Source organism: Rahnella sp. RcJ3 (assembly GCF_009498575.1).
GTDB lineage: Bacteria > Pseudomonadota > Gammaproteobacteria > Enterobacterales > Enterobacteriaceae > Rahnella > Rahnella aceris.
In genome coordinates this window covers 57672-288357 of the sequence record NZ_QSNX01000005.1, presented here as the reverse complement: position 1 = coordinate 288357, position 230686 = coordinate 57672, and the positions used below count along the sequence as shown (strand labels likewise).

Sequence of the window (230686 nt, the reverse complement as noted above, 5' to 3'; positions counted from 1 at the left end):
TGACGTCGAAATCCGCCGTATGACGGTCACACATAATGGCCGCCATTCGCGTACGCTGGATATCACCACGTATGCCGAAGTGGTGCTGGCACCCGCCGCCAACGACGCGGCCCATCCTGCGTTCAGTAATTTGTTTGTACAAACCGAACTGGTGCCTGCGCAGGAGGGGATTCTGTGTCACCGGCGACCACGCGAACCGGATGAGGCCTGTCCGTGGATGTTCCACATGATGGCTATCCACGGTGCGGTGGAACGGGAAACGTCATTTGAAACCGATCGCGCGGCCTTTATCGGGCGTGGCAACACCGCCGCCAGTCCGCAGGCAATGCAGAAGGGCGGAACACTCGGTAACAGTGCCGGTGCGGTGCTGGATCCGGTGATGGCGATTCGTCAGCGCATCCGGCTCAGACCCGGTGTGCCGGTGATTATCGACATGGTTTACGGCATCAGCGACACGCGCCTGCAAAGCCTGATGTTGCTGGAAAAATATCGCGACCATCATATTGCTGACCGGGTATTTGAAATCGCCTGGTCGCACAGTCAGGTAGTGCTGCGCCAGCTTAATGCCTCGGAAGATGATGCCGGGCTGTTTAACCGTCTGGCGGGGGCGCTGATTTTTGCCAGTCAGGAAATGCGCGGCGATGCACAGTCGGTCGCCGCCAACCGTCGCGGGCAATCCGGTCTGTGGGGACAGTCGCTTTCCGGCGATCTGCCGATTGTACTGCTGACCATGACCAGCAACGAAAATATCGGGCTGGTGACGTTGCTGATCCGTGCGCACCATTACTGGCGTCTGAAAGGATTAAAAGTCGATCTGGTGCTGTTGTGTAATGATTCCGGCGGTTATCAGCAGGCGCTGCAAAACCAGATCCTCAGCCTGGTGGCATCCGGCGCGGGGTCCAGCCAGACCGATATTCCGGGCGGAATTTTCGTGCGTAACGGCGAGCAGATGACACCGGATGACCGCATGCTGCTGATGAGCGTGGCGCATGTGGTGATCGACGACCGCCGTGGCAGTCTGGACGATCAGCTGAATCAGCGGACACAAACACCGCTCGTTTCCCTGCCCGCGTTGGTGCCGGTGCGTACGGTCAATGACAGTCAGCCGGTGATGTCGCCGCCACGTGAACTGGCCTGTTTCAACGGGCTGGGCGGTTTCTCGCCGGATGGTCGTGAATATCAGATTGTGCTTAACGAAGGTCAGACCACGCCTGCCCCGTGGTCGAACGTGCTGGCAAATGCCAGCTTTGGTACGGTGATTTCAGAAAGCGCGCAGGCGTATACCTGGTATGAAAATGCCCACGAATACCGCTTAACGCCGTGGGAAAATGACCCGGTCAGCGACAGTTCCGGCGAAGCCTTTTATCTGCGCGATGAGGACAGCGGCAGCGTCTGGTCGCCTGCACCGTTACCGGTTCGCGGCATCGGCGGTTACGTCACCCGCCATGGTTTCGGTTACAGTTGCTTCGAACATACCGAGCGGGGCATTTCCAGTGAAATGACGGTATTAGTTGCCGAACATGCGCCGGTCAAACTGATTATCATGACCCTGACTAACCTCTCCGGCAGGCCGCGCAGATTGTCGGTGACCGGTTATGCCGAATGGGTGATGGCGGATTTACGTGCCAAGTCCGCGATGCATATCGTGACCTCGGCAGCGCACGTAGTAAAAGGTTGCGGCGTACTGGCGACCAATCATTACACCAGCAACGGCTCTGAACGCACCGCTTTCTTTGCGGTCACCGGCGCACATTGCTCGGTCAGCGGTGACCGTCGCGAGTTCTTTGGTCGCACCGGTTCTGCGGCCATGCCCGCAGCCATGAAAAATCAGCGTCTTTCCGATAAAACCGGTGCGGCGCTGGATCCTTGTGGCGCGGTGCAGTCGGCCACAACGCTTATCGACGGCGACCAGCGCACCTTTATTTTCGCGCTGGGTCTGGGGCAGAATGCCGCAGATGCCGAAGCGCTCATTCATCAGTATCTTGAGGAAGGCGCGGCGCAGGCTGAGCTGGATCGCATTCATCATCACTGGCATCAGGTGCTGGATAAAATTCAGATCACCACGCCGGATAAATCGGTTGATTTGCTCGCCAACGGCTGGCTGATTTACCAGACCTTAGCCAGCCGGATCCTGGCGCGCAGCGGCTATTATCAGTCCGGCGGGGCGTTCGGTTTCCGTGACCAGTTGCAGGATACGCTGGCGCTAAGCCACGCGGCGCCGGAACGGATGCGCGAACAGGTCCTCTTATGTGCGTCGAGGCAGTTCATTGAAGGCGATGTCCAGCACTGGTGGCATCCGCCAACCGGCAACGGCGTGCGTACCCGCTGTTCTGACGACTATCTCTGGCTGCCGCTGGCCATCAGCCATTACATCACGGTCACCGGCGATCATGGCATTGCCGAAGAATCCGTGCCTTATCTCGAGGCACGTTTGCTGGAGGCGGGTGAGGAGTCGTTCTACGAGCAACCGCAGGTCAGCGCAACGCAGGAAAGTCTCTGGCAGCACGGTGTGCGTGCGCTGAAGCATGGTCTGAAAATGGGTGAGCACGGACTGCCGCTGATGGGCGCGGGAGACTGGAATGACGGCATGAATCTGGTGGGGCTGGGCGGGCGCGGGGAAAGTGTCTGGCTGGGCTTTTTCCTCTACGACGTTCTGCAACGTTATGGCGCACTGGCAGAAGAGCGTCAGGACATCGCTATCGCCACCCTGTGCCGCGAGCAGTCGGCGCTGCTGAAGCAAAACCTCAACAACCATGCGTGGGACGGTGAGTGGTATCTGCGCGGTTATTTCGACAGCGGTGAAACGCTGGGTTCGCATATGAACGACGAATGCCAGATAGATGCTATCGCGCAAAGTTGGTCGGTGCTTTCCGGAGCCGGTACACCTGAACGCACCGCCAGCGCCATGCGGTCAGTCGATCAGCGTCTGGTCGATAACGATGCGGGGTTGATCAGATTACTGACGCCACCATTTGACGGCAACGGCCCGAATCCGGGATATATCCGCGGATATCTGCCGGGTGTGCGTGAAAACGGCGGGCAGTATACCCACGGAGCTATCTGGGCGGTGATGGCGTTTGCCCGACAGGGCAACACCGAACGCGCCTGGGAACTGATGTCGATGATTAACCCGATCAATCACAGCCTCACGCCGGAGGCGGTCAGCCGCTATAAAGGGGAACCGTATGTGATTTCCGCCGATATTTATTCGGTCGATCCGCACAGCGGTCGCGCGGGCTGGAGCTGGTATACCGGTTCTGCGGGCTGGACATACCGGTTGATCACCGAATCATTGCTGGGCATTACACGCCATGGCGATGCTATCGCCATCCACAGCAAATTGCCTGCGCTGTGGCCGGAAATCACGGTGACGTATCAGCAAGGCAGCAGCCGTTACCTGATAACGGTACGGCACAACACAGGCGACTACTGTGTCACGCTGGATGGCCATGCCCTGGACGGTGATCTGATCCCGCTGACGGATGACGGTAACGAGCATCAGGTGGTGGTCGAACTGGGGAGCCGGGCAGAAAATGCGTAAACAGGTAATGTGAAGCATTAGTTTTATGGATATCATTGTGATTCCTCATCATCTAAACGTATGGTTCGTAGCGGATTGCAGCCGCATCTGAAACCGGAAGTCGGGAGAGGCAGGGTCAGTAAACTGCCGGGAATTTATGATGAAACAGCCAGGGCGATTCAATGCAAACAAAGCGGATCCTGATTATTGAAGATGATGCCGATGCGGCAGACGTTCTCGATGCGTATTTAAAACGCGAAGGATATGACGTACAGATTGCCGGCGACGGCATTTCCGGGCTGGAGCATGCGCTGCGCTGGAAGCCGGATCTCATTTTGCTGGATGTGATGCTGCCCGGGATGCGCGGCACTGATGTGCTGGCATCGCTGCGGCGTGAAAGCAGCACGCCGGTGATTATGGTGACGGCGATGGGCGACATGCCCGATAAAATTGGCGCGCTGCGCTTCGGTGCGGATGATTATGTGGTCAAACCTTACAACCCCGGTGAGGTGGTGGCGCGGGTGCAGGCGGTACTGCGTCGTGTGGCGACAGACGAAAACAACACGTCTGCTGTGTTGCGCTGGCAGGGTCTCGACGTGGATGTCGGGGCGCTGACGGCGGCGGTTAGCTCTGCCTCGGGCGAACCGCATTATCTTGATTTAACCCCGACAGAATTTGGCGTACTGAGCACATTAATGCGGGCACCAACACGCCCGTTCTCACGTCAGTATTTGCTGGAGCATTGCCTGCCGGAAAGCGAGGCGCTGGAAAGGGTGGTTGATACGCATGTCTATAATTTGCGTAAAAAACTCGAATCTGCAGGCATCGTTAACGTGTTAGTTAATGTGCGCGGCGTCGGTTACCGGTTCAGACAGCCATGAACCACCACTCTCACTATCAGTCCCTGTGGCGCTGGATTTGTGTGCGGATCCTGACGCTGGCCATCGGCAGTGTCGTTGTGATTGCTCTGTGCATGTGGCTGCGTTTTGTCATTGAGAATCTTTGGGTATTGCACCATATGTCTCCCGCACTCAGGGCAGAGTTTTACGTGCTGCGGGATAATCCGGATCTTAATCTTGCGCGGTTTCATGAGATTGTCGATCAGGGCTGGGGGGCGCGTTACTCCGATCCCTCCATCGCCTCGGCCGACTGGATCATGGTTGGCATCCTGGTCGTCGTGGTGACGCCGTTTATCGCTATTTTGGGATTAAAAGCCGCGCGACCGCTTTCGTCACAATTCAGCCGTCTGGCCCAGGTGGCGCGTGCGGTCACGCAGGGAGATTTTAATACGCGGGCTGAGCCGGTGAAAAATGCGCCGGCGGAACTGATTCAGTTCACCGATGATTTTAACGCCATGATGTTGCAACTTTCGCGTTATGAGCGTGAGCTGCGGGCCTCCCATGTGGCGATGGCGCATGAACTGCGCTCACCGCTCACGGCGGCGGTGGGGCGTTTACAGGGCATGCTGGACGGTGTTTTCCGCCCGGAGCCGCAGCAGTTGCAGATGGTGATGACACAGCTTTTGCATCTGAACCGTCTGATCGACGAACTGCATCTGCTGTCGCTGGCGGATGCCGGTCAGCTTAACCTCAGCAAGACAGAACTGGATCTGGCAGATCTGCTGCGCGAGCGGATGACCTGGCTGAAACCTCAGTCGACGAAAGCCGGTTTTGATATCGCCCTGACGCCGGAGACGCCGTGCCGTTATGTCGGTGACCCGTTCCGGCTCGGGCAGGTATTTACCATTCTGATGGAAAATGCGCTGCGTTATGCGCAGGAAGGACGGCGTCTGGACATCGCCATCGCGCCCCGCAATGGCGGTTATGACATAACGTTCCGGGACAAGGGTCCGGGTGTGGATGACAGTTTTCTGCCTGTTATGTTTGAACGCTTCAGCCGGGCGGACTCTTCCCGCGCACGACATTCCGGGGGCAGCGGATTGGGTTTATCCATCGCCCGTGCGATTTGTGAAGCGCACGGCGGGGGGATCCATGCGGCGAAGAGAACGCACGGCGGGCTGATGGTCACGGTCAGTTTACCGCTGCCGGAAAACAGCCAATAAAAAATTCGCACGGCAATAAAAAAGGGGATGCTGAATGCATCCCCTTTTTATATCCGTATCAGATTATATCCGTATCAGAAGTCGTACGTCATGGAGACTTTGAGCGCGCGCGTTTTTCCCTGATAAATATAGGTTCCGGTGCTGTCGATATTTGACCAGTATTTTTCATTGGTCACGTTATCAACACCGGCACGCCAGACCATATCATTCTGGTTGATTTTGGTGCGGTAACGCACGCCAAGATCCAGAACGGAATAAGCGTCGATTTTCTTCGTGTTGGCTGAGTCTGCCCACTGTGAGCCGGAATGGTTCACCAGCGCGGTGGCCGTCAGGCCGTCAACCGGTTTGATGTCATATTCCGCACCCAGCACCAGGTTGTAGCGCGGCACGCCAATCGCATCTTTACCGTTATAGGTGTTGTCTTGGGTTTTGGTCATTTCCGGATCAATCCAGGTCGCGCTGCCGTTGAGACGCAGGCCCAGCACCGGTTCGCCAAAGACGTTCAGCTCCACGCCCCGGTTACGTTGTTCACCGTCCAGATTGTAGAATTTATTGCTGTCCAAAATGCCTGACGGTTTTTTGATTTCAAATAATGCCAGTGAACCGCCTGCACGCCCGAAGTCCGCTTTTACACCCACTTCGTTCTGTTTTGAATGGGCAATGCCGGTGGTCGAACCGTAGTTTTTCGCGTTATTCGGTGCCACATCGCCCGGCTGTAAAGACTCGGTGTGGTTGGCGTACAGGGAAATCACCTGCCACGGTTTATACACAACCCCGTACGTCGGCATCCAGCGGCTGTCGCTGTAACGTGATGACACGTCTTCAGCGCCGGTCGCATTGCTGTAATTACGGACGATCACTTTCTGATGACGGGCGCCGACGGTGAACAACAGGGTGTCATCCAGGATGCCCATCGTGTCGGTTAACAGATAGCCCTGAGTCCGGTTACGCCCGGTGGTCAGCGGGTCGTCATAATTACCGCCAGACAGATTAGGTGTCGGGTTCGGGACATTCGTGGTGTGATAAATATTGGTGTTTTCAGCATTGGCACCGTAGGCCATACGCCACGCCGTATTATTGCGTGAAGTCAGGGCGGAATAACCAAAATTCACCTTGTGGGTGATGAAGGCGGTATCGAAATTGCCGCGAATTCCCGCCATTCCGCTGAAATTATTGATGATGCGGTTGGTATCCAGACGACCAATCGTTGCCGTTCCGTCAGCATCTTTCAGCGCAGGGGAAGCATAGTCGCCGGTTTCATGCGAATGCTGTGCGCCAACGCCGCCATACACTGTCCAGTCATCAGTCACATCATATTCCGCTTTGGCCATACCAAATTCGGACTCAATATTGCTGTATACCCAGTCCTGACTGTAATTGTGACTGTTGGACGGCACTTCCGGGATGAAATCCACACCACTGATATTCACGCCAAGACGGGCGTCGTGGAAGGTTTTCTTTTGATAGCCCATGTCCACAGAGGTACGAAGGCGGTCACCGCGATAATCGAGGCCCAGTGAGGCTGCGGTGGTGCGTTTTTTCTCACCATCAATACCGGTTTCGCCTTCACGGTTAACGGCATTCAGACGGACACCGAACTGGTTGTCATCGCCAAAACGACGGCCCAGATCCAGGGTGCCACCAACCTGAGAAGAGGAGGTGTAATCCACGCCGACACGGGTCAGTGGCGCGTCATCCGCATGCTTCGGCTCGAGGTTGATCATGCCGCCTACGCCACTTGTCGCCGCGCCGTTCAGTAATCCGTTCGCACCTTTAAAGATTTCTACGCGGTCGATTAACGACGCATCCATCACCTGACGCGGCACCACGCCCGGCAATCCGCCATACGTCATGTCATCGCCATCGAGCTGGAAGCCACGAATGCGGTAGGTTTCGGCGAAGTTGCCGTATCCCTGCACGTTCTGGACGGTGGCATCATTGCGCACCACGTCAGCAATGGTCCGCGCCTGCTGATCCTGAATCAGTTTTGACGTGAAGCCGATGACGTTAAACGGCACATCCATTGCCTTCTGTTCGCCAAGCATGCCGAGGCGACCACCATGCGCCACCTGACCGTCCAGATAGGCCGGAACCAGCTCATTGCCGCCGGGTTTGAATTCATTATCCGGCGTACTGACGATAGTCATGGTATCGCCTGTCGCCGCCGTTGAGCTGGTCGCCGGAGCAGGGGCGGTGGCCGCCATCGCAGGCATGCAGCTTACGCTGACGAAGAGTGCCAGCAGGGTCGGTTTAAACCCTGTGGGTGAAATTTTTTCACGCATAATGTAACCCTAATGTAAAAAGGACTGAGAATCATTATTATTTGAATTTGCGATTATGCGCATGGCGTTTTGGGATGCAAGAAAAATATCAGGGGACTAACTTATGTGGCGTAAATCGCCTCGTTCATCATAAAAAATCCACGGCATCGCGTGGATTTGGGTGAATACCGGGGTTTTTAGTTTTGCTGGAGGAGCGGAGCGGAATCGACCCTATTTCTTCTTATTCAGCATCGCCTGTAAATCGGCAAACGGGTTGTAGGTGGCGGCACCGACATCATCTTGCGCATCTTCACCGGCCACCACCGTTGAACCGTACTGATCTGCTTCTGTGTACTTCGAGTGTTCGTGGTCATGACAATACAGGCACAACAACTCCCAGTTACTGCCATCTTCCGGATTATTGGTATGATCATGGTCGATATGGTGAACCGTTAATTCACGCAGGTTTGAATACACAAACTCCCGCGAACAACGTCCGCACACCCACGGATAGATTTTTAGCGCTTTCTCGCGATATCCGCTTTCCAGACGCTGGTAGTTTTTTGGGATCAGTGCCATTGAGATATTACCCGTTACAAAGAGAAAATTTACGATAGTGCCCTTAATATATCCCGTAACAGAGCGGAAGGAGAAATAAAAGAGGGAGCCGAGGGCGATTTTAGGGGGGGATAAAAAAGAAAAATCCACGCAAGGGCGTGGATTCTGTGTGGAGCGGAAACTGAAGTTCGGTTCAGACGTTGAACAGGAAGTTCATCACATCGCCATCTTTAACGATGTAGTCTTTGCCTTCTGAACGCATTTTGCCGGCTTCTTTCGCGCCTTGCTCACCTTTGTAGGTGATGAAGTCTTCGAACGCGATGGTTTGTGCGCGGATGAAGCCTTTCTCGAAGTCAGTGTGGATTTTACCTGCGGCTTGCGGAGCCGTTGCGCCGACAGGGATGGTCCATGCACGAACTTCTTTCACGCCAGCGGTGAAGTAGGTTTGCAGGTTCAGCAGTTCGTAACCGGCGCGGATCACGCGGTTCAGGCCCGGCTCTTCAATGCCCAGTTCAGCCATGAATTCTTCACGGTCAGCGTCGTCGAGTTCGGCGATGTCAGATTCAACCGCTGCACAAACAGCAACGACCACGGAGCCTTCGGCCTCTGCGATTTTGCGTACGACGTCGAGGTAAGGGTTGTTCTCGAAACCGTCTTCGTTAACGTTGGCGATGTACATGGTGGGTTTCAGCGTCAGGAAGCTCAGGTAGCGGATGGCCGCTTTGTCTTCCTCTGTCAGATCCAGTGCACGCAGCATGCCAGCGTTTTCCAGCTGTGGCAGGCATTTTTCCAGTGCGGCCAGTTCTGCCTTCGCATCTTTGTCACCGCCTTTGGCACGTTTCTGCACACGGTGAATCGCGCGTTCGCAGGTGTCGAGGTCAGATAATGCCAGTTCGGTATTGATAACCTCGATGTCATCAGCCGGATCCACTTTGTTGTTAACGTGGATGATGTTGTCGTTTTCGAAACAACGCACAACGTGGCCGATGGCTTCAGTTTCACGGATGTTAGTCAGGAACTGGTTACCCAGACCTTCACCTTTAGATGCGCCTTTGACCAGACCCGCGATGTCCACGAATTCCATGGTGGTTGGCAGGATACGCTGCGGTTTTACAATCTCGGCCAACTGGTCGAGACGCGGATCGGGCATTGGTACCACACCGGTATTCGGTTCGATGGTGCAGAACGGGAAGTTTGCTGCTTCGATACCCGCTTTGGTCAGCGCATTGAACAGAGTAGATTTACCGACGTTCGGCAGGCCGACGATACCGCATTTGAATCCCATGTTTTTCTCACCTTAATATCTTAATTATCAAACGATTAAATATAACCGCACGATGTAATGACCACAATTCCCCGCATTATACACGAGAACCGCATTTATCTCGATCCGCTTGTGGCCGCCACTGTTGTCAGTACACAGGATAAACCTTGCCTCGCCTGGTTCATTTTTAGATACTTGTCACAATTTTTTAACTGATCGGGAAATGTACCGGATGTTTTATGTTTAATCCGCGTGGTCTGAAGTTGTCTGAAATGAAGAACGAAACGCTGGCCGGATTTGTGGTGGCGGTATCAATGGTCCCCGAAGCGGTCGGGTTTTCACTGGTTGCCGGATTGTCGCCGATTGTCGGTTTGCACACGGCGTTTATTATCGGGCTGGTGACGGCACTGTTCGGCGGTAAACCGGGCATGGTGTCCGGTGCAGCGGGATCCATTGTGGTGGTGCTGATGAGTCTGGCGGCACAACACGGTATGGGATACGTGCTTTGGGCGACCATTTTTGCCGGGCTGATTCAGATTCTGATTGGTGTTTTCCGCCTCGGGAAATTTATCCGGCTGGTGCCGTTACCTGCGGTTCACGGCTTTGTGAACGGGCTGGCAATTGTCATTATGCTGGCGCAGTTGCACATGATTGCCGGGCAGGGACTGCTGATGTACGGACTGGTGTTGCTGGCGATTCTGGTGGTGGTGCTGTTCCCGAAACTGACCAAAATTATTCCTTCTTCGCTGGCAGCGCTGATCGTCGTTTCGGCCGTAGCGATCGGTTTTAACCTGCACACCTTGCGCGTGGGTGACCTGGCAGATATTTCAGGGGCGTTGCCACACTTCAGCCTGCCGGTTGCGCCTTTCAATGTTGAAATGCTGAAAGTCGTGCTGCCGTATGCGGTAGTGATAGCGCTGGTTGGCCTGATTGAATCGCTGCTGACGATGACCGTGCTTGATGAAATGGGTCATCAGAAGGGCAACGGCAACCGTGAAAGTATTGCGCAGGGCGCGGGGAATACGATTTGCGGTCTGTTCGGTTGCTTCGCCGGTTGCGCGATGATTGGGCAATCGATCATTAATTTCACCTCCGGCGGTCGGGGGCGAATTTCCGGTACAGTCGGCGCCATTTTACTGATCCTGTTTGTGGTCAGTTTGTCCGGTTATATTGGCTTGCTGCCGGTCGCAGCGCTGGCGGGCATTATGCTGGTGGTCTGCTACAACACCTTTGAGTGGAGTTCGCTGCGCCGTCTTCGCCGCATGCCTAAAGCTGATGTACTGGTGATGCTGATTGTCACCGTCATCACGATTTTCACCGATCTTGCCGTGGCGGTGATCAGTGGCGTGATTATCTCTGCGCTGGTTTTTGCCTGGCAGCAGGCGCGTATCCGTGTGCGCGAGCATAAAACTAAAGGCGACCTGGCAGTGTATAAGCTGGACGGGCCGCTGTTCTTCGGATCTGCCGCGACCTTTGCCGAGCTGTTTAATCCTGAAAACGATCCGCAAAATGTAGTGCTGGATTTTGCCGGTACGCGGGTCATGGATTCGAGCGGAGTGGAGGCGATTGATAAACTGACCACGCGCTATCTCGATGCCGGTAGAACCATTCGCCTGCGTCATCTGAGCAATGATTGCGTGAGTTTGCTCAAAAAAGCCGGGCCATTCTGTTCTCACGAACTCGACGATCCGCAATATTACGTGGCTGAAGATAATCTCTGAAACCTCAAAGGTGTCGCTTAAAAACGGCACCTTTTTCGTTATTCACCCGCTTGTGGCCCTTTAAAGATAAATGCTTACAATTCGGGGCAAAAAAGCGGCCAAATTCATATCGCTGAAAATTCTGTAATGTTATACCGTTACGCCCGGTCAACTTCGCACTAACTGGCTTCAGGCCTGCGCTGCGGGGTATTTTTTCCACTGCCGGAGCGGACATGAGTACAGACAAAGTATCCGGGACGGATAACGCCAGTAAACAGCTGCGCTTTCAGTCTGCCGCCACCCACACGCGTTGGCTGAGCGGGCTGATCAACCCCATTATGGTGATCAGCAGCGTGATGTATCTGATCTTGCTGATGCTGTATCTGGTCTCTCCGGCATCGGTGTGGCCCTGGGTGACCGGCAACATCATGGCGGCGATGTGGGTTTGCGCTGCCTCCCTGCAATGTGCCCGGCGTATCTCCCGCTGGCGGACGCAACAATTTGCGCCTGCTGTTGAAACCGCCATGCCGGAAGCGTCTTCCGGATTTTCCCAACGTCTGATTTCCCGCCCCTGGATGCGTCCTGTTTTACGTTATGTTGACGCGCATGTGTTCTTCCAGGCGCTTCCTGCGTTTGCCGCAATCGTGCTCATCAGTGTGTTATGGCAGTTGCCAATACCGGCCAATGACGCCGGTGAGGCGGGGTATTTTGCCGGTTCGGTATTCATTCTCTGCGCCTTTGCTGTACTGGTTCTGGAGCGTCACTGGACGCTAAAAAACCCGCTGGAATGGCCGGAAGCAGCAAAGCTCGCACCGATGATGCGCATGATGATTGGCGTGTTTTTGCTGAGTGCATTAGCCCTGATGTTTGCCCGTGAGGCTTCGGTGTGGCCTGCTCACCTGCTGATGCTCACCGGATTATTACCGGGGTTGGTGGCGCTGGAGCTTTTCCTGCGGGCGCTGATGGCGATGTTTTCGCCGCCGCGTGAGGATAAAGAGCCGGAGTTTATTGCGGGCAGCCTGCTGGCCGCGCAGATTTGCTGGCCGCCGCGTCCGTTACAGTTTGTGCAAAACGAACTGCATCAGCATTTTGGTATCGATCTTCGTCAGATCTGGGCGTTTCATTTTATGCGCCGTGCACTGTTACCGCTGGCCGCAATCTTGTTGCTGACCGGTTGGCTGCTGACGGGCATCAGCGAGGTGCCGCTGACCCAGCGCGGAATTTATGAATCCTTCGGCAAACCGGTGGCGGTCCGACAACCCGGTTTACATGCGGGTCTGCCGTGGCCATTTGGCCGTACGCTGATGGTTGATAACGGCGAAGTACATGAACTCACCACCGGTTCCGAAGAACCGGTCACCACCACACCGGTCACGGTGGCTGATACCGCCGAAGGCCCGGCGCCTGAAAGCGCAAACCGTCTGTGGGACTCCGGCCACAGCAGCGATAAATCACAAATCATCGCCAGTGCCACCCGTGACAGGCAAAGTTTTCAAATCATGAATATGGATGTCCGCTTTGTGTACCGCATCGCCATGAATGACGGCGCGGCGATGGCGAGCCTCTATCACACCGACAATATGCCGGTGCTGATCCGCAGTATTGCCAACCAGGTGCTGGTGCATGATTTTTCCTCGCGTACGCTCGACAGCCTGCTGGGAAGTGATCAGACACGCCTTGCCGCAGATATTGGCCGGAAAGTACAGAACCAGCTTGATCATCTCAACAGCGGCGTGGAACTGCTGGCTACGGTGATTGAATCAATCCATCCACCTGCGGGTGCGGCGGATGCTTATCACAGCGTACAGGCGGCACAAATTCTGGCACAAAGCGCCATCGCCGGTGAGAAAGGGCAGGCCTCGCAGCAACTGAATGCGGCACAGCAATTTGCCCGTCTGGCGCAGGATACCGCCAGTGCACAAAGCCACGAAAATCTCGATCAGGCACAGGTCATGGCGTTGCGCTTTAACGCAGAAAATCAGGCGTATCAGGCTGGCGGACAGTCGTTCCTGACCGACCGTTATTTTAGTCAGCTGATTCTGGCGATGCAGCAGCATCCGGAAGTTCTGATTGTTGATCACCGTATTGGCGGCGGGACTTCGCCGGTGCTGGATCTGAGAAATTTTACCCTGCCATTTACGCCCGGAGCGGATAAAGCGGCGCATTCTGTCAACGCGGAGACTACCCGGTGAATGATTCCCAACAACCTGAAGCCCACGGACACGATCACGATGCACATGGCGGACATCATCACGGTGCCGGACATCACCATCATCATTCCGGCCCGGCGGCCCCTGGACTCTGGCGACGGGTTACGATTGCTATCGTACTGGTGGCACTGATTGCCGCCACCGCCTGTCTGGTGCAGGTGCGTTCCGGCGAAGCGATGGTGATCACGCGCTTTGGTAATCCGGTGCGTGTGCTGTTGCAACCGGGGCTGGCATGGCATCTGCCGGTGCCGCTGGAGACCGCGATCCCGGTGGATTTACGTATCCGCACCACGTCCAGTGGGTTGCAGGATGTCGGCACCCGCGACGGTCTGCGGATCATTGTTCAGGCTTATACTGTCTGGCAGGTGAAAAACGATCCCCAGCATGTGCAGCGTTTTATCCGCGCGGTACAAAATCAGCCGGATATGGCCGCCGCGCAGATACGAACGTTTATTGGTTCGGCGCTGGAAACCACCACCAGCGGTTTTGCACTGGCTGATCTGGTTAACACTGATGCCAGTAAAATCCGCCTTTCCGGTTTTGAACAGCATTTGCATGATCAGATCGCCCGCCAGTTGCTCGACAGCTATGGCATTGAACTGGTGCAGGTCGGCGTTGAACGGCTGACATTACCGTCGGTGACGTTAGATGCCACCGTGGATCGCATGCGGGCAGAACGGGAAACCATTGCCACCGAGCGGTCCGCCGAAGGTAAGCGTCAGGCGGCTGAAATCCGGTCTTCCGCCGAACGCGATGCCCGTGTGATTAAGGCCGATGCGTCGGTCAGCGCAGCCAATATTGAAGCGCAGGCGCAGGTTCAGAGCGCGGCGATATACGCTAAAGCCCGGACCAGTAACCCCGAATTGTACGATTTGTTGCGCTCGCTTGACACGCTCAACAGCGTGATCACGCCGGGCACCCGGCTGGTGCTGCGCACTGATGCCGCACCGTTCCGGCAACTGGTTGAAGGTCCGCCCGCCTTGCCCGCCGCCAGCAACGGGCTGCGGCCATGAATCCGTTGTCCCGCTTTCAGGGGAATGCGTGGTTTCAGGCAGGACGCATAGCCTGTCTGGCGCTGTTTGCCATGACGCTGATTGCCGCCGCGAACTGGCTGTTCTCCAATGTGCGGCAGATAGAGCCGGATAAGCGCGCGGTGGTGATGCGCTTTGGTACGGTTTCCCGCACGGCGGGAGCCGGGTTGTTGCTGGCGTGGCCGGAACCGCTGGAGCAGGTAGAAATTTTACCCGCCGCTGACCGGGTAATCGAGCATCACGTGACCGCGTTGCTCAGAGAAAACATTGTGCCTGCGTGGACCAATACCGGCGGCGAGAAAAGTGATGCCGTCGCGGGCGCTGGGTATTTGCTGACCGGTGATTCCGGCGTGGTTCAGCTGGATGTGCAGGTGTATTACGTGATTACCGATCCGGTGGCGTTTGTGTTGCAGGGTGAACACGTGTTACCGGCCCTGGATCGTTTAACCGAGCACGCGGCGGTGGCGATTTGTGCCTCACGCGATCTGGATACCATTCTGGTCGCGCGGCCGGAAATGGTGGGTAACGACAGCCATATCGCCGAACGACGGGAACGGCTGCGTGGCGATTTACGTCAGGGCATTAATCAGCAACTCGCCGCCCTGAGAGCTGCAGGCAGCAACTCCGGTATCGAAGTCCGTCGCGTTGACGTGCAGTCTTCTCTGCCACCGTCGGCGGTTGAGGCGTTTAATGCCGTACTGACAGCCAGTCAGCAGGCGGATCAGAACATCGCCAGCGCGAGTAATGAGGCTGCCAGTGTGCATCAGGAGGCGGTTCAGGCGGCAGATCGCACCTTACAGGTCTCCCATGCCAAAGCCAGCGAACAGATAGCCCGGGCTTCCACGGAGACTGCAACTGTGGTGCAACTGGCGAATGATCATTCACCTGAATTACTGTGGCGTCTGTGGCGTGAACGGATGCCGGCAATCCTTGCCCATGCGGGCGGCGTCACTGCCGTTGATCCCCATGACGATGCACATCTGATCCTGCCGGGGCCAGACCGTCCATCCTCTCAACCCTGAGGTATTGCCCTGTGACTTCTTTTACTTCTGAAGAACCGGCAGCGAAAAGCGTGCTGTTAACGCGCCATGAACAGCGAAGCATGGCTGTACAGCTGCTTCTGGCGATGGCGGCGTTTGGTCTGCTGCTGTGCGGCTGGATCTGGCAATGGTTGTTTCCACAGCAAAGTGATGTCGGGCAAATTCTGTTTGGTGTGGCGTCATTGCTGGTGGCAGTTCCTGTGCTGCGCTCGGCAATTTATAGTTTGCGCAGCCCGAGCCTGCACGGCGTCACCGATCAGTTGATTGCGCTGGCTATGCTTGGCGCGTGGGCCACAGGAGACCTGATGACCGCCGCGTTGCTGCCGGGCATTATGATTTTTGGTCATATTCTGGAAGAGCGCAGCGTTATCGGTTCGCAGGAAGCCATCGATGCGCTCAGCCATCTGACCCGCAGCCGCGCCCGGCGGGTTTTGCCCGATGGTGAGATTGAGGAAATCGATAACCACCGGTTGCGAACCGGTGACCGGATTGAAGTGCGCGCCGGTGACCGGTTGCCCGCCGATGGCCGTGTGTTATCAGGTCGCGCCAGTCTCGATACCGCACCGATCACCGGCGAATCGGTGCCACAGGAAGCCTGCGCGGGTGACGATGTGTTCGGCGGTGCCATCAACCTCGACGGATTGCTTTGCGTTGAAGTCACGCGCACCGGTGCGGATGCTACGCTCGGAAAAGTGATTGCGTTGATGCAAAAAGCGGAGCATGCCAAACCGCCGATCACCCGTTTACTCGAGCGTTACGCCGGGCAATATCTGGTGCTGATTTTGCTGATTGCGGCGGCGACCTGGTTTATCACCCGTGATGCTCACGCCATGCTGGCGGTACTGGTAGCGGCCTGTCCGTGTGCGCTGGTGCTTTCCGCACCCGCCACCGCAATTGCTGGTATTGCTGTTGCCGCGCGTCACGGCATTCTGATCCGCAGCTCCGCTTTTCTTGAGGAACTGGCGGATCTGAATGCCATTGTAGTGGATAAAACCGGCACGCTGACCCACGGTGAACTGCATCTGCAACGTACGGTGCTGGCAGAGCATCAATCCTCTGACGCCGTGCTCAGTCTGGCGGCCAGTCTGGGCGCGGCGAGCAGCCATCCGGTCAGCCGTGCGCTATCTAAGTTACTGCCGCGTGAACAATACTTACCGCTGGAAGACGTGTCGGAACAGCAGGGTATGGGCGTGCGGGCGCAAACTGCGCAAGGCGAGGCGTTGTTAGGGCGCCCGGCATTCTTCAGCCAGAACACTATCGCGATGACCGTCGTACCTGAACATGACGGGCCGCTGGTTGGTCTGGCGCTGAACGGGCATTTTCTCGGCTGGCTGTTGCTGGCAGATTCATTGCGGCCTGAGGCGCACACGGCGTTAGCTGAACTGCGTCAGCTTGGCCTGCAGCGACAACTGCTGCTGACCGGCGATCGCGCCAGCGTGGCTGAGCGTATTGCCGGAGAACTGGGCATCAGTGATGTGGTGTCGCAGGCTTTACCGGAAGATAAACTGCATCAGGTCTCCGCTGAAATTGTGCAGGGTTACCGCCCGATGGTGGTCGGTGACGGCATTAATGATTCGCTGGCGCTAAAGGCTGGGGTGGTGGGGATTGCGATGGGGGCGGGCGGCAGTGATATCGCGCTCGCCTCCGCCGACGTGGTGCTGATCGGCAGCGACTTACGCCGTCTCGGCACCTGTGTTCGACTGAGCCGTGCCTGCCGCAGGACGCTGAAAATCAATGTGTTCATCGGGCTGGGCTGGACGCTGGTGGTGATGGCGGCGGCCGCGATGGGGTGGTTAGGCGTGGGGGGCATACTGATTGCCGCGTTGCTGCATAATCTCAGCACTTTGCTGGTGCTGGGGAATGCGGGGCGTTTGCTGCGTTTTGATGAGCCGCTTTAAATAAAGTCGGTTAGTTATATTTCTAAAATTTCAGGTGTTAGCCAGGCTCGATTCTTTTGCACCTGGCTAACACTCTTGTCAAAAGCGGCGGTTAAAGCTCAGCTTTGAAGGTATGCAGGCGACGCATGGTTTTTTCCAAACCTTCTTTCATCAGCAACTCAGTACAGCGCAGCGACTCATCAATCGCGTCGTCAATCAGCTTTTGTTCACTGGCTGGCGGCTTGCCGAGCACAAATCCCACCACTTTGCTTTTATCGCCAGGATGCCCGATACCGATACGCAGACGGTAGAAGTTCGGGTTGTTACCGAATTTACTCTGAATATCTTTCAGGCCGTTGTGGCCACCGTTACCCCCACCCAGCTTGATTTTCGCCATGCCCGGCGGGATATCCAGCTCGTCATGCGCGACCAGAATTTCATCTGGCTCAATGCGATAGAACTGCGCCATCGCCAGAACCGCTTTGCCACTCAGGTTCATAAAGGTGGTCGGCACCAGCAGACGGACGTCCTGACCGGCCAGAGAAAGGCGGGCGGTATAACCAAAAAACTTACTTTCTTCTTTCAGTTGCTGGTTGTGCTGGCGGGCGAGAAGGTCGACGTACCAGGCGCCGGCATTATGGCGGGTCTGGGCGTATTCTGCGCCGGGATTGGCCAGTCCAACGATCAATTTAATGCTGCTCACGATGTTCGCTTCTTTATCCGGTGAGGTTTAGCGCGCTAGTTTACCTGCCACTTTGGGTTGTGCCAAATATCAGACAGGGCAAACCCGCCTGATGTGCCAGATTTTGAATAGTTTACGTGTCTGACTATTCACTTTCCGAACGTATCTGACTGGAAAACGTAAAGATTTGTCATTCAATGTTCTCTGTCTGTGATCGTGACCGCAAAGTGAACCGGATGGGACGTCTATAGTTAAAGGCAGGAAAAGACAAGACAGCAGTGATGCTAAGACTATCGACAACTGGAGGTGACTTATGAAACGTAAAACCGCAAGAATAATCGGCAATGGCCTGATGGGACTCGGTTTGCTCACAATGGTCGGTGGTGTTGGTTATTCCATCCTGAATCAGATGCCTGAACTGGGGTTACCACAATTTTTAGCGCATGGCGCAATTGGTAGCATCTTCGTCGGCGCCATTTTATGGCTGGCGGGAGCCAGAGTCGGTGGACAGGAGCGTGTTGCAGACAGGTACTGGTGGGTTCGTCACTTTGATTCCCGCTGCACGAACGGTAAGTCACACCGTCATTCCTGAGTTTATCAGGCTGTAATCTGGCTTCTTTGGTAATAAAAAAACCGTTGTCGCTCACACGATAACGGTTTTTGCATTTCAGGTTCTGTCAAAACAAAATGCCCCTGAAAACAGGGGCATAATGATTAATGCTCGAACATCGCAGAAATGGATTCTTCATTGCTGATGCGGCGGATAGCCTCAGCCAGCATGCCTGACAGGGTCAGGGTACGCACTTTTTTCAGTGCACGGATTTCAGCGGAGAGCGGGATGGTATCACAGACAATCACTTCGTCGATGACGGAGTTTTTGATGTTTTCCACTGCATTGCCGGAGAAAATCGGGTGGGTGGCATACGCGAATACGCGTTTAGCACCGCGTTCTTTCAGTGCTTCGGCAGCTTTACACAGCGTGCCGCCGGTATCGATCATGTCATCAACCAGTACGCAGTCACGACCAGCGACGTCACCGATGATATGCATCACCTGAGAAACGTTTGCGCGTGGACGACGTTTATCAATGATAGCCATATCGGTATCGTTCAGCAGTTTTGCCACAGCACGGGCACGAACAACACCGCCGATATCCGGAGAAACCACAATCGGGTTTTCCAGGTTCTGTTGCAACATGTCTTCAAGCAGAATAGGGCTGCCGAACACGTTGTCTACCGGGACATCGAAGAAGCCCTGAATCTGCTCTGCATGCAGGTCTACAGTCAGAACACGGTCAACACCGACGCTGGACAGGAAGTCAGCAACAACTTTAGCGGTGATAGGCACACGGGCAGAACGCACCCGGCGATCCTGACGTGCATAGCCGAAGTAAGGAATAACGGCTGTGATACGACCAGCGGAGGCGCGGCGTAAGGCATCAACCATTACGACCAGTTCCATCAGGTTATCGTTAGTAGGCGCGCAGGTGGACTGGATAATGAAAATATCTCCGCCACGTACATTTTCGTTAATTTGCACGCTTACTTCACCGTCACTGAAACGACTGACGGCGGCGTCACCAAGGCTGGTGTATAAACGGTTGGCAATACGTTGTGCTAGTTCCGGGGTGGCGTTACCAGCAAAAAGCTTCATATCAGGCACGAGAAGAACCTCAGGCTTGCGTCCAGGGAAGACATTGGCTTTTGGCACCACCGGGCGGTGAGCGGTACCAAAGCATTATGCTCACGATACTTCTAAATCTTACTACTTAAATCTGTTGAATAATTGGCTGGCAAAGAACAGACACAAAACTACCGTGACTCTCTACGCTTTGCCCGCAGTTCTCAACCAGACGTCACGAAAACGGTGCAACGGCGAGATATTAACACCTTGTGCGACAAAACTCCGACTCCACGATGGTGTTTTGTCTAAAACCTGACGGGCGGCAGACTCGGTGTCGAATTCCGCAAACACACAGGCACCCGTTCCGGTCAGTCGCGACGGCGCGTATTCTAACAGCCAAGAAAGTAGCTGTTCAACCTCGTAAAAACGTTTTCTCGCAATCGGTTCGCAATCATTTGCGTAAGGCGTGTCTAAAAGCACATTTACAGTGCGTTTTGGTGTATTTCTGGTCAGTTGCGGATCGCTGAAAATCACCGGCGTCGCAATGCTGACACCCGGATGGGCGATCAGATACCATTTTTCCGCCGGTTCGACCGGCTGCAAAATCTCGCCAATCCCTTCAGCAAAAGCAGCATGGCCCATCACAAAGACCGGCACATCCGCGCCCAGCGTCACACCCATCTGAGCCAGTTCGGTATCAGAAAGGCCGCAATTCCATATCGCATTCAGTGCCACCAGCACAGTGGCGGCGTTGGAAGAACCGCCGCCCAGACCGCCGCCCATTGGAATTCGTTTTTGCAAGGTAATGTCTGCCCCCTGAGACGTGCCCGCGTGCTGTTGCAGAAGACGGGCGGCGCGTACCACCAGATTCTCGTCATCTGCAACGCCTTCAACTGGCGTGGTCAGCACGATATCGCCGTCGTCGCGGACTTTAAAACTCAGGCTGTCACCGTAATCCACAAACTGAAACAGTGTCTGCAGATCATGGTAGCCATTCGGGCGCTGGCCGGTGATATAAAGGAACAAATTGAGTTTAGCCGGAGAAGGCCACCATTGCTGCGTCATCTCAGTTTAGCGTCCAGTTATCCATTTTCAGCTTGATACGCTGTTCTCCCTGGGTCATTTCCAGACGCTGCGGCAGGGACGGTTTGGCATCCTCGTCATAGCTCTGATACACCACGGTGCCTGGTTTTCCGTTCTGCGTGAACTTAACTTGTGACAGGCGGTACTGACTGTCGAGGGTGAAATCGGTGCCGTCACCCGGCAAACCGAGCATCCACAAACGCAGATTAGCCAACGGAATCGACATGCCGGTCAGTTTCTGGATCATGTCATCCGGATTATCACTGGTGTAATGCTTGCCTTCATTGTTGGTCAACTGCGCAATACCGCTTTGCACTTTTAATTCCATTTCCGTGCTGCCCAGCGGATTGGTCAGCAATAAACGGTAGCTGTCAGGGGAATATTGTTGCCAGAAGAAGCGGGCATAGACTTTCTGTTTATCGGAAAGATAAGCGAAAGAACCGCGGGTCTGATAATGCTCGAGTTGTTTAACCTGAGCTTCGTGTTCACGCCACTGCGGTGAAGTCGGGCTGGTCGCCGGGCCTTTCGGCGCGTTAATCGAACAGGCGGCAAGGACTAAGCTTGCAAGAGGAAGAAGGCGAACAAAGTGTGCTTTACGCATTGGCATAACAGATAAAATCCTTTGTGCTTTGGCGAAATGGGATGCCAGGGCAAATGTGGCGTGCGTCAGTTTAGCACAGCCCGCGCGAGGGGTGATCTCAACCCTGTGCAGATGATCGGCGATTGAAAGGTTTTGGGACAATGCTGATGTGTAAAAGGATTTAACCGAAGATGCTGTTCGCCTTTTATTGATCTCGCGCATCTTGTAGAATGCCCAACAGACGTAAACCCATACTATTATAAAGTATAAGCCGATAATCGCTCTCCCTATGACCCTGCTTGCATTAGGTATCAACCACAAAACCGCCCCGGTGTCTCTGCGTGAACGGGTAACATTTTCACCCGAGACCCTCGATCAGGCGCTCTCCAGTCTGCTCCAGCAACCGCTGGTGCAGGGCGGTGTCGTGTTGTCTACCTGCAACCGCACTGAGCTGTATCTGAGCGTTGAGCAACAGGAAAACCTGCAGGAGCAACTGGTTAAGTGGTTATGCGATTACCATCATCTGAGTGAAGATGAAGTGCGCAAAAGCCTGTACTGGCATCATGATAATGAAGCCGTCAGCCATCTGATGCGCGTGGCGAGTGGACTGGATTCACTGGTGTTAGGCGAGCCGCAGATTTTGGGGCAGGTTAAAAAAGCCTTCGCCGAATCGCAAAACGGACGGGCGGTTTCCGGTGAACTGGAGCGTCTGTTCCAGAAATCTTTCTCCGTGGCCAAGCGTGTGCGTACTGAAACTGATATTGGCGCCAGCGCCGTTTCTGTTGCGTTTGCGGCCTGTACTCTGGCACGCCAGATTTTCGAATCCCTTTCTGAGCTAACCGTCTTGCTGGTCGGTGCGGGTGAAACCATCGAACTGGTGGCGCGTCATCTGCATCAGCATAATGTCCGCCACATGATGATTGCCAACCGTACGCGTGAACGTGCGCAGGTGCTGGCGACGGAAGTGAACGCAGAAGTGATCAGTCTGCAGGATATCGATTCCCGCCTCGCTGAAGCGGACATTATTATCAGTTCTACCGCCAGCCCGCTGCCGATTATTGGTAAAGGCATGGTCGAGCGCGCGTTAAAATCCCGCCGTAACCAGCCGATGCTGATGGTGGATATTGCCGTTCCGCGTGATATCGAACCGGAAGTCGGCAAACTGGCGAACGCCTATCTGTACAGCGTCGATGACCTGCACAGCATCATTCAAAACAATCTTGCACAACGCAAAGCGGCGGCCATTCAGGCTGAAACTATCGTTGAGCAGGAGAGTTCAAACTTCATGGCCTGGCTGCGTTCGCAGGGAGCCGTTGAAATTATTCGTGATTATCGCTCGCGTGCTGATATTATTCGCGCCGACGCACAAGCAAAAGCTCTTGCCGCCATTGCGCAGGGCGCTGACGTCGAAGCGGTGATCCATGAATTAGCCCACAAATTGACAAACCGCCTTATTCACGCACCAACCCGTTCTCTGCAACAGGCAGCCAGCGACGGTGATGTGGAGCGTTTGCAAATTTTACGCGACAGCCTCGGGCTGGGTCAGCAATAGTTCTCCTTTTCTCACAGGGTTAAACACCACGCATGAAGCCTTCTATTGTTGCCAAACTGGAAGCGTTACAAGAGCGCCACGAAGAAGTGCAGGCGATGCTTGGCGATGCCGGCGTCATTGCCGATCAGGATAAATTCCGCAGTCTTTCCCGCGAATATTCACAGTTAACGGCTGTTTCTGAATGTTTTCTTGCCTGGCGTCAGGCACAGGAAGATTTAGAAACTGCTGAGATGATGCTCGACGATCCTGAGATGCGCGAAATGGCGCAGGATGAGATCAAAGAGTGCAAAGCCAATATCGAAGAACTCGAAGAAAAGTTACAGGTTCTGTTACTGCCAAAAGATCCGGACGATGAACGCGGTTGTTTCCTGGAAATTCGTGCAGGAACCGGCGGTGACGAGGCGGCTATTTTCGCCGGTGATTTATTCCGTATGTACAGCCGCTACGCCGAAATGCGTCGCTGGCGTGTAGAGATCGTGAGCGCCAGCGAAGGCGAACACGGCGGTTATAAAGAAGTGATCGCCAAAATCAGTGGTGAGGGCGCTTACGGCCAGTTCAAATTTGAGTCAGGCGGCCACCGCGTTCAGCGTGTACCGGAAACCGAATCTCAGGGGCGTATTCATACCTCCGCCTGTACCGTTGCCGTGATGCCGGAAATTCCGGAAGCCGAGCTGCCGGAAATCAACGCCGGCGATTTGCGCATTGATACTTTCCGCTCATCCGGCGCTGGCGGACAGCACGTTAACACCACGGATTCCGCGATTCGAATTACCCACATTCCAACCGGTATCGTGGTGGAATGTCAGGATGAACGTTCACAGCACAAAAACAAAGCCAAAGCGATGTCCGTGCTGGGCGCGCGTATCCGTGCTGCGGAAGTGGCAAAACGTCAGGCAGAAGAAGCCTCGACGCGCCGTAACCTGCTCGGCAGTGGCGACCGTTCTGATCGCAACCGTACCTACAACTTCCCGCAGGGGCGTGTTACCGATCACCGCATCAACCTGACGATTTACCGTCTGGATGAAGTGATGGAAGGTAAACTGGACAGTCTGATCCAGCCGATCGTGCAGGAATATCAGGCCGATCAACTCGCCGCGCTATCTGAGCAGGACTGATGGATTTTCAGTCCTGGCTGCGTGATGCCACCCGCCGTCTTGCTGCGGGTGAAAGCCCGAAGCGGGATGCTGAAATCTTGCTTGGTTTTGTGACCGGCCGGGCAAGAACTTTTATTATGGCTTTTGGCGAAACGCTGCTGACAGCCGGACAACTTCAACAACTGGAAATTCTGCTTGCGCGACGTGAGCAGGGCGAACCCGTTGCCTATCTGACCGGCGAGCGAGAATTCTGGTCGCTGCCACTGTCTGTTTCTCCCGCGACATTAATTCCCCGTCCTGATACCGAATGCCTGGTGGAACAGGCGTTGATCCGTCTGCCTTCTCAACCCGTCAGCATACTGGATCTCGGCACAGGAACTGGTGCGATTGCACTGGCGCTGGCCAGTGAACGCCCGGATTGCAAGGTTACCGGTGTCGATCTGCAACCGGATGCTGTACGCCTCGCCCAACACAACGCGCAAAAGCTGAATATCCTGAATGCGCGATTTTTGCCGGGCAGTTGGTTTTCACCGGTAGCCGGTGAACGTTTCGCGCTGATAGCCAGTAATCCGCCGTATATCGATGCCGCCGATCCGCACCTGGCGAAGGGTGATGTACGTTTTGAGCCCGCCAGCGCGCTGGTGGCAGAAAATGCCGGTCTGGCTGATCTGGCGCATATTATTCAGGCGGCACCCGCGTATCTTCACAAAGGCGGCTGGTTACTGCTCGAACATGGCTGGCAGCAGGCGACTGACGTGCAGGCGTTATTGCGCGATGCCGGTTATCAGCATATCGCGACGGTAAAAGATTATGGCGATAACGATCGTGTCAGCCTCGGGCAGTGGGAGCCGCTACACGGATCAGAAGAAAATCAATTGGTTAGAATTTAAATTTCAAAGGAAACGGACAATGGCATATGTCTGGATCAAGAATCTGCATCTGCTCACTATAACCCTGAGTATTGCATTGTTTGTTTTACGATTTTTTTGGAAATGGGCAGGTTCTGCTATGATGCAGAAACGCTGGGTGAAGACTGTTCCCCATATTGTGGATACAGTGCTGTTATTAAGTGGTATTTCGCTTATCTTCATCACACACTTTTATCCGTTCAGCCCTCAGGGAACCTGGCTGACCGAAAAGATTTTTGGCGTTATTATCTATATCGCGCTGGGTTTTGTGGCTCTGAGCAAGCGACCAGTCAGTCAGAACATCCGCTGGCTGGCCTTTATTCTGGCGCTCGCTTGCCTGTATCTGATTCTTAAACTGGCGCTGACGAAAATACCGCTGCTAATGGGATAACTATGAGTACCCTTGCTGATTTTGAATTTAACACCGCCCGGCTCAGTACCGGGGTGATCAAAGTAACGGAAGCCGTGCGTTTCGATTTCAATGCGGACGACGTACGCCACCAGTTACAGTCACTGGTCGATGAAGCCCGCCGTGTCGTTCCTGAAGAGCTTGATCAGGATCAGCAGCTCGAAGTGTTGATTGAACTGTTTTACCGCACCTGGGGTTTTGGTGGCGCTGGCGGCGTTTATCGTCTGTCTGATGCTATCTGGATCGACAAAGTGCTGTCTTCGCGTCAGGGCACACCGGTTTCACTGGGGGTGATTTTTCTGCACATTGCCCATGAACTGAGTTTGCCGCTGATGCCGGTGATTTTCCCCACTCAGCTTATCTTGCGTGCTGACTGGCTCGACGAAGAAATGTGGCTGCTTAATCCGATCAACGGAGATACGCTCAATGAGCATATGCTCAGCGTATGGCTGAAAGGCAATCTGGGCGTAATGGCGGAAATAGAAGATGACGATCTGGAAGAAGCGGAAAACACGCTGATCGTCCGCAAAATGCTTGATACGCTGAAAGCCGCGCTGATGGAAGAAAAACAGTTCGAACTGGCTCTGCGCGCCAGTGAAACGGTATTGCAGTTTGACCCGGAAGACCCCTATGAAATCCGCGATCGCGGGCTGATTTATGCTCAGCTGGAATGCGACCATGTGGCGATTTCTGATCTCAATTATTTTGTTGAGCAGTGTCCGGAAGACCCGATTTCAGAAGTGATTAAAGTGCAGATCCATTCGATTGAGCACAAACAAGTTACGTTGCACTAATTTATACTTACCTTACGTCACATCCGCAAAGTTATGACAGAACAATGAGTTATGTTATTTTCGGGTGAAAGATTTATCACTAAAAAGGCCAAAGCATGAAACATAAAGTGGTTAGCATTCAGGACATCAAAGTCGCCAACGATCTGCCGTTTGTATTGTTCGGCGGGATGAATGTACTGGAATCGCGCGATATGGCGATGCGTGTGTGCGAGCATTACGTCACAGTGACGCAGAAACTCGGCATTCCTTACGTGTTCAAGGCGTCTTTCGATAAAGCCAACCGCTCATCTATTCATTCCTACCGTGGTCCGGGCCTGGATGAAGGTATGAAAATTTTCCAGGAGCTGAAAAAAGCATTCGGCGTGAAAATCATCACCGATGTGCATGAATCCTGGCAGGCGCAGCCTGTATCTGAAGTGGTTGATGTGATCCAGTTACCTGCATTCCTGGCGCGTCAGACCGATCTGGTTGAAGCCATGGCGAAAACCGGCGCAGTAATTAACGTGAAAAAACCACAGTTCGTCAGCCCCGGTCAGATGGGCAACATCGTCGACAAATTTAAAGAAGGCGGCAACGATCAGGTGATTCTGTGCGATCGCGGCAGTAACTTCGGTTATGACAATCTGGTTGTCGACATGCTGGGCATGAATGTGATGATCAATGCTACGGGCGGTCATCCGGTGATTTTCGACGTGACTCACGCACTGCAAACCCGTGATCCTTTCGGCGCTGCTTCTGGCGGTCGTCGTGCTCAGGTTGCTGAACTGGCTCGTGCCGGTATGGCGGTAGGTATCGCCGGTCTGTTTATCGAAGCGCACGAAGATCCTGCTCACGCGAAATGCGACGGTCCGTCAGCCTTGCCGCTTGATAAACTGGAACCGTTCCTGGTTCAGATGAAAGCCATCGACGATCTGGTGAAAAGCTTCCCGGCGCTCGATACCAGCAAGTAATCTGACCTATTCAGATAAAACAAAGGCGACCTCCGGGTTAATGCCGGTCACTTAAGCATTTTTATGAATACAAATTCATTTTTGTGCTTCAAAGGATAATGAAGGAATCAGGCTTATAGCGCTATTTTTCTTCATCGAAGGCCCAAATTCACGGGCCTCATTTCCTTAAGTGACCGGCATTAACCTCCGGGTCGCCTTTTCCGTTTACCGCGCAGGTTTATAACGCGTCGTGCAAAGAACTGTGGAAACTCAGTTTGCCTTCCACCGGCTGCATTCTGGCGCGGGCCAGGGTTTTCAGCGGCTGGAAAGGGATCTCAGCGATTCGCAGTTCTGTGCCTTCCGGCAAGGTATTGATGAAGTTGCGTAATGCACTGACGCCACCGGCATCGAGTACGGCAACGCGATCCCATACCAGAATGATCACTTTCTTGCCTTCGCTGCGCACCTGCAATTCACTGAAGATACGTTCCGCCGCAGCAAAGAACAGCGGGCCATTGATACGCAGCACCAGCGTATCTTCCGGTATGTCGGCCATCACTTCCGTCAGGCGGGTGAGTTTGGCGATACGGCGCATAAACAGCAGCGACGCCATCACGATACCTGCGGTAATCGCAATCACCATGTCGAACAGTACCGTCAGGCTCATGCAGGTCAGCATCACCAGAATGTCGTCTTTCGGTGCACGGCGCAGTAAATCCACCACTTTATGCGCTTCGCTCATATTCCACGCCACCATCAGCAACAACGCCGCCATCGCCGCCAGGGGCAGCCATGAAAGCAACGGTGCGAGAATGAGCAGGGCGAGGATCACCAGCAGCGAGTGAATAATGGCCGAGACCGGAGATGTTGCACCGGCGCGAACGTTAGCCGCAGAGCGCGCAATCGCCGCTGTAGCGGTGATGCCGCCAAAGAAAGGGCTAACCATGTTGCCGATACCCTGACCGATCAGTTCGTTATCCGAATGGTGTTTTTTGCCGGTCATGCCATCGAGCACCACGGCGCAGAGCAGGGATTCAATCGCGCCCAGCATTGCCATGGAAAACGCAGCAGGCAGCAGCGCCTGCACCAGAGACCAGCTCAGTCCGCTGCCATCGGATTGAGTCCACGGCAGGGCGAATTGCGGCAAAATAGGCGGAATGCCGTTGCCCTGCGAACCGTCAGGCAGCAGGAAGTGAAAGCGTGAACCTATGGTGGCGACAGGGTGTCCTGCCTGCATGAAAATGGCCATCACCGCGCAACCCGCCAGCAGAGCCGGAAGATGGCCGGGCACGCGCAATCCCAGTTTTGGCCAGAGGATTAATATACCGAGCGTCACAATCCCTATCGCGGCATCGCCGATATCCAGCGTTGGCAGCGCCATGACCAGCGCCGCAACTTTACTCAGATAATGTTCCGGCACCGTTGCCATCGTCAGGCCAAAGAAATCTTTAAATTGCATGGTGCCGATGGTGATCGCAATACCGGACGTAAAGCCGAGCGTGACAGGCAGCGGTATGTATTCGATCAACCGGCCAAATCGCGCCAGCCCCATGAAGAGGAGCATAAAACCAGACATCAGCGTAGCCAGCAATAAACCGGACAAGCCGAACTGTTGTGAGACTGGATAGAGAATGACAACAAACGCCGCCGTCGGGCCGGAAACACTGAAACGTGATCCTCCGAAAACAGCGATGACAATCCCGGCAATGGCCGACGTATACAGCCCGTATTGCGGCGGTACACCGCTGCCAATGGCCAGCGCCATGGCCAGCGGGATGGCGATGATCCCCACGGTGACGCCAGCAATGGCATCTTTGAGTAAGCGTTGAAGCGTATATTTTTCACGAAAACAGGCGTCTATCAGTGCGCTGAAAGGCCTGATATGGCGTCTTCCTGAAGTATTCATAGGATGTAAATCACCTGACAGAAGAATGGATATTAACCCGGTATTCCTTCACCGGAAAAACGGTAGCCTACGCCTTTCAGGGCCACTACGCGTAGACATAAATCAAGCCTTGCTTACACAAAGGCGTGTTGCCGCCCTTATAGTGTAATTGTTCGCCATGTGATGTGCCGCCAGATATTTCATGCGTGAAAATAATCATGGCATTCATCATCTGTATTTAACTTAATACCCGAAATCAGCCTGAAAAAGCCCGGGAGGATGCATTTATCTGTGCCGGACATACGGTAATGATGTAGTTAAAAATAATCCCGGCAACCGGATAGGCTGCTGATGAATCAGCGGATCTACACGAAAAACGCCCGATGCAGACGAAGGCTATAGTCTGCATCAGGATTGGTTTTGGTCTCTCCCCATTTACCTGCTACGGGTGAGGCATAAACTCTGCCAGCGGATACTTTTGCTTTCCACGGTCATCAAGGTTGGAAGGGCTTAACCAACTTTCCATGGCCCGACGGATCCCATCCCACTCCTCGTCAATAATGGAGTACCAGCGGATGTCACGGCTATGCCCCTTCGAGACTTGTGTCCGTCTGAGCGTACCTTCATAGGTAAATCCAAGTCTTTCAGCCGCACTGATGGCGGCCTGATGCAGGCTGTCACATTTCCAACCGCACCGGCGATACTGGAGTGTTTCCAGGGTGTAAGAGAGTAAAAGAAATATGGCTTCTGTGCTGCACAAGGTCCGTTTCATAAGTGGTGACCAGTTAACCCAGCCAATTTCTACAGATCCGTTATCAGGGTCCATTCGTTGCAACGCGAGAAAGCCCGTGGCCTTACCCGTGGACAAATTAATCACCGCGTAAAAAAGCGGATCTTTGCTTGCGGAAAGTGAGGCGATATAGTGATCGCACTGTCTGATCGTGATGGGGCGTTTAATATGAAAGTATGTCCAGTCACGTTCGTCATCGATACTGTGCCAGGCGTCAAATAAATCCCGGCTATGTTTGAGATCAATCGGCTCAAGCAGACAATATTTCCCCCTAAGTATAACTTTTTGCGGGAGCGAGCGTGGCTGCCAGTCGGGGAGTGATTGACCCAATTCTTGTCCGTAAACATTTACTTCCGTCATTATAAACCTTCATGCGTGGTTAAATTTATAAAAGTGTCGCCGGGTGACAGTAGACAAAATGAACTCAACCTGAATACAGCAAAGTGACACACCAGTGATGATAATAATCAATACGATAAATCTGGAACGCCATACATTCTTTTTGAAAGATTTTTGAAAGTCAGTTTGGTTAACATAATAAAATCATTATTTAACATATCCATATGTTTTCTTATATTATTTTAGCATTCCCTGGTGTGGGTGCATTGTAGCTGAAATATTTATCGGTAAAAAAATAATTTACCTTAGGTCGAAATTCATTAATTATCACAAATCAAACTCAATAGTTTGATTTATATGTACTTTAATTTTCACGGCGTTATCGGGTACTATTCAAAATAGTGCGCCAGATCACAGGGATGTATTGATGTTGTGACTAGCAGGCTAATGTTAAATGACGTTGTTATTCCTCGTTTTATTATAATTGCCCTCTGCTTTATTCTGGTTTCATCATATTATTTTTAGGTTTTTATGATTTGCGTAAATTATTTGTATTCGTTTTTTGAGTTTTCCGCGTAATGACATGTTGACAGGGCTAAATAATTAAATTGATCAGGATAATGAAAATGAGGCATACAAATTATTAAAATGTAGACTATGCTTATTAAGTTCAGGAACGTCTGGATGCAGTAGTATAAATAATGAAGTTTTTGGCGCTGATAGCCTGATGTATCAGCGCTTTTTTTTTATTTTCTATCATATTTTTATTTATTGCTCTGCCGTACGAATAAGTCTCATTCAGTCGAATATTTGGACAGTGGTAATATTATTGGTATATCAAAATCTTTAACCTTCTCACAATTAAAAGGAGCCTTGTGCGGCTCCTTTTGTTTAGCTTTCACCGTCGTGAATTATTTTTGCGTGCCATCTTCAATTTTCGGCGGATAGGGCAGGTCAGCGGCTTTACGCATCTTCGCCACATCTTTCGCGGTGACCGTGGCTCCCGCCGGATTGCCAAACTGTGTGCTGACGTAATGACTCAGCGTCGCAATCTGGTCATCATCGAGCTGACTGGCAAACGACGGCATCATGATTTCGCCTTTATCCATGTGGCGCTGGACGCCGTTGAGGATGACCGAAACCTGATTGCGGCTGTCGTAAGAACCGGTGCTGGTATGGCTGAACAGTGACGGATAGGCATGGAATCCCTCGCCGCTGCCTTCACCGCCTTTGCCGTGACAGGCTGCGCAGCTGGCATTAAACAGGGCGGCGGCTGACTGGTCGATTGTCTGGCCTTCGGCGCGCAGTGGGTAAATATCCTGATTCTGCTCACCCCATGCATCTCGCGGTTTGGTTTGCTTGTCATCTCCGATTGCCGGGACGGAACGGATATAGGTGGCAATCGCGTTCAGGTCACTGTCTGAAAGATGCTGCAGACTGTGCTCAATGGCTTCTGACATCGCCCCTGACGCTGACGCCTTACCGGCAACAAAACCTGTTTTCAGGTAAGTCACCAGATCCTGCTGCGACCAGTTGCCGATCCCGGCATTTTTATCCGGCGTGATGTTGAAAGCTACCCATGAGCCTAAATCGCCACCGGAAAACGCTTTGTCGGTGTCCATGCCCATGGTCAGCGTGCGCGGCGTATGGCAGGTGCCGCAGTGTTCCAGCGCTTCCACCAGATAAGCACCACGGTTCCAGTCCGCTGATTTGGACGGATCGTTTTTCAGCTCACCTCTGTCGAAGTTAAACAGCTTCCACACGCGCATGCCCCAGCGCTGGTTGAAAGGGAAGGACAAATCCGTCTGCGGGCCAGCGGAATGTACCGCTGGCAGCGACATCAGATAAGCTTTGATCGCTAAAACATCTTCACGTTTCATTTTGGTGAAGGAGTCGTAAGGCATAGCGGGATACAACTGTTGTCCGTCTTTGCCGACACCGTCACGTACCGCGCGCACGAATTCATCGTCCGTCCAGTTGCCAATACCAAACTGTTTGTCAGAAGAAATGTTGGTGCCGTAAATCACCCCGAAAGGCGACGCCAGCGGATAACCGCCGCCGAATTTTGCCGTTTTATCCGCCCCCGGCGCAGTATGGCAGGCGGTACAGTCACCGGCTGTCGCCAGATATTCACCGCGCTTAATTAAATCTGCGTTGCCCGCTGCGTCATCAGCCCGGGCGGCGTTAGCCGCGACCATTAACGGCAGCAACGCCAGCATGAATTTCATTTTCATTACTCAGTCCTCAGAAAATCAATCAGGCCAGGCTTTTCAGCACCGTATCAGCCATACGCAATGCCAGCGCAGTTCCCGACAGCGTGGAGTTCACCGTTGAAGCAGAGGGCATAATGCCGGTACCGGCGATGAACAGGTTCGGGTGGTCATGCGTACGGCAATCACCATCCACCACGGAATCTTTCGGGTCGCTGCCCATGATCATGGTGCCGGTAATATGCTGGTTGTTGTCGTACACCCCACGCTTGCTGTACACCACTTCGGTGCCGCCCATTTCTTTGACGATTTTCTGAAAATCAAGCATCGACTGGTCATAACCGCGGTGAACGTAGTCCGGGAATTTGTAATGCACTTCGAGGCGCGGAATACCCCATTCGTCTTTCTCGGTTTTGCTCAACACCACACGGTTTTCCGGTTCCGGCAGCATTTCCAGCAGGCATTTCAGCTGAATAAAACGCTCGGACTGATAGGTCAGTTTGTCGTTCAGCGCTTTACCGTAATAACCCTGACGCACCAGGCGCTCGGTCAGATAACGCACCGGCGACGTGTTGGCGACGTCGATACGCAGCGCAGAACGATCGCGACGGAAATCACCATCACGCAGATTATTGATACTGCCCGGGCGCATCGGGCCGCGGCCGAAATACACTGGCTCGTCAGCGTAAAACTCAACAGAGGTGCCGGGGTGATCCATCAGATTTCGACCCACCATGCCGGAGCTGTTGGCGATACCATTCGGGTATTTATCGCTGGTGGACATCAGCAACAGTTTCGGGCTTTCGATGCCGTTGGCGGTCAGCACGAAGCGTTTACCGGTGACTTTATGGGCCACTTTGTCAGCATCCAGATAGTGCACAGCCACGATCTCGCCGCTGTCACTGGCTTCGATGTTGTACACCACGGCGTTGGCAATCACGCGCACACCGGCTTCGATAGCTTTGCGCGCCGAAATACCGCCGTGATACTGCGCATCAATCGGGCAAACAGGCATACAGTTATTGTTGCCGCAGCAGGCAGGACGACCGTCATAAGGAATACTGTTACGCGCCTGCGGGCCGATACCTAATACGTAACCGAGTTTGGCAATGCGTTTGCTGATGCGGTCAAAACCGTAGGGCAGCGGAATACCCGGCAGCGGATAGGGTTGTGAACGCGGTGAATCCAGCGCGTCGTCACCGGAAACGCCCATCTGAATTTCGGCTTCGGTGTAATACGGCTCCAGATCTTCATAACTGATTGGCCAGTCACGACCCACGCCATACAGCGTTTTGATTTTCATATCATTTGGCAGCAGGCGAAACGCCTGTCCCGCCCAGTGCCAGGTTGTGCCACCGACACCGCGCAGATACTGAGCAGCGTAGAGGTCCGGGCCTTTCTGGATCAGATAATTGTTATCTTTCGGCTGGAATTTCGGTTGCGGTGCCCAGGGTTTCGGCGGATAGGGTTCGGTAAAGTCGCCTTTGAGCGGTGACTGACGGAACAGTTCTACCGCTTCGTCTCGTTTGATCACCGGCCCGGAATCGAGCATCAGCACGGAAACGCCGGCTTTGACCATTTTCAGCGCAGCCAGCGAACCGGCGATACCGGCACCAATAACAACGACATCTGCATTCAGTGCATCAGCCATGAGCAATCACCTCCGTGGAATTTTGTTGCAGTGCAGCAGGCTTGTTGACCCAGAAATTCGGTTCACCCGGCGCATAACTCGGCGGCAGCAGGTTATTTTTCAGCAACTGATAGCTGACGATATTTTCAAATCCGATACATTTCTGACTGCCGGGTTGACCGACCACACCGAGATACCAGCCACTGACCAGTTGCTGATACAACTGCGCCAGCTCTGCCGGTTGCTGTGCAAGAAGCTGATGTAAATCATCACCCACCACGCCGCGGTGTGCGGTGATCAGTGCTGAAAGGGTACCGAGTTGTGAGTCGAGCTGCGCGTTGTTCTGCGACTGATGCAGCCAGCTGTAAAGTGCCTGAGCGAGGTGCGGTTCGAGCCTGTCCATGCCGGTCAGCTGTTTAGAAAGTGCCATAAAACTGTCTGGCATTGTCACAGCTGAAGCCAGCGGTGGCGCGGCATGGGCGAGGGTAGCAAATACGCCACCGCCCAGCATCTGGCTACCGATACCCGCAACCATGACGCCCGCAGTGCCGAGTATCCACCGGCGACGAGAGAGATTGATCATGCTGAAAGTCCGTAAATGTTCCGTATAAAACGGCCATGGGCGTGGCCGTCAACAAGAAGGAGTAATTGAAAGTGCCTGTTATTTCAGGACGCTGGCTGCTTTTTCTGATGACTGATTATCGATGTCCTGCTTCGGCGTACTGACACCGACGGCACCGACCACTTCACCGTTAATCGTCAGCGGGAATCCACCACCCAGTGGCACGGCATTCGGGATCGCCAATACGGTGGTTTCGCCACCCTGCAGGCGTTGCATGAATTTCAGCGAAGGAGTGTGGTAGAGCGCGGAAGTGCGCGCTTTGCCGATGGACGCATCAACACAACCGGCCGGAGAACCGTCAAGGCGCTGGAAGGCCAGTAATGAACCAGATGCATCAACTACCGCGACGCAACCGGTGCTGTGTTGTTCTGCAAGAGTGGATTTCACACTGTCGATGACTTTGGCTGCCTGCGCGTTATCCAGCGGAGGATGTCCGGCGGCGAAAGCGGAAGTGGCGGAGAAGAAAAGCGTGGTGGCACACAGTAAAGCCTGTGTGGTGGTTTTTTTAACAGACATAGACTCATCCCTTGTAGCAGTAGCAAAACATGACTTGACGTATTTTTCGAATAAGATTTTTTAAATAAGTGTTTTAAATCAATAGAATTAAAAACAATAACGTTAACGGGGGGAACACTCTGGTGTGTTTCTTAATGCCACACGAACAAAGGCGTTATTGGTTTTTGTTTCGCGGATGTTAATTCAATTAACAAAACAGCAAAAGTGACGGTTGCGCTGGGAAATTAATTCCCGGGAGATTTTGTGCGGATATTATGAGCAAAGCGGGCCTGCAGGCCTTGTTGGATAAGGACTGAACATTTTGTGCTGTTACGAACCAGATGATCCGTTTATATTAATTAAATGTGATCCTGTTAACAAAAAACCTCCCGAAAAGGGAGGTTTGTATTTTGCCGACAGCGCAAAGAAACGGGAGGGCTAATGGGCCGCCGGTCTGAGAGCCGGTGTACGGAAATCCAGCGATGCAATAATGCTGTTTGCTGCCTGTCGTCCGTCCGACATAGCTGTCACCACCAGGTCGGCGCCCCGCACCGCATCGCCGCCTGCAAATATCTGCGGGTGACTGGTCTGATACGGGAAGCGGCTGTGATGCGGGGCCTGTAACAATCCCTGTTCGTCGTGCCTCACCGACAGTTCATCCAGCCACGGCATAGCATGCGGCAGAAAGCCAAATGCCATAATGACCGCTTCCGCTTCGAGCAGGAATTCAGAACCGGCAATCGGTGTGGGTCTGCGTCTGCCGCTGGCATCCGGTTCTCCCGGGGCGGTACGGACTAAGCGGATACCGCAGACTTCGCCCCGGTTATTCAGCTCAATGCTCACCGGCTGAACGTTAAACATAAACTCAGCCCCTTCCTCGCGTGAGTTTTTCACTTCTTTCTTCGAGCCCGGCATGCTTATTTCATCGCGGCGATACGCACAAATCACGCTTTTGGCATTCTGGCGCAGCGACGTGCGCAGACAATCCATCGCCGTATCGCCGCCGCCGAGCACGACCACGCGTTTTCCCGCCATGCTGACATAAGGCTCATGTTTCAGTTCGGGCAGATTCATCAGATGTTTGGCGTTCGCAATCAGGAACGGCAGGGCGCTGTAAACGCCCGGCGCGTTTTCATTTTCCAGCCCGGCTTTCATCGCTTTATACGTACCCACACCTAAGAATATTGCATCGAACTCTTCCAGCAGTTGTTCCGCCTGAATGTCGACGCCGATTTCGGTATTGAGCCGGAACTCAATGCCCATTTCAGTGAAGATTTCCCGGCGTCTGACCAGCACGTTTTTATCCAGCTTGAACGCCGGAATACCAAAGGTCAGCAGGCCGCCGATTTCAGGGTGACGATCAAAGACCACGGCTTTTACGCCATGCCGCGCCAGCACGTCAGCGCAGCCCAATCCGGCCGGGCCTGCACCCACCACGGCTACGCGATAATTACGCGGAATAACCTCTGAAAGATCGGGTTTCCAGCCTTGTGCCAGCGCGGTATCGGTAATATAGCGCTCAATATTGCCGATGCTCACTGAGCCTTGTTTATCAAAAGTGCAGGCGCCTTCGCAAAGCCTGTCCTGCGGGCAGACGCGGCCACAGATCTCCGGCAGGCTGCTGGTGCGGTGCGAAAGCTCTATGGCTTCCAGAATGTGTCCCTGTTTCGCCAGCGCCAGTAATTGTGGGATATCGTTATGCAGCGGGCAGGTCCAGGCGCAGAAAGGGTGATCACTGCAATGCAGACAGCGGCCAGCCTGTTCTTCAACCTGCATCGGTGTAAAGCGCGCATAGATCTCATTAAACGTGCTTTTACGTTCGGTGAGCGGGGCTTTTGCCGCATCGAGGCGCGGTGGTGCCAGGGCGGCGGCGAATACGGCTGCTGATTTGCTGGTCAGTGAAACCTGAGGATTCCGGCCCATGGCGGCGCGGTATTGTTTATCAGCACGGTTCTGAGCAATGACCTGATCGGTGATGAGATGCAGTGCCTGTGTCGGGCAGGCATTGACGCATGCCTGTCCGTCCGGGCTGTCATTGCACAGATCACATTTATGCGCCACGGCTGCCGCGGCGGGTAAGCCGGTCAGCGGATAGCTCTCATGCTGTACGATATCAATGGCGCCAAACGGACAGGCCACGGCGCAGGTTTTACAGCCGATACAGCGTTCTTCCAGCAACTGAATGCTGTCGTTACGACGAACGAATGCGTTTGTCGGGCAAACCTGTAAACACGGGGCATCTTCGCACTGACGGCATAGCACGGCGCTATGCCGATCGTTTTGCCGGATGACATGAATGCGCGGGGTAAACTGTTCTTTCGACGGATAACATTGTTCATTGTGAGACAAGACGCAAGCGACCTCACAGGCGCGACAACCTATGCAAGCCTGAGAATCAGCAATAATAAATTGGTTCATTTTTACCCTGTCGGCATTTTAGTTTGCTGTGGTCTCTCATAGACCACACAAATACTATGGGTTTGTTTGTCATCCTAATGGATACAAACACAGGGTTTATTTGAGGTGTGTCACAGTTTGACGTGTTGTTGCAGTGAGGGAGTTTAAAAAAACGCCGCCAGACGTGGGCCGGGGCGGCGTTTTGCAGGACAACGCTTCGCAGGTTATTTTTACGGATGCCAGCTGCTGCGGCATTCATCACGACGGAAACTCAGCACGCGGCTGCGGTTGGAAATCAGCCGGACGTTGTAGCCCTGGAAATAAAGACAGAAGTTTTTCTTCCACGGTCCGTCAGGGAGTTCCACCAGCAAACGCCCCGCACCCAGCGATGTTAACTGGCCGCTGGCACGCAGCGTGCCGACGCCCATCAGCAACTGATCGCCCTCAATATCAAAGGCGGCTTTCGATTGGGGATGATACCAGCGCCCCTGAACCATTTTCAGGCAATCATTGGTTTCCACCGGGGTAAAGTAACGCGGCGCGTGTCCGATTTCACCCTGAATGGCGGTGCCGTCCCAGCGCAAACGCATCGGCATGTGTGCGGATAGGGTGATGGCCTCGTCGGCGTCCGCGCCCTGATAGAGGTTATCGGCAGCGCCGAGATAACTGGCCGTGCCATTGCTGACTTTTAGCCAGTACGGCTCGGCAATGCTGGCGTATACACCATCCGGCAATGCATGGCTACGCGCCGGGAGCGGCGCAGCTAACAGTGACGACATGACTTCCAGCACATGGGTAAACGCTGTGGTGTCTTCGCGATTGGAGACCAGCGCAATGCCTGCATCAAGCTCAGGATGAAGCAGGAAATAGGTTTTATAACCGGCATGGGAACCGCCGTGGCCGTAAACCGTATGTTCACCGATTTTCGTCGAGGTGATGCCCAGCCCGTAAGCGGAAGGAATGTCGCCTTGCAGATAACGTTGTTCTGTCAGCGTTTGCAGTACGCCCGCGCCCGGTCCGTTTTGTGAAAGCAGGCTTTGCAGCCATACTGAAAGCGAACGTACGCTGCCGGTCAGGCTACCGGATGCAGACAGATGCAAACCTGCGACGGCTGTTTTCCAGCCTGTCGTGTCCTGCCAGTAACCGGGCACCAGGTCCGGGACGATATCGAACCAGGTTTCCGGCGCATGGAAAGCGATATCCAGCGGCTGCGTGATATACTTTTGCAGCAGATCCTCAAACAAAATGCCTTTTTGTTTGAGGATTTCTTCCACCAGCCGGTAACCGGTGTTGCTGTAGGAAATCTCAGTCCCTGCTGTGAAGTTCAGAGCGCCGTCCTGCGTCAGGAATTCCATAATGGCACTGGCTTCGCTGACGTTGTAAACAGAAATCCCCAGCAGCGAAAGAGTTTCCCGCACGTCCGGCAGGCCTGCGGTCATGTCCAGCGCCTGCCCGAGGGTCACTTGTGACATCGGCGCTTTCAGTTGCGGTAAATGCTGACCAAGGGTATCACTCACCGAAAGACTGGCATCGCTTTTCAGCAAGGCCAGTGTGGCGAAAATATGTTTTGTGACAGAGGCATAGCGGACAACAGAATCGATGCTGAAAGGTGTCGATGTGCTGAGGTTTGCCAGCCCTCCGGTCGCGAAACTGCGGAGAGTTTTACTGTCAAAAAGGGTGATCGCGCCGCCCGGTTCTCCGGGTTTATCCCAGTTTTTAGTTATGCGTTTTGCTGTTTCTTCAGCCGCCTGCCACTGTAATGCAGACTGTTCGGTGGATGTCATTAACGTCTCCTGACTGTCTTTCAGTGAAAAAGTGGGCAGCCCGGGCTGCCCGCGAAACCCAAATACGTTCACGGCAGGAACGATTATCCGGGCTCCTCTAAACTGAGACTTAACGATCGTAACTCGGCTGTGTGCGGATGGCTGACGTTGCCCATCCGTAAATCGTCTGCGCTCAGAAGTTCGACCATTTCACCACCAATCATTACGCCAATGCTGGTGCAAAGATGCGTAACGACGGCCAGATTGTGACTGACCAGAATATAAGTCAGTTTCCGGCGTTCACGCAGGTCGCTTAGCAGGTTGAGGATCTCCGCCTGCACCGAGACATCCAGCGCCGAGGTCGGCTCATCGAGCAGTAAAATTTCCGGTTCTGAAATCATCGCCCGCGCGATTGCGACCCGCTGACGCTGACCGCCGGAAAGCTGGTGCGGGAAGCGAAAACGCACCGTCTGCGGCAGGCCGACTTCGGCCAGCGCATCAGTGATACGTTTTTCGATATTCAGAAAACCGTGCACAATCAGCGGTTCGCTGAGAATGCGGTCAATGGTCTGGCGCGGATGCAGCGAGCCGTACGGATCCTGAAATACCATCTGCACGCGGCGGAAAAAGCGTTTCTGGCGCACCGGCACTTGATCTTCGCCGCCAATCACCATCCCGCCGGACCAGGACTGATTCAGCCCGGCCAGTGCGCGTAAAATGGTGGACTTGCCCGAGCCGCTTTCTCCCACGATGCCGAAACATTCACCGGGCGCGACACTGAAACTCACGCCTTTCACCACTTCGGTATCGCCGAACGCGATGCGCAGGTTATTGAGGATTATTTTGCTGTTATCCAGAGGAGGGAGTTCTGCTGTCATGAGGTTTTCCATGCTTCGTCACGCACCAGCACTGGCAGTCTGTCCCGAGGATGTTTCAGCGACGGCAGACATTCCAGCAGCCCGCGGGTGTAAGGATGTTGAGCTTTCAGTAAATTACCGGCTTGTAACGTTTCGACGATACGCCCGGCGTACATGACGGCCACGCGGTCACAGAATTTCGATACCAGTGGCAAATCATGGCTGATCAGAATCAGCCCCATGCCGCGGCTGGATACAAGGTCATCGAGCAGACGCAAAATCTCAGCCTGCACAGTGGCATCAAGGGCGCTGGTCGGTTCATCGGCAATCATCAGTTCCGGATCAGGAGCCAGCATCATGGCAATCATTACGCGCTGACCCATGCCGCCGGATACCTCATGGGCATAACGCTCGGCCACTTTATGCGGCTCACGGATACGCACCTGATCCAGCAGTTCAATTGCCGCATTCATGGCCTGTTTTTTCGAGCCGCCTTTATGCGTTTGCCAGGCTTCAGCCACCTGTTTACCGACCGGCATCACCGGATTGAGCGAGTATTTCGGATCCTGCAAAATGAAACCTACCCGCTTGCCACGGATCTGACGCATTTGCTTCTCGCTGGCATTGCGCAAATCGATGCCGTCGAAAGACAGCGCTTCGGCGCGACACCTTGCGCTGGAAGGCAGAAGGTTCATCAGGCAACGTGCTGTCAGGGATTTACCCGAACCACTTTCGCCTACGATGCCAAATTTCTCCTTACCCAATGACAGCGATACGCCGCGAACGGCATCGAAACTGCCGCTGTTGGTCTGAAACGTAATATGCAGATCTTTGATATCAACCAGCATTATTGCTCCTTAGGATCGAGGACGTCACGCAGCCCGTCGCCGAGGAAGTTAAACGCCAGAGAGGTCACAAAAATGGCAATGGCCGGAATTAATGGTACCCACCATTCACTGAACAGGAAGCGGCGGGCAGTGGCAATCATCGCCCCCCATTCCGGCGATGGCGGTTGAGCGCCCATACCTAAAAAGCCCAGACTCGCAGCGGTGATAATGATCGAACTCATGTCCAGCGTGATACGCACCACCAGGCTCGGCACACACAGCGGCATGATATGGCGCAGCACGATGCGGGCAGGTGTTGCGCCAGTCAGACGGCAGGCGGCAATATAATCCGTGCCGCGTACCTGCATGGTTTCTGCACGTGCAAGGCGGGCATACGGCGGCCAGGCGGTGAGGGCGATCGCCAGAATAGCGCTCTCGATACCGGGTTTGAGTGCCGCCACAAAGGCCAGAGCCAGGATCAGACGCGGGAAGGCCAGAAAAATGTCGGTGATGCGCATCAGAATACGGTCAAGTAATCCGCCCGCATAACCGGCCACGCAGCCAATCAGCAGGCCGAGCGGGGCGACAATCGCTACCACGATAATCACCATTCCGAGCGTGATACGTCCGCCATAAAGAATACGGCTCAGGGTATCACGGCCCAGTTCATCTGTTCCCAGCCAGTGCAGGGAAGACGGTTTTGCCAGACGATGCGCCAGATCCTGTGCGCCCGGGTCGTAGCTGGTCAGCCACGGCGCGCAAAGGGAAATCAGCAACACAATCAGCACGGTAAACAGGCCGGTTACTGCCAGCGGGTTTTTACGCAGACCGAGCCAGATGCGGTAACGACGGCCCCAGACGGCTTGCGTGCGGGTGTGCGGTGTGTCGGCCAGCAGCCAGGCGCGGCTGCCCGCGCGGGGTTGAGGTATGACAGGTAAAGTGCTCATTTTACGCGGGGATCCAATAGTCGGTAGAGAAGGTCAGCCAGCAGGTTGAGCAGCACATAAATCGCGCCAATCAGCAATGTTGAGCCGATCACCGGATTCATATCCGCATTCATCAGCGACACGGTGAGATATTGTCCGAGACCCGGCCAGGAGAAGACGTTTTCTGTGACCACGGCGCCTTCGAGAAGGCCCGCGTACGTCAATGCCAGCACGGTGATCAGTTGTACGCCGACGGTGGGGAAGGCATGTTTCCAGATAACCCGTTGCGCCGAGAGCCCCTTGGCACGGGCGGTGATCACGTATTCCCCGCCCAGTGCGTTGAGCATGAAAGTACGCGTCATGCGGGTGATATAAGCCATGCTGAAATACGCAAGGATCAGCACCGGCTGCACCATATGGGCGAGGGCATCCCAAAATGCGCCCATGTCACCGGCCAGCAGAGAATCCACGGTAAGCAAGCCGGTGACCTGCGGGATCATGTCCTGATAAATGATGTCCTGACGTCCCGGCCCCGGCGCGATACCCAGCGCAGAGTAGAAAATCAGCAGGCTGAGCAGCGCCAGCACAAACACCGGCAGCGAGTGACCGGCCAGACATACCACGCGGATAGTCTGATCAATCCAGCTGCCCTGACGGGTGGCGGCCCAGACGCCCAGCGGAATACCGACAATGGCGGCGATAATGATCGCCGCCGTGGCCAGTTCCAGCGTGGCAGGGAAAAACCGGGCGATATCCGTGGTGACAAGATTGGAGGTCAGGGCAGAGCGCCCTAAATCACCGTGGAATACCTGACTGAGATAATGGAAAAACTGCAACCAGAGGGGCTGATCCAGCCCCATTTCATGACGAACCCGTTCGACCACTGCCTGCGGGGCATTATCGCCAACCGCAGCCAGAACCGGGTCCGTCGGCATTACGCGACCGATAAAAAAAGTCACTACCGACAGACCAAACAAAGTAAGACAAACGCTGATGCAGGTACTCAGAAATCCTTTGAGTCTCTTGCTCACGCTTTAACAACCTTCTCGTAGGGGCTGGTGCTCATTACAGTCAGTACCACACCGGAAATCACTTTGCGGCAGGCGGCGGTCATGGTCGGTTGCAGCATGATGGCAAACGGGCTGTTTTCCATATGTTTGGTCTGCAATTCTTCATAGAGTTTGATACGGGTGGCCGGATCCGATTCTTTCAGCGCCTGGGTACTCAGATCGGAGATTTCCTTATCCTGCCAGCTACAACGCCATGCCAGCGTACGGCTCTTGGCGGCGTCGGTGTTATCCGGATTGCTGCAGAAGGCTTCGGCGTTAGAGTTCGGGTCAAAGTAATCCGCGCCCCATTGGGTCATTGCCAGTTGTTGCTGACGTGCACGCATTTTGGTCAGTACCTGACGGCTTTCCGCAGCCAGCAGCGTAACTTTAATCCCCACTTCGGCGAGGTTAGACTGCAATGCCTGCACGATGTCAGAAGAAGGTGAAGCGGAGTAGTGATCTAAGGTGATTTCAAAACCATTCGGGAAACCCGCTTCGGCCAGCAAGGCTTTGGCTTTTGCCACATCACGTTTGTACATGATGGTGTTCACCGCCGCCGGGAACCCTTCAGGCAGGAAGCTCTGATGGATTTTGTGGGTCAGCGGCACGATATGCTGCTGGATATTCTCGTAATCGATAGCCCATTTGATCGCCTGCCAGACCTGCGGTTTAGCCAGATTCGGATGCGCGGTATTGGCAGACAACATAAAGGTGCCGGCGATACCTTTTTGTACCAGCGTGAAGTTTTTGTCGTTGATCAGCGGACGCAACTGCTCGGTGGTCAGGTTGCGGGCGATATCCACATCGCCTTTTTGCAGCATCAGCAACTGAGCGGAAGGGTCGATAATATGGCGCATGATGATGCGCTGAATTTTGCCTGCGTGCGGGTTGTTCTTGTTGCTTTCCAGAATCACGGATTCACTGACTTTCCAGTCGCGCAACTTGAACGCACCGGAACCGGCACTGTTTTTCTTCAGCCAGGCATTACCCAAATCGTCACCGGTCTGATTCGCCAGACAGGCGGATTTTTGCACGATACTGCCGACGTTGGCGGTCAGGCAATACAACAGGAAGGATTCAGATGCCGGTTCAGCGGTTTTGATCACCAGCGTTTGGGCGTCAGGCGCGGTAATCAGGCTCTCGACGTTATCTTTGGTGTAACCAAACTGGTTAATAATGTAGGCCGGGCTCTTATCGAGTTTCACAACGCGTTGCAGGGAGAAAGCGGCGTCTTCGGCAGTAACCGGTTTGCCATCGGCCCATTTGGCTTTCGGATCCAGCTTGAAGGTAAAGGTTTTTTTGTCGTCAGAAGCCGTCCAGGACACTGCCAGATCGCCTTCAATTTCATCAGGGGAGGCCAGTTTAGGTTTCACCAGTTGCTGATACATATTACCGGTAATTTCACTGCCCACGGACTCAAAGCTTTCATGCGGATCAAGGCTGGTAATGATGTCGAGCTGAATAGCCATGACCAGTATTGATGCCGGCGTGGCAGCAAACACGGCATCAAATTTCAGGTAGGACAGCACAGGTATTGCGGAAAAACCGGTAACAAATTGACGCCTGGTAACCATAACTACTCCCATCGTGTTGATATATAAAAGTAAAATTAAAAATAACGGTGGCAAACCCTTGACTTAACTCCGGGCAACTGGCTTAAATGAAAAACGGTTGCTTTGCACTCGTCGACGTTTCATATCGAAAAAACTAATGTGAAGCGTACTGTGTTTGTTCAAAGCTGGTGCAGCATGACTCCATTACTGCACCCCGCATGAACAAATCTCCGTTGTCTTAGTCATGCTTAATCAAAGGTAGACCTTTTTTATGAATAACGTAGCGCACGGAACTGAAGAATTAATGCCGGTTTTTGATGGACATAACGATGTTTTGCTGCAACTTTGGACAGAACATCATCAGGATCCTGAACGCGCATTCCTTCAGGGGCCCGCCAGCGGACAACTGGACCTGCCGCGCTGTCGTGAAGCAGGCTTTGCTGGCGGGCTTTTCGCCGCCTGGGTGCCGACTCCGGATATTGATCTAGCAATTAGCGTGCCGGATCGTTCAGTGGACCCCCGTTTTCTGCCCGAAGGTACTCAAAAACATCCTGATTTTTCCCCGACACCTTCTTTCGATTTTGCCCGTGATGTCACATTTGGCATGATGGCGTTCCTGCTGCGAATCGAAGCGCAATCGCAGGGCAAGGTGAAAATTTGTCGTACCGCGCAGGAGATCAGGCAGTCAATGCATAACCATGCATTAGCTGTGGTTATACATATTGAGGGCGCCGAGGCAATTGATGAGGATTTGTATAATCTTGATGTGCTTTACAGCATGGGCCTGCGTTCCCTGGGGCCGGTATGGAGTCGTCCGAACATCTTCGGTGAGGGGGTACCGTTTAAATATCAGACCTCACCGGATACCGGACCGGGGCTGACAGAGGCGGGTGTGCGTCTGGTGAAAGCCTGTAACCAGAAACGCATCATGATTGACCTCTCTCATCTGAATGAAAAAGGCTTCTGGCAGGTGGCTGAATTAAGTGATGCGCCGCTGGTGGCCAGCCATTCCAACGCATTCAGTATCTGCCCGCAGTCACGTAACCTGACCGATAAGCAGCTGCACGCCATCAAAGAAAGCCAGGGCTTCGTCGGGCTGAACTTTGCGGTGCCATTCCTGCGTGAAGACGGTAAACGCAGTGATGATACCGGCACCGATATTATGGTACGTCATATGGATTATCTGGTTGAGCATCTGGGTGAGGAGGGGGTCGGATTGGGATCAGACTTTGATGGCGCATCGATGGCACCGTTTTTGAAGGATGTGCGCGGGTTACCGGTGCTGGTTGAAGCCCTGCGCAAAGCGGGCTACGGCAATGCGCTGCTGGAAAAAATCTGCTACAAAAACTGGGTGAATGTGCTGGAACGTACCTGGGGAAACTAAGCGGGTTGCAAGGGCGTTCGCGGCAAAAAAAAGCAGCCACCAGGGCTAATGCCGATCAGTTAAGCATTTTTATGAATACAAATTCATTTTTGTGCTTCAAAGGATAATGAAGGAATCAGGCTTATAGCGCTATTTTTCTTCATCGAAGGCCCAAATTCACGGACCTCATTTCCTTAAGTGACCAGCATTAGCCACCTGGGCTGCCTTTTTGCTGTCTGTCATTCCGACTTATTTGAAGAAGTCTGCGCTTACAGTCAGGTTGCCACCGCTCTTGTTCTGCCACTGGCGGGTAATGTGGTAGAACTTGGCACCCTTGGCAGCCGCACGGTTCGCGACTTCCTGCGAAACATCCGTGGTGCTGTTGAAGTGGCCGGTAAAAGTGGTGGAATCAAACGGAACCATCTGTGCGGCAGTTACGTCATTCACTTCCTGAATCTTTGCACCGTTAGTGGCAGTGACAGTGTAACGCTTACCAGTTGATGACTGCGTTTCAAAGAAACGGCCAACATCACGGCTTGGGCTACCAGAGGATGCCACACCCGGAATTTCGACCTTGGCTGCTGCTGCGCCGCCCGCTGCCAGTGCTGCTTTACCGGCTTCAGAATCAGCAGGGATAGCATCCGGAGACTGAACAACACGTTTTTGTGCATCTTTCTTATAAATGAATGCAGTGATGTACTGGTTGCCGCCGCTGTTGGCATCAATCTGGCGAACGATGAAGAAGGAATACGCCCCTTTTTCTTTCGCTGCTTTCGTAATGGCATCGTTGACGTCTGGCTGGCTGCGGTAGAAACCGTTCACGGTGACGGTATCGAAAGGTTCGAGGCCGTAAGCAACATCTTTAGGCAGCTCAACCACACCGTTGATAACACGGTAGTGAGGATCATTGCTGATTTCTGGCGCATCTTTTTTATAGATGTCTGCAACTACGCGCCAGTTCCCACTATTGTTAGTGCTGTTGGTATCTTGAATATAAAAATAATCTGCACCCAGCGTATCGGCACGGCGGGAAACGGCGTCAGCGGCGTCGCCCAGCGTGTTGAACCGCCCGGTAATAACAATGCGATCAAAAGGCTTGATGGCTGCGGCTTTCTGCGGGCTAATTTCCTGCGCGGCATGTGCAGCAGACAGCGCAGAAACAGAAAACAGGGCCGATGCGATGATCGTTTTTGTCAGCTTCATAAAAAATCCTTCCACCTTGCGCAGTAATGTTGAAACGTGCTGAATTCTTGATGTGTAACAGGTTAGCGGACGATTATTGCATGTAACAATGCCAAGTGTCTCAGCAATTTATGGCAATAATGCGTGTGCTACCGGTATATCACATCACTTTTATTACTGCGCATAACTTATATAAGTTTGTTGAATAATCCAAGTAGTGAAATAAATGTTAATTATTCACTATTTTCTAACTTTTATGCCCAGTCCGAGCGGGTTATGGTAGAAGGATCCTGAGTGATTGATCCGGTGTTACGGTTGTTATGAGGTGGATTAAAGGCTTGTTTCTCAGGGTTTTCAGCAGGTTTGCGGACCATATCGACTTTTTTAATATTAATTACCTGTCTATCGCTGTGATACGTAGATTATTGATTAGATATTCAGTAGGTTATAGTCAGCCTGAAAAAATAAAATTCGGTGGCTTATGAACCGACGGGCTTGTACTTGAATTGTTATGTCGATGACAAAAATCATCAATGAAAAGGGTGAAGGGAATACTATGCGTATTGGTGTACCAAGAGAGCGGTTGACCAATGAAGCCAGGGTTGCAGCCACGCCGAAAACGGTGGAGCAGTTGTTGAAACTCGGCTTTACGGTCGCTATCGAACAGGGGGCCGGTAAGTTAGCCAGCTTTGAAGACTCGGCTTATGAGCAAGCGGGGGCATCAGTCGTCAGCGGTGATGATGTATGGCACTCAGATATCGTTTTGAAGGTTAATGCGCCTGAAAACGATGAAATCGATAAATTACAGGCGGGAACCACGTTAGTCAGCTTTATCTGGCCTGCGCAAAACCCTGATCTGATCCAAAAACTGGCCGACCGTCAGGTGACGGCAATGGCTATGGATTCTGTGCCGCGTATTTCCCGTGCGCAATCCCTTGATGCCCTGAGCTCAATGGCTAACATTGCCGGTTATCGTGCGATCGTTGAAGCGGCGCATGAGTTCGGTCGTTTCTTTACCGGGCAGATTACTGCCGCAGGTAAAGTGCCACCGGCAAAAGTGATGATTATCGGTGCCGGTGTGGCAGGGCTGGCTGCTATCGGTGCAGCTGGCAGCCTCGGTGCTATCGTCCGTGCGTTTGATACCCGCCCGGAAGTGAAAGAGCAGGTCAAAAGTATGGGCGCTGAATTCCTCGAGCTGGATTTCGAGGAAGAAGCAGGCAGCGGCGACGGTTATGCCAAAGTGATGTCCGAAGCGTTCATTAAAGCGGAAATGGCGTTGTTTGCGGCGCAGGCCGAAGAAGTGGACATTATCGTCACGACCGCGTTAATCCCTGGCCGTCCTGCACCGAAACTCATCACCAAAGAGATGGTTGCCTCTATGAAGCCGGGCAGTGTGATCGTCGATCTGGCGGCTCAGACAGGCGGTAACTGTGAGCTGACAGTAGCAGACAAAATCACGACCACTGAAAACGGCGTGAAGATTATCGGCTATACCGATTTGCCAAGTCGTCTGCCAACGCAGTCTTCCCAGCTTTACGGTACCAACCTGGTTAACCTGCTGAAATTGCTGTGCAAAGAGAAGAACGGGGAAATCGAGATTGATTTCGAAGATACCGTTGTGCGCGGTGTAACAGTCGTGAAATCCGGCGAAGTCACCTGGCCTGCACCGCCGATTCAGGTCTCTGCTCAGCCTCAGGCTGCGAAAGCCGCAGAGCCTGTTGCCAAAGCTGAAGCCAAACCGGCGTCGCCGTGGACCAAATTCATCATTATGGCTGTGGCTATTGTGCTGTTTGGCTGGCTGGCGAACGTTGCCCCGAAAGAATTCCTTTCCCACTTTACCGTATTCGCGCTTTCGTGCGTGGTCGGTTATTACGTGGTGTGGAATGTCAGTCATGCGCTGCATACCCCGCTGATGTCGGTGACTAACGCCATCTCCGGGATTATCGTGGTCGGTGCCGTACTGCAAATCGGTCACGGCGGCTGGGTGAGTTTCCTGTCCTTCGTCGCAGTTCTGATTGCCAGTATCAATATTTTCGGCGGATTCACCGTCACTCAGCGCATGCTGAAGATGTTTCGTAAGAACTAAGGGGAATATATGTCTGGGGGTTTAGTAACAGCAGCATATATTGTTGCCGCAATTCTGTTTATTTGCAGCCTGGCTGGGTTGTCAAAACATGAAACATCCAAGCAGGGTAACATTTTCGGTGTCACCGGGATGGCGATCGCGTTAATCGCGACCATCCTTGGACCTGACTCCGGCAATGTTGGCTGGATCATCGTTGCTATGGTGATTGGCGGTGCGATCGGTGTTTATCTGGCGCGTAAAGTCGAAATGACCGAAATGCCTGAGCTGGTGGCGATTCTGCACAGCTTCGTGGGTCTGGCGGCGGTTCTGGTGGGCTTTAACAGCTATCTGGATCACGGTGTTGTGCCGATGGAAGGCGTGATGGAAAATATCCATCTGACCGAAGTATTCCTCGGTATCTTCATCGGCGCAGTGACCTTTACCGGTTCGATTGTGGCGTTCGGCAAACTGCGTGGGATCATCTCTTCCAAACCGCTGGCATTGCCACACCGGCATAAACTGAATCTGGCTGCACTGGTCATTTCCTTCCTGCTGATGGTGATGTTTGTTCGCACTGAAAGCGTAGGGCTGCAGGTTCTCGCATTACTGATCATGACCCTGATCGCACTGGCGTTTGGCTGGCACCTGGTGTCCTCCATCGGCGGCGCGGATATGCCGGTTGTGGTTTCCATGCTGAACTCCTATTCCGGTTGGGCTGCAGCTGCGGCAGGTTTCATGCTCAGCAACGACCTGCTGATCGTCACCGGTGCGCTGGTGGGGTCTTCCGGTGCAATTCTGTCCTATATCATGTGTAAAGCCATGAACCGTTCGTTCATTAGTGTGATTGCAGGCGGTTTCGGTACTGACGGTTCTTCTACCGGTGATGCTGAAGAGATGGGTGAATATCACGAAGCCAGCGCGGAAGATGTGGCTGATATGCTCAAAAATGCCAGCTCAGTAATCATCACTCCTGGCTATGGTATGGCAGTTGCTCAGGCACAGTATCCGGTGCATGACATCACGGCGAAATTGCGCGCGAAAGGCATCAAGGTGCGTTTCGGTATTCACCCTGTTGCGGGGCGTCTGCCGGGCCACATGAACGTCTTGCTGGCCGAAGCAAAAGTGCCGTATGACATCGTGCTGGAAATGGATGAAATCAATGATGATTTCAGCGATACCGACGTGGTGCTGGTTATTGGTGCCAATGACACCGTGAACCCGGCCGCGCAGGAAGATCCGCGCAGCCCAATCGCCGGTATGCCAGTGTTGGAAGTGTGGAAAGCGCAGAACGTGATTGTGTTTAAACGTTCAATGAATACCGGTTATGCCGGTGTGCAGAACCCGCTGTTCTTCAAAGAAAATACCCAAATGCTGTTTGGCGATGCTAAAGAAAGCGTAGAGAAAATCCTGCGCGCGCTGTAATCAATCGAAATCCGTAATGCAAAAAGGCCAGTCAGTTGACTGGCCTTTATTTTTTGTATGAATCAGACTTTACTCGTCTTCATCTTCTTCGTCGTCATCTGACGTAATAGGGCATTCGAAATCATCGGGTTTGATTGCCAGCAAATCGCATTTCAGATGGTCGATCACCTGTTCAGTAGTATTCCCCAAAAATGCGGCAGAAAGGCCGGTGCGGCCAATCGCACCAAGAACAACCACACCTGCCTGCAAATGCTCTGCAAGGTCAGGAATGACTTCTTCCGGCAGGCCTTTTTCCACGTGCGTATATTTTTCATCAAGCTGGAATTTCTGTCGCAACGCTTTCATCGCGATCAGATGCTGACCGCGGATGGCGTCGTTATATACGCTTGGGTCGAAGTCCGGCAGTTCAATAGCAATATTGATTGGCGTAACCGGATAGGCGCCGACCAGATGGACTTCCGTCTGATTAACGTGAGACGCCAGCTCAATGGTCTCTTTCACCAGTTTAATGTTGAGCGGGTCGTGATAAGGTTCTTCGCTGGAAAGGTTGACAGCAACCACCGCTTTGCCGCCTTCCGGCCACGGCTGGTCTTTTACCATCCATACCGGACACGGACATTTACGCAGTAAGTTCCAGTCAGTCGGGGTGAAAATAACCGACTCAAGGCGGTCATGCTGATGAGCCATTTTCAACAACAAGTCGTGATTATTCGAAACGACTTCCTGAATGATGGCTTCGAAAGGTTTGTTATGCCAGACAACTTTGACATCAATGGGAATGCCCGCTTCGACATAATACCGGCACTGTTCTTTAATCCATTCTTCCCGTTCGCTGATCACACTTTGTCGCATACTGGTCCGTTCGTCGGGCGACAGCATGGTGGTCATCTCATAGGAGAAGTCATAAATCGACAGGAAGGCTTTGATGCGGCCGCCATTACGTTGCACCAGATAAACGGCACGACGTAGCGCGGGTTGGTCATCCTGATTGGGGTCTATAGCAACCAGTAAATTCTGATACTTAGCCATGGGGACTCCTTAACACCTGTAGAAGAACGGCGGTCAGTGTATTAAGTACAGAGTAAACCAAGATTAAGCAATCGGACAGAGGAGAAATTGAGTCGGATCAACAAATTATTCTTTGCAGATCCGACTCAATATTTATCAGGCAGAAACCGGAGCAGACTGACCGGCTAATTGAGAAAGCATTTCATGATTCTCAATGGTGATGTATTTACCTTTTACGCTCAGCATTTCTGATTTCTGGAAACGACCGAGTAAACGGCTGATAGTTTCCACGGTCAGGCCGAGGTAATTACCGATGTCGCCACGGGTCATGGTCAGGCGGAATTCGCGCTGAGAGAAACCACGTTGCGCAAAGCGGCGGGAGAGGTTGTAGATAAATGCAGCCAGTCGTTCTTCAGCATTTTTCTTCGACAACAGCAGGATCATATCCTGGTCGCCTTTTATCTCACCGCTCATCAGGCGCATCATTTGCTGGCGCAGATTCGGCATTTTTCCGGAGAGATCGTCGAGGGTCTCAAACGGAATTTCACAAACCATAGACGTTTCCAACGCTTGCGCAAAACTTGGATGCTGTAAGCCTCCAATGGCATCAAAACCCACTAAATCGCCCGCAAGATGGAAGCCAGTGATTTGCTCGTCGCCTTGCTCAGTGATGGTGTAACTTTTGATGGTGCCTGAGCGAATCGCATATAAAGACTTCAGTTCATCACCGGCTTTAAACAATGCCTGACCTTTTTGGATCGGCTTTTTCCTTTCAATAATGTTGTCTAACTGATCGAGTTCATGTTCGTTCAGCGTGAAAGGAATACAAAGCTGGCTGATGCTACAGTCCTGACAATGGATTGCACAGCCACCAGATTGGATACGTCGAATAATACGCTTTTCCGGGATCATAAGAGTCACTCTGGCAATATTGATATGGGTCAATTTTAACATCTTTTGCAGCGAGTGATAAGTAGCTATAAGTAGCTAAAAGGGCGAAATGTTAAAAAACCCCGTTTTTTAACGGGTTTTTTTTCTCATTATTTTGATCTGCACTGAGAATTAAGCCCAATTGAGAATCAATGAGATTCAAAGCTGGATCAAATTATCACTAAAAAGAATATTTAAATTTTAGAGAATAAGTAGATTGAATCAATTTAGGAGAGAAAACGTCTATTTCATTATCCGTTTTGGTTCGTTATTGACCAAGGTTTTTTGCAATTCTTGCCGTAAAAGACGCATCGGATTATGGCATAAAACGCCGTACCGGATCGACTTTGATACCCATTCACCTCACAACCGCTTACAATGGCTGAATTCGTTTAGCTTTCGTTTACTTTAGGAAAGGTGTAATGCAGTCTGATTCTCTGGGTTTTCCGTTTGAAACCACGCTTGTTTTTGTCGTTGTAGCTGTTGCGGCGCTGCTGACTGACATCTTTGCCCACCGCAGTCATAAGCCTATCGGCCTGAAAAGTGCCTCCCTTTGGACCCTATTCTGGATCGCTGTTTCTCTTGGTTTTGCCGGATTCTTATATATCCATCACGGCAAAGAAGTCGCCAGTCTTTTCCTTACCGGTTATGCGCTGGAACAGGTGCTTTCCATTGATAACCTGTTTGTGATTATGGCCATTTTTGCCTGGTTTAAAGTGCCGGATGGCTATCGTCACCGCATTCTTTACTGGGGCGTGATTGGCGCAATTGTCTTCAGGGGGATTTTCGTGGTGATTGGTACCAGCCTGCTGGCGCTGGGGCCATGGGTGGAAATGGTGTTTGCCGTTGTCATTCTCTGGACCGCTATTCTGATGATGCGCGCCTCCAGCGATGATGAAGAAAATGATGATTACTCCGATCATATTGCTAACCGTATGGTACGTCGTTTCTTCCCGGTGTTCCCGAAACTGGTGGGGCCACATTTTCTGGTCAGCAGTGAGCAGGTAGAAGCTGAACTGGCGAAGCCGGAAAATCAGGGCTTCAGCTTTACGGTGAAGAAGGGCGTACGTTATGCAACGCCGTTATTGCTGTGCATTGCTGTGGTTGAAATTTCAGACCTGATGTTTGCGTTTGACAGCGTACCTGCCGTCATCGCTGTCAGCCGTGAACCTCTGATCGTCTATTCCGCCATGATGTTTGCCGTGCTTGGTTTACGTACGATGTATTTCGTGCTCGAGGCTCTGCGTAAATATCTGGTGCATCTGGAGAAATCAGTGATCTTCCTGCTGTTCTTCGTGGCGGCAAAACTGGCACTGAATTCCAGTAACCATCTGTGGCATCACGGGATTGAAATCAGCGCATTAGCCAGCCTTTACGTGGTGCTGGGTGTTCTGGCGTTAGGCATCATTGCCAGCTTACTTTTCCCAGGGAAAAAAGAAGCCGCGTAACGCCAGTCTGAAATTTATGCATAAAAAAACGCTGCGATTGCAGCGTTTTTACTTTCTGCGGTAATTCTTTTAAAAGGCGTTACACATCGCCTTCATTATCTTTTTCGACTGCTTCATGAATGCGGTCCAGCATGTCCGGGAAGGCGGACTGCACACGGCTCCAGCTTGGAATGAACGGCTTTTCGCTCGGCGTATCCACAAAAGCCTGACCGGCTTCCATGATCGCGCCTGAGAATAATTCTACCGCCGATTCCTCGCTGTGACGGTCAAAAGTTAACCCGTTCATTTTGGCGTCATTTTCAAATCCGTCGATCATGTCCAGCGCATTACGATAATAGGTCGCTTTCAGAATACGGAAAGACTCACTGGTAATATTCACGCCGAGAATAGCCATCTTACGATACAGCGCTTTGGTGATATCAATACTCATGCGCTGTAAACCATTAGACGCATCCTCTTCTGACATCGGCTGGTGTTTATGGTCGTAATTGTCGGCAATATCCACCTGACAAATACGCTTGGTCGCCGTATTACGGTGCAGTTCTGACAGCACACCAATTTCCAGCCCCCAGTCACTCGGAATGCGCAAATCGTTCAGAACATGCGTGCGCATCGCAAATTCACCTGAAAGCGGGTAACGGAAGGTGCGCAGATACTCAAGAAAATCAGAATGGCCGTAAACGATTTGCAGGGATTTCAGCAACGGGAAAACCAGCAGGCGACCGACGCGGCCATTGAATTTCCCGTCTGCCACACGGGCGTAATAACCTTTGCAGAAATCATAATGGAAGTTGGGATTTGCCACCGGATACATCAGGCGAGCCAGCATCTCGCGACTGTACGTGACAATGTCACAATCATGCAGCCCGACCACTGAGGTGCGGCGCGAGGCCAGCGTATAGCCGACACAAAACCACACATTGCGGCCTTTGCCCGGTTCATTCGGGGAAAGGTTTTCTTTCTTAAGCTCCTCATCCAGTGCAGTCAGGCGCGGACCGTCATTCCATAAAATGCGGTGACGTTGCGGCAGGCGGGAGAAAAATTCGCGGGCAAATAAAAATTGATCACGGTCAGCGCGATCTAAACCAATAACGATTTCTTCCAGATACGGGACTTTCGTCAGCTCGTCGACAATGCGCGTCAGCGCCGGACCTTCCAGTTCTGAAAATAACGACGGTAATATTAATCCCATTGAACGGCGGCCGGAGAACACCTGCAGATCGTATTCCAGTTCTTCGACTTTGCGGTTCGTCAGATTATGAAAATTAGTAATGACACCATCCTGATAAAAATCGCTCATACGGTATTCTCCAATTTTAGAATAGATAAAATTATTGGAAGTCTTCTCTGCAAACACAGAACGATAAACAATGTGGAAACCAACTGTTAATAAAGTATTTTACCTTTTCCATTTTTCCTTCAGAGAAGGGTAATAAAATGATTCAGCCCCTGACTCCAGCCGCGCGGGCCAAATTCATCGGTGCGAAAAACCTGTGTCACATCGTCTCGCTGTAGCGGCATTTCATGCTCATGATGGCCTTTGATCACCACGGCGTAATTCACCGCTTCCAGCATAGATAAATCATTAGGGCCATCTCCCAGACCTATGCTTAACACCGGATGACCGCGTTTTTGCTGATAGCGCGCCGTTAACCATTGCACCGCCTGACCTTTACCAGCACCGGCCCCCATTACGTGCCAGAAACGCCCGCCGCGTGTCAGTGACAGGCCTTCGCGCGTGAGACATTTTTTCAGGTGCGCGAAATCCAGATCATTACCGAACCAGATCAGCGGTTCAGAAGCGTCACGTTGCATCGCCAGTGCCGCGTCCTTGACCGCCAGTCCGGTCCAGACTGCGACCTGTTTCGCCGTAACATCACCAAAGCCGCGAAACTCAAAATCATAACGCTGGCGTAGTTCCACTAAAACCTGGCGGATCTCGCGATAACTCGCGCCGGAAAGGTGAAACGGCGCGGCGTCCTCATCCCGCCAGTCAGGTGGCAGATGAATGATTGCGCCATTTTCTGCAATAAAAGGCTGCTGTGTCAGATTCAGATCAGCCTGCAGTTCCGCCACTTCGGCTGAGGTTTTACTGGTGGTTAAAATTAACGGAACCTGTGCCACCGAGAGTTTATCCAGCCAGGGCTGCGCGGGTTGCCAACTGTAATCATGATGGTCGAGCAGTGAGCCATCAAGGTCAGTGAAAATAATCAAGGGATCATCAAGGTAAGGCATTTTTTCTCCTCAATTGTGCCGGGGAACCTAAGCACAAGCTCACTGGTTTACTTCTTCCCCAGCAGCTAAGTATAGATATAAAAATGAGTTTTAACGGCGGGCAGGGCATTTCCGGAATTTTTACCGACGCAGTTCCGCAGGCGTGTGACTTTACCCGCAGCGGGTTTATGGCGATAATTTGGTGCAGTCCCCCCGCTGAAAAAGAGGTAAGCAGATGAGCGAAGATGATGATTTATTCAGTCAGGAGATGGCAGGTGTACAGCCACTGGCGTCGGATAAACGGGTGGTCTACCTCAAAAACTCAGTTGCGGGGCACAAGGTGAGTGCAGACCCTGAGTCGGAAATGCGTGAGAATCCGCTGACTACCGGCTTTCTGAATATTCAGCCATGCGATGACCCTCTCGAATACAAACACGATGGCGTACAGCAGGGAGTGCTGGATAAACTCCGGCAGGGGAAATACCCGCTGGAAGCCAGCCTGAACCTGTTGCGCAAACCTGTTGAGCAGTGCCGTCAGGAACTGTTTGCCTTTTTCTGTCAGGCACAGGCTGAAAATTTACGCACCTTGCTGATTATTCATGGGCGTGGCCGTGAAGACGAAAGTCATGCGAATATTGTGCGCAGTTATATTGCCAAATGGCTGCAGCAACTGGATGACGTGCAAGCGTTTTGCGTCGCTGTTCAGAAAGATGGCGGTGCAGGAGCCTGTTATGTCGCACTAAAGAAAACCGCGCAGGCAAAACAGGAAAACTGGGAGCGCCACGCCAAGCGCAGCCGGTAATTTTTATTGCGCTATGGTTCAACGGTGCGTCCGTTGCAGCGTGGTTTAAGCATCACCCCTTACTGTCCTGATACTTTTCATGCCCGGCGACGGGCACTTAATCGAGTTATTTCCATGTTCTCAAAACCGGTTTATCTGCGCTGTACACTTGTGTTGTGCGGCGTCAGCCTTTTATCTGCCTGTGATCGTCATATTCCTGAGCCGCTGGTGATTGAGGGCAAAACTATGGGCACGTTTTATCGTGTCAGTCTGGCAGGAGTGGATAAAAACCGGGAACCGGCGCTGCGCGAACAAATTGAAGCACAGCTTAAAGAAGACGATCATCAGCTGTCGACTTACAAAGATGACTCCGTACTGTCACGTTTTAATCAGTATCAGGGCAACGTGCCGCAGCCGATCAGTGAAGGAATGGCCGATGCGATTGTTACCTCCATCCGGATTGGCAGGCTGACCGGTGGCGCGATGGATATTACTGTCGGCCCGCTGGTGAATCTTTGGGGATTCGGGCCGGACAAACAGCCGGTAAAAATCCCGACAACGGAACAAATCGATGCCGCCCGCGCCCGCACCGGTTTACAGCATCTTAAAGTGATCCAGCAAAATGACGGGCAGTACCTGCAAAAAGATTTACCCGGGATGTATGTCGATCTCTCGACCGTGGGCGAAGGCTACGCTACCGATCATCTGGCACGTTTAATAGAAGGCAACGGCATCAGCAATTATCTGGTGTCTGTCGGCGGAGCGGTGGTTTCCCGCGGGCATAACGCGCAGGATAAACCCTGGCAGGTGGCAGTTCAGAAACCGACAGACAAAGAAACTGCGGTGCAGGCGATTGTTGATTTGCAGGGCATGGGGATCAGCACTTCCGGCAGTTATCGTAATTATTACGAACTGAACGGCAAACGCCTTTCACACATCATTGATCCGGCGACCGGTTCGCCGATCACGCACAAGCTGGTGTCAGCCACGGTGATTGCACCGACCGCACTGGAAGCGGATGGCTGGGATACCGGCCTGATGGTACTTGGCACGAAGAAAGCGCTGGCGCTGGCTGAGCAACAGCATCTGGCGGTGTATCTCATCACCAGAGAAGGCGACACGTTTAAAAGCTACATGTCTCCACAATTCAAAGCCTATCTGAAAGATCCGGAGTAGGTTTTCGCTGCTTCAGATCCTCCTTGTCTGAAGCAGCGCCAAAGTCTTAGTGTTTCGCGGTGCTGATCAGCTCGAACAACACGACAGTGCGGGAGGTGCAGACGTACTCGCGGCCAAACTCAAAGTTGTGCTCGTTGATGTCGTCCGGCTGGAAGGTATCGAAAATATGTCGCCAGCTTTCACCGTGCGCCACCGAAGGCAAGGTGAACACCACGTCTTCGTGTGACGCGTTGAACAGCAGCAACACGGTGCTTAGTGAGCCCTGGCGAACCAGACCGGTGGGCTGGGCGCGCCCGTCAAGCAGCATCGCAATGCATTTGGCATGCGGATCTTTCCATGCCGCATCCGTCATTTCCGGCCCCTGTGGCTGGAACCAACTGACATCTTTCACTCCCAGTTTTTCATGCAATGCGCCCGTCAGGAAACGTCCGCGATGCAATATCGGGAAGCGCTTACGCAGGGCAATGAGTCGGTAGGTGAATAGCAACAACGACTGACCTTTGTCTCCAATATCCCAGTTCACCCAGGCAATCTCTGTGTCCTGACAATAGGCGTTATTATTGCCGTTTTGCGAGCGGCCAAATTCATCACCCGCAAGCAGCATCGGCGTTCCCTGAGAAAGCAGTAACGTCGCCAGCATATTACGCATTTGCCGCAACCGCAGTTCATTGATGGCCGGATCGTCAGTCGGGCCTTCCACACCATAGTTGGCCGAAATATTGTTATCGCTGCCATCCTTGCCGTCTTCGCCGTTCGCTTCGTTGTGTTTACTGGCATACGACACCCAGTCATTGAGCGTGAAACCATCATGGGCAGTAATAAAATTCACGGAAGCATAAGGCTTGCGGCCCCGGTGATTAAACAGATCTGCTGAACCGGAAAGCCGTGTGACAAACTGCGCCAGTTGGCCCTCGTCGCCACGCCAGAATTTGCGCACCGTGTCGCGGAACCGGTCGTTCCATTCCATCCAGCCCGGCGGGAAGCCGCCCACCTGATAGCCGCCGGGACCGCAATCCCAAGGTTCGGCGATCAGTTTGCACTGACTGAGGATCGGATCCTGACGGCAGGTGTCGAGAAAACCGCAGCCCTCATCAAAGCCATAGCTTTCACGTCCGAGGATCGTCGCCAGATCAAAGCGGAAACCATCGACCTGCATCTCGGTTGCCCAGTATCGCAGCGAGTCTGTGACCATCTGTAATACGCGCGGATGACTGAGATTGAGCGTATTACCGGTACCGGTATCGTTAATGTAATAACGCTTATTGTCCGGCATCAGCCGGTAATAGCTGGCGTTATCGATACCTTTAAAAGACAGCGTCGGACCCAGCTCGTTACCTTCAGCGGTATGGTTGTAAACGACATCCAGAATGACCTCAATACCCGCAGCGTGCAGGGTGGCGATCATTTGTTTGAATTCGTTGACGGTATGCGTTGCCATATATTGCGGATGCGGCGCAAAGAAACTCAGCGTGTTGTAGCCCCAGAAATTATGCAGACCTTTGTCCTGCAAATGCCGGTCATCGGTGAAAGCGTGGACCGGCATCAGCTCGACAGACGTGACCCCGAGAGAACGGATATAGTCCACGATATGCGGCGTGCTCATGCCGGAAAACGTGCCGCGCAAATGCTCAGGTACTGCCGGATGGCGCATGGTATAGCCGCGTACATGCGTCTCATAAATCAGGGTTTTTTCCCAGGGGATATGTCTTTTACGTGAACGGGCCCACGAGAATGCCGGATCAATCACCCGGCATTTAGGCAAAAACGGTGCGCTGTCACTGTTATCGATGTGCAAATCTTTCTTTGGGCTTTGCAGGTCATAGGCAAACAGAGCATCGTCCCATTTCAGTTCGCCGACAATCTGCTTGGCGTAAGGGTCGAGCAGTAACTTGGCGGGATTAAACCGGTGACCATCGTGCGGCGCATAGGGACCATGCACGCGATAGGCATACAGCAGGCCAGGACGGGCATCCGGCAGATAACCATGCCAGACTTCATCGGTATATTCCGGCAGTTCGATCACATCATATTGCTCGCCGTTTTCGTTAAAAAGACACAGTTCTACCTTGGTGGCGTTGGCTGAAAACAGTGCGAAATTTACGCCCAGCCCGTCCCAGGTCGCCCCCAGAGGCACCGGCAGTCCTTCGCGTACCCGTGTGGTGTGTCCGGAATCGAAACTGCGCACAATTTCACCGTCGCTGTAAGGCTCGATAATACGTACGCCAAACTCATCTACTGCAATATCAACCTGTAAATGCGCCGGAAGGGTGCGGATTGCTTCCGTTGTTACGGCAGGTTTACTTATCTTGCTGGATCGGGCCTTTGCCATACTTGACGTCACTCCGTTTCAGGGAAATCTGACAAAAATTGCCGAAAAGGGCCGTCTGCGTTCACGCAGACGATAACAACGAGTGTAGACCGGACTTCGTAACTTCTCCCGTAAACCGCCGAAAAGCTGTACAAGAGGAAGGGCTTCGTCGATAGTGAAAGCGAAAAAGCTAGCCTGCTAGTTATTGTCTGACTTTATCCAGAGGAATCTCCATGACCATCGCGTTGCTCAGCCATGTTGAACTTGATGCTGGCTATCCTGACCGGTTCGAAGCGGCCGGTTTTACTCTCTTTTTTGCGACGACGCCTGAACAACGTGCGAACCTTGATCCGCAGATTGCTCAGCAAATCCGTGCGGTATTAACCATTGGCAGCATCGGACTAAGTGCAACTGAAATGGACGCGTTACCGGCGCTGGAAATCATTTGTGCACAGGGTGTGGGGTTTGAACATATTGATGTCGCGGCTGCAAAACAGCGCGGTATTCACGTCACGAATGGCCCCGGCACCAATAACGCTTCTGTCGCTGACCATACACTGGCGCTGATGCTGGCGGTCACGCGGAAAATCCCGCAGTTTGATGCCGCTGTACGTACGGGAGAATGGAAAAAAACGCGCTGGAATACGCCGGGAATGGCGGGTAAACGTCTGGGAATTATCGGGCTGGGAAATATCGGTGCCTTGATTGCCCGCCGCGCGGCGGGCGGATTTGATATGGCGATCGGGTATCACAACCGGCGTTCGCTGGAAGACAGCCCGTACCGTTATTTCCTCACCATCACTGAGCTGGCTGAGTGGGCTGATTATCTCGTGGTGGCGACGCCGGGCGGCAAAAATACCGCCAGGCTGGTGGATGGCAATATTCTGCGCGCGCTGGGGCCGGAAGGGTTTTTGATTAATATTGCGCGGGGAAGTGTGGTGGACAGTGCCGCGCTGATTGCCAGCCTGCACAATAACGAAATCGCCGGTGCCGCACTGGATGTGGTGGACGGCGAGCCGCAGGTGCCGGCGGAAATGCTCACGCTGGATAATCTGGTGATCACGCCGCACGTCGCGGGGCGTTCGCCGGAATCAGTAGAAAATATGCTGACCCTGGTGTTATCAAATCTTGAGGCGCATTTTGGCGGCAAACCGGTCTTGACGCCGGTGCCAGAGTAAGCCGCTGATTGTTACCGTTTTGCTGAGAATGCTTTAAAAACGCTGCTTGCCGGCGTTTTTTTATGGCAGCCAAAAAACAGACACCTGATTTCTATAGTCGTAAAAAGCATAAGTAACCGCTTTTTCTTATTTGTCTGGCATAGCAACAGATCGTAACAATAGGGTTTTCGGCAAGCAAAGAGGCAGACAGCGGTGAACTTTCAACAACTCAAAATTATACGGGAATCAGCGCGATGCAATTACAACCTGACCGAAGTATCGAACATGCTGTTCACGTCGCAGTCAGGTGTCAGCCGTCATATCCGCGAGCTGGAAGATGAGCTGGGCGTTGAGATATTTATCCGTCGTGGAAAGCGCTTACTGGGGCTGACTGAGCCGGGTAAAGAGTTGCTGGCAGTGGCCGAGAGAATTCTCAATGAGGCGCAGAATATCCGCCGTCTTGCGGATGTTTTCTCTAAAGAAGATGCGGGCGTGCTGACCATCGCCACCACTCACACTCAGGCGCGTTACAGTTTGCCTAAAGTCATCAAAGCCTTCCGTGCGATTTATCCGGGGGTACGCCTCGAGTTGCATCAGGGTTCGCCACAGGAAGTGCTGACAATGCTGCTGAGCGGGCAGGCGGATGTCGCCATCGCCAGCGAAAAGCTGATGAATGACCCGTCAGTCGCCGCGTTTCCTTATTACCGCTGGCATCACGCAATTGTCGTACCCCAAGGGCATCCGCTGACGTTGCAACACCCGCTGACGTTACAACATCTGAGCGAACAACCGCTGATCACCTATCGTCAGGGTATCACTGGCCGTTCCCGTCTCGATGAAGCTTTCAGCCGTGCCGCGCTGACCGCCGATATCGTGCTGAGTGCACAGGATTCTGATGTGATTAAAACCTACGTCGAGCTGGGATTGGGCGTGGGCATCCTGGCAGATAAGGCATTTGAAGCCGCCCGTGATACCGGCCTGCAGTTGATCAATGCGGAGCATTTATTTGAAGCCAATACGGTCTGGCTGGGACTGAAGAAAGCGCAATTGCAGAGAAACTACGTATGGCGGTTTATTGAGTTGTGTAATCCGGGTCTTTCTGTGAATGAGATCAAAGAGAAGGTATTTGCGACGGGCGGGGAGCCGGTGATTGACTATCAGATCTGAGGGCCAAGCTTTTCGCTCCTCCCCCTGCGAAGGAGGAGGCTGGGAGGGAGCTAACGGAGCTAGGTAAATTTTACATATAAAAAAACCGGTCATGAGACCGGTTTTTTATCTTCGCTAAAAGCGAAACCTAGACTGCCGGTTTGGCGATCACATTGCGGTTTTCCATGCGAACTTCAGCAATGTTCACCTCAATGATGTCGCTCTGGCGGTAGGCCACTTCGCCTTTAATCAGGACAGTACCGGTATCGGCGCTGCACACCAGTTCGTCGCGCACGCTGTGCAGGAACGGAGCAGGGATGAACGCCACGGCACCGATATCTTGCAGACGTATGCGCAGGCCGCCGCGGGTGACATCGATAATTTCAGCACTGAATTTAACGTCAGTGCCGACTTTATCTTCCAGGTAACGGGCATACAACCAGTCACCGACATCGCGCTCGGCCATGCGGTTGGCACGACGGCGTTCTGCCAGTTGAATGGTCATGTCGTCCTGAGGTTTTTCAGCAGACTGTTGCAGGATCATCGCTTTCAGCAAACGGTGGTTCACCATGTCGCCGTATTTACGGATAGGTGATGTCCAGGTCGCATAAGCTTCCAGCCCCAGGCCGAAGTGCGGCCCCGGAGTGGTGCTGATTTCTGCAAAGGTCTGGAAACGACGGATGCGACTGTCGAGGAACTGGGTTGGCAATGCATCAAGCTTACGGCGCAGAGCGCAGAAGCCCGGCAGGGTCAGCAGTTCTTCAGCGTTGGCTTCAACGTCATTCGCCTGCAGCACGGTGACCGCGTTTTCCACCAGCAGAGGATCAAAACCGGTATGCACGTTATAAACGCCGAAACCGAGGCTGTCGCGCAGGGCGATAGCGGCACAGACGTTGGCGGCAATCATCGATTCTTCAACGATGCGGTTAGCAATGCGGCGATGCTCGGCGATGATTTCCAGCACGTTACCTTTCTCACCCAGCACGAAGCGGTAATCAGGACGGTCTTTAAATACCAGTGCATGTTCGGTACGCCATGCGCTGCGCACGTCGCAGACGCGTTTGAGCAGGCGGATCTGTGAGGCGATCACCTCACTGGCCGGTTGCCATTCGCTTTTCTCATCCGCTTCCAGCCAGTCAGACACGTCGTCATAAGCCAGTTTGGCTTTCGACTCGATAGTTGCCGCGAAGAAACGAATGTCGCTGCCCAGTGTGCCATCGGTGCCTACTGTGACAGAACACGCCAGAACCGGACGGCTGACGTCCGGCCACAGGGAACAGATATCATCGGACAATTCACGCGGTAGCATCGGGATGTTGAAGCCCGGCAGATAGTTGGTGAAGGCGCGTTTTTTCGCAATGTTGTCCAGCTCGCTGCCTTCGCTGACGTAAGCCGTCGGGTCAGCAATTGCGACAGTCATTTGCAGGGTGCCGTCGCCGTTGTCTTTCACATACAGCGCGTCATCCATGTCCTGCGTACTGCCGCTGTCGATAGTGACAAATGGCAGGGCGGTCAGGTCTTCGCGGGTCAGGCCTTCATCGCGTAGCTCGGCAATGTCAGATTTCGGCGCTTCACGTTCAAGGTTATGACGTGCCAGCGTGACCCACCACGGCGCAAGATCGTCGGCGCCGGTGGTGATCCATTCGGTGATTTCAGCCTGGAAGCTGTGGTCGCCTTCTTTCAGCGGGTGACGGCGCATTTCAGCCACACACCAGTCGCCATCACTCACTTCATGATTGATGTTGCGGGCAACGCGGCACTGAATAGCATCACGTAATAAAGGATGATCCGGAATGATAGAAAGACGGTCGTCTTTCTTCGTTACGCGGCCAACAAAACGGCTGAGAAAAGGTTCAACCAATGTTTCCGGCTGGACGACTTCACGCTCTTTTTCGGTTTGCAGGGAAGCGATAACGCGATCCCCGTGCATGACTTTTTTCATGTACGGAGGCGGAATGAAATAGCTTTTTTGACCGTCTACTTCAAGAAAGCCAAAGCCTTTCTCAGTGCCTTTTACGATGCCTTCGACACGCGGAGTCTGAGAGTGAAGTTGCTGTTTTAGCTGCGCGAGCAGCGGGTTATCTTGAAACATATCGTCCAGAGAATTGGGGGTTAATGTGGCTCGATTAGCGGCAGACAGTTTTACGCGATCTGGCCCCTTCGGGCAAGCAGCATCTGCCCCTTTCGCCTCATAACCCTGAAGCGAAAGGGGAGATTTGCGCGATGTCGCGCAAGTACGATTTATGCGATACGTTGCAGGTCCACTTTTTGTTCGCAGCGACGGATAGTCACCGGTACGGCTTTGGAGGTCGGGGTGTGGGTCTGGTCACCAAAACTGGACATCGGCACCAGCGGGTTGGTTTCCGGATAATAAGCCGCCAGGTTACCGCGTGGAATATCGTAGCTGACCAGTTTAAAACCGGTCACTTTGCGCTCAATGCCGTCGTTCCACAGCGTTTCGATTTCCACCAGTTCACCGTCTTTCAGGCCCAAGTCCGCCAGATCCTGCGGGTGAATGAACAACACTTCACGCTGGCCGTAAACACCACGGTAACGGTCATCGAGGCCATAAATGGTGGTGTTGTACTGGTCGTGAGAGCGTAACGTTTGCAGGGTGAACGGCGCATTCTGGTCGCCCATCGGGATCAGCACTTCAGGCAACGGGGATGCACTGAAATTGGCCTTGCCACTCAGGGTGTTGAATTTCAGCTCTGCTGCCGCATTACCGAGATAGAAACCGCCTTTGATATCGCAGCGCGCATTGAAATCCCGGAAGCCCGGAATGGTGGCTTCAATATGCTCGCGGATAAGATTGTAATCGTCAGCCAGCGCCATCCAGTCGAGGTATTTATCACCCAGAACGGCATTAGCGATACCGCAGACAATCGCGGTTTCAGAACGCTGTTCTTTGGATAACGGAATGCCTACGCCTTCGGAGGCATGTACCATGCTGAATGAGTCTTCAACGGTGATGAACTGCGAACCGGTCGCCTGCATATCCAGTTCGGTACGGCCCAGCGTTGGCAGGATCAGCGCTTCTGCACCCGGCGTCAGGTGCGTACGGTTCAGTTTGGTGCTGATCTGAACGGACAAATCCAGATTGCTTAGCGCCTGTTCTGTACGCGGAGTATCCGGTGCCGCCGCCGCCAGATTACCGCCAAGGCAGATCAGGACTTTGGCTTCTTTACGCAGCATGGCTTCCAGCGCTTCTACGGTGTTGTGACCCGGGACACGCGGTGGTGTGAATTTGAAGTGGCTTTCCATCGCATCGAGCAACGCTTTTGGCGCTTTCTCATCGATACCCATGGTGCGGTTACCCTGCACGTTGCTGTGACCGCGCACCGGACACAACCCGGCGCCAGGTTTGCCAAGCTGACCAAACAACAGTTGCAGGTTGGTGATTTCACGCACGGTCGGCACAGAGTGTTTATGCTGCGTCACGCCCATCGCCCAGGTACAAATCACCCGTTCGGCGTTCATATAAATGCTTGCCGCTTCGCGCAAGTCCTGTTCACTCAGACCTGACTGTTCAGTAATTTTTTCCCAGCTGGTGGCATCGACCACGGCCAGATACTCATCGACACCGGCACAGTTTGCCGCGATAAATTCTTCATCGAACAGGGAAGGCTGACCGGAAGCAATACGTTCGCGGTGTGTCTGCAATAACGCTTTAACGATACCGCGCACGGCAGCCATGTCGCCGCCAAGGTTTGGCTGGTAATAGGCGGCGCTGATACGACCGGCTTTCGGTGTCACCACTTCCAGCGGTTTTTGCGGATCGGCAAAACGTTCCAGACCCCGTTCACGCAGGGTATTAAAGCTGACCACTTTTGCCCCCCGGTCAGACGCATGACGCAGACTGTGCAGCATACGCGGGTGGTTGGTGCCCGGGTTCTGGCCGAAGACAAAAATGGCGTCTGCTTTCTCAAAATCATCCAGACGGATAGTGCCTTTACCGACGCCGATGCTTTGTTTGAGGCCCACACCGCTGGCTTCGTGACACATGTTCGAACAGTCAGGGAAGTTGTTGGTACCGAACATACGGCCGAACACCTGATACAGATAAGAGGCTTCGTTACTGGCACGCCCGGAGGTGTAGAAATCTGCCTGATCGGGACTTTCCAGCCCGTTAAGATGGCTGGCGATCAGTGAGAATGCGGCATCCCAGCTGATAGGCTCGTAATGGTCGGTGGTGCGGTTGTAACGCATCGGATGGGTAAGACGCCCCTGATATTCCAGGAAATAATCGCTCTGTGCACGCAGCTTACTCACACTGTGTTGAGCAAAGAACTCTGGTTCGACGGCTTTGCGGGTGGCTTCCCAGCTGACGGCTTTCGCACCGTTTTCACAGAAGCTGAATGTGCTGTGATTATCGTCTCCCCAGGCACAGCCCGGACAGTCAAAACCGCGACCTTTGTTAACACGCATCAGGTTACGCAGGTTAGAAAGGACTTTCTTACTGTCGAAGACGAAACGGGTGGTGGATTCCAGTGCACCCCAGCCGCCGGCCGCGCCGTGGTAGGGTTTGATCTCAGTTTTGAATTTCATAGTTATGCTTCGCAGGTGGTTTTTGTCTTGTCTGTGAACAAACCGGATGATGAGTTGTTAACCGGATTGTTAATTTTATGTCACAAGTTTAGGAGCGGGTGACAAGAACGTCTAATCGAATGCTGTGATGGAGCGATAGGAATCCTCTATCGCAGGGAAATATCGGGGAATAACGGAAATTCCCCGCAAGGAAAGGGGCGCATCACCGTATTTCATCCCTGTTGAAAACAGCGGGTTGTGATAATAAAACCTGATTGCAGGCTCAGTGGCAGGTGTTGGTGGAAATTAACGCAAGTTGTAACAGAACCGTTTCACTATGAAATGGTTAGCAAAAGACTAAGGGTTTTTCTGCAGGGGGTTTTAGTGCAACCTATGCCGCAGATTTTATCCCATAGGTTTTTGATATATTGCCGAGTTTAATAATAGCCCGGCAATATGGCGTGTTTAAGGAAGATTCAGTGAAACGTAGTGTAATGAGTGTTTTATCTTGTGTATTGATGTTCTCCGCAGGCAGTGCGAAAGCTATCGCGCCACTGGATTTCCCTGTCGTGCCGCCAAGCATTGACGCCGCTTCTTTTGTGCTGATGGATTATGCCAGCGGTGATGTACTGGCCGCCGGCAACCCGGATGAACGCCGTAACCCGGCCAGCCTGACCAAACTGATGACAGGTTATGTCATTGACCGCGCGTTAGATCATAAAAAAATCACCATGGATGATGTGGTGACGGTACCGCAGGAAGCCTGGGTCGCTGGCAATAAAAGTCTGGCCGGTTCTTCACTGATGTTTCTAAAGCCAGGTGACCATGTCACCGTGCGTGACCTGATCCGCGGCATCATCATTACTTCCGGTAATGACGCCTGCGTGGCCATGGCCGATTATGTGGCGGGCAGCCAGGATTCATTCGTAGGAATGATGAATCAGTACGTGGTGAGCATGGGGCTGACCAACACCCATTTCGAGACTGTGCATGGCCTGGACGCGCCGGGGCAATACACCACCTCTTATGATCTGGCGAAACTTTCCCGCGCCATTATCGGCGGGGAACCTGAGGAATATCATATGTATGCTGAAAAATCGCTGACGTATGACAACATCACTCAGCAAAACCGTAACGGCCTGTTGTGGGATAAAAACCTGCAGGTTGATGGCCTGAAAACAGGTCATACCGAAAGCGCCGGTTTCAACATTATTGCCTCTGCGACGCAGGGTGACCGTCGTCTGATCGCCGTCGTGATGGGCGGTAAAAGCTCAAAAGGCCGCGAAGAACAGGCGCGCAAACTGCTGACCTGGGGTTTCCGCGAATATACCAGTAAACAGATTTTCAAAGCTGATCAGACCGTTTCCAGCGAACATGTCTGGTTTGGTGCTAATGCACAGGTGAAGGTCGGTTCACTGAGTGATGTCTTTATCAGCGTGCCGCAGGCCGATGCCGATAAACTGAAAGCCCAGTACGTGCTGACCCGTCCGCAGATTGACGCGCCGCTGAAGAAAGGTCAGGAGCTCGGCAGTATTAATATCGTAGATAACGGCAAAGTCATCAAAACCGTGCCGCTGGTAGCACTGGAAGATGTCGCAGAAGGCGGGATCATCAGTCGTGCGATTGATTACGTGAAACTGAAAATTTAACGTCTGTTCCGCTGGTCAAAACGCAAAAAGAGCCTGCCCGAAAAGCAGGCTCTTTTTTTGCACCTGCTGCACCACAGTTGAACATTCTGCGGCACCGGGGCGACATCTTTATTCCTCCCCGTCGGACAGGGCAGGTGTAATTACCTGAAAATCCCATCGAATCAATGTGGCATGTTTGTTGCTGAGAACTTATTTCTTGCTAGCAATGTTAAAAATCTTTGGCTGGCGTTGACAGGAAATAAGGGAGACGACGAATGACAACATTGAATATGCCCATGACAATCGCGGCCAGCGCACGGTGGCGGCAGTTAGTTCTGGGGCTGATTTGCATGGCGGCGATTTCCAGTCCGCAATATGTCTGGACTCTGCTGACTAAACCGCTCGCGCTTAAACTGGGGGTTCCGCTGGCAGAGTTACAGGTTACGTTCTCGCTACTGATAATTCTGCAAACCTTCTTTTCTCCTTTTCAGGGCAGCCTGATTGAACGTTTTGGCCCGCGGAAACTGATTTCAATCGGCACGCTGTTATCAGGGTTCAGTTGGGTACTGGCGTCACAAGTCAGCAGCATTACGGGCCTTTATCTGGTCTATGGCTGCATCGGCGGACTGGGTACCGGCATTGTTTATGTCGGTGTCGTCGGGTTGATGGTGCGCTGGTTCCCGCATAAACGTGGCTTTGCGGCGGGAATGGTGGCTGCCGGATACGGAATGGGGGCGATTCTGACCACGTTCCCTGTTTCGACGTCCCTGACCAGTCGCGGGCTGGAAAGTACGTTGATTATCTTTGGCGTTATTTTCGCCGTCATTGGTTTTCTGGCCAGCCAGGGATTACGGCTGCCGCCGTCGCTCAGCGAGCGTCAGGATGTGCCGGTCATGGTGACGGAAGGCAAACAGTACCGTCCGAAACAAATGCTCAGACAGCCTCTGTTCTGGCTGATGTTTTTCATGATGGCGATGATGTCGACTTCAGGGCTGATGGTCACCTCGCAAATGGCGGTGTTTGCCCATGATTTTGGTATCACGGAAGCGGTGGTGTTTGGCATGGCCGCGTTGCCGCTGGCACTGACCATTGACCGTTTTACCAACGGGCTGACACGCCCGCTGTTCGGTTTTATTTCGGATAAATTTGGTCGTGAGCAGACGATGTTTATCGCATTTGCGCTGGAAGGCTGTGCGATGATTTTGTGGCTGATGTGCCGCGACAATGCTGTGTTGTTTGTTCTGCTGTCCGGCGTGGTGTTTTTTGGCTGGGGAGAAATTTTTTCCTTGTTCCCGTCAACGCTGACCGACACCTTTGGCAGTCAGAATGCCACTGCCAATTATGGCTGGTTGTATATGTCGCAGGGCATAGGATCCATTTTTGGCGGCCCGCTTGCGGCACTGATTTATCAGCACACGGGCGGATGGAATATTGTATTCACCTGCGCCATCACGCTGGATTTTGTCACCGCCATTCTGGCGCTCTGGGTACTGAAACCCTGGCGTGCCCGTTTTATGCAGGCAGCCCGTGACTGAATAATCCTAAACTAGCGGGGTCTGGAGACGTTGTCACAGAGGAATGTTAACAAGCTGTAATTCAGGTAAAGCAGCGGGGCGACCGGCTCACGGACGCCCCGAACGGCCTAAAACACTTTCGAAGAAAAATCCGTTTTCACTTCGCTTTCAATGTAGGTATTTAAACCCCAACCGGCGCGCGCCAGTTCCTTCATTTTTTCGAGATGTTCGGGGCCAGGATGGCGGATATCGTAGAGATAAACGTGATTGTTCTTGAAGCGGATTTTGATCGAGTTGGCATCAATCTGGAAGCTGACAACCTGTGAATCACCGCTTTTGTTGGCGTAATTTTCCATGCTGCATCCTGTTAGCTAAGCCTGATTTCGGGCGACATCTTCTATTAACCACGTCCGGACTTTTCTTGCAGGGCGACAGTTCACAGTTTCTTCAACTCGCTGAAAACTTAGCTTATCTGTGTATTAATAAACTCGCCTTTGCGTAGTTTAAGCCCTGCTGCGGCTGTCGCGAGGCGCCTTGTCTCAATAAAGGAAGCCATCTGTTTTTGTGCCTGTTCAACGTGTTTCGCGGATGCCACACGGGGAGAACCTGACGAAAAGGGCGGTTCAGGGTCGTACTCCATTTGCAACTGAATACCTTGCGCTATGTCGTTGCCATAGATATCGGCAATGACATTCAGGGCAAAGTCTATGCCTGACGTTACCCCCGCACCGGTGATCCGGTTGCGATCCCTGACGACGCGTTCATTAACCGGTTCGGCCCCCAATAATTCAAGCTGGTCAAGCGAAGCCCAGTGGGAAGTGGCTTTGTACCCCTGCAACAGGCCTGCTGCGCCCAGCACAAGAGAACCGGTGCATACTGACGTCACCAGCCGGGCATTTTCACTTTTCTGGCGGATAAAAGTGAGCGTCTCATCATCGGACATCAGTTTTATCTGGCCTGGCCCGCCGGGGATGCAGATGACATCCAGTTCAGGGCAATTTTCAAATGTATGAGTGGGTAAAATACGCAGGCCCCGGTCAGACGTCACGGGTTCCGGCGTTTTCCAGATAAGATGGACTTTGGCCCCCGGGGCTCTGGCGAAGACCTCAAACGGCCCCGTCAGATCTAATTGGGTCAGTTCCGGAAACAAAAGCATGCCGATTGATAAAGCCGGAAAGTCGCTCATTTAATGGTCCCCGGTTGCCAGACATCAGAGGTCAGATTGATAAAGGAAGTGATTAAGCAGAGTAGTCAATTAACCTGCGTATGACTACCCATCACTCCCCGATTTTTCGGGAAGTGATGTAACAGGGGGGCGTTACGCTTCTTCGCGATTATTTCAGCAGGAACGAATGATCAAAGGTGCCGCTGACATTCAGCGCGACGGGCAATAATCCCTGCGCGTGATAGAAATCTGCTGTTTGCTGCTGCTGCGTCTCGGTTGCGGCATCTATCGGTTGCCAGTAGGATTTACGACGCTCGAACCCCAGCTTTGCAGCGTCCAGCGGGAAGCCGATGATTTTCGCCAGTTTTTCGCTGTACGCATCCAGATTTTTATACGCCCATATCTGTGCATCGCTCAGGCGCTGCAGATAGTCAGCGATGGCCTCGCGTTTAGCTTTATCTTTCAGCGCCGTATCCGTCGCGGCAAGGAAGCTGTTACCCGACCACAAGCCGCGGCCATTTACGACCACACGCAGATGATCCTGAGTCTCAGCGAAGGCGGTGTAGGGTTCCCACGTTGCCCAGACATCCACTGAACCTTGCGTCAGTGCCAGCTTCGCATCGCTTGGCGGCAGGAAGCGGAACGTGACGTCTTTGGCGCTCAGTCCGGCAGATGCAAGGGCTTTCAGCGCGACAAAATGTCCGATGGAACCGCGGTTGGTCGCGATACTTTTGCCTTTCAGATCCGCGGCGCTTTTGACCGGGCTGTCCGGTTTCACCAGCAGCGCGGTGCCGTAGGCGTCTGACTTATCCACGGCGATGGCTTTTACCTGCGCACCTGCGGCCTGTGCAAATAACAGCGGCGCATCACCGATGATGCCCACATCTACCGCCTGTGCATTCAGCGCTTCTGCCAGCGGCGCAGCAGCCGGAAACTCTGACCATTCAATTTTATAGGGCAGCTTATCCAGCTTATTTGCCGCTTCCAGCTGTGCCCGCATGTTGCCTTTCTGATCGGCGACCCGCAGGGTAATTTGTTCGGCATTTGTGGCGAACACAGCGCCGGTCAGCGTGACCAGCAGCAGAAGATTTCTCACATTCAGTCGCATCGGGTTTCCTTAAATCAGGGCAGTCACGGCGGTGTGTTTTCGGGCTTCCCGCGCAGCGATTTTCTGCTTCGTCAGCGGGATCAGACTCTTACCGTATTCGACGGCGTCATTCAGCGGATCAAAGCCGCGGATCAGGAAAGTGGTGATGCCCAGATCGTAATATTTCAGCAGTGCATCGGAGACCTGTTCCGGCGTACCGACCAGGGCCGTAGAATTGGAACCGCCGCCAATCAGCCCGGCGATGCCGGTCCACAGGCAGGAATCGAGACGATCGCCTTGCGCGACGGCTTTCAGTAAACGCTGAGCTCCCACGCTTTGGGGTTTGGCTGCCAGCACCTGACCTTTCTCAGCTTGCAGGGCGGTGGCTTTAGTGAGAATTTCATCCGCTTTCGCCCAGGCTTCTTCTTCTGTTTTGCCGAGGATAGGGCGGAAGGAAATACTGAAGTTAATATCCCGGTTGTGTTTTGCCGCAGAGGCTTTTACCGCTTCCACCGTTTCTGCCGCACTGGCCAGCGGCTCGCCCCATAACGCAAACACATCCGCCTGTTTACCTGCAACACGGATGGCATCATCGGAAGATCCGCCGAAAAATACCGGCAGTTTTTTCTGACAGGGCTTAATGGCAGAGAAAGCATTTTCCGCCTGATAAAATTCACCCTGATGGTCAAAACCGGTTTCTGAATACCAGCTCTGTGTCAGTACATCGATGTATTCATCCGTGCGCTGATAGCGGCCGGATTTCGCCACATAATCACCGTCACGGCGTTGTTCCGCATCGCTGCCACCGCTGATGATATGCACTGCCACGCGACCATCAAGCAGGTGGTCGAGGGTCGCCAGCTTACGGGCGGCGAGGGTCGGCGCGACGAATCCCGGCCGGTGAGCCAGAAGAAAATGAATGCGGGATGTGCTGGCCCCGGCGTGCGCGGTGACCAGAAAAGCATCGGGCTGGTCGGAGGCATAGGCCACCAGAATGCGGTCAAAGCCAGCATCTTCATGGGCTTTGGCGAAATCGGAAATGTATTTTTTATCGAAAATCGGGCCGGTCGGTGGGATGATTTCAGAAGCCAGACGGTGTCCGATCATACCAATAAATTGCACGCTCATAGGCTGTCACTCCTCGGGATGAGGCCAGCGGATGAAGGTCTGCGCTGGCAGGAGTTATCACCATAAACGGCAACTTACTATGTGAGAAATTCATTATCTTCATAAGCTAATATAAAAAATGTGCATGAACAGGTGTTGCTTTGGGCATCGCGCCCAGGGGGTTGACCTTAATGCCAGTCCGGATGGCAATCCCATAATCACTACCTGCCACAATCCAACCCGTTAGCTATCGCCGCGGCAAACGCATCAATCGCCGGTACCTGACTCGCAGGAACGTTGGGATAAATCAGCCACAACTGGCTGCGGGGGGCGAAATCTTTCAGGTCATACAGCGCCAGTTCAGGGCGCAGTGCATGTTTTTCTACCAGCGCGCGCGGCATCAGCCCCAGGCCGCGCCCTTCAGCAATCAGGGATAATTGTAAGGTCGTGCCAAACGCCTCAAGATTGATGAGCAAAGGTAAACCCTGTTCAGTCAGCGCGCGCTGCAGGGCGGCGCGGAAACCACAGCCATGCGGATTGAGGATCCACCCGTGCTGATAACAATCTTCCAGACGTTGTGGCAAAGCCTGCGGTGCTTTCGGGCCGACAACCACTAAATCGACCGTACCCAGCGGCTGGTTTTCGACACCCTCCGGGAATTGCTTACTGGCGGGGAACAGCACGACCGCCGCTTCCAGTTCCTGCTGCTGTATCCGTAACAATAATTCGTCGCCCCAGCCGCTGGAAAGTCGCGGCTGGATTTGCGGAAATTGCGCAGACAGGGTTTTCAGGGCAGGCAACAGACTGCTTTCGCTCAGGCTTTGTGGCACGGCAAGGCGCAGAAGGCCGGAAGGTGGACTGTCGGCGGCAACCAAATCACTGAGCGCATCCACCTCACGCAAGATATGACGGCATTGCTGATAAACACGGTTGCCCATCAGCGTGGGTTTCAGGGGTTTGGTCTGGCGGTTCAGCAGCGGAATGCCCAGCGATTCTTCAAAATTTTGTACCCGACGGGTAATTGCCGGCTGTGTCAGCCCCAGCTCATCGGCGGCAAGCCGGGTAGATTGCAGGCGGATAACGGCGACAAAAGCAGTCAGGTCTTCAATTTTCATAGGCACTCAGCGTCAGGATTAACGTAAAAACGGCTGCCGGCAGGATAAAACAATTTTCACGCGGACGCTGGATCCTGATGCACATTTTTATGTGTGATTTGCATATTAGCTTATCCATAAAATGAATTTTGCTTGGATCATGGCGATGCTAACCTGTCGGAAACAGTGATGAAGTATGAGGAAAGTGATGACGACTTTACAGCTCGCGCCGCTGAGACAATTTCTGGCGGACTTCACCCGGCTGGTGCAGGAACCGCACGGTCAGACGCAAATACTGGCGCAGGGAAGCGAACTGCTGACCCGTCTTATCGGCGAAGATAACTGGCTGCCGGAGGAGTTTGCGCAGCCTCATCCTGAACATTATCAGCAATATCTCTTGTACGCCGATCCGCTGTCGCGTTTTTCTGTGGTGAGTTTTGTCTGGGGGCCGGGGCAGAAAACACCGGTGCATGACCATCGTGTCTGGGGGCTGATAGGTATGCTGCGCGGTGCAGAAGTCAGCCAGAATTATACCCGCCACCCCGACGGAACGCTGCAACCGGAAGGAAATCCCATTACGCTGCACGTTGGCGACGTCGGGAAAATCTCCCCCGATCAGCTGGATATCCACCAGGTCAGCAATTTTTTCAAGGAACAGGTCTCGGTCAGCATTCACGTTTACGGCGGCAATATCGGTGCGGTTTCACGGGCGGTTTATCTGCCAGACGGCACCGGGAAAACCTTTATTTCCGGCTACTCCAGCCCGCACCTTCCCAATATCTGGGACCTGTCAAAAGAGAGAAAACATGACTGATTCATATTCACTGCCTCTGCGCCATTTTTCTGAACTCCGCGAGGCGTTGCTCGAAGGACAGGATGTGGCGCTGGTTGACCTGCGTGAAGAAGCGGCCTTTGCCACCGGACATCCCTTATTTGCTGCCAATCTGGCTTTGTCTAAACTCGAACTGGAAGTGCTGGATCGCATACCAAACCGTCTGACGGCTATTACGTTGTATGACAATGGTGAATTTTATGACGTGCAGCGCGGCGAGCGTAAAACCATGCGGGCGGCTCAATTGCTGAAATCGCTGGGGTATCAGAATATCGCGTTGCTGGCCGGTGATCTGGCTGGCTGGAAAGAAGCGGGCGGTGAGATATTTATTGATGTGAACGCGCCCAGTAAAGCCTTCGGGGAATGGGTTGAACATCATTACGAGACACCGTCCCTGAGTGCCGAACAGGTGCTGGCATTGCAACAGCAGGGGGCAAACATTGCTGTGCTGGATGTGCGCCGTTTTGATGAATACCAGGTGATGAGTATTCCGGGCGGCGTGAGCGTACCAGGAGGCGAACTTGTGCTGCGCCTGAAAGATGTGGTGCCTGATGACAACACGCAGGTGATCATCAATTGTGCGGGGCGTACCCGCAGCATTATCGGCACGCAATCTCTGATTAATGCCGGATTTACGCAGCCGGTGTCTGCATTGCGTAACGGTACGATTGGCTGGACGCTGGCGGGGCAGGCACTGTCGCACCTGCAACATAAACAGTTTCCGGCACTGAGTGAAGCCTCACGCAGGGTTGCGCTGAAAGGCGCGCAAACTCTGGCTTTACGCGCGGGCGTGCGCTCAGTGACGTTGTCACAATTACGTAACTGGCAACAGGATGATTCCCGCACGTTATACGTGTTTGACGTGCGCACGGCAGAAGAGTTTCGTGCCGGGCATCTGGCAGGCACGCGACACGTTCCCGGTGGCCAGTTGGTTCAGGAAACCGATCACTATGCCAGCGTTCGTGGCGCGCGAATAGTGCTGGTGGATAATGATGGTGTGCGTGCGCGCATGGCGGCCTCATGGCTGGCACAGATGAACTGGGAAGTGTATATCGCCGAAGTGAGGGCTGAAGATCTGACTGAACAAGGCGACTGGAAAGCCCGGGTTGCGCCCGCACCGGCTGTGGAATCTGTCAAACCGGAACAACTGCTGAACTGGCTGAGTGAGGGTAATACCGGCATTCTCGATCTCACCACCAGCGCGAATTTCCGTAACCGGCGCATTCCGGGTGCGGTCTGGACAACACGGGGCAATATCCCGCAAATTATTGCCTTACAACCGCAGAAAGCGCGTTGGGTTGTCACCTGCACCAGCGGTTTGCTGGCACGTTACGCTGTCACGGAAGTGGCCGGATTAACCGGCAAACCCGTTTATTTGCTGGAGAAAGGCACGGTGGGCTGGATCGACCACGGGTTGCTGCTTGAGCGGGGGGATTCTGTTTATCTGGACGGCGCGCAAGACAGATATCGTCGTCCGTACGAAGGCACGGATGTCAGCCCGCAGGCGATGCAGGATTATCTGGACTGGGAATACGGGCTGGTCGGGCAGTTGGAAAAAGACGGAACGCACGGTTTCAGATTACTGGAAGCCTGAGGGCTGAGGCCTCTGCGTGAGGAACGCAGAGGTTCAGTTAACGTTTAACGACGACCACGCGGATGAGTGCGGGCTGTCCAGTCGTATGTTGCAGAAGTGCTTGGAACGGCTTTATTACGGCGCTTTTCGGCCCGCGCTTTCGCAGCGACTTTTTCTTTTTCTGCCATCAACGTATCGATGTAGTCATCTTTAATCCGGTTATTTTCCGAATTCGTCAGCTCACGGCCCTGTGCTTTACGGGCTCTGTCCAGCAGTGTTTTTAACTCACGCTGTTCGCTTTCCGTCATATCTTGTTGGGTCAGTCTTTTCATTTTTACCGCATCCTGTGAGGAAAGTGGCTACCATTGTAGTCGAAATGGTGGCAGGAGTCGCTGCAACTCATCACCTTACTTGTTTTGTTTTTTTAAAAGGCAGTTGTTTCAGAAAGCTTGCTGAACGGAGCGGCAGCGTGTGTTGAAAACGTGAAGGGATATCCGGGAGGGAAAAAGCACTTTTCTCTCCCGGTGGTTTCGGTGCGAAGATCGTATGATAACTGTTATTAAGAAACCGAAAGGTTCCCGATCAGGTCATCGGGCTTTCACTGCAAGTGATAAACCGCCGGTGATATCCGCTCCGACATCACCGCGAATATTACTGTGAATCCTGGCTGGTCCCGGTCTTAGGACTTGCCGCTGAACTGTCACCCGCATCGGCGGTTTTGGTATACACAATCTTCTGACTGTCATTGCCGCAGTGGCCCACGACCTGCCCGCCAGCCTGATCGGCCTGATCATTTGGCACGATATCGAGTTTAAACCCTGATTCAGGCAAGCCGTTTGCCACGATTTTCTGGGTAATGTCAGCTTTTACGCTTTCACAGGAAGCCTGTGCCATCAGCGGTGCGAACATAACGACAGCAAGACCCGCTAAAAGTGTCTTTTTCATCATTCATTCCTTTTATGAAAACCAGTGTACTTATGAGTCTAGCAGATAGGATTTACGGAGCCAGTAACTGACGGCCATTACGACGGTCAAGGCAGCGCTCAGTGTTCGGTTCCCAGTACGCATTGATGTTTTGGCTGGCCTGACACTTGTCGCGCAGATCAATCGAATTGTCGTATTTGGAGAAGTCTTTCTCGTTACGCTGGTTTTTCATGGCGCGCAGGCGTTGGGTTTCATTCCATTGCTCTTTGCTCTGACGTGCTTCTTCGTTGGTCATGGCATCATTGCCGGTACCGCCAAAGACACAGGTTCCGCCCGCACAATTGGTGGCCGCGAGTGCAGGCGCCTGCCAGCTGGCGGTTATAGCCAGCAAAGCCACAGGCAGAATGCTGCGGGTCAGTCGGGATTTAAACGTTGTATTCATCAGCTCATCCTTTTAATTTACACATCGCTCAGGCGAATAATTGCATTATAACATCCGGCCGAATGACGTCACCCTCTGCCGGTAAACTGGTTGATATCTTATTGAACTTCGGACTGTAAACCTGGCCCAATTATGCTCAAAACGTCTTTACTGTTCTTTGCGACCGCACTGGCAGAAATCATTGGCTGCTTTTTACCTTATCTCTGGCTGCGCAAAGGGGCAAATGTGCTGCTTTTATTACCCGGGGCGCTCAGCCTGGCGGCGTTTGTCTGGTTGCTGACATTGCATCCGGCGGCAAGCGGCAGGGTGTATGCGGCTTACGGCGGGGTCTATGTCATGACCGCCATGCTGTGGCTGCGGTTTGTCGATGGCGTGAAGCTCAGCGCCACCGACTGGCTGGGCGCATGTGTGGCACTGGCGGGGATGCTGATCATCATTTCTGGCTGGAAAACGGCGTGAACGGCTATTGCGATAATCTTTCCATCAGCACAATCACTTTCTGAATCACAATTTGCGCCGCGCGGGATAACTGGCGGCGCGGGGCAACGCACAACGCCAGCGTCAGCGGTTTGGCGCTGCGGCCCTGAAGCGGCACAAACGCCAGTCGCTTTTCCTGTAAATCTGGCAATACATCTAACAAACTCAGCACGCCGACACCGGCCCCTTTGCGGATAAGTTCGCGCATCATGCGCACGTCATTACAGACGATCGACGGCGTTTCCAGTAACTGATAGCGGTTATACAGCAGTCTGGCGCGGGCATTGACCATCAGCGGTTCGGAGGGAATGATCTGCCGGTAGGAGGCGATGTCACTGAACGACAACGATTCCTTCTGCGACAGTTTATGACCCACCGGCATCGCAATCCCGATGGGTAATTCCGCAAAAGCGCGTACTTCCAGCCCGGTATGTTCGACGGGATCGAGCAACAATCCAAAATCCACTTCCGCTGAACTGACCTGTTCGCTGATGTTCCGGCTGTCTTCGATGCGGATATCAAACGTCAGGTAAGGGTGTTCTGCGCCCACGTCGGCAATCAGTTCCGCCACCATCCCTTCGCTGAGAGCGGCAATCATAGAGATGGTGACATGCCCGCGTCGCAGTCCCTGAATTTCATCGAAACGTTCGCGGGTGCGGGAAAATTCTTTCCGCCAGCGGCGGATGTCATCGAATAAAATTTCGCCTGCTGAGGTCAGTTTCAGGCCTGTCGGTAAGCGTTCAAACAGCGGGGTTTCCAGCGTTTGTTCAGCCTGCAGGATCTGCCGGTTTATGGCTGAAGCCGAGACGTGCAGCACTTCTGCCGCTTTGCGCAAACTTCCTGTTCGGGCGACTTCGGTAAAATATTGCGAAAAACGGGAGAATGGCGACATGGGTGTACTAATTTATGCAGTGAATAAGTGAGATAACTATTATGGACTGCATCACTCATTTTTCCTAGATTGTGCGATGCCCCTTTGTAAAACAATCACCTCAGGTTGTTTTACAGGCAAAACGGGCAATGACAGGGTTCGTCAAAACACGTTTAGGCTCGCGTGCCGTATTCCACGGGATAATGGTGGGACGAATTGTGGCGTTCGTTCTGCTGGTGCGCGTGCGTGTGTTTTGAAAAACAACACTAATAACAAGCGTGCATTTTTGATCACCAGACTGAAAGTGATCACGCGACCAAGAGATTCCTTCTCATGTTAGAAAAACTATTTAAGTTAAAAGCTCACCGTACTAACGTGCGGACTGAGATTGTGGCTGGACTCACTACATTTTTAGCAATGGCCTACATTCTGTTTGTTAACCCGTCTATTTTGGGCGCGACGGGGATGGATAAAGGTTCGGTTTTCGTGGCTACTTGTCTTGCTGCCGCAATCGGTTCCGCACTGATGGGCTTTATCGCCAACTACCCGATCGCACTGGCTCCGGGCATGGGGTTAAACGCCTTCTTCACCTACACCGTGGTGCTGCATATGGGTTACACCTGGCAGATCGCGCTGGGGGCCGTTTTCCTTTCAGCCTGTATTTTCTTCGCGTTATCGATTTTTAAAATCCGCGAATGGATTATCCGCAGTATTCCGCTGCCATTACGTTCGGCCATTGCGGCGGGTATCGGTTTATTCCTGGCGCTGATTGCGCTGGAAAATGCCGGTATTGTGATCGCTAACCCGGCGACGCTGGTCGGTCTGGGCGATCTGACCAAGCCGGGTCCGCTGTTTGCGATGCTCGGTTTCATTCTGATTGTGGTGCTGGAAGCGCGTAAAATCACCGGCGCGGTGCTGATCGGTGTGCTGGCCGTGACCGTTCTGGCGATTGCGCTGGGTTATTCGCCGTTTGGCGGCGTAATGTCGATGCCACCTTCCATTGCGCCAACCTTCATGCAACTGGACATCAAAGGCGCGTTTAACGTTTCGCTGATTAGCGTGGTGTTCGCGTTCCTGTTCGTGGATGTGTTCGACAACTCCGGCACCCTGATTGGCGTGACCAAACGCGCAGGGCTGGCGGATGAAGACGGCAATATCCCGAAAATGGGCCGTGCGCTGGTCGCTGACAGTGCGGCGGCGTTGTTCGGTTCACTGCTCGGCACCTCAACCACCACCAGCTACATCGAATCCGCAGCAGGCGTGAGCGCTGGCGGGCGTACCGGTCTGACGGCGATTGTGGTGGCTATTCTGTTCCTGCTGAGCCTGTTCTTCGCTCCGCTGGCAGGCAGCGTTCCGGCCTTCGCAACGGCTCCGGCTCTGTTGTTCATCGCGGTTCTGATGACGTCTGGCCTGGCTGAAATCGACTGGAAAGACATCACCGTGGCAGCGCCTGTTACCGTGACTGCGCTGACCATGCCGTTCACGTATTCCATCGCCAACGGTATCGCATTTGGTTTCATCACCTGGACGCTGGCAAAACTGCTGACCGGTCGCTGGCGTGAGCTGAATTCTGCGCTTATCGTCTTGTCGATTCTGTTTGTGATTAAACTGGGCTGGCTGAGCGCGTAATACGTTTTCGGTTGCCGGATGTCGGAAAGGCGCGGGCAGGTTGCCGCGCCTTTTTTGTGCGCACTGATAAAAGGCAGATAATAAAAAAGCAGCCGGAGCTGCTTTTCGTGTCAGTCAGGGCGCAATATTACCCTTCGCGATGTACCTGCAAACCGGCGAGAGACTGGCTGACCGGCATCATTTCGATGCTGTTGATGTTGACGTGTGCCGGCAGGGTGGATACCCAGAATACGGATTCGGCTACATCGGCTGCGGTGAGCGGATTAGTGTTATCGTAGGTTTTACTGACTTTCTCGTCGTCGCCTTTAAAGCGCACGCTGGAGAATTCAGTACCACCGCACAGGCCCGGCTCGATATTGGTGACGCGAACGTGGGTGCCATGCAGGTCGGTGCGCAGGTTCAGACTGAACTGACGCACAAACGCTTTGGTCGCGCCATACACGTTGCCGCCTGCGTATGGCCAGTTGCCTGCGGTGGAACCGATGTTTATCACATGCCCGGTGTTGCGTTCAACCATGCCCGGCAACACGGCGCGTGTCATGTACACCAGCCCTTTGGTGTTGGTGTCGATCATTTTGTCCCAGTCTTCCAGCGAGGCTTTATCCGCTTTTTCCAGACCGAGTGCCAGACCGGCGTTGTTAACCAGAACATCAATGTTACGCCAGTCAGCAGGCAGGCTGGCAATAGCTTCTTCAATAGAAGCCCGGTTAGTCACGTCCAGTTCAACAGCGTACAGCGCGTCTCCCAGTTCGGCTTTCAGGTCATCCAGACGCTCTTTACGGCGACCGGTAGCAATCACTTTATGGCCTTCTTTAACAAATTTACGTGCGATTTCAGCACCAAATCCGGCAGTTGCGCCGGTAACAAAAATAATCATCCCGGTATTCCTCAGTTTTTAAGCAAGGTGTGCACGAGGCCCACTAAAGAAACTCTTTAAGTATTAACACAAAAATAACGAGACCGGCATAGTCAACCGGTCTCAGTGCGTATCATTTTGTTGCAGTTACTTTTTCAGATAGGGCGCGATCAGCGATAAATCCGCTACAGACAAGCGATCCGGTGCGGTCTGCGCCTGATGCCAGTAAGGATACAACAAAGGTAACTGGCTGACCTGATTAAGTCGTTCAATTTCTTCGTTATTGAGGGTTAAATCAGCGGCGAGCAGATTATCCTGCAACTGCGTGTCGTTGCGCGCCCCGACAATCACCGAGGTCACCTGCGGACGGGCAATCAGCCAGGCCAGCGCAATCTGTGCCGCAGAAACGCCACGGGCTTCGGCGATGTCCACCAGCACATCGACCACGTCGTACAGCGCACTTTCATCACGCACCGGCGGTTCGCCCCAGTCGGCCAGATGACGGGTGCCTTCCGGTGCCGCCTGATTGCGGCGATATTTACCGGAAAGCAGGCCGCCTGCCAGCGGGCTCCAGACCAGCACGCCCAGCCCCTGATCCTGCGCGGCGGGCAGCAACTCATATTCAGCTTCACGCGCCTGCAGGGTGTAATGGATTTGCTGACTGACCGGGCGGATGTAGTGGTTAGCGTCGGCCACGCCCAGCGTTTTCATCACGTGCCAGGCGGAGAAGTTAGAGATACCGACGTAACGCACTTTGCCACTGCTGACCAGATCGTCGAGCGCCCGCAGCGTTTCTTCCAGTGGCGTCAGGCCGTCCCATTCATGCAACTGATATAAATCCAGATAATCCGTGTTCAGACGTTTCAGGCTGGCTTCACAAGCGCGCAGAATATGATGACGGGACGAACCACGGTCATTCGGGCCTTCACCCATTGGAAAGCGGGCTTTACTGGCCACCAGAACGTCGTGACGTTTGTTGCCCAGTGCTTTACCGAGGATCACTTCCGATTCACCGCCAGAATAGACATCGGCGGTATCGAACAGATTAATCCCGGCATCAAGACATAATCCTGTCTGACGTTGTGCGGCCTCAACGTCAGTTTGCCCGGTTTTGGCAAATTTCCCCTGACCACCAAACGTCATGGTACCCAGGCTGAGAACTGAAACTTTCAGGCCAGACCGGCCTAACAGACGGTATTCCATAGTTTATCTCCATTGAGAGTCATTTTTACCGCAGATCCTCTGCCAGCCGTTCACCGGTCTGGGCATCAAACAGATGGATCGCCTCGCGGTTGGCATCGAGATACAGCGGCTGACTGGCGCTGATACGGGCGCGTCCGGCGAACTGAACGTGCAGCGGGAAACCGCACCAGTCGATGTGCAACAGGCTGCTTTCTCCGGTCACTTCCAGCAACCGTAATGTGGCGGCAGGTTGGGTACTGTGCTCTGCCGGTTTTAAATCGTGCGGACGCAGGCCGAGCGTGACGGGTTCTCCCTCAGCGTGCCGCGCCTGCAATGCCCACTTCTCCGGCAGTGCAAACCACAACTGATTACAGTTCACACCTGGCTGACCGTCAATATTGCGGAAGACGCCGCTGAGCAGATTCATGGGCGGTGAACCGATAAAACGCGCCACAAAGGTATTTACCGGCTTGTCGTAAATCGACAACGGGTCGCCCTGTTGTACGATAAAACCGTCTTTCATCACCACGATATTATCGGCCAGCGTCATGGCTTCGATTTGATCATGGGTCACATATACCGTGGTGGTGCGGAACTGCTGATGCAGCGATTTGATTTCTGCGCGCAGTTCCATACGTAACTGGGCATCGAGGTTGGAAAGGGGCTCATCGAACAGAAACACTTTTGGATTACGCACCAGCGCACGACCCATCGCCACACGCTGGCGCTGGCCGCCGGACAAATCTTTCGGCAGGCGTTTCAGTAAGTGATCGATACCCAGCACTTTTGCGGCCTGTAGCACTTTGGCCTGTTGTTCGGCTTTCGGCACCTTCTTCACCTGCATGTGGAACGCCATGTTTTCGGCCACGGTAAGATGCGGATACAGTGCGTAACTCTGGAATACCATCGCAATATCACGATCGGCGGGGTCAAAATTATTGATCTGCTGTTTATCGAGCAGAATGTCGCCGTCAGACAGGGATTCCAGCCCGGCCAGCAGGCGAAGTAAGGTGGATTTTCCACAGCCCGAGGGGCCGACCAGCACGGTGAAACTGCCGTCAGGGATGGTCAGATCCAGCGGTTTCAGCACCTGCACTTTGCCATAATGTTTGGCGACTTTTACCAGTTCTACCAGAGCCATTTAGATTTTCTCCACAAGGCCAAAAAGTGATTGCCAGTCAGGGTAACGGCGCGGGGAACTGCTGATAGCACAACCGGCAACGCGAACCCCCCATTGCAGCGCCGTGGCAGGCGGCAGGCCATAAATCAGCGCGGATAAAAACCCGGCATTAAAACTGTCTCCGGCACCGATGGTATCGACCACCCCGACCGGTTCGGCGTGCTGATGCAGCGTCAGATTTTTGGCCCACAGACGCGCCCCCTCCGGCCCGCATTTCGCCACGCAAAAGGCGTTGTCCGCCATCTGCTCCAGCAACGTCAGCGCGGCGGCGTCCAGTGTGGTGGCGTCGGCCAGCCCGAGTGTTTCGACTTCATTGAGCAGCAGCGCATCGCAGAATGGCAGCCATTTTGCCGCCTGTTCACGCAACGCATCGCTCCAGTCTTCCGGCGGCCAGCCACTGTCGACAGCCACCTGATAACCACGCTGTTTCAGCGCTGCCAGCAGTTGCGGATAGTCAGTGTAAAGCGCGGTACACAGCCAGGTGCCGCACAGCAATACCCAGTCTCCGGCCTGTGCCGTTTCAGGGATTTGCCCCAGAACGTCCTGCATGGACAGGCGCACAATATGCCCCTGATTACTGAAAAATGTTCTTTCGTGATCAGGATGTGTCACACCAAAGGTCAGCGAGGTTTCGCAATCGCAGGTCGGCCAGCGTGAGGCGCTTTCCGGGAACATACCTGCCAGCCAGCCGCTGAACTGGTCATTGCCCTGATTTGCCACCAGACGAAAAGGGGAACCGAGCGCAGAGAGTGCCAGCGCGCAGTTTCCCGCCGACCCGCCGGGGCGCAGTGAACTGCTTTCGAGCATCGCTTCCGTGCCTTTTTTCGGCCATTCGTGCAACGTGCTCATGATCAAATCCACGTTGATATTGCCCGTCACATACAGCGTGGCGCGGGTCAGAGGTTTTGTTGTCATTGATGAGGTTTCCCTGATGTTCATTTTCAGCCCTTGCTGCCGCCGGCGGTCAACCCGCTGACCATGGTTTTTTGCAGCCAGAGCGCAATAAAGAGCGGCGGAATGGCCGCAAGGATCCCGACAGCGGCAATCAGACCGTCGTCAGTGGCGCGCCCGGCGGTGAATCCGGCGATGGTGACCGGCAGCGTCTGGGCGTCGATATTGTTGGTAAACAGCAGGGCGTAGAAAAATTCATCCCAGGCCAGCAACCAGCCAAACATCGCCGATGCACCCAGCGCCGGTTTTGCCAGCGGCAGGGTGATGCGCAGCAATACTTGCCAGTAACGCAGCCCGTCGAGACGCGATGCCTGTTCGATATCCACCGGCAGCGCGTCAAATTGGTTTTTCAGCATCCAGGTGAGGAACGGCAGGATCATCGAGCAATACACCAGAATCAGCCCGAGATGGGTATTGAGCAGCGCAAGCTGTTGCAGGATGAAATACAGCGGCAGCACAAACGCCACCGGCGGAACCATGTAAATCGCCAGGCTGCCAAACAGCCAGCCGTCGCGACCGGGATAGCGCGAGAAGCTATAGGCCGCCGGTATCGCCAGCATCAACGACACCAGTGTGGCACCACAGGCGACCAGCACACTGTTGCCGAGCGCATGCAGGAACAGCGCACCGGGCGTTCCGGCCTGTAAGGTCAGCAGGCGGGTATAACGGTTGAAATCCCAGTGGCGCGGCAGCCATTCCAGCGGAATGCGGGTCAGATCTTCCGCCGAGCTGACGCTCATCAGGAACATCCACAGCAGCGGGGCAAGAATCGAAATGGCCACCATCAGCGCCGCAAAGTAACGTAAAACGAGCCGGATTTTTTGTTTCATTCGCTGCTCCCTGAACGGCGCTGACGCAGTAACATCACCATGTAAATCATGATCAGCAGTGCGCAGATCAGCGTCATGAGTATCGCGTACGCAGCACCGCTGCCAGCGCGCAGATAACTGAACGATTCCTGATAGACAAAGAAACTGACGGTTTTGGTGCTGTCGAGCGGCCCGCCACGGGTCATGACATAAATGATGTCGAAGATTTTGAAGGCGTCGATGGTGCGCAGGACAAGCGCGACGGCCAGCGGTGCGGCAATCGCCGGTAAGGTGATTTTACGAAAACGGCGGAAAGCCGATGCGCCGTCGAGCCGTGCTGCTTCGAATAAATCTTCCGGAATGGTTTGCAGCGCCGCCAGCACCAGCAGGGTGATCAGCGGATAGTTTTTCCAGATATCCGCGAACATCACGGCATTGATCGCCGAAGACGGATCGCCGAGCCAGCTACGGTAGGCGTCAATCAGCCCGAGCTGAGAAAGCAGGGCGTTAATGCTGCCGTAATCGGGATTAAAGTTCAGCCGCCACAGGGTGGCGTTGACGATAGTCGGCAATGCCCATGGCAGAATCACCAGCACGCGCAGAGCGCTGCGTCCCCAAAACGGCTGGTTCAGCAACAGCGCGACCAGCACGCCGATGATGCCTTCAATAACCACTGAGACGACAGTGAAATAGAGCGTCCGCCAGAGTGCGGCGCGAAAATCCGGATCCGTCAGCGCATAGATGAAATTCTCGCTCCCCACCCAGTTGGGCGCAGAACCGTCGCCGATTAACCCGGCATCCGTAAAGCTGAGCCACAACGTGCGGGCGAGCGGCCAGGCGGTCAGTAAGAACATCATCAGAAGCATGGGCGCAAGCAGCAACCAGGCCTGACGTTTCTCGCGTTGGGGTAATGTCAGCATATCTTTTCCCAGCCCGTCCGGCCGGAACCGGGCGGGCTATTATAGTGTTGGCTTTAAAACTTAACGTAAACGATCAGCGGCTTTGGTTGCGGCTTCCATACCATCCTGAGCCGGGGTTTTACCCTGCAATACCGCCTGAATGTTTTGCTGCAATATGTTCGACAGACGGGAGTAATCTGCTGTAACCGGGCGCGACAACATCACATTCAGCGAGGTTTTCGCCGCCGCGATCAACTGCTCCTGATCTTTCTGCACCGCCGGATCTTCATAAGACGATTTCCAGATTGGCAGACTCAGTTTGGCGTATTTGTTCTGCACTGGCTGCGACGTCATGTAGCTGATGTATTCCCATGCCTGGTCCGGATGTGCGCTGGCTTTGGCGATGCCCAATCCCATCGACCCGTTAACGCCGGATGCGCCGCCTGCGGTTTCACCCGGTGCCGGAATGACCCCCACGTCACCCGCGACTTTGCTCTGTTTCGGGTCGTTCGCCATGTTGTACATGTAGGTCCAGTTCAGTGCGAAAGCCGCATCACCGTTGGAGAACGACTTACGCACATCTTCTTCCAGATATTCACGCGAATTCGGGTTAGTCAGCCCTTTATCCAGCGTCTCTTTCATGTAGCTGATGGCTTTCATCGCGCCGGAATTGGTGAAATTCAGCTTGCTGTCTTTGTAGAAATCCCCTTTGAACGCCGACACCAGCGTGGTGTAGTCGCACAACAGCGCTTCGGATTGTGACCAGCTCCAGACCAGCGGATATTTCACGATGCCTTTTTCTTTCAGGATCTCAGATTGCTTTTCAACATCAGCCCAGGTGGCGGGCGGGGTAGTGATCCCGGCTTTGGCCAGCATGGCTTTGTTGTAATACAGATATTTGGTGTCGAGGATCCACGGCATCCCCCAGCGTTTATCTTTGTAGGTCACGGTAGAAATCGCGCCGTCAAAAATCTTATTGCTTTCTTCAGCCGGAATACGCGCCGTGACATCCTGCAACAGGCCGTATTTGTTAAATTCAGCAGGCCAGATCGCATCGAACAGCACCACGTCATAACCTTTGTCACCGGCACCGCGTGCGGCGACGATTTTGTCGTGCAGGGCTTCATATGGCACAAACTCCAGGTTCACTTTGATATCCGGATGCTGTTTGGTGAACTCGGCGGTCATTGCGCGGATATCCGCTTCGCTGTACGCCGCCTGAGTCATAAATAAGGCACTGAGCGTCGTATCGGCCAGCGCGCTGGCGGAATATCCCAGGGTGAGGGCAGAGAGGGCGCACAGGGTGGCCGCAGGGGTAAATCGTAGGCTCATCGTCATTCTCCGAAACAGGGTTAGGTTTATTAAATCAATTTGATTGCTTTAATCGGCTAAAAAAAATGGGAAGGCATAACTCTGCCAGTCCCTGCGTCCCTGCCGGATTTACCCTTCATACTTCGGGCTGCTGATGCGTTGGCTACGCTCCATCACCCGAATCACTGACTTATGTCAGCTCATCGGGATTCACTCGCTTGCCGCCTTTCTGCAACCCGAATTATCTTGGGTATAAAACGTGTGCTACACGGATGATTCAAATCTAAATAATGACTGGCGATTATTATTAACATGGCAATAACATTCAAAGCTGTGATGCCACCGTCATATTCATATCATCCCAGGTTAACCCTAAATAATTCGGGTTGCAGGAAGGCGGTAAGGCACGAATCCCAGGAGCATAGATACCTATGTGACCGGGGTGAGTGCGCGCAACCAACGCATCTGCAATACGAAGTATGACGGGTTAATAAAATCAATTTGATTGCTGTAATCACTGGCCACATACTGCCCGCAAGGTCTTCACCGTGGAGAGGGATGTGATAACAACGTCTGGTACCAATCTTGAGCACGCCCGTGCTCACAATCGTCGGGTGGTGATCGAAGCCATTCGCCTTAACGGTGAACTGACCCGCGCTGAAATCGCCCGGCTGACGTCGCTCACCCCCCAAACGGTCTCCAACATTGCCACCGAACTCGAGCAGGCGGGTATCCTGTCTTCCCACCTGCCGCGCCGTGCGGGAGGGCGTGGTCAGCCAGCAACGCCACTGACACTCAATCCTGACAGCGCCTATTCAATAGGCATCCATCTTGATCATCAGTCGCTGCTGACTGTGCTGGTGGATCTGACCGGAACTGTTCGCTTTCGCAAACTGATCCATGTACAGAAACCGCAGCCAGAGCCCACGCTGGCTCTTATCGATCAGGTTCTGCAAGAAATGCGCCAACAGGTGAAAATTGACTGGCGAAAAATATTAGGCGTGGGTGTGGTGATGCCGGGGCCGTTTGGCGTAGAAGGCATTTCCTCACAAGGGCCGACCACGTTGCACGGCTGGGATAATATTGATATTGAAGCGCGTTTAAGCGCCGCGACCGGCTGGCCGGTGACGCTGGAAAACGATGCGACGGTAGCCGCAATCGGTGAGCGTTTTCACGGTGTGGCCAAGCAATTATCGTCGTTTGTGTATCTGTATATCGGCACCGGGCTGGGTGCCGGCATCTTCACCGACGGACGGATTTACACCGGTCATGCACACAATGCGGGCGAAGTCGGCCACATTGTGGTGCAACCGGGCGGGCGAGAATGTTATTGCGGCAACAAAGGCTGCCTCGAGCGTTATGTTTCTTTGCAGGCGGCGTATGAAGCCTGCGGACTGGATCCGATGTCGGCCATGCCCGAAGATCTGCTGAAAGTCGATGAAAAAGTGTTCGATAAATGGCTCGATACTGCCGTCGAACCGGCACTGCAGGCCATCAATATTATGGAATGCGTGTTCGATGCGCAGAGCGTGATTATCGGCGGCACCATGCCTAAACCATTGGTGGAAAAGCTGATTAAGCGCCTGACGCCCCTGTATAATTCGGTGCGCAGCCGGTACGCGCAGAGTGCACGCATTCGCCTCGGGATGTCCGGCAGCGACACACCCGCGCTCGGTGCTGCCGCGTTGCCAATATTTGATGAATTCAATCCGCAATATGAAGTGCTGTTGAAGTAGTGATGTTTAAGTGCTTTGATTTATATTGTGTTATCTGCAAATAGGGTGTGCGTGAAGGGGGATATTTTTTTGATATCCAGTCCTGACAAATAAAAGAAGAAAAACTTCTGCTTTTTGTTATCTCAAACTCACCCAGATTGGGGTCAAATATTTTATAAGTCCCTTTATGTATGCTCATGCCAATGCAGTGTGAGTAACCATTTTTTGAATAAACAACGATACTGAAAACACCCCTGATGGTGGATCTTGCAAATGACTGAAAATCATTTGTTTTTAAATCAACTTGTCTTATCGGGTAAAATAAGTCGCTGTTGAAAGCCAGGTTTATTTTTCCAGATATCAGGTACTTACACGTTAATGCGCGTTGGCGGGAAATAAAGTTATAAGTGTTTTTATAGAATAAAAAAGATTGAGGTTTCTCAGAAAGTTCATGCTGGATCCATGAACTTACCATCCCGGCACATACGCCATAACCTGAAACTGATATATCCCTGGTTTGTGTTTTTAAAAATGCCATCTGGTCAAGATGAAAATTACATGTCATGTGTTTTGTAGTCATAAAGATAGAGATTAATTAATGATTTCTGATGGGGCTAAATGTTATCACACGCACGCATCAGAAGATGTCTGGCATAGCTAAATGAATTATTTTCGATCCGGTATTGAAATTTCGAACCAACCGGTCTGACTCTTTGATCTGACCGGTTGGTCAGATTTGGCATAAGCTTTGCAAATGTTCTGTTATCAATCGTGAACGAGAATGTTGCAGAGAAGGACAATGCCATGAGTCAGATCATCACCCGCGCCGTCCGCGGAAATTTCTTCGATATCCGCGAGCCGGTATTACGGCCGGAAGATTTAGAAGCGCAGGTGCGTTATATCGAAGACGGCCTGATGTTGCTCAGCGGCGGCACAATCATCTGGCTGGGAAGCTGGCAGGAAGGTGAGGGCAAGCTGGCGCAGGCACGTAAAACCGCTGTTCTGGAAATTGATGATTATCGCGACAAGCTGATCGTCCCGGGCTTTGTCGATACGCATATTCACTATCCGCAGACCGAAATGATCGGCGCGTACGGCGAGCAGTTGCTCGAATGGCTGACGCGCTATACCTTCCCGACCGAACAACAATATCACTGCGCGGATTACGCCAGGCGCATGTCGAAATTCTTCATCAGTCAGTTGCTGCTTAACGGGACCACCACGGCGCTGGTGTTTGGCACCGTTCATCCGCAGTCCGTCGATGCCCTGTTTAAAGAAGCCTCCGACATCAATATGCGGCTGGTGGCGGGCAAAGTGATGATGGACAAAAACGCCCCCGACGCCCTGCTGGAAACCCCTGAAGAAAGTGAACGCGACACGCGCGGGCTGATTGCGCGCTGGCATAACCGCCAGCGTCTGAGCTATGCGCTGACGCCGCGTTTTGCGCCGACATCTTCGCCTGAACTGCTGCAAAAAGTGCGGTTGCTTAAGCAGGAATTCCCCGACGTGTACATGCATACCCATCTGAGCGAAAACGTCGCCGAACTCTCCTGGGTGAAAGAAATGCACCCTGAACATCAGCATTATCTCGACGTTTATCATCAGTACGGACTGACCGGCGAACGTTGCGTGTTTGCACACTGTCTGCATCTGGATGACAGTGAATGGGATTGCCTGCACGACACCGATTCGACTATCGCTTTTTGCCCGACGTCTAATCTGTTTCTGGGCAGCGGTCTGTTTAATTTGCAGAAATCCTGGCAGAAACAAATTCGCGTCGGCATGGGCACGGACGTCGGTGCGGGCACCACCTTCAACATGCTGGAAACGCTGTCAGAAGCCTACAAAGTCGGACAACTGCAGCGTTACCGTTTATCTGCATTCGAAGCCTTCTATCACGCCACACTCGGCGGCGCACGGGCGCTGCACCTCGACGATAAAATCGGCAACTTTAGTACCGGTAAAGAGGCTGATTTTGTGGTGCTCGAACCGGGTGTCAGTGCGCTGCAAAAATTACGTGCCACCAACAGTAAAACGCTGGCTGAAAAGCTGTTTGTGCTGATGACGCTGGGTGATGACCGCAATGTGTATTGCACCTACGTTGACGGCGAACCGGCGTATGTACGGGATGCTCAGCGGGAGGAACTCTCAGCATGATGAACAGTGATACCGGCGGCAAAGTCCGCCTTGCGCGTGAACGCACCCTGGAAAATATCCACGCGGCGGCCATTGCAGAATTCAGTGAAAAAGGTTTTCAGGGGGCAACCACTCAGGCCATTGCTCAGCGCGCCGGGATCAAAAAAGCCCAGTTGCATTACTACATCGCGGGCAAAGAAGAGTTGTACGAAGAGCTCTTGCAGAAAGTGCTGAAAGTCTGGGGCGATATCATTCAGTTCGACCCGTCCCTCAGCGAACCCGAGGCGGTGCTCAGCCGTTATATCCGCAATAAGCTGAATTTCTCGTTCGATCAGCCGCAACTGTCGCGCATTTTCACCAGTGAGGTGCTCGGCGGCGGTCACTATCTGCATAAATACTGGCCGCTGGCCACGCAGAATATCACCGGCAAAGAGAACCTGATCCATCAGTGGATTGAGCAGGGGAAAATCCGTGCGCTGGATGCCCGTCTTTTCATCATGCATATCTGGGCGGTGACGCAGTATTACGCCGATTTTGCGGTGCAGGTGAAGCATATGTACGGCAATTTCGACGGCGATGAACAGGCGCGTGAACACATTATTGGTGAGGTTACGACACTGATTCTGAATGGCTGTAAAGCCTTTGCTCCTCCCCCTGCGAAGGGGGAGGCCGGGAGGGGGTATTAAGGGCAAACTCCCAGTCAAAGCATACATCAACTTTTTGATTTTGCTTTAAAACCCCACCCCAACCCTCCCCTTCGCAGGGGAGGGAGCAAACCAGTGATTTTTGAAGGATATGATCATGATCCAATTTCTGATGAACGGCAGGATCCACACGGAAAATCTGCCCGCTGACACGACGGTATTACAATATCTGCGCCGCGATGCAGGGCGCTGTGGTACCAAAGAAGGCTGTGCCTCCGGTGACTGCGGCGCCTGTACGGTGGTGCTGGCAGAAAAGCAGGGTGAGCAACTGCAATACCGCACGGTCAACGCCTGCCTGACGTTTATGCCTGCGGTGCATGGCAAACAGCTTATTACGGTTGAAGATCTGAAACATCGCGGCGAGCTTCATCATGTACAGCAGGCGATGGTGGATAATCACGCTTCGCAATGCGGTTTCTGCACGCCGGGTTTTGTGATGTCACTGTTTGCGATGGAAAAAAATAAACCTGTTTTTACGGTTGAAGGCGTGCAGGAAACCCTTTCCGGCAATCTTTGCCGCTGCACGGGTTACCGGCCAATCATGGATGCAGCGAAAGCCATTTGTGAAGCCCCGCAGGCCGATCAGTTTGATGCTGATGCCCGGCAAACGCTGGAAAAACTCGCCGCGATATCCGCGACTGAACAGCCGGTGACTATTGATGAACTGGCCGGACGTTATCTTGCGTGCCCGGATTCCCGTCTGGTGGCAGGCGGTACCGATCTGGCGCTGGAAGTCACACAACGTTATCAGCGCCTGCCGAAGCTGATTTCGCTGAGTCATATTCCCGAACTCAAGGCAATTACGCTGACCGGTCAGGCTATTCATATTGGCGCCGCCGCGCCGCTCAGCGCCTGTATGCCGTTTTTACATGAAGAGTTCCCGGCGTTTGGCGAACTGCTCGAACGGTTTGCATCACAACAAATTCGCAACCAGGGGACCTTCGGCGGCAATATCGCCAACGCTTCGCCAATCGGTGACGGCGGGCCGGTGTTGCTGGCGCTCGGCGCTTCGCTGCTGCTGCGGCGTGGCGCTGAACAACGGGAGTTACCGCTGGATCAGTTCTTCCTCGGTTATCGCAAAACTGCGTTGCAGCCGGGCGAATTTATTGAACAAATCCGCATTCCCCGCAATACCCCGGCGGCACGCCAGTTACGGGTTTATAAAGTGTCGAAACGGCTGGAGGACGATATTTCTGCGGTCTGCGCGGCGTTGCATATTGAAGTGCTAAATGGCGTGGTGGTGCATGCACGCGTGGCGTTTGGCGGCATGGCGGAAGTGGCGAAACGGGCCAGCGGCTGTGAGGCGCAATTACTTGGTCAGCCGTGGCAGACGGCAACTGTCGAGCGGGCCTGTCAGGCGCTGGAACTGGATTTCACGCCAATCAGTGATTTTCGTGCCAGCCGGGAATACCGCATGCAGGTGGCGAAAAATCTGCTGCGCCGCTGCCATATCGAAATGACTTCTCCTGAAACACTGATGCGGGTAACACATTATGTCTGAATCGAAACCATCACTTTCTCAGGCTGAGATGGAAGCGTTGTTCCGCACGGGGTTGCAGAGCGGCGTGGGCAAAAGCCAGAAACATGAAAGCGCGGAGAAACATGTCAGCGGTGAAGCGGTGTATATCGATGACCGGCTGGAATTCCCCCGTCAGCTGCATCTGGTGCCGCTGCTCAGCCCTCATGCGCATGCTGACATTTTGCATATTGATACCGAACCTTGTTACGCCGTACCGGGTGTGGTGCGGGTGATGACTGCACAGGATGTGCCCGGCAATCTGGACATTGCGCCGCTGACCCATGGTGATCCGCTGATGGCGCAGGGCACAGTGCAGTATGTCGGCCAGATTGTGCTGGTGGTGGCGGCAACCTCAATGGAAGCCGCCCGGGCGGCGGTGGCGCTGGCGAAAGTGGAGTATCAGCCGCGTGACGCGGTGCTGACGGTAAAACAGGCGCTGGCGCTGGAACATTACGTCGAAGAACCGCATCAGCATAAACGCGGTGACGCTGAGATGGCGCTGGCCTGTGCGCCGCACCGTTTACAGGGCGAACTGGAAATTGGCGGCCAGGAGCATTTTTATCTCGAGACGCAGATTGCCTCAGTGATGCCCGGCGAAGACGGCGCGATGCTGGTATACAGCTCGACACAGCATCCGACAGAAGTGCAGAAACTGGTGGCCTCGGTGCTGGATTTGCCGATGCACAAAGTCGTGGTTGATATGCGACGCATGGGCGGTGGTTTTGGCGGCAAAGAGACGCAGGCCGCTGGTGCAGCCTGCCTTGCCGCGCTGGCGGCGCATCTGACCGGACGTCCGGCAAAAATGCGGCTGTCGCGTCAGGATGACATGCTGATCACCGGCAAGCGCCATCCGTTTCATGTCAGCTATGACGTAGGGTTTACCGATGACGGCGTCATTCACGGTATCGACATTAAACTGGCGGCCAACTGCGGTTATTCGCTGGATCTCTCCGGTTCTATCGTCGATCGCGCCATGTTCCATTCCGATAACGCCTATTACCTCGGCGATGCGCTGATCACCGGTTATCGCTGTAAAACTCATCTGGCGTCGAACACCGCTTACCGCGGATTTGGCGGCCCGCAGGGCATTGTGGCGATTGAGCACATCGTTGATCATATTGCCCGCGAACTGGGTCTGGATCCGCTGACGGTACGCAAAAATAATTACTACGGTCAGGAAGCCCGCAACGTTACGCATTATCACCAGCCCGTCGGGCAAAACCTGTTGCAGGAGATGACGCAGCAACTGGAAGATAGTGCGGAATACACCGCAAGACGTGACGCTGTCACGAAATTTAACCGCAGCAACCCTTATCTGAAAAAGGGGCTGGCGCTGACGCCGGTAAAATTTGGTATCTCCTTCACCGCCAGTTTCCTCAATCAGGCAGGCGCGCTGGTGCTGGTCTATACCGACGGCAGTATTCAGCTCAATCACGGTGGCACAGAGATGGGACAGGGGCTGAATACCAAGGTCGCGCAGGTGGTGGCTGAGGTGTTTCAGGTGGATATCACCCGGATTCAGATCACCGCGACTGATACCGGTAAAGTGCCCAATACCTCGCCGACGGCAGCGTCATCCGGCGCTGACCTGAACGGTAAAGCGGCGCAAAACGCGGCAGAAATCATCAAAGGGCGCATGGTTGAGATGCTGATGCGTGTTCATGATGCACAGGAAACTGACATCACCTTCAGCAACGGTCAGGTGCGCGTTAAAAATCAGTATTTCAGTTTTGAACAGGTGGCGACCCAGTGCTGGCTGAATCAGGTGCCGCTGTCCAGCACCGGCTATTACAAAACACCGAAGATTTTCTATGACCGCAGTAAAGCCGCCGGGCATCCGTTTTATTATTTCTCCTACGGCGCGGCTTGCGCGGAAGTATTGGTCGATACGCTGACCGGTGAATACAGGCTGTTGCGGGCAGACATTCTGCATGACGTCGGCGACTCACTGAATCCGGCGATTGATATCGGTCAGGTGGAAGGCGGATTCGTGCAGGGCATGGGCTGGCTGACCACGGAGGAGCTGGTGTGGAATGACAAAGGGCGCTTAATGACCAGTGGTCCGGCGGCGTATAAAATTCCGGCAATTGGCGATATTCCGCAGGATCTGCGCGTGAAACTGGTGGAGAACCGTAAGAATCCGGAAGATACCGTTTTCCATTCCAAAGCCGTGGGTGAACCGCCGTTTATGCTCGGGATATCCGTCTGGTGTGCCATCAAAGATGCCGTTGCCAGCCTGGCCGGTTATCGTGTACATCCGCACCTTGATGCACCTGCCACGCCGGAAAGAGTGCTTAACGCCATAAATCAGATGCATTTTCAGGGTGACGTTGTCACTTATTCCGCTATGGCTAGCGCAAAAATTGCCGGCTGACGGGGGTTCTCATGCGTACTGATGACTGGGTAACGCGTTTACATGACCTGCAACGTCGCGGAGAACCGTGCGTGGTGGCGACGCTGGTGGAGAATCAGGGCTCCACGCCGCGTGATGCAGGCAGCAAAATGGTGATCACCGCTGACCAGCAATTTTATACGCTGGGCGGCGGCAATCTTGAGTTTCAGGTTACAGCCATTGCCCGCGAGATGTTGCAGCAGGGTGCGAAAACCAGCCGCTTCGAACGCTTTTCATTAGGGGCGCGGCTCGGACAATGTTGCGGAGGCATGGCGTCGGTGTTGCTTGAACCGCTGGGGCAACCGCAACCGCACGTTGTGGTTTACGGCGCAGGTCATGTCGGGCGGGCACTGGTGAACATTCTCAGCACCTTACCCTGTCGCATTACCTGGGTAGATGCCCGTGCCAGTGAGTTTCCGGCACAGGTGGACCCGCAAGTCACCTGCCTTGTGGATGAGGAACCCGAAAGCACGGTGGCGCAGATGCCCGCTGACAGTTATTTCATGGTGCTGACGCACGATCACCAGCTGGATTTCGCTCTGAGTGAGCGCATCCTGAAGCGCGGCGATTTCCGCTACTTTGGCCTGATTGGCTCGGATACCAAGCGTAAACGCTTTGATTACCGTTTATCGGGCAAAGGGATTTCGTCTGAGCAACTGGCGAGAATGCGTTGCCCGGTGGGGCTGCCCGATGTGCGCGGCAAACTCCCGGCAGAAATTGCCGTGGCGATTGCCGGAGAATTTATCGCCGCGTATGGAAAATGATTGTTTCTTATAGATAATCTTTTTTCTATTCAGAACTCTTCAGATATTGCATTGATTTATAATGTGTTTTAATTAAAAGGAAGTGATTCATTTTAATCAGGAAGCTATATCGCATTTATGTCTTCTCCTGCCATGTCGTGTCGAACCAAACCTTCGCCACCGGTTCATAAAACAGTCACAAAACCGCAGTAATTTGTTTCCTCATTGAACGGGCCAGTGCCGCTTTGAGGAAACATCCGACGCATGTCTGCCATACAGATTTCCCACCTGAGTAAATCCTTTACCACTCAGCCGGTGCTCAATGACGTCTCGCTGCATATTCATCACGGTGAGTTTGTTGCCGTGCTCGGTCCCTCAGGTTGTGGCAAAACCACGTTGCTGCGAACCATCGCGGGATTCGAGCCGGTAAACAGCGGCACAATCATCGTCGGTGAACGACTGTTTTCATCCACCGACGTCCATGTTCCAGCGGAAAAGCGCGATCTGGGCATTGTGTTTCAGAACTACGCGCTGTGGCCGCATATGTCGGTGGAAGAAAACGTAGCGTACAGCCTGAAAGTGGCGGGGATGGATCGCCATGAACGACGCACGCGAACGCAGGATGCGCTGGCGCTGGTGGGGCTGAGCGATTACGCCATACGCCGTCCTTCCGATTTGTCCGGCGGTCAGCGACAACGTGTGGCACTGGCACGTTGCCTGGTCACACGCCCCGGCGTGGTGCTGCTGGATGAGCCGCTGGCAAATCTTGATGTGCATTTACGTGCGGCGATGGAAGAAGAGTTCCGGCGTTTTCATCAGCACACCGGCGCAACGCTTTTGTATATCACCCACGATCAGCAGGAAGCGATGGCGATGGCTGACCGTGTCGTGGTGATGAACGAGGGCCAGGTGATGCAGTTTGCTACGCCGCAAACGCTGTACCGTGAACCAGCCAACGCGATGGTCGCGACCTTTATCGACGAGGGTCGCGTTATCCCGGCAAAAAATATTCAACCCGCCGAAAACGGCACGGCCTGGGCCGATGTTTTCGGTATGCGTATCCGGTTACGGGCTCCGGCACATCAGACAACGGTGAGTGAGGCGCAGGTGTGTGTCCATGCTGCGGATTTACGTTTTGCTCAGCACGGCGAACCGGGCATCGCTGCGCGGATCACCCGGGTGATTTACCGCGGCGGCTATCACCAGATTGACGTCGCGCCGGTAAACACGCCTGCGCTGAAGCTTTCCCTTCATTCCTCTCTTTCGCCCGATAGTTACGTGAGTGACATTGTCACTTTCGTCATTGCCGACGGCTGGATCCTTCCCCAATAATTTTCTCATTCTAAGGACAGGGCTATGCATATTTTAAAAACCATCACGTTATCCTTGAGCGCATTGCTGATTTGCGCCACGCAGGGAGAGGCAAATGCTGCCGAAGCCGCCTCCGGAAAGCTGGTGGTTTATACCTCTCAGGCACCGGAAATTGCCCAGCAAACGATTGACGCCTTCAAGGCGGCTTATCCGGATGTGCAGGTGGAGTGGACGCGCAATGGCACGACGCAACTGATGAATGTTTTGCAAACTGAAATGTTGGCCGGGGACGTAAAAGCTGATGTGCTGCTGGTTGCGGATTCCATCAATCTGGGCGCGTTGAAAAAAGACGGCAAACTGATGGCCTATACCGATGCGCCGGTGGGAAATATCAGCCCGGATTTTTACGACAAAGATAAAACCTGGTTTGGCACCAAAATTATCGCCACGGTCATTGCCTACAACACTAAAAACGCCACACCGGTTGATAGCTGGATGGCGCTGACCGAACCGCAAAACAAAGGTCAGGTGGCCGTGCCAAGCCCGCTGTATTCCGGGGCGGCGTTGTATCACCTGCATACGGCCATTAATACGCCGGACATCGGCTGGGCGTTTTATCAGAAACTGGCGCAGAACGGCATTACCCCGGAAGGTGGCAACGGCCCGGCGCTGAAAGCGGTAGCGAGTGGCATGGCGAAGTATGGCGTGATTACCGATGCCGATATTATCCGCGCTAAAAAGCAGGGCTCGCCGATTGATCTGGTGTATCCGAAAGAGGGGGCTTCATTTGTGACTGAGCCGGTAGCCATTCTTTCCGGGGCACATAACGTGCCTGCGGCGAAGGCGTTTGTTGATTTCATGCTCTCACCGCAGAGCCAGCAATTGGTTGCGAAACAAGGTAACCGGCCAATTGAATCCGGCATTGCGGCACCAGAAGGCTTTGCACCGCTGGATTCGATTAAGCTGCTGACGCTGGATTCAGATAAAGCGGTGGCGGATGATAAAGAAGTTCGCGCGAAATTCACTGAAATCTTCGGTGGCTGACAGCCCAAAGGACAGCCAGATGAGCGTGATGAGTGAAGTTCAGCGCCGCGCCACCCCCTCGCGTCGGTTCTGGCCGGGCAGTGAGAAGGGCGTGCTTTGGGCCCTGACGTTGCTGATCGGGATATTGTCGATAGCGCCCCTGATGCGACTGGTTTGGGCGGCAATGGCGCCTGAAGGTGTGCCGGACATCTCGCGGCTCAGCCATTTACTGGGCACACGAAAAGTCCTGACCGCCACGCTGAATACACTGACGATTGCTGTCGTCTCAACTTTGCTGGCGATGGTGCTGGGTACGGTGGCGGCGCTGCTGATCGCGCTGACTAATTTGCGCGGTAAACAGGCCTGGGTATTTACTTTTATTCTGCCACTGATGATCCCGCCGCAGGTAACGGCGCTGGCGTGGGTTCAGGCACTTTCGCCATCCAGTCCGGTATTGCAGTGGCTGGGGTTAACGCTGCCCGCCGGTTCGACTTCGCCGCTGTATTCGCTGACCGGCATTATTGTTCTGCTGGGATTGCACAATGCGCCACTGGTTTTCCTGATGGTACGGGCCGGGTTGCGCAGGTTGCCAGCCGAACTGGTGGAGGCCGCGCGCAGCGGTGGGGCACAACCGTGGCGGGTATTGTTTACCGTGATTTTACCGCTGGTGCGCCCGGCTATTTTTGCCGGTGCGGCACTGTCGTTTGTCACCGCAGCGGGTAATTTTGGTATTCAGGCAATGCTCGGCATTCCCGGTCGTATCCCGACGCTGATCACGCTGGTGTATCAGCAACTCAACAGCGTGGGTGCGTCGGCGCTGACGGATATGGCGGTGCTTTCGCTGCTGATTGCCGCTATTACGCTTGCCGGACTGATGTTCAGCCGCTGGCTGGGCGGGCGGCAGGATGTGCGTGTCACGGGGACGCCGCGCGCGCTGCATCAGTCTCTGGGGCGATGGCGTTTACCGGCAGAAATTGCGGCCTGGCTGTGGATGTCGCTGACGCTGTTATTGCCGCTTTCCGCGCTGATGACCACGTCCCTGACCACGGGTTTTGGTCAGGCACTGACCTTGCAGAGTCTGACGCTGAGCAATTATGCCAATGCGCTGTTCGGGTATCCGGCAATCCGCCATGCCTTTATGACCAGCCTCGGGCTGACCGTGATGACCGCGCTGATCCTGACACTTTCCTCGTTGTTTCTGGCGTATTTCCTGAGCTGGCAGCGAACGCGGCTGGTGCGTATTTTACAACTGTCGACCGAACTGGCTTACGCGTTGCCGGGGATAGTGACCGGAATTGCGGCGATCCTGTTTTTCCTCAAACCGTTGCCACTGGTGCATATCAGCCTTTACGGCACGGTATGGATTATCCTGGCGGCTTATCTTTCCAGTTTTATGGCACTGGTGCTTCGTCCGACGCTGGCCGGTTTTGCGCAAATCGAGCGTTCGCTGGATGAGGCCGCACAAATATTCGGTGCCAGTTTCCTGCAACGGATGCGCGATATAGTGATGCCGCTGGCGGCGCCGTCGGCCATGGCGGGCACGATTCTGGTGTTCCTGACCGCACTGAATGAGATTCAGGTGTCGATTCTGCTGGTCACATCCGGTACGCAAACGCTCGGACCGATGATTGTGTTTCTTGATGAAGGCGGTTCTTCCACGCTGGCCGCAGCCGTGGGGTGCCTGATGATTGGTGTGGTGCTGATCTTTATGCTGCTGGCGTCGCTGTTTGCGCGTCGACTGCCGGAAGGCGTATTGCCGTGGCGCGTCTGAAATTTTGCCTGCTGCAGAAATCCGCAGCAGGCAGGATTTTACAGGGTTTTCAGTGGTTCACTGCGCTGCCAGAAAGCAACTGCAGACCCCAGACACAACAGATAACCCATCAGTTCGGTGCCTTCTTCGACAATATTTTTCACTGTCCGTACGTATTCGCCTTGCATCACCACTTTCCAGATCATATTCATCCCAAAGACCCGTGAGAACACCAGGATCAGTACCAGACCGCAAACCATATAGTGACAGGCCGGATGAACCAGAAAAGCTGACAATCCGCGCAGGCTGGTTTTCGGCGTGATGCAGGCCCAGGCGATACAATAGACCGCGAACAGGCTGGCGAAATACACCCATGAGCCGTAGTGGATCAGGTCAAACAGGGCATCGAGTTCGCGGATAAGCATGCAGAAGAAGAACCCGCCAATCAGGATCATACCTCCCCGCAATGCCGGATGTTTTTTGGCCTGTAAGAAAAACAACGCGCTGATGGCCAGCAGTGAAAGTTCCTGAAGGAACTCAGTGGCGGAAATTTCCTGGATACCGTCTTTAAATATGGCCACATCCAGCCAGATGACCAGCGCGGTACAAATGGCTCCCAGGGCTAATAAGATAAAATTGAGTAAGTGTTTAAAAAATGTGTGTTTCATTATTGTCCTGATTTCAATACGTTGGCGTGCATACTTCACGTGTTCTGAACATTTTTCTGCGTAGCGTGAGGTGCTGCAAGGATACGGAAGGTGATAACAGGGATATTGTGAATGCGTGCGGGAATGATAATTATTATGAATGTTATGTGCTATTTATTGGGATTTCTCGCATGATTTGAAACCCCACGTCATTTACTAATGACGAACGCGAGCAGATGGTGATAGGTTGCACGGAAACTGCCAGAGAGAGGCCACTTAGCAATCCATGAGTAATCAAACTACAACCGCCAAGCAGCTGGAAGTTCAGCGCATTGTCGATGTTCTGTCTAAAGCCATCGCGCAACAACGCCTGCGTCCGGGCACCCGGCTGGTGGAATCACAGCTTGTTGACGCGCTGGGTGCTAACCGTAACCACGTTCAGGTGGCGTTACAGCGTCTGGCGATGCAGAGAATTGTGACCATCGAACCTAACCGTGGCGCAATGGTGGCGCAGCCCACCGCCAAAGAAGCGCGTGAAGTGTTCATCGCCCGTCGTGCTATCGAACGGGCGATCGTTGAATGCATCGGGCCGGACGTGATCCGGCGTCACCGTCACCGTATTAGTACCCATCTGCGCGGAGAGCGTGAAGCTGTGCAATCTGAAGACCGGCGCGCCATTGTGCGTGAGCTGAGTGAATTTCATCTCATTCTCGGGGAAATTTCGGGCAATGATGTTCTGAGTGAAATTCTGTCGAATCTGATGGTGCGCAGTTCCCTGATTGTGTCGTTGTACCAGCGTAACGAAGTGCCGTCGTGCCAGTGTGATGAACATCAGGCGATTATCGATGCACTTGAAGCGGGGGATAATACGCAGGCCGCTGAAATTATGCAGGAACATCTGGACGATCTGGAAGGGGTGTTGGATCTTGATGACGAGGCCGCCGGAGAGGTGAATCTGCGTCAGGCGTTGTCTGATTTATAAAGCCTGAAAAATCCTGCCCGCCGGTTTCCGACCCGCGGGCAGGATACGTATTACGATGATTTCAAATCGCGCAGCTGCGCACGGTCATTGTAGAAACGTTTGTAAGCGAGATAACCGGCAATAATCGTCGATAAGCTCGCGGTCGCCAGCAGCATAAAGGTCACCATAATCTGATATTTGATGGCTTTCACCGGATCAATTCCCGCAAAGATCAGCCCGGACATCATGCCCGGCAGGCTGACAATCCCGACGGTTTTCGCTGCATCTACGGTCGGGATCATGGCGGCACGAATGCTGTCACGGATAATCCGGTCGGAAGCCATTTTTACCGGCGCGCCGAGGCTCAGCATCTCGAGGATCTTTTGCTGATTATCGAGAAAACGCTGGTTAAGGTTGCTGTAACACAGGCCTACTGCCACCATCGCATTCCCGGCAATCATCCCCGAAATCGGAATCACCTGCATGGGCAGAAATTCGATCGAACCGCTGAGGATCAGAATCATTAATGTCAGCGAGGTACCCACCGTGATGGCGATAAAAGAAATGATAAATCCGTTATCGATATTACGGCTGCGCTTTTTGGCATTCAGCGCCGCATTCACGCAGATAAACAGCACCATCAGCACGGTTAACAGGCTGTTATTGATATCAAAAATGTATTTGAGAACGTAGCCGACAATCACCAGTTGTACGATAGCGCGGGCAACGCTCCAGATGATGTCTTTTTCCAGTCCGAGCTTTTCTTTCTTGCTGACGAGCAGGGCGACGACGACCAGGATCAGCGCGAGAGCCAGAGACTGGTTGGTAATATTATGCTGATTCATGCGACGCGCTTCCTGATGAATGACTGGTCAGGGTAATGACGTTTTTGGCGTGGCGGATTTCGTTCAGGTCATGGCTCACCCATAACACCGCGATCTGCTCTTTCTCAACCAGCCCGGCAATGATGTCGTTGATGTTGATTTTATTCTCTTCATCCAGCGCGCTGGTGATTTCATCAAGTAATAAAATATCCGGCATAAATTGCAGATTGCGCAGCAATGCGATGCGCTGTTTTTCCCCGCCGGAAAGCTCCTGCGTACGTTTGGTCAGCATGTCTTCGGATAAATTTACCTGTTTCAGCCAGTCGCGAAGCTGCCCGTCATCAGGTTTTTTATTGCGGATCTGATAAGGCAGGGCGAGGTTATCGTAAACCGTTTCGCCAAATAACGACGGTGTCTGGAAGCAATACGATACGCGCTGGCGGTACGCTTCAGGTTTGATCTGCGTAATATTTTCGCCTTTGAAATAAAGATTTCCACCGGTCGGATTTTGCAATGACGCAATAATCTTCAGCAACGTACTCTTTCCGCTCCCTGAAGGGCCGGTCAGTAAGGTAAATTCCCCCGGATTCAGGGTGAGGGAAACAGGCTCCAGCAGCGGGATATGGTTGAGTGTAAAAGAAACGTCTTGCAGACGAAGGAGGTCAGTGGGAGTGGTCACGCCTGAGAATCCTTTGGTAGCGGAGGTTTTACGCCTTCCCCACTCATGAGGGGAAGGTTGGGATGGGGTGTGGGTTAACGCTGGCAGAAAGTTCGGTTGTAAAACCGTCTTCCAACCTCCCCCCTGGCAGGGGGGAGATGTAAAGAAGATTACTGAGCCGGGACGGGTGCAGGTGCCGGAGCCACTGGCGTTTCCTGATCAGGGGTTGCTGCCGGCGCTGCCGGCCCACCCAGAATACCGAAAAGACCGGCGAATTCCTGCAATGTCATTTTCTGGCCATTCAGGTCAACCTGATTGTCAGCGTAATGGAAGCTGCTGGTAATAGTATCGTCTTTCACCGTGGTCAGTTTAAACATCTGACCCATCGCTGCCAGCCCCTGAACCTGCTGCTGTGCCAGTTTAGCGGCGTCGTCTGCGCTGTAACCTTCCAGCTGAGCCACCTGCGTGGTGACCTGAGTGGCCATCGGCAGAGGAATAGTCAGTTTGGCATCAACCTTATTTACCAACTGAGACAGCATTTGATCCTGAGTCTGTGCCGGCGTTGCGGCCGGATCTTTGAGATCCAGTTGCAGGGTGAAGTTACTTTCGCCTTTGCTATTTTTCCAGCTCAGCGGTGCAATGCTGATGCCCGGATTGCCTTTGAGCAGCAGTGGCAGGTTAGCCAGCAGTAAATCGGTAGCCTGTTGCTGATAAACAGCCGGATCAATCTGACCCTGTTGCAGCAGAAGTGCGCGGGATTGCTGGTTATAGTTGTCTGCGAACTGTTTCATCGCCGCGCCATCGAGTTTATCCAGCTTCAGTGTCAGTTTGGCTGAACCGAAATCTGCACCCTGAATTTTCAGTGCGTCGAGGGTGTAATCCTGCTGACCGGCGATGTTATTGCCATTTTCAGAGAATTTGCTCACCAGTTTGAAGTTATCCAGCAAAGCGGCATCTTTGCCGTCAACGTTCACCAGGATTTGCTTCACAGTCAGGTTTTGATCACCCACGCCGACCTGAAACTTACCTTGTTTGGTGTCGCTGTCCATGCTGAAACCGGCCAGGGTCACTTTTTCAAGCTGACCCCACTGATTTTTAGAGGTCAGAGCGATGCTGTCGGTGCTGGCGTCCAGCTTCATGGCCGTCAGATCTTTGTCGACATCGACATTGATTTTACCGCCAGAGAAGGCCAGTTGGCTTTCATCTTTCTGATACGTCACAGGAATGATGTCAGCCGCCGAAGAACTTGCGCCGCTGTAGGAAACGCGGGTGTCAATCGTGACCAGAGATTTGCCTTTGGTGACATCAAACAGACCTTTCACCGTTGGCGTGTTTTGCAGCTCTGAATGAACAGAAGCCATGCTTGGGATCAGATTGAATTTTTTCAGCTGAGCGGCAGGGAAAGGGCCGTGATCGATAGTTTCGATAAAGGCAATTTCGTCACCCGTTTTCAGTACGCTGGTGCCCGCCGTTGCAGCAGCAGGCTCCGGTTGCAGAACAATGCGCATTTTGCTGCTGAACAGCCCGCGCTGGTAATCCTGATAGCTGACTTTCAGCCCGGCTTTCGGATAAGCACTTTGCAACTGGCTGTTAGCCGCCGCAACCTGTTCATCCATATGTTGTTCGATCAGCTTGCCCGTATACCACGAGACGCCTGTCCAGGCCGCGCCAAGGACTACAATGACGCTTACAGCGACTAACGACTTCTTCATATCTCTGTTTATCCTTATGAAATGTCCCGAAAATAAAAAACGCCTTCCGGCGTTATTAGTCTACAGAGTGTAGCTGAATCAGCAAAAAAATCACCAAAATGGGGCGTTTAGCCCCATTTTGTTTAATTAACTGTTCATTTCGCGAGTGTATTGAACACGCGTGCTATGCGGCCGTTGCCGCTGGCAGTCACCGGTGACTCAGTGGCTGACAGGAAACACGACTCACCCGGATTGAGAACCAGGGTTTGATTGTTCTTCACCAGAACGCTCTGACCCTCAATACAGAAGACAATCGCCGCACTGTCCTGCTCCAGCGTTTGCGGTTCAGCAGAGAGGCTGTGAATTGAAAAAGCAAAATCTTCGACCGGGATCGGGAAGTTGAGTTCCGCACCTTTGACAACCGGCGTGGTCAGCAATTCAGAAGCGGGTCTGGCGTTGAATTTCAAATTCGCCAGCAGCTCAGGAATATCAATGTATTTCGGCGTCAGACCTGCGCGCAGCACGTTATCGGAGTTCGCCATCACTTCCAGCGAGACGCCTTTCAGGTAGGCATGCGGCGTTTCGGCATACAGGAACATGCCTTCGCCCGGTTGCAGGGTGATTACGTTGAGCAGCAGCGGGGAGAACAGGCCGCTGTCATCAGGATAAAATTCAGAAATACTGCGGATGGTGTCCCACGGCTCACCCTGTTGTTCATCCAGAACGGATTTCAGCACGTCCAGCGCCCGGGATTTATCTTCACCTTCCAGACTCAGCAGGCCCGCAAACAGCGTGCGCAGGTGATCAACATCCGGAGACGTCAGGAAGCTGGCAATTAACGGATGCGCACCGGCCACGGGTTGCAATAATGAAACAATTTCGCGCAACTCGCGGAAACCGTTCATGGCCTGGAAAGGGGTCAGGGCATAAACCAGTTCAGGTTTGTGGTTCGGATCTTTGTAGTTACGCTCGGCGGCATCCAGTGGAATACCGGCAGCATTTTCTTTGGCATAACCGATTTCAGCCGCACTTTTGCTCGGGTGCACCTGAATCGACAGCGGCTGATCGGCGCACAGCACTTTAAACAAGAAAGGTAATTCGCCAAAGCGCTTAGCCACTTTTTCGCCCAGTTGCGCAGACAGTCCGGCACTTATTTGGTCGCGCAGAGAGAGGTTCTCCCCACGGGAGTTCTCAATCTGAGAGCTACATTTCGGATGAGCCCCCATCCACAGTTCAGCCATCGGACGGCCTTCTGCATCTTTAATTCCATAGAGTTTGGTCAGCGCGTCTTTGCTGCCCCAGGCGTAATTTTGTACACCGTTATGCATCTTTTGCATTGCTTCATCCTGAATAGAAAATATTGCCGACTAGTAAACAATGACGAAGGGGGCTTTACAACTGCGAAGGCCCAAAAAGTGCGGCTGGCATGCATTTTCAGATTGGGGATCGAATCCAATTATACGCCCGGCTTATATGTCACTATAATCAACAGGCCGCCAACGGATGCGTGGGAGCGCGTGCGGCAAACAGTAACCTGCAAAAAAACTGATTTATCATCGTAATAAGCATCTAAGGAGACAGTAATGGCATCTACACGCGTTGAGAAAGACTCAATGGGGCCAATTGATGTTCCGGCAGATAAGCTTTGGGGCGCACAGACGCAACGTTCCCTCGAGCATTTTCGTATTTCCTCTGAAAAAATGCCAACGGCGCTGATTCACGCGCTGGCACTGACAAAGCGTGCGGCAGCCAGCGTCAATATGGACCTCGGGTTACTGCCTGCTGAGCGGGCAAACGCCATTATTGCCGCTGCCGATGAAGTGCTTGCCGACAAGCATTCTGCCGAATTTCCGCTGTCCATCTGGCAGACCGGTTCCGGTACCCAGACCAACATGAATATGAATGAAGTGCTGGCTAACCGGGCAAGTGAAATTCTCGGTGGCGTGCGCGGCGAAGAACGTAAAGTTCACCCGAACGATGATGTGAACAAGAGCCAAAGCTCCAACGATGTTTTCCCGACGGCCATGCACGTTGCGGCAGTGATTGAACTGCGCGAAACCCTGATCCCGCAGTTGAAAGTGTTGCACAAAACGCTGTCCGATAAAGCCACGGCATATCGTGACATTGTGAAAATAGGGCGTACGCATTTGCAGGATGCCACACCGCTGACACTGGGACAGGAAATTTCCGGCTGGGTAGCCATGTTGGGACACAGCCTGACGCACATTGAAAACAGCATCCCGCATATTGCCGAACTGGCGCTGGGCGGAACTGCAGTCGGTACCGGGTTGAATACGCACCCGGAATACGCCGTGCGTGTGGCGAAAGCACTGGCAGAACTGACCGGACAACCGTTTGTGACATCCCCGAATAAATTTGAAGCGCTGGCGACCTGTGACGCACTGGTTCATGGCCATGGCGCGCTGAAAGGGCTGGCCGCTTCACTGATGAAAATCGCCAACGACGTGCGCTGGTTATCTTCCGGCCCGCGTTGCGGCATCGGTGAAATCTCGATTCCGGAAAACGAACCGGGTAGCTCGATCATGCCGGGCAAAGTCAATCCGACGCAGTGCGAAGCGATGACTATGTTGTGCGCACAGGTGCTGGGAAATGACGTTGCAGTCAACATCGGCGGTGCATCCGGTAACTTTGAGCTGAACGTGTTCCGTCCGCTGGTCATCCATAACTTCCTGCAATCCGTTCGTTTGCTGGCTGATGGTATAAGCGGCTTTAACGAGCATTGTGCGGTCGGTATTGAACCTAACCGTGACCGTATTACCCAGTTGTTGAATGAATCGCTGATGCTGGTGACTGCGCTGAATACCCATATTGGCTATGACAAGGCGGCGGAAATCGCCAAGAAAGCGCATAAAGAAGGCCTGACCCTGAAAGCGTCGGCGCTGAAACTCGGCTATCTGACCGAAGAACAGTTCGACGAGTGGGTGCGGCCTGAAGCCATGGTCGGTAGCATGAAAGCGTAAACGGCCTGCTATTTACATGTGAAATGAGGTCCGGGCAACCGGACCTTTTCACGTTCTGAGCGGCTTACAGCGGATGGTCCGTATAAAGATGCAGACGTTTGATCAGCAGGCTCAGTGGCTGCGACTGCGGTTTATATTTATGCTTCACGGATGACACATCGTAATCATGCAGTTCCCCTAACTTAGGAAGTTGCATCATGGGCGAACGCAAACATAACGCAATCAGCGGCAGCGGGCAGGGGTGTTGCACCTGTTTCTGGTTGTTGCGATACCACACGCGGGCTATGGGCTGAACTTTCACCGGGCGTTTGAATTTGAGCGCCGCGTGTTCCGGCAAACGCTTCACGTCTATCATCTCGCGGTTAATATTTTCCATCCATTGCTCACGGGTATAAGGCGAGACAGCGCGTCCGGCATGCAGACTCTTTTCCAGTTGTGCCAGAACTTCATCGCGGGTCACGTTCTTAATAATATGTTTGTTCGCCCAACCAAAGCGCACGGAGTCCGGGTCATTGAGATACGTCACCGAACGGTAAGCGTTCAGCGTTATCAGGCCGCGAAGGTGGGTATGTACAAACTCAAAACGCTGTTCACGGGCGAGACCGGACTCGACGGTCACGATATGTTCCAGCTCAGCTTTCAGCTTATTCACTTCTTCAATCAACAGCAGGGCAGACTGATGCTCCGCGGCGTCCACGGCATAACACAACACACCGGGTAAACGGACGGCGGATTTACTGCTGACATTCTCGTTATTATGATGAATAAACAACCGCTGAAAATGCTGTAATGCCAGTTGCTGTGCGGTTTCGCCGGTGTGAGGCATGACAGTGATTTTGTCCGCCGGATTATGCTCTTCGCCTTTCACTACTTCAGGCAAGGTAAATACCCGCGCCTGCAATAATTCCAGTTGCCCCAGGAAATTCCCCAAATCTTGCAATGCCATTTCCAGTTCGTTAAAACAGCCGTTCATCCGGGCAATTAAATCATAATCCGCCATAAACCCTCCGGTTAGTTACAACATACAGTTTAGGGCAAAATGGGAAAATGTACATACCTGAATAATAGGGAAATCATAAACTTCCCCTATATTACCGTGAGGGGGTGTTGCGGGGCTAAATATACGACCTAAACGACTAAACATGGTTCCATCCTGTTTATAAAGAAGCGTAATATAATTCCTATGCCCAAAAAGGATGATGACGTAAATCAATCTCTGCCACCGAAAAGACCGGGGGATAGAATTTCATTTATGCAAAATCATGACTCATAAATTAGTTACAACATACAGTTTAGGGCATAATAATTAAATGTGCACACATAAACATCTGTGAAATCATTAAATTCAGTGTGATAGTCGCTCAGCAGGGTGAAGAAGAACTTTACCCCTTCCATGCACGGGTCAGGTTAGAATAAAGAACTTTCTGCTTTCAGGAGTTTGCGATGACAGATCTGATCCGTTGCCCGTGGGGCACGAGTGACCCGATGATGATTGACTATCATGATGATGAATGGGGCAAGCCGGTACGTGACAGCCGGGCACTGTGGGAAAAGCTGATGCTTGATGGCTTTCAGGCCGGATTATCCTGGCGGATCGTGCTGAAAAAAAGGGATGCCTTGCGCCTGGCCTTCTGCGATTTTATACCCGAGAAAGTCGCAGAATTTACCGAAGAAGACATCGAAAGGCTGGTGAATAACGCCGATATTATCCGCTCCCGCAGCAAGATCACGGCGGTTGTCAGCAACGCCCGGGCCTATCTGTCCATGCAGCAAGCGGGTGAAGATTTTGGTGAGTGGATTTGGGCGCAAATCGGCGGGAAGGCGATTCAGCATACCGGGCCGATTCCGACTAAAGATGCGCTGTCTGATCAGATTTCAAAAGATCTCAAAAAGCGTGGATTCAAGTTTGTCGGCCCGACAATAGTCTATGCCTGGCTGGAAGCTACCGGCCTGATTAATACCCATCATCCGGATTGTTTCCGGCGTGCTCAGGTAGCAAAAGAAGCCTGATTTCTCGAAGGTTTTTTCAACGGGAATACTGCTTTTGATATTGTGACGGTGTCACGGATAATTGCCTGACGAACGCACGTCGCAAGATATCAACGCTGGAAAATCCGCACTGTGCCGCAACCTGCTTCACCGCCATTTCCCCCGTTTCCAGCAGTTGCCGCGCGTGAAATATCCGTTGCTGTTCCAGCCATTCTGCCGGTGATTGCCGCAGCGACTGATTAAACAAACGCGTCAGATGGCGGACACTGATCCCCATATGAACAGCCAGGCTTTGCACATTATGCGGTTGGTCGAGCGAATTCATCACCCACCGCTGTACGTCCTGTAATGCCGACCGGCCACTCAGCGACGCCTGACCATGGCGGCTGAACTGCAACTGCCCGCCGGGACGTTTGAAGAACATCACCAGTTGCGAAGCGACATCCAGCGCGGTTTCCCGTCCAAGATCTTCTTCCACCATATTCAGGGCTAAATCCAGCCCGGATGTGACACCTGCTGCCGTTCTCAGCTCACCCTCGGCAATAAAAATAGCGTCAGCTTCGACATTCACCCGTGGATACTCTTCGCTTAGTTTTGCGGCGACGGACCAGTGTGTGGTCACGCGCCGGTCGTCAAGCAATCCGGCGGCGGCAAGTAATAACGCACCGCTGCACACGGAACCAAAACGCTTCGCATGGTGGCTCCAGGTACGGATCCCGTCTTTTAATTTTTCATCCCGCAGGAATGTTTCCAGCACGGGCGCACCTGCGACGAGAAAAGTATCGACGGCAGCGGGAAGTGGGGTTGCAAGAGTGAGATCTGCAAACAGACGCGCGCCGGAAGAGGTGCGTACAACGGGATCGTCGCCAATCGCCATCACGCTCAGGGTATAAACGTCGCGGCCGCGTTGCCGGTTGGCTTCAGCGAAAACATCCAGCGGACCGGAGACATCGAGAAGTTGCACGCCCGGCACGGCGAGAATAATGATGTGTTTTGGCATTTGAATATTTCCTGTCGCAAATGAACAGTCATGTCTCATAACGTCATATTACGATGATTGATGACATTTATCTTGCCGCTTATGCTGACTCTATTCAACCCAACAGGACAAATACTATGACTCTGAACATTAAGGGTATCCGCATTCCCGACAGCAAAATGGCCCGTGAAGCAACAGAACGGGTCCGTGATATGGAATCCGATTTACTGTTTCATCATTCCAGCCGTGTATATTACTGGGCCGCGCTGGCCGGGCAACAACGTCAGCTAAAGGTTGATCATGAGCTGCTTTATATTGGCTGTATGTTCCACGATGTGGGGCTGACACACGAAAATTGCAGTTGCGATAAACGCTTTGAAGTTGACGGCGCCAATGCCGCACGCGAGTTTATGCAACAGCACGGAATCAGTACGCAGGACATCGATAAGGTCTGGACCGCTATTGCGCTGCATACCACGCCGGGCATCCCTGAATTTATGGATCCGGTGATCGCACTGGTGACTGCCGGAGTAGAAATGGACGTACTCGGCATCAATTATCAGGGCTACGATGACAGCGTACGTAATGCGGTTGTCGAAGCGCATCCGCGGACACCGGCGTTCAAGGAAGATATTATTCAGGCATTTTATAACGGAATTAAAAACAAGCCGCAGACCACATTCGGCAATGTCAAAGCCGACGTCATTGCTGATAAAGAACCCGATTTTATCAAAGGAAATTTCTGTTCAGTGATCCGCAATTCCCGCTGGAATGGCTGATGAGAAGAAAAGGGCGCGTGGAGAAGGGATCCCGGCGCGCCACACGCAATTAAAGAAGACGAAATTCAATCATAAACAGTGATTTCAGCCCCGGATAAATCTCGCTGATGACCTGTTTAAGTTCTTCCAGTGTCATGTTTTCCTGCACCGCGTGCTGATCGTTGAGATCGTCGAACTGTACACCAGTGACAGCGATAATTTCAATGTTGCAGAAAAACACGTCATCTTCATAACGGCTGACGCGAACCTGATCGCCTGCTGTAAAATCCGCGTCGCTGGCTTCACGCAGGGTGATCGTTTTACGGCCAGCAAGGATATCAGCCTCAAAACGACTGTAAAAAGTGATATTTTTCATGAGGTTTCCTGCGTTAAATAGAGAGAACGTCCGGTTGATGGTATAGCGTGCGCATATATCAGGCAGATATTAAAGAAGGACAGGGTGGCTAACCATCTCACCGTCATTGTATCTGTGAATCATAAATGACAAGAAGTTGTTCACGGGAGGAACAATTGCCGTGCCAAACCACAAAGGATTTTCCGGGCAGATGGAGCCGCAAATATAAGCCGGTATTCCGGCCAGTTGCCCGGCCATTGACCGGTGAACATGACCTGCTGAGATAGCGATGGGTTTTCGCGGATGCTCACTTAAAAACTCAGCCAGTTTTACCACATCGCGACACATTATCTGATCTAAAGGCGGAATGCCGCTGCGGATAACCGGATGATGCATGAAAAGAATGGAATCCGCGGGACCGTCGCTGATCAGATTATCGGCCAGCCACGGCAGATGTTCGCCAATGGCTCCTGCGGGATTTCCCTGGATGGTGGTATCAAGGCCGATAAGGCGGAGTTCACCGATGTCCGCGACAAAATGCAGCGCGTCATTTTCGCCGGAATTGCACCAGTAATGGCAATGCAAAATTGATTTCATTGCTGCACGGTCGTCTGAATTACCGGGCAATATGAATGACGGGTAAGATCTTTTATTCAGCTGAGCGGCGATAGCGGCATAACCATCACGCCAGTTGTCGTCAATCAAATCACCGGTCAGCACAAGGGCGTCAGGCGTAATGAGATCAATCCACGTCAGTGCGCGTTCAAAGCGTGCGAGGTTATCATTATTTTCTGCGGCATGAATGTCAGACACCTGAGCGATAATCACCAAAACCTCCGGGAGGATTTCCCGTTATCAGAATAAGAACAATGTAGAGTATATAGAACGGATAATCAAAGTGCGCATAATGTATATTATGTTAAATAGGATATCAACTTACGCACCAGACGCCATCATTTTCCTCATTCTGCCTCACCTGCTTCGTTCAACGTTTTTTCACCGTAATGAATGGCCAGCCAGATGGTCGTTCCATTCTGTTCAGTCCATTCGACGCGGTGTCTGCACAGCGACGGGATATTCACGAAGTCGCCTGCTTTCAGAATGCGCACCTCGGTTTCGGTATCAAACCTCAAACCAGCCGAACCTTGCAAGATCAGTATCCATTCGTCATGCGTCTGGCAATACCAGAATCCCGTCGGGCTGGCTTGTCCTGTGGAAATAATCCGCTCAATACGAATACCGGGTCGTGTCAGCAACTCTTCAAAGGTCTCGCCTTCACCATTGCGTGCAGCTTCAGGAATATCTGTGAATATGTTATCTGGCATTCACCACCTCCGTCCGGACTTTCAGGGTTTCAAATTGATCGCGCTACGTGAATTCTGAGAATTGAACAGCATAGTTGTACTGCAGATTTCACGTAGCACGTCCATTTTTCAGTGCTCTAAACACTATAAACCGGCATAGGCTTTTTCGACTTTGGCCATATATCTGGGTGCCTGCGGCGCCGGATGATACTGACGAACATGCCAGTTAAAGGCTTCCGGCGTCAGTTGATTAATCATCTGGATTGCCGTCTGCCGGTTACTGGAAAACGTTCTAAGTAACGCTCCCGCACCGTTGGCATACGCGACTTCTGTGGCATAACGGCGCGTCAGCGGATCGTTAATCCAGTTAAGTTGCTGACGTTGCAATGCACTGATGTATGCCGTTCCCAGATCAATGTTGGTTTCCGGATCCAGCAAATCATCGTCGTCCGGGCAACCGCGTTTACCTTTATAACGATATGCATCGCAACCGCTGGTCGATGCTTTCAGCTGCATCAGACCAATAGCATTAGATGGACTGACTGCTTTGGGATTAAATCCGGATTCGACCTGAATGATTGCCTTCACCAGTTTACGGTCAACTTTGTATTCATCGGCAGCATCTTCAATCTCATCATCAAAGGCATGGGTGTCGTATTTCTTATAATGAGGTTTGCCCGAGCAGCCAGCCAAAATCATCAGCATAACCAACATGCTGAATTGTGAAGTTTTTTTGAATAATGAAATCATAATCTTCCAGGATCTAAATGAACGTTTCTCCGGTTGATAAGATACCGTTATCGTCACTCAGGGTCATGTATTTATGAGGGATTTTCTGACATTCAACGGTATCAAAAGTGCGAAATCCGGTCCCTGCGCCCTGCTTTCACGTTAATTTACTGGCTGAGTGATTCAATAACAGTATTCGCAGATTTGACTTATTTAATACACATTGTATTTTTAATGCCATGAACACATTCCTGATTATCGTCCCCGACGGGGGCATGTTATTCGAAGCAGCAGGCATTGCTGATATCCTCATGCAGGCAAATCGTCTGTTGCCTCTCCACGCCACGTCTGATTCCAAAATTGCGCCTTATCAGGTGACTGTGGCCACTACACAACCGCACCGTGTGATTCACGGTGTCTCAGGGCTTAACCTTCTCGCGGATCACCGGTTATGCGATCTTGACCCCACATTGACCCGCGACACTATCTTAGTCACCGGTAAAGGCTTATCTGAAGAAGAAGGCTCAAACGTTGTTTGCTGGTTACAACAGGCTGCGCCGCATGCCCGCCGCGTGGTATCTGTTTGTGGCGGCGCGGTGTTGCTCGCCCAGGCGGGATTACTCAACGGCCGACACGCCACCACACACTGGCGTCTGATCGACACCCTGCAGGCACAATACCCGCAGGTGACCGTGGAACGCGGCCCGATGTATGTTCAGGACGGTCCGGTCTGGACGTCAGGTGGCGTCAGCTCCGGCTTTGACCTCACTCTTGCATTGGTCGAAGAAGATCATGGTTTCAGCATCGCTAAAAATGTTGCTCAGGATTTAGTAATGTTTCTACGGCGTCCGGGTGGACAGTCGCAATTTAGCCGCTATCTTTTGAATCAGGCCAGCAATGGCTCTATCCGCGAACTTCAGGCCTGGTTACCTGAGAATCTCAACAGCGATTTATCTGTCGAAAAACTTGCTGAACGTGTCGCGATGAGTCCGCGAAACTTCACGCGCGTTTTCACACGCGAAACCGGCATAACCCCGGCAAAATATGTTGAGGAAGTCAGGCTGAGTGCCGCGCGACAGCTTCTGGAACAAACAACACAAAACATAGATCGTATCGCCCTCACGACCGGCTTCGGCGGCGGGCTGAACCTGCGCCGCGTTTTTGAACGAAATTTACAACTGACACCGACAGAATACAGAGAACGCTTTTGCTCCAGATATTTGGCGTAAATTGATCTTTTATTGTCATTTACGCCAACCCTCCTGCGTACTAGATTAACTGTAAAGCAGATAACTAAGGAGTTCATCATGGTCAAAGTAGGTATCAATGGTTTTGGCAGGATTGGACGGAATGTTTTGCGCGCCGCACTCGGGCGGGATGACTTCCAGGTGGTGGCAATTAATGATCTTACGGACAGTAAGACTCTCGCTCATCTTCTGAAATATGACTCACTCTCAGGCACGTTAAAAGCTGACGTCGAAGCGGGTGAAGGCGAATTACGGGTTGATGGAAAACCGGTACGCGTTTTCTCAGAAAGGGATCCCGCTGCAATTCCGTGGAGCTCTGTGGGCGTTGATATCGTTATTGAAGCTACCGGCTTCTTTACTGAAAAAGCCAAAGCGGAAGTTCACATCACCCGGGGCGGAGCAAAACGCGTCATTATTTCCGCACCGGCCAAAAATGATGACATTACTATTGTGATGGGCGTTAATGACAGCGATTACGACCCGGCAAAACACAAAGTGGTCAGCAACGGCAGTTGTACCACCAACGGTCTGGCCCCTGCCGCTCAGGTTCTGCATCAGACCTTCGGCATTGAACACGGCCTGATGAACACCACACACGCCTACACCAACAGCCAGGCGTTGCATGATCAACCTGAAAAAGATTTACGGGGTGCGCGTGCGGCCGCGGTTTCCATTGTTCCGTATTCCAGCGGCGCAGCGAAAGCGATCGGGAAAGTTATCCCGGAACTGGACGGACGCATGACCGGTTATTCACTACGAGTTCCGGTGCCGGTGGTTTCCATCGTCGATTTAACCGTTAACCTTAAACGCGAAGCGACTGTTGAAGAAATTAACGCCGCGTTTCGTAAGGCGGCTGAATCCGGCCCGCTTAAAGGCATTCTGGGTTACAGCGAGGAGCCGCTGGTGTCGAGCGATTATCGCGGTGATCCGCGTTCATCCATTATTGACGGGCTTTCAACATTGGTGATTGGCGGCAAGCTGGTGAAAATTCTCGCCTGGTATGATAACGAATGGGGCTTTTCAAACCGCCTGGTCGATCTGGCCCTGTTAATGGAAAAACGCGGTTTATAACCTCCTCTTTTCCTGCCAGAATAATGACAGACACCGCTTTATGCGGTGTCTTTTTATATGTCAAAGACGATCACCATTTTTAATAAAACACACTGTATGTTGTAACTAATTAATTATTTCTTGCTCCAGGAATGAACGTCATTTCTCCTGCGGCCCGATGGTCATAAACGGGTTATAGGCGATTTCCCACAGATGTCCGTCCGGATCGGCGAAATAACCCGAATATCCACCCCAGAACACTTTCTGTCCCGGTTTAATCATTTTACCTCCCGCACTGACTGCCTGAGCCAGAATGGCATCCACTTTAGCTTCACTGGCCACCGTTTGCGCCAGCGCCATACCGCGAAAACCATTCCCTGCCGGGCTGACTTGCGCATCTTTTGCCAGTTCGTCCCACGGAAACAGAGAAAGCCAGGCACCTGCCAGTTCAAAAAAACTGACACCTTCAGAATCGATAACCACTTTTGGAAAGCCCAGTCCGTGCTGATAAAATTCGGTAGAAGCGGCCAGGTCTTTAACACCCAGCGTGATCATGTTGATGACAGGTTGCATTGTATTTTCTCCGTCAGAGGGATAAAGCAAACAGGTAAAATGGCTTTCCGGATAGCATAAATAGTTTCCGGAAACTTTACTTAGATAACCCTTCCACTTGTCTCAAAATGTTAATGGCACCCGTCCTTTTCTGATAAATGTTGCTTATCGTGCTAATCTGACGTCTCAGAACCTGCTAATCCCCGACGTTGAGGATCTCCTGTGACCATATTACGCCGCCGCCCGGAAGCCACCTCTCCCGCCGTCCGTTTCCTGCCTGAAACCATTCATATCGGCCGTCAGTTGCGGACTTATTGTGATGCCCGTTTCAAAACCATTGGTCTGACACTGGCTCGCGGGCAAGTATTATTACATCTTGAAGCCGCCAGCGGGCGCCTGCCTCAGGGTGAACTGACCGCGTTGCTGGAAGTGGAACACCCTACCGCCATTCGCCTGTTTGACAGCCTCGCCGAGCTGGGCCTGCTGGAACGCTGCCCCGGAGAAACCGATCGTCGTTCGAAAGATATCAGACTGACAGAAACCGGAACTGAGCTGGCAAACCAGGTACGCATCATGACGGATGACATTCTGATCCGCGTCATGGAAGGTATTCCGCAAAATGATGTGGATATCGCCCGGGGTGTTCTCGCCAGTATTACTGCCAATATCGCCGCGCTTTAATTGGCGATTTTTCACGTTTTATAGCTTTTCCCGCCCGAAATAGTCACTTCCGTTACTGATTTGTTACTCGTTATTTTCATTTGTAAATATCACCAGTATGAATAATTGGGTAGACACCGTGGAAATGCCTTATTACATTATGTAGCAAGGTACAAATTAGTCGGATAACGCGACGGGTAACTTCACCAAAATCTCACAACGTATCGCGGTGCGCATTGAACTGGAACCGGGACAGCAGCAAAGTAACCGTCTGCGTCCGGGCATGTCCACCATGGTCAGCGTAGATACTGCACTGGCTCCGGTCAGCCAGCAGTATTAGCCCCGGGGAAATCGGAATAATAGCGCTGCGCCACGTCAGGATGTGAACGCAGCCGCCCTTTCAGATAATTGAAACCCACATCGCGGAATAACGGATTCAGCGGATCGCTTGCCTCTCCCCGCGCTTCCTGCGCCAGTTCTGCGGGCAACGGGAATAATGGCACAACAGCATCAAGCTGAGCGCCAAGGAAAAATGCCAGCGACAAGCGCTCGCCGCCTTCCGGTGGCGAGACAACCCGATGTACCGTAGCGCGCAGATAGCCGTTGGTGGCAAGTTCCAGTAACTCGCCGATATTTACCACCAGCGTATCAGGGACCGGAAACGCGTCGATCCACTGGTTTTCTTCCACTTCCACCTGTAAACCGCGCTGTTCATCCTGCAAGAGAAAACTGAGGAATCCTGAATCCTTGTGCGCACCGACCCCCTGATTTCCGGCGCCCACCGTGCGTCCCGGATAACGGATCAGTTTGATATGTTCATTGGGCTTTACGCCATACAGCGGATCAAACGCGTCTTCCGGCAGTTTCAGCGCCAGGGCAAAAGCCCGCAGCAGACGCAGCGACATGGCCGTCATCTCCCGTTGCCAGCGCAGTAACAGCGGGCGCAATTCCGGCAATGCTTCCGGCCATTGATTCGGCCCCTGCAATCTTGCCCACGCAGGCGTACTCTCTGTCACCGGCAGTTTTGGCCGCTCGGCACCGAGATCAAACTGTTCGCGCCAGTCCGGCTGACCCCGGGTAATCTCCGAGGCGGCCCGGTTATAACCGCGAAAGTGTGGCGAGTTGATCATCGCCACAGCCAGTTTGTCTTCCTCGGGCAGTGCAAAGAATTGTCGGGCAACCCGCTGAACATCCTTCAGTAACTGCGCATCAACGCCATGATTTTTCAGGTAGAAAAAACCAATCTCACGCGCCGCATAACGCAGTTGCGCAAGGAACGCTTCCCGCTGTCCGGGCGTTGCAGAAAACTGACTGAAATCGATCAGAGGGATAGAGGGGGATGTCTGGCTCATCGCGTAGTCCGCCGTGATGTTATTAATAATTATCAACGCTATCACGGTTGCCGGATGACAGACCAATAGCCAGATGGTCTGGTTTATACTTCAGGGTTATGAATGAGAGGCAGAAAACAGCCAGCCCTTCCATGGACAGGCCGCTGATTTATTCACAAATTTTTAATGACTTAAGACTTATTGCCAAGATAGTGATACACCACCGCCAGATCCTTCCCACCATAACCGCCATCGACCGCACCCTGCCAGGTCTGACTGATACGTTTCATCACCGGCAGTTCAAGATTGCTGCCCGCTTCCAGCGCCAGATTGATATCTTTCAGGGCCCAGGTCAGCTGCATCTGCGGGGTGTAATCACCGCTTTTGAACATCTCCATTTTGCCCCTGATATACGGCGCAGCAAGCGGACCGCCTTCCAGCACATTCCACAGATCGTCGGGGGTGAAACCCAGCGCTTCGGCAAGTTGCGTAGTTTCTGCGATACCTTCCATCATGGCAATCAGCCAGGCATTGACCACCAGTTTCATTTTGGATGCACGCCCGGCTTCGCCCAGCCATTTTGTCGCTTTGGAAATGGCGGCAAATACCGGCTCAATAGCCGCGCCCGCTTCGCGATCCCCGCTGGCCAGCACCACAATTTGCGCCTGTTCGGCCGGTGCTTTCGTCCCGGAAACCGGTGCATCAAAGAACACCACATCAGGACGCAGTGTTTTAATCAGCGCCATCAACGATTCCGTCGCGTCTACGCCGAGCGTTCCCATTTGAGCGATAATGCCGCCCTGTTTCAGGCCGGCAAGCAAACCGTTGTCACCCTGATAAACGTCAAGGGACGTTTTGCCATCGGACAGCATTGTAATCACCACATCCGCCCCTTCAGCGGTTTCACGCGGTGTCCGGCCGCGTGTCGCACCGGCTTTCACCAAATCATCACCCCGTGAAGCCGTCCGGTTCCAGACGCGGGTATTGAACCCTTTTTTGATCAGGTTAGCGGCGAACGCGTGCCCCATTGCGCCCAGCCCCAGTACGGCGACCGTGGGTTGTTGCTGACTCATGCCTGACTCCTTACGTAAACAATGTATGTTGTAAAAAGGCTAACACCCCGGCGCGCTGTCCGGGCATTGGCTTCTGTAAGCGAATGCAACAGAAAGGCTGATATTACTTAACCTCTGCTGAGTAAGTGGCGTAACATACGCGCTTTCGCGCCTGGCATTTAATATTGATTTATTCAGGCAGCTTATGATTTGACTGATAATTTTCAGGAGTGGCAAGCATTATGAGTAAAGTTGTTTTGATCGGGATTGTTTCAGTCATTTTCGTTTTGATGGTGCTGATGTTGGGCTCTGTGTATATCTACCCGTGGTGGATGCAGCGCTCCACAGAAGGCGCGTGTGCCGATATCAGCAAGGACAATGCCATCGATACGGTCACCCGTGATTACATGGAAAACCGTATCCCTAACTGGGGCAATGATAAAGACAACATGGGCACGTCGGTGCCGGTTCTGAATTTCATCAGCGATGACGCTAAAGAAGACAAAGGGACCTATAACATCCCGTTCAGCGCGAAAGGCCCGAACGGCACCCTGGGTTATGTCGCGCACTTTAACTGTTCCAATCACTACGTGAAATATTCGACGGTGGAATAAATCCAGACGAACACCCTGGGCTTGCGTCTGTCACCCCGCTCGCTGGAACATAAACGCCGGCAACAGCGCGCAGTGAGAAAAACGCAGGATTCCAGGGGGTTCGTTTCCAATTTTTTGGGCCGCTGTGGGCAGCAACCTACGACCTTGTCCTGGATTTTAAATTTAAAAGCGCCCGGAGTGCCCGCTCAGGCATCAGCTAAGCCGACTCCCTCTCCACCAGCCCCGGTGGCACAATAATATTCTGCGCTTCCAGATTCTGCCCGCCAATCCTCAGCAACAAGCGCCTGGCCGTTGCGTGGCCGATTTCCCGTGCGGAGTTCGCAATGGAGGTCAGCGGAGGCTCGGTCAGCTCCGATTCCGGTGCATCTTCCATGCCTATCAGGGCAATTTTTTGCTGGAAGAAACTGTCTACTGCCCCGCCGCCGACTTGTGCGCCGGTGCGCAGAACGCCGAAATAGGCACCCAGCGCGACGGAAGCTTTATGGCAGACAATCGCGCTGATTTTCGGATAGCGGGATAATAAGATTTCGGCAGCATCGGCGGCGCATTTTTGCTGATAGTCACATTCAATAATCCATTCAGTGCGAAATGGCAGACCGTATTGCAGCAGTGTGGCGCAGAAGCCGCCGAGGCGTTCGGCGCGGGTTAACGAATTGCTCAATCCGCCAAGATAGGCGATTTGTTTGTGGCCCTGTTTGATCAGATATTCCGTGGCCATTTTCGCCGCGAGCATATTATCGGGACGGACAACGTCAACCCCCTCAATACCCCCGGAGCGCGCGGCACAAATCAGCGGGACGCCATGTTCTTCGGCCTTTTCTCTCAACCCACCGAGGGTATTCACGCCACCGGCGATCACAATGCCGTCCACGCCGTGGGTCAGCAACGTATCGAAACAACGCATCAGCCCTTTACCGGACGGTCCGCTTTGCAGCAGAAATAACACTTTGCCCTGCGCTTCAAACATCTCACTGAGACCGGCGGTCATTTCGGCATAAAACGGTTCACAGATATCGCGGACTATCAGCCCGACCACGCCGGATTCTCCGCCGCGCAGCGTACTCGCCTGCCGGTTGCGCACAAAACCCAGCGCATCAACCGCCCGGTTAACCCGTTCTGCGGTTGTCTGGGAAATCCGTCCCTTGCCGCTGAGCACCAGTGAAACCGTGGTCACGGACACTCCCGCGTGCTGCGCCACATCTACGATCGTGATTTTTTTAGGGTTCATCGGGTGTTGCCGTTGATTTGAAATGCCATGAAACAGGATCCCTGCCCGCCCGCTTTACTCGAAGGCTGGAATAATTAGCGTGGTCAGACAGTTATACCTAATTCCACCCTTTGAGTAAAACGTTTAACCATCCTTTTACCAGCGTAGTGCAAGCATCATTAAATATTGTGAGGTACGACACGTATTATTTAGGTAAAACGTTTTATCTTAGCCGCCATCAAAAGCAGCTTAATAAAACAACTCATGGAGCGGGTATGCCTGCAAATAAAAAACAACGTGTCACACTTTGGGAATTCTTCCAAAGCCTGGGGAAAACTTTCATGCTTCCGGTCGCCCTGCTGTCGTTCTGCGGCATCATGCTGGGCATCGGCAGTTCGTTAAGCAGTCATGATGTGGTGACGCTGATCCCCGCATTAGGGAATCCGATCCTGCAACTGGTCTTCGTCTGGATGAGCAAAGTCGGATCGTTTGCCTTCAGCTTCCTGCCGGTAATGTTTGCGGTCGCTATCCCGCTGGGCATGGCGCGTGAAAACAAAGGTGTGGCGGCTTTCTCCGGCTTCGTCGGTTTCGCCGTGCTGAATCTGGCGATTAACTTTTTCCTGACCGCCAACGGCACATTGCCGACCGTCGACCCGATGGTGCTGAAAGCCAATAATATCCAGATGATCCTCGGCATTCAGTCTATCGACACCGGTATTCTGGGCGCAGTGATTGTCGGTATCATCGTGTACATCCTGCACGAGCGCTACAACACGATCCGTTTGCCGGATGCGCTGGCCTTCTTCGGCGGCACGCGTTTTGTCCCGATTGTCACCACGGTGGTGCTCGGTCTGGTCGGTTTGCTTATCCCGCTGATCTGGCCTTTCTTCGCTGCTGGCATTAACGGTCTGGGCCGCCTGATTCAGGGCGCAGGGGTATTTGGTCCGATGATTTTCGGTTCCGGCGAGCGTCTGCTGTTACCTTTTGGTCTGCATCACATTCTGGTTGCACTGATCCGCTTCACCGAAGCTGGCGGTACGCTGGATGTCTGTGGTCGCGAAGTCAGCGGCGCGCTGACCATCTTCCAGGCGCAGCTTTCCTGCCCGACCACGCACGGTTTTTCTGAAAGCGCGACACAGTTCCTTTCTCAGGGCAAAATGCCTGCGTTCCTCGGCGGCTTGCCGGGTGCTGCACTGGCGATGTACCACTGCGCGAAACCTGAAAACCGTCATAAAATTAAAGGTCTGCTGATTTCCGGCGTGGTTGCCTGTGTGGTTGGCGGCACCACTGAACCGATCGAATTCCTGTTCCTGTTTGTTGCGCCGGTTCTGTACGTGATCCACGCCATTCTGACCGGCCTGGGCTTCACCATCATGTCGGTTCTGGGTGTGACCATCGGCAATACTGACGGCAACATCATCGATCTTGTGGTCTTCGGTATCCTGCACGGCACTGCCACCAAGTGGTATCTGGTGCCGGTTGTGGCGGCTATCTGGTTCGCGGCTTATTACGCCATCTTCCGCTTCTCCATCACCCGCTTTAACATTAAAACCCCGGGCCGTGAATCTGAGAACATGCCTGCTGCCGCAGCGGTGCCGTCTTCCAGTAAATCTGGCTACAACGTGCCGGTTATTCTGAGCGCGCTGGGCGGTGCCGGTAATATCGTTTCTCTGGATAACTGCATCACCCGCCTGCGTCTTTCCGTGGCAGATATGTCGCTGGTCGACGATGCCACGCTGAAAGCCAACCGCGCCATCGGTGTTGTGCATCTTAACGAACACAATCTGCAAGTGGTGATTGGTCCGCAGGTGCAATCAGTGAAAGATGAACTTGATTACCTGATCCGCACCGCGGCGAGTCAGCCCGCGCCGGAACCGGCTATGGCGTAACTATGATTAACAGGGCGACTCCGGTCGCCCTTTTCTGCTTTATTCAGGGAGTGAAAAGAATGACTTTTGATTTCTCCACCGTTACCGACCGTCATGGCACCTGGTGCACCCAGTGGGATTACGTTGCTGACCGTTTCGGCAGTGCAGACTTACTGCCATTTACCATCTCCGACATGGATTTCCCCGCTGCACCCTGCATTCTCGATGCGTTGCAAAAACGTCTGCAACACGGCGTGCTCGGTTACAGCCGCTGGCATCACGATGATTTCCTCGGCGCGGTGGCGCACTGGTATCAGCAACGTTTTAACAGCCAGATTGACCGCGAAATGGTGGTTTACGGCCCGTCAGTGATTTACATGGTTGCGCAACTGATCCGCCAGTGGAGCCAGCCGGGCGACGGCGTGGTGACATTTACGCCCGCCTATGACGCCTTCTTCAAAGTTGTGGATGGCAATCAGCGCCAGATGCTGGCCTGTCCGCTGATTAAAAACGCTAACGACTGGGCGCTGGACGCAGAACATCTGGAAAGCCTGCTGGCGCAACCGGCCTGCTCTTTGCTGTTACTGTGCAGCCCGCATAACCCGACCGGTAAAGTCTGGACACGCGAAGAACTGACGCAGATCGCTGAGCTGTGTAAACGCCACAACGTGCGGGTGATCAGTGATGAAATCCACATGGATATGGTCTGGGGCGAAAACCGCCATACGCCGTGGAATGAAGTCGCACGCGGTGAATGGGCGTTACTGACGTCCGGCTCGAAAAGTTTCAACATCCCGGCGCTGACCGGCGCTTACGGCCTGATCAGCCATCAGGCCCCGCGCGAGGCGTATCTGCAGCAGCTAAAATCCTGCGATGGCTTATCGTCTCCGGCAGTGCTGGCCATTCATGCGCACGTTGCCGCGTATCATCACGGTGAACCCTGGCTTGACGCGCTGCGGGAATATTTACAGGGCAATCTGCAATACGTTGCGGAACAACTGAACGCCGCCTTCCCGCAGCTCAACTGGCAGCCGCCGCAATCCACCTATCTGGCCTGGATTGATTTGCGCCCGCTCGGGCTTGACGATAATCAACTGCAAAATGAGCTGATCGAACATCAAAAAGTCGCCATCATGCCGGGTTATACCTACGGCGAAGAAGGCAACGGCTTCCTGCGCCTGAATGTTGGCTGTCCGAGATCGAAGGTGGAAGCGGGTGTTGAAAAATTAATCAATGCCATCAGGGAGTTGGTCTAAGCTCCTCCCCCTGCGAAGGGGGAGGACGGGAGGGGGTTTTAAGGGCAAACACTTGGTCGATTCACACTTCAACCTCCTGATATTTCTTTAATACCCCACCCCAACCCTCCCCTTCGCAGGGGAGGGAGCAAATTCAAAACCCTTCTTGTTGCGCAACTAAATACAGTTATAATGCCCCGCACATTTCAATAATAATGAGTGCACACCATGATCGACACACGCCTTCCCCTGACCGACATTCACCGCCACCTTGATGGCAACATCCGCGCTCAAACCATTCTCGATTTAGGCCGTCAGTTTAACCTGACCTTGCCTGCCAATGAACTTGAAGCCCTGCGCCCGCATGTCCAGGTGATGCATACCGAACCGGATCTGGTGAGTTTTCTACAGAAACTCGACTGGGGCGTAAAAGTGCTGGGCGATCTTGATGCCTGCCGCCGTATCGCCAAAGAAAACGTTGAAGATGCGGCGCGTGCCGGTCTGCATTATACCGAGCTGCGTTTCTCCCCGTATTACATGGCGATGAACCACAAACTGCCGGTCGCTGGCGTGGTGGAAGCGGTGATTGAAGGGATCCGCGAAGGTCAGCAACATCATGATATCGATGTGCGTCTGATTGGCATTCTGAGCCGTACCTTTGGTGAAGATGCCTGCCAGCAAGAGCTTGAGGGTTTGCTGGCGCACCGCGACGGCATTACCGCACTGGATCTGGCCGGTGATGAACTGGGTTTCCCCGGCAGTCTGTTCCTCAGCCACTTTAACCGTGCGCGTGACGCAGGCTGGCGCATTACCGTGCACGCCGGTGAAGCCGCAGGGCCGGAAAGCATCTGGCAGGCGATCCGCGAGCTGGGCGCAGAGCGTATCGGTCACGGCGTGAAAGCCGCACAGGATCCGCAACTGATGGATTTCCTGGCGAAGCATCAGATTGGTATCGAATCCTGCCTGACTTCCAACATACAGACCAGCACCGTGGCCTCTTTTGAGCAGCATCCGCTGGCGATTTTCCTGCGTCACGGCGTGCTGGCTTCCATCAATACCGATGACCCGGCGGTTCAGGGCATTGAGATTGCTAACGAATATAACATCGCCGCACCGGCTGCCGGGCTGACGCCAGACGAGATCCGCAAGGCACAGGAAAACGGCCTGACCATGGCGTTCCTGACAGACGCTGAAAAGCAGGCTATTCGCGACAAAGTATCGGCGTAACGCTTTCTGTGACAATAAAAAAGGGCGGAAATAATCTCCGCCCTTTTCTTTTCGATTCAACCTGTCAAACCGTTTTTACTTCTTCTTTCTTCAGCAGTGCTGCGGCTTCTTCACGTGCCACACGTTTGGCATAGCGTGAGGCCAGTACCGCGCACACCATCAACTGAATCTGGTGGAAAATCATCAGCGGCAGCACCATCGCCCCTACTGCAGCAGCCGGGAACAGCACGTTCGCCATCGGAATACCGTTCGCCAGACTCTTCTTCGACCCGCAGAACACAATGGTGATTTCATCTTTGGTGTTAAAACCAAACAGACGCGCCACGTAAGTATTGATGATCAGCACAATAGTGAGCAGAACAACAGAACAGCCGAGGATCGCCAGCAGCGACCAGCCGTTGATCTGATGCCAGATCCCCTGCACCACCGCTTCACTGAACGCCACATATACCACCAGCAGAATCGATGAACGGTCAGTGACGTTGACGATTTTCTTGTGACGCTGTACCCAGCCGCCAATCAGCGGACGACAAAGATGTCCGATGATAAACGGCACCATCAGTTGCAGCACAATAGAACCGATGGCGTGCAGGGTGTCAGTGGTGCCGCCCTGTGTATGCATCAGCAGGCCGACCAGCACCGGCGAGAGGAACACGCCAAGAATACTGGATGCCGACGCGCTGCAAATGGCCGCCGGAATGTTACCACCCGCCACCGAAGTATAAGCAATCGCAGACTGCACGGTCGCAGGTAGTGCGCAGAGATACAGGAAACCGTAGTACAACGTCGGCGTCAGGATCCCCACCGGCACCAGCCATTTCATCCCCAGACCGAGCAGCGGGAACAACGCGAAGGTGCTGAGAAACACCACTACGTGCAGACGCCAGTGGCTGATACCCGCCATGATCGCTTCACGGGAAAGCTTCGCACCGTGCATAAAGAACAGCAGCGCGATAGCGGCCGTGGTCAGGTAACCGAAGAAGGTTTTATAAATGCCTTCACACGGGAAAAATGAGGCGACCACGACAACACAAACCAGGATCAGCAAAAACTTGTCGATTTTCAGACGTTGTAACCAGGACATGAACCTTCCTTGCAAAGTGAATAACAAATGAAAAATAAAAGTGCCACCAAAGTGACACTTAAGAAGCGTAGACGACGTGTTAGTTCTTGATGACTTTCAGGGTCGCCTGTTGTTCTGAGGACTGCATCCCCAGTTCGAGCATTTCCATCACACGGATAGCATCCGCCGCCGGAACCGGATTGTCGCCCTGTCCGTTAATGGCATCCCGCACCCCGGCATAATAAGCCGGGTAATTGCCCGGAATGGTCAGCAGCGATTTTTCCGCCAGTACGCCGTCGTGGCTCAGCGTAATCACACCATCGCGCTTGTCGAATCCCCAGTCAGGCTGTGGCAGACGTTCACCGGCTTTCAGGCGGTCCTCCTGCGGATCCAGCCCGAATTTCACGTAGCTGCCCTTCTCGCCCTGCACGATAAAACGCGCAGTTTCGGCAACCGCATACACCGTACTGTGCAGCACCACGCGACGGCGCGGATAGGTCAGCACCGCGTTGAAATAGTCCACGGCTTTACCGCCGGGGCGCAGTACAGCCAGATCCGCCTGCAACGTTTCCGGCAGTCCGAACAATTGCAGCGCCTGATCCAGAAGATGCGAACCCAAATCGAACCAGATGCCGCTGCCCGGCGCATCACTTTCACGCCAGCGCTGCTGAACCTGCGGTTTGTAACGGTCGTAATGGGATTCGAAATAGACGATATCGCCGAGCGCACCTTCTTCAATCAGCGTTTTAACCGTGAGGAAATCCGAATCCCAGCGACGGTTATGAAATACTGACAGCACCTTGCCTTTTTCACGCGCCAGCGCGTCAAGCTCGCGGGCTTCCTCAAGTGTTACGGTAAAGGGTTTATCCACGATAACGTGCTTACCCGCTTCCAGCGCCAGTTTCGCCAGCGGGAAATGGGTGGTATTGGGCGTCGGGATCACCACCAGATCAATGGACGCATCGGCAAACAGCTTTTCCGGCGAATCTACCACCTCCACATTGGGCCAGTCCGCATGGACTTTGCCCGCATCGCTGCTGGAAACCACCGCCAGCTCGAGGCCGGGCGTGCCATCAATCAGGGGTGAATGAAAGGTTTTACTGGCGAAGCCGTAGCCGACGAGGCCGGTACGCAGGGTCTGAGTCATAGGATTTCCTTTATTTAACGGTCTTATCCGCTGGAGGCTAATCATCTGATTTGACACCAGCCACGCAGGATGAACAAGTGAAAAATTTGCCCTGTCTCTTTGCACCGCCCCCTGCGAAGGGGGAAGGAGTTACCGCCCGATGAACGCATTAATATCTCGCGCCAGATCCAGCCGCATCCCCTGCTCCCATATCCTCTCTGCCTCTTCCTCCGACATCACCCGCGTCGCCAGCGAGATAAACTTCTGTTTAAGTTGCTCATCTGACACCGGATTACCCGGCGCACCTAGCGCGACATCAACCCGCAGGGTTTGCGACTGGCCAGAACGGGTGAAGAGCGTGACATCCGGCTCGCCGTCGGCGCTCAGGGTGTCGTCTTCCCGCAAATCAATCCGGCGGATCATCTCCAGCAAGGCCGGATCCTGACGTTTATCAGCGTCATACGCCGCCAGCCCTGCGTGTCCAAAGACCACGCGGGCGGCGATAGCGTAGCGGATACTCATCTGCGCGGCGGCCAGCGTGGCGATTTCGTTGTCGCCGCACATGCCGTTGAGGAACGGACACAAGCGCACAACGATTTTTTCGATATCCGCCGCGCTGGCATTCAGTCTTTCCAGCAAAATGCCGGTGGCGTCAATGGCTGAATGCGTGCCACGACAGGAGGCGTAAGGCTTGATGGAACAACGTTCCAGCTTCCAGATTTCCCCCAGTTGCGCGGTCAGCGCTTCCGGCGTTGCACTGGCAGGGGCCAGCGTGGAAAGGAATCCTCCCCATTTATCCCCGAATAACTGCGACGGGCCGCTGATGCCCTGCCTGGCGCTCAGCGCGGCCAGCACACCGCCTTCGGCAGCACGTCCGGCGTGCAGTTTTTTACTCTGCGAACCGTCGTGGATAAACGCCCACAAGCCGCCGCTGAAACTGCCTGAGATGCCTAACGCCGAACTGATTTGCGCCGCATTCAGCCCCATTAATTTTCCGGCTGCCGCCGCCGCACCAAACACGCCGCAGGTGGATGTCGAATGCCAGCCTGCGCCGTTATGTGGTGAATATCCGCCACAGGCTTCCAGCACGCGGCGCGCCACGTCATAACCGATCACGACCGCAGTGATAAACGCTTTTCCGCTGACCGGTTGCGGGCATAACGGCAGTACCGCCAGCAAAGCCGGAATCACCACCGCGCCGGAATGATCGCAACCGCCGGTATCATCAAGTTCCAGCGCATGCGCCGCCACGCCGTTAAGCAGCGCGGCGTTGCGCGGCGACGTCAGTTCGCGACAGCCCCACACAGGCGAAAGCGGCAATGCGCCTTCACCGAGGATCATCGCCGCCACCTGTTTTGCAACATCGCTGGCGGATCCCACCAGCCCCGCGCCGAGCGTGTCGAGGATATGCCGCTTGGCGCGTTCAACAAGCCGTGGCGGCAAATCCTCAAAACGGGTGTTCACCACGAATCCGGCCAGAACCTGCTGTTGTGAAACATTACTCATGGCTGACTCCCGGCGCGGTGTGTTGCATCCAGATTTGCGCCGGATGCGACGCCTCGTTTTGCGGCTGATTCTGCGACCACCAGTCCGCGACTTCCCCGGCCGTCGCCACCCAGACGTCCGGGTGCGAAGTGATGTAATCCAGCAGTTCCGCCAGCACACCAATGCGCCCTGCCGTGCCGATCACTTCCGGATGCAGGCGCAGCACGTAACACAGGCCAAAACGGTGGAAACCGTCGAAATCCATCTTCATATTGCCGAGGGTATGGCGGTAAGAGGCAATCCGCGACTGCGCCGGAGGCACCGCCGGGCTGAGGTTGAAGGCAAAATACGGCTCGTCTTCCATTTCATAATGCAGCGGCAGTTCCACCAGCCGCGACGCCAGACCATCCTGCATCGGCTGGAAATAGGGTAAATCATCACCGCGCCAGCCGGATGTCCAGCTGAATCCTTCATCCGCCAGCACATCCGCAAAACCCGTCGCCCAGTTACCGGCGGGCAAACGAAAGCCGCGTGGCACTTTACCCGTCAGCGCTTTCAGCGCCGCTTTACCCCGTTGCAGGCTGTCAGTTTGCTGATGCAACGACAGGCCGTCAAAATGGACGAATTCATAGCCACAGGTCGCCAGTTCGTGACCCGCACGGTCTATATCACGGATCTTCTGCGGGTTTTCATCCGCTACAATGCCCGGCACACACCACGAGCTGCGCAGGTTTTTCTCCTGCAGCAAAGCCAGCAGCCTGTCGATGCCGCGCAGCGTGCCATAACGCCAGACGGACAGCGTTTTTTCGCGTCCGGCCACCGCAGGCACCTGACTGAGAATGCCGTGAATATCATTGAAATCAACAGTAATCACCACCGCAGAGCGGTAACCTGCGGGCCAGTTTTGTTCAGTCATTGGCATGCTCCTGCATCCACCAGTGCGCGACGTCCCGGCAACGTGCAAACCACACGTCATCCCGCGCTTTCAGGTGAGCAAAAAATGCGTCAAGTAGCATAATGCGTCCGGGTTTTCCGCTGATTTTGGGATGGAACAACGTGGTCAGGCTCAGCCCTTCATCCATCGCGCCATCGAATTCACGACACCAGTTATCCAGCGTCAGTTCATAGCTGGCGGTGCGGTCTAAGCCTGAGGGGAAATTCGGCTCGCGGGTATAGGCAATAGAAGCGTAATCGTCCATTTCCCAGCGGCCTGGGATTTCCACCAGCGGGCGGTCATGCCCCGCAACCTTGATGAGATAAGGCCGGTCGTCGCCGCGCATACTGCTGGAATAGGTCACGCCCGCCTCCAGTAACATGGCGGGGGTTTCTGCATGCCAGTCACCGGAAGGCGTGCGAAAACCCTCGGCACGGATGCCGAGAAACTGCCAGAAAATCTCGCGGGATTTCTGCATCACCCACAACTGTTTCTCCGCGCTGATGGCGTAAAAAGACTCATGACGGTAACCGTGATACGCCACTTCATGGCCGCGTCCGACAATCGCCTGACACTGTTTCGGCCAGTTCTCCACGACCCACGCGGGGATGAAAAATGTCGCCGGAAGCTGGTGATCATCAAGCAAATCAAGAATGCGCTCCAGCGCGCGGTAGGGTCCGTAAGCGCCGAAGGTAAAGTAATCCGCTTTCTGCCAGAGGGTGCCGTTAAGCATCGCATCACCGGTCGGGCCGTCGAGGTCAAACGCCAGCGCCATGCAGCCGCGTTTGTTTTGCGGCCATAAACTGGCCGCCTGTTGTGAAATCGTCATGAGTCAGTCCGTCACCTGAGGTTATTTGCCTTTATTGATGGTCACTTCCTGGATTGCACCATCCTGCAAACCCCATTTGGTGAGGATTTTCAGATAGGTACCGTCGGCGATCATGTCGGTCAGCGCGCCTTTTACCGCGTCAATCAGCGGCTGATCGTCCTTGCTGATCCCCATACCGGTCACCTGATAGGCAAAAGCTTTGCCCAGCGGTTTATAGGTGTCTTTCTCCAGATTCATGATGTACGGCAGGGTTTCGCTGCCCTGCACCACGCCTTCAATACGCCCCTGACGCAACTGGGTGCGCGCATCCGCCGTGCCTTCCGCGCCAATCACCACGATGGCGGGCTTACCTGCCGGAACGCAGTTAGCTTCACTCCAGGCCGCAATTTCAGCCGGGAATGTGGTACGGCGGCTGGTGCCGACTTTCTTGCCGCACAAATCCAGCATGGTATTGATTTCTTTGTGCGCGACGGTGGTATAGAACTGCGGTCCGCTGTTGTAGTAATCGACGAACGTGGCGATGTCCTGACGCGGTTTGGTGTCGGTCATACCGGATAAAATCATATCGACACGATGGGTGGCGACGGCGTTAACCATCTGTTCAAAGCCGATTTCCTGCCAGCTGATTTTGCGGTTCAGGCGTTTGCCGAGTTCCATGCCCAGATCGTAATCCATGCCGGTCAGATTACCGGTGGCCGGATCTTTGAATTCCAGCGGCGGATAGTTCGGCATCATCGCCACTTTAATTTCGTCTTTTTGCTTCAGCTCCGCCGCGCTGGCGACAGAAACAGCGCCGTTCAGCAGCACGCCAGCGGTAATGAGGGACAACAATGTTTTTTTCATGAAGGCATTCCCATAGTCAAAAGTTAACGTCAAAAGGGTCAGATCAGGACGGCAGAAATAAAGTTCTGCGTCCGTGGATTTTGCGGGTTGAGCAAAATGTCTTCCGGATTACCACTTTCTATAATTCCGCCCTCGTCCATGAAGACCACGCGGTTTGCCACTTCCCGCGCGAAACCTAATTCATGCGTGACGACAATCATGGTCATGCCTTCTGCCGCCAGGCCGCGCATCACCGCCAGCACTTCACCCACCATCTCCGGGTCGAGCGCCGAGGTGGGTTCATCAAACAGCATCACTTTGGGTTTCATCGCCAGCGCCCTGGCAATCGCCACGCGCTGTTGCTGGCCGCCGGAAAGTTCCAGCGGATAAGCATCACGCTTATGCGCCAGCCCGACGCGCTCAAGCAGCGCCATCGCTTCCTGCGTCGCCTCTTTCACCGGACGCAGCAGCACCTGACACGGCCCTTCGATGATGTTTTCCAGCGCGGTTTTATCCGGGAACAGATTGAAACGCTGGAATACCATGCCGGTTTTCAGCCGCTGACGGGCAATCTGCCGGTCATTAAGCGGATACAGCTTTTTGCCGTCCATGCGGTAACCGACCAGTTCGTCATCGACCCAGACGCCCCCGCTGTCGATGCGCTCAAGTTGATTGATGCAGCGCAAAAATGTGCTTTTCCCTGAGCCGGAAGGCCCGATGATGCACATCACTTCGCCGTGTTTAACCTCAAGATTGACGTTTTTCAGCGCCTGAAACTGATCAAAGTACTTATTAACGTTGACGGCTTTGATAATACTTTTCATGGTCAGGCTCCTGTCAGTGGCTGGTGCGGCGGCGGGTGCCACGGCCAAAATAACGTTCCAGACGGTTCTGCCCGAGCGACAGCACGGTCACCACCACCAGATACCAGATGCCCGCCACAAACAGCAGTTCCATTACCCGCGCATTGGCGAAGTAAATGGTCTGCGCGTTATAGAGCACTTCGGAATACTGGATCATGCTGGCAAGGCTGGTGGTTTTCACCATGCTGATGAATTCGTTACCAATGGGCGGGATAATCACCCGCATTGCCTGGGGCAAAATAATCCGCCGCAGCGCATGCAGACGGGTCATGCCGATGGATTTCGCGGCTTCGTACTGCCCGAGATCGACCGAGATCAGCCCGGCACGCACCACTTCCGAGGTGTACGCGCCCTGATTAATGCTCAGGCCGAGCAGCGCGGCGGTGAACGGCGTCATGATATCGACGGTCTGAATGCTGAATACGCCGGGAATGGCGATGACCGGGAAAATCAGCGCCAGGTTAAACCACAGCAACAGTTGTAAAATCAGCGGGGTGCCGCGAAAAATCCACGTATACCCCATCGCCACGCTGCGCAGGACCGGGTTTTGCGACATGCGCATCACGGCGATAATCACGCCGAACACGATCCCCAGCGCCATCGCCAGCACCGACATCACAATGGTATTGCCCAGCCCGAACAGAATGGCTTTGGCGGTCAGGAACTGCTCCACGTACTGCCATTCGATTTTGCCGTGCGCAAAGGCATTCACCAGCAACGCCAGCAGCAGCAGGATCACCACCGAGGCAAAAAACCGGCCGTAATAACGTTGCGGCACGTAGTGATATTCGCTGAGATCAATCTCTGCGCTTTTCGCGCTTTCCGACATTTTCTGATAAGGGGTCATAAGCCTTCTCCCGCCCGGTTATAAAGACAGGCCAGCGTAGCCTGTAGCCCAGTGCGCCTGCGCCTGCAGACGAATTTTCAGCCGCGCAATTTGCTCCGCCACCCGCACCGGCGCCGTGCCGCCTTTGCCGCTGCGGGCGTTGATCGCCGCTTCCAGCGTCAGGCATTCACGCACGTCGGCGCTCAGGCGGGCGTCTACTTCCAGTAACTGCGCGTCGCTGACTTCGTGCAGCGCCAGATTATGTTGCTCACACACCTGCACCAGTTTGCCGGTGATTTCGTGGGCTTCCTTGAACGGCACGCCACGGCGCGACAGCCAGTCGGCCACTTCAGTCGCCAGCGTAAAGCCTTCCGGTGCCTGTTCGCGTAAACGCTCAACATTGACGGTCATGGTATCGATCATGCCCGCCATCGCAGGCAGCACTAACAGCAACTGTTCGACGGTATCCAGCGCATTACGTTTGTCTTCGATAAGGTCACGGTTATAGGAAAGCGGCAGGCCTTTCATGGTGGTCAGCATGGCGGTGACGTTGCCAATCAGCCGTCCGCTTTTGCCGCGCGTCAGTTCAGCGATATCCGGGTTTTTCTTTTGCGGCATGATGGAACTGCCGGTGGCGTAGCCGTCGTCCAGTTCAACCCAGCGGAACTGGCGCGATGCCCACAGACACACTTCTTCACTGATGCGGGAAAGATTGACGCTCAGCATACTGCCCGCAAACAGGAATTCTGCGACGTGATCCCGGCTGGCCACGGCATCAATCGAGTTCTCGCAGGCACCGTCATAACCGAGATCTTTGGCGGAGAGTTCCGGGTGCAGGGCAATCGCAGAACCCGCCATCGCCGCCGCGCCCAGAGGCGACAGTGCGCAACGCTTATCCCAGTCCTGAAAGCGTTCAATGTCACGGCAAAAGGACTGCGCATGCGCCATCAGCTGATGCCCGAACACAATCGGCTGCGCCTGCTGAAGATGGGTAAAACCCGGTGCCAGAGTATGAATATGCTGTTCCGCCTGCTTCACCAGTGCAGTCTGAAGTTCGAGCAATGCCGCCACAATCTTGCGGGCGTGGTCGCGCAGGTAGAGGCGTAAATCGTTAGCGGTCTGATCATTACGTGAACGCCCTGCCCGCAGCTTGCCGCCGAGTTCGCCCAGCCGCTCGGTCAGGCTGCGTTCGATAAACGTGTGAACGTCTTCATCCCCCTGAACCGGCTGAATAATCCCGGCACGGAAATCCTTCGCCAGTTGTTTAATGGCCTCCACCATCAGGACGGTTTCATTTTCGTCGAGTAAACCGGCGCGGCTTAATTCATACGCATGGGCGCGGCACCCTTCCAGATCATATTCGGCAAGGGAAAAATAATATTCCGGGCTGCGCGATAACGCGCTTAATGCGGCGGCTGGCCCGTGTTTGAAGCGTGCTCCCCACAGTAATTCTGGCTGTTGCGACATAATTTTTTCCTTGTATGGCATAAATGTTGCAAACCTGGATCCGGTGGCATGTCTGACGGTAAGAGAAAATAAAACCCTTCCGGCAACATGACGAATGACACTGAACAATCTGAGGCTTGCAAGGTAATAACGAGTGAGGCTACGTGAATTTGATGGTGTAGATTTTAAAGGCGGGGGTAAATATTAATTATGGAAAGTCCACTTTCCAAATCAGGAAACACATCACCCGCAAAAAGTGATATTAACCAGCACAGCCTTGGCGTCGCCGATTTAAAACTTTTGCGCGTCTTTAAAACCGTGGTGGAAGCCGGTGGTTTTACCGCCGCATGCAATGAACTGAATATTGGTCTGGCGGCGATCAGTAAACAAATTTCTGATCTCGAAATCCGTTTTGGCATGAAACTTTGCACCCGAGGACGTGAAGGATTTTATTTAACCGAACACGGTAAAGTGGCTTATCAGGCCTGCCTTGATTTATTTTCATCCATCAATCAGTTTCGCGACAAACTCAATCACGCCCGTCATGAACTGTTTGGCGAGCTGAATATTGGCATCATCGATAACACCATCACTGACCCGCAATCGCCCGTAGTCAGTGCGTTGGGTGAGATTTACCGTCAGGCACCGAAGGTCAGTATTCGCCTGCACGCCACTCAGCTGGACGAGATTGAACGCGGGATTATCGACGGACGTTTTACCTGTGGCATCATGCCGGTGTATCAGGAAAAACCGGAGTTTGATTACTATTGCCTCTATCATGAAATGGCTTATCTTTATTGCGGCGACAAACATCCGCTGTTCAGCGTCCCTGCCGCTGAAATAAAAGAATCACAGATCAAATCGTCGCACATGGTGAATCATTTTTACGCCAATCACAGTAAAAAAAATATCTTTTCGGATGTCACTTCCACGCACGCCATTGCGGTGCAAGTCGAAGCCGTCACCATGCTGCTGATGACGGGAAATTATCTCGGATTTCTGCCTGAACATTACGCCAGTGCCTTTATGGGCGGAAATAAACTCCGCGCACTGATGCCGGAGAATATTGAAATTGCCACACCGTTCAGCCTTGTACTGAAAAAAGGCGCACCGTTTAATTCGGTGATGACGTTATTTTACAACGCCCTTAAACAGGCATTAATCCCCGTTCCTGAAGCCAGAGCCAGCTGACCGGCTTATGCACCCTTTGCATATCATTGTTTTTCTGCACCCTGAAGGTGCAAAGAAAGTCATGTTGTGGTGCGGATTATCACTTTTAATTATAAGTTCATTTACCTTCTTCTCATTAATTATCTAAAAATGTATAACATCAAAGCCCTGCATGATTTCCTTCTGCGATTTCAACTGTGGCGCAGTAATTGCTTCACCCACTTGTCTATACAGGGTTGCACATTAGGATTTTTATTGGCCGTCTTTTTCTCTTCCCACACCAAGCGAGGAAATTATGTCACCTTCTCAGACCTTTACGGGTTTCTTCAAAAACAAACTGGCTCTGGCCTGTTGTCTTGGCGCACTTAGCACATTCAGCCTGAGCACCTCCGCCGCTGCACCCGAAGCGGGCACGTTCAAAATGGGCATTGAACCCTGGCTGGGTTACGGCCAGTGGCACGTCGCACAAAGTCAGGGCATTTTTAAACAACAGGGGCTGGAGAAGGTCGATATCATTAACTTCGCCGAAGATAAAGACATCAACGCCGCCTTAGCCAGCGGCCAGATCGACGGCGCAAACATTGCCACACATACCGCAATGGCGATGGTCTCTGCCGGTTTACCGATCAAAGTGGTGCTGTTACTGGATCAAAGTGAAACCGCAGACGCCCTGCTGGTGGGCAAAGACATCACCACGCTGAAAGATTTGAAAGGCAAGCAGGTGGCCTTTGAAGAAGGCACCACCAGCGACATTCTGTTGCACAGCGCCGTTAATTCTGCAGGTCTGAAATGGAGTGATATCACACCGGTGCCGATGCCAGCCGATTCTGCGGGCAGCGCGCTGATTGCCAAACGCGTCACTGCTGCCGTCACTTATGAACCCTATATTTCTGCCGCGAAAAAACAGGACCCGTCGCTGAAAATGCTCTACAGCGGCTCTTCCGATCCCGGCCTGATTGGCGATGTGCTGGTGGTCCGTGATTCCGTACTGAAAGAAAAACCGGGGCAAATCGCTGCGCTGATCAAAAGCTGGGACGCCGCCCTGACCCACTACCAGGCCAATACCACAGCGGATCGCGCCATCATCGCCAAAGCGGTTGGCGCAACGCCTGCAGATCTGGAAACCGCGTTTGATGGCGTGAAATATTACTCGCTGGCGGAAAACAAACAGGTGCTCAGCCATTCCTTCTCCGACCAGACCTTCGCCCACGTGCTCAAAGCCGCCACCGCCGCCGGGCTTATTCCTAAACCGGTAACCGCCGCCGGGGTGATTGACGCCAGCTTCGTGAACAGCCTGCCATGAGTTCGCGTCGTAAACCGCTCAATCTGATGGTGATTGGCCGCCTGCCGTCGCGCAAAGTGTTCGTCGGCATTGCGGTCACGCTGTTCGTGATTCTGTTTCTTGCCTGGGGGCTGGCAACCCGCAGCGGCGCGATCCCGCCGATTTTCCTGCCCAAACTGACCGATGTCTGGCTGAAAATGGTCAGTCTGGCGCAGGACGGCACGCTATGGAGCGACATTAAAAGCAGCCTGTACCGCATCAGTATCGCCTTCGCGATTTCCTCAGTGATGTCGATTGTGATTGGCGTGCTGGCAGGCTGTTACGGTTTCTTCAAAGCGCTGACCGAACCGCTGGTGGACTTTATCCGTTACATGCCGGTGGTGGCGTTCGTGCCGCTGACCATTCTGTGGACCGGCACCGACGATGTGCAGAAATTCCTGATTATCTGGATCGGTACATTCTTCCAGCAGGTTCTGATGGTGATCGACGCCGTGAAACGGGTGCCCGGCGATTTTGTCGGTTTAGGCCGCACGTTAGGCATGCCGGATCGCAAAATCTTGTTCCGCATCGTTTTACCCGGTGCACTGCCGGGTATCTGGGACGCACTGCGCATCAGTCTCGGCTGGGCGTGGACGTGGCTGGTGCTGGCCGAACTGGTGGCATCCACGTCCGGGCTCGGTTACCGCATCGTGGTGTCGCAACGTTTCTTCCAGACTGACACCATCATCGGCTACATCCTGCTGCTGGGTATTCTGGGTTTAATCAGCGATCAGATCATGCGTGCACTTGAGCGCGTGCTGTTCCGCTACAACAAGAGGCGCGCCTGATGTCGGTGTTAACCATTTCCCATCTGCACAAAAGTTTTCAGGTTGGCAAACAAACGCGCGAAGTGCTGCACGACATCAGCCTGACACTGGCGGACAATGAATTTGTTTCGGTGGTTGGCACATCCGGCTGTGGCAAAAGCACCTTATTGTCGATTGCTGCCGGGCTTGAGGATTACGACAGCGGCGACGTTCAGGTGGATGGCAAAACCATTCGCGGCGCGGGCATTGACCGTGGCGTGGTATTTCAGTCTTACACCCTGTTGCCCTGGCTGACAGCGCGTCAGAACATTGAGTTTGCGCTGAAAGCCGCCGGATTCAGCCGCGCGGAATGCCGTGAAAAAGCCAGTCAGCATCTCGAACTGGTGCAACTGACGCAGTTTGCTGATGCCTGGCCCGCGGAGCTTTCCGGTGGCATGAAACAGCGTGTCGCCATCGCCCGTGCGCTGTCTTACCGCCCTAAAATCCTGCTGATGGATGAACCCTTTGGCGCGCTGGATGCCATGACCCGCCATCAGATGCAGGAATTACTGACCGGCATCTGGGAGCAACACCGGCTGACCGTCATGTTCGTCACCCACGATATTGAAGAAGCGGTATATCTTTCTGACCGCATTGTGGTGATGGGCCCCGGCACGATTGCGGCGACTTACGACGTACCGTTACCGCGTCCGCGCCGTGAGGAACTGACCGCCAGCCCTGAATTCACTGATCTGCAACGCCAGGTCCTGCACACTATCCGCAGCGGCCATCCCCGCGCTGCGCTGGCCTGATAACCGGAGATTGACCATGTCTGCACCTTTTCAAGCCGTAACTTTTCATGATTTGAGTGATTCGTCTGAACTGCCAGCGGAGCTGTTCAAACGCACGGAAGCCGATTTGTCGTTTTTCACTGAGCGCGTTGCGCCGATCATTGAAGCGGTGCGTACCGAAGGCGATGCCGCCCTGCGCCGTTTTGCCCGCGATTTCGACGGCGTTACCGCGCCGCATATGAGCATTCTGGCGGAAGATACGGAATTCGAAACGGCGTTTGAACGCCTCGATCCGCAGGTGGTGGAATCGATCCGTTTCGCCGTCGAAAACGTCCGCGCCTTCCATGAAGCACAAAAACCGGAAGACATGTGGATGAAAGAAATCCGCCCCGGCGCCTTTGCCGGTGACCGCCATGTGCCCATCGATTCCGTAGCCTGTTACGTGCCACGCGGCAAAGGCTCATTCCCAAGCGTGTTACTGATGACCACCATTCCGGCGGTGGTCGCAGGTGTAAAACGCGCCATTGTCATCACCCCGCCTGGCCCCGACGGCAAAGTCGATGACGCCACGCTGGTGGCCGCTCGTCTGGTTGGCATTACCGAAGTGTACAAATGCGGCGGCGCACAGGGTGTCGCTGCCGTGGCATTTGGCACGGAAACCGTGCCGAAGTGCCTGAAGATAGTCGGCCCCGGCAGCCCGTGGGTGGTGGCCGCCAAGCGTCAACTCTCGAATCTGATCGACCCCGGCATTCCTGCCGGTCCAAGCGAAAGCCTGATCCTCGCCGATGACACCGTGGACGGTGCGCTGGCAGCGCTGGATCTGATCATCGAATCAGAACATGGCACGGATTCTTCGGCGTATCTGGTCACCAGCAGCCGTCGGGTCGCTGAACAGGCCATCGCCGCACTGCCCGGTTACTGGGCGCAGCTCGATGAAAAACGGGCCGGATTCTCACAGGCCGTATTATGCGGAACCCACGGCGGCGTGGTGCTGACAGCAGATTTCACCGCAGCCGTTGAATTTGTGAATCAGTACGCGCCGGAACATCTGGAAATTCTGGCCGAAGAGCCGATGGCCGTGATGGGCAAAATCCGCAATGCCGGTGAAATCCTGCTGGGGAATTACACACCGATCACGCTGGGGAATTTCGTCCTCGGACCGAACGCAGTTCTGCCGACCAATGGCGCAGCGAAAACCGTCGGGCCGCTGTCTGTGTTCGATTACATGAAACGGATCTCCGTAGGCTATGTCACCCGCGAAGGCTATCAGCCGCTGGCCGATAAAGCACACGCCTTTGCATTGTATGAAGGATTCCCCGGCCACGCGCTGGCGGTATCGGCTTTACGCACTGAGATCATCAACAAAAAAGGCCAGTAACGATGAGCAATATGACGGGCAGTGAACCGCTGGCCGCGCAGGCGCGTCAGTTAGTGCAGGCGGGAGAATGGCAGCAGGCGGCAGACGTTTTGCGCCAGCTTATCGGCGAAGTCACCGGCGTGGCTGCCGGTCAGCTCACCATCAACCGCGATCAGTACAGCCTCAACTCTCTCAACGGCACCGTGACCCTTGAGGATGGCCGCGCCCTGTTCTTCAAATATCACAATGAAGAAGGCGAAGATAAAACCATCGAGGAGTATTACAACGCAGAATTGCTGCGTGAAAGTGGCTTTCGCGTGGATGTTCCTGTCTATGCCTGCGGCGAGCCGGGGCGGCAGATTCTGATGTACACCCTGCGCCATGACCGGCGCATGGCGGACATCTGCCGCGATATCGAACAGCAGCAGGCGTGGGACCAGGAAGCGGAAATCGAAGAGGCACAGCGCCGCGCTGACCGCGATATTCTGACCCATACCCTGCCGACGCTGAAACCCGGCTCAGTCAGTGCGGTGGCGGCCGAACCTGTCCATCAGTTGTTCTATCACCGGCTAATTTCTCCGGAAAACCCGGAAATCACCGCGGGTTTTGGGGGTCGCGTGGCCCGTTTTTACGTCGGTAAAACCTTCCGGCTGGAAGATGAGGAACTGGAATGGCAGACACTGAGCAACCTGCGATGGGTAATCAACGGCGTGGCTTATCAGCACAGTTTACGCCAACTATTCAGTGAAGCAGGCGTCCGCCTGGCACCGGCGGCACTGGCCGATCACGGGGTGATTACCGCGCACGGTGACGCGCATAATGCCAACGTCTGGTACGACACCACGGAGGAAATCCCGCAACTGGTCAGCTTCGACCCGGCGTTTGCCGGTCGTAATATTCCGGCGCTACTGGCGGAAATCAAAGCCACCTTCCACAACATTTTTGCCCATCCGCTGTGGCTGTATGAACCTTCACGCTGCGGCGAACTTTACAAAGTGACCGTGATGCGTCGCGGCGACACGTTATATGTCGATCATAACTGGCAGTTAACCCCGCTGCGCGCAGCGTTTTTACGTGACAAAGGCGAGGAATACTGGCAGCCGTTACTGACGCAACTCGCCCGCCACGGCTGGCTGCCACCCCACTGGCAGCGGATCTTCCGGCTCGCCATGTTCTGCTGCCCGACGCTGGTGCTGGATTTACGCGCCGGAGGTTTCAGCGGCCATACGCCAACCAGTTCCGCCCTCGGGCTGGCAATGGCCGTCATGCTCGGCAGCGAACCGGTCGAAGATACCGATGAGTTCAGCGACTGGCTGGCGCGGATAAGCCCGGTGGGGAGACCCTGATGGCCTCTCCTTTCTCCCTGCAACGTTTCTCGCTGCAAGGCAGGCGGGTACTGATCACCGGCAGTTCACGCGGCATCGGTCAGGCACTGGCTTCAGGTATGGCACAAGCCGGAGCCAGCGTCATTGTCTGCGGGCGTGATATCACCACGCTGAATGCCGTTTGCGAACAAATCCGCCAGCAAAACGGTGACGCCACGCCGCTGGTACTGGACGTCACGCAGCCCGCCACTTTTGCCGACGCTTTCGCCTCCCTGCCCGCACCGCCGGATGTGCTGGTTAACAATGCCGGTACTGAACAGTTATGCCCGTCGATGGATGTCGACGAAGTGCTGTGGGACCGCATTCTGACCACCAATCTTAAAGGCGCATTTTTCTGCGCCCAGGCCGCAGCACGGCTGATGGCTGAAAATGGCGGTGGCAGCATCCTTAATCTGTGCTCCCTGACCAGCCAGGTCGGCGTGCCCGGCGCTGCTGCTTACGGCGCATCTAAATCGGCGATGGTCGGCCTGACACATACTCTGGCGACAGAATGGGCCGGTAAAAACATCCGGGTGAACGGCATCGGACCGGGATATTTCAAAACAGACCTGACCGCTGAGTTTTATGACAACGCCGCCTGGTGCCGGCAGATGCAGGCAAAGATCCCGCTGGGAAGATTTGGCGAACTGGAAGATCTGATCGGCGCAACGGTATTTCTGAGCAGCCCGGCCGCAGCGTATATCACCGGGCAGGTGCTCTATGTGGACGGGGGATATCTGGCGGGGATCTGATGTCAGACACGGGTTGGCTCAGGCCCCGTGCAAGCTTGGCGTTCAACCGGAGTGTACATAAGTTACTGTTTTGTCTGTAATACCCCACCCCAACCCTCCCCTTCGCAGGGGAGGGAGCCGACCGGGTTGCTTGTGGGATTGGCTTTTGCTCCTCCCCCTGCGAAGGGGGAGGCCGGGAGGGGGTATTAATGAAAAACCAATAAGTTAAAGCTTGCACGACACACCTGAAACTCTAAAAATCCTTAAATTCTCGCCCCCATTTCCTCCACCCTTGCAATTGCCGCATACAGCGCCTCCGCCGTCACGTGTCCCGGCATATTCGCCATATCCGGCGCATGCAGTGATGCCTGCACAATACTTTCCAGCTCATCCTCATTAAGATCGGCTATCTCACTCAGACGCAGCGGCACAGCGCAGGCTTGCGCAAGTCTGACGGCTTCCAGCAGTTCCTCATCACTGCGGTTCTCCAGCGCCAGCAGGCACAGGTTGCCGAAGCCGACCAGCAGACCGTGGCCGAATTCACGGGTTTTATCACAGACCGTGAAACCTTCATAAATGGCGTGGGAAGCAGCGGCATGTGCCCCGCTGCTCATCAGCGATGTCAGGCCCGCAAACATGAAAATAGCATCGAGTACCTGATCCAGCCCGGCGTTCGGTTTACCGGCGCGCACGGCGTCGCAGGCCGCCGGGCCGTAAGATTCAATCAGGTCATAGCAGATCCGGCTGTTGGCGCTGGAAGAACGTGCGACGCCGCTCAGCTGGCCGTGATGACCGCTGATGGCACGGAATTCATACCATTTTGCCAGCGTGTCGCCAAGGCCTGCAGCCAGCCAGCGCAACGGGGCAACAGCCAGAATTTCGCTGTCGATGATCACCGAAGCCGGTGCCTGTGGCAGCGGGAATAAATCCCGGAAATGACCGTCGTCATGGTAACGGATGGTCAGCGGCGTGACGGCGGCGCAGGTCGCGGCAATCGTCGGAATCGTCACAACCGGCACACTGGTTTCCACGCCAACGGCTTTGCAGGTATCAAGAGATTTGCCGCCACCCACACCAATCACGATATCGGCTTTTTTATCTTTAACGATTTTAGCCAGGCGGCTGATATTGCCCTCACTGCTTTCCCCGCCGAACCATTCGCTGCCAACCAGTTCCACGGCGGAACCCTCAAGCTGGTGGCGGATTTTATCCCCCACGGCGGCCAGCGACTGATGGCCACCAATCACCAGCGCACGCGTACCCAGCAGTGCGCAAATGTCACCAAGCTGAGAGATAACGCCGGGTCCGCGCAGGATTTGCGCCGGGAAGATAATATTCTGTGCCTGCATAACTGCCTCTCCGTGATTTTTGTATTTGACGGGTCTGATGAAAATTCTCTGAAGATGCTTTTGTTATTACTTCAAATCAATAGGGTTGTTGACGCAACAAATGCGGCCCAAGCTGGCGAACCGACGTGCAGCCAAGCTGCGCCATCGTGCGGTCAACTTCCTGCAAAATAATCTCCAGCGCCCGTTGCGCGCCCGCCTCACCGGCTGCGGCGACACCATATAACATCGGTCTGCCGAGCAGCACCGCATCCGCGCCCAGCGCCAGGGCTTTCACCACGTCAGTGCCACGGCGAAAACCGCTGTCGATGAGGATCGTCGCCTGCGAACCGCACAGCTTGCGGATTTCCGGCAGCACTTCCAGTGCACTTACCGAACCGTCGAGCTGACGCCCGCCGTGATTTGACAGCACAATGCCATCGGCTCCGCTCGCAAAAGCGAGCTGTGCATCTTCCGGCGCAAGGATCCCTTTGATCAACAATGCGCCCTGCCACTGGCTGCGGATCCAGCGCAGGGTTTCCCAGTTCAGACGGGTATCCATCTGCGCTGAAAAGTAGCTCGCCCCGCCCGCTCCTCGTTGTTTATCTGCCGGAACGTAGGGTTTCAGATTGCCGAAACCAGGCATTCCTGCCGGTTTTAAGGTTCGCCAGACCCAGCCCGGATGCAGCGCGACATCAATCATGCTCAGCACCGATAGCTTCATCGGCCGCCGGTAATTACGCTTATCTTTTTCGCGGTTACCGAAATGCACCGCATCAACCGAGACCACCAGCGTGGTGCAACCGGCTGCTCTGGCCCGCTCCAGCAGGCTGGTGGTGACGGTCCGGTCTTTGAGCACATACAACTGAAACCAGTGCTGGGGCAGATTTTGTGCCGCGATTTCTTCAAGCGAAGCGGTTGAAACCGTGCTCTGGATATAGGCGATACCCGCGCGTTTCGCTGTACGGGCCAGCATGGTATCCGCGCCGAAACGCAACATGCCGTTATAGCCTGTCGGTGCAATCAGTAACGGTGCAGAAAGCCGCTGCCCGCACACCGTGACGGACAAATCGCGCTGGCTTGAATCGTTCAGTACCGGCGGAATAAAGCGCCAGCGGCCAAAAACCTCACGGTTATCCTGCAGCGTTTGCTCATCATCCGCCCCGCCTTCAACATAGCTAAACGCAAAACGGGGCAAGGCGCATTTCGCCTGCCGGCGCAGATCGTCAATGTTCAGCGCAGCACGTTTCACTCCGCCTCCTCCGTCAGGATACGTTTCAGGCTGTCGATAAACTGCCGGTTATCCTGTTCATGACCGATGGACACGCGGATCCAGTTTTCATAACCGGTTTCACGCCAGGGTTTGATAATCACGCCATAAGTAAGCAAGCGTTGTGCCAGTTCCGTAGCCGGGCGGCCGCAATCGAAGAACAGGAAGTTGGCATAGGATGAGGCGACGTTAAAACCGAGCGCGGTAAGTTCGGCCGCCATGTCCTCACGCAGTGCGGTGACCAGCGCAATGCTGTCGCGGACATGCTGTCTATCCTGCAATGCCGCCACGGCAGCCACCTGCGCCGAACGGTTGATGTTGAAAGGTGTCCGCACCCTGTCCAGCAAATTCACCAGTTCAGGGTGACTGGCTAAACCATACCCCACCCGCAGCCCGGCCAGCCCGTACGCTTTCGAGAAAGTCCGCAACACAATCCACGGTCGTGGCTGCTCAGCCAGCACCAGCAGACTGTCCGGATAGGCAGCGTCGGTTTCGCAATATTCGAAATAGGCTTCGTCAATCACCAGCACGCAATCCGCTGGCGCAGCATTAATAATACGGGTGAATCCTTCCCGGTTAAGCATGCAGCCCACCGGATTGGACGGGTTGCTGAAAATCAACATTTTGGCCGGTGCGCGCAGTGCGGTTTCCCAGGCTTCAACATCAAATTCCTGCTGTGCATTCACGCCGACCATCGTGACATCCGCCCCCATCATGCGCGGGAAGATTTCGTGTAAACCAAACGAGGGGATCAGCGTCACAACACGATCGCCGGGGTTAAGAAACGCCAGCGCCAGCATATGCAGGATGTCTTCGGAACCGTTGCCGATAACAATATTTTCGGCTGCCACGCCGGTATCTGCTGCCAGCGCGTCACGCAGCACCGCACTCGATGCATCAGAATAAATCGCACTGAAACGGGCATCCGCTTCTAACGCCGCCACCACCTGCGGGCTGGCACCAAGCGGGTTTTCATTACTGGCCAGTTTGGCAATATGAGTCACGCCGTATTTTTTTTGCACAGCATCAGCCGAAAGCCCGGCGTTATAAACGCTCAGTGACCGCGCCCCGGGCCTTGCCAGATTTTTCAGAAGCTGTTGCTGCTTTTTAAATGCCGAATCAAGAACTGCCAGATCTGAAGCCATTACTTACCTCACACTGTAGATATGCTCCCGAGTATGCCGTAAATCAGCGGATTTTTACGCCACTTTTTGCAGCATTTTCCGAATGTTTTTGAAACAAAACGGGCAACGGCCTGCGCCACTGCCCGTGAGGTTTGTTCAATTTAATGTCTCAATGAATTAATCACTTACCATTATTACTTTGCGAGCATTGGCAAATTCAGGTGATGACGTTCAGCACAGTCTTTTGCCTGTTCATAGCCAGCGTCTGCGTGACGCATCACACCGGTTGCCGGGTCGTTCCACAGCACGCGGTCAAGGCGGGCATCGGCTTCCCGGGTACCGTCAGCCACAATCACCATTCCGGCGTGTTGCGAGAAGCCCATCCCGACGCCACCACCATGATGCAGACTGACCCACGTTGCGCCGCCCGCAGTATTGAGCAAAGCGTTCAGCAGCGGCCAGTCGGAAACTGCATCAGAACCGTCTTTCATGGCTTCCGTTTCACGGTTTGGTGAGGCAACAGAACCGGTGTCGAGATGGTCGCGGCCGATAACCACCGGCGCTTTCAGCTCGCCGTTACGTACCATTTCATTGAATGCCAGACCGGCAATATGGCGCTCTCCCAGCCCCAGCCAGCAAATACGCGCCGGTAACCCCTGGAAAGCGATACGTTCGCGCGCCATGTCCAGCCAGTTAATGAGGTTTGCGTTGTCGGGGAACAGTTCTTTCAGTTTGGCGTCGGTTTTGTAGATATCTTCCGGGTCCCCGGAAAGCGCCACCCAGCGGAACGGGCCTTTGCCTTCACAGAACAGCGGACGGATATAGGCAGGCACAAAACCTGGGAAATCAAAGGCATTCTCCACGCCTTCGTCTTTGGCAACCTGACGGATGTTATTGCCATAATCGACCGTCGGAATGCCCATCGCATGAAAATCGAGCATTGCCTGAACGTGTTTGGCCATCGACGCACGGGCAGCTTTCACCACCGCTTGCGGATCTGACAGTCGCGCATCCTGCCATTTTTCCAGGCTCCAGCCTTCCGGCAGATAGCCGTTCAGCGGGTCATGTGCCGAGGTCTGATCAGTGACGATATCCGGGCGCAGACCGCCTTCTTTTGCGCGGGCAACCAGTTGTGGCATCACCTCTGCGGCATTGCCCAGCAGCCCCACGGAAATGGCTTTTTTCTCGGCGCAGGCTTTTTCAATCATGGCCAGCGCTTCATCAATGCTGTGTGCTTTGTAATCGAGATAACGGGTGCGCAGACGGAAATCGATGCGCGATTCCTGACATTCAATTGCCAGTACGCAGGCTCCGGCCAGCACGCCCGCCAGTGGCTGGGCGCCGCCCATGCCGCCCAGACCGGCAGTCAGGATCCATTTGCCGCGCAGGTCGCTGTTGTAATGCTGGCGTCCCGCTTCCGCGAAGGTTTCATAAGTACCCTGCACGATGCCCTGCGCACCGATGTAAATCCAGGAACCGGCGGTCATCTGGCCGTACATCATCAGGCCAGCTTTATCCAGTTCGTGAAAGTGATCCCAGTTTGCCCAGTGCGGCACAATGTTGGAATTGGCAATCAGCACGCGGGGCGCATCGGTATGGGTGCGAAAAACGCCAACCGGCTTGCCGGATTGCACCAGCAGCGTTTCGTCTTCACGCAGCTTGCGTAAACTGTCAAGAATGCCTTCAAACGCCGGCCAGTTGCGCGCGGCTTTACCAATGCCGCCGTAAACCACCAGATCTTCCGGGCGCTCAGCGACATCCGGATCGAGGTTGTTCTGGATCATGCGGTATGCCGCTTCAATCAGCCAGTTCTGGCAGCTCAGTTCCGTGCCCTGTGGCGCACGAACAACGCGGGCAATGGCCGTTTTTTGTGGAGCGTTCATCATCATTTCCTTCTCTGAAATAGGGTGTTTGAATCAATCTTTACAGGACAAAAGTCATCAGGCAAAGCTTGGCAGCAGCGCTTCAATCGCCGCAGGCCAATGCTCGCGGGAAGCCCACAGACGCATCATTTCAACGTCCGGTGCCATCAGGCGGTCTTTTTCAAGAAACGCCACGTTTTCACGGATAGCTTTCATTTCATTTTCCAGCGTCGCTGAACTTTGCAGCGGACGAAGGAAATCAATACCCTGTGCGGCGGCCATCGCTTCAATGCCCACGACCACGCTGGTGTTAAAGCACATGTCACCCAGACGGCGGGCGGCGTAGGTTGCCATGGATACATGATCTTCCTGATTCGCCGAGGTCGGCAGGCTGTCAACGCTGCCCGGATGCGCCAGCGATTTGTTTTCCGACGCCAGTGCCGCTGCGGTTACCTGCGCAATCATAAAGCCGGAGTTCACACCGCCGTCATTGACCAGAAACGCCGGTAAACCGGAAAGCCCGGTATCGAGCAGTAACGCCATACGACGCTCGGAAATCGCGCCGATCTCAGCGACGGCCAGCGCGATGATGTCGGCAGCAAAAGCCACCGGTTCGGCATGGAAGTTACCGCCGGAAATCACGTCACCGTTTTCGGAAAACACCAGCGGATTATCAGAAGCGGCATTGGCTTCAATGCGCAGGATACGGGCAGCGTGGTGCAGGTTATCCAGACAAGCCCCCATCACCTGCGGTACACAGCGGATGGAATACGGATCCTGTACGCGGCCGCAATCTGCATGAGACGTGACAATGTCACTCCCGCGAAGGATCTCGGTCAGTGCCGCCGCCACCCCAATCTGACCCTGCTGGCCGCGGGCTTCGTGAATGCGTGCATCCAGCGGTTTTACGGAACCTTTGATGGCTTCCAGCGACAATGCGCCCGCCACCAGTCCGGCAGAAAATACGCGTTCGGCTTCAAACAGACCGGACAACGCCAGCGAGGTGGAAACCTGTGTGCCGTTAAGCAGGGCCAGCCCTTCTTTCGGCCCAAGTTCAAATGGCTTCAGGCCTGCCGTCGCCAGACCTTCAGTCGCCGACATTTTTTCGCCTTGCGCCGTGACCTGCCCCTCACCAATCAGCATCAGGGAGAGATGCGCCAGCGGCGCTAAGTCACCGGACGCTCCCACGGAGCCTTTCTCAGGAATACACGGATAAACACCGGCATTGAACAAGGTAATCAGTGCGTCGATCACCTCAATGCGGATGCCGGAATGGCCGCGAGACAAGCTCAGCACTTTGGTCGCCATCACCAGACGCACCACGTTATCCGCCAGATCCTTGCCGATGCCGACGCTGTGCGACAACACCAGATTGCGTTGCAGTTCCGCCAGACGCTCCGCCGGAATACGCGTCTGTGCCAGCTTGCCGAAACCGGTATTGATGCCGTAGACCACTTTCCCCGACTCAACAATGCGGGTGACCGTTTCCTGCGACGCCAGCACGCCTGCGCGCGCCTCCTCAGCCAGTTCAAGGCGGACATTGCCCTGATAAATCTTGCGCAGCATGGGCAGATCAACATGACCTGGTTGCAGGCGGCAAAGGGTTAACGCATTGGATGAAGAAGCCATAATCTATTCCTGTATAGACAAGTGAAACCGGAAGTAAACCCGGCTAAGGACGCAGCCCGCCGGGCATTTACGCATTACATGACGAATCTACAATCTATTCTGTACAGATGCGGGGCGGTGAAGTCAGTGATCCATTGCCTGCATCGTTTCGGTACGAATTTCTTCGGTAACCCGCGCTTTCAGCGCCATAAATTCCGGCGACGTTTTCAGGGTGTAGTCCCGCGGATGCGGGAAATTAACCGCCACTTCGGTTTTGATCCGCCCCGGCCGGGCACTGAAAATCGCCACCTTATTAGCCATGAAAATCGCTTCGTCGATATCATGTGTCACGAACAACACGGTTTTGCGCGAGGATTCCCAAATCGATAACAGCAGTTCCTGCATCATCACGCGGGTCTGATTATCCAGGGCGCCAAAAGGCTCATCCATCAGCAAAATTTTCGGGTCATTCGCCAGTGCGCGGGCGATGGCGGTGCGTTGCTGCATCCCGCCGGAAAGTTGACGCGGGAAGTGCTGCTCAAAACCCCGCAGCCCGACCTTATTAATAAAGTAGTCGCTGCGCTCTTTTTGCGCTGCCTTACTCACGCCACGCTCCTGCAAACCGAAACGGATGTTCTGTTCAACGGTCAGCCACGGAAACAAGGTATAACTCTGAAACACCATGCCGCGATCGGCACCGGGGCCGTCTACCTGTTCACCATCGAGCCACACTTCGCCACGCGTTGGCTGATCCAGCCCGGCGACAATGCGCAGCAGCGTGGATTTACCACAGCCGGAAGGCCCGAGAATGGTGATGAAGTCGTTTTCATCAACCCGATAATCCACCGGCAACAGCGCCTGCGTTTTCTCGCCCTTCGGGCCGGTAAAAATACGTTCCACCTGACGGACACTCAGTTTCGGATGGCTCATCACAATGAACTCCATACAAACAGCCGACGGTTGGCCGCTTTGAACAACAGATCGGAGAGCAAACCAATGCAACCAATCACAATAATGCCGAAGATCATTTGCCCGGTATTGAGCAGTGCCTGACTGTTAACAATCATGTGTCCGATACCGCTCGAGGATCCGATAAGCTCCGCCACAATGACATAAGTCCATGCCCAGCCGAGCACAAGGCGCAGCAACTCAGCAATTTCCGGTGCCGCACCGGGAATGATCACCCTGCGCACCACACTCTGGTTGGTGGCACCCAGCGTATACGCGGCTTCCACCAGGTCACGCCGCGCTGCCCCCACGGTTACCGCCACCATCAGGGTGATCTGGAAGAAAGAGCCGATGAAAATCACCAGAACTTTCTGCATTTCACCAATACCCGCCCACAGGATCAGCAACGGCACAAACGCTGACGCAGGCAGATACCGGCAAAAGGACACAAACGGTTCGAAAAAAGCTTCGATCAGTTTGTAAGACCCCATGAGGATGCCGAGCGGAACGGCAATGGCGCAGGCCAGAATAAAGCCGCCCAGCACGCGCATCACCGTCATGCCTATATCAGTCGTAAAATCAAAATCGGTAAAGAGTAAAATCCCTTCCTGCAACATGCTCGCCGGGCTGGCGAGGAATGTCGGGGAAACAAGGCCGGTAAACGTCACCAGCGCCCACACAGCAAAAAACAGCACAAAGAAACAGAACCCGAGAAACCAGCGACGCCGCGACGCGACCGGACGCAAAGGCACCATCATCGGGTTATGCCAGACTTTTTTGCTTGCCGGCAACGGTGCCGGCTCGCGTAAGGCTGACTGCGAAGTCATATGTTGTTCTGCTGTCTGGCTGACAGGGCTGTTCATATCGCGGTCCTTCATGGCTATTTCACGTACTTCGCGTCATATAACGTATTGATATCCGGCGTTTTACGCAGAATTTTCATCTCAGTCAGCAGGCGCGCAGCTTCGTTAGTGAAGGTCACAATTTCACCGCTGAAGAATTTCTGATTGGCCTCACGATCCTGCCAGCGCAGATAACTGGATTCTTCTGCAAACTGTTTGCCGGTCTCTTTCACTGCTGCGCCCATGATCTCGTTGGATTTCTCCGGTTCTTTCCTGATCATATCCAGCGCTTCAAAGTAGCTGTTCACCAGCGCCTGAGCGGCTTTAGGATTTTTATCCAGCCAGTCTGGCGTACAGCCCAGCGTGTCCATCACCATCGGATATTCCAGCGTGGTTGCCAGAATCTTCCCTTTATCCGGGCTCTGGCGGATGTTGGAAAGATAGGGTTCATAGGTCACTGCCGCATCATTCTGTCCGGCAATAAAGGCATGCGCAGCGGCATCCGGCCCGAGCGTGGCGAGTTTGACGTCTTTCATCGTCATGCCGTTTTTATCGAGGATCCACGCCAGCAGGAAGTAAGAAGACGTACCCGGTGCATCCACGCTGATGGTTTTGCCTTTCAGATCGGTAATCTTGTTGATACCGCTACGCACCGCGATACCATCTGCGCCGTAAGATTTATCCAGCTGTACGATTTGTTTGATCGGCACCCCGCTGGCGTTCCAGGTTAAATAGGTTTCCACGGTGGTCGCCGCACATTGCAGGGAACCGGAAGCGATGGCCAGATGACGCGACTGCTGCGGCACCATTTTCAGCGTGACATCCAGACCGTTCTTTTTAAAGATGCCCGCTTTGTCTGCCAGGGTCAGTGGTGCGAAACCGGTCCAGCCAGAAATACCAATAGCAACCGGCGTGTTCGCCGCTTGCGCCACGCTGACTGTCACACTACCCAGCGCCACTGCCAGCCCTAACAAAGACAACGAACGCTTCAGTACAGCCCTGGAAATCATGTTGCTCATCTGCCACTCCTGCCAAAGTATCTGTCTCGGGGGAAATGCCTGTGGCAGTGAAAGCCGCAGGCAAATTACGCTACTGTATATTCTTGTCTATACAAGTCAGTCGACAATATTTAAGCAAGCTTTATGCCAGTTTCTGCACATGCACTTTTACAACATTCAGCGCCGGTTATGGGACGTTTTGCGCGGGCTGATGAATCAATTAGGTGCGCACCATGCTCCCTTTTAGCGCAATCCTGTAAGGTATTTATCAGGTGATCGCCGCCCACAACAGCAGGCATCTCTGTTGCTGAGCAACTGGGGTCAGACTCACGGAACCCTGTTGCGATTGTGCCGCTGTCTCAGACCAGTAATATCCCTCGCCCGCCCTCAGCAGCGGGCCATCCGCCAGTTGCCACATCCCGCTGATGACATAAATCACGCCACCTTTTTCCCGCGTCACCGTCAGGTGTTCACGTGCGGCAATCACCCGTGCAGCACATTCAGTACGTCGCGTCATGATGTTAAAATCAGTTGTCACTCCCCCCAGCAGGCGGGCATGGAGCGCAGTATCACCGCTGAAGGCAAAAGGCTCACCAGCGACAACGAGTAAGTGATCGACATCAGGCTGTGCCTGCAAATGCACACCTTCCCCGCTCAGCAAGGTGATGGAACGGTCAATACCGGGAAATGCCGAGAACGGGCCATCCTGTGCGATGGTGGCAATACTGGCGCGCCAGTCAAAATCATGGCCACCGGCAGGGAAACTGAAGATTTCGCGGGTTTCGCCACCGCCGTTACGCCACGGGCTGACCGGCAGGTCATCGAAGGTGAAATGTTGCCAGGCAATCATGCAACGTCCCCCGCCAGCTGACGGAGAAGCGCGAGGAAATCCGCCGCCGCAGCCTGTTGTTGTTCATGCTGGCCGTTCACAATGCGCGCAATACCGCCGACATACACATCACGGATCTGCCCGGTATTACCGGCGAACAGCCAGCGGTTGAGCAGTTCACTGTTTTTTGCGGCGGCAAGATAGGGGTCCTGCCCGTCGAGCACCAGCCAGTCGGCACGATACCCCGCAGAAAGCTGCCCGATAGCCGCGCCGCAAGCCTGTGCACCGCCCTGTAATGCCTGCGTATACAGCACATCGCCTACAGAATTTTGCGCAGAGGTCGTCAGCCGGTTACGTCGCTGGTCACGCAGGCGTTGCCCATATTCAAACCAGCGCAGTTCTTCAACCACGTTCAGGGAGACATGGCTGTCGGAACCGATCCCCCATCGACCTGACTGCGCCAGATAATCGACGCCGGGGAAAATGCCATCGCCCAGATTAGCCTCGGTGGTCAGACACAACCCCGCGACCGCCCCGCTGTTTGCCATGCTCGCCAGCTCGAAACGGTCAGCGTGCGTGGCGTGGATCAGACACCAGCGGGAATCAATATCCAGATTGTCATACAGCCAGGAAATCGGGCGCTGCCCGCTCCAGCCCAGACAATCGTTCACTTCTTTCTGTTGCTCGGCGATATGAATATGCACCGGCAGGTTTTTATCTGCGGACTGCAACACCTGCTGCATTTGTTCCAGCGTGACTGCGCGCAGGGAATGGAAGCACAACCCCTGATTTTGCAGGCTTTTACCGCTGAGTTGTTTGCGGATAATTTCCTGTTGTTTGAGGTAACTGTCCGTATCCTGAATAAACCGTTTCTGTCCGGCCTGTGCCGGTTGCGCGCCAAATCCGGCGTAACTGTAAAGCACCGGCAGCATGGTCAGTCCGATGCCGGTTTGTGACGCGGCTTCACTCAGATGGGCAGTCATTTCACCGTGGTCGGCATAAGTCTGACCGCTGATGTCGTTATGCAGATAGTGGAATTCAGCCACCTGCGTGTAACCCCCTTTGAGCATTTCGATATACAACTGACGGGCAATGACACCCACCTGCTCAGGTGTGAGGCGCTGCACCATGCGATACATCAGGTCACGCCAGGTCCAGAAGCTGTCCTGCGGATCACCGGCGACTTCCGCCAGCCCGGCCATCACCCGCTGAAAGGCGTGCGAATGGAGGTTCGGCATGCCCGGAACCACCGGACCGGAAAGGGGAAGACACCCCTGCGCATCGTTGTCCGGGGTCACCGCAGTCAGCATTCCGGCTGCATCGACGTCCAGCCGCACGTTATGCGCCCAGCCATCTGAAAGTAAGGCGCGTGAAGTAAAATAAGCAGGCATAACAGCATCATTCCTGAACAGTAAGAAGAAACATAAATGCAATTTTACGGAAACAATTGCAAAACTTTTAACCGACTTGTCTATACATATACATATGCCTGATTGCGCTGTAAACTTGCAACAACCCTTTTTTTATAAATTTAGTTTTCCGTCACGCCCTTTCCGTTTACTTTCCACTGATGGAAAATGCCGGGCGAACAGGCAAGCTTTCCCAATATTTCTGGAATTTCATTGAGTGAGGTAAGAGACATGTCGGAGCCCACACCACTTTCTCAAAATGGTGCCGCGCCACATCAGGTCACACAACAACAGGGCGTGTCGCAGCAGACATTGTCCGAACTGGCGGCCGCGATGAGCGATACACCCGCACCGATTTATCAGCGGGTGAAACAGGCGATCATCAGCCAGATCCGCGCCGGTGTCTGGAAACCGCATCAGCGGGTACCTTCTGAAAGTGAGCTGGTCAATGAAATTGGCGTCAGCCGTATGACCATCAACCGTGCTTTGCGTGAACTGACCAGCGAAGGTTTTTTGATCCGCATGCAGGGAGTCGGCACGTTTGTGGCCGAAGCCAAGGCCTACACGCCGATGCTGGAAGTACACAACATTGCCGATGAAATTGCCCAGCGCGGTCATCGCCATGACAGCAAGATTCTGGTGTGTGAAGCGCGGCTGGCGGATGCCGATCAGGCGCTGCAACTGGGTATCGCCACTGGCACGATGATGTTTTATTCGCAAATTGTTCATTACGAAAACAACGTCGCGGTGCAGATTGAAGACCGTTTTGTGAACCCGGAAACCGCACCCGATTATCTGCAACAGGTGCTGAACAAGCAGACGCCCTATACGTACCTGATGGAAATCGCGCCGCTGACGGCGGGTGAACATCGCGTTGAAGCCATCAGTGCCAGCGATGAGCAACGCGAGCTGTTGCAACTGAATGAACATGAGCCTTGTCTCCTGATCCACCGCCGGACCTGGAGCGGCAGCCGCGTAGTGACTTCCGCGCGCCTGATTTACCCGGGTTCCCGCTATCAATTATTTGGACGTTTCACCAGCCACGGCTGATTCCGGCACACCTTAATGGCGGCTTTGTACGGCCGCTATCTCTTCGTTCAAATTTTGGAAGACGTCTCGTAATAAGAAAAAACTATCGCCGGGTGCCTTGCCGGTTTAACGGTTATGCGTTAGGTTGACTTTAGTTGTCTATACAAGATGAATTCAGCCTGGAGCCTGTCATGCCGGTAGCGATATCCCCTTCTTTTTCTTCCGAACCCCCTTCCCGTTGTGACAGCGTATGGCGCGGTGCCACGCTGGTCACCATGCAGGACGGCCATTACAACCTGATTGAAAACGGGGCGATTGCTGTCGCAGGCGGGAAAATCGTCTGGACCGGCCCTGCCGCAGATTGTCCGGTTTTCGCAGGCGCCACACAGCATGAATTCAGCGGTGGGATCATCACGCCGGGCTTTGTTGACTGCCATACGCATCTGGTATTTGGCGGCGACCGCAGCGCAGAATTTGAACAGCGGCTGAACGGCGTCAGCTACGCAGAAATCGCCGCAGCCGGTGGGGGAATTCTCTCCACCGTCAATGCCACCCGCGAGGCCACCGAAGATGAACTTCTGGCTCAGGCGTTGTTCCGCTTACAGCCCTTGCTGGCCGAAGGCGTAACCTGTGTTGAGATTAAATCGGGTTACGGGCTGAGTGTAGAGAGCGAGCTGAAGATGCTGCGGGTGATCCGCCGGTTAGGTGTCATGCTGCCAGTCGAGGTGAAATCCACCTGCCTTGCCGCTCATGCCCTGCCGCCGGAATTCAAAGGACGCGCTGATGACTATATTGACCTCATCTGCGACACATTATTGCCGGTGGTTGCCAGTGAAAATCTGGCCGACGCCGTCGATGCCTTTTGTGAACATCTGGCGTTCTCACCGGCTCAGGTTGAACGGGTTTTTAATGCCGCAAAAACCTTAGGTTTACCGGTTAAATTACACGCCGAACAACTGTCTTCCCTGCATGGTAGCGCCCTGGCTGCACGACATCATGCGCTGTCAGCCGACCATCTGGAATACGCCACAGCAGAAGATGCTCAGGCAATGGCCGCCAGCGGCACCGTCGCCGTATTACTGCCGGGAGCCTATTATTTGCTGCGCGAAACACAATGCCCGCCGGTGGATGAGTTCCGCAAACATCGGGTGCCGATGGCGCTGGCCAGTGATGCCAATCCGGGCACATCGCCTGCGCTTTCATTGCGTCTGATGCTGAACATGGGATGTACCTTGTTCCGCCTGACGCCTGAAGAAGCGCTGGCCGGGATCACCTGCCATGGTGCACGTGCGCTGGGTTTACAGGACACGCACGGCACGCTGGAAGCGGGCAAAGTCGCTGACTTTATACACTGGCCACTGTCGCGTCCTGCCGGGCTGGTTTACTGGCTGGGCGGTCAGTTGCCCTGCACTGTTGTTTTTCGTGGAGAAGTACGAGGAGAGTTCCGTTCATGAGCCTTTCAACTGCCAATGTTATCGCTGAACCGTACCATTTTATCCAGGGGACAGCGCCGTTACTGATCAGTATCCCTCACGCAGGTACACATCTGACGCCAGAAGTCGCCAGCGGTCTGAGCGAAGCCGCCCTGCCGCTTTCCGATACCGACTGGCATATCCCGCAACTGTACGATTTTGCGCGCTCACTGGGTGCCAGCATTCTGGTTGGCCAGTATTCACGGTTCGTTATCGATCTCAACCGGCCTTCCGACGATAAACCGCTGTATACCACTGCCACCACGGGTTTGTATCCCGAGACGTTATTTGATGGTCGCGCGACCTTCAAACCAGGCATGACGCCGACGAATACCCAACGCCAGCAATATTTGGATCAAATCTGGCAACCGTATCACCAGAAAATCCAGTCAGAACTGGCGCGCATGAAACAGGAATTCGGTTATGCACTGCTGTTTGATGCGCATTCCATTGCATCGGTGATCCCGCGTCTTTTCGACGGCCAGTTACCGGATCTCAACCTCGGCACCAACAGCGGCGCAAGCTGTTCACCGGCGCTGAGTGAAATCCTTGAGAGAACCTGCCAGCAACAAACCCGCTTCAGCCATGTGCTTAATGGCCGTTTTAAGGGTGGATATATCACGAGGGCTTACGGCCAGCCTGATGTGGATATTCACGCTGTTCAGCTTGAGCTGGCGCAGGTGAATTACATGGAGGAGATGGAGCCATTTGCCTACTCGCCTGATAAGGCGGCTGAATTGCAGGTGTTATTGAAACAGTTGCTGGAAGGGATGGTGAGATGGGGGACGGACAGGTATAAACAAAGCGCTGTTTAATTTCGCTTTTCGCTGGCCGCTAAGGGTAAAACCTGGGTTGCCACCCAGACTAGGCTTAAGGTCAAGACCGTGGGCGTCGGCCCACACCGACCAGAGACCCGGTAACGCGCGGGCCTCTGGACTCCGCGCTTTTTCACTGCGCGCTATCGCTAGTAAATCATGTTTCAGGTATCACAGTGACAGGCTGGAAATCTTGCCGCTACGCGGTGCCTTCATTTCGGGATTGCAGCCTCAGGTCTGCAACCTCTCATTCAGCAAGCTTTCTGAAACGCCCGCACGATCTTAAATTCAAAGACAGCCTGTTTTTCGTCTTTTTAATAAGTTGATTGGCGTGCTCAAAAATGGCACCGAGTGAATGGTTCGAGACCCGAGGCTCGAAACCTGAAACTCGGGAATCGCGCAGCGATGACATTTTACGCCACTCACTGTTGCTAATGAACATGTCCGTCGTGCCCGCGATAGCGCGCAGTTTAAGACGTGGGAGATCCAAGAGGGGCCCGTCATGGCCCCTTTTGGTCGGTTTCGGCGATCAAAGCAGAGTGATAGCCGTTATTAATAAACCGAAATTGTCTCGATCAAGCCCTCGCTGCAAGCGAGAAACCGCCCTAATGCCCGGTCTGGCATTATTTAAAGTCCGCATACGGCACTAACGGTTCCGGCGGCATATCCAGATCCCCTTGCCAGCCGCTCATCGAATATCTCGCGTAGAGCAGAAAGTGGCTTGGCGTGTAATCCTTCGCCTGCTGAATATCAATCCCCCCGCCGACGGTCCAGTGAGAACTGACGCGCCGTTCGAGCAGTGCCTGCAATGTATAGCCAAAACCGGATCCACTGCTGCCGGTTTCGATGGCATTTTTATCCGGTAATGAATCCGGGATCAGATTCTGGATCGGATAGCGTTTCTGATCGCTGGTTGAGGAGCGCGACCAGGAGACCGAACCGCCAAGCTGCCATGACCAGTTCTCCGTGCGCTGGCGATAACTGACCGGTACGGAGAGTGAGAAGTATTGCTGCGGGCTGTAGTAACCGCCCTGTCCCAGCGTGTAACCGCTGAGATCTTTCTGGTAATGCCAGAGCATGGAGCTGAGCCCCACCGTGGCGCGGCGGTTATCTTCGTTAATGACTTTGTAGTAATAGCCCCCCATCAGGCGTTCGCGGGTGTTGTCTTCGACATTTTCACCGGTCAGCTGATGCGCGCTGAGATCAGCCCACACGCCGTTAGCCTGCCCCTGATCGTAACTTAATCCCAGGCTGGCACCGGTCGCACGAACGCCGCCCCAGGTGGTGCCGGTCCCCGGATCTTTTGCGCCCGCGAAAGAAAGTAACGAACTGGAAACCGGACGGCGTGACACCGTGGTCGTCCAGCCGATATCGCCCCAGTCACCGCTGTAAGCCAGCCCGCCGACCCAGTCTACAACCGGGAAACCCAGTGGCGTGGTGCCTAAATCGCCTTTCCATTTGTCATTTTCCCATCCTGCGCCAAGGCTGACGCCATTGGCGTTCTGGCTGCGGTAACGGCGGCAGTTTTGATCGCTACAGGTCCCAAAACTGGCTTCGTAATTACCGTCTTCGTTATCAAAGGTTCCGGCATCCATCCGCACCCAGTCGGCCCGCAGGAATCCGCGCCCCTGATAAACCGGCATATCCGCCTGCAACATGGTGGTGTTGGCCGTGAGATCAGATTTCCCCGGCGTGCCGCTTGATGTCCACGAATCGGTGTCCAGCGTGAAATTCACATCCTGCTGCCGGTACAGATCATGCGCGTCTGAACGGATACCGCGTTTCAGCCAGTCATCCGTGGCATTGTTGCGGGTCAGGCGCGTATAGCTGTCGTTATCTTCTGGCACTTGACCGGTGATGCCGCTGGCGACCATCGCCTGTGCGTAATCCTGACGCGCCGTTTGTGGCTGTCCGAGTTGCTGCTCAAGGTTGGCTGCGTTGCGATAAATCAGCGCCTTGTCTTGTCCGTCCGGCTGCGAACGCGCAGCCGTTTTCAAGGGTTGTAACAGCGCCGCCGCTTTGGTGGTTTCACCGACATCACGCCAGGCCATGGCGACCTGTCGTTGCTGATTCAGGCTGAGTTCATGCAGATCAGCCTGCTGCAACTGCTGTTTCGCCTGCGAGGTATTACCGGCAGCAAGGGAAGTATCAATGGCGGTCAGGGTTTTACCGAGCTGAATGCGCTGCGCCATTTCGCGCATGTTGTCGTCCCATTTCGCCTGCGGCAAGGTATTAAGATGGCGCAGTGCGGCGTCGTCACGATCGGAACCGGACAGATACAACGCATAAGCGTAAACCTGTTGCGGATCCACCGGACGCTTCGCCGCAAGCTGTGCAAAAGCCGCATCCGCCTGCGCCGTTTCACCCGCCTCACGCAGGGCACTGGCATAATGGTAGGTCGTCCAGACATCGTCCGGATTGAGTTTCAGTACCTCGCCATAGCGGTTCGCAGCCTGATTCCAGTTGTGTTCGGCGGCATATTTTTGCGCCTGCGCAGTGACAACGTCACTTTGCAGGCCACGCTGTTTATCGCTGAGTTTCGCCTGCGATGCACCAGGCAATGAATTAATGTAATCCAGCGCTTTTTGCGGTGACTGACGCTGATAGATATTCGCCAGCCCGCGCTGGGCGCTACTGTTATCGCGCTCCAGCTTCAGTGCGCGGCGGTAAGCCTGCTCCGCCTGCGTGTCATTTTTACGCTCAACCGCCACATCCCCAAGCCCGATCTGCGCCCACGGGTCGCGGGAGTCCAGACGTTGCGCCTGGTTGTAAGCCGCTTCGGCCTGATCAAGCAGCCCGGTTTTCAATGCCTTATCGCCCTGTTCGATTTTCAGCCAGTAGCTGTTGGACCGGATCAGGCTGTTCCATTTACCCGCGTTATAGCCATCTGTTTCGGCGGCTTTCGCCCGCTGAAACAAAGTCAGCGCCTGCTGGCGGTTACCGGCGCGGGAATAAGCCAGCCCCATCGCACCGAGGACTTCAGCATCGTCAGGTTGCGCCTGCAATGCCTGCTTCAGCGGTGCAATCGCGCCGGTGGAGCCACCATTATTAATCTGCGCCAGACCACGGAGTCGCGCCTGATAACGCGGATCGGCCAGTAACGCCTGCTGGCGCTGAAGCTCCTGCTGCGCGGCAATCACCTGCGGACCGGTGTCGAACGTGGCGATAAACTGTTGCAAGGCATCGACGCTCGGGTTGCCCACAGGCTGGTCTTTAATCTTCTGCAGCCATAAATCAGCGGCCGGAGAACGCCCTTCATTGGTGGCGGCGATTTGCTTAATCAGCCCGACAGCTTTGGCGTTATCCCCTTCGTCAAACGCCATCTGCGCCAGTTGCAGACGTAACTGCACATCACCCGGATACTGATTATTCAGCGCCTGAAGCTGTGCCTGCGCACGGGCTTTTTGCCCCGGCAGCCGCGCAATAAGTTGCCAGTATTCTACTGCCAGATCCAGCGTTGGCGGCTGGCCACCAAACAACTCATCATATTGCGCTTTGGCTTCATCGAGCCGCCCTGCCGTTGCCAGTAACCGCGTCTGCTGGAGTTTTTGCTGCATTTCCGGGGAGGCGATTTTCAGGCTCAGCTGCGCCTGCCGGTATTCATCCGAACCAGGCGAAACCTGTTTAATTTTTTCCAGTTGCTGCTGTGCCTTGGCCTGATCGCCTTCGCGGAGAAGCAAACGTAAACGGGCGGACATGACTTTCGGGTTTTGCGGATCCATTAATTCCAGGCGAAACAGGGACTGACGCACCAGATCGTCCTGATGACTGGCTTCACCGACCCGCACCTGTTCCAGTAACCATTGTTCCGGTGAAACAACGGGGGCTGCAACCGCAGGCGCAGCCAGCAAGGCCAGCCCGATCGTCAGGGCCAGTCTGCCGCGCAAAAACAGGTTTGTGCGCTGTGTGTTCACGGACTTATTCCTGGTCATCATCAGACAGACGACGACGGGCCAGAGAACGCAAACCGGTCCACAACAGGATTGCTGCCAGAATCACCACGATCACCGCCATAACCGCCAGCAATACCGGATGGTTCGCCAGGGCGTTCCATACCCGCTCCCACCACGGCAAATGGCCAGCATAATAGGTATCACCGACTTTCAGACTGCTGACGCCGGAATCACGCACCACCGCCACCGAGCCAAAGACCTGCGCCCTCTGTTTGCTATCCTGCATCGACTTGTTCAGCATTTCGAAGCCCTGCTGACCGTTTGCCATCAGCGCGACCACGCTGCGCTGATCAAAGTACGGCGACTGTAACCCGACAACCGCCGCAATCGGGCCTTGCGCACTGATTTGCGCGCTGGCATCCACCCGCGCATCGCTGGCCGGTGCCGTGTTATCCGGTAACGACGTCTGGCGGACTGGCGTATTCACCGCATCGCGCGCTGCCTCGATCAGTAAGCTGGCCTTTTTCTCATCGCGCATGCTGTCGTCACGCAAATCCGCAGGCAGATTGCCGATCACCAGCAGATCGGCGTCGGTGGATTTTGCTTTTGCCGCATCTTCGGTCAGCCCCACGCCAAGCGCCGGATAACCGGTGAGTGCGCCAATATTGCCCATCGTATCAAGCAGCGTAGTTAACTGAACCGGTTGCGGTTGCGGCTGAACCACAAGCAGCGTCTGGGATAAATCCGCCAGGCGGCTGAACGGGAAACCGGCGTTGGCGAAGGCGCGCAAGTCAGGCATCGCCATGAAATGGCGGTAACCGGAGAAGTCGATAGTGGAGCTGTCATCTATCACCACATGATTTGGCACGGTGTTATAGGTTTCACAGCGCCCTTCGGTGCCGCTCGCCAGCAGCGAGGTGTAGTCAAAATCGAAGCGCATCTGGTTAACCGCACCCAGTTTCAGCGCGGGAATATTCAGGTCTTTGCTGCCATCCAGCAGCCCCTGTAACAGGGACAGATGCAGTAATTGTGAATCTTCATCGTGTCCGGTTTTCAGGGTCAGATCCTGCACAAACTGGTTATTCAGGCTGATGCTCAGGCGAGAAGTGTTTTTCAGCTGTGGCGAGGTATAACGGTACTTCAGCCGCATATCGATACCGGAGCTGTTAATCAGGAACAGATCCGGCGGCAGATTAATGTTGAGCGTGATCGGATTCGGCTGGATGCCGTCAGACTGTAACTGTTCCGCATACTGTTTCAGTTCGCCAAAGTTCATCGGGCGATCGGTACGCACCCAGTTTGGCGCGTCATACGGCTGGCGTGGCAGGATCCTGTCCACTTTATCGACGCCGATCGTTTCGCCACGAAACAGGATATTCCCCTGCGCAATGCCTTTTACTGCCGTCAGTAAGTCCTGATCATCACGACCGAGGATCAGCAGCATTTTGATGTACGGATTATCCGGGCGGCTGATCATCTGCACCACCGGCCCTTTCACCGGCGGCAATTCGTTGAGGAAATCAGGGCGTTTGCCATTGGTTGCAAACACCACCGCGTGGCTGTCCGGCAACTGGTTATACAACGTCGGGAAGGATTGCCCGCGCCACTGGGCTTTGGTGCCGAACCAGGAGGCCAGAATCGCCGCTGCCTGTTGCTGGCCGGCATCCGGAGACGTGGCAAAGACCATCGGCAGGCTCAGCGGACGACTGTCGCGCGCATCAAAGAACGGTACCGGGAAATGTGCCAGATCGTTGCTCAGCGGCAGTTTCTGATATTGCAGGCTAAGCGAACTGCCCTTGCCGATTTCCAGCCACAGGGTGGTGTTCGCCGGGTTTTCACAGACGTTCTGGTAGTGACCAATAAACTCCAGACGGATGCGGTTGAAGTCGGTGACATAACGCGGGTCAATGGTCATCTGCAGGTGATTTTTCTTGCCGAGCTGGTCTTTATCAATCACTTCAACGCCCATCAGCTGGTCGTTGAGATACACCTTAAGATGCGACTGAACCGGGATCAGCGATGGCGACGGCGTGAACTCGAGATTCAGTGTGGCCTGTGTCACCACTTCGTCACTGCGCACACCGAACTCAATCTGTCCGTTCGGCTGAATACCGCGCAAGGTGATGGCACCCGGCCGCGGTGCCACATCGGCAAACGGTAATGTCACGCTGCGCACCGGCGCACCCGGAATAATCATCGGGTTTACCGCAGGCGCCACCATCGGCAGGGTCACTTCAGGCGCAGGCATGGCGTTGCCCGGTAAAACCGGTGCAGGCGCCTGTTCACTGAAGGCCGGAGCCACAGAACCCAACGCCAATGTCATCAAGGCAGATGCCATAAAAGTGGTTAACGGAAGTCTTTTCATTGTTTTGTCATCATCAGGTTGTATTCATCAGGCTGAACGGCAAGCGGCGGATTACGCGGAGCGAAAGACAGCAGCCAGCGGCCAAACGTTCGGGTTCCGGACGCCAGCGGACGGTAGCGTTGCGGGGCGATGTCCAGCATCCGCAGATAGCCACGGATCCCCAACCCCAGCACCTCACGCAGGCTTTCCATCGGTTTGTCTTCAGGGAAGTTGTCTTCGCGTAATACCCAACTGTCGGCCCGGGCAAACGTACATTGGATGAAATCGATATGTTGTTGGGTGGTTAATGGCAGTAACTGCATGCCGATGTTTTCACCAAACACGCGGCTGATCTGCATCGGGAAGGTATATTCCTGTTGTCCACGGTGAAGCAGTAACGTGACGTTGTCACCGGCATGAAACTGGCTTGCGCTCGGGGTTTCCAGTCCGACACCGTTGTCGGAGTAGTCCTGAATGGTGCAGACATAAATGTGTCCGTCGGGTTTTAACAGTGACGCGGGCATTCTGGCTTCTACACGATGTGCCTGACGCACCTGTTTGGATTCGAACGCCACGGCAATCGCCCCGCCCAGAATAATCATGTTGTAAATCACCCACGCCATACTCACCAGCACCGTCAGGATTTCATCCGGGCGGCCATAAACAATGCGGTAAGCACCGAAGAATAAACCGGCCAGATTGAGCAACATCAGGATCTGATACGGGCGGCTGATTTTCCAGTCAACGTAAGCGTGCTTATTCAGGCCGCCTTTGGCCGTGACGTTGAAAGCCCCGGCATGCGGATTAAACAACGCCACGGTGGTTGGCCTGGCGATATACCAGGCCAGCACGGTTTCGTAGATTTCATTCCAGAACGAATGGCGGTATTTGCCCTGTACGCGGGAATTGGTCAGGCTGGCATGGATCATGTGCGGCAAGACATACAGTGCGATGGCAACGGCCGGTGCATAAATGATGTAAGCATGCAGCAGCAGAAACGCCAGGGGCGCTGTGAGGAAGATCAGGCGCGGAATACCGGCCAGAAAATGCAACATGGCGTTGGCGTAACACAACCGTTGCGCCAGCTTCAGCCCTTTACCAAACATCGGGTTGTCGAGGCGGAATATCTGTACCATGCCGCGCGCCCAGCGGATCCGCTGGCTGATGTGAGCAGAGAGGCTTTCTGTCGCCAGCCCCGCCGCCTGAGGAATACGAATATACGCCGACGTGTAACCGTGGCGGTGCATCCGCAGAGACGTGTGCGCATCTTCAGTGACCGTTTCTACGGCGATACCGCCGATTTCATCAAGCACATCGCGGCGCAATACGGCGCAGGATCCACAGAAGAAACTGGCATCCCACAGGTCGTTGCCGTCCTGCACCAGTCCGTAAAACAGTTCGCCTTCGTTTGGCGTGCGGCGCATACGGCCCAGATTACGTTCGAACGGATCGGGCGAGAAAAAATGATGCGGCGTTTGCAACATGCTGAGTTTTTTATCTTTAAAGAACCAGCCGACCGTCAGTTGCAGGAAAGAACGGGTCGGCACGTGGTCGCAGTCAAAAATCGCCACAAGCTGGCTTTTCGCCTGTTTCAGTGCGTTATTGATGTTGCCCGCTTTGGCATTTTCACGCGTTTCACGGGCGATGTATTTCACACCAATTTCATGGGCAAAATCGGCGAATTCCTGCCGGTTGCCGTCATCAAGCAGATAAATGGTCAGTTTGTCCCGGGGCCAGTCGAGACCCAGCGCGGCGTACAGCGTCGGTTTCACGACGCTGAGATCTTCGTTATACGTCGGGATCAGCAAATCCACCGTCGGCCACGTCGAGACATCCGCAGGCATCGGCACCGGTTTACGGTTGAGCGGCCAGAGGGTCTGGATATAGCCCAGCACCAGCACCGTCCAGGAATAGGTTTCCGCACCTAACAGAAGCAGGCCGCAAATCAGACTCAGCGGATCTTCCCAGTTCAGCGTTGAGGTGTAGCGCCACCATAAATAACGGCAGGAAATGGTCAGCGACAACACGATCATCATCAGCGCCGGGAAGCGGCCCGGAATACGGCGAATAATCATCGCAATGCTCCACAGCAGCACCACGAAGACGAACTGTGCGATGTAACTAAAAGGCTGAGAAATACAGAACATCGCCAGGGTGAGCGCCACCAGTGCGGTCATCCAGACCAGAATACGTTTACCGAGACGGCTCATTTTGCCGATACGGCGCGTGACCTTAATTTCCAGCGGACTGTGTGTGACCTGTTCAGGTAATAATTCGAGCCACAAATGGACTTTTTTGCGCAACTGCTGTGGCCAGCGGGTGTGAATCACACGTCCGCGCCGGCTTTCAGCAGGCAGGATGATCAGCAACCACAGGCTTTGCACGATATAGCGCAGCGGATCGGCCAGACGCGGGCGCGACGGCGAAATCTGCGGATACCAGCGGGTGCGTTGTGCTTTAACACGCTGCCAGACTGGGGATTCAAAACGCAAAAACAGCCAGCTAAGCGCCACGCAGAAAATCATTACGCCAGCGGCGGTCCGTGAGGAGTGGCTGGCGCGATAGTACCGGTAGCGGTTTTGTAATTCGAAAACTACCGGCGGCACCAGAAACAGGTTGAGCACGCGGTTCATTTTTCCGGACTCCGCCCCATTGTCTGGCTATGCACATCCCCTGAATGGCGCAAATGCAGCAGGAACCAGTTCGCCAGCGTGTTAATTTCGCGACTGATTTTACTGTTACTATTCCATTCCCCTGCCGGTTGTTTCGCCGCCAGTGACTCCGCCATGGCTTCGTCGCGGTGTAAAATCACCGGAATCAAAACGGGTAAAGTTTCCTGCCATAACAGCAAAATATCCTGCTGTAACTGACTGGAAGGAATGAACTGATTGAGCAGATAGCGCCCGTTGGCTGGCAGCACATACTGATGTAAACGGGTGTGTGACTGGGTATCGGCGTGGAGAAGCACTACCGTACTGTCGGCAATTTTTTGCGCGGTCAGCGGATCGGCTGCCGGAGAGTCGATCAGGATCCAGTCATATACGCCGGTATTTTTAAGCTGAGTGATCGCCTTTTGCCAGTCAAAATCCGGCTGACTGGCGTCGCCGGTCGTGGCATGCCCGTAAGGCAGGAAATCAAGATGAGAGTGGTAACGCAGTGCGGAGTTTTGCCACGGCTCTCCTGTATTGTGCGCATAGCGCCATCCGCGAGCCTGAGCGAAAGGCATACCAAAGTGCAATCGCAGTAAGTTTTCCGGTGAAAAGTCGATGACCAGAACCTTTTCATTTAATTGCGCAAGACCCCAGGCCAGCGCAGCCGTGACTGAAGTGGTGCCCGTACCGCCACGAATTCCCTGTAAGGCAATGACAGCCATATTATTTTTTCTCCGCGCCGCGTTCACCGTATTGCGCCAGCTCAGCCAGTAGCGGCCAGCGGGACATTAGTTGCGGAATCTTTTCTTTACGGGCTATATCGACATAATTTAATTCTGACAAAGAAAAAAGGTGACTCAGTGCAAAGAAATCATCATCTTTCGTCGGTTCGGATTCCTCCGGGTCTACAATATTGGCTCCCACCGATTCTTTCTCCCTGCTTCAATCTAAATACTGATACCACGACAGCCAAAATGCGCTTACCTGTCTGGGCTTTTTAGTATCAAACATTATTGTGAAGTATTATGATTATTTAATGTAGCAATGATAGAATTTATTATACTCACATTTCTCAGTGTGTCCCAAGCAGACTTTTAATCAAAAACGATACAAGCAGATTAACTATATGGCACTCTCCTTTTCATTGGGCATGAAGCAATTCTGGAATGGATTAGCCCGGATGCAGGCTCAGGGGCTTTACTGGGTTAACACCGAAAGTCAGGAAGCCGCTTATCATCTTTGCGGACAAACGGTTGAGGCTCAGCAAGGTGAAGTTCCGGTCAACGTTTTTTCCCACAGCACAATTTAATTTGCACTGCACAAGAAAACAGGCTATCTGACGATGATATCCTTCTCACTTATTTAAAAAAATATCAGAAAAAAACGTTTTATTACCTGTTAGGGAATGGGAAGAAAGCATTTCTCTCTCTTGCAGCGGATATTAATCGTTTACCTGCTCACTCAGCCTCATTAATGATTCTATTACTTCCGGTCAGTACCTGGCAGGCAGTAAATGATAAACAATGGGTCCGCTGGCTGAGTGAAATGAGCGCATGTGTCAATAATAAAGGTGCAACAATCCTTATTATCTGCTATGGAGCCGGTATTAATGCGGTTAAAACTCAGCTTCATTTATACCATCGCAATATATGCGGTCTTGCGGATTTGAAAACAGATGTTGAACCGAACCAGTGGGGCGTTTCCTGGTGGCATGACAATTTGGGGGCAGAAGCCAATACACTTTATCCACTGACGCGCCGCCTGACCGGCTGGGAAATTCAAAAGAACGCCTCTGCCGCTGTTTCCGAACAAACCGGCGATGATCAGTGGATGCTGCTGGCCGAACGCTCAGTGCTTGAAGGCGCTCCTGCGCTTTCAGAACGCTGGTTCCTGTTCGATGATAATGAGGCGCTGAGCGAGCGCGCGGCACATGCGCGATCGGCGACGGTCATTTTCGCCCTCACCGGTAATGACGAAGTGGAAGTGCTGGCCCGTCAGGTTCATCGTTTACGCATGCAGCGTGGCAATGGTTTAAAAATTGTCGTGCGCGAAATGAATTCTTCTTTGCGCTATGTCGATCAGCGTCTGCTCCAGGCCTGTGGTGCGAATCTGGTTGTGCCACAAGCAGCGCGCCTCTCCAACTTTCTGACCTTGCTCGATGACCTGCAAAATCTCACTTATACCCGCCATGTGCCGGATGATATCGGGCTGCTGCTCGACAGCCGTCTGCCCACGCATCATAAGGGTTATCTGCCACTGCCGGTTTTCTGCGAAGTCATGCACGATATCTGGAATCACGCCGCGCTGGCGACGGAATCCCGGGGCATTTTAATTTCGCTGCGCCCTGCCGCCGGGATCAGCCCGCAGCAGGCGATGTCTTTGTGTTCTCTGCGCCGCGACGGCGATATTCTGACCGTTACCGGGCGTCATCTGTATCTGTTCCTGTCGAACTGTCAGGTCAGCGACGTCGAAAATGTACTGGCGTTTCTGTTTAATCTGCCGGTCAAAGAAGTGTTCACCAGCCAGACGTTCTGGAGTCAGGAGCTGGATATCCGCACGGAAGTTTTGCGTCTGGCCGCCAGGCCGCCGATGGCAAATCCGGTGTCTGAAGCGCAGCCTTTTGTGGCGCATAAAACTGAACCTTTAAAACGTGCCCAGGTTCATCAGCCCGTTCCCATCACGCTGGCCGTGAGCGATACGCCAGTTATTCAGGCGCGGGAGTAAAAGAGATGGATATTCAGGATATTATCGAAATCTTTATTCTGGCGGCGGTGATTTTTATCCCGCTGGGATATGCCCTGCGTAGCCGTTTGCCGCGCTGGAAAAACCGCTTTGCGACGCGATTTCTGTCGCCGCGTTATTTAACCCCCATGACCATCAGCAGCATCAATAAGAACCGCAAACGCTCCGCTACTTTGCCTGAAACTTCTGCGGCTACAGGAAAATCCAAAACTTCACTATGAACGAATCGCAATCTTCTTCGCCGCGTTTGCGGATCTGGCAATCCTGGCGCGGCCTCGGTGCCTGGAACTATTATTTTTTACTCAAATTTGTTCTGCTTTCACAGGGTTATCTGAATTTTGATGCCCTGAGCAATGTCGTCTTTGCCGCCGTGTTGCTATTCCCGTTACGTTCGCTGCGCCTGCACCGCTGGAGACAGTGGATTGCCCTGCCTTTCGGGCTGGCGTTGCTGTATCACGATACCTGGCTGCCCGGCTGGCGTTCAATTGTCAATCAGGGGGCGGACGTAGCAGGCTTCAGTTTCAGTTATCTGCTCGAACTGGCCGATCGCTTTATCAACTGGCAGTGGATTGCCATCGGTTTCGCTTTGCTGGTCGGTTATCTGTTTATATCCCAGTGGATCCGGCTGACCACGTTTACCGTCATTGCGCTGCTGTGGCTTAACCTCAGCGGGCTGATCACACCGTTTTTCGCACATTCGCCGCCACCGGCTATCGCCCAAAATGCCGTAACGACACCAGTGACCGTTGCGCCATCAGCCACTGATAACACCGTGAACGGCCCGCCAACCAATGCCAACCTGAACGCTTATTTAGAGCAGTTCTACCAAAACGAACGGCGTAAGGCGACGAAGTTCCCCGACGCACTTCCTGCCGATGCACAGCCGTTTGACCTGCTGGTGATCAACATCTGTTCGCTGGCCTGGTCAGATCTGGACGCCGTGAATCTTTCGAATTCACCGCTGTGGTCGCGTTTTGATTTTGTGTTCAGCAATTTCAATTCAGCCACAGCCTACAGCGGCCCGGCATCCATCCGCCTGCTGCGCGCCAGTTGCGGTCAGACATCGCATCATGATTTGTATCAGCCTGCCGGTCAGCAGTGTTATCTGTTTGACGATCTCGCGCGTCTGGGCTTCACGCCTCAGCTGGCAATGGACCATACGGGTGTGTTCGGTAATTACATCGGTAACCTGCGTGATGATGCTGACATGAAAGTTCCGCTGATGTCCCAGGCAGGTCTGGGTTATGAGCTAACGTCCTTTGATGGCTCACCGATTTTCAACGACGGACAACTGTTCTCCCGCTGGCTGGAGAATCAGGAGAAAGCCGGTACCGCACGCACCGCAACCTTCTTTAACCTGATTCCGCTGCATGACGGCAACCGTTACGTGGGCAGCAATAAGGGCGCGGATTATCATAACCGTGCGCAAACCCTGCTGAATCAGCTGAATATCTTTATGGATCAGCTGGATAAATCCGGCCGCAAAGTGATGCTGGTGGTGGTGCCTGAACACGGCGCCGCGCTGGTGGGCGACAAGATGCAAATCTCGGGTCTGCGTGATATCCCGAGTCCGGGCATTACCCACATTCCTGTCGGGGTGAAATTCTTTGGGATGCAGGCACCGCACGCGCCATCACCAATGAAAATTGACGGCCAGAGCAGTTATCAGGCGATTTCAGAAATGGTCGCCCGCGCAGTCGATGGCAAAGTGTTTACCAGCCCGACGATGGACTGGAAAACCTTCGGTTCGAACCTGCCACAAACGCCGCTGGTATCTGAAAATGAGAACTCAGTGGTGATGGAATATCAGGGGAAAATCTATATTCGCCTGAATGGCGGGGGATGGGTGCCGTATCCGAGCTGAATGAAACCGGTAAGCAAGGTTTTGGTTTGCTCCTCCCCCTGCGAAGGGGGAGGACGGGAGGGGGTTTTAAGGGCTAGAACCGGGTAAGAGTAAACCTCAGGTTTAGATTTTGACCTTAATACCCCACCCCAACCCTCCCCTTCGCAGGGGAGGGAGTTGTCCGTCTTTCTGCATTTATTCCGCAAATAACTGGTCATACACATGCTGTAAATGCCGGCTCATTCTTGCCTTCGCCCCTGCGCCATCCTGCGCCAGAATCGCGTCTAAAATCCCCTGATGATCGGCATTCATTTCACGGGCAAAATCCACTTCGGTGTAATGACTCTCCAGACGCATAAACCGACGTGAACGACGTTTATCCCACAAATATCCCATCATATCGTGCAGCACTTCGTTGCCGGTCATTTCACTGATCATCATATGGAAACGGCGGTCAGCTTCGAGAAAAGCGTCGTTATTGGCATTCAGTTCGTTTAATTCCCGGGCGATGGCTCTCAGTTTTTCACGCTGCTCTTCGGTGCCGTTAATCGCCGCCAGTTCTGCTGTCATCGATTCATAAACCTGGCGCGCTTTCACCAGCGATTGCAGGCTGAATTCCTCTTCGGTACTTACCGTTTGCACCGCAGGTGTGGCCTGCGGCAACGGGTCGCTGACGTACACGCCGTTGCCGGTACGGATTTCCACCCAGCCAGTGATCTCCAGCGCAATCAATGCCTCACGGATAGATGAACGACTGACGCCAAGTTGTTTAGACAAATCCCGTTCAGACGGGATCATCGCGCCCGGGGCAAACTGTCCGGTATTAATGCAGTTAATCAATACATTAGAAATCTGGCGATACAGCCGTTCAACTTTAAGGGTGGGTAATGCCATTATTTTCTCCGTGTTCATGCTGAATCCCAGATCTGTTATCCCGGTCACATTAATGTTCGGTTTGATGCTGAATCATATGTCGGTCTGATGGCCTGACCAGCAGACCACCTGACCAGACCGCGCATTAAGATTGAACTTATCACCGGCCCTGCGTCAACTACATTCAGACAGTCAGTTAACAATTTTAAGGAAAACACATGGAACAGACATGGCGTTGGTACGGCCCGAACGATCCGGTTTCACTTGATGATGTGCGTCAGGCTGGCGCAACCGGCGTGGTTACCGCCCTGCACCATATTCCTAACGGTGAAGTCTGGCCGGTAGAAGAGATAAAGAAACGTAAGGCGATAATTGAAGCCAAAGGTCTGGTGTGGTCCGTAGTGGAAAGCATTCCGGTGCATGAGGAAATCAAAACCCGCAGCGGAGATGTTGAAAAGCACATTGCTAACTATCAGCAATCTATCCGTAATCTGGCGGAATGCGGCATCTATACGGTCTGCTATAACTTCATGCCGGTTCTCGACTGGACACGCACGGACCTCGGCTATCTGCTGCCGGACGGTTCACGCGCCCTGCGCTTTGACCATATCGCATTTGCGGCCTTTGAATTGCATCTGCTGAAACGCGAAGGCGCGACGTCTTATTACAGCGCGGATGAGCAAAAACAGGCAGCCGAATACTTTGCGGCGATGACACAGGCGGAGAAAGATCAGCTGGTGTCTAACATCATTGCCGGTTTACCGGGTGCGGAAGAAGGCTACACGCTGGATCAGTTCCGTGCGCGTCTGGCGACTTACGACGGTATCGACAAAGCCAAACTGCGCGAAAACATGGCGCATTTCCTGCGCAGCATTGTGCCGGTTGCCGAGCAATGCGGTTTAAGTCTGGCAGTTCACCCGGACGATCCACCGCGCCCTATTCTCGGCCTGCCGCGTATTATCTCCACCATTGAAGATATGCAGTGGTTGAAAGAAACCGTCGACAGTATCCACAACGGTTTCTGCTTCTGCACCGGTTCTTACGGCGTGCGTGAAGATAATGACCTGGTGAAGATGATGACCACTTACGCCGACCGCGTGCACTTCATCCATCTGCGCGCCACCCAGCGCGAAGACGTGCCGGGAAGCTTCCATGAAGCCGATCATTTAGATGGTGATGTGGATATGGTGGCGGTTATCAAAGCGATTCTGACGGAAGAACAAACACGTCGCCGCGCTGGCAATCTGCGCGCTATCCCGATGCGTCCGGATCACGGCCATCAGATGCTGGATGATTTGCATAAGAAAACCAATCCGGGGTATTCGGCAATTGGACGTCTGCGGGGACTGGCAGAACTGCGGGGTGTGGAGCGGGCTTTGAAACAGAGTTTTTTTAATCAATAATTTTGCACCTCCCCCTGCGAAGGGGGAGGACGGGAGGGGGTTTTAAAGGCTAACACCTATACCAAAGCAAACTTCAACTTATTTATTTGACCTTAATACCCCACCCCAACCCTCCCCTTCGCAGGGGAGGGAGCAGTTCAGTGCTTTGACTTTCCCCTGCTATGGGAGAAGAGCAAGGCAAAAACTCAAAAATGATACGCCACGGCATTTTCATGCTCAGGCCACGGATGTGATTTATACGGCTTGGCCGGATAGTTAATCTCCACACTCCGGCGGCGGAAATCACTCGGGCTGACCCCCACCCGTTTACGGAAGACCCGCGAGAAATACAACTGATCGTCATATCCCACCACGCGGCCAATCGTCGCGATGGATTCCTGCGTCGTCTGTAATAAAAGTTTGGCGCGGATCACCCGCTGATCTTCGCGCCAGCGCAGGATGTTGATCCCGACCTGTTCACGGAATAAATGCGCCAGCCGCGATGGTGAGAGGCAAACATGGCGGGCGACTTCATCGATACGCAGCTCACCCGCCAGATTGCCGGTAATAAACTGGCAGGCTTCGATGACACGTGGGTCCATGATTTTCTGCGGACTCTGCGGATCTTCTTCCATGGCACGCAGCAACAGACGTTCCAGCAGATTCATCCCCAGCTCTTCGCAAAAACGTCGCCCCGATTTTTGCGTTTGTTCGATGTTGGCAAACAGACGGTCAAATTCCAGCAACAAGGTATTATTCGGTAAAGAAAGACGCCCGACATCGCGGGTTTTGGTGTGCCATTCCAGCCAGTCTGCCCAGTAGGCGCGCGGGCGGAAATACACCCAGCGATGATACCAGGAGTCGGCGTTGGCAGAACGACTGTAAAGATGGCGGGCTTTCGGTGGGAATAACAGCAGATCACCGGGATTGCAGTAGAACGTGTCTTCGCCGTCGAAGACTTTACCCTGCCCCTTCACCGTCAAATTAAGAATGTAGCCTTTCATTCCACCCGGACGGTCGATGGCGAAATCCAGTGGCCCGTCAGCAAGGATAGGTGTCATACCGGCGACCAGATAGGCATTGAAACTGTAACCCGGTAACAGCGGATTTTGCTGCTGATCCTGAATCATACGGTGATACATCGAACCTCCTGAAACTTCACTGGACTATGGACTTTTCATCTATTCTAATCGGCAGTGAAAACGCTGCCAGTAAAGGTTGCTAAATTGTGAACAACCACGCGTTTTTTCGGCATTTAACCCGTAATAGCGTTAAATGCCGCGTGATGATTGCGTGAAAGCGTTATCACAAAACCAGATTAAACGGTCTTTTTCGCTTTCTGTTTGTAGCGGTCGAAGATAACTGCCGCCAGCAGGATCAAGCCACGAACCACATATTGCGAGAACGGAGAAATGTTCAGCAGGTTCATGGCATTTTCCACGGTACCCAGAATGAGGATCCCGGAAACCACATAGGAAATTTTACCGATACCGCCTTTCAGGGAAACGCCACCCAGTACGCAGGCAGAGATAACGATCAGCTCGAAGCCCAGTGAGGTCATCGGCTGGCCGCTGGTCATACGTGACGCCAGAATGATCCCCGCCGCCGCTGATACCAGCCCGGACAGCACGAAGATGATGATTTTCGTTCGCACCACCGGCACACCGGCCAGACGCGCCGCATCTTCATTACCGCCAATCGCCAGCGTGTTACGCCCGAAGGTAGTTTTGTTCAGCAACAGACCAAAGATGATCAGACAGCCGACCGTCAGCCAGATGGGTGCAGGCAGCCCCAGCCAGTTGGCATAACCGAGGGTGAAGAAACGTTCGTCTTCGATGCCCACCGCTTTACCGTCAGAAATGATGTACGCAAGACCGCGCACAATCTGCATAGTGGCAAGCGTGGTGATCAGCGCATTGATTTTCAGACGGGCGATAACAAAACCGTTGAGCAAACCGGTCAGCATCCCGAGCAGTAAACCGGCAGCAACGCCGATCCACAGGCTTTCGGTCATGTTGATCACCACGGCGGTGGTAACGCCCGCACAGGCAATCACCGATGCAACAGACAGATCGAAGTCACCGGAAGCCAGACAGAACAGCATCCCGCAGGCCACCATGCCGGACATCGAAATCGCCAGCCCCAACCCTTTCATGTTGATGAAAGAACTGAAGTTTGGCACGAAAATGGTACAGGCGATAAACAGCACGGCGAACACCACTAACATGCCGTAACTGTCCCAGATACGCATCAGACCCTGGCCGCCGCGTGAGGCTGCTGAAGGTTGATCCGGTTTGGCTGAATTGGTTGTCATACTCGACATAATATTTTTGCTCCTCAGTCAGGCAGCGTCATGGGCAGAATCAAGAACTGGCGTGCGCAACATAGCGAGACCCAGCGCTTTTTCTTCGGTGGCGTCGTCATGCAACAGTTCGCCGGAGATTGCGCCTTCGCGCATCACCACCACCCTGTCGGCCAGACCCAGCACTTCCGGTAAATCACTGGACGCAAACAGCACCGCAATGCCTTGTTTTGCCAGTGAATAAATCACATTATAAATTTCATGCTTGGCGCCAACGTCGATACCCCGCGTTGGTTCATCCAGCAAAATGACTTTCATTTCTTCCGACAACCAGCGGCCCAGAATGGCTTTTTGCTGATTGCCCCCTGAAAGGTTCATGATCAGTTGCTGGTCGCTGGGGGTTTTGATATTCAGCGCATCGATATGTTTACGCGCATTTTTCGCTTCCCAGGCGTTGTTGATCAGGCACCCTGCCTTCACCGTTTTGCGACGGGCGCTGATGTTGATGTTGTCGCGCACCGAGTGCACAGGAATAATGCCGTCAGCTTTGCGGTCTTCCGGACACAACATGATGCCCTGGCGGATCGCATCTGCCGGTTTACGAATATTCAGCGCTACACCGTCCAGCCGGACGGTACCGCCGGTAATACGCGTACCACCAAATAATCCTTTCATCAGCTCACTGCGCCCTGCACCCACCAGCCCGAACAGGCCGACGATTTCGCCCTGACGTACCGTCAGGCTGACCGGCGTTCTCACGCCCGGTGCTTTCACCTCATCCAGTTCAAGGCGAATTTCGCCGTGCGGACGCGGCGCGTAACCGTAAATGTCATCGAGATTACGGCCAACCATCGCCTGCACCAGCTTGCTGTTATCCACCTGCGTCATGTCGTCAAAGGTGCGAACGTAACGTCCGTCTTTGAAAACGGTGACGGCGTCACTTAATGCAAAGATCTCTTCCATACGATGTGAGACATATAAAATCACACGCCCTTCCGCCCGTAACTCACGGATAACACGGAACAATTGTTCAATTTCGCGTGCAGAAAGCGAACTGGTAGGTTCATCGAATGCAATAATTTTGGCATTGCGCGCCAGCGCCTTGGCAATTTCCACCATCTGCCACTGGCCGATGGAGAGATATTTCAGCGGTGTATCGGGGTCGATATCCAGCCCGAGATGTTCAAGCTGAAGTTTGGCTTCGTAACGCAGCAATTTACGGTTTACAAAACCGTGTTTGCTCGGCAACTGCCCGAGATAAATGTTCTCTGCTACCGTCATTTCCGGCACCAGATGGAGTTCCTGATAAATGATCGCCACACCGGCATCGAGCGCATCCGTGGTATGGCTGAACGCGACCGGCTGGCCTTTGATATGAATATTGCCCTGGGAAGGCTGATAGTTCCCGCTGAGGATCTTCAGCAGGGTGGATTTCCCCGCTCCGTTTTCGCCCATCAGCGCATGAATTTGTCCGGCGTAACAATTGAATGAAATACCGTCCAGCGCTTTCACGCCCGGAAAAGTTTTGCCAATGTCATGGAATTCCAGATACGGCCTGGCCGCATCAAACTCCGTCAGTGACGGTGTCAGCAAAGGCGTCTTATTATCGAAAGATTGCTGAGTCATAGTGGCTACCTGGAAGTTGAGTAAGTATGGATGCACGCCACTGCAAAGCAGAAAACAGTTCAAACTATTTAAAACTGTCGTCCGTTCTGCAGCAGCGTCTCTCCCCTTCATACTTCAAGTCGCAGATGCGTTGGCTACGCTTACTCACCCGAATCACTTACTTATGTAAGCTCATCGGGACTCGCTCACTTGCCGCCTTCCTGCAACTCGAATTATTTAGGGGTATTGCTTGTTTCAACCACATCTGAAGATCACATAAGACCTTTTTTCTTCAGCTCTTCTTTGAAGTTGTCGCGGGTAATCAGGACAACATCCGTCACTTCGGTAAATTTCGGTGGTTCAACGCCTTTGGTAACCCATTCATTCAGCATCTGGATACTTTTGTAACCGTGGATATCCGGGCTAGGTAACAGGGAACCGTAGAAGCCAGTCTGGGCGCTTTTTGACAACTCATTCACTGCATCCACACCGTTGATGCCGATGCCGATCACGTTAGCCGCTTTAAAGCCCTGACCTTCGGTTGCACGCACGCCACCCAATACGGTGTTGTCGTTCATGCCGATGATCAGCCAGTTTTTCACTTCAGGATGTTGCACCAGCAGGGAGTTACCGGCATCCAGTGCGCCCGGGATGTCGTTAGATTTAGTCGGGACTTTGTAGATTTGTTTTTCCGGGAAACCGGCAGCTTTCAGTGCCTCCATTGAACCGGAGGTGCGGCGGCGCGCCGTATCGAGTTCATCGGCAGTAATGGCCATCACGCCGGTATCAGCGACTTTCCAGCCACGTTTTTGCATTTCTTTGTACAGTTCCTGCCCCTGACGTTCGCCGATTTTGGTCGCGGCCATCATGACTAATGGCACTTCTTCCATTGGCTTGCCTTTGGCATTCACAAACTGGTCATCCACCTGGATCACTTTCATGTCATAGCTGCGCGCTTTCGCCATGATGGCAGGGCCGAGACGCGGATCCGGCGTACAGATGACAAAGCCTTTCGCCCCGTTGGCCGCCAGGCTGTCGATTGCATTCAACGTTTTTTCACCATCCGGCACGGCGATTTTAATGACGTCGAAGTGGAGATCCTTACCGGCTTTATCTGCGAACCGCCATTCAGTCTGGAACCACGGCTCTTCCGGCTGTTTAACCAGGAAGCCCAGCTTCGGATTCTCGGCTGCCATAGCTGAATGTGACATAAGGGCAGCTAACCCGACCGCCGCTAATGCCTTAGTGAATTTATGCATGATGTTCTCCGACTTTTATTGTTGTTTTTCACAATCACAGTCTTAAATCTGGTGGTTTGCCGCAATCGTGAAAACGTTATCAGTAGCGTAAAGAAACAAAGTGAAAGTGCGGCGAAGTCCAGTTTATAGAGGATTTGCGTCACACTCTCTTGTAAGACGGGTTAAGTTTTAGCGGTAATTTTGCAGCGGAATGTAGAGCGCTATCACACGGCGGGAAAACAGCAGGTTTGTGCATAGATATAGCGATTTTAGCCAAACGCTAACATTTGACCAACCTCACAGAAACATCATTGGGAGCAGATTTGTGCATACTTCCAGCTAACGCCTCCTCACTCACTTTTTTGCATCCTCCTACTGTTAGAGCAATTCGATTCGCCGCCGTAATGACTACGGCAAACCTGAAGGAGTGAGAAAGAATGACGCAAGGTGCGATTGCTCTTGGTCTTGATTTTGGCAGCGATTCCGTCCGTGCCCTGGCTGTGGATTGTCAGACCGGTGCCGAGATGGAAACCGATGTGGTTTATTATCCGCGCTGGAATGAAGGTCGCTATTGTGATGCGGCAATAAATCAGTTCCGCCATCACCCGCTCGACTATATAGAGGCAATGGAACAGGCGATTAAAAACGTAGTGCAACGGCTGGGCAGCGAGCGTGCTGCGCGCGTGGTGGGTATCGGCGTCGATTCCACCGGCTCAACCCCCGCTCCTGTCGATGAGGAAGGCAACATTCTGGCGCTGAAAGCGGAATTTGCCGAAAACCCGAATGCCATGTTTGTGCTCTGGAAAGATCATACGGCAATAGAAGAAGCGGAAGAGATCAACCGTCTGTGTCGCAGCGGCGATTTCCCCGACTATTCCCGCTATATCGGCGGCGTTTATTCCTCAGAATGGTTCTGGGCGAAAATCCTGCACGTTTCCCGTGCTGATGCTGCGGTTAAACAAGCAGCCGCGTCATGGGTTGAATTGTGCGACTGGGTGCCCGCCCTGCTTTCCGGCACCACCGCACCGGACAAAGTGGTGCGCGGACGTTGCAGCGCCGGACACAAAATGCTCTGGCATCCGTCATGGGGCGGCCTGCCACCAAAAGCGTTCTTTGCCGCCCTCGATCCGCTGCTGGTTGAACATCTGCCCTATCCGCTGTTTACCGACACCGTCACCGCCGAACAGGCTGTTGGCACACTGACACCTGAATGGGCAGAACGTCTTGGCTTACCCGCCAGTGTGGTGCTTTCGGGCGGCGCATTCGACTGCCATATGGGGGCAGTCGGCGCGGGCGCACAGCCTTATACGCTGGTCAAAGTGATCGGCACCTCTACCTGCGACATCCTGATCGCCGATAAAGAACGCGTAAACGACCGTGCTATCGCCGGGATCTGCGGACAGGTGGAAGGCAGCGTCGTGCCGGACATGATCGGGATGGAAGCCGGACAATCCGCTTTCGGCGACATGTACGCCTGGTTCAGCCGTCTGCTGAGCTGGCCGCTGATTCAGGCCGCCAAAGCCCATCCGGAAATGGCACCGCAACTGACCAGCCTGCAAAAAAATCTGCTGACCGATCTCACTGTGGCCTGGGCCGCTCATCCGAAACTGGATCATCTGCCGCTGGTGCTCGACTGGTTTAACGGCCGCCGTACACCGTTTGCCAACCAGCGCCTGAAAGGTGTCATTACCGATATCAATCTGGGCACAGAAGCACCTGAACTGTTCGGCGGCTTTATCGCAGCGACCGCTTTTGGCGCGCGCGCCATCATGGAATGTTTCGAACAGCAGGATATTCCGGTGGAAAACGTGCTGACGCTCGGGGGCATCGCGCGTAAATCGCCGGTCATCATGCAGGTTTGCGCCGATGTGATGAACCGTCCGTTGCAAATTGTCGCTTCCGATCAGTGCTGCGCACTGGGTGCCGCGATTTTCGCCGCCGTCGCTGCCGGGGAGTTCAAAGATGTTCCTGCCGCACAGGAAAAAATGGCCTGCAGCATCGAACGTACGCTGACACCGGATCCGCAGCGCGTCGCGCAATATCAGCGCCTGTACGAACGTTATCAGCAATGGTGTGCCACGACTGAACCGCTGTTTGCAGCGAAACCGGCGCATTAACCCGTATTTCATCTATCCGATATTCAGGAGTAATAAATGGACGCGTTTAAACATCTCGAAGTGTGGTTCGCCATTGGCAGTCAGCATCTGTACGGTCCGCAGGCATTACGTCAGGTAAAAGAGAACGCCGAGAAGGTGGTCAGTAGCCTGAACAGCGAAGCCGGTTTGCCGATAAAACTGGTGCTCAAACCGCTGGTGACCACGCCGGACGAAATCACCGCATTGTGCCGTGAAGCCAACTATGACAACGCCTGCGTGGGCATCATCACCTGGCTGCATACCTTCTCGCCGGCCAAAATGTGGATTGCCGGGCTGAGCATCCTGCATAAGCCGCTGATGCAGTTCCATACGCAATTCAATGCTGAAATCCCATGGGAAACCATGGACATGGACTTCATGAACCTGAACCAGACCGCGCATGGTGGCCGTGAATTCGGCTTCATCGGTGCCCGTATGCGTCAGCAACACACCGTGGTAGCCGGTCACTGGCAGGACGGTGAATCTCACCGCCGTATCGCCCAGTGGATGCGCGTTGCTGCCGCCAAAAACGAAAGCCAGCACCTGAAAGTGGCACGTTTTGGCGATAACATGCGTGAAGTTGCTGTCACCGAAGGCGATAAAGTCGCCGCCCAAATCCAGTTCGGCTACAGCATCAGTGCCTACGGAATTGGTGATTTGGTCAGCGTAATCAACGAAGTCAGCAAAGGCGACATCGATACGCTGGTGGAAGAATATGAAGCCACCTATCGCCTGACGGATGCGGTAAAAATTAACGGCGAACGTCGTGAAAACTTGCTGGATGCTGCCAAAATTGAACTTGGTATGACCCGTTTCCTCGAACAAGGTAAATTCGGGGCATTCACGACCAACTTTGAAGATCTGCACGGCATGAAACAACTGCCCGGGCTGGCAGTCCAGCGTCTGATGCAGAAAGGCTACGGCTTTGGTGGCGAAGGTGACTGGAAAACGTCTGCCCTGCTGCGCATCATGAAAGTCATGGCCAGCGGTCTGAAAGGCGGCACTTCTTTCATGGAGGATTACACCTACCACTTCAAACCAGGCAGTGATCTGGTGGTGGGCTCGCACATGCTGGAAGTGTGTCCGTCGATTGCCAAAGAAGAGAAACCGCTGCTTGATGCGCAATATCTCGGCATAGGCGGTAAAGCGGATCCGGCGCGTCTGATTTTCTCCACACCGGCAGGTCCGGCGGTCAATGCCAGCGTCATCGACATGGGCGACCGCTTCCGTCTGCTGGTCAATCTGGTGGATACCATCGAACAGCCACACCCGCTGCCAAAACTGCCGGTTGCGCGCGCTATCTGGAAAGCCCAGCCATCACTGGCAACAGCGGCAGAAGCGTGGATCCTCGGCGGCGGCGCGCACCATACCGTGTTCTCTCAGGCACTGGATATTGACGCGCTGCGGTTATATGCGGAATTTTCCGGGATTGAATTGCTGGTGATCGATAACGACACGACGTTGCCGGACTTCAAGAATCAGATCCGGTGGAATGAAGTTTATTACAAACTTTGCAGTCGCTGATTTGTTTGCTCCTCCCACTTCAAAGAGCAGTTTTTTCTTTGCTCCTCCCCCTGCGAAGGGGGAGGCCGGGAGGGGGTTTTAAAGCCAAACACGCTGTCAAAGTACACTTCAAGTCTTTGATTTTTCCTTAATACCCCACCCCAACCCTCCCCTTCGCAGGGGAGGGAGTCGCCCCAGCCAGTCTTCACATTTCTTAAGCATCCCCGACAAGAACGAACAGAAACTGTCATCCGTCCGTCACATTCCCCCTTTACCCTCACCTGCACTAATAAGTCCCAAAGAGGATAGTACCAACCATGATCATTCCAGCTACAGCCAGCGGGAATGCGCCTTCGCGCATGTCTTCTCCCCCCGCGATCTCTGTCCATCAGGTGTCCCATTTCTTTGGGAGCAACCCGGTACTCAATCACGTCAATTTATCCGTGCCGGAAGGCACGATCCTCGCCCTGCTTGGCCCTTCCGGCTGCGGAAAAAGTACTCTGCTGAAAATGCTGGCGGGATTACTCCATCCTGCGTCAGGACAAATCAGCTTCGATGGTGTCACTGTCGCCAGCGGGAAAATCAGTCTGCCACCGGAAAAACGCAATCTCGGCATGGCCTTTCAGGATTATGCCCTGTGGCCGCACATGACCGTGCGCCAGAACGTCGCGTTTCCGTTGCAGATGCGCGGCATCCGCGGTGCGATACAGCAGGAGAAAGTGATGGCGGCGCTGGAGCGCGTCGGACTGGCGGATTTTGTCTCCCGCCGCCCTGCCGAACTTTCCGGCGGTCAGCAACAGCGTGTGGCCCTCGCCCGCGCCATTGTGGCTGAGCCACGCATTTTGCTGTTCGACGAGCCGCTGTCGAATCTTGACCGCGACCTGCGGGAAAGCCTGTGCGAGGAAATGGCAACATTGTTGCGCCAGCTCGGCACCACGGCGGTGTATGTCACCCACGATCAGCACGAGGCTCACGCACTCGCTCACCGCATTGCGCGCATGGACAAAGGCGCGATCGCCAGCATTGACCAGATTGACCCTTCCGTTGTTTCACCTTTTGTTGCTTAACCTTTGATGGAATGAAAATGATGACCCGCACACACAACAAAACCTCCAAAACGTTTTCCCGTACCAAAACAGGCGTAATGACAGCAATGACTCTTTCTCTCGCAATGGCGGCAGGCAACGCTCAGGCACTGACGCTCTACACCGCCGGGCCGGGCTCGCTGGCAAAAAAACTGGCGGCAGGCTATGAAAAACAAACCGGCGTAAAAGTCGATGTGTTCCAGGCAACAACCGGCAAAGTGATGGCTCGCCTGGAAGCCGAACAGGCCAACCCGCGGGCCGATATACTTATCTCAGCATCCTGGGATACCGCAACCGATCTCGAACAACGTGGCTGGTTGCTTGAATACCAAAGCCCCAATGCGGCACAGGTTCCCGCGCAGTTTAAAACCCCCTATTACGTCGCTCAGGGTATTTCCGCACTGGGCATCGTCTGGAACACAAAAAGTGGGACGACCGAGCCTAAAGACTGGGGCGATTTAGCCAAACCGGAATTCAAAGACAAAGTGACCACGCCGGATCCGTCTCTCTCCGGGGCGTCTCTGGATTTGCTGATCGGTCTACAAAATGCCCACGCGCAACAGGCCTGGAAACTGTTTGAGGATCTGAAAGCCAACGGCATGATTATCGCCGGACCCAACGCACAGGCGCTGACGCCGGTCTTACAGGGCGCGAAAGCTGCGGTATTTGGCGCGGTTGATTATGTGTCTTACGCCAGTATGCAGGACGGTGAATCGGTCAAAGTGATTTTCCCGAGCAGCGGAACGGTTATCGCCCCGCGCCCGATGATGATCCTCAAATCCAGCCAGCAGCCCAAAGAAGCCAAAGCCTTTATCGATTACGCGCTGTCGCCTGAAGGCCAGAAACTGGTCGCCGATGCCTGGCTGATGCCGGCCCGTACGGATATCGACGCCAAACGCCCGCTGTTTAAATCGCTGAAATTATTACCGGAAGCATCACAGGCTTCCGCATCACGTAAAGACGTTCTCGACCGCTTCGCGAAACTGTTCGGACAGCAATAATCCCTTCCCGGGCTGTTTGAAAAAGCAGCCCGCTTCTGAGATTTAATCAATGAATAGAAATGCTTTCCTGCCGGGCATGACGGGCATTGCGCTGTTACTGCTGGTCGCGGTGCCGGTCAGTTTTGTGATTTTACAGGCGGTCTTTCCGCATCTGGATGCCGGCAGTTATTCGGCACCGTTCAGTGCATTTTATCGTGTTTTCCAAGAACCTCAGTTACGTGAACTGTTCGCGACAACATTAAAAGTCGGTCTGGGCGTGGCGATATGCAGCGGCCTGATTGGCATTCCATTAGGTGCCTTGCGCGGCCTGTTCGTGCTACCCGCCGCCGCGCTGTGGGACATCCTGTTTCTGGTGCCCTTCCTTTTACCGCCGTATATTGCCGCGCTGTCATGGATGATGGCGTTACAGACCCACGGTTATGTCCAGCAACTGCTGCCGTGGCTGCATCTGAATGATTTTTTGTTTTCGCTGCCGGGCATGGTGATGGTGATGACGCTGAATGTGTTTCCGGTCGTGTATTTCGCGGTATCGCGCAGCATGGCCGCCAGCGGCAGTCGTCTGGCAGATGTTGCGCGTATTCATGGTGCGGGTCCGTGGCGGGCATTTTTGCGCATCACTTTACCCATGGCGTTACCGGCAATGGCCTCCAGTTTGTTACTGGCGTTTACGCTGTCGATTGAAGAATACGGCGTGCCCGGCGCGCTGGGTTCGCGCAGCGGCATTCTGATGCTCACCACCGGCATCGAACAGCGCCTTGCCGACTGGCCGATCGACCTGCCCGGCGCGGCAGTGCTGTCGCTGATGCTGGTAGCAATTGCGCTTTGTGCGTACAGCGTTCAGCGTGCAGTGCTGGCGGGCAAGAATGTGGAAAGCGTGACCGGCAAACCGGCGGACGTGAAACAAAAAACGCCGGGAGTCTGGACAATTCCGGTGCTGATGTTGTTTACAGCGGTGGCAGTGATTGCCGTCGCACTGCCGATTGTCTCCACACTGGCCACGGCGTTTTCCCGCACGTTGTCCGGCGGGCTGTCGTGGCAGAATCTGACCTTCCGCCACTTCAGTAATCTGTTTGCCGCGCACGGCGACGCGCTGAGTGCGCTGTCGACCAGCCTCAGTCTGGCGCTGGGTACCGCGCTGATCGCCGGGGCGACCGGCTTTCTTGCCTCGTGGCTGGTAGTGGCACGAAAAATTCGCGGTGCGGCGGTTATCGACGGTTTATCGCTGTTACCGGCAGCATTGCCGGGGATTGTGGTGGGTGTCGGTCTGATTCTGGCCTGGAACCGCAGTTTCTGGCCGGTGACGCCGTACAACACCTGGGGAATTCTGCTGCTGGCTTACTGCTGCCTGTTGCTGCCTTATCCGGTGCGTTATGTCAGCGCCGCGTTGAAGCAGATTGGCGGCAATCTGGACGCCGCCGCACGGGTGCACGGTGCCACGGCGGCGCAGACATTGCGTCTGATCCTGCTGCCGCTGGTATTTCCGAGCCTGCTGGCATCAATGATGATGGTTTTTGCCGTGGCGTCACGGGAACTGGTGACGTCCCTGCTGCTTTCACCGGCGGGCGTACAGACCGTATCGGTGTATGTCTGGCGTCAGTTTGAACAGGGTTCGGTGGGCGACGGGATGGCGATGGCGTCGGTTGCAGTGCTGCTGAGCCTGACGCTGATGTTGATTGCGGTCAGGCTGCAACAACGGCCCCCGGCTTAGCTTTCCCGCTGCGGTTCAGCGTGCGGGCGGTCACCGGAGGGGATCAGCAAACCGGCGGCGACTGCCAGTAGCGAAATCACTGCAGACACCACAAATACCCAGTGCAGCGACGCCGCCACGCTGTCGGTCAGAGCACCCAGTTGCTGGCTATCCATTGCGCTGCGGGTGGCTTTCTCCATCAACAGCTGTACCGGATCGTTTACCTGCGGCAGACGATATTGCAGATTCAGATTCAACGTTGCGCCAAGCACCGCGGTGCCAATGGCGGAACCCAGCATACGGGTAAAGAGTGTTGAGGCCGTCGCGATGCCGCGGATAGCCGGTTCAACGCTGTTTTGCACCGAGACAATAAAGGTGGTATTACACAACCCCATGCCCGCGCCAATCGAAAATGCCGCCAGACGCGCCATCCACAAACCGGACGATGGCGAAAGCAGCAACAGCGCCAGACTTCCGCCGACCAGCAATAATCCGCCAATGACCGCCGTTGCACGGTATGAAGTCGCCTGCATCAGACGGCTGCTGAACATGCTCGCCAGCGGCCAGCCAATCGACATCAGCGCCAGCGTGGTGCCCGCCTGTAACGGCGTTCCGCCGAGTACGCCCTGCACATAGGTTGGCAAAAATGCGCTGATACCCATCATGGTGGCGCCAATGATCAACCCGCCAACATTTCCGGCAATAATCACTTTGCTTTGCCACAGCGCCAGCGGGAACAAAGGCTCCGGCGTTTTACGCTCCTGGCGGATAAGCAGCCATGCGCTGCAAACGGCTAATGCCATCAGTGCCAACGCCCAGTAACCCAGCACTTCAGCCTGCAACAGCGCCAGGAGTAAGGCCGCGACAGAAAGGGTCAGATAACCGGTACCGGCCAGATCCAGCTTATGTGGTTTACGCTGTCCGTCCGGCGGCAGGTATTTCACCAGAATGATCATCGCCACCAGGCCGACAGGCACGTTCACCCAAAACACCACCGCCCACGGGAAATGGGAAACAATAAACGCTCCCATCAGCGGGCCGACAATCGCCGAAACGCCCCATACGCTGGACAAATATCCCTGCGCTTTTGCCCTTTCCTGCGGGCCGTACACATTGGCAATCAGCGTGGTGGCTATCGGCGTGATTGCCCCTGCACCCAGTCCCTGCAGGGCACGAAAGCCGATCATCCAGCCAAGCGAAGGGGCGAATCCGCACAGAACAGAGCCGATCAGAAACAGCGTGGTACCGATGAAAAACATTTTCCGGCAACCATACAAATCCGCCAGCCGCCCGTAGATGGGTACGCTGATCGCCTGCGTCAGCAGATAGACGGCGAACACCCAACCGAGCAGCGAGAACCCACCCAGATCGCCAATAATGGTTGGCATCGCCGTCGCGACAATGGTCACTTCTACGGCGGCCATAAACATCGACAACATGCAGGCGGCAAGGATTAGAGGTCGGTGAGAAGATTTAACAGCAGACTTTACTTCAGGATGATTGACGGCCATGTTCTTTGTTTTCTTTAGCATTGTTTTGATGAGTGCACGCAGGCAGATACCAAATTATAGACAAAAAAGAGGCGCCGGGTTTGCACACAGCGCCTGTTAAGGACAGTTTAATTATGACAACATCAGTTATAAGTGTTGACTAAAAAAAGATGATTTATTGAGAAAGCGATTATGCGTCCTCTGGCCTGAATAAATGGATGGGTAAAGTGAGGCGTACGGGGGCTAATAAGTTGGAAAAAGCCAATGAGCGGGAGGGAGCAAAATGTCCACTACCATTAGTCCAGCGCGTCAGTCGCCCGGCACTAAATACGAGCTCACCAGCGAAATAAACTCCGCGTTCCCTTTCTATTATCACTCCCCCTTTTTTATGTTCACAGATACCCGTAAGAGAAGTATGTCCATGGACATTTTGATAATCTGCCTTGCCGCAAATAACAGCCCCCGGAGCATCATCCATGATAGCAAACACCCAGCCACCTCCATTTGGTACAAGGGTGCGTTGAGGATCCATTATATTAACAAGTTTATAATTTCCCGCCGCCTGACGGATAACTTCATAAACATATAACGGATTAGCGGGTTCCTGATCGACACATTTAGGGTCGATCACTTTCATCATTTTGCGTTTAAGCAACATGCTGTTCAATTTTGAATATTGCTGTTTTTCAGGCACTTAATTCCATCCATGATAAATTTTAAAAAACCGTCAGCCTCATACTTTAATCACCATTTCCAGGTTAAAGCTGGACAGGTCGATAAACTTCGCCATATCGCGGCTTTCCGCACGAGGTAAATACGGAATTTCACCGAGCAGCGGTGCGGAAATATTGACGCTGAGCGCATCAATCGTTTCCTGGTAATGAGCCAGACAGGGATTAATGCGGTTCGCCACCCAACCAAGCAGTGGTAAACCATCCGCAATAATCGCCTGCGCGGTTAATAACGCATGGCTGACACAACCTTCCTGAATACCTACCACTAATACTACCGGCATATTTTGCTGGCGGACCCAGTCCGAATATAAAAGATGCGGTGTGATCAATGTTCTCCAGCCGTCGCACCCTTCCACTACAACGGAGTCAGCCTCCTTACGCATGAAATTAAGACCGTTAGTCATTATTTCAAAAACATTTTCAGGGACCTGGCTGGCATAAATATCTTCATCAGCTAATGCCAGCGGAGTTATTTTATTAAAAGGATAAGAAATTGAAGATGACTGCTGGAGCGTTACCGCATCTTTATTTCGAACCCCGTCGGCCAGCTCCTGACTGCCTGTTGCAATAGGTTTATAGCCTAAAACGCAGCGATCCTGCGCGGCTAAAGCCTGAAGCAAGGCACGTGTGACAATGGTTTTACCTACACGGGCATCCGTACCCGTGACGAAAAAGTGCGTTAACATGGAATTCAGGCTCCGGGATCTCTCCGTCTTATTGAAAGATAGTCTCCGGTAAGAACACACCGCCAGAGACAAAGTCACGACAGAAAGTCTAGGCGATGCGGGATGAGAGCGGTTTGCGTTAGCGCAATGTTTTGTTGACTGTCCATGCAGTTAATGCCGAGGGCTTATATTTTTTTATTTACCAACACAGGTTAATGATATATCCCAATTAATGGGAATTATGACAGGGCGGCAAGGAAGAAAGTCCCGATGCGCTGACGAAGATCAAGGATTCGGGCGAACAAATGCAGCCAATGCAGAAGTAACTTCAATTTTGCAGGATATTAGCCTTGCAGTAATTTAATTAACAGGGATCCGCTATATAACGCATCTTTCACTAACGCCGCGCCGGGCATCGTTCCCTGATTATAGAATTGTGTCGATTCAAGTTTGATATTTTCGCTATAGGCGGGAAGCGATTGCTGCTGAATACAGGACATTATCGCGGGATGGAGAATATCCTGAGATAAATTCAGCGGTGAGCCGATCAGCACTTTCTCCGGATTAAACAGATTAACCATGATCGCCAGAATGCGTCCAACGCTTTGTCCGACGCTGATGATCACATCACGCGCTAGCTGATCGCCACGGTTTGCTGCATCACACACGGCCTCGATAGTCAGCGACACACCATGCAGTAAGCTGGCCGGAACCGGGACCGTTAACCGCTGACGAACCAGATCAAGAATGCTGTCAGTGCTGGCGACAGTTTCAAGGCAACCGTGATTGCCGCAATAACAGCGCTTGCCGTAAGGATCGACCTGCGTATGGCCGATTTCCGCCACACTGCTGCTGCCCGCGTGCAACACGCGCCCGCCCGTGATCACCCCGGCTCCGACGTTGTGATCAATCACCACCTGTACCACATTTTTACAGCCCCGGGAGGCACCGTATAGCAACTCGGCCAGCGTCCAGGCACCGATATCGTGCTGCACATACACCGGCAAACCGGTGTGCTCAGACAGCGTGTCGCCCAGCGGCATATCAAACACGTCATGATAAAACGGCATGCGGTGCACAATGCCACGCCGTGCGTCGATCATGCCCGGTAAGGTAATGGCGATGGCGGTGAGACGTTCGAGTTTGCGCTGATGACGGATAAAAAACTGATCGATTTCCGAAATAATACGTTTAAGCAGAGGTTGCGACGCCTGTTCCGGCAGCGGGAGGACTTCTTCTACCACCAGTTTACTGCTGAGATCACGCAGACCCAGGGTAATGGAACCGAGGCTGATACGTGCTGAAAGATAATGCCAGGCCTGCGTATCGAGCGCTAAACCAATGGCCGGACGCCCGCGGCTACCGGGATCCTGAAATTCAGTTTCCAGCACCAGATGCGCCTGGATTAACTCACGAACTATCTTGGTGATACTGGCAGGAGCCAGTTGTGCTTTTTTTGACAATTCAATGCGCGAAATAGGACCAAACTGATCTATCAGGCGGTACACAGCACCGACATTGGTTTGTTTTATCTGATCTATATGTCCTGGTTGCCCGTCGGGGATCACTCAAGGAACTCCTGTTATTTTCGCGCTTCAAAATAAAGATTAGGGCTATGTTGGAGTTTTTGTTATATGTCGTCAACTATTTGATTCGTTATGTGATTTGGTGCACAAATTGCGCGAAAACACGCTCAGAATTGACTGGAAATACAGCATCTTCTGACTTCGCCTCCTTATTCTTCGTGTAACAACAAATCCATAAATGCCCGGGCTGCGGCAGTCGCAGGACGCCGTGCGTGATTCACCAGCCAAAGCTCTGTCGTGCCCTGCAGTGTGCCAAATCGCAAATACCTCACCCCTTCAACCTGAATACGCAGATAAGAAGCGGGCAAAATTGACACCCCGAGACCGGCCGCGACCAGGCCGATAATGGTCAGCGGTTCGCCGACTTCCTGAGTGATATACGGCGTGATCCCCTGCACTTTGAGCTGGCCGAGTATATCGTCGTAAAGCGACGTGCCGACATCTTTGGAGAAAAACACAAAAGGCTGATCGGCAAGGTGCTGAAAAGTCAGTTCACCCTCTTTAAGCGCATTCAGCGGATGGTCTTTGTGCACCACAGCAATCAGCGGCTCGGACAGCACAAGATGGTGTTCCAGCTCCTCCGGTAACTCGCCATTACGCATAATGCCCAGATCCAGTTTTCCCTCCAGTAACGGTTCGATCTGCTGCTTGCTGTTGAGCTGCTCAATGCGAATATTGACATCCGGATAGGTCAGACGAAAACGGTGCAAGGTGCGGGAAACACGACGTAAAAACGGTGCCGAAGAGGTCAGCCCGAGGGTCAGATTGCCAGACTCGCCGCGATGAATGCGTGCCGCCTGAGCGGACGCCTCACCGACACGCTGCAAAATCTGCCGGGCTTCCGGCAGAAACGCCTGTCCCGCCTGCGTCAGCCGCACGCTGCGGTTGTTGCGGTAAAACAGCGCGGCGCCGAGATGGGTTTCCAGCGCCTGAATTTGCTGGCTCAGCGGCGGCTGGGACATGTGCAGACGTTCCGCTGCCCGGCCAAAATGCAGTTCCTCGGCAACAGCGATGAAATAACGTAAATGACGCAGTTCGATGTGGTTCATGATGTGGATTAATTCACCAGATTGATACTTTAAACGTATCGTTTTTGACTGATTAATATATTAGACAATAAACCTCGCAGCGTTAAAATTCTTATACATTTTAAAATTAAGTTTTACAGCCCCCGTATTAAGGACTTCCAGTGAAAACCTCCCGGCGGATTTCCGCTGCACCAGCCAGTGATTCAGTTAACGACGACGAGTTAAATCCTGAAACCCCCGTCGCCCGCTCCGGACTTAAAACTCCTTTTATCAAACGTGGTACGCCGCAATTTATCCGCGTCACCCTTGCGCTGTTTTCAGCGGGTCTGGCGACGTTTGCCCTGCTGTATTGCGTCCAGCCAATCCTGCCGGTGTTGTCGCATGATTTCGGCGTTTCACCGGCCACCAGCAGCCTGTCGTTGTCGTTGTCCACCGGTTTAATGGCGATTGGCCTGCTGTTCACCGGGCCAGTTTCTGATGCCGTCGGGCGTAAATCAGTAATGGTGGTGGCGTTATTTCTCGCTGCGGGCTGCACGCTGGTCTGTTCCTTTATGCAAAGCTGGGATGGCATTCTCATCATGCGTGCGCTGATCGGCCTGTCGCTGAGCGGCGTGGCGGCAGTCGCCATGACTTATCTCAGTGAGGAAATCCACCCGAGCGTGGTCGCTTTCTCGATGGGCTTATACATCAGCGGAAATTCTATCGGCGGCATGAGCGGACGTTTAGTCAGCGGCGTGCTGACGGATTTCTTCTCCTGGCGTATCGCCGTTGCCGTCGTTGGTTTCTTCGCGCTCGCGGCGGCAATTATGTTCTGGCGCATTCTGCCGCCGTCAAAACATTTCCGGGCAAGCTCGCTGAAACCACGCAAGCTGCTGATTAACTTCAAGCTGCACTGGCGCGACAGCGGCTTGCCGCTACTTTTCGCCGAAGGTTTCCTGCTGATGGGGAGTTTCGTGACCATGTTTAACTACATCGGTTACCGTCTGCTTTCATCGCCCTACAATCTGAGCCAGGCGATTGTCGGCATTATCTCTGTGGTCTATCTGATGGGTACCTACAGCTCGCCGAAAGCCGGTGCGCTGACCGGTGTTTATGGCCGCGGCCCGGTGCTGATCGGCGCAACAGCGCTCATGCTGCTGGGGATTTTGATCACCGCCTTCTCGCCGGTCTGGCTGATTTTCATCGGTATGATCCTGGTTACCGGCGGGTTCTTCGCCGCCCACTCCGTCGCCAGCGGCTGGATCGGGCGTCGTGCACGCCGCGCAAAAGGACAGGCTTCCTCGTTATACCTTTTCAGTTATTACGCAGGGTCGAGCGTCGCCGGGACGTCAGGCGGATTCTTCTGGCACTCATTTGGCTGGTACGGGATTACCGGGTTTATCAGTTTGATGCTGATTGCCGGTGTCGGTGTCGGCTTTAAGCTGATGAGCTTATCTGAGGCGAAAGCGGTTTAACTGGTTTGCTCCTCACCCTTCGCAGGGGGAGGAGCAAACCCAAAATCTACTCCCCTAATTTCCCCATCCGCCGCTGGCTATCCCCCTCAAACAACTGCATTCGTGCAGTATCAATCTGTACCCACACGCGATCCCCCGGCGCGGCACCCGATCTCACCATGCTGTAAACACTCAGGCTTTCACGGCCAAATTTACCGTGGATCAGTTCGCTCAGACCGGTCGGTTCAATCAGCGTGATGTCCAGCGGCACGGCGCCCGGCGCACCCTCTTCGCACAGCACAATGGCTTCAGGGCGGACACCATAAATCACCTCTGAACCACTTTGCAGATTCATGATTGAAGGATCCACCGGCAGCGTTAATTCCGGCGTAATCCGTAACTGCGGTGCAGAATCACCCAGTTCCAGTGTGCCGTTGATGAAATTCATTGAAGGCGACCCGATAAAGCTGGCAACGAATTTATTGGCCGGTGTGTCGTACAGTTCCAGCGGCGTGCCGACCTGCTGGATCAGGCCATGATTAAGCACCACAATACGGTCGGCGAGCGTCATGGCTTCGACCTGATCGTGCGTCACATAAACAATGGTGTTTTTCATTCTCTGATGCAGGCTTTTGATTTCAATCCTCATCTGCCCGCGTAACTGCGCATCCAGGTTGGAAAGCGGTTCATCGAACAAAAACACCTGCGGTTCGCGCACGATTGCCCTGCCCATTGCCACCCGCTGACGCTGCCCGCCGGAAAGCTCTTTCGGGCGGCGATGCAGCAGCGCAGTCAGCCCGAGGATATCGGCAGCTTTATTTACCGCAGCCTCAATCTCCGCTTTCGGGCGTTTTTGCACTTCGAGGCTGAAGCCCATGTTGCGCGCCACGGTCATGTGCGGATACAACGCATAACTCTGGAATACCATTGAAATGTCACGGTCTTTAGGCGCTACCTGATTCATCAGACGCGAACCAATATGAATGTCCCCCGCCGTCGCCAGTTCCAGCCCGGCGATGGTGCGCAGCAGGGTCGATTTACCGCAACCGGACGGCCCGACCAGCACCACAAACTCGCCGTCTTTAATGGTCAGGTTGATATGTCGCAACACTTCGACATTTTCGTAACGTTTTTGAAGATCGGAAATCGTAATCTGAGCCATAAAATTATCCTTTAACCGCACCCGCAGTCAGCCCCTGAACCAGGTAACGCTGAATGAACGCAAAGAACAGACAGGCAGGAATGAGCGCCAGCACGGCCGCCGCCATCATGTCGCCCCATGAAACCGCGAATTTCGACACAAAACTGAGTAAGCCAACCGGGAACGTCATCACCTCGTTTTTGTTGATGAGCATCAGCGAGAACAACAATTCGCTCCACGCGGCGGTAAACACGAAACCTAACGTTGCCGCCATGCCCGGTAACGTCAGCGGGATGATGACTTTGCGCAGCGCCATAAAGCGGCTGCACCCTTCCAGCATCGCGGACTCTTCCAGATCCTTCGGAATGCTGTCGAAAAACGACTGCATCAGGAACGTGGCAAAAGGGACGTTAAAGGCGGTGTAAATCAGCACCAGTCCCAGCAGGCTGTTGGTCAGGCCGAGCGGTGCCATTACTTTGTAAATTGGCGCGAGGATCATCACCAGCGGGAACATCTGCGTAAACAGCAGCAGCGCGGCCATCACCGTTTTGCCGCGAAAACTGAAACGGGAAAATGCAAAGCCTGCACCGGCAGCAATGATCGTGGTCAGAAATGCCGTGCCGAATGACACAATCAGACTGTTGAAGAAATACAGTGGAAACTGGCTTTCCGTAAACACCCGCTGAAAATGTGTCAGCGTCATCTCACCCGGCCACATCCGCACGCCTTCGCTGTAGAGCAGTTTGTCCGGTGTGATTGAGATTTTGATCAGCCAGTAAATCGGGAACAGCGCGAACACCAGGTAAAACAAAATTCCCAGCCGGTGTCCGCCCTTGCGCAGCCACGCGTTGAATGACAATGCGTTCATATGAGCCTCCTTATTTCAGCAACTGATGGCGGATGCGCAGTAAAACCAGCGCGTAAAGCGTCATCAGCACCAGCAGGAACACCGCCATCGCCGACGCATAACCAAAGTCGAGTTTGCGGTACGCAGTGGTGAAGATGAAACTCGACAGAATCGAGGTGGAATTCGCCGGGCCGCCGTCAGTCATCACCACAATCAGGTCGGCGAAATTCGCAATCCAGATGGTGCGCAGCATCACCGTGATGGCAATCATCGGTGCCAGAAACGGCAGTGTAACTTTGCGAAACTGCTGCCAGCCGGTCGCCCCGTCCATTGCCGCCGCTTCGTACAAATCTTTCGGAATCGACTGCAACGCCGCCAGCAACGTTATGGCGAAAAACGGAATGCCGAACCAGACGTTGGCCACCACCGGGCCGTACAGCGCCAGTTGCGGATCAGACAGAATATTGTACGGCTCGGAAATGATATGCAGATCAGCCAGCCAGTAAGGCAGTACGCCAATCACCGGATTGAGCAACCACGCCCAGGTCAGGCCGGAGAGAAACGCCGGAACCGCCCACGGCAGAAACACCAGCGCCTGCACCCAGCGGCGGCCGGGAAACTCACGGTTGAGCAATAAGGCTAACCCCAGCCCCAGCGCGAACTGCAACACCAGTGAAGTCAGTGTCCAGTTGAAGGTATGGCGCAGCGCAGCATAGAAATGCCGGTCATCAAACATGGTGCGGAAGTTATCCAGCCCGACCCAGCCGGTATCGAAAGGGTTAAGCAACTGGATGTTCTGAAAAGCATAGGAAATGCCGATGGCCATCGGAACAAAGATAAACAGGCCGATCAGCACCAGCGTCGGGCTGAGATAAACCCAGGGTTCCAGCAGCGCCCGCAAACGCGGGAAGCGCGGCACGGCAGCGGTGTCTGGCGGTGAAACTTCCAACATCATGACGCGTCTCCGTTGAGAAGAATATCGAACTCCGGCAGCAGATTCGCGCCGGAGTTATCCGGTTTACTTTTGCGCAGCCAGCCAGGCTTTCTGTTCTTTGGTCAGGTATTTCGCCCAGTCTTTCACCATGCTTTCGGTGTCGTTCTGGCCGAGCAGCGTTTCCTGCGAACTGTCTTTCACAATCACCGAGTTGAAATAGCCCCAGCCTTTGAGGTGCGTTGGCATAGTCAGCGGGATGTAATCCGGGCTATTCAGCTCGGCAAACCAGCCTGCAAACTGCGGCGCGTGGTAATACGCATCCTGCTCTGCGCCCTTATAAATCGGTAAGGTGCCGACAAATTTCGACCAGGTGAGGTTGTTTTCTTTGTTACTGAGGAAGGAAATCAGATCCCAGCTTTGATCCTGATTTTTGCCCTGTTTGAACATCGACCAGCCGGTATAACCGATGGTCGGATAGGCTTTGCCGTTCGGCCCGAGCGGCATTGGCGCGACCGAGAAATCGTCAGGATTCATGCTGTTTTTGATGGCGATCAGCGCGTCCGGATCCTGATCGAGCATTGCGCATTTACCGGAATAGAATCCGGAGACGATTTCGTTAAAGCCCCAGTTGACGCTGTCTTTTGGCGCATAACCCTTCTGGTACATATCCACCAGGAATTGCGCACCTTTAATCGCACCAGGTTTGGTCAGCGTGCTGTTGCCCTCTTTGTCGAAGAAGTCCGGCGAGCCGTTCATCGCCGCCATAAACATCATCCAGGCATTCGTGCCGCCGACGCCGCCGCGCATGCAATAACCGCTGATGCCGTTACCCAGCGCGCTGATTTTCTTCGCATCCGCCATAAACTCGTCCATGGTTTTCGGCGCCTCGGTCAGACCCGCCTGCTGGAAGAGTTTTTTGTTCCAGAACATGGCCCGCAGATAAAAACCGTACGGGATCATGGTGGCGGTGCCGCCGGAAGAACGCGCCATGGTCAGTGTTTTGTCAGTCAGATCCGGCGTGCCCGACCAGCCTTTCAGCCGCGGTTCGAGATCAGCCAGCATGCCGTTACTGGCATACAGCCCTTGCCAGGTGTCCGGCATTTCCACCACATCCGGGTATTGTCCGCTCTGGATCATGGTGCCAAGCTTTTCAAACGCCTGTCCCCACGGCAGCGACACCACGTCGATCTCGACATCAGGGTGCTGCGTTTTGTAAGCGGTTAACATTTTTTGCAGCATTTCAGTACGCGCCGGGCTGGTGATCACTTCCACCAGCGTCAGTTTGGTGGCGGCAAAACTGGCGCAGGAAAACAGGCTGACGCTGAGCGCCAGCAGGCTGAGCACATGACGTTTCGGGTGTCGCATAATCTTGATTCTCCACGGTGAAAAAAGTCGGAACACAGGAACGGTCTTTCAACAAAGGCCTCAGGAACAGGCGCTTTCGATGGCGTTTTTCAGGTCACGCCATAAATCTTCGGTCTCTTCCAGCCCGATAGAAATGCGGATCACGCGGGGCGACACACCGAAATCTATTGCCGAGTTGAATTCGCCCGCCTGATTCAGCACAGAAATGGCTGGCATCACCAGACTTTCGAAACCGCCCCAACTGACCCCCATACGGAACAGATTCAGCGCGTTACAGAACGTCGGAATATCGATGCCTTCGCTCAGCTCAAAGGAGAACAGACCGCTGTAGCCGGTCAGCGTGGAAGTCGGCAACGGGTCAAGACCCGGATGATTCACCTGCGTGATGCGCGAATAGCCCTGCAACCGGCGCGCCAGTTCCAGCGCACTTTCGTGATGCTGGCGCATACGCAGCGGCAGCGTGCGCAGGCCGCGCAGCAGCAGCCAGGCTTCATTGGCAGAAAGTTTGCCGCCTAAAAACGGGCTGATATAACGACTGATGGCGCTGATGCGTTCCTGGCTGGAAATCACCAGCCCGGCGACCACGTCGCTGTGCCCGCTGATGTATTTCGACGCGGAATGAATGACCAGATCGATGCCCGCAGCCAGTGGCTTCTGGAAAATCGGCGACGCCCAGCTATTGTCGATCATCGTTATTACACCGTATTTTTTCGCCAGTTCCGCGATGGCCCGCAGATTTTGTTCGCCCATCACCCAACTGTTCGGGCTTTCGAGATACAGCAGTTTCGCGCCCTGCATCGCCTCTTCCAGCGCGGGCAGTGAACCGCCATCGACAAACTGTGATTCAATCTGAAAACGGGTGCAGAAACCGCGCAGGAAACGGTAGGTGTCCGGGTAGACGTGATTCACGCACACCACTTTATCGCCGGGACCGGCCACGCTGAGAATGGCGTTACTGATCGCCGCCATGCCGCTGCCGAACGCCAGACAGGCTTCGCCGCCTTCCAGTTGCGCCACTTTTTTCTGCAATTCGACGACGGTCGGGTTATCAACGCGGGAATACAAAGCATGGTCGCTGTCGCCGCGGAAACGGGCAATCATGCTGTCATAATCAGTGAAACTGAATAACGAAGACTGATAGATGGGCGGCGAAATCGCTCCGCGATCGTGGCGGGCGTCGTGCACTAAACGGGTGTTTTCCCCTAACTCAACAGGCTGGCTCTTATCATCTTGCTGCATTGATCACTTCCTTCATGTCACGTTCAGTTATGTTCAGAATGTCGTTGCTTAGCCTGCGCGCGTTTTCCGGTTCACGGCGCGCAATGGCTTCAAATAACATGCGATGCAGCGGAAAAGAGTCGCTGAACAGCGCCTGCTCAGGCGGCGATTCAAAAAAGGCATGCAGCAGGTCATAAATGCCGCCGACCATTTGCAGCAGCAGCGGATTATGCGCCGCGCTGTAGATTGCCGCGTGAAACTGCCAGTCTTCTGCCCCGGCGGAACCGACGCTCAGATGGACTTTTTCCATCACATCCAGCCTCTGTTCGATAAACAGCAAATCGCTTTCCGTCGCACGTACCGCCGCCAGCGCGGAAGCCTCGCATTCAATGATCCGGCGCACTTCCAGTGCATGAAGCATGGTGGCTGAGTCATTCTTAAAGCGCAGGGACAGAAAGCTGTCGTTGGCGGTAATTTCAGACTGCAAAAACGTGCCGCTGCCTTTTTTGCGCACGATAATCCCCAGCGCTTCCCAGCGTTTCAGCGCCTCGCGTACGGTGTTACGGCTCACCGCCAGCCCTTCGGCCAGCACGCGCTCAGGCGGCAATTTCTCGCCGATATGGGTGCCGGACTGCGCCACATAGCGGGTCAGTGCATCGAGCACCAGCGTGTCGCTTTGTTGTGGCGCAATCGGATGCAATAAATTTATGTCGCCGTTCATTGGCTTCTCCGCACTTTGGCTTGTGCAAACATCGGCCCTAATTGGCCCAACAACTCAACCTGTGGACCACTTTGCAATTTGTCTGCCAGTTTTAAAAACAACCGTTAAGCGAATGATTTACAGACACAATGAGTAAATTTAATCCCAAACGGGAAAGCAGCGACAAGATCGCGGTGGTGCAAAAACATGGAGTTTTGTTACGACGCTGTGCAGGAAATGTTCTGTGATGTAGCACGGGATGAATTGACGCCCACCCGTGCAAATGATAATTGTTATCATGTAAATTCATCCCGTCAGGCAGGTTGGAATGACACCGAACACTGAATCTTCCGCAGCAGCGTCCTGCTGCATCGTCGGCGGTGGCCCCGCAGGATTAATGCTGGGATACCTGCTGGCGCGAAAGGGAATTGACGTCACCGTGCTGGAAAAGCACAGCGACTTTTTACGCGATTTTCGCGGCGATACCATTCATCCGTCTACACTGGACATCATCTGGCAACTGGGTTTTCTCGACGAGTTCCTCGCCCTGCCGCATCAGCGCGCTGAAAAGCTTTATGGCGAGATCAACGGCCAGGAAACCACGCTGGCGGATTTCAGTCATCTGCCGACGCAGTGCAAATTTATCGCTTTTATGCCGCAGTGGGATTTTCTCAACTTCATCGCCAGCAAGGCTGCGCAACTGCCCAATTTCCGGCTGATTCATAACGCGCAGGTCCTGTCATTGCTGGAGGATAAATGCCAGGTATCCGGCGTTCTTGCTGAAGTGAATGGCGAAACGCAGCATTTTGATGCGGATCTGGTCGTCGGTTGCGACGGGCGTAATTCCATCGTGCGCGAACAGGCCGGGATGGAAATCCGCCGTTATGGCGCGCCACGTGACGTGTTATGGCTGAAAATTCCCAAACGTCCGGATGATCCTCAGTGGTCGATGGGGCATCGCGGGCCAAAGAAAAACTTCATCATGATCGACCGGGGTGATTACTGGCAGTGTGGGTATTCGATCCCGAAAGACAGCCTGGATGCGCTCAAAGCACAGGGTATCGCGCCTTTTCTCGACCTGCTGGCGGAAGTGTCGCCGTTTGAGCGCCAGCGCTTAGCCGACGATATTCTCAGCTGGGAAAACGTACGCTTGCTGGTGATCCGCATCGACCGTCTCAAAGAATGGGCTAAACCGGGTCTGTTGTGCATCGGCGACTCGGCACATGCAATGTCACCGATTGGCGGCGTCGGCGTGAATCTGGCGATTCAGGATGCGGTGGCGACAGCGAATATCATCACTGAACCGCTGAAGGCCGGACGCCTGACGCTGCGACACTTAAAACGTATCCAGCGCCGCCGCGCGTTCCCGACGTGGGCGACGCAGGCATTACAGATTATGATCAGTAAAGCAGGACAGAAACAAAGGAAGCGTGCCCCTTCACGGCTGGAAGCGTGGCTGCGCGGGCGGAAATTTATACCTTTCCTGTTTGGACGCCTCATCGGTGTGGGATTTTATCGGGAAATCCCGAAGCTTTGATTTTTCAGGCAAACGTATTGATGTGCACGGTCAACTCCCTCCCCTGCGAAGGGGAGGGTTGGGGTGGGGTATTAAAGCGAAATTAATAAGTTGAAGTTTGCTCAAACGCGGTGTAAGCCCGTAAAACCCCCTCCCGCCTCCCCCTTCGCAGGGGGAGGAGCCGTACCGAATCCTCTTCTGAACAGGCATCACAAATTTAAATATTCCCCGCTTTTTCATCACCCATAATTGATAAGCGTCATAACGCCCGGTGAACTATTTCGGCAAAGTGCCCGCCTTTCACTTGGATCCAAATTTAATCTCGGGGAATACAATAATGCTGGAATTACTGATCGGGCTGGTAGTCGCCGTCTTTGTCGGCCGCTATATCATTAAAGGCTATTCACCCACCGGCGTTCTGATGGTCGGCGGCTTATTATTGCTGATTATCAGCGCCATCATGGGTCACAGCATCCTGCCGGAAGGCACCAAAAGTACCGGCTGGAATGCGACAGATATCGTTGAGTACGTCAAAATTCTGCTGATGAGCCGCGGTGGCGATCTGGGGATGATGATCATGATGCTGTGCGGTTTCGCAGCCTACATGACCCATATTGGTGCCAACGATGTGGTCGTCAAACTGGCGTCGCGCCCGTTACAGATGATCAATTCACCGTACATTCTGATGGTTGCGGCGTATATTCTGGCGTGTCTGATGTCCCTGGCCGTGTCTTCGGCGACCGGTCTGGGCGTGTTACTGATGGCAACGTTGTTCCCGATTATGGTTAACGTCGGCATCAGCCGGGGCGCGGCGGCGGCGATTTGTGCGTCTCCTGCGGCGATCATTCTTTCCCCTACCTCAGGTGATGTGGTGCTGGCGGCGCAGGCGGCGAATATGCCGCTGGTGGATTTTGCCTTTAAAGTCACCCTGCCGATTTCGATTGCTGCCATCGCGGCGATGGCGGTCGCGCACTTCTTCTGGCAACGCTATCTGGATAAACGCGATACCTCCGTGCTGGCGGATGCTGTCGATTCCAATGCTGACGATGTCATTGAAACCAATGCTCCGGCTTTCTACGCTATTTTGCCTTTCACGCCGATTATCGGTGTGCTGATTTTTGACGGTAAATGGGGACCCAATCTGCATATCATCACCATTCTGGTGATTTGTATGTTGCTGACCGCCCTGATTGAAACCGTGCGTAACCGTAACGGCAAAGCGGTATTCGCCGGACTGGACGTGGCTTATCGCGGCATGGCGGATGCATTCGCCAACGTGGTGATGCTGCTGGTCGCGGCGGGCGTGTTTGCTCAGGGGCTGAGCACCGTCGGGTTCATCAGCAGCCTGATAGGACTGGCGCAAAACTTTGGCTCCGGCAGCATCGTCATGATGCTGGTGCTGGTAGTCATCACCGTGCTCGCCGCCATGACCACCGGCTCCGGTAATGCTTCGTTTTACGCCTTCGTCGAACTTATCCCAAAACTGGCCGCGAAAATGGGCATCAACCCGGAATATCTGGTCATCCCGATGTTGCAGGCATCCAACCTGGGTCGCACTATTTCCCCTGTTTCGGGCGTCATAGTGGCCGTGGCCGGTATGGCAAAAATATCGCCTTTCGAAGTCGTCAAACGCACGTCCGTTCCCGTGCTGGTTGGCCTGATTGTGGTAATTGTCGCCACCGAAATTCTGGTGCCGGTGCATTAAAGCCTTTCTATTTAAATCCCCTTCCTGAGCGAAGGGGATCATTGATCACATAAATACGATAACGAGAATGCCTCTCACAGGTTAAGCTACTGCGCCTTGAAGGTCGGGGAAGTTTCCCTGTGCTGATTTGATAGCAAAACCAGCGTGAGAAAAGCTTTTATGTTGAATAATCCGGGTTATAAACGTATTGGCGGGTGGCTACTGGCCCCGATGGCGTATCTGATTGTGACGCTGCTGAGCGTGGTATTAATGCTGTTTCTGTTTTCAATGGCGTTATTTATGCCGGAATCGCGCGAATATCTCATCACCAACTCCCAGGCATTTACCCTGCAATGGTATTTCTCGGTGGTGACCACGTTAGCGATGGGGTTATTTACCGTCGCGGTATTGCTGCAATTCTGTAAGCGCGCCAGCGTGTTACCCAAAATGTATATTATCTGGTTATTGTGCACAGTACTTCTGGCGGTAAAAGCCTTTGCATTCTCACCGGTTACCGATGATTTGGCCGTGCGTAACTTATTGTTACCTTTATTGGCCGCCGCCGTCTTTGTGCCTTATTTCAAGCGCTCACTGCGGGTAAAAGAAACCTTCACGGAATAACCCTGAGGTTTTTAATGTTTATTATGTCCGGGCAATTGTCATGACCTCTTATTTATTACTTTTTGTCGGCACTGTGCTGGTAAATAACTTCGTACTGGTTAAGTTTCTTGGCCTGTGCCCGTTTATGGGCGTTTCCAAAAAACTGGAATCCGCTATCGGTATGGGTCTCGCCACCACATTTGTGATCACCCTGTCGAATATCTGCTCGTGGATCGTCAACACTTTCGTTCTGATGCCGCTGGGGCTGGTCTATCTGCGCACTATGGCCTTTATTCTGGTGATCGCGGTTGTTGTACAGTTCACCGAAATGGTGGTGCGCAAAACCAGCCCGTCTCTGTACCGCCTGCTGGGCATCTTCCTGCCGCTTATCACCACCAACTGCGCTGTGCTCGGCGTGGCGCTGCTGAACATCAACCAGCAATTCAACTTTATGCAATCTGCGCTGTACGGTTTCGCCGCGTCACTGGGCTTCTCGCTGGTGATGGTGCTGTTTGCCGCTATCCGTGAACGTCTGGTGGTGGCTGACGTCCCCGCACCGTTCAAAGGTTCTTCGATTGCGCTGGTCACGGCTGGCCTGATGTCATTAGCCTTTATGGGCTTCACAGGTCTGGTGAAATTCTAATGTTTGAATTATGGGTAGCGATTGGCGCGCTGACCGCTCTGGCGCTGGTTTTTGGCCTGCTGCTGGGTTACGCCTCGCGCCGCTTTGCCGTGGAAGGCAACCCGGTTGTCGATCAGATTGACGATATCCTGCCGCAAAGCCAGTGTGCGCAATGTGGCTATCCCGGCTGCAAGCCTTACGCCGAAGCGGTCGCCAATGGTGACAACATCAATAAATGCGTGCCGGGCGGCGAAGCCGTCATGCTCAAGCTGGCGACCTTGCTTAACGTTGAGCCGCAGCCGATGGGTGAAGACGCCGCGGCTGCTGTACCGGTGCGTAAAGTCGCCTATATCGACGAGAGCAATTGCATCGGGTGCACCAAGTGTATTCAGGCCTGTCCGGTGGATGCCATCGTGGGTGCCACCCGCGCCGTACACACCGTGATTACTGATTTATGTACCGGCTGTGACCTGTGCGTCGCGCCGTGCCCGACGGACTGCATCGAAATGCTGCCAGTAAAAACCACCACCGCAAACTGGAAGTGGGATTTGAAATCCATTCCGGTTCAGGTCATCCATGCGGAGTAACATGTTTAATCTGTTTGCGGCGCTCAAAAAAGACAAAGTCTGGGACTTCGACGGCGGTATTCATCCGCCGGAAATGAAGACTCAGTCGAGCCACGTTCCGCTGCGCAACGTGCCGCTGCCTGAGCGCTTTATCATCCCCCTTCAGCAACACCTTGGCCCTGAAGGCGAGCTGTGTGTGAAAGCCGGCGACCCTGTGTTAAAAGGTCAGCCGCTGACCACTGGCCGTGGCCGTACCGTGCCGGTTCACGCGCCGACGTCGGGCGTGATCACGGCCATCGAACCGCACATCACCGCGCACCCTTCCGGTCTGAAAGAACTCTGTGTGCTGATTGAAGCCGACGGCCTTGATACCTGGTGCGAACGCGAATTCATTGCCGATTACCGCCAGCTTTCTGCTGATGAACTGAATCAGCGCATCAGTCAGGCCGGTATTGCCGGGCTGGGTGGCGCAGGCTTCCCGACCGCCAGCAAATTAGCCGGTGGCCTGACATCGACCCGCACACTGATCCTCAACGCGGCCGAATGTGAGCCTTACATCACTGCCGATGACCGGCTGATGCAGGAACATGCCATGGAAATTCTCCAGGGCACGCGCATCCTCTGCCACATGTTGCATCCTGAACGGGTGCTGATCGGCATCGAAGACAACAAACCTGAAGCGATTGCCGCGCTTAAAGCCGCGATCAGCGCTGAAATCTCCGACGGAGTGCGTTTCGAACTGCGGGTCATTCCGACCAAATACCCGTCCGGCGGTGCCAAACAGCTGACCAAAATCCTGACCGGCCTCGAAGTGCCGAAAGGCCATCACTCGTCGTCCATCGGCGTACTGATGCAAAACGTCGGCACCGTGTTTGCCATTAAACGCGCAATCATTGACGGCGAACCGTTGATCGAACGCGTGGTCACGCTGACCGGCGAAGCGATGGCAAAACCGGGTAACGTCTGGGCGCGTCTGGGCACGCCGATTGAACACCTGATGCAGGAAGGCCAGTTACAACCGCAGGGCGATAAAAAGATGGTGATTATGGGCGGCCCGCTGATGGGCTTCACCCTGCCATCGCTCAATGTGCCTGTGGTCAAAATTTCCAACTGTCTGCTCGCGCCGTCTGACGCCGAACTGGGTCAGCCGGAGCCGGAAGAAGCCTGTATCCGTTGCAGCCTGTGCGCGGAATCCTGTCCGGCCGGTTTACTGCCTCAGCAACTTTACTGGTTCAGTAAAGGCGAAGAACACGAAAAAGCGCGCAAGCATAATCTGTTCGACTGCATCGAATGCGGCGCCTGTGCGTATGTCTGTCCGAGCAATATTCCGCTGGTGCAATATTACCGTCAGGAAAAGGCCGAAATCCGTGCCATCGATGCAGAGACTGCCCGGGCCACCGAAGCCAAAGCCCGTTTCGAAGCCAAACAGGCGCGTATGGAACGTGAGAAATTAGCGCGTGAAGAGAAACATCAGAAAGCGGCAGTGAAGCTGGACGACGTCGCAGCAAAAGAAGTACCTGTCGCTGAAAAAGCCACGGAACAACAGGCCGAAGCCGATCCGCGCAAAGCGGCGCTGGCCGCTGCCATTGCCCGTGCGAAAGCGAAGAAAGCCGCCGCTGAGCAGGAAATCCCGGTGGCTTCTGAGCCGGTGCCTGAAACGCCGCCATCTGCAGAAGACGATCGTAAGGCCGCCGTGGCAGCCGCTCTTGCCCGCGTGAAAGCGAAGAAAGCCAGTAATAACGGCGTTGTCGTGGAAGCCAAAGAAAGCGAACTGAACGTTGCACCACAGCCCTCCGCTGACGACGATCGCAAAGCTGCTGTCGCCGCCGCCATTGCCCGCGTGAAAGCCAAAAAGGCCGCTGCTGCGCAACCTGCGGGCACTGAAGAAAACGTGACAACGTCACCTGCACAGCCTTCCGCAGACGACAAACGCAAGGCGGCGGTGGCGGCTGCCATCGCGCGTGCCAAAGCCAAAAAAGCCGCTGCGCTGAGTGAAGCGCAGGACGCTGAACCGGAAGAAAAAGAAACATCACAACAAGAAAGCGATCCACGCAAAGCCGCTGTAGCGGCTGCGATCGCCCGAGTTAAGGCCCGTAAAGCCGCTCAGACAATGTCGAACGAGGAATAGATGGCCTTCAGGATTGCAAGTTCACCTTTTACGCATAATCGCCAGAACACCAGTACCATCATGATGATGGTGATTCTGGCGTGTATTCCCGGCCTGCTCGCTCAGGTCTGGTTCTTCGGTTACGGCACGCTGATTCAGCTGACGCTCGCTATCGTCATTGCCCTGCTGGCAGAAGGCGCGGTGTTACAGTTGCGCAAACTGCCGGTGAAAAAACGCCTGGGCGATAACAGTGCCCTGCTGACAGCCGTTTTGCTGGGTATCAGCCTGCCGCCGCTGGGCCCGTGGTGGATGGTGGTGCTCGGCACGATTTTCGCCATCATCATCGCCAAACAACTTTACGGGGGTCTTGGTCAGAATCCGTTTAACCCGGCCATGGTAGGTTATGTGGTGCTGCTGATTTCTTTCCCGGTTCAGATGACAACCTGGCTGCCGCCGGATGTTTTACAGCATCATCACGTCGGATTCACCGACACGCTGCTGACCATTTTCACCGGCCATAACAGTCAGGATCTGACCGCGTATCAGTTGAACATGAACGTGGATGGCGTGACGCAGGCGACACCACTGGATGCATTTAAAACCGGTTTGCGCTCCGGCCATACCGCCGATCAGATCCTCGGGACGCCGCTGTTCAGCGGCACACTGGCCGGTCTCGGCTGGCAGTGGATTAACCTCGGATTCCTGGCCGGTGGCCTGTTCCTGATGTGGCGCAAAATCATCAGCTGGCATATTCCGGCCGCCATGTTAGGCATGCTGGTCATTTGCGCAGGTATCGCGTGGGGTCTGGCACCGGAAAACTATCCTTCACCGCTGATCGGACTGTTCTCCGGCGCGACCATGCTGGGCGCGTTCTTTATTGCCACGGATCCGGTGACAGCATCCACCACCCCGAAAGGCCGCCTGATTTTCGGGGGACTGATTGGTTTACTGGTGTGGCTGATCCGCAGTTACGGCGGTTATCCGGATGGTGTCGCTTTTGCCGTTTTACTGGCCAATATCACCGTGCCGCTGATTGATCACTACACACAACCACGCGTTTACGGGCATCGCTGAGGAAGAATTATGTTAGCTACAATGCGACGCCACGGCCTGATTCTGGCTTTCTTTGGCGCACTGATGACCGGTATGACGGCACTGGTCAACCTGATGACCAAGCCGACCATTGAACATCAGGCGCTGTTACAGCAAAAAACGCTGTTTGATCAGGTGATCCCGGCCAGCGTGTACGACAACGATATGCAAAACGAATGTTACAACGTCACTGATGAGTCACTTGGCAGCATGGCACCGCACCGTCTGTATCTGGCGCGCAAAAATGGTCAGCCGGTGGCTGCCGTGGTTGAAACCACCGCGCCTGACGGCTATTCCGGTGCGATTCAGTTGCTGGTGGCGGCTGATTTTCATGGCAAAGTTTACGGTTCCCGCGTGCTGGAACAGCACGAAACGCCGGGGCTGGGTGACAAAATTGAAGTGCGCATTTCCGACTGGATCAAACATTTCGCCAATCAGACCGTCAATGGTGCAAGCGATGAGCGCTGGGCGGTGAAGAAAGACGGCGGTATGTTTGATCAGTTTACCGGTGCGACCATTACACCGCGCGCCGTCGTCCGCTCGGTAAAACGTACGGCGCTGTTTATCGGGACGGTACCGTCTCAGCTTTCCCACCTCACCCCTTGTGGAGCCCGTGATGAGTGAAGCCAAAAAGATAATCGTTCAGGGTCTGTGGACCAATAACTCCTCGCTGGTGCAGTTGCTGGGGCTTTGTCCGCTGCTGGCCGTGACGTCGACTGCCACCAATGCCCTCGGTTTAGGGCTGGCGACCACGCTGGTGCTGACCTGTACCAACGCCATGATTTCCGCATTCCGTAAGTGGATCCCGGATGAAATCCGCATCCCGATTTACGTGCTGATTATCGCCTCGGTGGTCAGTACCGTGCAGATGCTGATCAACGCCTACGCGTTCGGTCTGTATCAGGCGCTGGGGATTTTTATTCCGCTGATTGTGACCAACTGCATTGTGGTCGGACGTGCCGAAGCCTGCGCCGCCAGCAGCCCTGTGCATCTGGCTGCCCTCGACGGTGCGATGACAGGTCTCGGGGCAACCTGCGCAATGTTTGTGCTGGGTTCAATGCGTGAAATTCTCGGCAGCGGCGTGCTGTTCAATGGCGCTGATTTGTTGCTCGGCAGTTGGGCGAAAGTGCTGCGCGTCGAAGTGCTGCATCTGGATAACCCGTTCCTGCTGGCAATGCTGCCGCCGGGCGCATTTATCGGCCTCGGTCTGCTGCTGGCCGGCAAATATCTGATTGATCAGCGTATGAAAGCACGGCAAGCGGCACAGCACGTTGTGGCGGAAGAAAGTCTGCCAAAGGGAAGCGTTCATGAATAAGGAAAAACGCACCGAAATTCTCAGCCGTTTGCGCGATAACAATCCGCATCCCACTACCGAACTGGTGTATACCACCCCGTTCGAACTGCTGATTTCGGTATTACTTTCTGCGCAGGCTACCGATGTCAGCGTGAACAAGGCGACAGCAAAGCTGTATCCGGTCGCCAACACGCCGGAATCGGTTCTGGCGCTTGGCGTGGACGGCGTAAAGGAATACATCAAAACCATTGGCCTGTTTAATGCCAAAGCGGAGAACGTGATTAAAACCTGCCGTATTTTGCTGGAAAAACACCATGGTGAAGTGCCGGAAGACCGCGCCGCGCTTGAAGCGCTGCCTGGCGTTGGCCGCAAAACCGCCAACGTAGTGCTCAATACCGCCTTCGGCTGGCCGACCATTGCCGTGGATACGCATATTTTCCGCGTCTGTAACCGCACGAAGTTCGCGCCGGGTAAAACCGTGGATGACGTCGAAGAGAAATTGCTGAAAGTGGTTCCGGCCGAGTTCAAGCTCGACTGCCACCACTGGCTGATCCTGCATGGCCGCTATACCTGCATTGCACGTAAGCCGCGGTGCGGGTCATGTTTGATCGAAGATTTGTGCGAGAGTAAAGAGAAGGTTTATGCGGAGTGAAAGGGGATTCCCTTTGGATCCCTTTAAATGGCTTTAAATGGCTTTAAAAGCTTTAAATAGAATTGAGTAAATTTCGGTTTCTCAATAACGGTTATCACACGGCCTTTCGTGCCGAAACCGACCAGAGGGGAAAGGCTTTTCCCCTCTGAACTCCCCTCGCTTTTTCAAACATGTGATCCGCGCGCTGGCTATGTTTCAGCAACCGCAGCGACAGGCTGGAAATCTTGCCGCTGCGCGGTTCCTTCGTTTCGGGATTGCAGCCTATGGTCTGCAACCTCTCATTCAGCAAGCTTTCTGAATCGCCCGCAGGATCTTAAATTCAAAAAACAAAATTACTCTGTTTTAGAGAGTTCAATGGCGTGCTCAAAATCCAGCTGAACGGAGCGGCTTCGAGACCTGTGGCTCGAAGACCGAGAGAAGGTAGTGCGCAGCACCTGGATTTGCGCCACTCATCAATACAGCAGAACATGTCCCTTGCGCCAGCGGAGCGCGCAGTGAAAAAGCGCGGAGTCCAGAGGCCCGCGCGTTACCGGGTCTCTGGTCGGTGTGGGCCGATGCCCACGGTGTTGACCTTGAATTTGAATTTGAAGTTAAAAGCCGCCATTGCAGCGGCCTCTGCAATCAAATAAACGATTTCGCCTGCTTCAGCACCACATCACAGGCTTTGGTTTTCACTTTCTCTTTCACCTGCGTCAGCCCGCTCCCCAGATTATTCAGATCCACACTTTGATCTTTACCGGTTTTCAGCAAACCACCCAGACCCTGCTGATAATCCTGGCTTTCAGCACCCGCTGCCGTCTGGATGCCCAGCTTGCTCAGCAACTGATCTTTCACATTCTCAGTGCTGGCTTTGGAAAGTACGTTGTTCTTCACGCAGTACTGCAACACACCTGCGACGTTGTTCGCGCTGGTCGACGTCAGGGCACTGTCGCCGCCACTGAGCAGCGAGGTCAGCGAAGATGTGGTACCGGCAGAACCGGTTTTGCTGCTGGTGCCATTCAGTCCTTCGTTGGCGGCCTGCTGCAGTTGTCCCAGAAGATTATTCGAGGCCTGTGCACCTGCTGAAAGCAAAATACCCGCAGAGGCCAACGCCAGAACAACGGCTTTCAATGTTTTCATGTCTTACTCCATCCATTTCACATAAGTATTGCGGCAAAGCTTGGGCTGAAAGTTTCATTACATCAATAGGAATACCGGACAGAACGTCTTTATTGCGCCACATTTGACGACTTGTTAAGCGCCTGCTGCGCCAGCCAAAGCCCGGCGGCGGTGAAGAAATGCTGCGCCAGCGGCGTTGCCCTGCCCGCTTCGGCGACGACCAGCGCGGCATGACGACTCATCGGCGTGATATCCAGCGGGCAACGTTTCAGTGCAGGATGCATTTCATCAATCAGATGTCCACGCGGCACCAGCGCACAGCCAATTCCGACAAACACGCCCTGCATCAGCTGGAAAATAGACGTGCTTTCCAGCCGCGGATGCAGCTCAAGTCCGGCCTGGCGGAAGAAATTATCCAGATACCGGCGGAAATAGCGGCTCGGTTCAGACAGACACAACGGCAGCGCGGCAACCTGTTCGGCGGTTATCCGTTCAATGCCCTGTAACTGCGGAAAATGATCCGGGTGATACACCACGTCAACACCGCCGTCATCGAGCGGCACCAATTGGAAGCGCAGCTCATTGAGCGTCGAGAACTCAAAGAAACCGATACCGACATCCACCGAATGGCTGCTCAGCGCTTCAATCAACTGATCAGCACTGACTTCTGCCACGCGGTAATCCAGCCCCGGATGCGCTTCGCTGACCGCCTTAATCAGTTGCGCCAGCGACACGCTGCATTGCGGCATCACGCCGATACGCAAGGTCCCGCTCATGCCCTGTTTCAGCGATTCGACTTCCAGTTTCAGGCCTTCATAGACAGCCACGATTTCCCGCGCCCAGCTCAGCACCCGCAGACCTTCTGCGGTAAAACCTTCGAAGTTATTACCGCGATTGATCAGATTCAGGTCGAGCTCTTTTTCGAGGTTTTTGAGACGCATCGACAGCGTCGGCTGGCTGACAAAGCTGGCTTCCGCCGCCCTGCCAAAATGCCGTTCGCGTTCGAGGTTACAGAGATAGATAAGTTGTTTGATATCCAATTTATTTTCTAATTCAGCCGGTTGTTATGCCTTATCGATTGCTGCTGATTATAAGCCAAAGTCATGATAATGACGCAGCGGATTAAAACCGGCTAAGGCATCCTGACGTTGTTTGCGGGCGCGACGGGCCAGTGCATAGGCCGGATCGCCGTTGAAACCGTGGAATCCGCCCGGATAGATGCTGAATTCCACCGGCACGCCAGCGCGGATTAACCGGCGGGCATAGTCGATGTTTTCATCGAGGAACAAATCAATTGAGCCGACGCCAATCCAGGCCGGTGGTAATCCGCTCAGATCCTCTGCGCGGGCAGCCGCAGCGTAGCAGGAAATATCCGGCAAACCGGCTTCGTGACCGAGGTAGGCGTGCCAGCCGAAACGGTTGTCCTCGCGCGTCCAGGAGAATTCGCCGGTCACCGGATTCGGGGTGGGATCGGTCACGGTGCGGTCGTCGAGCATCGGATACATCAGGTTTTGAAACGCCAGTGTCGGACCGCCCCGGTCGCGGGTCAGCAGCGCCAGAGAGGCCGCCAGCCCGGCACCGGCGCTGTCACCCATCACACCGATATGTGCAGGGTCAATACCCAACGCCTCTGCCTGTGCGGTCATCCAGATCAGCGCGGCATAACAATCTTCCAGCGGGCCGGGGAATGGCGTTTCCGGCGCGAGACGGTAATCCACCGATACAATGACGCAGTCGTGCTGTGCCGTCGTCGGGCGGGTCAGCGGCATCGACTGTTCAGGGCTGCCCAGCACATAACCGCCACCGTGAATATGCAGAATACCCATCCGGCCTTTCCGTTCATGCTGCGGCGAAATCACCACGACACGCACCGCTGGCGCATTTTCGCCACCTGAAATGTGATGCTGACTAACCGTTACCGGCAACCCGTCATCCTGTAACAGACTTTCCAGCGCCGCCGTCTGACGTTGCTCGCGCATGGCAGGCAGAACGGAGGCTGTAAGCACACGTTCTGGCATCAGATCCAGTAACGGGCGCAGTTCGGGGTCAACAAGGTGGGCAGTTTTCATGGCGGGATCCATTTATCCGTTTATCGTCCCGTCATTTATAACGCCTTGAGCCGGTTTTAAAAAGTCTGAATTGTTATTGCTTATGACTGATTACGTTCAGATTTTTTAGGAGGTTAAGCCCATAAACCCGTGAATACCCATATAAATCCCCACCAGCGCGATCAGCACACTGGAAAAATAAGGCGCCCGGCGCGCCAGCGTGTTTAAACCGCTCCAGCGTTTAGCCGCCTGGCGGACACTGACGGCAGCCGCCACGCCTACAGTTACCAGCGTCAGCGCCAGTCCGATGCTGAAACACACTACCATCGTCGCTCCCAGCGCCAGTTGTTTAAGCTGGATGCAGATCAGCAGCACGGTAATGGCGGCCGGGCACGGGATCAGCCCGCCGGTCAGACCGAAAAATAAAATCTGCCCGTTAGTCACTTCCGTGCTGGCAAAACGTCGCTCAATATCGCTGGCGTGCGCCAGTTCATGGGCGTCCTGATATTCCTGCGGCGACAGGCTGATACGCTTCATGCCGCGCAGGTTATTAAGTCCCCGGGGCTGAACGTGACGCTGAACATTCGCATGCGTGCGGGAATGTCCGTGATGATGGTCATGATCAGCATGATGCCCGTGCGCGTGCTCCTTCTTCCAGAGTTGTTCACCACGAAATGTACGCCAGAACATCCATGCCGCCGTGCCCAGGATGATGACCGCAGACACCAGTTGCAACCACGGCTCGACAGCCTCTGCGGTGAACCGGTTGCTGAGATACATGCCGCCAAACGCGATGATCCAGACAATCGCAGTATGCGAAACCGTGGCCGCCAGCCCCAGTAAAATAGCCTGCCGGACAGTGCCTTTAATCGCAATGATAAAGGCGGCCATCATGGTTTTCGAATGGCCGGGCTCAAGCCCGTGCAAAATCCCCAGCAATATGGCGCTGGGTATAAAGATCCACGCATTTCCCTGCTGTAAAAGGGTAGAAAAGTCATTCATGTTAATGATTCCCGATAAGGTAGGTGCTGGGATTCTACTCCCCCCCAGTATTAAATACACCCCCCCAGTATCCACAAAATGATATGATCGCGCCGTCATTGGTGTCACGGAGGAAGTGAGATGTCCCATACCATTCGCGATAAACAGAAGCTGAAAGCCCGTACCAGCAAAATTCAGGGTCAGGTGGCGGCGTTAAATAAAATGCTGGATGAGCCCCATGAATGCGCGGCTGTTCTGCAACAAATTGCCGCGATCCGCGGCGCAGTGAATGGCCTGATGCGGGAAGTGATTAAAGGCCATCTGACTGAGCATATTGTTCATGAAGAAGATGTTGTGAAACGTGAGGCCGATCTGGACGTCGTACTGAGCGTGCTGAATTCTTACGTGAAATAACCTCCTGTGCCGCAGGTCTGATCACGCCAAAAGGGGCCGAAGCCCCTTCTTTATATTTCCGTCACTGAGTATCGTGATTAGCTTTTGACTTGTTTGGTGGCAAAACCTTTGTTTAGTTTGCGCCAGTACACCAGCCAGGTGATCAGCGCACAGACCACGTAAAACACCAGGAAGACTTTCATCGCGCCAGCCGGTGAACCGGTCAGCGCCAGTGAAGTCCCGAACGCTTTAGGAATAAAGAAACCGCCAATCGCGCCGATTGAAGAGATAAAACCGAGCGCCGCAGCAGTATCCGTCACCGCTTCACGCAGCGCTTCATCATCGCTGGCGCCACGCGCTTTAGCCTGGTCGGTAGTGAGTTTGCGGAAAATCACCGCAATCATCTGGTAGGTGGAGCCACTGCCCAAACCGGCCGTCAGGAACAGCACCATAAATACCGCGAAGAATGCCGGGAAGTTGCCGCCCGCGCCGCCGACCGGCAAGGTCAGGAACAGTAAACCGGCAAAAATCGCCATGACGATGTAATTCACCAGGGTTACGCGAATACCGCCAAGGCGGTCTGACAGCATGCCTCCCGCAGAACGCGCCAGCGCGCCAAAGAACGGGCCGAAGAAGGCGAATTGCAGGATGTTAACGTCGGGGAACTGGGTTTTAGTCAACATCGCAAAACCGGCGGAGAAACCGATAAACGAGCCGAAAGTCGCCAGATACAATATGCTCATGATCCACAGATGACCGCGTTTCAGCACCGGCAACTGCTGGCGGATTGAGGCTTTAGAAGACGCCAGATCGTTCATACCAAACCAGGCAGCAAGCGTACCGATGATCAAAAAGGGTACCCAGATCCACGCCGCATTTTGCAGCCACATGTCCGCACCGTTCGCCAGCGTTTGTTTATCGCTGAAAGCCGCAAACACACCCAGGGAGATGACCAGCGGCGCAACCAGTTGCATCACACTCACGCCCAGATTACCCAGACCACCATTGATCCCTAATGCGCCGCCCTGCTTCGCTTTCGGGAAGAAGAAGCTGATATTGGACATGCTCGAGGCGAAGTTTGCTCCACCGAAACCGCACAACAGCGCAATGATCAGGAAAACGTTATACGACGTGCTGGTATCCTGCACCGCAAAACCCAGCCACAGGCACGGCAGCACCAGAAACACGGTACTGATGGCTGTCCAGCGGCGGCCGCCGAACAGTGGGATCATAAAGGAGTAAGGCACGCGTAACAGTGCGCCGGACACGGACGGAATAGCGGTCAGCATAAACAACTGATCCGTGGTGAAGTTAAAACCGACTTTATTGAGGTTAACGGAGACCAGGCTGAACAGCATCCAGACGCAGAACCCCAGCAACAAACAAGGCACGGAAATCCATAAATTACGGCTGGCCACTTTATGCCCGGTCTTTTCCCAAAAGGCCGGATCTTCCGGACGCCAGTCCTGCAGCAGGCGTGACGGTTTTTCCGTCGGTGAAGCTGATGTGTGTGACATGTGTACCTCGGTGGCAACGCATTGTTGTTGTAATGATTAAGTTATGTCGCACACACTAGGTAGAGCCCCGCTTCAGGATGTTGATACAAATCAACGCAATCGCAGGTGGATAATGCAGGAAAAATGACCATGAATCCTTTGTGAGTATCCGGTGAAAAAAGAATAAACTGCTAGTATTCATAAAGTTGATGAAGAAATATTCTTTCATCTAATGAAGGTATAAATCAGATGGAAATAAAGGAGTAACCATAAAGAGGTATAGGGAAACTTCCTCTGATCATAAAAAATGCCCACTCTGTACAGGCTGGCGTCAGCCCGGCACGGTATCCGCAGCTTTCGATATAGGTTCAGGAAATACTATTCATGTTTAAACGCGCACTGCCTTCTTTGTCGCTCATCAGCCAGATCACATTGCTGATGCTGCTGCTCGGCCTTCTGGGCATTGGCGGAATGAGCATGGCGGCGTGGATGGCGGGCAGTATCGAAGGCAACGCCCATGCGATTAATAAAGCGGGTTCCCTGCGTATGCAGAGTTACCGGCTGTTATCGCAGGTCCCTCTGAGCGAAACCAGTGCCCGTTATATCAGCCAGATGGAAGCTGACGAAAGCAGCGCCGATTTATTACAGGCGGTAGAGCGCGAAAATCTGCAACCGCAGTTTCTGGCGTTACGTCAGTACTGGCAAACTACCCTGCGCGACCAGCTTCTGGCGGCTAAGCATCCGCAAGATGTATCAGCCAATATCGCCGTATTTGTCGGCCAGCTTGATGTGCTGGTCGCCGCACTTGAGTACAAAACCGAATACCATCTGCAACAGATTTCGCTGATTCAGCGCGGGCTGGTGGCGGTCACTGTATTACTGATGGCGCTGACCATCTGGTTCCTGCGCCGCCATCTGTTAACGCCCTGGAAAAGCCTGCTCGCACAGGCCAGCGCCATTACCGCCGGGGATTTCAGCCACCGCTATCAGCGCAAACGTGTGGCGAATGGCGATGCGCATAATGAAATGGATATTCTCGGCGATTCGCTTAACAGCATGTCGCTGGCGCTGGCGGAGATGGTTGATAATCTGGCGCAGCGCGTGGCAGAAAAAACCGCCGACCTGCAACAAAAAAATCAGATGCTGGATTATCTGTACCGTGTGAGCCGTCAGCTTCACACCAGCGACCCGCTTGAGGTGCGCATGGAGCCGGTGCTGAAAGAGTTACAGTCACTGACTCCGCTGAGCGGCATTCAGTTACGGCAATACGAAAATAACAGTGTGGAAGTGTTCAATGAATTTAGCCATGCTTCACCCCGTCAGCCTGACAGCCCTAAGGTCGGTGAACATGCGGATGACGGCGGCGAATCCCTGAGCTGGAGCCTGCGCGACGATCGTGAAAATTACGGTGTGTTGCTGGCACAGTTGCCGCCGGGCCAGTATCTGGATGACGATCAGCAGCAACTGCTACATACCCTGCTGGAACAGCTCACCAGCACCCTGATGCTGGCGCGTCAGGCAGAACATCAGCAGCAGTTAATGCTGATGGAAGAACGCTCAGCCATCGCCCGCGAACTGCACGATTCGCTGGCACAATCGCTGTCGTGCCTGAAAATTCAGGTGGCCTGCCTGCAAATGCACGCTGACACGTTCTCTGAAGAAGATAAAAATCTGTTGCAGCAAATGCGTGAGGAACTGAGTACCGCTTATCGTCAGTTGCGGGAACTGCTGACCACGTTCCGACTGACGCTCAATACTCCCGGCCTGCGTGCTGCGCTGCAACATACCGTGGATGAATTCTCGCGCCGCATGGGTTTGTCCATCGGTTTTGATTACCAGATCCCGCCGCGTTCCGTGCCGGCCAATCAGGGTATTCACCTGCTGCACATCGCCCGTGAAGCCCTGAACAATGTTTACAAACACGCTAACGCCACGCAGGTATCGCTTTCACTGCACTGTCATGAGGGCGAAATCAACATGCGTATTTGTGACAACGGCGAAGGTATTTCACAGGACGTCGAGCGACAAAATCATTATGGCCTGATCATCATGCAGGATCGCGCCAGTACCTTACACGGCAGCTGTCGGGTCGCCCGACGCCCGGATGGCGGCACAGAAGTCACGGTGCGTTTCCGTCCGGAAGCCCTGCCTGTCAATCCCCAGGAGCAAGTATGAACGACATCACCCCTTCCACTATTTTGCTGATTGACGATCATCCTATGCTGCGTAACGGCGTGAAACAGCTGATCGCGCTGGACTCGCGTCTCAAGGTCATTGGCGAAGCCAGCAATGGCGAACAAGGCGTTGAACTGGCGAAACAGCTCGACCCGGATCTGATCCTGCTGGATCTGAATATGCCGGGCATGAACGGGCTGGATACCCTCGACAGCATGCGCCAGACCTCGCTTTCCGGTCGTATCGTGGTATTCAGCGTGTCGAATCACGAAGATGACGTGGTGACAGCCCTGAAACGTGGCGCGGATGGTTATTTACTGAAAGATATGGAGCCGGAAGATTTGCTGGCCGCGTTGCATAACGCCGCCGCCGGGAAGATGGTGCTGAGCGAAGCGCTGACGCCGGTGCTCGCCGCCAGCCTGCGTGAAAGCCGCCCGAGCGGTGACCGCGATATTCAGTCCCTGACGCCGCGCGAACGCGACATCATCAAACTGATCGCTGAAGGTTTACCGAACAAAATGATCGCCCGCCGGTTGAATATCACCGAAAGCACGGTGAAAGTGCACGTCAAACATCTGCTGAAAAAAATGAAACTCAAATCCCGCGTCGAAGCGGCGGTATGGGTGTTGCAGAGTAATGTGCTTTAACAAGGTGTTAGCCTTTAACCCCCCCTCCCTGCCTCCCCCTTTGCTGGGGGAGGAGCAAAAAGCCAGACCATCAGTGCAGTGGCTCGATCAGAAATTCAGCCCCGCGTCGTTGCCGTATTGCGGTTGCGCAGTCAGCGGCGGGGATACATTGAGGGTGATCCAGTTTGACGTCACTTTCTGCGATTTACTGTCTTCCACGGTCACCGACAGACGATAAATGTTGGTGGCGTCCGGGGAATCATCCCACGGCGGCACAATCACACTCCAGCCATCGGGATTACGGTTATTCGCGGGTGGCGTCAGGCTCAGCGCCTGCGTATCGCCCTGCCAGCTCAGCGCCACCACTGAATTCAGCGCGCGCAGTTGCAGTTTCAGCGGCACAGTTTCACCCGGCTGCAATGACCACGGCGGCGTGGCTAAAAACACCGACAAGGTTTTACGCTGTTTGAATTCCATCACCGGCATATTATTGCGATCAACCATGTCCATGCGGCTTCCGCGCAGCGAGCGCGCTGCCGCGACATTCCGGAAAGACAATTGTTGATCCAGCGGCACACCCAGCCGGTAATTGAGGGTCAGCTTAACCACATCCTGATTATCGCCATCCTGCCCGGCCTGATGCTCGGCCATCACCGTCACCAGCGGTACCGGTGTGTAATTCACGCCAAACGACACCGCCGAGGGATTACTCTGCCGCGTGCCGTTGCCGAACAAATCCACCTGATGACCGAAATACTGCTCATAACTCAGCGAAGCCCCCAACTGGCGGTAGAACGGTAAATAGCCTTTGGTGGTGATGTCATAGCCACGCGCCTGACGGCGCAGTTGCGCAGACGTACTGCTGTCGGCTTTATAGGACGAAAACGGATGATAATAATTGGTGGAGAAACGCAGGTAATCTGTCCAGGCTTCCGCGCCCAGACTGCCGCGCGTCAGCTGATGATCGAAATCGTTATCCACAAAAGCGTTATATCCCAGCATCCACGCGCCGGTGTTGAAGCGCTGGCCCAGGCCGAAATTACCGACAGTGGCATCCGTCTCGCTTTGCAGGCCAATCTGGCTGTAAACCAGATTGGTTTGAGAATTATATAGCGGGCTGAAAAGCCGGCCGGAGCTGCCGTCAAGATTACGCCCGGTCATATCCAGTGAGGTGCTCACTGTTCCCAGCGGCGAAAGCAAACTGCTGGTTTCTTTTTGCACCAGTTTCGCGGCCTGACTCAACGCCAGCGTCTCCGCCTGCACACGCAGGGGATCATCGCTGTCCGTAGTGGTGGCTCCCAGCTCTTTCAGCGTGGTAGCAAGTTGTTTTTCAGTGGCCGTCGGTCCGGTATTGTTATGGATATACTGGCTGCCAAGGCTCGGTAACGTCTGAGACGGTTGGGTCGGGGTGCCATTGTTAAAAACAGAACTTTCGTCGCTGGCAGGCAGAAAACCGCTGAGGTTATAGCTGAGTGCGCCGTATTCGGTGGGTTCTGCCGTCAGCGCACTGGCGCTTACAGCATAGAAGGCGGTTCCCCCAGCCATCAGCAAAGAGGCGCAGGTCTTGCCTGCAAATCGCTTCAATAAATCAGAAAAAAAATCTGTGACGTCAGTCATACCTTACACATTTTGCCCGTAAGGTTTGATCTTACCGCACGGTCAGCATAATTCAACCTTCACGCCACGAACGGCCACATACATCATTTCCTTAAATGAAATCATGCCAATTCATTTCCATAGTGAATGCATGGATGATTTGCCGTCACATCACAAAAAATATCACCTAAAATAACACCAAAGATATCATTGCACACATTTGATAACATTTTTAACAAACCAACCATTTATCTTTACAGTCTGTTTTCATTTATCCTTAGCAGGTTAACGATTATCCCGACGCCACCCGACTGCCCTGGCAGAGTGCGTCCGGACCTTAAAGTGATGTATACCAACAGGGAACATAAATGAGCAAAAAAACCTTGCCCGGCGTGACCCGCAGACAAATTCTCTCCTTCACGGCCGCCTCCGCAGTACTGGGTGCCGCCAAAGCCGCAAATGCGGTGACGCTCAAAGGCACGCCCGTGTGGAGCCCCTTTGACGCCAGCCCGCCGCCGCAGATTGAGACCGATGGCTGGGCGTTCTTCACCGACGCCGAAGCCGCTGCTATGGAAGCTATTGTTGACCGTCTGGTGCCCGCCGATGACCTGAGCGTGGGCGGTAAAGATGCCGGATGCGCAGTGTTTATCGACCGTCAGCTGGCCGGATTCTACGGCACCTATTCCCGCCTCTACATGCAAGGCCCTTTCCAGGACGGTACACCGGAACAAGGTGACCAGTCACCGCTGGTTCCGCAACAGCGTTACCGTCTTGGTCTGGCCGCACTGGATAAATACACCCGGTCACAGCATCAGAAATTATTCAAAGATCTGCCCGGTGACCAGCAGGATCAAATCCTGTCAGGCCTTGAGAGTGGAAAAATTGCCCTTGATGGGATCGATTCCAAATTGTTCTTCGCCATTGCACTTAAGAACACGATGGAAGGTTTCTTCGCTGACCCGATTTATGGCGGTAACCGCAATATGGTGTCGTGGAAAATGCTGGGCTTCCCCGGCGCACGCTACGACTACCGCGAATATGTCGGCAAACATAACCAGAAACTCGATCTCGAACCGCTGAGCATTTCCGGCGGCGACGCATGGAAAATGAAAAGCTAAGGGCAGAACAATATTATGGCAAAAAAATTACCCAAAACCGACGTGGTGGTGATCGGACTCGGCTGGGCCGGCTCGATCATCGCCAATGAATTGTGCGACGAAGGTCTGAATGTGGTGGCGATTGAACGCGGTCCGTGGCGTGATACGGCGCGCGATTTCAACGTAGCCACCGTTACCGATGAATTGCGTTACAACACCCGTCAGGAACTGATGTTACGCACCCGTCAGAACACCATCACCATCCGCAACAATCCGGCGCAAACGGCTTTGCCGATGCGCGAATGGGGATCTTTCCATCCGGGTAACGGCACCGGCGGCGCAGGCAACCACTGGGCGGGGATCACCTTCCGTTTCCAGCCAGATGAATTCCGCCTGAAAAGCCATCTGACTGAACGTTACGGCGCGAACGCCATCCCGGAAGAGTTAGTTCTGCAAGACTGGGGCACCGACTGGGACGAAATGGAACCGCATTACGCCTCTTTCGAACGTCTGGCCGGGGTTTCCGGTAAAGCCAGTAACGTGAACGGCGAACATCATGACGGCGGTAACCCGTATGAAGGGATGCGCTCGATTGAATATCCGACCCGCCCGATGGATCAGCCTTACGGCCCGACACTGTTTGCTGAAGCCGCGCGCAATATGGGCTACAAAGCGTTCCCGGTGCCCTCTTCCCTGATTTCCGAGCCTTACACCAACCCGCTCGGTGTAAAAATGGGGCCCTGTACCTACTGCGGCTTTTGCACCAACTACGGCTGCGCGAACTATTCCAAGGCCAGCGCCATCACTACCGTATTACCGGCGCTGATCCGCAAGGAGAATTTCGAAGCCCGCACCAACTGTGAAGTGATGCAGGTGCTGACCGATTCCACCGGCAAACGCGCCACAGGCGTGGTCTATATCGACTCGTCCGGTGACGAGTGGGAACAACCGGCTGATCTGGTGATCGTCAGTGCCTTTACCTTCGAAAACGTCCGTCTGATGTTGCTTTCCGGTATCGGTAAACCCTATGACCCGGTCACCTTAAGCGGCACCACGGGCCGTAATTACGCTTATCAGACCGCCAACGGTGTACAGCTGTTCTTCGATGACAAAAACTTTAACCCGTTCATCGGTGCAGGCGCGGTCGGGATGGGCATCGACGATTTCAACAACGACAACTTCGATCACAGCGGTCTGGGCTTCTTTGGCGGTGGCAGTATCCGTGTCACACCCATCGGCGGTGCGCCCATCGGCTACCGCCCTGTTCCGCCGGGAACGCCGAAATGGGGAAGCGAATGGAAAAAAGCCACGGTCGCCAACTATCTCAGCTCGATGTCGATCGGCTGTGAGGCCAGCAGCTACACCACCAAAACCAACTATCTGTCGCTGGATCCAAACTATAAAGACCGTCTGGGTCGCCCGCTGCTGCGCGTGACCTTCGATTTCCCGGAAAACGATCTGAAAATGGCCGCGTATTGCACCGGTAAAGTGGCCGAAATCGCCAAGGCGATGAATCCGCGTCAGCTGGTCGCTAATCCGATGAAAGGCCACTGGAACGGTACGCCGTATCAGTCTTCCCACGTGGTCGGCGGATTTGTGATGGGCGCGGATCCGTCCACCAGCTCGGTAAACAAACATCTGCAAGTCTGGGATGTGCCTAATCTGTTTGTGGTCGGCGCGTCTGCCTTCCCGCAAAACCCGGGCTATAACCCGACCGGCACCGTCGGCGCGCTGGCGTTCAAAGCCGCCCATGCAATCCGTAACTACTATCTGAAAAAACCGGGAGAGATGATCGCATGAAAAAGTTAACCTCATTCTCACTCGGTTTACTGGCTTTGAGCATCAGCGGGCTGGCCCACGCGGCAGGCGACGGCTCTTTCGAACAGGTGGAACGTGGCCGGTATCTGGCAACGGTGGGCGACTGCGCCGCCTGTCATACCGCCTCCACGCCGGATGCCAAACCTTTCGCCGGTGGCGTACCGATTGAAACACCGTTTGGCCGTCTGGTCGGCGCAAACATTACGCCAGATGTGCAAACCGGTATCGGCAAATGGACGTTCGATGATTTCCAGCGCGCGATGTCCGAAGGCATCGGCCACGGCGGCAAACGTCTTTACGGTGCGATGCCGTTCACGGCCTACACCAAAGTAACCCGCGAAGATAACGCCGCCATCTGGGCATATCTGCAAACCCTGCAACCGGTGCATCACGAAGTCGAGACTAATCAGTTGCCGTTCCCGTTCAACGTGCGTACCAGCCTGATGGGCTGGAACTGGCTGAACTTCACCCAAGGCGAATTCAAACCGCAGATGGATAAATCAGCGGAATGGAACCGTGGCGCGTATATCGTTGAAGGTCTGGGACACTGCGGCACCTGTCATACACCGAAAAATATGATTGGCGGCGACAAGGACAGCGAGTTCCTGCAAGGCGCGGTGGTAGAAGGCTGGGTCGCGCCGGATATCACCAGCAACAAGCACACCGGCATTGGTAACTGGACGCAGGAAGAGCTGATGCAATATCTGAAAACCGGGTCTAACCGTTTCGATATCGCTTCCGGTCCGATGGCGGAAGAAGTCACCAATTCGTCTCAGCACTGGACGGATGCTGATCTCAAAGCCGTGGCGGTGTACCTGAAAGACAGCGGTCATGACAGCGGCAGCAAAGCCCCTGCACCGGTGAAAGCCGATGATAAGGCGATGGTGGCCGGGAAAAATATCTATGCTGACCGGTGTTCCGCATGCCATACGCCAGCCGGAAAAGGTCAGGAAGGTCTGTTCCCGCGTCTGGCCGATTCACCGCTCATCAACCAGACCAACGCCACCTCACTTATCCGCGTGGTGCTGACGGGCAGCCGTCCGGTGGCTACCGACAGCCAACCGACCGCGCCGTCGATGCCATCGTTTGATGCCAACATGAGCGATGCTGATGTCGCTAACGTGCTGACGTATATCCGTAACAGTTGGGGAAATGCCGCCGCGCCGGTTTCTGCCTCAGACGTGAAAGAGTTACGCGCAGAACTGAAGAAATAAGCAGGGATTTGCTGAAATGTTAAAGGCCGCGAGAGCGGCCTTTATTTTGAATGCATCACGGAGAAATCAGTGCCGGGGAGGCATCTGCATAATCTGCACTAACAGATGATCATTATTCTGGTTTAATTGCACCAGATGTTTGCATTCTACTTTTATTGCAGTGAGCTGTTCTTCAGTCAGCGAGTACGGCAGATTAATATCAATGCTGTACATATTCTGCTGCTCAGCCAGTTCAATCAGCCGGACAATATTGGTCTCGTCGCTGACCTGGGTGGAAACTACCTGTAAGGCCAGTGCGCGCAACGCTTCCTGCCTGGATTTTTCTTTTTTCGAACGGGATTTCAGAACCATGCCAAAGAACGGCATCACGCCATAAATAGCGTCGACAAAACTCCATTTCTTTTTGCAGGATGCGGACAAGTATTCCATGTAGTCAAAGGATGCTTGTTGACTGCGCGCATCGGGTACCAGGCGGTTTTCATTCATCCCCTCTTCCTCTTCCTGGTCAGGGTCAATCAATTATTTAATCAATGTATAACGCCGAAGATATTCAGCTATATAATGGCATAATTCACTAACACTTTGCCAGTCGCTTCCGGTGCTTTCCGTAACGGAAACTGACATGTTCTATTACGCTAGCACGATAGCGTCGCCCTGCGGGTCACGCTATGCTAATCACCGGATTTCTTAAAGCAGCAAGCCAATGAATAAAATCGTTTTTGTAGAAGATGATGCAGAAGTCGGCAACCTGATCGCCGCCTATCTGGGTAAACACGATATCGACGTGCTGGTTGAACCGCGTGGCGATACCGCGCAGGCGCGTATTGAAAAAGAAAAACCCGATCTGGTTCTGCTCGACATCATGCTGCCGGGTAAAGATGGCATGACATTATGCCGCGATTTACGCCCGATCTTCCCCGGCCCGATTGTGTTGCTCACATCACTCGACAGCGACATGAACCACATTTTGTCGCTTGAAATGGGCGCCAGTGATTACATCCTGAAAACAACGCCACCAGCGGTACTTCTGGCCCGTTTGCGGCTGCATTTACGTCAGAGTCCGGCGCAGAATAGCCAAAATGAACAACCGGTTCAGACGCTCAAAAGCGGCAATGCCCTGCATTTCGGTCAGTTGTGCATCGACCCGGTTAACCGCGAAGTGACACTGGTGGATGAAACGATCGTTCTTTCTACCTCAGACTTTGATTTGTTGTGGGAACTGGCAACACACGCCGGGCGCATTATGGATCGCGAAGCGTTGCTGAAAAACCTTCGCGGGGTCAGCTATGACGGGCTGGATCGCAGCATTGATGTCGCGATCTCCCGCCTGCGTCGCAAACTGTATGACAACACCCTTGAGCCATTTCGCATCAAAACCGTGCGCAATAAAGGCTATCTGTTTGCTCCCAACGCCTGGGAGACGTTACAGGAATGAAAAAGCTTTTCATCCAGTTCTTTCTGTTACTGCTGGTCTGTTTTCTGGTGATGGCGATGCTGGTCGGACTGGTTTACAAAGTCACCGCTGAACGTACCGGCCGTCAGTCCATGAACGATTTGATGAAAAGTTCGCTCTACCTGATGCGCAGTGAACTGCGGGAAATTCCGATTAAAGACTGGAACAAAACCATCAATACGCTGGATCTGAATCTGTCTTTCAAACTGCATATCGAGCCGCTCGGAAAACGCAAACTCAGCCCTGTGCTGGATCAACGTCTTAAAGACGGCGAAATTATTGCGCTTGATGACGAATACACTTTCATTCAGCGTGTGCCGCGCAGCCATTACGTGCTGGTGGTCGGCCCTATTCCGTACCTGTTTTATATGCATGAAATGCGGCTGCTGGATCTGGGGTTGCTGATCTTCATCGGTTTATCGCTGGCCTTGCCGGTATTCCTGTGGATGCGCCCGCACTGGCAGGATTTGCTGCGGCTGGAAAACTCCGCGCTGCGCCTCGGTAACGGCCATCTCGACGAACGTATTGATTTTGATTCGACCTCCAGCCTTAACCGGCTGGGCGTGGCCTTTAACCAGATGGCAGACAACATCAGTACGCTGGTCGCCAGTAAAAAACTCCTGATCGACGGTATCGCCCATGAGCTGCGTACGCCGCTGGTACGTCTGCGTTACCGGCTGGCGATCAGTGAAAACCTGCCGGAATCCGAACAAAATGCCATCAACCGCGATATCGGGCAGCTTGAAGCGCTGATCGACGAATTGCTGACTTATGCACGTCTGGACCGTCCGCAGGTGGCGCTTAACCTGGAAAAAGTCAATCTGGCCGAATGGCTGGAAGACAAAGTCGATGATTTCCGGCTGATCACCGAGCGCACCATTCTCTATGACGCGCCGCAAAATGCCGATTTCGGCGGCGTGGATTTACGTCTGATGGAGCGTGTGCTGGACAATCTGGTCAATAACGGTCTGCGCTATTCACAACAGACATTGCGCGTCAGCCTGTGGTTAGACAGTGAACTCGCCTGCCTGCAGGTTGAAGACGACGGGCCGGGCATCCCGCCGGAAGAACGTACCCGCATCTTTGAGCCCTTTGTTCGCCTGGACCCGAGCCGTGATCGCGCCACCGGCGGCTGCGGGCTGGGGCTGGCAATCGTCCATTCCATCGCCGTCGCTTATCAGGGGCGTATCGCCGTTGACGGCAGCCCGCTCGGCGGTGCCAGTCTGCGTTTCAGCTGGCCGGTAAAACCCACATTCAATCTGGCTGCAGAACAGCCTAATCACGAAAATCAGGAAGGGAGCCACAATGACCATCGCCTATAAAAAATTACACGACACCTTCGCCCGTTTGTCCCGCTTCGGCCATTTATCGGCTATTGCAGGCTGGGATGCCGCGGCCATGATGCCACCGGAAGGCGGACAAGCCCGCTCGGAAGCGCTGGCTGAACTGAGCGTGCTGACGCATCAGATCCTCACGGCGAAACAGGTCGGTGAATGGCTGGAACAGGCCAGCGGCGAACAACTTAATGACGTTGAGCAGGCCAATCTGCGCGAAATGCGCCGTCACTATCAGCAGGCGGCTTTGCTGCCGGAAAGCCTGGTACAGGCAAAATCACTGGCCGGCGCACGTTGCGAGCAGGCGTGGCGTATCCAGCGTAAATCGAACGACTGGGAAGGCTTCTCGGATAACCTGAAAGAAGTGGTTAAGCTGAGCCGTCAGGAAGCACAGTTGCGCGCCGAGGCTGCGGGCATCAGCCGTTACGACGCCCTGCTCGATTTATACGAACCGGGCATGACCTCACAGAAGCTGGATGTGCTGTTTGGCGATCTGAAAACCTGGCTGCCGGACCTGTTACAAACCGTGGTTGAAAAGCAAAAATCCGAAACCCGTATTGCGCCACAGGGGCCGTTTGACATCGAAAAACAGCGGCAGCTTGGTCTGAAAGTGATGGGTAAACTGGGTTTTAATTTCGATGCCGGTCGTCTGGATGTCAGCGCGCACCCGTTCTGTGGCGGGGTTCCGCAGGATGTACGTATCACCACACGTTACAATGAAAATGAATTCCTCAGCGCCATGATGGGAGTTATCCACGAAACCGGTCATGCACGTTACGAGCAAAACCTGCCAAAAGAATGGCTGGGCCAGCCGGTTTCCAACGCCCGTTCGATGGGTGTTCACGAATCACAAAGCCTGCTGTTTGAAATGCAACTGGGTTGCAGCGAGCCGTTCCTGAAATCTGTGTATCCGCTGGTTATCGAGCAATTCGGTCACCGTGAAGGGCTGGATGAAAGCAACTTTATGAAGCTGAACCAGCACGTCCAGCCGGGCCTTATCCGTGTTGACGCCGATGAACTGAGCTATCCGGCACACGTCATTCTGCGCTATGAAATCGAAAAAGCGCTGATGGAAGGTGAAATAGAAGTTGATGATATTCCGGCCTTGTGGAACAGAAAGATGCAGGAATATCTTGGCATCGACACTGTCGGCAACTACCGCGACGGCTGCATGCAGGATATCCACTGGACCGATGGTGGCTTCGGTTATTTCCCGACATATACCCTCGGCGCGATGTACGCCGCGCAGTTGTTCCAGACGGCTAACAAAGCCATTCCGACGTTGCAGGATGACATTGTCCGCGGTGACCTGACCGCCCTGTTCCAGTGGCTGCAACAGAATATCTGGCAGCACGGCAGCCGGTTCACGACAGATCAGCTGATGAAAAATGCGACAGGCGAAAC

Annotated in this window: 196 protein-coding genes and 1 pseudogene (2 of these 197 only partly in view); 90 read left to right on the top strand and 107 right to left on the bottom strand. The window is 54.0% G+C overall.

The annotated features are described in order from the left end of the window. The 3 genes from DXU84_RS09260 to DXU84_RS09250 all read left to right on the top strand — a co-directional run. On the top strand, positions 1–3541 hold the 3' end of the coding sequence (locus tag DXU84_RS09260; RefSeq protein WP_153375484.1) for a GH36-type glycosyl hydrolase domain-containing protein. Its footprint begins 5009 nt before the window's first position; the window shows 3541 of its 8550 coding nt (coding positions 5010–8550); the start codon falls outside the window, past its left edge; its stop codon occupies positions 3539–3541. 161 nt (positions 3542–3702) lie between these two features. Continuing rightward, positions 3703–4401 carry a response regulator gene (locus DXU84_RS09255; protein ID WP_037034076.1) on the top strand — a complete coding sequence of 233 codons (699 nt, stop codon included), beginning with the start codon at positions 3703–3705 and terminating at the stop codon, positions 4399–4401. After that, positions 4398–5582 carry a cell wall metabolism sensor histidine kinase WalK gene (locus DXU84_RS09250; protein ID WP_153375482.1) on the top strand — a complete coding sequence of 395 codons (1185 nt, stop codon included), beginning with the start codon at positions 4398–4400 and terminating at the stop codon, positions 5580–5582. The genes DXU84_RS09255 and DXU84_RS09250 overlap by 4 nt, the downstream gene beginning before the upstream one ends. Positions 5583–5656: 74 nt before the next feature. Here DXU84_RS09250 and DXU84_RS09245 read toward each other — a convergent pair whose 3' ends face one another. The 3 genes from DXU84_RS09245 to ychF all read right to left on the bottom strand — a co-directional run bounded on the left by DXU84_RS09245 (position 5657) and on the right by ychF (position 9686). Further along, positions 5657–7864: a TonB-dependent siderophore receptor gene (locus DXU84_RS09245; RefSeq protein WP_112198684.1), complete on the bottom strand. Its 2208-nt coding sequence runs from the start codon at positions 7862–7864 to the stop codon at positions 5657–5659. A 210-nt stretch (positions 7865–8074) separates the two neighbouring features. After that, positions 8075–8422, bottom strand: a complete 348-nt coding sequence (yajD, locus tag DXU84_RS09240; RefSeq protein ID WP_013575600.1) for an HNH nuclease YajD — start codon at positions 8420–8422, stop codon at positions 8075–8077. A 172-nt stretch (positions 8423–8594) separates the two neighbouring features. Further along, positions 8595–9686 carry a redox-regulated ATPase YchF gene (gene ychF / locus DXU84_RS09235; RefSeq protein WP_112198685.1) on the bottom strand — a complete coding sequence of 364 codons (1092 nt, stop codon included), beginning with the start codon at positions 9684–9686 and terminating at the stop codon, positions 8595–8597. Positions 9687–9904: 218 nt separating this feature from the next. Here ychF and DXU84_RS09230 point away from each other — a divergent pair, with 218 nt between their 5' ends. The 5 genes from DXU84_RS09230 to DXU84_RS09210 all read left to right on the top strand — a co-directional run bounded on the left by DXU84_RS09230 (position 9905) and on the right by DXU84_RS09210 (position 17544). Beyond that, positions 9905–11386, top strand: coding sequence for a SulP family inorganic anion transporter (locus DXU84_RS09230; RefSeq protein ID WP_121019322.1), 1482 nt, complete (start codon positions 9905–9907; stop codon positions 11384–11386). 212 nt (positions 11387–11598) lie between these two features. Next, positions 11599–13557, top strand: coding sequence for a protease modulator HflK (gene hflK / locus DXU84_RS09225; protein WP_153375480.1), 1959 nt, complete (start codon positions 11599–11601; stop codon positions 13555–13557). Next, a complete protein-coding gene (hflC, locus tag DXU84_RS09220) occupies positions 13554–14588 on the top strand; it encodes a protease modulator HflC (protein ID WP_112198688.1) in 1035 nt (344 codons plus the stop codon). The genes hflK (DXU84_RS09225) and hflC overlap by 4 nt, the downstream gene beginning before the upstream one ends. Beyond that, a complete protein-coding gene (gene hflK / locus DXU84_RS09215; protein WP_153375478.1) occupies positions 14585–15628 on the top strand; it encodes a protease modulator HflK in 1044 nt (347 codons plus the stop codon). The genes hflC and hflK (DXU84_RS09215) overlap by 4 nt, the downstream gene beginning before the upstream one ends. 11 nt (positions 15629–15639) lie before the next feature. Then, positions 15640–17544 (top strand): heavy metal translocating P-type ATPase, encoded by a 1905-nt coding sequence (locus DXU84_RS09210; RefSeq protein WP_121019324.1) that lies wholly within the window; start codon positions 15640–15642, stop codon positions 17542–17544. A gap of 91 nt (positions 17545–17635) precedes the next feature. Here the strand turns inward: DXU84_RS09210 and pth are convergent, their stop codons facing one another. After that, on the bottom strand, positions 17636–18226 hold the full coding sequence (gene pth / locus DXU84_RS09205; protein ID WP_037034067.1) for an aminoacyl-tRNA hydrolase: 591 nt from the start codon (positions 18224–18226) through the stop codon (positions 17636–17638). Between the two features lie 292 nt (positions 18227–18518). Here pth and ychH point away from each other — a divergent pair, with 292 nt between their 5' ends. Next, a complete protein-coding gene (gene ychH / locus DXU84_RS09200) occupies positions 18519–18797 on the top strand; it encodes a stress-induced protein YchH (RefSeq protein ID WP_013575592.1) in 279 nt (92 codons plus the stop codon). A 122-nt stretch (positions 18798–18919) separates the two neighbouring features. Here ychH and prs read toward each other — a convergent pair whose 3' ends face one another. The 3 genes from prs to lolB form a co-directional block, all read right to left on the bottom strand. Further along, positions 18920–19867, bottom strand: a complete 948-nt coding sequence (gene prs / locus DXU84_RS09195) for a ribose-phosphate diphosphokinase (RefSeq protein ID WP_013575591.1) — start codon at positions 19865–19867, stop codon at positions 18920–18922. 162 nt (positions 19868–20029) lie between these two features. Then, complete coding sequence (gene ispE / locus DXU84_RS09190) at positions 20030–20893, bottom strand: 4-(cytidine 5'-diphospho)-2-C-methyl-D-erythritol kinase (protein ID WP_013575590.1); 864 nt, start codon at positions 20891–20893, stop codon at positions 20030–20032. 1 nt (position 20894) lies between these two features. After that, a complete protein-coding gene (lolB, locus tag DXU84_RS09185; RefSeq protein ID WP_013575589.1) occupies positions 20895–21518 on the bottom strand; it encodes a lipoprotein insertase outer membrane protein LolB in 624 nt (207 codons plus the stop codon). Positions 21519–21780: 262 nt separating this feature from the next. On the opposite strand from lolB, the gene hemA reads away from it, so the two are divergent. From hemA to kdsA, 6 genes are all read left to right on the top strand, one after another. Then, positions 21781–23043: a glutamyl-tRNA reductase gene (gene hemA, locus DXU84_RS09180; protein ID WP_153375474.1), complete on the top strand. Its 1263-nt coding sequence runs from the start codon at positions 21781–21783 to the stop codon at positions 23041–23043. A 32-nt stretch (positions 23044–23075) separates the two neighbouring features. Further along, the gene (prfA, locus tag DXU84_RS09175) at positions 23076–24158 is read left to right on the top strand and encodes a peptide chain release factor 1 (RefSeq protein ID WP_013575587.1); all 1083 of its coding nucleotides are present in this window, start codon (positions 23076–23078) and stop codon (positions 24156–24158) included. Then, complete coding sequence (gene prmC / locus DXU84_RS09170; RefSeq protein ID WP_013575586.1) at positions 24158–25027, top strand: peptide chain release factor N(5)-glutamine methyltransferase; 870 nt, start codon at positions 24158–24160, stop codon at positions 25025–25027. The genes prfA and prmC overlap by 1 nt, the downstream gene beginning before the upstream one ends. 19 nt (positions 25028–25046) lie before the next feature. Next, positions 25047–25436, top strand: a complete 390-nt coding sequence (locus tag DXU84_RS09165; protein WP_037034064.1) for a SirB2 family protein — start codon at positions 25047–25049, stop codon at positions 25434–25436. 2 nt (positions 25437–25438) lie between these two features. Then, a complete protein-coding gene (gene sirB1, locus DXU84_RS09160) occupies positions 25439–26248 on the top strand; it encodes an invasion regulator SirB1 (protein ID WP_013575584.1) in 810 nt (269 codons plus the stop codon). Positions 26249–26343: 95 nt separating this feature from the next. After that, the gene (kdsA, locus tag DXU84_RS09155; RefSeq protein ID WP_015689950.1) at positions 26344–27198 is read left to right on the top strand and encodes a 3-deoxy-8-phosphooctulonate synthase; all 855 of its coding nucleotides are present in this window, start codon (positions 26344–26346) and stop codon (positions 27196–27198) included. 217 nt (positions 27199–27415) lie between these two features. Here kdsA and dauA read toward each other — a convergent pair whose 3' ends face one another. The 13 genes from dauA to DXU84_RS09090 all read right to left on the bottom strand — a co-directional run bounded on the left by dauA (position 27416) and on the right by DXU84_RS09090 (position 44541). Further along, positions 27416–29083: a C4-dicarboxylic acid transporter DauA gene (gene dauA, locus DXU84_RS09150; RefSeq protein ID WP_037034063.1), complete on the bottom strand. Its 1668-nt coding sequence runs from the start codon at positions 29081–29083 to the stop codon at positions 27416–27418. Between the two features lie 421 nt (positions 29084–29504). After that, positions 29505–30212, bottom strand: coding sequence for a GNAT family N-acetyltransferase (locus tag DXU84_RS09145; protein ID WP_013575581.1), 708 nt, complete (start codon positions 30210–30212; stop codon positions 29505–29507). Positions 30213–31102: 890 nt separating this feature from the next. After that, the gene (locus DXU84_RS09140; protein ID WP_153375472.1) at positions 31103–32425 is read right to left on the bottom strand and encodes a cytochrome c; all 1323 of its coding nucleotides are present in this window, start codon (positions 32423–32425) and stop codon (positions 31103–31105) included. A gap of 22 nt (positions 32426–32447) precedes the next feature. Next, complete coding sequence (locus tag DXU84_RS09135) at positions 32448–34052, bottom strand: GMC family oxidoreductase (RefSeq protein WP_013575579.1); 1605 nt, start codon at positions 34050–34052, stop codon at positions 32448–32450. Further along, a complete protein-coding gene (locus DXU84_RS09130) occupies positions 34045–34614 on the bottom strand; it encodes a sugar dehydrogenase complex small subunit (RefSeq protein WP_013575578.1) in 570 nt (189 codons plus the stop codon). The genes DXU84_RS09135 and DXU84_RS09130 overlap by 8 nt, the downstream gene beginning before the upstream one ends. 78 nt (positions 34615–34692) lie before the next feature. Beyond that, positions 34693–35169, bottom strand: a complete 477-nt coding sequence (locus DXU84_RS09125; protein WP_013575577.1) for a heme-binding protein — start codon at positions 35167–35169, stop codon at positions 34693–34695. Positions 35170–35586: 417 nt separating this feature from the next. Beyond that, entirely contained in the window at positions 35587–37566 is a 1980-nt protein-coding gene (gene aegA / locus DXU84_RS09120; protein WP_153375470.1) for a formate-dependent uric acid utilization protein AegA, read from the bottom strand. 209 nt (positions 37567–37775) lie between these two features. Continuing rightward, on the bottom strand, positions 37776–39329 hold the full coding sequence (locus DXU84_RS09115; protein ID WP_131637697.1) for a serine hydrolase: 1554 nt from the start codon (positions 39327–39329) through the stop codon (positions 37776–37778). A gap of 83 nt (positions 39330–39412) precedes the next feature. Further along, on the bottom strand, positions 39413–40186 hold the full coding sequence (locus DXU84_RS09110) for an ABC transporter ATP-binding protein (RefSeq protein ID WP_013575574.1): 774 nt from the start codon (positions 40184–40186) through the stop codon (positions 39413–39415). Beyond that, on the bottom strand, positions 40183–41013 hold the full coding sequence (locus DXU84_RS09105; RefSeq protein WP_153375468.1) for an ABC transporter ATP-binding protein: 831 nt from the start codon (positions 41011–41013) through the stop codon (positions 40183–40185). The genes DXU84_RS09110 and DXU84_RS09105 overlap by 4 nt, the downstream gene beginning before the upstream one ends. After that, the gene (locus DXU84_RS09100; protein WP_013575572.1) at positions 41013–41939 is read right to left on the bottom strand and encodes an ABC transporter permease; all 927 of its coding nucleotides are present in this window, start codon (positions 41937–41939) and stop codon (positions 41013–41015) included. Before DXU84_RS09100 ends, DXU84_RS09105 begins: the two co-directional genes overlap by 1 nt. Beyond that, positions 41936–42949: an ABC transporter permease gene (locus DXU84_RS09095; RefSeq protein ID WP_013575571.1), complete on the bottom strand. Its 1014-nt coding sequence runs from the start codon at positions 42947–42949 to the stop codon at positions 41936–41938. Before DXU84_RS09095 ends, DXU84_RS09100 begins: the two co-directional genes overlap by 4 nt. Then, a complete protein-coding gene (locus DXU84_RS09090) occupies positions 42946–44541 on the bottom strand; it encodes an ABC transporter substrate-binding protein (protein ID WP_112152282.1) in 1596 nt (531 codons plus the stop codon). The genes DXU84_RS09095 and DXU84_RS09090 overlap by 4 nt, the downstream gene beginning before the upstream one ends. 250 nt (positions 44542–44791) lie before the next feature. Between DXU84_RS09090 and DXU84_RS09085 the strand changes: the two genes are divergently transcribed. Next, positions 44792–45904: a dipeptidase gene (locus tag DXU84_RS09085; RefSeq protein WP_153375466.1), complete on the top strand. Its 1113-nt coding sequence runs from the start codon at positions 44792–44794 to the stop codon at positions 45902–45904. 228 nt (positions 45905–46132) lie between these two features. Here DXU84_RS09085 and ydgH read toward each other — a convergent pair whose 3' ends face one another. Next, the gene (ydgH, locus tag DXU84_RS09080) at positions 46133–47086 is read right to left on the bottom strand and encodes a DUF1471 family protein YdgH (RefSeq protein ID WP_013575568.1); all 954 of its coding nucleotides are present in this window, start codon (positions 47084–47086) and stop codon (positions 46133–46135) included. A gap of 535 nt (positions 47087–47621) precedes the next feature. On the opposite strand from ydgH, the gene pntA reads away from it, so the two are divergent. Next, positions 47622–49151, top strand: a complete 1530-nt coding sequence (pntA, locus tag DXU84_RS09075) for a Re/Si-specific NAD(P)(+) transhydrogenase subunit alpha (RefSeq protein ID WP_013575567.1) — start codon at positions 47622–47624, stop codon at positions 49149–49151. A gap of 9 nt (positions 49152–49160) precedes the next feature. Further along, on the top strand, positions 49161–50552 hold the full coding sequence (pntB, locus tag DXU84_RS09070) for a Re/Si-specific NAD(P)(+) transhydrogenase subunit beta (RefSeq protein WP_013575566.1): 1392 nt from the start codon (positions 49161–49163) through the stop codon (positions 50550–50552). Positions 50553–50621: 69 nt separating this feature from the next. Here the strand turns inward: pntB and uspE are convergent, their stop codons facing one another. Further along, positions 50622–51581 carry a universal stress protein UspE gene (gene uspE / locus DXU84_RS09065; RefSeq protein ID WP_013575565.1) on the bottom strand — a complete coding sequence of 320 codons (960 nt, stop codon included), beginning with the start codon at positions 51579–51581 and terminating at the stop codon, positions 50622–50624. Between the two features lie 135 nt (positions 51582–51716). Continuing rightward, the gene (locus tag DXU84_RS09060) at positions 51717–52472 is read right to left on the bottom strand and encodes an FNR family transcription factor (RefSeq protein WP_013575564.1); all 756 of its coding nucleotides are present in this window, start codon (positions 52470–52472) and stop codon (positions 51717–51719) included. A 440-nt stretch (positions 52473–52912) separates the two neighbouring features. Between DXU84_RS09060 and DXU84_RS09055 the strand changes: the two genes are divergently transcribed. Beyond that, on the top strand, positions 52913–53938 hold the full coding sequence (locus DXU84_RS09055; protein ID WP_013575563.1) for a TerC/Alx family metal homeostasis membrane protein: 1026 nt from the start codon (positions 52913–52915) through the stop codon (positions 53936–53938). Positions 53939–54017: 79 nt separating this feature from the next. Here the strand turns inward: DXU84_RS09055 and DXU84_RS09050 are convergent, their stop codons facing one another. After that, positions 54018–55238: a glycosyl transferase gene (locus DXU84_RS09050; protein ID WP_013575562.1), complete on the bottom strand. Its 1221-nt coding sequence runs from the start codon at positions 55236–55238 to the stop codon at positions 54018–54020. Positions 55239–55357: 119 nt separating this feature from the next. Further along, positions 55358–56173: a mannosyl-3-phosphoglycerate phosphatase-related protein gene (locus DXU84_RS09045; protein ID WP_119261651.1), complete on the bottom strand. Its 816-nt coding sequence runs from the start codon at positions 56171–56173 to the stop codon at positions 55358–55360. A gap of 214 nt (positions 56174–56387) precedes the next feature. Between DXU84_RS09045 and smrA the strand changes: the two genes are divergently transcribed. Continuing rightward, positions 56388–56954: a DNA endonuclease SmrA gene (gene smrA, locus DXU84_RS09040; RefSeq protein WP_013575560.1), complete on the top strand. Its 567-nt coding sequence runs from the start codon at positions 56388–56390 to the stop codon at positions 56952–56954. 114 nt (positions 56955–57068) lie between these two features. Then, the gene (apbE, locus tag DXU84_RS09035; protein WP_013575559.1) at positions 57069–58109 is read left to right on the top strand and encodes an FAD:protein FMN transferase ApbE; all 1041 of its coding nucleotides are present in this window, start codon (positions 57069–57071) and stop codon (positions 58107–58109) included. Positions 58110–58155: 46 nt separating this feature from the next. Here the strand turns inward: apbE and glgX are convergent, their stop codons facing one another. Beyond that, positions 58156–60438: a glycogen debranching protein GlgX gene (gene glgX / locus DXU84_RS09030; protein ID WP_013575558.1), complete on the bottom strand. Its 2283-nt coding sequence runs from the start codon at positions 60436–60438 to the stop codon at positions 58156–58158. 212 nt (positions 60439–60650) lie between these two features. Here glgX and DXU84_RS09025 point away from each other — a divergent pair, with 212 nt between their 5' ends. Next, positions 60651–61595 carry a 2-hydroxyacid dehydrogenase gene (locus DXU84_RS09025; protein ID WP_013575557.1) on the top strand — a complete coding sequence of 315 codons (945 nt, stop codon included), beginning with the start codon at positions 60651–60653 and terminating at the stop codon, positions 61593–61595. 192 nt (positions 61596–61787) lie between these two features. Next, on the top strand, positions 61788–62741 hold the full coding sequence (gene cbl, locus DXU84_RS09020) for an HTH-type transcriptional regulator Cbl (protein ID WP_013575556.1): 954 nt from the start codon (positions 61788–61790) through the stop codon (positions 62739–62741). Between the two features lie 127 nt (positions 62742–62868). On the opposite strand, the gene DXU84_RS09015 is transcribed toward cbl, so the two are convergent. Next, positions 62869–64812, bottom strand: coding sequence for an exoribonuclease II (locus DXU84_RS09015; protein WP_153375463.1), 1944 nt, complete (start codon positions 64810–64812; stop codon positions 62869–62871). A 149-nt stretch (positions 64813–64961) separates the two neighbouring features. Beyond that, the gene (locus DXU84_RS09010; protein ID WP_112152277.1) at positions 64962–67268 is read right to left on the bottom strand and encodes an FdhF/YdeP family oxidoreductase; all 2307 of its coding nucleotides are present in this window, start codon (positions 67266–67268) and stop codon (positions 64962–64964) included. Between the two features lie 458 nt (positions 67269–67726). On the opposite strand from DXU84_RS09010, the gene DXU84_RS09005 reads away from it, so the two are divergent. Further along, positions 67727–68896, top strand: a complete 1170-nt coding sequence (locus DXU84_RS09005; protein ID WP_037034044.1) for a serine hydrolase — start codon at positions 67727–67729, stop codon at positions 68894–68896. A gap of 254 nt (positions 68897–69150) precedes the next feature. Then, positions 69151–70410, top strand: coding sequence for an oxalate/formate MFS antiporter (gene oxlT, locus DXU84_RS09000; RefSeq protein WP_013575552.1), 1260 nt, complete (start codon positions 69151–69153; stop codon positions 70408–70410). Between the two features lie 107 nt (positions 70411–70517). Here oxlT and DXU84_RS08995 read toward each other — a convergent pair whose 3' ends face one another. The 5 genes from DXU84_RS08995 to DXU84_RS08975 form a co-directional block, all read right to left on the bottom strand. After that, positions 70518–70745 carry a hypothetical protein gene (locus DXU84_RS08995; protein ID WP_013575551.1) on the bottom strand — a complete coding sequence of 76 codons (228 nt, stop codon included), beginning with the start codon at positions 70743–70745 and terminating at the stop codon, positions 70518–70520. A 107-nt stretch (positions 70746–70852) separates the two neighbouring features. After that, on the bottom strand, positions 70853–71575 hold the full coding sequence (locus DXU84_RS08990; RefSeq protein ID WP_013575550.1) for a DJ-1/PfpI family protein: 723 nt from the start codon (positions 71573–71575) through the stop codon (positions 70853–70855). Positions 71576–71723: 148 nt separating this feature from the next. Further along, complete coding sequence (locus DXU84_RS08985; RefSeq protein WP_013575549.1) at positions 71724–72662, bottom strand: ABC transporter substrate-binding protein; 939 nt, start codon at positions 72660–72662, stop codon at positions 71724–71726. A 9-nt stretch (positions 72663–72671) separates the two neighbouring features. Further along, complete coding sequence (locus DXU84_RS08980; RefSeq protein WP_153375461.1) at positions 72672–73769, bottom strand: LLM class flavin-dependent oxidoreductase; 1098 nt, start codon at positions 73767–73769, stop codon at positions 72672–72674. Between the two features lie 200 nt (positions 73770–73969). Then, complete coding sequence (locus tag DXU84_RS08975; RefSeq protein ID WP_013575547.1) at positions 73970–74863, bottom strand: LysR family transcriptional regulator; 894 nt, start codon at positions 74861–74863, stop codon at positions 73970–73972. A gap of 187 nt (positions 74864–75050) precedes the next feature. On the opposite strand from DXU84_RS08975, the gene DXU84_RS08970 reads away from it, so the two are divergent. Both DXU84_RS08970 and DXU84_RS08965 read left to right on the top strand, forming a co-directional pair. Beyond that, positions 75051–75656 carry a cysteine dioxygenase gene (locus DXU84_RS08970; RefSeq protein ID WP_153375459.1) on the top strand — a complete coding sequence of 202 codons (606 nt, stop codon included), beginning with the start codon at positions 75051–75053 and terminating at the stop codon, positions 75654–75656. Next, positions 75649–77268, top strand: coding sequence for a rhodanese-like domain-containing protein (locus DXU84_RS08965; RefSeq protein WP_153375457.1), 1620 nt, complete (start codon positions 75649–75651; stop codon positions 77266–77268). Before DXU84_RS08970 ends, DXU84_RS08965 begins: the two co-directional genes overlap by 8 nt. 44 nt (positions 77269–77312) lie before the next feature. On the opposite strand, the gene DXU84_RS08960 is transcribed toward DXU84_RS08965, so the two are convergent. The 3 genes from DXU84_RS08960 to DXU84_RS08950 form a co-directional block, all read right to left on the bottom strand. Beyond that, a complete protein-coding gene (locus tag DXU84_RS08960) occupies positions 77313–77579 on the bottom strand; it encodes a DUF3811 domain-containing protein (RefSeq protein ID WP_013575544.1) in 267 nt (88 codons plus the stop codon). 319 nt (positions 77580–77898) lie between these two features. Further along, positions 77899–78192, bottom strand: a complete 294-nt coding sequence (locus DXU84_RS08955; protein WP_013575543.1) for a DUF1161 domain-containing protein — start codon at positions 78190–78192, stop codon at positions 77899–77901. 52 nt (positions 78193–78244) lie between these two features. Continuing rightward, positions 78245–78613: a DUF1283 family protein gene (locus DXU84_RS08950; RefSeq protein WP_037034037.1), complete on the bottom strand. Its 369-nt coding sequence runs from the start codon at positions 78611–78613 to the stop codon at positions 78245–78247. 132 nt (positions 78614–78745) lie between these two features. On the opposite strand from DXU84_RS08950, the gene DXU84_RS08945 reads away from it, so the two are divergent. Next, positions 78746–79072, top strand: a complete 327-nt coding sequence (locus DXU84_RS08945; RefSeq protein ID WP_015689934.1) for a YnfA family protein — start codon at positions 78746–78748, stop codon at positions 79070–79072. A 4-nt stretch (positions 79073–79076) separates the two neighbouring features. Here the strand turns inward: DXU84_RS08945 and DXU84_RS08940 are convergent, their stop codons facing one another. Beyond that, positions 79077–79982, bottom strand: coding sequence for a LysR family transcriptional regulator (locus DXU84_RS08940; RefSeq protein ID WP_013575540.1), 906 nt, complete (start codon positions 79980–79982; stop codon positions 79077–79079). 312 nt (positions 79983–80294) lie between these two features. Here DXU84_RS08940 and DXU84_RS08935 point away from each other — a divergent pair, with 312 nt between their 5' ends. After that, positions 80295–81590: an NCS2 family permease gene (locus DXU84_RS08935; RefSeq protein WP_013575539.1), complete on the top strand. Its 1296-nt coding sequence runs from the start codon at positions 80295–80297 to the stop codon at positions 81588–81590. A gap of 127 nt (positions 81591–81717) precedes the next feature. On the opposite strand, the gene ydfG is transcribed toward DXU84_RS08935, so the two are convergent. From ydfG to DXU84_RS08900, 7 genes are all read right to left on the bottom strand, one after another. Then, positions 81718–82467 (bottom strand): bifunctional NADP-dependent 3-hydroxy acid dehydrogenase/3-hydroxypropionate dehydrogenase YdfG, encoded by a 750-nt coding sequence (gene ydfG / locus DXU84_RS08930; protein WP_112152274.1) that lies wholly within the window; start codon positions 82465–82467, stop codon positions 81718–81720. 126 nt (positions 82468–82593) lie between these two features. Next, on the bottom strand, positions 82594–83649 hold the full coding sequence (locus DXU84_RS08925) for an aldo/keto reductase (RefSeq protein ID WP_013575537.1): 1056 nt from the start codon (positions 83647–83649) through the stop codon (positions 82594–82596). A 25-nt stretch (positions 83650–83674) separates the two neighbouring features. Continuing rightward, complete coding sequence (locus DXU84_RS08920) at positions 83675–84769, bottom strand: ABC transporter ATP-binding protein (protein ID WP_013575536.1); 1095 nt, start codon at positions 84767–84769, stop codon at positions 83675–83677. Then, complete coding sequence (locus tag DXU84_RS08915) at positions 84770–85723, bottom strand: carbohydrate kinase family protein (protein ID WP_119261645.1); 954 nt, start codon at positions 85721–85723, stop codon at positions 84770–84772. It abuts the gene before it with no gap. 26 nt (positions 85724–85749) lie between these two features. After that, entirely contained in the window at positions 85750–86589 is an 840-nt protein-coding gene (locus tag DXU84_RS08910; protein ID WP_015689933.1) for a carbohydrate ABC transporter permease, read from the bottom strand. Next, positions 86586–87488 (bottom strand): carbohydrate ABC transporter permease, encoded by a 903-nt coding sequence (locus DXU84_RS08905; RefSeq protein ID WP_037034030.1) that lies wholly within the window; start codon positions 87486–87488, stop codon positions 86586–86588. The genes DXU84_RS08910 and DXU84_RS08905 overlap by 4 nt, the downstream gene beginning before the upstream one ends. A 60-nt stretch (positions 87489–87548) precedes the next feature. Then, a complete protein-coding gene (locus DXU84_RS08900) occupies positions 87549–88799 on the bottom strand; it encodes an extracellular solute-binding protein (RefSeq protein ID WP_153375455.1) in 1251 nt (416 codons plus the stop codon). Positions 88800–89341: 542 nt separating this feature from the next. On the opposite strand from DXU84_RS08900, the gene DXU84_RS08895 reads away from it, so the two are divergent. Further along, positions 89342–90514, top strand: coding sequence for an ROK family transcriptional regulator (locus tag DXU84_RS08895; protein WP_173362098.1), 1173 nt, complete (start codon positions 89342–89344; stop codon positions 90512–90514). Here DXU84_RS08895 and DXU84_RS08890 read toward each other — a convergent pair. Next, positions 90483–91031: a YopT-type cysteine protease domain-containing protein gene (locus tag DXU84_RS08890; RefSeq protein ID WP_157962106.1), complete on the bottom strand. Its 549-nt coding sequence runs from the start codon at positions 91029–91031 to the stop codon at positions 90483–90485. The two genes, DXU84_RS08895 and DXU84_RS08890, sit on opposite strands and share 32 nt — an antisense overlap. 266 nt (positions 91032–91297) lie before the next feature. On the opposite strand from DXU84_RS08890, the gene guaD reads away from it, so the two are divergent. From guaD to DXU84_RS08850, 8 genes are all read left to right on the top strand, one after another. Continuing rightward, positions 91298–92650 carry a guanine deaminase gene (guaD, locus tag DXU84_RS08885; protein ID WP_153375453.1) on the top strand — a complete coding sequence of 451 codons (1353 nt, stop codon included), beginning with the start codon at positions 91298–91300 and terminating at the stop codon, positions 92648–92650. Then, positions 92647–93315, top strand: a complete 669-nt coding sequence (locus tag DXU84_RS08880) for a TetR family transcriptional regulator C-terminal domain-containing protein (protein ID WP_153375451.1) — start codon at positions 92647–92649, stop codon at positions 93313–93315. Before guaD ends, DXU84_RS08880 begins: the two co-directional genes overlap by 4 nt. 115 nt (positions 93316–93430) lie before the next feature. After that, a complete protein-coding gene (gene xdhA / locus DXU84_RS08875; RefSeq protein ID WP_013575528.1) occupies positions 93431–94834 on the top strand; it encodes a xanthine dehydrogenase small subunit in 1404 nt (467 codons plus the stop codon). Continuing rightward, a complete protein-coding gene (gene xdhB / locus DXU84_RS08870; protein ID WP_153375449.1) occupies positions 94827–97226 on the top strand; it encodes a xanthine dehydrogenase molybdopterin binding subunit in 2400 nt (799 codons plus the stop codon). Before xdhA ends, xdhB begins: the two co-directional genes overlap by 8 nt. Before the next feature lie 11 nt (positions 97227–97237). Then, positions 97238–98008, top strand: a complete 771-nt coding sequence (gene xdhC / locus DXU84_RS08865) for a xanthine dehydrogenase accessory protein XdhC (protein ID WP_013575526.1) — start codon at positions 97238–97240, stop codon at positions 98006–98008. 243 nt (positions 98009–98251) lie between these two features. Next, entirely contained in the window at positions 98252–99319 is a 1068-nt protein-coding gene (locus DXU84_RS08860) for an ABC transporter ATP-binding protein (RefSeq protein ID WP_013575525.1), read from the top strand. Positions 99320–99343: 24 nt separating this feature from the next. After that, on the top strand, positions 99344–100342 hold the full coding sequence (locus DXU84_RS08855; RefSeq protein WP_153375447.1) for an ABC transporter substrate-binding protein: 999 nt from the start codon (positions 99344–99346) through the stop codon (positions 100340–100342). 19 nt (positions 100343–100361) lie between these two features. Further along, positions 100362–102092, top strand: coding sequence for an iron ABC transporter permease (locus DXU84_RS08850; protein WP_153375445.1), 1731 nt, complete (start codon positions 100362–100364; stop codon positions 102090–102092). A gap of 38 nt (positions 102093–102130) precedes the next feature. Here the strand turns inward: DXU84_RS08850 and DXU84_RS08845 are convergent, their stop codons facing one another. After that, positions 102131–102739 (bottom strand): hypothetical protein, encoded by a 609-nt coding sequence (locus DXU84_RS08845; RefSeq protein ID WP_112152262.1) that lies wholly within the window; start codon positions 102737–102739, stop codon positions 102131–102133. 265 nt (positions 102740–103004) lie between these two features. Here DXU84_RS08845 and DXU84_RS08840 point away from each other — a divergent pair, with 265 nt between their 5' ends. Further along, positions 103005–103700, top strand: coding sequence for a GntR family transcriptional regulator (locus tag DXU84_RS08840; RefSeq protein ID WP_037034019.1), 696 nt, complete (start codon positions 103005–103007; stop codon positions 103698–103700). Between the two features lie 50 nt (positions 103701–103750). On the opposite strand, the gene fetB is transcribed toward DXU84_RS08840, so the two are convergent. The 4 genes from fetB to manA all read right to left on the bottom strand — a co-directional run bounded on the left by fetB (position 103751) and on the right by manA (position 108189). Then, a complete protein-coding gene (gene fetB, locus DXU84_RS08835; protein ID WP_013575520.1) occupies positions 103751–104524 on the bottom strand; it encodes an iron export ABC transporter permease subunit FetB in 774 nt (257 codons plus the stop codon). Beyond that, positions 104511–105182, bottom strand: coding sequence for an iron ABC transporter ATP-binding protein FetA (fetA, locus tag DXU84_RS08830; RefSeq protein WP_370461753.1), 672 nt, complete (start codon positions 105180–105182; stop codon positions 104511–104513). The genes fetB and fetA overlap by 14 nt, the downstream gene beginning before the upstream one ends. 149 nt (positions 105183–105331) lie before the next feature. Continuing rightward, positions 105332–106873 carry a YdgA family protein gene (locus DXU84_RS08825; protein ID WP_131637672.1) on the bottom strand — a complete coding sequence of 514 codons (1542 nt, stop codon included), beginning with the start codon at positions 106871–106873 and terminating at the stop codon, positions 105332–105334. Positions 106874–107007: 134 nt separating this feature from the next. After that, the gene (manA, locus tag DXU84_RS08820; protein ID WP_112198078.1) at positions 107008–108189 is read right to left on the bottom strand and encodes a mannose-6-phosphate isomerase; all 1182 of its coding nucleotides are present in this window, start codon (positions 108187–108189) and stop codon (positions 107008–107010) included. A 246-nt stretch (positions 108190–108435) separates the two neighbouring features. On the opposite strand from manA, the gene fumC reads away from it, so the two are divergent. Then, complete coding sequence (fumC, locus tag DXU84_RS08815) at positions 108436–109833, top strand: class II fumarate hydratase (RefSeq protein ID WP_112152260.1); 1398 nt, start codon at positions 108436–108438, stop codon at positions 109831–109833. A 64-nt stretch (positions 109834–109897) separates the two neighbouring features. Here fumC and tus read toward each other — a convergent pair whose 3' ends face one another. Then, entirely contained in the window at positions 109898–110833 is a 936-nt protein-coding gene (gene tus / locus DXU84_RS08810; RefSeq protein WP_112152259.1) for a DNA replication terminus site-binding protein, read from the bottom strand. A gap of 443 nt (positions 110834–111276) precedes the next feature. Between tus and DXU84_RS08805 the strand changes: the two genes are divergently transcribed. Further along, entirely contained in the window at positions 111277–111843 is a 567-nt protein-coding gene (locus DXU84_RS08805) for a DNA-3-methyladenine glycosylase I (protein ID WP_153375443.1), read from the top strand. Between the two features lie 16 nt (positions 111844–111859). On the opposite strand, the gene DXU84_RS08800 is transcribed toward DXU84_RS08805, so the two are convergent. After that, positions 111860–112822, bottom strand: a complete 963-nt coding sequence (locus tag DXU84_RS08800) for a GlxA family transcriptional regulator (RefSeq protein ID WP_153375441.1) — start codon at positions 112820–112822, stop codon at positions 111860–111862. Positions 112823–112938: 116 nt separating this feature from the next. On the opposite strand from DXU84_RS08800, the gene DXU84_RS08795 reads away from it, so the two are divergent. Continuing rightward, positions 112939–113580, top strand: coding sequence for an HD domain-containing protein (locus DXU84_RS08795; RefSeq protein ID WP_153375439.1), 642 nt, complete (start codon positions 112939–112941; stop codon positions 113578–113580). 49 nt (positions 113581–113629) lie between these two features. On the opposite strand, the gene yqfB is transcribed toward DXU84_RS08795, so the two are convergent. The 4 genes from yqfB to DXU84_RS08775 form a co-directional block, all read right to left on the bottom strand. Continuing rightward, positions 113630–113935: a N(4)-acetylcytidine aminohydrolase gene (yqfB, locus tag DXU84_RS08790; protein WP_013575510.1), complete on the bottom strand. Its 306-nt coding sequence runs from the start codon at positions 113933–113935 to the stop codon at positions 113630–113632. 69 nt (positions 113936–114004) lie between these two features. Then, the gene (locus DXU84_RS08785) at positions 114005–114742 is read right to left on the bottom strand and encodes a metallophosphoesterase (RefSeq protein ID WP_314522988.1); all 738 of its coding nucleotides are present in this window, start codon (positions 114740–114742) and stop codon (positions 114005–114007) included. Between the two features lie 134 nt (positions 114743–114876). After that, complete coding sequence (locus DXU84_RS08780) at positions 114877–115239, bottom strand: cupin domain-containing protein (RefSeq protein WP_112198082.1); 363 nt, start codon at positions 115237–115239, stop codon at positions 114877–114879. Positions 115240–115362: 123 nt separating this feature from the next. Then, a complete protein-coding gene (locus tag DXU84_RS08775; protein ID WP_013575507.1) occupies positions 115363–115968 on the bottom strand; it encodes a transglycosylase SLT domain-containing protein in 606 nt (201 codons plus the stop codon). A 218-nt stretch (positions 115969–116186) separates the two neighbouring features. Here DXU84_RS08775 and DXU84_RS08770 point away from each other — a divergent pair, with 218 nt between their 5' ends. Then, a complete protein-coding gene (locus tag DXU84_RS08770; RefSeq protein WP_121019344.1) occupies positions 116187–117176 on the top strand; it encodes a GlxA family transcriptional regulator in 990 nt (329 codons plus the stop codon). Between the two features lie 78 nt (positions 117177–117254). After that, complete coding sequence (gene gap, locus DXU84_RS08765; protein ID WP_013575505.1) at positions 117255–118265, top strand: type I glyceraldehyde-3-phosphate dehydrogenase; 1011 nt, start codon at positions 117255–117257, stop codon at positions 118263–118265. 138 nt (positions 118266–118403) lie between these two features. Here gap and DXU84_RS08760 read toward each other — a convergent pair whose 3' ends face one another. Then, complete coding sequence (locus DXU84_RS08760) at positions 118404–118817, bottom strand: VOC family protein (RefSeq protein WP_112152252.1); 414 nt, start codon at positions 118815–118817, stop codon at positions 118404–118406. A gap of 201 nt (positions 118818–119018) precedes the next feature. Here DXU84_RS08760 and DXU84_RS08755 point away from each other — a divergent pair, with 201 nt between their 5' ends. Both DXU84_RS08755 and DXU84_RS08750 read left to right on the top strand, forming a co-directional pair. Continuing rightward, a complete protein-coding gene (locus DXU84_RS08755) occupies positions 119019–119477 on the top strand; it encodes a MarR family winged helix-turn-helix transcriptional regulator (RefSeq protein WP_112152251.1) in 459 nt (152 codons plus the stop codon). A 163-nt stretch (positions 119478–119640) separates the two neighbouring features. Beyond that, positions 119641–119796: pseudogene (locus tag DXU84_RS08750) on the top strand (hypothetical protein); the annotation flags it as partial. On the opposite strand, the gene DXU84_RS08745 reads toward DXU84_RS08750, so the two are convergent. After that, positions 119780–120808: an isopenicillin N synthase family oxygenase gene (locus DXU84_RS08745; protein ID WP_013575502.1), complete on the bottom strand. Its 1029-nt coding sequence runs from the start codon at positions 120806–120808 to the stop codon at positions 119780–119782. The pseudogene DXU84_RS08750 and the gene DXU84_RS08745 overlap by 17 nt on opposite strands. 170 nt (positions 120809–120978) lie before the next feature. After that, entirely contained in the window at positions 120979–121860 is an 882-nt protein-coding gene (locus DXU84_RS08740; protein WP_119261630.1) for an NAD(P)-dependent oxidoreductase, read from the bottom strand. Between the two features lie 221 nt (positions 121861–122081). Here DXU84_RS08740 and DXU84_RS08735 point away from each other — a divergent pair, with 221 nt between their 5' ends. Beyond that, complete coding sequence (locus DXU84_RS08735) at positions 122082–122453, top strand: protein YebF (RefSeq protein WP_037034006.1); 372 nt, start codon at positions 122082–122084, stop codon at positions 122451–122453. Between the two features lie 196 nt (positions 122454–122649). Here the strand turns inward: DXU84_RS08735 and malI are convergent, their stop codons facing one another. After that, on the bottom strand, positions 122650–123681 hold the full coding sequence (gene malI / locus DXU84_RS08730) for a Mal regulon transcriptional regulator MalI (protein WP_119261629.1): 1032 nt from the start codon (positions 123679–123681) through the stop codon (positions 122650–122652). Between the two features lie 254 nt (positions 123682–123935). Here malI and malX point away from each other — a divergent pair, with 254 nt between their 5' ends. The 3 genes from malX (at position 123936) to add (ending at position 127990) form a co-directional block, all read left to right on the top strand. Next, entirely contained in the window at positions 123936–125549 is a 1614-nt protein-coding gene (gene malX / locus DXU84_RS08725) for a maltose/glucose-specific PTS transporter subunit IIBC (RefSeq protein WP_153375435.1), read from the top strand. Positions 125550–125608: 59 nt separating this feature from the next. Beyond that, positions 125609–126784, top strand: coding sequence for a MalY/PatB family protein (locus tag DXU84_RS08720; protein WP_126124882.1), 1176 nt, complete (start codon positions 125609–125611; stop codon positions 126782–126784). Between the two features lie 207 nt (positions 126785–126991). Next, positions 126992–127990 (top strand): adenosine deaminase, encoded by a 999-nt coding sequence (gene add, locus DXU84_RS08715; protein ID WP_153375433.1) that lies wholly within the window; start codon positions 126992–126994, stop codon positions 127988–127990. A 64-nt stretch (positions 127991–128054) separates the two neighbouring features. Here the strand turns inward: add and DXU84_RS08710 are convergent, their stop codons facing one another. The 9 genes from DXU84_RS08710 to argH all read right to left on the bottom strand — a co-directional run bounded on the left by DXU84_RS08710 (position 128055) and on the right by argH (position 137405). Continuing rightward, positions 128055–129074 carry a bile acid:sodium symporter family protein gene (locus DXU84_RS08710; protein ID WP_013575495.1) on the bottom strand — a complete coding sequence of 340 codons (1020 nt, stop codon included), beginning with the start codon at positions 129072–129074 and terminating at the stop codon, positions 128055–128057. 79 nt (positions 129075–129153) lie between these two features. Then, a complete protein-coding gene (locus DXU84_RS08705) occupies positions 129154–130200 on the bottom strand; it encodes an oxidoreductase (RefSeq protein WP_013575494.1) in 1047 nt (348 codons plus the stop codon). Between the two features lie 129 nt (positions 130201–130329). Next, complete coding sequence (locus DXU84_RS08700) at positions 130330–131685, bottom strand: MmgE/PrpD family protein (protein ID WP_131637662.1); 1356 nt, start codon at positions 131683–131685, stop codon at positions 130330–130332. Next, positions 131678–132580, bottom strand: coding sequence for a polysaccharide deacetylase (locus DXU84_RS08695; protein ID WP_153375431.1), 903 nt, complete (start codon positions 132578–132580; stop codon positions 131678–131680). The genes DXU84_RS08700 and DXU84_RS08695 overlap by 8 nt, the downstream gene beginning before the upstream one ends. Next, complete coding sequence (locus DXU84_RS08690; protein ID WP_112198764.1) at positions 132573–133427, bottom strand: polysaccharide deacetylase; 855 nt, start codon at positions 133425–133427, stop codon at positions 132573–132575. The genes DXU84_RS08695 and DXU84_RS08690 overlap by 8 nt, the downstream gene beginning before the upstream one ends. A 21-nt stretch (positions 133428–133448) precedes the next feature. Further along, positions 133449–134270 carry an ABC transporter substrate-binding protein gene (locus tag DXU84_RS08685; RefSeq protein WP_013575490.1) on the bottom strand — a complete coding sequence of 274 codons (822 nt, stop codon included), beginning with the start codon at positions 134268–134270 and terminating at the stop codon, positions 133449–133451. A 38-nt stretch (positions 134271–134308) separates the two neighbouring features. Then, a complete protein-coding gene (locus DXU84_RS08680; protein ID WP_013575489.1) occupies positions 134309–135073 on the bottom strand; it encodes an amino acid ABC transporter ATP-binding protein in 765 nt (254 codons plus the stop codon). Between the two features lie 13 nt (positions 135074–135086). Continuing rightward, on the bottom strand, positions 135087–135959 hold the full coding sequence (locus tag DXU84_RS08675; protein WP_153375429.1) for an amino acid ABC transporter permease: 873 nt from the start codon (positions 135957–135959) through the stop codon (positions 135087–135089). A gap of 18 nt (positions 135960–135977) precedes the next feature. Then, positions 135978–137405 carry an argininosuccinate lyase gene (argH, locus tag DXU84_RS08670; protein WP_153375427.1) on the bottom strand — a complete coding sequence of 476 codons (1428 nt, stop codon included), beginning with the start codon at positions 137403–137405 and terminating at the stop codon, positions 135978–135980. Positions 137406–137594: 189 nt separating this feature from the next. Between argH and DXU84_RS08665 the strand changes: the two genes are divergently transcribed. The 7 genes from DXU84_RS08665 to DXU84_RS08635 all read left to right on the top strand — a co-directional run bounded on the left by DXU84_RS08665 (position 137595) and on the right by DXU84_RS08635 (position 144885). Further along, positions 137595–138575 carry a LysR family transcriptional regulator gene (locus DXU84_RS08665; RefSeq protein WP_112198766.1) on the top strand — a complete coding sequence of 327 codons (981 nt, stop codon included), beginning with the start codon at positions 137595–137597 and terminating at the stop codon, positions 138573–138575. Positions 138576–138849: 274 nt separating this feature from the next. Continuing rightward, positions 138850–139857, top strand: a complete 1008-nt coding sequence (locus DXU84_RS08660; RefSeq protein WP_013575485.1) for an ABC transporter substrate-binding protein — start codon at positions 138850–138852, stop codon at positions 139855–139857. Continuing rightward, positions 139854–140663, top strand: coding sequence for an ABC transporter permease (locus DXU84_RS08655; protein WP_013575484.1), 810 nt, complete (start codon positions 139854–139856; stop codon positions 140661–140663). The genes DXU84_RS08660 and DXU84_RS08655 overlap by 4 nt, the downstream gene beginning before the upstream one ends. Then, complete coding sequence (locus DXU84_RS08650) at positions 140663–141433, top strand: ABC transporter ATP-binding protein (RefSeq protein WP_013575483.1); 771 nt, start codon at positions 140663–140665, stop codon at positions 141431–141433. Before DXU84_RS08655 ends, DXU84_RS08650 begins: the two co-directional genes overlap by 1 nt. A 16-nt stretch (positions 141434–141449) precedes the next feature. Then, positions 141450–142790 carry a histidinol dehydrogenase gene (gene hisD, locus DXU84_RS08645; RefSeq protein WP_153375425.1) on the top strand — a complete coding sequence of 447 codons (1341 nt, stop codon included), beginning with the start codon at positions 141450–141452 and terminating at the stop codon, positions 142788–142790. Between the two features lie 2 nt (positions 142791–142792). Continuing rightward, positions 142793–144115, top strand: coding sequence for a hypothetical protein (locus DXU84_RS08640; protein ID WP_013575481.1), 1323 nt, complete (start codon positions 142793–142795; stop codon positions 144113–144115). After that, the gene (locus DXU84_RS08635; protein ID WP_153375423.1) at positions 144115–144885 is read left to right on the top strand and encodes an SDR family NAD(P)-dependent oxidoreductase; all 771 of its coding nucleotides are present in this window, start codon (positions 144115–144117) and stop codon (positions 144883–144885) included. Before DXU84_RS08640 ends, DXU84_RS08635 begins: the two co-directional genes overlap by 1 nt. A 242-nt stretch (positions 144886–145127) precedes the next feature. Here the strand turns inward: DXU84_RS08635 and DXU84_RS08630 are convergent, their stop codons facing one another. The 10 genes from DXU84_RS08630 to DXU84_RS08585 all read right to left on the bottom strand — a co-directional run bounded on the left by DXU84_RS08630 (position 145128) and on the right by DXU84_RS08585 (position 157061). Next, positions 145128–146213 carry an iron-containing alcohol dehydrogenase family protein gene (locus tag DXU84_RS08630; RefSeq protein WP_153375421.1) on the bottom strand — a complete coding sequence of 362 codons (1086 nt, stop codon included), beginning with the start codon at positions 146211–146213 and terminating at the stop codon, positions 145128–145130. A gap of 76 nt (positions 146214–146289) precedes the next feature. After that, the gene (locus tag DXU84_RS08625) at positions 146290–147441 is read right to left on the bottom strand and encodes an alpha-hydroxy acid oxidase (protein ID WP_013575478.1); all 1152 of its coding nucleotides are present in this window, start codon (positions 147439–147441) and stop codon (positions 146290–146292) included. Next, positions 147438–148604 carry a histidinol-phosphate transaminase gene (hisC, locus tag DXU84_RS08620; protein WP_153375419.1) on the bottom strand — a complete coding sequence of 389 codons (1167 nt, stop codon included), beginning with the start codon at positions 148602–148604 and terminating at the stop codon, positions 147438–147440. Before hisC ends, DXU84_RS08625 begins: the two co-directional genes overlap by 4 nt. A 173-nt stretch (positions 148605–148777) precedes the next feature. Next, entirely contained in the window at positions 148778–150466 is a 1689-nt protein-coding gene (hutU, locus tag DXU84_RS08615) for a urocanate hydratase (protein WP_112152238.1), read from the bottom strand. Between the two features lie 57 nt (positions 150467–150523). Continuing rightward, positions 150524–152074, bottom strand: coding sequence for a histidine ammonia-lyase (hutH, locus tag DXU84_RS08610; RefSeq protein WP_013575475.1), 1551 nt, complete (start codon positions 152072–152074; stop codon positions 150524–150526). Positions 152075–152197: 123 nt separating this feature from the next. After that, positions 152198–152983: an ABC transporter ATP-binding protein gene (locus DXU84_RS08605; RefSeq protein ID WP_013575474.1), complete on the bottom strand. Its 786-nt coding sequence runs from the start codon at positions 152981–152983 to the stop codon at positions 152198–152200. Continuing rightward, complete coding sequence (locus DXU84_RS08600) at positions 152983–153864, bottom strand: ABC transporter permease (protein ID WP_013575473.1); 882 nt, start codon at positions 153862–153864, stop codon at positions 152983–152985. The genes DXU84_RS08605 and DXU84_RS08600 overlap by 1 nt, the downstream gene beginning before the upstream one ends. A gap of 17 nt (positions 153865–153881) precedes the next feature. Beyond that, the gene (locus tag DXU84_RS08595; RefSeq protein ID WP_013575472.1) at positions 153882–154862 is read right to left on the bottom strand and encodes an ABC transporter substrate-binding protein; all 981 of its coding nucleotides are present in this window, start codon (positions 154860–154862) and stop codon (positions 153882–153884) included. Positions 154863–155109: 247 nt separating this feature from the next. Next, a complete protein-coding gene (locus tag DXU84_RS08590) occupies positions 155110–155691 on the bottom strand; it encodes a HutD family protein (protein WP_153375417.1) in 582 nt (193 codons plus the stop codon). After that, positions 155688–157061: a formimidoylglutamate deiminase gene (locus tag DXU84_RS08585; protein WP_153375415.1), complete on the bottom strand. Its 1374-nt coding sequence runs from the start codon at positions 157059–157061 to the stop codon at positions 155688–155690. Before DXU84_RS08585 ends, DXU84_RS08590 begins: the two co-directional genes overlap by 4 nt. Positions 157062–157310: 249 nt before the next feature. Here DXU84_RS08585 and hutC point away from each other — a divergent pair, with 249 nt between their 5' ends. The 3 genes from hutC to hutG all read left to right on the top strand — a co-directional run bounded on the left by hutC (position 157311) and on the right by hutG (position 160395). Continuing rightward, complete coding sequence (hutC, locus tag DXU84_RS08580; RefSeq protein ID WP_013575469.1) at positions 157311–158129, top strand: histidine utilization repressor; 819 nt, start codon at positions 157311–157313, stop codon at positions 158127–158129. Between the two features lie 170 nt (positions 158130–158299). Then, positions 158300–159562, top strand: coding sequence for an imidazolonepropionase (gene hutI, locus DXU84_RS08575; protein WP_013575468.1), 1263 nt, complete (start codon positions 158300–158302; stop codon positions 159560–159562). Then, complete coding sequence (gene hutG, locus DXU84_RS08570) at positions 159559–160395, top strand: N-formylglutamate deformylase (protein ID WP_037033977.1); 837 nt, start codon at positions 159559–159561, stop codon at positions 160393–160395. Before hutI ends, hutG begins: the two co-directional genes overlap by 4 nt. A 623-nt stretch (positions 160396–161018) precedes the next feature. On the opposite strand, the gene DXU84_RS08565 is transcribed toward hutG, so the two are convergent. The 5 genes from DXU84_RS08565 to bcsR are packed head-to-tail and all read right to left on the bottom strand — an operon-like array spanning position 161019 to position 170207. Continuing rightward, on the bottom strand, positions 161019–164309 hold the full coding sequence (locus DXU84_RS08565; protein WP_112197381.1) for a cellulose synthase subunit BcsC-related outer membrane protein: 3291 nt from the start codon (positions 164307–164309) through the stop codon (positions 161019–161021). A 4-nt stretch (positions 164310–164313) separates the two neighbouring features. After that, positions 164314–166653: a cellulose biosynthesis cyclic di-GMP-binding regulatory protein BcsB gene (gene bcsB, locus DXU84_RS08560; protein ID WP_153375413.1), complete on the bottom strand. Its 2340-nt coding sequence runs from the start codon at positions 166651–166653 to the stop codon at positions 164314–164316. After that, positions 166650–169265 carry a UDP-forming cellulose synthase catalytic subunit gene (gene bcsA / locus DXU84_RS08555; RefSeq protein ID WP_013575464.1) on the bottom strand — a complete coding sequence of 872 codons (2616 nt, stop codon included), beginning with the start codon at positions 169263–169265 and terminating at the stop codon, positions 166650–166652. The genes bcsB and bcsA overlap by 4 nt, the downstream gene beginning before the upstream one ends. Next, complete coding sequence (gene bcsQ / locus DXU84_RS08550; RefSeq protein WP_013575463.1) at positions 169262–170005, bottom strand: cellulose biosynthesis protein BcsQ; 744 nt, start codon at positions 170003–170005, stop codon at positions 169262–169264. The genes bcsA and bcsQ overlap by 4 nt, the downstream gene beginning before the upstream one ends. Position 170006: 1 nt before the next feature. Continuing rightward, positions 170007–170207, bottom strand: coding sequence for a cellulose biosynthesis protein BcsR (bcsR, locus tag DXU84_RS08545; protein ID WP_013575462.1), 201 nt, complete (start codon positions 170205–170207; stop codon positions 170007–170009). A 202-nt stretch (positions 170208–170409) separates the two neighbouring features. Between bcsR and DXU84_RS25320 the strand changes: the two genes are divergently transcribed. Genes DXU84_RS25320 through bcsG form a run of 4 tightly spaced genes read left to right on the top strand, consistent with a single transcriptional unit; the run spans position 170410 to position 173889 of the window. Then, a complete protein-coding gene (locus tag DXU84_RS25320) occupies positions 170410–170592 on the top strand; it encodes a BcsE family c-di-GMP-binding protein (protein WP_255425372.1) in 183 nt (60 codons plus the stop codon). Next, positions 170592–172007 (top strand): cellulose biosynthesis protein BcsE, encoded by a 1416-nt coding sequence (gene bcsE, locus DXU84_RS08540; protein ID WP_370461758.1) that lies wholly within the window; start codon positions 170592–170594, stop codon positions 172005–172007. The genes DXU84_RS25320 and bcsE overlap by 1 nt, the downstream gene beginning before the upstream one ends. Before the next feature lie 5 nt (positions 172008–172012). Beyond that, positions 172013–172246, top strand: coding sequence for a cellulose biosynthesis protein BcsF (gene bcsF, locus DXU84_RS08535; protein WP_013575460.1), 234 nt, complete (start codon positions 172013–172015; stop codon positions 172244–172246). Beyond that, positions 172243–173889, top strand: a complete 1647-nt coding sequence (gene bcsG, locus DXU84_RS08530; protein WP_013575459.1) for a cellulose biosynthesis protein BcsG — start codon at positions 172243–172245, stop codon at positions 173887–173889. Before bcsF ends, bcsG begins: the two co-directional genes overlap by 4 nt. A gap of 174 nt (positions 173890–174063) precedes the next feature. Here the strand turns inward: bcsG and DXU84_RS08525 are convergent, their stop codons facing one another. Next, a complete protein-coding gene (locus DXU84_RS08525) occupies positions 174064–174762 on the bottom strand; it encodes a FadR/GntR family transcriptional regulator (RefSeq protein WP_037033972.1) in 699 nt (232 codons plus the stop codon). Between the two features lie 197 nt (positions 174763–174959). On the opposite strand from DXU84_RS08525, the gene uxuA reads away from it, so the two are divergent. After that, complete coding sequence (gene uxuA / locus DXU84_RS08520; RefSeq protein WP_153375411.1) at positions 174960–176144, top strand: mannonate dehydratase; 1185 nt, start codon at positions 174960–174962, stop codon at positions 176142–176144. 185 nt (positions 176145–176329) lie between these two features. Here the strand turns inward: uxuA and araC are convergent, their stop codons facing one another. From araC to DXU84_RS08500, 4 genes are all read right to left on the bottom strand, one after another. Further along, on the bottom strand, positions 176330–177265 hold the full coding sequence (gene araC, locus DXU84_RS08515) for an arabinose operon transcriptional regulator AraC (protein WP_013575456.1): 936 nt from the start codon (positions 177263–177265) through the stop codon (positions 176330–176332). A 176-nt stretch (positions 177266–177441) separates the two neighbouring features. After that, positions 177442–178446 carry an L-arabinose ABC transporter permease AraH gene (araH, locus tag DXU84_RS08510; RefSeq protein ID WP_013575455.1) on the bottom strand — a complete coding sequence of 335 codons (1005 nt, stop codon included), beginning with the start codon at positions 178444–178446 and terminating at the stop codon, positions 177442–177444. An 18-nt stretch (positions 178447–178464) separates the two neighbouring features. Next, the gene (gene araG / locus DXU84_RS08505) at positions 178465–180051 is read right to left on the bottom strand and encodes an L-arabinose ABC transporter ATP-binding protein AraG (RefSeq protein WP_013575454.1); all 1587 of its coding nucleotides are present in this window, start codon (positions 180049–180051) and stop codon (positions 178465–178467) included. A 251-nt stretch (positions 180052–180302) separates the two neighbouring features. Beyond that, positions 180303–181289, bottom strand: a complete 987-nt coding sequence (locus tag DXU84_RS08500) for an arabinose ABC transporter substrate-binding protein (protein ID WP_013575452.1) — start codon at positions 181287–181289, stop codon at positions 180303–180305. A gap of 416 nt (positions 181290–181705) precedes the next feature. Here DXU84_RS08500 and DXU84_RS08495 point away from each other — a divergent pair, with 416 nt between their 5' ends. From DXU84_RS08495 to DXU84_RS08475, 5 genes are all read left to right on the top strand, one after another. Then, a complete protein-coding gene (locus DXU84_RS08495; RefSeq protein ID WP_013575451.1) occupies positions 181706–183385 on the top strand; it encodes a ribulokinase in 1680 nt (559 codons plus the stop codon). Between the two features lie 36 nt (positions 183386–183421). Further along, positions 183422–184927, top strand: coding sequence for an L-arabinose isomerase (gene araA, locus DXU84_RS08490; RefSeq protein WP_013575450.1), 1506 nt, complete (start codon positions 183422–183424; stop codon positions 184925–184927). Positions 184928–185223: 296 nt separating this feature from the next. Then, a complete protein-coding gene (locus DXU84_RS08485; protein ID WP_112152228.1) occupies positions 185224–185973 on the top strand; it encodes an ABC transporter ATP-binding protein in 750 nt (249 codons plus the stop codon). A gap of 77 nt (positions 185974–186050) precedes the next feature. Beyond that, positions 186051–186992, top strand: coding sequence for an ABC transporter substrate-binding protein (locus DXU84_RS08480; protein ID WP_173362096.1), 942 nt, complete (start codon positions 186051–186053; stop codon positions 186990–186992). Positions 186993–187041: 49 nt separating this feature from the next. Next, the gene (locus tag DXU84_RS08475; protein WP_153375409.1) at positions 187042–188700 is read left to right on the top strand and encodes an iron ABC transporter permease; all 1659 of its coding nucleotides are present in this window, start codon (positions 187042–187044) and stop codon (positions 188698–188700) included. Here the strand turns inward: DXU84_RS08475 and DXU84_RS08470 are convergent. The 5 genes from DXU84_RS08470 to DXU84_RS08450 form a co-directional block, all read right to left on the bottom strand. Further along, a complete protein-coding gene (locus tag DXU84_RS08470; protein ID WP_013575446.1) occupies positions 188697–190190 on the bottom strand; it encodes an MDR family MFS transporter in 1494 nt (497 codons plus the stop codon). The two genes, DXU84_RS08475 and DXU84_RS08470, sit on opposite strands and share 4 nt — an antisense overlap. Positions 190191–190359: 169 nt before the next feature. Next, positions 190360–190863, bottom strand: a complete 504-nt coding sequence (locus DXU84_RS08465) for a hypothetical protein (protein ID WP_041673134.1) — start codon at positions 190861–190863, stop codon at positions 190360–190362. Positions 190864–190902: 39 nt separating this feature from the next. Then, entirely contained in the window at positions 190903–191589 is a 687-nt protein-coding gene (gene bioD / locus DXU84_RS08460; protein ID WP_013575444.1) for a dethiobiotin synthase, read from the bottom strand. Between the two features lie 323 nt (positions 191590–191912). Next, entirely contained in the window at positions 191913–193136 is a 1224-nt protein-coding gene (locus DXU84_RS08455; RefSeq protein WP_013575443.1) for an ROK family transcriptional regulator, read from the bottom strand. Between the two features lie 167 nt (positions 193137–193303). Then, positions 193304–194203, bottom strand: a complete 900-nt coding sequence (locus DXU84_RS08450; RefSeq protein WP_112198729.1) for a LysR family transcriptional regulator — start codon at positions 194201–194203, stop codon at positions 193304–193306. Positions 194204–194343: 140 nt separating this feature from the next. Between DXU84_RS08450 and DXU84_RS08445 the strand changes: the two genes are divergently transcribed. After that, positions 194344–195636, top strand: a complete 1293-nt coding sequence (locus DXU84_RS08445; RefSeq protein WP_112152224.1) for an MFS transporter — start codon at positions 194344–194346, stop codon at positions 195634–195636. A 46-nt stretch (positions 195637–195682) separates the two neighbouring features. Here DXU84_RS08445 and DXU84_RS08440 read toward each other — a convergent pair whose 3' ends face one another. From DXU84_RS08440 to DXU84_RS08415, 6 genes are all read right to left on the bottom strand, one after another. Then, entirely contained in the window at positions 195683–196777 is a 1095-nt protein-coding gene (locus tag DXU84_RS08440; protein ID WP_013575440.1) for an ABC transporter ATP-binding protein, read from the bottom strand. Positions 196778–196781: 4 nt separating this feature from the next. Beyond that, positions 196782–197624, bottom strand: a complete 843-nt coding sequence (locus tag DXU84_RS08435; RefSeq protein WP_013575439.1) for a carbohydrate ABC transporter permease — start codon at positions 197622–197624, stop codon at positions 196782–196784. A gap of 10 nt (positions 197625–197634) precedes the next feature. Next, a complete protein-coding gene (locus tag DXU84_RS08430; protein ID WP_013575438.1) occupies positions 197635–198558 on the bottom strand; it encodes a carbohydrate ABC transporter permease in 924 nt (307 codons plus the stop codon). Between the two features lie 63 nt (positions 198559–198621). Continuing rightward, positions 198622–199902 carry a sugar ABC transporter substrate-binding protein gene (locus DXU84_RS08425; protein ID WP_153375407.1) on the bottom strand — a complete coding sequence of 427 codons (1281 nt, stop codon included), beginning with the start codon at positions 199900–199902 and terminating at the stop codon, positions 198622–198624. Positions 199903–199962: 60 nt separating this feature from the next. Continuing rightward, positions 199963–201141, bottom strand: a complete 1179-nt coding sequence (locus DXU84_RS08420) for an aminotransferase class I/II-fold pyridoxal phosphate-dependent enzyme (protein ID WP_013575436.1) — start codon at positions 201139–201141, stop codon at positions 199963–199965. Then, positions 201128–201841, bottom strand: coding sequence for a FadR/GntR family transcriptional regulator (locus DXU84_RS08415; protein WP_131637642.1), 714 nt, complete (start codon positions 201839–201841; stop codon positions 201128–201130). The genes DXU84_RS08420 and DXU84_RS08415 overlap by 14 nt, the downstream gene beginning before the upstream one ends. 307 nt (positions 201842–202148) lie before the next feature. On the opposite strand from DXU84_RS08415, the gene DXU84_RS08410 reads away from it, so the two are divergent. The 10 genes from DXU84_RS08410 (at position 202149) to nth (ending at position 211953) form a co-directional block, all read left to right on the top strand. Continuing rightward, positions 202149–203357, top strand: coding sequence for an FAD-dependent oxidoreductase (locus DXU84_RS08410; protein ID WP_153375405.1), 1209 nt, complete (start codon positions 202149–202151; stop codon positions 203355–203357). Between the two features lie 316 nt (positions 203358–203673). Further along, positions 203674–205041, top strand: coding sequence for an anaerobic C4-dicarboxylate transporter DcuC (dcuC, locus tag DXU84_RS08405; RefSeq protein ID WP_013575433.1), 1368 nt, complete (start codon positions 203674–203676; stop codon positions 205039–205041). Between the two features lie 159 nt (positions 205042–205200). Further along, positions 205201–205641 (top strand): DUF2569 domain-containing protein, encoded by a 441-nt coding sequence (locus DXU84_RS08400; protein WP_013575432.1) that lies wholly within the window; start codon positions 205201–205203, stop codon positions 205639–205641. A gap of 40 nt (positions 205642–205681) precedes the next feature. Further along, on the top strand, positions 205682–206263 hold the full coding sequence (gene rsxA, locus DXU84_RS08395; protein ID WP_013575431.1) for an electron transport complex subunit RsxA: 582 nt from the start codon (positions 205682–205684) through the stop codon (positions 206261–206263). Then, positions 206263–206829, top strand: a complete 567-nt coding sequence (gene rsxB / locus DXU84_RS08390) for an electron transport complex subunit RsxB (RefSeq protein ID WP_013575430.1) — start codon at positions 206263–206265, stop codon at positions 206827–206829. The genes rsxA and rsxB overlap by 1 nt, the downstream gene beginning before the upstream one ends. A 1-nt stretch (position 206830) precedes the next feature. Then, a complete protein-coding gene (gene rsxC / locus DXU84_RS08385; protein WP_121019367.1) occupies positions 206831–208936 on the top strand; it encodes an electron transport complex subunit RsxC in 2106 nt (701 codons plus the stop codon). After that, positions 208937–209989 (top strand): electron transport complex subunit RsxD, encoded by a 1053-nt coding sequence (rsxD, locus tag DXU84_RS08380; protein WP_013575428.1) that lies wholly within the window; start codon positions 208937–208939, stop codon positions 209987–209989. It abuts the gene before it with no gap. A 9-nt stretch (positions 209990–209998) separates the two neighbouring features. After that, positions 209999–210631 carry an electron transport complex subunit RsxG gene (gene rsxG / locus DXU84_RS08375; protein WP_013575427.1) on the top strand — a complete coding sequence of 211 codons (633 nt, stop codon included), beginning with the start codon at positions 209999–210001 and terminating at the stop codon, positions 210629–210631. Further along, entirely contained in the window at positions 210624–211322 is a 699-nt protein-coding gene (locus DXU84_RS08370; protein ID WP_119261603.1) for an electron transport complex subunit E, read from the top strand. The genes rsxG and DXU84_RS08370 overlap by 8 nt, the downstream gene beginning before the upstream one ends. After that, complete coding sequence (nth, locus tag DXU84_RS08365) at positions 211315–211953, top strand: endonuclease III (protein WP_013575425.1); 639 nt, start codon at positions 211315–211317, stop codon at positions 211951–211953. Before DXU84_RS08370 ends, nth begins: the two co-directional genes overlap by 8 nt. 621 nt (positions 211954–212574) lie before the next feature. Here nth and DXU84_RS08360 read toward each other — a convergent pair. From DXU84_RS08360 to DXU84_RS08345, 4 genes are all read right to left on the bottom strand, one after another. After that, positions 212575–213072 (bottom strand): DUF2501 domain-containing protein, encoded by a 498-nt coding sequence (locus DXU84_RS08360; RefSeq protein WP_112152218.1) that lies wholly within the window; start codon positions 213070–213072, stop codon positions 212575–212577. Between the two features lie 89 nt (positions 213073–213161). Then, a complete protein-coding gene (locus DXU84_RS08355) occupies positions 213162–214091 on the bottom strand; it encodes a LysR family transcriptional regulator (protein ID WP_013575423.1) in 930 nt (309 codons plus the stop codon). A 48-nt stretch (positions 214092–214139) separates the two neighbouring features. Continuing rightward, positions 214140–215120 (bottom strand): alpha/beta hydrolase, encoded by a 981-nt coding sequence (locus DXU84_RS08350; RefSeq protein ID WP_153375403.1) that lies wholly within the window; start codon positions 215118–215120, stop codon positions 214140–214142. A 105-nt stretch (positions 215121–215225) separates the two neighbouring features. Further along, positions 215226–216101, bottom strand: coding sequence for a nickel/cobalt efflux protein RcnA (locus tag DXU84_RS08345; protein ID WP_153375401.1), 876 nt, complete (start codon positions 216099–216101; stop codon positions 215226–215228). A 120-nt stretch (positions 216102–216221) separates the two neighbouring features. Between DXU84_RS08345 and rcnR the strand changes: the two genes are divergently transcribed. Then, positions 216222–216494: a Ni(II)/Co(II)-binding transcriptional repressor RcnR gene (gene rcnR, locus DXU84_RS08340; protein WP_013575420.1), complete on the top strand. Its 273-nt coding sequence runs from the start codon at positions 216222–216224 to the stop codon at positions 216492–216494. 77 nt (positions 216495–216571) lie between these two features. Here rcnR and DXU84_RS08335 read toward each other — a convergent pair whose 3' ends face one another. After that, entirely contained in the window at positions 216572–217990 is a 1419-nt protein-coding gene (locus DXU84_RS08335; RefSeq protein ID WP_153375399.1) for a NarK family nitrate/nitrite MFS transporter, read from the bottom strand. Positions 217991–218353: 363 nt separating this feature from the next. Here DXU84_RS08335 and narX point away from each other — a divergent pair, with 363 nt between their 5' ends. Both narX and narL read left to right on the top strand, forming a co-directional pair. Continuing rightward, positions 218354–220144, top strand: a complete 1791-nt coding sequence (gene narX, locus DXU84_RS08330; RefSeq protein ID WP_112198569.1) for a nitrate/nitrite two-component system sensor histidine kinase NarX — start codon at positions 218354–218356, stop codon at positions 220142–220144. Continuing rightward, complete coding sequence (gene narL, locus DXU84_RS08325; RefSeq protein ID WP_013575416.1) at positions 220141–220791, top strand: two-component system response regulator NarL; 651 nt, start codon at positions 220141–220143, stop codon at positions 220789–220791. Before narX ends, narL begins: the two co-directional genes overlap by 4 nt. A gap of 87 nt (positions 220792–220878) precedes the next feature. Here the strand turns inward: narL and DXU84_RS08320 are convergent, their stop codons facing one another. Next, positions 220879–222387, bottom strand: coding sequence for a YchO/YchP family invasin (locus DXU84_RS08320; RefSeq protein WP_153375397.1), 1509 nt, complete (start codon positions 222385–222387; stop codon positions 220879–220881). 347 nt (positions 222388–222734) lie between these two features. On the opposite strand from DXU84_RS08320, the gene DXU84_RS08315 reads away from it, so the two are divergent. From DXU84_RS08315 to DXU84_RS08305, 3 genes are read left to right on the top strand one after another with little or no spacing between them, the layout of a single operon-like run. Then, positions 222735–223484 carry a gluconate 2-dehydrogenase subunit 3 family protein gene (locus tag DXU84_RS08315; protein WP_013575414.1) on the top strand — a complete coding sequence of 250 codons (750 nt, stop codon included), beginning with the start codon at positions 222735–222737 and terminating at the stop codon, positions 223482–223484. A gap of 15 nt (positions 223485–223499) precedes the next feature. Next, positions 223500–225263, top strand: a complete 1764-nt coding sequence (locus DXU84_RS08310; RefSeq protein ID WP_013575413.1) for a GMC family oxidoreductase — start codon at positions 223500–223502, stop codon at positions 225261–225263. Then, on the top strand, positions 225260–226495 hold the full coding sequence (locus DXU84_RS08305) for a cytochrome c (RefSeq protein WP_126124863.1): 1236 nt from the start codon (positions 225260–225262) through the stop codon (positions 226493–226495). Before DXU84_RS08310 ends, DXU84_RS08305 begins: the two co-directional genes overlap by 4 nt. Positions 226496–226561: 66 nt before the next feature. Here the strand turns inward: DXU84_RS08305 and DXU84_RS08300 are convergent, their stop codons facing one another. After that, a complete protein-coding gene (locus DXU84_RS08300; protein WP_013575411.1) occupies positions 226562–226981 on the bottom strand; it encodes a hypothetical protein in 420 nt (139 codons plus the stop codon). 217 nt (positions 226982–227198) lie between these two features. Between DXU84_RS08300 and rstA the strand changes: the two genes are divergently transcribed. The 3 genes in view from rstA to DXU84_RS08285 are tightly spaced (each overlapping or abutting the next) and all read left to right on the top strand, a layout consistent with a single transcriptional unit that may run on beyond the window. Further along, positions 227199–227930, top strand: a complete 732-nt coding sequence (gene rstA, locus DXU84_RS08295) for a two-component system response regulator RstA (RefSeq protein WP_013575410.1) — start codon at positions 227199–227201, stop codon at positions 227928–227930. Beyond that, the gene (gene rstB, locus DXU84_RS08290) at positions 227927–229270 is read left to right on the top strand and encodes a two-component system sensor histidine kinase RstB (RefSeq protein WP_013575409.1); all 1344 of its coding nucleotides are present in this window, start codon (positions 227927–227929) and stop codon (positions 229268–229270) included. The genes rstA and rstB overlap by 4 nt, the downstream gene beginning before the upstream one ends. After that, positions 229254–230686 carry the 5' portion of a carboxypeptidase M32 gene (locus DXU84_RS08285; protein WP_112198572.1) on the top strand. The gene runs 49 nt beyond the window's last position, so 1433 of the gene's 1482 nt are visible here — the first part of the coding sequence; it begins with the start codon at positions 229254–229256; the stop codon falls past the right edge of the window. Before rstB ends, DXU84_RS08285 begins: the two co-directional genes overlap by 17 nt.

Excerpts from the sequence above, each read along its gene's own strand:
- DXU84_RS08775 (WP_013575507.1), bottom strand. The coding sequence starts at position 115,968 with ATGATTTCATTATTCAAAAAAACTTCACAATTCAGCATGTTGGTTATG.
- DXU84_RS09165 (WP_037034064.1), top strand. The coding sequence starts at position 25,047 with ATGGCATATGTCTGGATCAAGAATCTGCATCTGCTCACTATAACCCTG.
- DXU84_RS08960 (WP_013575544.1), bottom strand. The coding sequence starts at position 77,579 with ATGAAAAGACTGACCCAACAAGATATGACGGAAAGCGAACAGCGTGAG.
- DXU84_RS08855 (WP_153375447.1), top strand. The coding sequence starts at position 99,344 with ATGCATATTTTAAAAACCATCACGTTATCCTTGAGCGCATTGCTGATT.
- manA (WP_112198078.1), bottom strand. The coding sequence starts at position 108,189 with ATGCAAAAGATGCATAACGGTGTACAAAATTACGCCTGGGGCAGCAAA.
- fumC (WP_112152260.1), top strand. The coding sequence starts at position 108,436 with ATGGCATCTACACGCGTTGAGAAAGACTCAATGGGGCCAATTGATGTT.
- hutI (WP_013575468.1), top strand. The coding sequence starts at position 158,300 with ATGCCGGTAGCGATATCCCCTTCTTTTTCTTCCGAACCCCCTTCCCGT.
- bioD (WP_013575444.1), bottom strand. The coding sequence starts at position 191,589 with ATGTTAACGCACTTTTTCGTCACGGGTACGGATGCCCGTGTAGGTAAA.
- DXU84_RS08345 (WP_153375401.1), bottom strand. The coding sequence starts at position 216,101 with ATGAATGACTTTTCTACCCTTTTACAGCAGGGAAATGCGTGGATCTTT.
- xdhB (WP_153375449.1), top strand. The coding sequence starts at position 94,827 with ATGTCTGAATCGAAACCATCACTTTCTCAGGCTGAGATGGAAGCGTTG.
- DXU84_RS08925 (WP_013575537.1), bottom strand. The coding sequence starts at position 83,649 with ATGGAATACCGTCTGTTAGGCCGGTCTGGCCTGAAAGTTTCAGTTCTC.
- oxlT (WP_013575552.1), top strand. The coding sequence starts at position 69,151 with ATGACAACATTGAATATGCCCATGACAATCGCGGCCAGCGCACGGTGG.
- DXU84_RS09050 (WP_013575562.1), bottom strand. The coding sequence starts at position 55,238 with ATGAGCGATTTTTATCAGGATGGTGTCATTACTAATTTTCATAATCTG.
- rstB (WP_013575409.1), top strand. The coding sequence starts at position 227,927 with ATGAAAAAGCTTTTCATCCAGTTCTTTCTGTTACTGCTGGTCTGTTTT.
- DXU84_RS08300 (WP_013575411.1), bottom strand. The coding sequence starts at position 226,981 with ATGAATGAAAACCGCCTGGTACCCGATGCGCGCAGTCAACAAGCATCC.
- gap (WP_013575505.1), top strand. The coding sequence starts at position 117,255 with ATGGTCAAAGTAGGTATCAATGGTTTTGGCAGGATTGGACGGAATGTT.
- apbE (WP_013575559.1), top strand. The coding sequence starts at position 57,069 with ATGTTCTCAAAACCGGTTTATCTGCGCTGTACACTTGTGTTGTGCGGC.
- DXU84_RS09135 (WP_013575579.1), bottom strand. The coding sequence starts at position 34,052 with ATGGCTGATGCACTGAATGCAGATGTCGTTGTTATTGGTGCCGGTATC.
- kdsA (WP_015689950.1), top strand. The coding sequence starts at position 26,344 with ATGAAACATAAAGTGGTTAGCATTCAGGACATCAAAGTCGCCAACGAT.
- DXU84_RS08950 (WP_037034037.1), bottom strand. The coding sequence starts at position 78,613 with ATGAATACAACGTTTAAATCCCGACTGACCCGCAGCATTCTGCCTGTG.
- DXU84_RS08845 (WP_112152262.1), bottom strand. The coding sequence starts at position 102,739 with ATGAAACACACATTTTTTAAACACTTACTCAATTTTATCTTATTAGCC.
- ispE (WP_013575590.1), bottom strand. The coding sequence starts at position 20,893 with ATGACGCAGCAATGGTGGCCTTCTCCGGCTAAACTCAATTTGTTCCTT.
- pntA (WP_013575567.1), top strand. The coding sequence starts at position 47,622 with ATGCGTATTGGTGTACCAAGAGAGCGGTTGACCAATGAAGCCAGGGTT.
- malX (WP_153375435.1), top strand. The coding sequence starts at position 123,936 with ATGCCTGCAAATAAAAAACAACGTGTCACACTTTGGGAATTCTTCCAA.
- DXU84_RS08800 (WP_153375441.1), bottom strand. The coding sequence starts at position 112,822 with ATGCCAAAACACATCATTATTCTCGCCGTGCCGGGCGTGCAACTTCTC.
- DXU84_RS08985 (WP_013575549.1), bottom strand. The coding sequence starts at position 72,662 with ATGCGACTGAATGTGAGAAATCTTCTGCTGCTGGTCACGCTGACCGGC.
- DXU84_RS08585 (WP_153375415.1), bottom strand. The coding sequence starts at position 157,061 with ATGCCTGCTTATTTTACTTCACGCGCCTTACTTTCAGATGGCTGGGCG.
- DXU84_RS08685 (WP_013575490.1), bottom strand. The coding sequence starts at position 134,270 with ATGAAAAAAACATTGTTGTCCCTCATTACCGCTGGCGTGCTGCTGAAC.
- araG (WP_013575454.1), bottom strand. The coding sequence starts at position 180,051 with ATGACTCAGCAATCTTTCGATAATAAGACGCCTTTGCTGACACCGTCA.
- DXU84_RS08720 (WP_126124882.1), top strand. The coding sequence starts at position 125,609 with ATGACTTTTGATTTCTCCACCGTTACCGACCGTCATGGCACCTGGTGC.
- DXU84_RS08420 (WP_013575436.1), bottom strand. The coding sequence starts at position 201,141 with ATGCAGCAAGATGATAAGAGCCAGCCTGTTGAGTTAGGGGAAAACACC.
- DXU84_RS08995 (WP_013575551.1), bottom strand. The coding sequence starts at position 70,745 with ATGGAAAATTACGCCAACAAAAGCGGTGATTCACAGGTTGTCAGCTTC.
- DXU84_RS08495 (WP_013575451.1), top strand. The coding sequence starts at position 181,706 with ATGACGCAAGGTGCGATTGCTCTTGGTCTTGATTTTGGCAGCGATTCC.
- ychF (WP_112198685.1), bottom strand. The coding sequence starts at position 9,686 with ATGGGATTCAAATGCGGTATCGTCGGCCTGCCGAACGTCGGTAAATCT.
- DXU84_RS08590 (WP_153375417.1), bottom strand. The coding sequence starts at position 155,691 with ATGATTGCCTGGCAACATTTCACCTTCGATGACCTGCCGGTCAGCCCG.
- ydfG (WP_112152274.1), bottom strand. The coding sequence starts at position 82,467 with ATGATTATTTTTGTTACCGGCGCAACTGCCGGATTTGGTGCTGAAATC.
- ychH (WP_013575592.1), top strand. The coding sequence starts at position 18,519 with ATGAAACGTAAAACCGCAAGAATAATCGGCAATGGCCTGATGGGACTC.
- rsxB (WP_013575430.1), top strand. The coding sequence starts at position 206,263 with ATGTTTGAATTATGGGTAGCGATTGGCGCGCTGACCGCTCTGGCGCTG.
- DXU84_RS09060 (WP_013575564.1), bottom strand. The coding sequence starts at position 52,472 with ATGATCCCGGAAAAGCGTATTATTCGACGTATCCAATCTGGTGGCTGT.
- DXU84_RS08410 (WP_153375405.1), top strand. The coding sequence starts at position 202,149 with ATGACACCGAACACTGAATCTTCCGCAGCAGCGTCCTGCTGCATCGTC.
- hflK (WP_153375478.1), top strand. The coding sequence starts at position 14,585 with ATGAATCCGTTGTCCCGCTTTCAGGGGAATGCGTGGTTTCAGGCAGGA.
- DXU84_RS08905 (WP_037034030.1), bottom strand. The coding sequence starts at position 87,488 with ATGCTGACATTACCCCAACGCGAGAAACGTCAGGCCTGGTTGCTGCTT.
- DXU84_RS08370 (WP_119261603.1), top strand. The coding sequence starts at position 210,624 with ATGAGTGAAGCCAAAAAGATAATCGTTCAGGGTCTGTGGACCAATAAC.
- DXU84_RS08825 (WP_131637672.1), bottom strand. The coding sequence starts at position 106,873 with ATGAAGAAGTCGTTAGTCGCTGTAAGCGTCATTGTAGTCCTTGGCGCG.
- DXU84_RS08500 (WP_013575452.1), bottom strand. The coding sequence starts at position 181,289 with ATGCATAAATTCACTAAGGCATTAGCGGCGGTCGGGTTAGCTGCCCTT.
- pntB (WP_013575566.1), top strand. The coding sequence starts at position 49,161 with ATGTCTGGGGGTTTAGTAACAGCAGCATATATTGTTGCCGCAATTCTG.
- prfA (WP_013575587.1), top strand. The coding sequence starts at position 23,076 with ATGAAGCCTTCTATTGTTGCCAAACTGGAAGCGTTACAAGAGCGCCAC.
- DXU84_RS09245 (WP_112198684.1), bottom strand. The coding sequence starts at position 7,864 with ATGCGTGAAAAAATTTCACCCACAGGGTTTAAACCGACCCTGCTGGCA.
- nth (WP_013575425.1), top strand. The coding sequence starts at position 211,315 with ATGAATAAGGAAAAACGCACCGAAATTCTCAGCCGTTTGCGCGATAAC.
- DXU84_RS09230 (WP_121019322.1), top strand. The coding sequence starts at position 9,905 with ATGTTTAATCCGCGTGGTCTGAAGTTGTCTGAAATGAAGAACGAAACG.
- DXU84_RS08640 (WP_013575481.1), top strand. The coding sequence starts at position 142,793 with ATGAGCAATATGACGGGCAGTGAACCGCTGGCCGCGCAGGCGCGTCAG.
- DXU84_RS08485 (WP_112152228.1), top strand. The coding sequence starts at position 185,224 with ATGATCATTCCAGCTACAGCCAGCGGGAATGCGCCTTCGCGCATGTCT.
- guaD (WP_153375453.1), top strand. The coding sequence starts at position 91,298 with ATGAGTCAGATCATCACCCGCGCCGTCCGCGGAAATTTCTTCGATATC.
- fetB (WP_013575520.1), bottom strand. The coding sequence starts at position 104,524 with ATGAATCAGCATAATATTACCAACCAGTCTCTGGCTCTCGCGCTGATC.
- DXU84_RS08675 (WP_153375429.1), bottom strand. The coding sequence starts at position 135,959 with ATGACCCCTTATCAGAAAATGTCGGAAAGCGCGAAAAGCGCAGAGATT.
- add (WP_153375433.1), top strand. The coding sequence starts at position 126,992 with ATGATCGACACACGCCTTCCCCTGACCGACATTCACCGCCACCTTGAT.
- hemA (WP_153375474.1), top strand. The coding sequence starts at position 21,781 with ATGACCCTGCTTGCATTAGGTATCAACCACAAAACCGCCCCGGTGTCT.
- DXU84_RS09010 (WP_112152277.1), bottom strand. The coding sequence starts at position 67,268 with ATGAAATTCAAAACTGAGATCAAACCCTACCACGGCGCGGCCGGCGGC.
- yqfB (WP_013575510.1), bottom strand. The coding sequence starts at position 113,935 with ATGAAAAATATCACTTTTTACAGTCGTTTTGAGGCTGATATCCTTGCT.
- DXU84_RS08335 (WP_153375399.1), bottom strand. The coding sequence starts at position 217,990 with ATGTCACACACATCAGCTTCACCGACGGAAAAACCGTCACGCCTGCTG.
- DXU84_RS08920 (WP_013575536.1), bottom strand. The coding sequence starts at position 84,769 with ATGGCTCTGGTAGAACTGGTAAAAGTCGCCAAACATTATGGCAAAGTG.
- hutU (WP_112152238.1), bottom strand. The coding sequence starts at position 150,466 with ATGAACGCTCCACAAAAAACGGCCATTGCCCGCGTTGTTCGTGCGCCA.
- DXU84_RS08975 (WP_013575547.1), bottom strand. The coding sequence starts at position 74,863 with ATGAAAATTGAAGACCTGACTGCTTTTGTCGCCGTTATCCGCCTGCAA.
- narL (WP_013575416.1), top strand. The coding sequence starts at position 220,141 with ATGAACGACATCACCCCTTCCACTATTTTGCTGATTGACGATCATCCT.
- DXU84_RS08315 (WP_013575414.1), top strand. The coding sequence starts at position 222,735 with ATGAGCAAAAAAACCTTGCCCGGCGTGACCCGCAGACAAATTCTCTCC.
- DXU84_RS08805 (WP_153375443.1), top strand. The coding sequence starts at position 111,277 with ATGACAGATCTGATCCGTTGCCCGTGGGGCACGAGTGACCCGATGATG.
- DXU84_RS09090 (WP_112152282.1), bottom strand. The coding sequence starts at position 44,541 with ATGGTTACCAGGCGTCAATTTGTTACCGGTTTTTCCGCAATACCTGTG.
- DXU84_RS08660 (WP_013575485.1), top strand. The coding sequence starts at position 138,850 with ATGTCACCTTCTCAGACCTTTACGGGTTTCTTCAAAAACAAACTGGCT.
- hutG (WP_037033977.1), top strand. The coding sequence starts at position 159,559 with ATGAGCCTTTCAACTGCCAATGTTATCGCTGAACCGTACCATTTTATC.
- DXU84_RS08710 (WP_013575495.1), bottom strand. The coding sequence starts at position 129,074 with ATGTCCTGGTTACAACGTCTGAAAATCGACAAGTTTTTGCTGATCCTG.
- hutH (WP_013575475.1), bottom strand. The coding sequence starts at position 152,074 with ATGGCTTCTTCATCCAATGCGTTAACCCTTTGCCGCCTGCAACCAGGT.
- DXU84_RS08780 (WP_112198082.1), bottom strand. The coding sequence starts at position 115,239 with ATGCCAGATAACATATTCACAGATATTCCTGAAGCTGCACGCAATGGT.
- DXU84_RS09130 (WP_013575578.1), bottom strand. The coding sequence starts at position 34,614 with ATGATCAATCTCTCTCGTCGCCGGTGGATACTCGGCACTGCGGGCGTC.
- DXU84_RS08840 (WP_037034019.1), top strand. The coding sequence starts at position 103,005 with ATGAGTAATCAAACTACAACCGCCAAGCAGCTGGAAGTTCAGCGCATT.
- rsxD (WP_013575428.1), top strand. The coding sequence starts at position 208,937 with ATGGCCTTCAGGATTGCAAGTTCACCTTTTACGCATAATCGCCAGAAC.
- DXU84_RS25320 (WP_255425372.1), top strand. The coding sequence starts at position 170,410 with ATGGCACTCTCCTTTTCATTGGGCATGAAGCAATTCTGGAATGGATTA.
- DXU84_RS08320 (WP_153375397.1), bottom strand. The coding sequence starts at position 222,387 with ATGACTGACGTCACAGATTTTTTTTCTGATTTATTGAAGCGATTTGCA.
- sirB1 (WP_013575584.1), top strand. The coding sequence starts at position 25,439 with ATGAGTACCCTTGCTGATTTTGAATTTAACACCGCCCGGCTCAGTACC.
- DXU84_RS09145 (WP_013575581.1), bottom strand. The coding sequence starts at position 30,212 with ATGACGGAAGTAAATGTTTACGGACAAGAATTGGGTCAATCACTCCCC.
- DXU84_RS08470 (WP_013575446.1), bottom strand. The coding sequence starts at position 190,190 with ATGGCCGTCAATCATCCTGAAGTAAAGTCTGCTGTTAAATCTTCTCAC.
- glgX (WP_013575558.1), bottom strand. The coding sequence starts at position 60,438 with ATGGCAAAGGCCCGATCCAGCAAGATAAGTAAACCTGCCGTAACAACG.
- argH (WP_153375427.1), bottom strand. The coding sequence starts at position 137,405 with ATGTCGCAACAGCCAGAATTACTGTGGGGAGCACGCTTCAAACACGGG.
- DXU84_RS08760 (WP_112152252.1), bottom strand. The coding sequence starts at position 118,817 with ATGCAACCTGTCATCAACATGATCACGCTGGGTGTTAAAGACCTGGCC.
- DXU84_RS08980 (WP_153375461.1), bottom strand. The coding sequence starts at position 73,769 with ATGAGCGTGCAATTTATTGGTATGATCGGACACCGTCTGGCTTCTGAA.
- bcsF (WP_013575460.1), top strand. The coding sequence starts at position 172,013 with ATGGATATTCAGGATATTATCGAAATCTTTATTCTGGCGGCGGTGATT.
- DXU84_RS08955 (WP_013575543.1), bottom strand. The coding sequence starts at position 78,192 with ATGAAAAAGACACTTTTAGCGGGTCTTGCTGTCGTTATGTTCGCACCG.
- hisD (WP_153375425.1), top strand. The coding sequence starts at position 141,450 with ATGTCTGCACCTTTTCAAGCCGTAACTTTTCATGATTTGAGTGATTCG.
- DXU84_RS08480 (WP_173362096.1), top strand. The coding sequence starts at position 186,051 with ATGACAGCAATGACTCTTTCTCTCGCAATGGCGGCAGGCAACGCTCAG.
- DXU84_RS08990 (WP_013575550.1), bottom strand. The coding sequence starts at position 71,575 with ATGAGCGACTTTCCGGCTTTATCAATCGGCATGCTTTTGTTTCCGGAA.
- DXU84_RS08970 (WP_153375459.1), top strand. The coding sequence starts at position 75,051 with ATGACGACTTTACAGCTCGCGCCGCTGAGACAATTTCTGGCGGACTTC.
- DXU84_RS08600 (WP_013575473.1), bottom strand. The coding sequence starts at position 153,864 with ATGAACAGCCCTGTCAGCCAGACAGCAGAACAACATATGACTTCGCAG.
- DXU84_RS08700 (WP_131637662.1), bottom strand. The coding sequence starts at position 131,685 with ATGAGTAATGTTTCACAACAGCAGGTTCTGGCCGGATTCGTGGTGAAC.
- DXU84_RS09125 (WP_013575577.1), bottom strand. The coding sequence starts at position 35,169 with ATGTCTGTTAAAAAAACCACCACACAGGCTTTACTGTGTGCCACCACG.
- bcsG (WP_013575459.1), top strand. The coding sequence starts at position 172,243 with ATGAACGAATCGCAATCTTCTTCGCCGCGTTTGCGGATCTGGCAATCC.
- rsxA (WP_013575431.1), top strand. The coding sequence starts at position 205,682 with ATGACCTCTTATTTATTACTTTTTGTCGGCACTGTGCTGGTAAATAAC.
- hutC (WP_013575469.1), top strand. The coding sequence starts at position 157,311 with ATGTCGGAGCCCACACCACTTTCTCAAAATGGTGCCGCGCCACATCAG.
- malI (WP_119261629.1), bottom strand. The coding sequence starts at position 123,681 with ATGAACCCTAAAAAAATCACGATCGTAGATGTGGCGCAGCACGCGGGA.
- rsxC (WP_121019367.1), top strand. The coding sequence starts at position 206,831 with ATGTTTAATCTGTTTGCGGCGCTCAAAAAAGACAAAGTCTGGGACTTC.
- DXU84_RS09250 (WP_153375482.1), top strand. The coding sequence starts at position 4,398 with ATGAACCACCACTCTCACTATCAGTCCCTGTGGCGCTGGATTTGTGTG.
- DXU84_RS08655 (WP_013575484.1), top strand. The coding sequence starts at position 139,854 with ATGAGTTCGCGTCGTAAACCGCTCAATCTGATGGTGATTGGCCGCCTG.
- DXU84_RS08940 (WP_013575540.1), bottom strand. The coding sequence starts at position 79,982 with ATGTCGCCATTCTCCCGTTTTTCGCAATATTTTACCGAAGTCGCCCGA.
- smrA (WP_013575560.1), top strand. The coding sequence starts at position 56,388 with ATGAGCGAAGATGATGATTTATTCAGTCAGGAGATGGCAGGTGTACAG.
- DXU84_RS08450 (WP_112198729.1), bottom strand. The coding sequence starts at position 194,203 with ATGAACCACATCGAACTGCGTCATTTACGTTATTTCATCGCTGTTGCC.
- xdhC (WP_013575526.1), top strand. The coding sequence starts at position 97,238 with ATGCGTACTGATGACTGGGTAACGCGTTTACATGACCTGCAACGTCGC.
- aegA (WP_153375470.1), bottom strand. The coding sequence starts at position 37,566 with ATGAACCAATTTATTATTGCTGATTCTCAGGCTTGCATAGGTTGTCGC.
- DXU84_RS08770 (WP_121019344.1), top strand. The coding sequence starts at position 116,187 with ATGAACACATTCCTGATTATCGTCCCCGACGGGGGCATGTTATTCGAA.
- DXU84_RS08595 (WP_013575472.1), bottom strand. The coding sequence starts at position 154,862 with ATGAGCAACATGATTTCCAGGGCTGTACTGAAGCGTTCGTTGTCTTTG.
- bcsB (WP_153375413.1), bottom strand. The coding sequence starts at position 166,653 with ATGAAAAGACTTCCGTTAACCACTTTTATGGCATCTGCCTTGATGACA.
- DXU84_RS08890 (WP_157962106.1), bottom strand. The coding sequence starts at position 91,031 with ATGGCATTTTTAAAAACACAAACCAGGGATATATCAGTTTCAGGTTAT.
- DXU84_RS09110 (WP_013575574.1), bottom strand. The coding sequence starts at position 40,186 with ATGACAGCAGAACTCCCTCCTCTGGATAACAGCAAAATAATCCTCAAT.
- yajD (WP_013575600.1), bottom strand. The coding sequence starts at position 8,422 with ATGGCACTGATCCCAAAAAACTACCAGCGTCTGGAAAGCGGATATCGC.
- araH (WP_013575455.1), bottom strand. The coding sequence starts at position 178,446 with ATGTCGAGTATGACAACCAATTCAGCCAAACCGGATCAACCTTCAGCA.
- rcnR (WP_013575420.1), top strand. The coding sequence starts at position 216,222 with ATGTCCCATACCATTCGCGATAAACAGAAGCTGAAAGCCCGTACCAGC.
- DXU84_RS08665 (WP_112198766.1), top strand. The coding sequence starts at position 137,595 with ATGGAAAGTCCACTTTCCAAATCAGGAAACACATCACCCGCAAAAAGT.
- DXU84_RS09015 (WP_153375463.1), bottom strand. The coding sequence starts at position 64,812 with ATGTTTCAAGATAACCCGCTGCTCGCGCAGCTAAAACAGCAACTTCAC.
- DXU84_RS08695 (WP_153375431.1), bottom strand. The coding sequence starts at position 132,580 with ATGACTGAACAAAACTGGCCCGCAGGTTACCGCTCTGCGGTGGTGATT.
- DXU84_RS08705 (WP_013575494.1), bottom strand. The coding sequence starts at position 130,200 with ATGACTCAGACCCTGCGTACCGGCCTCGTCGGCTACGGCTTCGCCAGT.
- dcuC (WP_013575433.1), top strand. The coding sequence starts at position 203,674 with ATGCTGGAATTACTGATCGGGCTGGTAGTCGCCGTCTTTGTCGGCCGC.
- DXU84_RS08400 (WP_013575432.1), top strand. The coding sequence starts at position 205,201 with ATGTTGAATAATCCGGGTTATAAACGTATTGGCGGGTGGCTACTGGCC.
- bcsA (WP_013575464.1), bottom strand. The coding sequence starts at position 169,265 with ATGAACCGCGTGCTCAACCTGTTTCTGGTGCCGCCGGTAGTTTTCGAA.
- bcsQ (WP_013575463.1), bottom strand. The coding sequence starts at position 170,005 with ATGGCTGTCATTGCCTTACAGGGAATTCGTGGCGGTACGGGCACCACT.
- hisC (WP_153375419.1), bottom strand. The coding sequence starts at position 148,604 with ATGGCTTCAGATCTGGCAGTTCTTGATTCGGCATTTAAAAAGCAGCAA.
- DXU84_RS08525 (WP_037033972.1), bottom strand. The coding sequence starts at position 174,762 with ATGGCATTACCCACCCTTAAAGTTGAACGGCTGTATCGCCAGATTTCT.
- DXU84_RS08475 (WP_153375409.1), top strand. The coding sequence starts at position 187,042 with ATGAATAGAAATGCTTTCCTGCCGGGCATGACGGGCATTGCGCTGTTA.
- DXU84_RS08900 (WP_153375455.1), bottom strand. The coding sequence starts at position 88,799 with ATGAGCCTACGATTTACCCCTGCGGCCACCCTGTGCGCCCTCTCTGCC.
- hflK (WP_153375480.1), top strand. The coding sequence starts at position 11,599 with ATGAGTACAGACAAAGTATCCGGGACGGATAACGCCAGTAAACAGCTG.
- prmC (WP_013575586.1), top strand. The coding sequence starts at position 24,158 with ATGGATTTTCAGTCCTGGCTGCGTGATGCCACCCGCCGTCTTGCTGCG.
- DXU84_RS08915 (WP_119261645.1), bottom strand. The coding sequence starts at position 85,723 with ATGACAACAAAACCTCTGACCCGCGCCACGCTGTATGTGACGGGCAAT.
- DXU84_RS08425 (WP_153375407.1), bottom strand. The coding sequence starts at position 199,902 with ATGCGACACCCGAAACGTCATGTGCTCAGCCTGCTGGCGCTCAGCGTC.
- DXU84_RS09025 (WP_013575557.1), top strand. The coding sequence starts at position 60,651 with ATGACCATCGCGTTGCTCAGCCATGTTGAACTTGATGCTGGCTATCCT.
- uxuA (WP_153375411.1), top strand. The coding sequence starts at position 174,960 with ATGGAACAGACATGGCGTTGGTACGGCCCGAACGATCCGGTTTCACTT.
- DXU84_RS08430 (WP_013575438.1), bottom strand. The coding sequence starts at position 198,558 with ATGATGTTGGAAGTTTCACCGCCAGACACCGCTGCCGTGCCGCGCTTC.
- DXU84_RS08605 (WP_013575474.1), bottom strand. The coding sequence starts at position 152,983 with ATGAGCCATCCGAAACTGAGTGTCCGTCAGGTGGAACGTATTTTTACC.
- rsxG (WP_013575427.1), top strand. The coding sequence starts at position 209,999 with ATGTTAGCTACAATGCGACGCCACGGCCTGATTCTGGCTTTCTTTGGC.
- DXU84_RS08945 (WP_015689934.1), top strand. The coding sequence starts at position 78,746 with ATGCTCAAAACGTCTTTACTGTTCTTTGCGACCGCACTGGCAGAAATC.
- DXU84_RS08935 (WP_013575539.1), top strand. The coding sequence starts at position 80,295 with ATGTTAGAAAAACTATTTAAGTTAAAAGCTCACCGTACTAACGTGCGG.
- uspE (WP_013575565.1), bottom strand. The coding sequence starts at position 51,581 with ATGGCTAAGTATCAGAATTTACTGGTTGCTATAGACCCCAATCAGGAT.
- araC (WP_013575456.1), bottom strand. The coding sequence starts at position 177,265 with ATGTATCACCGTATGATTCAGGATCAGCAGCAAAATCCGCTGTTACCG.
- DXU84_RS08305 (WP_126124863.1), top strand. The coding sequence starts at position 225,260 with ATGAAAAAGTTAACCTCATTCTCACTCGGTTTACTGGCTTTGAGCATC.
- tus (WP_112152259.1), bottom strand. The coding sequence starts at position 110,833 with ATGGCGGATTATGATTTAATTGCCCGGATGAACGGCTGTTTTAACGAA.
- DXU84_RS09045 (WP_119261651.1), bottom strand. The coding sequence starts at position 56,173 with ATGCCTTACCTTGATGATCCCTTGATTATTTTCACTGACCTTGATGGC.
- DXU84_RS08795 (WP_153375439.1), top strand. The coding sequence starts at position 112,939 with ATGACTCTGAACATTAAGGGTATCCGCATTCCCGACAGCAAAATGGCC.
- DXU84_RS09105 (WP_153375468.1), bottom strand. The coding sequence starts at position 41,013 with ATGCTGGTTGATATCAAAGATCTGCATATTACGTTTCAGACCAACAGC.
- DXU84_RS09100 (WP_013575572.1), bottom strand. The coding sequence starts at position 41,939 with ATGAGCACTTTACCTGTCATACCTCAACCCCGCGCGGGCAGCCGCGCC.
- DXU84_RS08440 (WP_013575440.1), bottom strand. The coding sequence starts at position 196,777 with ATGGCTCAGATTACGATTTCCGATCTTCAAAAACGTTACGAAAATGTC.
- DXU84_RS08415 (WP_131637642.1), bottom strand. The coding sequence starts at position 201,841 with ATGAACGGCGACATAAATTTATTGCATCCGATTGCGCCACAACAAAGC.
- DXU84_RS08860 (WP_013575525.1), top strand. The coding sequence starts at position 98,252 with ATGTCTGCCATACAGATTTCCCACCTGAGTAAATCCTTTACCACTCAG.
- DXU84_RS08740 (WP_119261630.1), bottom strand. The coding sequence starts at position 121,860 with ATGAGTCAGCAACAACCCACGGTCGCCGTACTGGGGCTGGGCGCAATG.
- ydgH (WP_013575568.1), bottom strand. The coding sequence starts at position 47,086 with ATGAAGCTGACAAAAACGATCATCGCATCGGCCCTGTTTTCTGTTTCT.
- DXU84_RS09255 (WP_037034076.1), top strand. The coding sequence starts at position 3,703 with ATGCAAACAAAGCGGATCCTGATTATTGAAGATGATGCCGATGCGGCA.
- DXU84_RS08310 (WP_013575413.1), top strand. The coding sequence starts at position 223,500 with ATGGCAAAAAAATTACCCAAAACCGACGTGGTGGTGATCGGACTCGGC.
- DXU84_RS08360 (WP_112152218.1), bottom strand. The coding sequence starts at position 213,072 with ATGAAAACATTGAAAGCCGTTGTTCTGGCGTTGGCCTCTGCGGGTATT.
- araA (WP_013575450.1), top strand. The coding sequence starts at position 183,422 with ATGGACGCGTTTAAACATCTCGAAGTGTGGTTCGCCATTGGCAGTCAG.
- DXU84_RS08680 (WP_013575489.1), bottom strand. The coding sequence starts at position 135,073 with ATGAAAAGTATTATCAAAGCCGTCAACGTTAATAAGTACTTTGATCAG.
- DXU84_RS09085 (WP_153375466.1), top strand. The coding sequence starts at position 44,792 with ATGAATAACGTAGCGCACGGAACTGAAGAATTAATGCCGGTTTTTGAT.
- DXU84_RS08880 (WP_153375451.1), top strand. The coding sequence starts at position 92,647 with ATGATGAACAGTGATACCGGCGGCAAAGTCCGCCTTGCGCGTGAACGC.
- DXU84_RS08690 (WP_112198764.1), bottom strand. The coding sequence starts at position 133,427 with ATGACGATTTCACAACAGGCGGCCAGTTTATGGCCGCAAAACAAACGC.
- DXU84_RS08630 (WP_153375421.1), bottom strand. The coding sequence starts at position 146,213 with ATGCAGGCACAGAATATTATCTTCCCGGCGCAAATCCTGCGCGGACCC.
- DXU84_RS09055 (WP_013575563.1), top strand. The coding sequence starts at position 52,913 with ATGCAGTCTGATTCTCTGGGTTTTCCGTTTGAAACCACGCTTGTTTTT.
- narX (WP_112198569.1), top strand. The coding sequence starts at position 218,354 with ATGTTTAAACGCGCACTGCCTTCTTTGTCGCTCATCAGCCAGATCACA.
- lolB (WP_013575589.1), bottom strand. The coding sequence starts at position 21,518 with ATGCCAATGCGTAAAGCACACTTTGTTCGCCTTCTTCCTCTTGCAAGC.
- DXU84_RS08735 (WP_037034006.1), top strand. The coding sequence starts at position 122,082 with ATGAGTAAAGTTGTTTTGATCGGGATTGTTTCAGTCATTTTCGTTTTG.
- DXU84_RS08745 (WP_013575502.1), bottom strand. The coding sequence starts at position 120,808 with ATGAGCCAGACATCCCCCTCTATCCCTCTGATCGATTTCAGTCAGTTT.
- DXU84_RS09140 (WP_153375472.1), bottom strand. The coding sequence starts at position 32,425 with ATGAAAATGAAATTCATGCTGGCGTTGCTGCCGTTAATGGTCGCGGCT.
- rstA (WP_013575410.1), top strand. The coding sequence starts at position 227,199 with ATGAATAAAATCGTTTTTGTAGAAGATGATGCAGAAGTCGGCAACCTG.
- DXU84_RS08850 (WP_153375445.1), top strand. The coding sequence starts at position 100,362 with ATGAGCGTGATGAGTGAAGTTCAGCGCCGCGCCACCCCCTCGCGTCGG.
- DXU84_RS08635 (WP_153375423.1), top strand. The coding sequence starts at position 144,115 with ATGGCCTCTCCTTTCTCCCTGCAACGTTTCTCGCTGCAAGGCAGGCGG.
- DXU84_RS08350 (WP_153375403.1), bottom strand. The coding sequence starts at position 215,120 with ATGAAAACTGCCCACCTTGTTGACCCCGAACTGCGCCCGTTACTGGAT.
- DXU84_RS09115 (WP_131637697.1), bottom strand. The coding sequence starts at position 39,329 with ATGACATCCACCGAACAGTCTGCATTACAGTGGCAGGCGGCTGAAGAA.
- dauA (WP_037034063.1), bottom strand. The coding sequence starts at position 29,083 with ATGAATACTTCAGGAAGACGCCATATCAGGCCTTTCAGCGCACTGATA.
- DXU84_RS08650 (WP_013575483.1), top strand. The coding sequence starts at position 140,663 with ATGTCGGTGTTAACCATTTCCCATCTGCACAAAAGTTTTCAGGTTGGC.
- DXU84_RS08910 (WP_015689933.1), bottom strand. The coding sequence starts at position 86,589 with ATGAAACAAAAAATCCGGCTCGTTTTACGTTACTTTGCGGCGCTGATG.
- xdhA (WP_013575528.1), top strand. The coding sequence starts at position 93,431 with ATGATCCAATTTCTGATGAACGGCAGGATCCACACGGAAAATCTGCCC.
- DXU84_RS08435 (WP_013575439.1), bottom strand. The coding sequence starts at position 197,624 with ATGAACGCATTGTCATTCAACGCGTGGCTGCGCAAGGGCGGACACCGG.
- DXU84_RS08965 (WP_153375457.1), top strand. The coding sequence starts at position 75,649 with ATGACTGATTCATATTCACTGCCTCTGCGCCATTTTTCTGAACTCCGC.